This is a genomic window from Paucibacter sp. TC2R-5 (assembly GCF_025717605.1).
Lineage (GTDB): Bacteria > Pseudomonadota > Gammaproteobacteria > Burkholderiales > Burkholderiaceae_C > Paucibacter_A > Paucibacter_A albus.
In genome coordinates this window covers 342,268-572,953 of sequence record NZ_JAJIRQ010000001.1, presented here as the reverse complement: position 1 = coordinate 572,953, position 230,686 = coordinate 342,268, and the positions used below count along the sequence as shown (strand labels likewise).

Here is a 230,686-nt window from a genome sequence, read left to right as displayed (position 1 = left end):
ATGTGGACCGCATCGTGGGCCTGGAGGTCGGAGCCGATGATTATTTGTCCAAGCCCTTCAACCCGCGCGAGCTGCTGGCGCGCATCAACGCGGTGCTGCGCCGTCGCCCCGTGATGGAGGCACCGGGCGCCCCATCCAAAGAAGCGATGACGGTCAACTTTGGGCCCTTTGAATTCGACTTGGCCCTGCGCCGGCTGTCGCGGGACGGCGAGGCGCTGCCCTTGACGACCGGAGAATTTTCGATGTTGAAGGCCTTGGTGCGCCACCCGCGCCAACCGCTGACCCGCGACAAGCTGGCCCAACTCGCACGCGGCCGCGACTTCGAACCCTTTGACCGCAGCCTCGATGTGCAGATCTCTCGCCTGCGCAAATTATTGGAGACCGACCCGGCTCAGCCACGCTATATCCAAACCGTCTGGGGCGTGGGTTATGTGTTTGTGCCGGACGAAACGGCCTAGGGTTCTTCGCTAAAACCAAGTCTACTTAAGCCGTGCCACGCCCCCAGCTCGCGCTGAATCTGTTCTGGCGCACTTTTGCGCTCTTGGCCCTGCTGCTGGCCGGTGGGGTGCTGGCTTGGCAACAAACATTCAAAGTCTTGGAGGCGGAGCCGCGCGCGCTCGAGGCGGCGCAGCAGTTGGCCGGCTTGGTCAATCTGAGCCGGGTCGCGCTGGCCGACACCGACAGCATCAACCGCGTTGCCGTCCTGAGCTCATTGGCACGCAGCGAGACGGTGCAAGTGCGCGTGGCCGAGGCGCATGACCGCTGGCAGCCCTACGACAGCTCGGACTTCGCCAAGCAGCTCGCTGCCGAGATGCGCGGCCGGCTTGGGCCCGATACCGTGGTGGCGCGCAGCGTCAACGGCACGCCCGGCCTGTGGGTGCGCTTCAACATTGGCCAGGACGCCTATTGGCTGCAAACCAGCGCACGGCCCTTCAGCATCGCCAATTCGACCAATAGCTGGTGGTTGCTGATTGCCCTGATCGGTACGGTGCTGGGATCGGCGGCCATCACGCGCCTGATCAACCAGCCGCTGCGAGATCTGAGCCTGGCGGCGCACCGCATCCGCGAGGGCGAGTACGACTCGGTGCTGGATGAAAGCACCCGCACCAGCGAGATCCGCGACGTCAATATGGGCTTCAACCGGATGGCACGCGAGCTCGCCAAGATGGAAGAAGACCGCACGGTCATGCTGGCCGGCATCTCGCATGACTTGCGCACGCCACTGGCCAGGCTGCGGCTGGAGGCCGAAATGAGCGTGCCGGACGAGCAAGCGCGCCAGTTCATGGCGCAAGACATCGATCAGCTCGACGCCATCATCCACAAGTTCATGGACTATGCCCGCCCTTCGGAGCTGCAGTTACAGCCGCTGCTGCTGGGCGAAGTGGTGGACCGGGTGGCCCAGGGCTTTCGCGAACCCCAGCAGATCCGGATTCAAAACGGGGTGCAGTCTGACTTCAAGGTTTGGGCCGACGACACCGAGCTGGGCCGCGTGCTGCTGAATCTGTTCGAGAACGCCCGCCGCTACGGCCGGGCCGACGATGGCCCTGCGCAAGTTGAAGTAACAGCCAGCATCAGCGGCAACTGGGTGCATCTGCTGGTGCGCGACCATGGAAACGGGGTGCCCTCGGACAAATTGGCCAAGCTGACCACGCCATTTTTTCGCGGCGACGCCGCCCGCACCGCCGCCAATGGCGCGGGCTTAGGCCTGGCCATCGTTGAAAAATCGGTGCAGCGCCTGGGCGGCCAGCTGGAAATAGGCAATGCCGAGGGCGGCGGCCTTTTCGCGGTGATCAAGTTGCAAAAGGCCAGCTAAGGTTAGGCTAAACCCGCAGGCGTTTGGCTGGATGGCAGCAGCATGGGCGCTGCGGTGGGCGGCCCCTTTGCTTCGGTCCTGGGCGTTGAGGAGCTCGCAGCCTTTGCACGTGCCTCCGATTGGGACGCTATTTTGGCTGACCGCTCGCCGCGCCGCGAGCTGAGCTTTCAGCGCCGCGAGGATGACCGCTTGGTGGCATCCAGAATTGACTTCGGCGTCAACTTTAAGGGCCTGACGCTGCCGCCCGCTGCGGCCGGCAACAGCACCTTGTAATTCACCCTGACACGCCTGGCCCCCAGGGCGCCAAGAGCGAGCAAGGTCTGCAATAGTTGCCACTGCCGTTTCGAGCCCTCGCCACCGATTTGCTGGACGGGCGGCTGGTCACCCTGAGCGATCAAGCGCTGTTCCTGGCCATGCGGGCCTCGATGGCGGTACCGGACTTGTTCTCGCCGTTGCGGGTTGACGGCCAGCGGTTTCTTGGCCGTGGACACACGCCTAGGCCCCTTCTACCTGGCCTACGGCGGCACGCACGATGGCGACAAAGTTTCAATTTCCGAACCCTCTGATAGCGAAAGCCAATACTTGGGCCGACCTGTTTGGCGCAAGCCGAGTGGCTGCCGACACTTTGAGCCCCTATGTCAACGCGCAGGATGTGGGCGCCTATCGACGCACTGGATTGCGATTCATACCGATGTCGCCGCAGACCGTAAGGTCAACTACTACAAAGCACTCGAGGTACGCGCCAAGGGCTCAGACACACCGACCTTGGTCAAGTCCATATCGACCAACGATGTGGACCAGTTGGTGTTGGGCGAGCTCTGAGACCGCTGGTTTGCACAGGCAAGTAGCACGTTAGGCCTCCTGAGGGCGCAAATTTCGCCACCTCTGAGGGGCGGCTGGCAAGGGCTCGCGAACTGCGCAACACTGCAGCGCGTCCACCCAAACCACCACGCCAACAGCCCCTACCGGGGCATAAAGATCGGAGCGACTTGCGATGAAAGCGAACCTGAAATCCATTTCCTGCCTGCTGTGCCTGAGCGCCAGCGCACTCATTTTGAGCGCCTGTGGGAGCAGCAGCGACCCTGAGCCGAAGCCGGAGCCCAAAACCGCGTCCATCAACAGCGCCAACTACAGCGACGTCTTGGGGATCGCGGCAGGCAGTACAGACCAAAGCGAGGGTTTGATCAGGGCCGGCTTGGCGCCCATTGCCGTCGGCTTCACTCAAACCCAGCCGGGCAGCCTGGCCTGTGTCGATGGCGGCAGCCTTGATTTGAGCATTGCAGACAAGCTGCGGACCTACACAGCCGTGAATTGCAAGACCGGACCGGTGTTCATTGCCTCGGGCACTTTGACAGAAAGCGTTGACAGCCCCGACGGCCTGAGCCGCAGCGTCAAGATCAAAGATCTGAACCTGCGCACCGGCGACACCGATCTGACCATGCAGAAGGTCAACGGCGACCTGAAGGTCAGCGTCAAGGCCGACGGCACACCGGTGAGCGCCATCATCGACCTCAGCGTGCTCCGCAATGCCCGCACCGACACTTTTGCCCTTACGCTGGACGCCAGCGGCAATCTTATGGTCGTGATCGACACTTCGCGCTTCCCGCAAAAACTGGTGATCACCGGCGACGCCAAGACCAATAGCGTCAAGATCAGCAGCCGGGGCGACGGCTCTTCATTGACGGCCATAGAAAGCGCCGATGGCAAAACCTATATCTTGGAGCTGCGCGAGCCCGGCAACGCCACGCCGGTCTTGACCAAGACCATCACTGCGGCCGAGCTAGAAGCCTGGGTAAAGAAGGCTCTGTAAATAGCCCCAGCGGCATTCAGAACAGGGCCCCTGCAGCGCATGGCGCGGCAGGGGCCCTGTCAATGTTTCGGCGCTCAGCCCTTGGCCAACAGACAAACCGCCTGCGCCTCGATGGCCTGACACCCGCCGACCGGACCCATCTTCTCGGCCGTCTTGGCCTTGACATTGATCTGCCCAATCTCCAGGCCTAACACCTCGGCCAAGCGGGCTCGCATCAGGGGAATGTGGGGCGCCATCTTGGGCGCTTGGGCCTTGATGGTGCTATCGATATTGACGATCTGCCAGCCCTCAAGGCGCACGCGCCGGTAAGCCTCGGCCAGCAAGACCATCGAATCGGCACCTTTGAACTCGGCCGCCGTGTCGGGAAAAAGCTTGCCGATATCGCCCAAAGCCGCTGCGCCCAGCAGCGCATCGGTGATTGCATGCGCGAGCGCGTCGGCGTCCGAATGACCCAGCAGGCCATGGGTATGCGGGATGGTGACGCCGCCCAGCACCAGGGGCCGGCCCAGCACCAAAGCATGGGTGTCCCAACCTTCGCCGATTCGGAATGGGCAGGGCATCGGGCTGTGCGGAGGTAAGGCAGGAGTTTGAGTTTGTGTCATGGCGTTGGTGGGAGCTAAGGCAGCGAGCCTAGATCAAAAACGCCGCGAGCTTAGCGCGGATTTACACAAAGCTGCGCTACGCTCGCGGCCTTGCCCATCTGCTGACCATGCCTGCATCAAATTTTCAAACCTGCCTCAAGCTGGCCACAAGCCGGCGGCGGCAATGCGTTCTCCTTTTCGTTGCGTCTGCACTGGCGCTGAGTACCGGCACTGGCTTCGCTCAAGAAGAAGCCGCTGCGCAGGCTGCGCCTGTGGAAGCGCTCAAACGCCCCAAGATCGGCTTGGTGCTGTCCGGCGGCGGCGTGCGCGGCCTGGCCCATATCGGGGTGCTGCGGGTGCTGCAAGAGCTGCATGTGCCGGTGGACGTGGTGGTGGGCACCAGCATGGGCGCGGTGGTGGGCGGCGCTTTCGCCTCGGGGCGCAGCATCGAGGAGCTGGAGAACTTTGTTCAGGGCACCGACTGGCCGGCGATTCTTGCGGACCGCCCGCCGCGCCAATCCCTGAGTTTTCGCCGACGCGAGGAGGACCAGTTGCTGCCCTCTCGCATCGAGCTGGGATTGCACCGCGCTACCGGCGTCAGCTTGCCCCCTTCGGCAGCGGGAAACAGCGCCTTGGAATTTGCGCTGGAGCGCCTGGTGCCGCCCGCGCAAGCCGAAGCGCCGATCAGCCAACTGAGCCTGCCCTTTCGCGCCGTGGCCACCGACTTGCTCAGCGGCGACATGCTGGAGATGATTGACACGCCGCTGTTCCTGGCCATGCGCGCTTCGATGGCGGTGCCCGGCGTGTTCACCCCGGCGCGCATCAATGGCCGGCAGGTTGTGGACGGCGGCCTGGTGCGCAATCTACCGATCGATATCGCCCGCAAAATGGGCGCCGAGATCATCATCGCGGTCAATGTGGGCTCACCGCTGCTGGAAGAACGCGAGATCAACAGCGCGGTCGGCGTAGCCAACCAGATGCTGCAGATTCTGACCAATCAAAACGTCGCCCAATCGTTGCGAGGGCTGCGTCCCGACGATGTCTTGATCGACCCCGATCTGGGCAATATCGCCTTCATGGACTTCGGTCGCCACCAGGAAGCGGTCGCCTCCGGTCAGCGGGCTGCATTTGCCTCGCATGAGCGTCTGCGCGAGCTGGCCATACCGCCCGAGGTTTACGCTGCACTGGAATCCAGGCGGCAGCAAACGGCTGAAGCGGCAAACCCCAGCAAGCGCCTGCCCTTGGCCAGCCTGGAGATTCGCGGCACGCAGCGCAGCAACCCTGCAGCATTGAAGGCCGAAATCGACTTGCCGCTGGGAGAGCCGGTCAGCGTCGGCGACATTCAAAAAGCCAGCGCGCAGCTCTATGGGCGCGGCGACTTCGAGCGTATTGACGCGCAGATCAGCGACGAAAAAGGCCAACGCCAGGTCACCCTCAACGTCAGTGAAGCCGACTGGGCCAGCAGCCGCCTCAGAGTGGGACTGGAGCTCTACAGCGACTTTGATGACGCCAATCGTTTCACGGTGCGGCTGATGCATGTGTGGACCTGGCTCAACCCATGGGGCGCCGAGCTGCGCACCAATGCCAGCATCGGCGACAAGCGCTGGCTGGGCACGGAGTTGTTTCAACCCTTGGGTGCCGGCTCACCCTGGTTCCTGAGCACCGAAGCGCATTACCGGGCTGGCAGCATTGACCAATACAGCAGTCTGGGTTTGCGTACCGCTAGGGTGAGCGCCAATGGCGCGGAGGTCTCGGTGGCTTTGGGCCGGCAGCTCTCCAATTGGGGCGATGTGCGCCTTGGCGTAGGCAAGCTGCGGGAAAGCGCCAGGCTGACGATTCCCGAGCCTCAGAATGCCGAGCAACTGAACGGCTACTACTCGCACCGATTCATGGAGATCCGGACCGACACCTTGGACTCCTTGGCCTTCCCGACCCGGGGCCTGCTGTTTGGTCTCAGCTTGGAGGAGTACCGAAACCGCGACAAGGAGTCAGTAGGCAAGGTGGAGTTGCGCGGCCTGAGCGCCTTCCGCTGGGGCCAGTGGGCCGGCCATGTGTATGGCGAAGTGGCCTCCTCGTCGATCGGCACGACCGGAGATTTGGGCGGATTCTTGCGCCTCTCCGGCTCGCCTCAAGGCTCATTGAGCGGCCGGGCCGTGGCGATGACGCGCCTGGTGATGGCGCGCAATATTGCACAGATGCCGGTCGGCTTGGGCGGTGCAATTCGCGCCGGCTTCTCGCTGGAAGCGGGATCAATCTTGCGCGCCAGCGACAACAGCTTGTTCGCCTTTGCCTTGCCCGAATCCAAGCTGGCCGCCAGCGGTTTTCTGTCCTTGGACACCCGATTTGGCCCCTTCTACCTGGCGGCGGGCAGCACCTATCAGGGCAGATCTTCGCTGTATCTGTTCCTTGGGCCAATCTGGTAATCAATCGGCTGTTCGGCGCATCGCGGTGAACTGAGCAAACTCCCAGGAACGCAGACCCAGCAGCAGCGTGAAGCCGTCACGCTCGCTGGCCTGCAGGCGCTGATCGTCCTGGTGCAAGCGCGCCAACTCGGCGGCCAATTGGCGGATTTTCTGAACCAACTCCTGCGCGCTCGGGTTGGACAGGCGCCCATGCACGCACAGCAAGGCTTCGCCGGGCGCATCAAAACGTCCGCCGAAGTAATCATCCACCACATGCTTGCGGAAGAACTGCTGCACCGGCCCATCCGCGATCCAGCGGAACGCAATCGACACCCGCATGCGGTAGCGGTTCATCGCCTTCAGCTCGATCAGTTCCAGTCGGTCGAGTTTGACTAAATAGCCGATGCACTCGGTCTCGCTGATCGCATAGACCTCGATGATCTGCGCCAGCGTCCAGTGGCCCAGGCAGCAAATCGCAACCAGCAGCAGCTTGGGGTCACGCACCAATGAGCGCTCTTGATCGAGCGTCAGCGTGTCGGCATGGGGCGCGCAATCGGCCGCCTGGCGCAGCACATCTTCCATCGCCACGCCGACCGCCTTGCAGATTTGCTCCAGCCGGCTCAGGCTCATATCGCCTTGCGAAAACACCCGCTTGACGCTGGACTCGCTCATGCCCAATCGCAGCGCCAACTGCTTGTAGGTCATGTCGGCGGCGCGCATTTCGCTGCGCAGCACTTGAATCAGAATTTCCGGACTGCTCATACACCCTCCCAGGCTCGGCTTATTTGGTGGCGAATATTAATACCAAACAGAGATAAAAACCCTAGAAGTCCCGAAAATCAATGAGCCCAGCCCTCAAGACCTCGTGCTGAGCAAGCGTTCGGCCAGCGCGAAGTCCTCGGGCCAAGTCACCTTGAAGTTCTCGATCGAGCATTCGACCAACAAGGGGCTGTGGCCCAAGGCCTCGACCGCACTGGCCTCGTCGGTGATGGATTCGCCTGCATGAGCCAGCGCCGGAATCAAGAGACCGAGGCGGAACATCTGCGGCGTTTGCGCCGCCCATTTCTCGGCCCGCGAGATGGTTGATGCAACCCTGCCTTGGTTTGATGCCTTCAAGGTATCGGCCAAGGGCTGAGCCAGCAAACCACCCACTTCATCGACTTCGCAGGCTTTGATCAAACGCTCGACCCATTCGGGGCGCAGCAAGCAACGCGCCGCGTCATGCACCAGCACCCAGTCATGCGGCTGGGCACCGCGCGCCAGTAGTTCACGCAAGCCATTGGCGACCGTCTCGGCCCGGCTGGCGCCGCCGCAGCGCGCCAGCCAACTCGTTTCACCGACAAACTCGGGCAGCGCCGCTTCGAACATATTGTCATCCGGCGCCAGCACCACCAGCGTGGCGGCAAGACCCGGCACCTGCGCCAAGGCGCTCAAGGTATGCGCCATCATCGGACGCCCGGCCAGCGCCACATATTGTTTGGGTCCCTCGGCGCCTGAGCGGCTGCCGATGCCTGCGGCCGGCACCAAGGCATAACAGCGAGGCTGCACGCCCACCGTGTAATTGTTCTGGCTCATCATCGCTTCATTCTAGGGTGGCGCTCTAAAATGCCCGGCTCCATGCAGATCCAAGACCTACGCCAGCGCCTGCGCGCCCTTGGCGCCAAACCCGAACACGAACAACGCGTCTTGCGCGACTGGGTGCAAGTGCGCGTGCGCGACAGCGGCCGGCGGCGCCCCGGCAACTACTTGCCGCTGGCCTTGCGCGAAGCCTTGCCGGCCATTGAGGCCGAGTTGGCGGGCCTGACCCGCTTGATCTCCAGCCACCCCGGCGAGGACGGCTCGGCGCGCCTGCTGGTGGGCTTGCAGGACGGCCAAACGGTCGAGTCTGTGCTCTTGCCGCGCGACGGCCTGTGCGTGTCGTCCCAGGTGGGCTGCGCGGTCGGCTGCGTGTTTTGCATGACCGGACGGGACGGCTTGATTCGCCAAGTCTCCAGCGCCGAGATCGTCGCCCAAGTGACCTTGGCACGGACCCTGCGGCCGGTCAAAAAAGTCGTCTTCATGGGCATGGGCGAGCCGGCGCACAACCTCGACAACGTGATCGAGGCGATCAACTTGCTCGGCAGCGAAGGCAATATCGGCCACAAGAACCTGGTCTTCTCCAGCGTCGGCGACCCGCGCATCTTCACGCGCTTGGCCGAGGGGCCGGTCAAGCCGGCCCTGGCCCTGTCGCTGCACACCAGCAAGGCAGAGCTGCGCGAACGCCTGCTGCCGCGCGCGCCGCGCCTGACGCCGGATGAACTGGTCGAGCTCGGCGAAACCTATGCGCGCGCGACCGGTTACCCGATCCAATATCAGTGGACGCTGCTGGACGGCATCAATGACAGCGCCGAGGAACTCGATGGCATCGTGCGGCTGCTCAGCGGCAAGTACGCGCTCTTGAACATGATTCCCTACAACACCATCCCGGACCTTGCCTTCAAGCGGCCGAGCTGGGAAAAGGCCGCGGCCATCGCTCGCCACCTGCACCAGTGCGGCATTCTGACCAAGTTGCGCGACTCAGCGGGGCAGGATGTGGACGGCGGCTGCGGGCAGCTGCGCGCGCGGGCGCAAACCGACAGCATCCCGGTCAAGATCCACCCCCGGCGACCCCACAACTGAGTCGGCGCGCGGCGCTTGCCTACAATCACCGCAGCCCCACTCCGGGGCTGTTCCCATTTGTAGCCCATGCAGTTGCCCCTCATTTCCCCCGGTAAGAAATTCACGCAAGCAAGGCCGACCGGCTCGGCCGACGCATTGCTGCTGGCCCGCTTTGCCGTGCAGCAGATGGCTGCGGGGCGCATCACAGCGATCTTCACGGCCGAGCCGGGCGACACGCAGCGGCTCGAGGACGAGCTGAAATTCTTCGCGCCGCAGCTGCGCGTCGGCGTCTTCCCGGACTGGGAGACCCTGCCCTACGACACCTTCAGCCCGCACCAGGACTTGATCTCGGAGCGCCTGGCCACGCTCTGGCAGTTGCTGCAAAGTCGCGGCAAGCCGGCCGACCAACGCGAGCTGGATGTGGTTCTTTTGCCCGCTGCGACCGCGCTGACAAGGCTCGCGCCGCCGAGCTTTTTTGCAGCAACCACTTTCAACTTCAAGCAGCGTCAGCGCCTCGACGAGGCCGCGCTGAAGTCGCAGCTGACGCTGGCCGGCTACTCGCATGTCTCGCAAGTGGTGTCGCCGGGCGAATACGCGGTGCGCGGTGGCCTGATCGATCTGTTTCCGATGGGCTCCTTGGTGCCCTACCGGGTCGACCTGTTCGGCGATGAGGTCGACTCGATCCGCACCTTTGACCCCGACACCCAGCGCAGCCTCTACCCGGTGCCCGAGGTGCGGCTGCTACCGGGCCGTGAGTTCCCGATGGATGAGGCGGCTAGGAAGGCCTTTCGCTCGCGCTGGCGCGAGAAGATGGACGGCGACCCGACCCGCTCGCGCCTTTACAAAGACATCGACCAGGGCATTGCCTCCGGCGGCATCGAGTACTACCTGCCGATCTTTTTCGAGCAGACCGCAAGCATCTTCGAATTCCTGGGCGAGCAATGCGCATTGGCGCTGCACGGCGAGGTCGACGAGGCGCTGACGCGCTTTTGGACCGACACCCGCGAGCGCCATCGCTTTTTGCAGCATGACCCCGAGCGCCCCATCCTGGCGCCGGAAGAGCTCTTCCTCAAGGTCGAAGATTTTTTTGCGCTGACCCATGTGCATCCGGTGCTCGCGATCCGCGGCAACGAACCGGTCGACTACGCGCGTCCGCTGCCCGACGTCAGCGTCGAGCGCGGCGCACAGGAGCCGCTGGCGCGTTTGGCCGCGCATCTGAAAGCGACGCCGCACCGGGTCTTGCTGCTGGCCGAAAGCGAAGGCCGGCGCGAGAGCCTGCTGGAGCTGCTGCGCGACAACAAGATCGATCCGCCTTCGGTCGCGAATCTGGCCGAGTTCGAAGTTAGCACCGAGAAGTTCGCGATCACAGCGGCACCGCTGGCATCCGGCTTCTTCTGGTTCGAGCCCGAAGATGGCCGCCAGATTCAGCTCTTCACCGAGACCGAGCTGTTTGCAACCACGCCGACCACGCGCCGGCGCCGCAAGCAGGAGCAGGTGTCGGACGTCAATGCGCTGATCAAGGATCTGTCCGAGCTCAAGGTCGGCGACCCGGTGGTGCACAACAACCACGGCATCGGGCGCTACCAGGGCCTGATCAATATCGATATCGGCGACGGCCCGTCTGAGTTCTTGCACCTGATCTATGCCGATGAGGCGACGCTTTATGTGCCGGTCTCGCAGCTGCACCTGATCAGCCGCTACACCGGCGTGTCGGCCGAAGAAGCACCGCTGCACCGACTGGGCTCCGGCCAATGGGAAAAGGCCAAGCGCAAGGCGGCCGAGCAGGTGCGCGACACCGCCGCCGAATTACTCAATCTCTACGCCCGCAGAGCCGCCCGCGAAGGCCACGCGTTCAGATACTCCGGCCCCGACTACGAGGCCTTTGCCACCAGCTTCGGCTTTGAGGAGACGCCGGATCAGCGCGCCGCCATCCACGCGGTGATCCAGGACATGATCAGCCCCAAGCCAATGGACCGATTGGTCTGCGGCGATGTGGGCTTCGGCAAAACCGAGGTGGCGCTGCGCGCGGCCTTTGTGGCCGTGATGGGCGGCAAGCAGGTCGCCATCCTGGCGCCGACCACGCTGCTGGCCGAGCAGCATTACCAGAACATCGCTGACCGTTTCGGCAAATGGCCGGTGCGGGTGGCCGAGATGAGCCGCTTCCGCTCCGCCAAGGAGATCAAGGCGGCAATGGCGGGCCTGGCCGACGGCACCATCGACATCGTCATCGGCACCCACAAGCTGCTCAGCCCGGATGTGAAGTTCGCGCGGCTGGGCCTGCTGGTGATCGACGAAGAACACCGTTTTGGCGTGCGTCACAAAGAGCAGATGAAGGCGATGCGGGCCGAGGTCGATGTGCTCACCTTGACCGCCACGCCGATCCCGCGCACCTTGGGCATGGCGCTCGAAGGCCTGCGCGACTTGAGCGTTATCGCGACGGCACCGCAGCGCCGCCTGGCAATCAAGACCTTCGTGCGGGCCGAGAGCAGCGGCACGATACGCGAGGCGATTCTGCGCGAGTTGAAGCGCGGCGGTCAGGTCTACTTCCTGCACAACGAGGTCGAGACGATCGAGAACCGGCGCCAGAAGCTGGCCGAGCTGGTGCCCGAGGCCCGCATCATCATTGCCCATGGCCAGATGCCCGAGCGCGAGCTGGAGCGCGTGATGCGCGAGTTCGTCGGCGGCAAACACAATGTGCTGCTGTGCTCGACGATTATTGAAACCGGCATCGATGTGCCGAGCGCCAACACCATCATCATGGCGCGTGCCGACAAGTTCGGCCTGGCGCAGCTGCACCAGTTGCGCGGCCGGGTCGGACGCTCGCATCATCAGGCCTATGCCTATTTGCTGGTGCCCGATATCGAGGGGCTGACCAAGCAGGCGGCGCAGCGCTTGGACGCGATCCAGGCGATGGAGGAGTTAGGTTCGGGCTTCTACCTGGCCATGCATGACCTGGAAATTCGCGGTGCCGGCCAGATGCTGGGCGAAAACCAGAGCGGCAATATGATGGAAATCGGCTTTCAGCTCTATAACGAGATGCTGGCCGAGGCGGTGCGCGCGCTCAAGTCCGGCAAGGAACCCGATCTGCTCAGCCCGCTGGGCGCCGTCACCGAGATCAATCTGCACGCACCCGCCCTGCTGCCCGACGCCTACTGCGGCGACGTGCACCAGCGACTCTCGCTCTACAAGCGCCTGGCCTCGGCCGAGAAGAGCGAGCAGATCGACAAGTTGCTGGAAGAAGTCACCGACCGTTTCGGCAAGTTGCCCAGCCAGGGTCAGACCTTGTTCGATACGCACCGCCTGCGCGTGCTGGCCAAGCCATACGGCGTGGCCAAGATCGATGCCGCCCCGCTGGCGATGAATATCAACTTCCGCCCCAACCCACCGATCGACGCGATGCGGGTGATCGAGCTGGTGCAGAAGAACCGCAACATCAAACTGGTCGGCAACGACAAGCTGCGCATCGACAAGGCGCTGAGCGACCCCAAGGACCGGGCGCAGGCGATTCGCGAAGTGCTGCGGCTGCTGGGCGCTCCGATCAAACAAGACTAAGCGATAGAACTTCAAGATGACGACAACGAATTTAGTGCTGCAAGGCTTCACCCCACCGCTGGCCTTGGCCGACTTCAAACTCGCGGCCTTCGACATGGACTCGACGCTGATCAGCATCGAATGCATCGATGAGATCGCCGATGCGGCCGGCGCTAAGGCCGCGGTGGCGGCCATCACCGAGGCGGCGATGCGCGGCGAGATCACCGACTTCAAAGACAGCCTGCGCCGGCGCTTGGCGCTGCTCAAGGGCGTGCCGGTCACGGCGCTGGACGCCGTCTTGAAAGATCGTCTGCAGTTCAACCCCGGCGCGCGCGAGCTGTGCGCGGCGCTGAAGGCCGCCGGCGTCAAGCTGCTGCTGGTGTCGGGTGGCTTCACGTTTTTTACGTCTTATGTCGCCGCCGAGTTGGGCATGGACTTTGTGCGTAGCAATGAACTGGGCATCAAAGACGGTTTGCTGACCGGGGATTTGGTGATGCAAGACTGGGGCGATATCTGCGACGGCGAAGAAAAGCGCCGCATGATGCTGCAATGCGCGGCCGAGATTGGCTGCAGCCCCGAGCAATGCATCGCGGTCGGTGACGGCGCCAACGACCTCTTGATGATGGGCGCGGCCGGCCTGTCGGTGGCCTTCCACGCCAAACCCCGGGTGCGCGAGCAGGCGATGGTTGCGATCAACGCAGGCGGGCTGGAGCAGTTGCTGAGTTTGATGACTCGCAACTAAACCTAGCTAAAGCTGGCGTAGGATGGACTTGGACCATCCAAGCGAGCCCTAAGCTTATGCCTGATCACGCTGCCCCGCCCGCCTTGCCGCCTTTGGCGCCCCAGCAGCTATTCGACTCGCTGGATCAGGCCAGTCTTGGCCTGATCTGGGTGGATGAATCGGCAACGATTCGGCATTCCAATCACTATTTCCGCCAATTCAGCGTCGCGGCGGACTATCTGCACGAGTGCTTTCAAGATCTCAGCCTTGAACGCTGGCAGAACCTGATGCGCCAGGACGGCCCTCCCGAACTCAGGCAACAAACCTTGTTGCTGCAACTCACTCTGGCCGAGGGCGGCCAACGCAGCTTCGAGTTGCAGTTTCAGTCGCTGCCTGACGCCGAATCAAAACTGACCCTGATGCTGTTGCGCCCCATGGACGAGCGCATCGAGCGCGAGGCGGTCTCAGCACTCCAGCATGATGTATTGGAGGCCGTGGCGCTGGGGCGGCCGCTGCCGGTGGTGATGGACCTGCTGTGCCGGCGCGTTGAAGCCTTGGCACCGGACGTCATCTGCTCGGTGCTCGCGGTGGACGAGGCCGGTTTGCTGCACCCCTTGGCTGCGCCCAGCCTACCCTCCAATTTCAGCGCAGCCTTGGATGGGCTGGCCATAGGCCCATCGGTGGGCTCATGCGGCACGGCAGCCTTTCGAGGCCAAGCCGTGCAGGTCACTGATATTGCCAATGACCCCTTGTGGGCTGACTATCGGGCCTTGGCCCTGTCCTTTGGCCTGGGTGCTTGTTGGTCGACACCCATTTTTCTCAACCCGCAACGGGTCGGGGCGACCTTCGCACTCTATTACCGCGAGGCGCGCGTTGCGGCAGATTTTCACCGCCGCATGGTCGAGGCCTGCGAGCAGCTCTGCACGGTGGCGCTCAAGCATGACGAGCATCTGCGCCAAATCGAGCGCCTGGCCTATTTCGACGGTGTCACCGGCTTGCCCAATCGCACGCTCTTTGCCGATCGGGTTCGGCAGGGCTTGCCGCTGGCCGGGCGCACAGGCGCGCCCGCAGCACTCTTGTTGCTGGACTTGGATCGTTTTAAAACCGTCAACGACACCCTGGGCCACGCCAGCGGTGACGAGGTGCTGCGCCAAGCCGCGCTGCGCCTGAGTGCTTGCCTGCGCGAGGCAGACACCTTGGCGCGCTTTGGCGGCGATGAGTTTGTTGCCTGGTTGCCCGGCTGCAGCGCCAGCTATGCGATGCAGGTCGCGGCCAAGCTGCTGGCCAGCCTGGAGCTGCCGCTGGAGCTGACGGGCCAAGATGCACCGCTGCTGATCAGCGCCAGCATCGGTGTGAGCTGCTACCCCGATGACGGCCATGAGCTCGACAAGCTGCTCAAGCATGCCGACATCGCCATGTACGAAGCCAAGCGGGCCGGCCGCAATTGCGCGCGCTTTTACCTGCCGGCAATGAATCAAGCCCTGGACACCCGCATGGCGCTTGAAAGCGCGCTGCGCCTGGCGCTATCGAGCAATTCGCTGGCCCTGCACTATCAGCCCAAGGTGCGCTTGAGCGACGGCGCGCTGGTCGGTGCGGAGGCCTTGCTGCGCTGGTGGCATCCGCAACATGGCCAGGTGCCGCCCGACACCTTCATCCCCATGGCCGAAGAATGCGGCCTGGTCAACGCCTTGGATGCCTGGGTGCTGGAGGCGGCCTGCGCGCAACTGGCCAGCTGGCGCGAACAAGGGGTGCCTATTCAAGCGGTCGCGGTCAATGTCTCGCCCACCCGATTTCAGCAAGACGATGTGGCAGCGCATGTGCATTCGCTGCTGCAGAAACATGATTTGCGCGCCGAACAGATCACGCTGGAGATGACCGAACGCCTGCTGCTGGAGCATGAGACGCGCACCGTGGACCAGCTCAATCAGCTGCATTCAATGGGCGTGCGCTTGTCCATAGATGATTTCGGTACTGGCTACTCCAGCCTGAGCTATTTGAAGCGTCTGCCCGTCAGCGAGCTCAAGCTCGACAAAAGCTTTGTGCGCGATCTGGAGACCGACGCCGATGACCGCGCGCTGTCCAGCGCCGTGATCGGCATTGGCCGCGCCTTGGGCCTGGCCGTGGTGGCCGAAGGTGTCGAGACCGAGGGGCAGCGGCGCGTACTGATCGAAGCCGGCTGCGAAATCGCTCAAGGTTACTTTTTCGCCCGCCCACAGTCCGCGCAGGACTTGCAGGCCTGGCTCAAGCTTCGCTGACGAAAGTTACAGGCGATTTGCGCTGATCACCACGCCGTCGGCGTCGGCGTACAGCCAATCTCCAGGGCGAATGCTGACACCCTGAACCTGCAGCAGCACGTCGGCCAGACCTTGGCCCTTGCGATCGGTGGGCATAGGCACAAGGCCCAAGGCCAGAATGCCGACCTGCGCCTGCGCCAGCTCGGCCACATCGCGCACACAGCCATTGATCACAAGCCCGGCCCAGCCGTGATGGGCGGCGGCCATACCCAACTGCCCGCCCAGCAAAGCCCGCCGCAGCGAGCCGGCGCCATCGACCACCAAGACGCGCCCGTTTCCGGGACTCTCCACGGCGGCCTTGACCAGGCTATTGTCCTCAAAGCATTTGACCGTGCTGACTGGGCCAGCAAAGCGACTCAGTCCGCCATAACTGCGAAACACGCCGGGCATCCAACGGAAGTTGCCCGAGTCATCGCTTTTATGAGCATCGCAAAAATCACAGGTCGAAAACTCTTGATCCATCACGATTGCACCCCGCCATCGGCCAAAGGGTCGGTCAAAGGGTCGGCCAAGACCTTGATGCGCACGCCCTGCATGGACACGACCTGACCGGCGCGTATCTTGGCCGTCTTGCGCAGCTCGTCCTGCCCATTCACCTGCACATGGCCCTCGCTGATCAACACGCGGGCTCGGCCGCCGCTCTCGACCAAGCCATTGGCCTTGAGCAGCTTGTCCAACTCGATGTATTCGCCGCGTAGTTCAAATTCGATTTGAGAGATCTTCATGGCCGGATTGTCTCAAACCTGGCCGCCTCCATGCCAAAAGCAATGCCAACCATCGGCTAAGCTCGCGGCCATGCCATCTCCTACCGCCCCCAGCCCCGCCGGCCGCATATCCCTGCCCGAGTTGTTGCTGCTGGCCAGCGTCTTTGTCATCGCCGCCTGCGGCCTGGTCTACGAGCTGACGGCCGGTGCCTTGGCCAGTTACTTGCTCGGCGACTCGGTCCTGCAGTTCTCGACCATCATCGGCACCTATCTGTTCGCGATGGGCCTGGGTTCCTGGTTAAGCCGCTATTTGAAGCGCCAGTTGGTGGCGCAGTTCTTGAAGATCGAATTGCTGGTCGGCGTGATCGGCGGGCTGATGCCGGCCGCACTCTTTGTGGCCCACAGCCTGCTGCCGCCCGGCCAAGTGGCGGCCTTTCGGGTGCTGCTTTACGGCCTGGTGCTCTTGGTTGGCGCCTTGGTCGGGCTGGAAATTCCCTTGGTGATGCGCATCCTCAAAAAGCAGTTCAGCGAGCGCTATGAGCTGGGTGACTTGGTCTCGCAGGTGCTCACCTTTGATTACCTGGGCGCCCTGGTGGTGGCACTGGCTTTTCCGCTGCTGCTGGTACCGCATTTGGGACTGGTGCGCACGGGCCTGTTTTTTGGGCTCTTGAATGTGCTGGTGGCGATCTGGGCACTGTGGCTGTTTCGCTCGCAACTGCGCGCCTGGCGCGCCCATGCCTTGGCCTGCGCGGCCAGCTTGGGCCTGCTGCTGGTGGCGATGCTGGGTGCGGACCGACTGACGAGTTGGGCCGAGGACCGCTTCTACGGCGAGCACATTCTGGTGCGCGAAAGCTCAGACTACCAACGCGTCGTCGTCACCCAAGGCAATGCCGGCACGCGTCTGTTTTTGAACGGCAATTTGCAGTTCCATTCCAAAGACGAGTACCGCTATCACGAGGCCTTGGTGCACCCGGCCATGGCCGGCCACGGCGCGCCCCAAAAGGTCTTGGTGCTGGGTGGCGGCGACGGCATGGCCGTGCGGGAAGTATTGCGTTACCCCAGCGTGCAAAACGTCACCCTGGTCGAGCTGGACCCGCATATGACGCGGCTGTTCTCCACCCTGCCCCTGCTGCGCCAACTCAACAGCGATGCGCTACTTTCACCGAAGCTGCACATCGTCAATGCCGACGCCTTTGGCTGGCTGGAGCAACATGCCGGCTACTTCGATGTGATCGTGATCGACTTCCCCGACCCCAGCAATTTCGCGCTCGGCAAGCTCTACACCACGAGTTTTTATCAGTTGATCGACCAGCATTTGGCGGCCGGCGGCTACGCCGTGGTGCAGACCACCTCACCCTTGATCGCCAGGCGCAGCTTCTGGACGGTTGTCAGCACCTTGGAAGCGGCCGGCCTGACGACGACGCCCTACCACGCTCATGTGCCGAGTTTTGGCGAATGGGGCTTTGTGCTGGCCGGCCGACGGCCCTGGGTGCCACCGCGCGAACTACCCGCAGGCTTGAAGTTTCTGGACTTGGCAGGCCTGCCGGCACTGATGAACTTCCCGCCCGATATGGCGCGCGTGCCGACCGAGGTGAATCGTTTGTCGAACCAGCAATTGGTGCATGAGTTCGAGGCGGAATGGGGCAAGGTGCACTGATTGAAGCGGCGTGAGTTGTTAATAGGCAGCGGCGCGGCCCTGCTGGCCGGCTGCGCTCCTGCAGACGCGGCGTTAGCAGGAGGCTGGGTCGGCGGGGCAGATCTCGAGCGCGGCCACCGCCTGCGTGCACCTCTGCCCAAGGCCGGCGATGGCCCCATGCGCCGCACAAAAATTCTGATCATCGGCGGCGGCGTGTCCGGTCTTGCCTGCGCTCGCGCCCTGAGCCAGGCGGGCATGACAGACTTTGCATTGCTGGAACTAGAAGAGGCTTGCGGCGGCAACAGTCGCGCCCACAGCATGGGCGGCATGCCCTGCCCGACCGGCGCGCATTATTTGCCTTTGCCCGGTCCAGCTTCACCTGAGGTCTACCAGCTGCTTGAAGAGTTAGGTCTGGTGCGCCAGGTATTGGGTCGCGCGGTGTGGGACGAGCGCCATCTCTGCCACAGCCCGCAAGAGCGGCTGTTTTTGGACGGCACCTGGCACGAAGGCTTGTTGCCGCCGCCGCTCAGCGCGGCGGCAAGCGCGCAGCAGCAGATGTTCGAGCGCGCCGTTGACCAAGCGCAGGCGACACTGGGTTTTGCCATGCCGAGCCGGCGCGCGCGCTGGACGCCTGGGGCTACGGCGCTGGACAGCCAAACATTCGCCGCTTGGCTGACGCAGCAAGGCCTGCACGATGCCCAGCTGCTCTGGTATCTGGACTACTGTTGCCGCGACGACTACGGCGCGGGCATTCAAGACGTCTCAGCCTGGGCAGGGCTGCACTACTTCGCCAGCCGACATGGCTTTCACCCCGCCAACTCGAACAGCGAACGCGAGGCAGTCCTGACCTGGCCCCAAGGCAATGCCTTTTTGACCGATGCAATGGCCCAGCCCTTGGCCGAACAGATCCACAGCGGCCGCAGCGTGTTGCAGGTAGCACCCGGCAAACATCAGGTGGAGGTCTTGGCCTGGAACGAGGCCAAGCAGACGCCTGAGCGCTGGGTGGCCGATCAAGTCGTGTTGGCAACGCCGCTCTTCATCGCCAACCAACTGCTGGGCCAGGCGCTGACACCACTCAAGGCCGCCGCCCAGCATTTGCGCTATGCGCCTTGGTTGGTCACCAATCTTCAGCTCAAAGCCCCCCTGCTGCAGCGCACGGGCGCGCCGCCGTCCTGGGACAATGTGGTCTATGCCAGCCAAGCGCTGGGTTATGTGGACGCCATGCATCAAGCCCTCGTGCCCAAGGCCGGACCTACGGTGTTGAGCGCCTACTGGGCATTGCCGCAGGCTCGGCGCCGCGAATTACTGCAACAGGATTGGCGCCATTGGCTGCGCCTGGTGTTGGCGGATTTGGGCACCGTCCACCCCGATCTGGCCGCGAACTTGCAGCGCGCAGATCTGGCCCGCTGGGGTCATGCGATGAGCATCCCGGTACCGGGCGTGCGCAGCTCGGCGGCGCTGAGCGCCTTGCTGCAGCCGCAGGGCCGCCTGCACTTTGCGCACAGCGATCTGGCCGGCTACTCGGTCTTTGAGGAGGCTTACACGCGCGGCTATGAGCTGGGAGCGAGCCTGGCCGGAAGCCGAGGCTGAGCATGAGACCCCACTTCATCGCAGGGCAAAAGCCGCAGCTTGCAAGTAACGCGCATCACCATAGACGGCCCACTCCTCCTGGCATGCATGGACCAGCTTGATGGTGTGATCATCGTTGGACAGGCTTGCTTGCTTGGCCAGCGCGGGCCAACTCAGGCCCAGCTGATCCACAGGCGCTTCACGCCGCTGCACGCGCCCGGCCAGATAGGCGGCAACAAAGGCCTGGGTCAGTACAGCCTGGGCTGAGGCTTGAAACAGTGCGTCTTGCGGCAGCCAAGGCCCGAGAACACGCACAGCGCGCAGACCGGTGATCATGTGGAGCACGGTGAAATTGGCGCTGTGCAAGTAGTAGTCCAAGGCCAGGCTTGCCAGCTCCGCCACGCGAGCCAGCAAGGTCGGCGCAGGGGCCGGCGCCGACCAAACCGACTCGGCATACACAGGCCTGGCGCTGGCCTCCATCATGCGCAGAAAAATCAAGGGCGCCTCACTGCGCCAGGTGGACGCGCTGGCCACCAAACGCTCAGACCAAGCAGACAAGCTCAAGGGCTCGATACCACTGTGCACCAAAGGCGCCGGCAGTTGCTGCCAGCGGCTCGCCCAGTAGGCCAAAGCAGCGCCCAGCTCGCCGATGTGCCCGCCCTCTAAGGCATGAGCCAGCCGAATCGCACCGTGAAAGGCGACCGCCGAAACGCCCGGCAGCAGCTCGGGCAAGACCCGGCGCAGCAGCGCGTCCCGACCTTCCGCCGCCAAGGCCAAGTCAAAATAGCGGCGCAAGGCACTGTAGGCCGACCAGTCGCCCCGCAAGCTCAGCCAGTGCTGCGGCGGCGCGGCCGGAGACGGCGCCGCCATGCCTTCAAATCGACGGCCATAGCTATTGAAGAACTCGGCCATGCGCGCCTCGTCGGCACCCAGGCTGTGCAGGGCATGCAAGGCCATGGGCAGATGGCTGCTGAGTTGATCACCGTACTCGAGCGGAAATTGCCGCAAATTGAGTTCCAGCCAAGGGGCAAGTGCAGATGTGTGTGCTTGTTCGTGAGTCATGATGAGCTTGATTGAGCTAGCAAGGCCTCTATACTGAAAGTTCAAGTTAACTTGAAGTCAACATTTTTCTCGAACGAGGTCGCCCGTGCCCAGCTCTCCCGCCAAGCTTCAGGACGCTCAGACACGCCTGCCGATCGGCGAGGTCGTGCGGCGCAGCGGCATGGCCGCCAGTGCGCTGCGTTTTTACGAGGAACAAGGCCTGCTGGGCAGCCAGCGCAGCGAAGGCGGCCGGCGCCATTACGCGCGGGGAGATTTGCGCCGCATCGCCTTCATCCGCGCAGCACAAACGGTCGGGCTGAGCCTGGAACAAATTCGCGCTGCCATGAGCCAGTTGCCCGATGGGCGCACGCCCAACGCCGCCGACTGGCAGCGCCTGTCCAGCGGTTGGCGGCCGGTGTTGGATCAACGCATTGCCGAGCTGATCCAGTTGCGCGACACCTTGAGCGCCTGTATCGGCTGCGGCTGCTTGTCGCTGAGCAAATGCGCGCTCTACAACCCGGCCGACGCAGCCGCCAAGGCCGGACCCGGGGCCCGCTACCTGCTCGGTGACAGCGCGCAGGCCGTGATGGACGGGGCAGCTAAGTCAGGCCGCGCTGCAAAGTCTGCTGCTGCACCTGTTCGGGTGCGAAAGCCTTGATCAACTCGCCCATCAAGGCCCGCGCCTTGGCGCTATTGTCCAGGCCCATATTGCACACATAGACATCCAGCGTCACACCGCCCAACTCGGGCCAGGTGTGAACAGCCAGATGGGATTCGGCCAGCAGCACCACGCCAGTGATGCCGGACTGCGTTTCACCCGGAGCCGGCGTGAAGCGGTGAAACAACTCGGCCACAGCACCCAGCTCAGCCGCTGCCACCGCACCCACGCAAAGTGCTTGCAAGGCAGTCGGATCAAGCATCAATGCAAGGTCGGCTCGGACACCGCTCAAATCAGCGGTCAGGTGCAGGCCCCGCATATTGGCGCGGCCGGCTCAGCCGCCGGTGACGGGTGGGAAGAAGGCAACTTCGGCGCCGTCTTGGATGACGGCATCTTCGGCGCATAACTGCTGATTCAAGGCACAGCGGACCGCGCGACTGCGCGCCAGCAACTCGGCATGGGCGTCCGAACGGGCCAGCAGCAAGTCACGCAACTCACCAACCGTCGTGCCGGCCGCCAAGCTCAGCCTTTCACTCGCACCGAAGCGCTCGCGCAGTGATGCAAAGAAACGCAGATTGATGGTGATGGCATTCATGTCAGCAGTTCACTCATCGGCAAGTAACGCACAGAATGCCCGGCTTCAAAGGCCTGGCCGGCCGGATTGTCCAGCAGGCCATCGGCCCAGACGGCCGAGGTCAGCACACCCGAACTCTGATTGGGGAAAAGGTCCAAGCCGCCGGCCTCATTGAGCCGCACACGCAAAAACTCGCGCCGCCTGTCGGCTTTGGGCCAATCGAAATCGGCCCGCAACATAAAGCTGCGCGGCTGCAGCTTTGTAGCGCCCTGCATGCGCAGAATCACCGGCCTTACAGCCAAGGCAAAGGTGACGAAGCTGGAGACCGGATTACCGGGCAAGCCAATGAACCAAGCCCCGCCCACGCGACCGAAAGCCAGAGGCTTGCCAGGCTTGATCGCAATCTGCCACAAATCCAATGTGCCTTCGGCTTGTACGGCCGGACGCAGATGATCTTCCTCGCCGACCGAGACACCGCCCGAGGTGATGATCAGGTCGGCCAGGCCAGCCGCCTCGCGCAAGGCGGCACGGGTGGCGTCGAGCTTGTCGGGAACGATGCCTAAGTCGATCACCTCGCAGCCCAGGCCTTGCAGCATCGCGCGCAGCGTAAATCGGTTGGAGTTGTAAATGGCACCGGGCTTGAGGGGCTCGCCCGGCATCACCAACTCGTCACCGGTCGAGAACAGCGCCACGCGTGGACGGCGTGCGACCGTCAGCTCCGCCGCGCCCACCGAAGCGGCCAAGCCTAGAGCGGCAGCATCAAGCCGGCAGCCCGCCGCCAGCACCGTGGCGCCCTGCTGCACATCCTCGCCACGCCGCCGGATCCACTGACCCGCTTGCACCCGGGCATTGACGCGAACGCTGCCCAAACCCTCACTTGCAAGGTCCACGGCCAGCGCCTCGCACTGCTCTTGCATGACGACCGCATCGGCGCCAACGGGAATCTGCGCGCCGGTAAAAATGCGCGCGGCCGTGCCCGCCTGATGGACAGCGCCGACCACGCCGGCCGGTACGCGCTGAGCGACCGGCAAGACCGCGTCGCTTGCTGCCACATCGGCGGCGCACAGCGCATAACCATCCATGCTGCTGTTATCGGCCGGCGGCACATCGATCAGCGACACGACTGGCTCGAACAAGACCCGCCCCAAGGCATCGCCTGTCGGCAGGCATTCGCTCAAACCCAAGGGCTGGACGGTACTCAGCAAGCGCGCCAAGGCCTCGTCGAGGCTTTGCATGACCGGCCGCTTCACCGCCACTTCAGACATGAGCTTGGATGAAGGACTTGACCGCTTGGGCGTCCACCGGCATCACGCTCACCCGCTTGGGCAGAGACTCGATGTTCTCCAGACCGGCCGGGCGCGGCGGCGTCAAGCTCAAGGCCTCTTCAATCGTGGCAGCGAACTTCACCGGCAAGGCGGTCTCTAAGACCAGCATGGTGGTGCCTGGCTGGCGGCGCTCAAGCGCAACCTTCAGGCCGTCAGCGGTATGGGTGTCGACGATGGCGCCGTATTTTTCATAGGTCGAGCGGATCGTCGCCAAACGGTCGGCATGACTGCTGGAGCCGGAGACAAACCCATAGGGCTGAATCTGCGCATGCTCGGCGGCGCTGATCTCGAAACGTCCAGCCTTGGCGATGGCGTCATCAAACAGCGATTTCACCCTCGCGCCGTCGCGTCCCAAGAGGTCAAACACAAAGCGCTCGAAATTGCTCGCTTTGGAGATATCCATCGAAGGGCTGGAGGTCTCATGCGTGTCGGCGCTGCCGCGCACGCGATAGACGCCGGTGCGGAAAAACTCGTCCAGCACATCGTTCTCGTTCGTCGCCACCACCAGATTGGCGATCGGCAGCCCCATCATGCGCGCGACATGGCCGGCACAGACATTACCGAAATTGCCGGAAGGGACGGTGAAGCTGACCTTTTCGTCGTTCGACTTCGTGGCTTGGAAGTAGCCGGCGAAGTAATAAACAACTTGAGCGAGCAGACGCGCCCAATTGATCGAATTGACGGTGCCAATTTTGTACTTGCGTTTGAAGTCCAGATCGTTGGACACCGCCTTGACGATGTCCTGGCAATCATCGAACACACCTTCGATGGCGATATTGTGGATGTTCGCGTCTTGCAGGCTGAACATCTGCGCCTGCTGGAACGGGCTCATGCGGCCATGCGGGCTGAGCATGAAGACATTGACGCCTGCCTTGCCGCGCATCGCGTACTCGGCTGCGCTGCCGGTGTCACCCGAGGTCGCGCCGAGGATGTTGAGCGTCTCGCCACGGCGCTTCAACTCATACTCGAACAGCTGCCCGAGCAATTGCATGGCCATGTCCTTGAAGGCCAGCGTCGGGCCATTGGACAAGGCTTGCAGAGCCAAGCCGGGCTCCAAGACCTTCAGCGGCGTGATCTCAGGCGTGCCGAACACGGCCTCGGTATAGGTCCGGCGGGCAATCGCGCGCAAGTCTTCTGTCGGGATGTCGTCGATATAGAGCGACAAGATCTCGAAGGCCAGATCGGCGTAGCTTAAGGCTCGCCACTTGCTCAGCGTCGCTGCGTCGATCTGCGGATAGCTGACCGGCAAATACAGCCCACCATCGGGTGCCAGGCCTTCCAGCAGGATTTCGCAAAAAGCACGCTCGGTCTTGTCGCCACGGGTACTGAAGTACTTCATGCCAACTCTTCCTTGCGCAGTCGCACGATAGGCGCCAGCACCGTCGGCAGACCTTGCATGCGTGCCAAGGCCTTGTTCATACCGCCTTCGCTGGTTTCATGCGTCAGGATGATCAGATCGGTCTGACGCTCACCATCAGCAGATTCGCGTTGCAGCACCGCATCGATCGAGATATCGCTCTCGGCCAAGATAGTGGTGATGCTGGACAAGACGCCGGCCTCGTCGGCCACCCGTAAGCGCAGGTAGTAGCTGCTCAGCACATCTTCCATCGGCAGAATGGCGGTGTCGCTGATGGCATCGGGCTGGAAGGCCAGATGCGGCACGCGGTGATCGGGGTCAGCGGTGTGCAAGCGGGTGATGTCGACCAGGTCGGCGATGATGGCCGAAGCGGTCGGCTCGGCGCCCGCACCCTTGCCGTAGTACAGCGTGGTGCCGACAGCATCGCCCTGCACCACCACCGCATTCATCGCACCCTCCACATTGGCGATCAAGCGCGTGATCGGCACCAAGGTCGGGTGCACGCGCAGCTCAATGCCTTTCTCGCGACGGCGTGTCAAGCCCAAGAGCTTGATGCGGTAACCGAGTTGTTCGGCGTATTTGATGTCGGTCGCTTGCAGCTGGCTGATGCCCTCTACATGGGCCTTGTCGAACTGCACCGGCACACCGAAAGCGATCGCGCTCATGATGGTCAGCTTGTGCGCCGCGTCCACGCCTTCAACATCGAAGGTCGGGTCGGACTCGGCATAGCCCAGGCGCTGCGCCTCCTTCAACACGGTGGCAAAGTCCAGGCCCTTGCTGCGCATCTCGGAGAGGATGAAATTGGTCGTGCCGTTGATGATGCCGGCAATCCACTCAATGCGGTTGGCCGTCAGACCTTCACGCAAGGCTTTGATGATGGGAATGCCGCCGGCCACGGCCGCTTCGAAAGCAACCATCACGCCTTTTTCGCGTGCAGCCGCGAAGATCTCGGTGCCATGCACGGCCACGAGGGCCTTGTTGGCCGTCACCACATGCTTGCCGGCAGCAATCGCTTCCAGCACCAGCGTGCGCGCCAGGTCACAGCCACCGATGGTCTCGACGACGATGTCAATCTCGGGGTTGCGAATGATGTCGAAGGGGTCGGCCGTCACGGTCACACCCTCGCCGACGATTTGCTTGGCCAGCGCCACATTGCGGCGGCTCACCATCGTGATCTCGATGCCCCGGCCGGCGCGGCCACGGATTTCTTGGCTGTTGCGACGCAGCACATTGAAAGTGCCGCTGCCCACGGTACCAATGCCCAGCAGGCCAACTTTGATCGCTTTCATGGGAGTTCTCTCTGCTCTTCGCTAAAAAACTAAGGCGTCCGGCGACTAGCGCCCGGCCCGCTTGCGGTAATGCGTCAGGAAACGCTCGATTCGCCCCACCGCTTCCCGCAGGTCGTCGGAGTTGGGCAGAAAAACGAGCCGGAAATGATCGGGGGCTATCCAGTTGAAGCCCGTCCCTTGCACGATCAACACCTTTTCCTCGGCCAGCAATTCATAGGCGAATTGCTGGTCATCCTCGATCGGGTAGATCTTCGGGTCCAGGCGGGGGAACATATACAAAGCCGCTTTCGGCTTGACCACGCTGACGCCAGGAATCTGCGTCAGCAAGTCGTAGGCGAGGTCACGCTGGCGGCACAGGCGGCCGGTTGGTGCGACCAGGTCGTTGATGCTCTGGTAGCCGCCCAAGGCGGTCTGAATCGCCAACTGACCCGGCGTGTTGGCGCACAAGCGCATCGAGGCCAGCATATTCAGGCCGGTGATGTAGTCCTGCGCATGGCGCTTCTCGCCCGAAACAATCATCCAGCCGGCGCGGTAGCCGCAGGAGCGGTAGTTCTTGGACAGGCCGTTGAAGGTCACGAACAACACGTCATCAGCCAGCGAAGCCAGGCTGGTATGCACATTGCCGTCGTAGAGTGTCTTGTCGTAGATCTCGTCGGCAAAGATGATCAGTTGATGCTGGCGGGCAATCTCGACGATTTCCAGCAGCACGCTGTCAGGGTAAAGCGCGCCGGTCGGGTTGTTCGGGTTGATGACCACGATGCCCTTGGTATTGGGCGTGATCTTGCGACGGATGTCGGCCACATCCGGCATCCAGTCGGCTTGCTCGTCACACACATAATGCACAGGCCTTCCGCCGGCCAGGGCGACCGACGCTGTCCACAGCGGATAGTCGGGTGCTGGCACCAGGATTTCGTCGTCGCCGTTGAGCAGGGCATTCATGCTCATGGTGATCAACTCGGACGCGCCGTTGCCGAGGTAGACATCGTCGATGGTGACGCCGGCGATCTTCTTTTCTTGGCAGTAATGCACCACCGCCTTGCGCGGGGCGAACAGGCCCTTGGAGTCGGTGTAGCCAGCCGCAGCAGGCAGATTGCGGATCATGTCCTGCACGATCTCATCCGGCGGCTCGATACCGAAGGCGGCGATATTGCCGATGTTCAGCTTGATGATCTTGTGCCCCTCCTCCTCCATTTGCCGGGCCTTGTCGAGCACGGGTCCGCGGATGTCATAGCAGACATTGGCCAATTTGCGGGACTTGAGCATGGGCTTCAACAAGACTGGAACTCCTCAAACATGGCGGGGGGCGCGAGGGAAAGCGGCTCAGCGCGCAGAAATGCTGCGCCGCAAAACGTACAATTTAATCACAGGCTGGTGGCCCGGCGGCAAAGAGCGCCGCGAGCGCCGGCCGAACTCCTTGAAATTCGTCAGCCTTACCTCAACGCTTTAAGCGTCCTGATCCCGTCATGAAATTCCAACTCGATGAGCCGCAAGGCGGCAACAGCATTTCAAAGCATGATGGACGCACCGTTTGGGTCAACGGGGAAGCCTATGCGGCGAGCCTGCTCGTACCTTGGAAGGGCGAAGTACAGGCCTGGAGCTTGCAGCGCTTTGAAGACCTGACGGAGCTGCACTTCGAACAGATCTTGAGCCTGAAGCCCGAGTTGGTGATTTTCGGCAGCGGCGCTCGCATCAGGTTTGCCAAGCCGGCCTTGTACCAAAGCTTGATCCAGGCCCGGATCGGCGTGGAAACCATGGATCTGGCGGCGGCCTGCCGCACCTACAACGTACTGGCCAGCGAAGGGCGCAATGTTTTGGCGGCGCTTTTGATTGAGGCCTGAAAGCGGCCGCGCTTTTTAGGCAGGCCTCACGGGACTTGGCAGGGCCACAGAGCCGCTTGAGCCCTCGTCGCCGGACCGTCACGCCGAACAACGTATAATCAGCAGCTATGCCTACTCGGGCGCATCATACATACATCGCCAAATGACGCCAGCGCTCAACAAACCTCTCCCGGAAATTGAAGCCCTTGCCACGGGAGGCGTGAAGTTCACTCCGCACACCTACCTCGGACATGCCGTCGTGTTGTTCTTCTACCCGAAGGACAATACCCCGGGTTGTACCACCGAGGCGATGCAATTCCGTGACCGCTACAAAGACTTTGTGAAATCCGGCACGGTTGTGCTTGGAGTTTCGCGCGACAACATGGCTTCGCACGACAAGTTCAAGCAAACGCTTGAGCTGCCCTTCGAGCTGATTGCCGACACCGAAGAAAAGCTCTGCCATATGTTTGGCGTGGTCAAGAACAAGATCATGTACGGCAAAAAGGTCAAAGGCATCGAGCGCTCGACCTTCTTGATCGATGCGACCGGCGTGCTGCGAGCCGAATGGCGCGGCATCAAGGTCGCCGGCCATGTCGATGAAGTGCTGAAGGAAGTCGGCAACCTGAAGAAGGAAATTGCCTGAGCCTTGCACCCGCTGCATTGAACCCTCAGAAAACCGGCCCGCGCTGTCCAAGCCCGGCCGGTTTTTTCTTGGGCCAAGACCTTCATTTGGTGTCATCACGCTTTGTGCATAATGGGTCCATGCCCGAGAGCCGCAAAGCCAAACCCCAAAGCCGCACAGCTGTCTGTGCGGCTTTTGTTTTTTGCGCGCGACCAGATCGCCCTCGGTCCCCATTTTTCAACGCAGACTGACGCCCACCATGCCCCTGCCCAAGCCCCCGACCAAACGTGCCAGCCGCCTGGAGTCTTCCGCCTTCGAGGCCAACTTGGCCGTCAGCAAGCCTGATGCGCCGCGCAAGTCAGCGCCGCCTGTCGCCGCGGCCAAGGCGGCGCCCGCTGTCAGTCAGGCCGCGCCGGTTGCCGTTGCCAGCACCAAGCCAGCAGCCAGCAACAAGGCCGCAACGCCCGTAACGACCACCCAAGACGTGCAAACAACCTTTGCGCCGCCTCGCGCGACCGGCGCCAAGACCAGACCGGCAGCGACCACGGCCACCAAGCTCGCTTCGGCCGAGTCTGCCGCCCAGCCCAAGACCAGCAAGTCGAAGAAGGCGGCAGCGGCCGGCGCACCCAAGCTGTTTGTGCTGGACACCAATGTGCTGATGCATGACCCGATGTGCTTGTTCCGATTCGAGGAACACGACATCTATCTGCCCATGATCACGCTAGAGGAAATGGACGGCCACAAAAAGGGCATGACCGAGGTGGCGCGCAATGTGCGTCAGGTCAGCCGCGAACTGGACAACCTCGCCGGCGGCCTCAAGAGCAGTGGGCTGGAAGAAATGGCCAAGGGCCTGCCCTTGAACCACACCGGCCACCGCGAAGCCGGCGGCAAGCTGTTCTTCCAAACACAGTTGGTTGACGCGCCGCTGCCGCCGGGCCTGCCCCAAGGCAAGGCCGATAACCAGATCCTCGCGGTGGTGACGGCGCTGAAGCTGAAGGAGCCGGGCCGCGAGGTCGTGCTGGTGTCCAAGGACATCAATATGCGGATCAAGGCGCGTGCCCTGGGCCTGCCGACAGAGGACTACCGCAACGACAAGACGCTGGAAGACTCCGATCTGCTTTACACCGGCGTGCAAGCTCTGCCGGCCGACTTTTGGGAGCGCCACGGCAAGACCATGGAGAGCTGGAGCCAGGGTGGCATCACCTTCTACCGCATCAGCGGGCCACTGGTGCCGTCTCTGCTGGTCAATGAACTGATCTACCTGGAGGCCCCAGGTGCCGCGCCGCTCTATGCCAAGGTGCTGGAGATCACCGGCAAGACCGCCGTGCTGCGCACGCTGAAGGACTATGGCAATCAAAAGCACAAGGTCTGGGGAGTGACCGCCCGCAACCGCGAGCAGAACTTTGCGCTGAATTTGCTGATGGACCCCGATGTCGACTTCGTCACACTGACCGGCACGGCCGGCACCGGCAAGACCTTGATGACGCTGGCGGCGGGCCTCTCGCAAGTGCTGGATGAGCGGCGCTATTCCGAGATCATCGTCACCCGCGTGACCGTGCCGGTGGGCGAAGACATCGGTTTCTTGCCCGGCACCGAAGAAGAGAAGATGAGCCCCTGGATGGGCGCGCTGGACGACAATATGGAGGTGCTGGGTCGCGGCGATAACACCGCCGGCGAATGGGGTCGCGCGGCCACCAACGACTTGGTGCGCAGCAAGATCAAGATCAAGAGCATGAACTTCATGCGAGGCCGTACTTTCTTGAACAAATACGTGATCATCGATGAGGCGCAGAACCTGACGCCCAAGCAGATGAAGACGCTGATCACGCGTGCCGGCCCCGGCACCAAGATTGTTTGCCTGGGTAACTTGGCGCAGATCGACACGCCCTATCTGACCGAGGGTAGCTCGGGCCTGACCTTTGCGGTGGACCGCTTCAAGGGCTGGGCCCACAGCGGCCATGTGACGCTGGCGCGCGGCGAACGCTCAAGACTGGCGGATTTCGCCTCCGAAGTACTCTGAACTCGGGTAGCGTCCAGCTCTCACACAAGGGCGGCCGAGCGGTCGCCCTTTTCACTTTCCAAATCAAAAATGAGTTTCTACGTTTCAGATCTTGACGGCACCTTGCTGGACCAGCAGGGCAAGTTGGCACACAGCACCCGGGCCGGCCTGCTGCAACTCCTCGAACAAGGGCTGACCTTCACCGTCGCCAGCGCGCGCCATGTCTCTTCCATTCGCCAGATCCTGGGTGACTTGCCGCTGCGCCTACCCGTTATTTCGTCGAACGGCGCCTATATCAGCGAGATGGCAAGCGGCAGGCACGAACTGGTGCACGCGATCGAGCCGGCCTTGAGCAAAGCCGTGTTCGCGCTGATCCGCCAACACGGCCTGATGCCCTTTATATCCACCCATGGACCCAAGGGCGATCAGCTCTTCTACCAATCGGTGCACAACGAGGCGCAGCAAGCCTTTGTCGACGAGCGCAAGCGCAATGCCGACCCGCGCTTACGTCATACGGCCCGTCTGCAAGACGAGTTAGGGGTACCGGCCGTGACCTTTGTGGTGGTGGACCGCGAAGGGCCGCTGGCGGCGCTACAAGCCGCAATTGACGAGTTATGCGGGGATGCGGTGGAAACCCATCTCGCCGAAGATCTTTACAAGCCCGGATGGCCCTGGCTGACCGTGCACGACCGGCGCGCCACCAAGGACCAGGCCATCAAAACCTTGGCCGAACGCTACGGCCTGCAAGAACGCGAAGTGGTGGTGTTCGGCGATCATGTCAACGACATCAAAATGCTGCGCGCCGCACACCGCGGCATCGCCGTCGCCAACGCCATTGCGGCGGTCAAAGATGAAGCCCATCAGGTGATCGGGCCTCACCATGAAGACAGCGTGCTGCGCTTTATCGACGCTGACTGGAAGCGCTGAGGATCAAGCTCAGCGCCGATAGACAGAGCTCAAGCCTGCTTAAGCAAGCCGCCCAACATGCCGGCCAAATCACCCAAGCCGCCGGCACCAGCGGCCGGCACTTCGCCATGCGGCGTCAGCATATTGATGATCTCCGGCAACATCTGGCTGAGCTGCGAGCCGGCCTCGGCGTGCGAAACGCCGGCCTGCGCGGCCAATTGCGACATCAAATCACCGCCCAAGGCCGAGCTCAGTTGATCACCCGACACCGGCTGATTGGCACCATGCCCGACCCAGGACTGCACCTGCTCGCCCAAACCCGCACCTTCCAACTGCTTCAACAAGCCGCCCAAGCCGCCTTGCGCTGAGCCATTGGCCAGTAGACCCGAGACAATGCCGACCCAGTCCGGGCCGCTGCCGCCGTGCCCTTGCCCTTGACCCGCCAAGGCCTGCGTCGCAGCACCAATCAAAGAATCCATCAAACCCATAATGCGCTCCCCTATATACAAACACGATGCAATTCATCGCGTTCGGATTGTCTACGCGCAGCAGCGATCCCCTGTGAAAAAAAGTTAGGAGCCAACAAAATCACGCTTGGGCCTAACTGTTATCGGCCATTGACGAGCCACATCGGGCGAAACTCGGGATTACCCTGAATCCACGTTAAAATCTAAGCTCTAGATCCCGACTTGCTGCGGGCTTTCCCTTGCTTTCCCTTAGCTAGACGACTGACTGCTTGACACCTGCAACAGCCCCCGCCTAAGCTGCGCGCCGAACACCATGCTCGACGCCAGCCACTGCCACCCCTCCCCGCTCAAAACTATCTGGACCCTGCGCCGCCTGACGGCCAGCGCGGTCGGTTTGCTCTTGTGTGCCAGTACGGCAAGCCAAGCGCAAAACGCGCCGCCGCCCGGCATGGTCACCGGTGCCTTGGGTTGGAGTCTCGTGCAGGGCTCAACTGCGGCGAAAGCCGCGCCGCCACCAGCCCTTGTTGCGGCAGCAGCTGTTGCAACATCCGCATCGGCCGCTTCACCGAGCTCCGCCATTCAGCCCTCCGCGCTGAGTGCGACTGTGGCAAATCCGGCGGCTGATCCGGTCAGTCGGTTTCTGCAGGAACGGGGCTTCTTGTCGCAAGGGCAAATCGAGCCGGGCCGCTTGATGGAGCAGGTGCGTGACGCTGCATCCAATCTGGTGATCTCGTCGATGAACTTCCTGGGCGTGCGCTACACCCGAGGCGGCTCCTCGGTGGAAAGTGGCTTTGACTGCAGCGGCTTTACCCGCCATATTTTCGAGTCCAGCGTCGGCATGATCTTGCCGCGCCGCGCCGACGAACAGGCCAAGATGTCGAATCTGCTGACCGTCAAGCGGGACGAACTCAAGCCCGGCGATCTGGTGTTCTTCAATACGATGAAACGCACCTTCTCGCATGTGGGCATCTATGTGGGCGAAGGTAAGTTCATCCACTCACCCCGTGTCGGCGGCGCCGTACGGGTGGAAGATATGCGCGAAGCCTATTGGGCCAAACGCTTCACCGGCGCACGTCGCGCCGACCTGAAGTCGGCGGGAGCGGGAACCGTAGACAGTTCCCGCTGAACGGACTCTGCGCCAAAGTCTATTTCGAGGGCCGTAAAAAGTCGGCCTCCACCCAGGCCTGAGCGCTGCTCTCGGTCAATTTGAAACCGGCGCTGACCTTGACCTCGGCCAAGACATCGCCATCGGCATTCTTGGCGCTCAGCGTGGCGTAAGGGTTTTCTTCATCGGGCACGATGTCCAGCAGCACCGTCAAGCGGCCCTTCTCGCTGTCAATCTTCAGGCTCTTGTGCAGTTGCGCGTGTAGTTGCTGCTCATGACGACGCAAGACTTCTGAGGCCGTTTTCACCAAGGTGTGAAAGGCCGGGGCCGACAGCGGCTTGGGGTTCTTTTTATCGCGCCCCATGGTCCAAGGCCCAACCAGCGCCGGCTCGGCCTCGCCGGCCAAGGTCATCGCGACGGCCCAGCCTTCGTCATCTTCGTTCTTGATGACCTGGGCGGTCCAACGCTCGTCGCGCCAGCATAGGTCGCTCTGGGTCCAGGTTTCTTCGGCGTTCAACGCCATTTCGTTCAATGGTGATTCAAGCTGTATATCCATACAGCTACGATATCACGACATCTTGGCCACCAGGGTCAGAATGTCGTAACTGGCCACCATTTCTCCCCGCTGGTTCATCACCTGTACATCCCAGGCGACAACGCCCTGCGGCGGTTGATCCGGGCGATTGCCCCGGTCGATGCGGCGCTTGCAGGTCAGGCGCGCCTGAATCGTGTCGCCGATCGCCACCGGATTGACGAAACGCAGCGTGTCCAGGCCATAGTTGGCGAGTACCGGCCCCGGTGCCGGCGATACGAACAAGCCGGCAGCCGCCGACAGGACGAAATAGCCATGCGCAATGCGCTGGCCAAACTGTGTGTCTTTGGCGGCGATCGCATCAAAGTGCATATAAAAATAGTCGCCCGAAACACCGCCGAAATTGACGATATCGGCCTCGCTGACGGTGCGCCGGTGGGTCAGCAGCGAGTCGCCAATCTGGATTTCTTCAAAGTGCTTGCGGAACGGATGCACCGCATGCTCTTGCACCTTGGCACCGCGCTGGTACTCGCCGGTGATGGCGCTCAGCATGGTCGGGCTGCCCTGCACCGCGCAGCGCTGCAAATAATGCTTGATGGCCCGCGAACCACCCAACTCCTCGCCGCCGCCGGCGCGGCCCGGCCCGCCGTGTTTGAGCTGCGGCATCGGTGAGCCGTGGCCGGTCGACTCCTTGGCCGAATCGCGGTCCAGCACCAAGATGCGGCCGTGGAAGGCACCGGCGAAATAGACCGTTTGCGCCGCGATGGCCGGCGTCTTGGTGACCACCGAGGCCACCAGACTGCCGCGCCCTTTGGCGGCCAGACTCAAGGCCTGATCAAGATCGTCATAAGGCATCAAGGTCGAGACCGGGCCGAACGCCTCTAAGTTGTGGACCGCCTGATTGGCAAAGCCATCACGGCAGAGCAGCAAGGTCAGTGCGAAGAAACAGCCCTCGCTAACGCCCTCCCCGACCGGCGCAAAGCCATCGCGCTCACCGAAGATGACTTCATTGCCGGCGCTCAACGCTGCCAGCCGCTCGGCCACATCGGCCTGCTGAGCTTTCGAGGCCAGCGCGCCCATGCGCACACCGTCGACCGCCGGGTCACCGACCTTGATCTTGGCCAGCCGCTCACGCAGGGCCGAGGCAACCGCATCGATATGGCGGGCCGGCACGATGGCACGCCGAATGGCCGTGCATTTTTGCCCCGCCTTGGCCGTCATCTCGCGCGCCACTTCCTTGATGAACAGATCAAACTCCGGATCAGCCACCTCGACATCGGGCGCCAAGATAGCGCAATTCAGGCTGTCGGCCTCGGCGTTGAAGGGAATCGAGCGGCGCACCAGATTGGCATTCACGCGCAGCATCGCAGCCGTGTCGGCCGAACCGGTGAAGGTGACCACATCGGTCTCCTCCAATCGATCGAGCAGATCGCCGGAGCCGCCGATGATCAGCTGCAAAGCGCCGGCCGGCAGCAGGCCGCTGGCGTGAATCAGGCGCACGCAGGCCTCGGCGACAAAAGAGGTCGCGGTGGCGGGCTTGACGATGCAAGGCATACCGGCCAAAAAGCTCGGCGCAAACTTCTCCAACATGCCCCACATCGGGAAGTTGAAGGCATTGATGTGCACGGCCACGCCGCGCTTGGGCACCAGCACATGCGAGCCGATGAACTGCCCTTCTTTGCTCAAGGGGATGGCCGGGCCTTCATGCAACACATTGCTGGACGGCAACTCGCGCCGGCCTATGCTGGCGTAGGCAAAAAGGGTTCCGATGCCTCCTTCGATATCGATCCAGTTGTCGCTGCGCGTGCCGCCGGTATGGGCAGACACGGCGTAGAGCGACTCTTTGTGCTCCATCAAATAAGTGGCCAAGGCCTTCAGGCAGGCGGCGCGTTGCTGAAAGTCGAACTTCAGCAGAGCAGGCAAGGCCTGACCCCGCGCAAAGGCGAGGCTCTCGGCGAAGTCGATCTCGTCCGCATGCGTCTGCGCCACGATGCGGCCGTTGACGGCGCTGTGCAGGCTGCGCGCGGCCTGCGTGCCGACCCAGCGGTTGGCGATCAGGCTTTGAAGAATGGGGGCTTGGGTGTTCATCAATGTCTCGCTATATAAAAATCGTCAAGCCTTGACGGCAGAGATGCCACCAAAGAACAGGTCGGCGACCATAGGCGCCACCGCCTCATAACTCAAATCACCATCGGGCTTGAGCCAGGTGAAGGTCCAGTTGATCATGCCGAACAGCAGCATGGTCAGCGGCTTGTGCAGCTTGGCTGCGCTCAACTCCGGCCGCAGTGCCGCCACCGCGTCGGCAAAGGCAGCCACCACGCGGCGCTCGATTTCGAGCAGCCGGGCACGGTCCTCGTCGTTCAAGAACTTGACGTCCTCGGTCAAGACCCGATGTTCGTTTTGCGCTTCGCCGTAGGCCTGCACAAAGCGCGCAATCAAGGCCCGCAGCAAGGCTTCGGGCGCGAGAGATTGCTCGCGTGCCTGCGTTTGCACCTCGGTGACCAAAGTCTCCAACCACTGCACATGGGTCTCGCAGATCTGCATCAAGAGCTCATGCTTGTCACGCACATAGTGATAAAGCGTGGGCTTGGAGACCGCGCAGGCCTCGGCCACCGCATTCATCGAGGTACCGGGGTAGCCCTGGTTCGCAAACAGGCGCGCCGCGTTGCGCAAAATTTCATCGCGTTGGTTCTCGAAACCGGGGGCGCGTCCACGAGCCATGGCTGCTCAGTCCTCACTCAGCGTTCATCGAAAGAAATCACCACGCGCGGCGTCAAGGCATGGGCCTGGCAGCTGAGGATGAATCCTGCCGCCACTTCGGCCTTGTCGAGCGCAAAGTTCTTGTCCATGCGCACCTCGCCCTCCATCAGCTTGCAGCGGCAAGTCGAGCAGACGCCGCTCTTGCAAGAAAACGGCACGTCCATGCCGGCGCGCGCCGCCGCGTCGAGCAGGCTGGCGTCGGTCTTGGCAAACTCGATCTCGCGACTGACGCCGTCGCGTATCACCGTGACGCGGGCGCTGTCGGCATCGCCCGCCAAGACCAGATGCGGCGCCGGCCGGCCGGTCTGCATCTCGACCGTACCGAAGCGCTCGACATGGATGCGATCCTCCGGCACGCCGGCCACCTTCAGCGCGCCCTCGACCGCTTCGTTCATCTCGAACGGACCGCAGACAAAGACATGGTCAATGCTGTTGGCCGGCAGCAAGGCTTGCATGAATTCGCTCAGCTTGGCGGCGTCGATGCGCCCGGCTTGCAGCGGCGAATCCACATGCTCACGCGAGAACACATGATGCAAGGCCAGTCGCGTCATGTAGCGATTTTTCAGGTCCTCGATCTCCTCCTTGAACATCGTCGAGGCCTGCGCGCGATTGCCGTAGATCAGCGTGAAGCGGCTCAAAGGTTCGCGCGCCAGCAGCGTCTTCATGATGGACAAAATCGGCGTGATGCCCGAACCGGCGGCGATGCCGACATAGTGGCGCGCTTCGCCAGTGGCCGCTGCCACCGCACCAAAACGACCTTGCGGCGGATAGCTTTCGATCACCGCACCGGGTTTCAAGTCCTGGTTGACCCAGGTCGAAAACGCCCCGCCCTCGACCCGCCGCACACCGACGCGCAGTTCGCCGTCATCGGCGCCGGCGCAAATCGAATAGCTGCGGCGCAGGTCCTGGCCATTGATCTCGTGACGCAGGGTCAGGTATTGCCCGGCGCTGAACTTGAAGGTGTCGCGCAGGGCGACGGGCACGTCAAACGCGACCACGACCGCTTCGTCGGTATCGGGCGTTATGGCGCGTACCGTCAGAGGATGAAAATGCAAGCTGCTCATTGCCGCGCTCTCTTTTGTCAAATAGGTTTGAAATGTTCGAACGGCTCTTGGCAAGCCAGGCAGCGGTACAAGGCCTTGCAGGCGGTGGAGCCGAAGGCCGAGAGCTTCTCGGTGTGATCGCTGCCGCAACGCGGGCAGGCGAGCTTATTCAAGGACGCACGGTGCACCAGCCGGATCGGCTGAGCCTCGGCCGACAAGACCCGACCGGGCGGCGCAATGCCGTAGGCGCGCAACTTCTCGCGCCCTTCCTCGCTGATCCAGTCAGTCGTCCAGGCCGGCGCGCGCTGCATCGTGATTTGAATCTCGCCGAACGCGGCCAGCGCGGCGCGCACATCGTCTTGAATCAGCTCTGTCGCTGGGCAACCGGAGTAGGTCGGCGTCAGCACCACCTCCAGGCCGCCGGCTGTTTCTCTCAGGTCGCGCACAATGCCCAACTCGCAGAGCGATATCACCGGCACCTCGGGGTCGGGAATTTGGCGCAACACCTCCCAGGCGGCGGCGAGCCGGCCACAGGGGCTGGACTGCTGCTGATGCGAACTCACCATTTACCGCCGGGGTAGCTGCGCTGCAAATACTGCATCTCAGCCAGCAGATGGCCCATATGCTCGCTGTGCACACCGCGCCGGCCGGCCGATACATAGGCACTGGCTTTTGGATGAGCCAGACCGGCATCGGCCAAAACCTCGTTCAGATGCGCCGTCCATTCCGGCTTCAACTCGGCCCAGGATGGGCCCAGGCCAAGAGCCACCGCTGCGGCATCGACCGCGTCGGCATCGAACAGCTCATTGAACAGCGGCCACAGCTGCGCTAACGCTTCCGCCATACGGGCTGTGGACTCGGCCGTGCCATCACCGAGGCGCACCACCCAATCGGCCGCATGCTGCTGGTGATAGGCGCTCTCCTTGACCGCCTTGGCAGCGATCGCTGCCACTTCAGGGTCGGTCGAGCTTTGCAGACGCCGCCATAGCAGCAACATCCAGGTCGCCACCGCGAAGTTGCGCACCTGCGTGAACGCGAAGTCACCACGCGGCAATTCCATCAGCACCGGGTTCAGGTACTGGCGCTCTTCACGCAGAAAGGCCAGCTGATCTTCATCATGGCCCTGCCCGTCCAAATGCGCGGCATGCGTCAGCAAGGCCCGAGCCTGGCCGAGCAGGTCCAAGGCCATATTGGCGAGGGCCAGGTCTTCTTCGAGGATGGGCGCATGGCCGCACCACTCACCCAGGCGCTGGGCCAAGATCAGGCAGCTGTCGCCGATGCGCAGCAGGTATTGGACCTGTGGCGAGGAACCGACTTGTACGGAGGCTTGGCTCATGACTGGATTACATGTGGTTGATGGCATCGGGCAGCTCATAGAAGGTCGGATGCCTATACACCTTGTCTTCCATCGGGTCGAAGTACATGCCCTTCTCGCCCGGGTCCGAGGCGACGATCTGATTCGACAGCACCACCCAGATGCTGGTGCCTTCTTGGCGCCGGGTGTAGACCTCGCGGGCCATCTGCACGGCCATCTTGGCGTCGGCGGCATGCAGGCTGCCGCAATGCTTGTGGTCCAGCCCGGCCTTGGAACGCACAAAGACTTCCCACAATGGCCATTCGTTTGCTGTGCTCATGCTGCTTGCTCCTTGATTGTTTGTTTACGGGCATGGGCGAGCGCGGCTTCGCGCACCCAGGCACCGTCGTCCCAAGCCTTGACGCGGGCTGAGAGGCGCTCGCGGTTGCAGGGCCCGTCGCCGCCGACGACGCGCCAGAACTCGGCCCAGTCGATCGCGCCAAAATCATGCGCCCCGCGTGCCTCGTTCCACTTCAGATCGGGGTCCGGCAATGTGATGCCCAGCAACTCGGCCTGCGGCACCGTCGCGTCGACGAACTTCTGACGCAGCTGATCATTGGTGATGCGCTTGATGCCCCAACGGATCGACTGTTCGGAGTTCGGCGAGTCCTTGTCGGCCGGGCCAAACATCATCAGCGACGGCCACCACCAACGGTTGACCGCATCCTGCACCATCGCTTTTTGCGCGACATTGCCCTCGCGCATCATCACCAGCAGCGACTCATAACCCTGGCGTTGGTGGAAGCTCTCTTCACGGCAAACGCGGATCATCGCCCGGGCATAGGGGGCGTAGGAGCAGCGGCACAGCGGCACCTGGTTCATGATGGCCGCGCCGTCGACCAGCCAGCCAACCACGCCGATATCGGCCCAGCTGGTGGTTGGGTAATTGAAGATCGAGCTGTACTTGGCCTTGCCCGAATGCAGCGCATGGAGCATCTGATCGCGGCTGGTGCCCAAGGTCTCGGCGGCCGAATAAAGATACAGGCCATGGCCGCCTTCGTCTTGCACCTTGGCCAGCAGAATCGCCTTGCGCTTGAGCGTCGGCGCGCGGCTGATCCAGTTGCCTTCGGGCAGCATGCCGACAATTTCCGAATGCGCATGCTGGCTGATCTGGCGCACCAGCGTCTTGCGGTAATGCTCGGGCATCCAGTCCTTGGCCTCGATAAAGTCGCCGGCATCGATCCGGGCCTCAAACACCGCTTCTTTGGCCGCGTCCTCCGCACTCTTGACCTTGGCGGCCGCATCCTGCGGGCCCACACTCATCGCTTGGGTATACATAGTTTGTCTTCCTTGATTCAGGCTCAGCCTTGGGGCTCGCTGGGACCATGCAGGGCCACCACCGGCTTGCCCTTGATGCGGTAAGAGCGGCCCCTGAACACCGCAATCAACTCATCGGCCTGGTTGGTGATGGTGATGTCATAAACACCGGTGCGTCCCGCCAAAGAGGTTTCCTTGGCCACCGCCTTGAGCCGGTCGCCCAGCCTGGAGGGTGCGACGATGTCGATAGCAAAACCCGAAGCCACGGTCAGCTCGTTATAGGAGTTGCAGGCGAAGGCAAAGGTCGAATCGGCCAGCGCCGTGACCATGCCGCCGTGGCAGATGTCGAAGCCGTTGAGCATGCTCTCGGTCACCGTCATCGCCAGCGTCGCCGAGCCGGGGCCTATGGCCAGCACATCCATGCCCAGCGCTTTGCTGGCCCGGTCATTGGCGAACATGCCGTCCCGTACGGCTTCGGCAATTTCTTGTGAGGTCATGGGATTTCTCCTGGCCCAATCCTGGATTAACGGTCGCTGAACTTGGGCGCGCGCTTTTGCAAAAATGCGGCCGCGCCCTCTTGATAGTCATCGGCAAAACCGAGTCGGCTTTGCTGCATGGCCTCCAGCTTCAAGGCATCCTCGAATTCAAGCCTGCCCGCCTCGTCAAAAGCACGGCGCGTTTGGGCCATCGCGCGCACCGGCATTTGGCTAAGGCGCTGGGCGAGCGCTTGCGCCGTGACTGCAAGTTCCTCGTCGGGCACGCAGCGATAGATCAAGCCCATGGCCTGCGCCTCGGCCGCCGGCAGCTTCTCGCCCAACAAGGCCAACTGCAACGCACGCGCGCGGCCGACCAAGCGCGGCAGCAGCCAGGTGCCGCCGCAATCCGGGATCAGGCCGATTTTGGAGAAGGCCTGGATGAAATTGGCCGAAGCGCCGGCAATGACCAGATCGCAGCCCAGCGCGAAATTGGCGCCAGCACCGGCCGCTACGCCGTTCACAGCGGCGATCACGGGCACTGGCATGCTGCGTACGCGCAGCGCCAAAGGGATGTAATAGGCATCGAGCAAATGGCCGATGTCCTTGGGCGCTTCGCCGGGCTGCAAATTCGGATTAACCAAGGGGTCGGACAAATCCTGACCGGCGCAAAAGCCTCGCCCGGCGCCTGTGATGACCACACAGCGCACGCCCGCGTCGTCTGCGGCCGCATCCAGGGCGGCCCGCATCTGGGCCAACATGGCGCTGGTAAACGCATTCAAGGCGGCCGGGCGATTGAGCGTCAGCGTCCGCACTGCGCCGTCTTGGCTGATCTCGATCAAGGGGTCATGCATGGCGGGCCTCAAGTGTCAAAGCGGCCAAGGTGCTTCGGAACTTCCCCAAAAACACTCTTGACCGACCGGTCGGTAGATCGTAAGGTGCGCTTTGATTTAGCGCAAGCCAAGGTGATCTAGTGGAAACCCTAGATCCCTCCCCCTCCCGGGCCCGGCGCAGCCCGAAAACAAAGGATTCACAGATGCCTTGCTACGCCATCGACGGCGTGATTCCCGTCGTCCACCCCAGCGCCTATGTTCACCCGACCGCCGTACTGATCGGTGATGTGATCATCGGCCCCGGCTGCTACGTCGGCCCCTTGGCCAGCTTGCGTGGTGACTTTGGCCGCATCGTCTTGCACGAAGGCGTGAATGTGCAGGACAGCTGTGTGATGCACGGCTTTCCGGCCTCGGAGACCGTGGTCGAGGCCAATGGCCATATCGGCCACGGCGCCGTGCTGCATGGTTGTGTGGTGCGCCACGATGCGCTGGTAGGCATGAACGCGGTGGTGATGGACGAGGCCGAGGTCGGCGCCTACAGCATCGTCGCCGCCTGCGCCTTCGTGCGCGCCGGGCTCAAGCTGCCCGAGAAATCACTGATTGCCGGCCTGCCGGCCAAGGTGATGCGGCCCTTGAGCGAGGACGAAATCAAATGGAAGCTGGCCGGCACGCAGACCTATCAAGACCTGACCCTGCGCTGTCTGGCCAGCATGCAAGAGGTGCCGCCACTGGCAGCGCAGGAGGCAGATCGCCCAAAACTGCCCACCCAACTGCACAAACCGCGCGCTGCCGGCCTGGCCGGCAAATAGTTACTCGCCCGGCAGTACCCGCACTCGGGCCGCCAAGGTCGCCACCAGAGCCCGCGGCAAAGTCCAGGGCTGCGCGCGCGGCAAGGCATAGTCACTGCTCGCCGTGCAGGCGGCCGTGGCCGCTGCGACCGCCCAGCGCAAATGTTGCTCGGGCGGCGCTGCCGGCTCGCGCATCAGACTGGACAACAAACCCGCTATCGCAGCATCACCCAGGCCGAGCGCTGTCTTGCCTGCAAGGTCCTCCAATTGCGGTGGCTCGGCATGCCACTCACCGCTCCCGCTGTATAGCGTGGCGCCCTGGGCACCACGCGTCAGCAGCACAAAAGCACCCGGATTCCAGGCCCCGATCTGAGCCAGACCGGAGTGATAGTCTGCGCTGCGAAACAAACCGCACAGCTCGGCGGTTGAGACCTTGATGACATCGGCAAGACGGCACATGCGCTCCAGGCTGTCGTCATAGCGGGAATCCATCAGGGTCCGAAAGCCGGGGGCGTAAGCAATCTTCTTGCCCTCTGCTTTAAGGCCAGCGGCCAAGGCCTCAAGCCGCTGGGCCTGCGGTTGGCGCACCAGCCCCAGGCCTCCAAAGTGAGCCCAGCGCAGCGCCTTGACCCAGCCGGCAGGCAGGCCCTCGGGCCGAAAATGCTGATCCGCGCTGTCGGCACCGACGAAAAACCCGTCGGGGGCTTCTTCCGCGTCGATGAAGTTCAGCAGCGGCGGGCGAGGGAGCTGCTGCAAATAGCGCAAATCCAGATTGGCGTCCGTACAGGCGCGCCAGATATCTTGCCCAAACAGGTCCGAGCTGATCGCACCAGCGTAGGCACTGAGCTCTCCCAAGCTGGACATCGCCATCGCCACCTGCCAGGGCGAGCCGGCGCAAGCACTGCGCCAGCGCTGATCCTCGTCGCGGACAAGGTCAATCCGAACTTCGCCGAAGGCAACGAAGCGCGCCAGATCGGGGTGAAGCAGAGTTTGCGTGAGCGGCATGCCCGCATTCAAACATCGCGCGCCGTTTAGGGCAATGTCTGGCGAGTATTTCGGCTTGGCCGCCACAAGGCTGCAATTAAAGCAACAGGCCGGTGTTTACCGTCCATTTCAGGCGTTTGCGAGCCATCCAGCGCGGCGAACGCCAAGCACAAGGGCAAAGTGGGCCGCATTTCCGGCGACCACGAAACCTCGGGGCTCACTACATTTATCGGACAAGAAAAGCAAAACTTGAACAGGATTTTGGTGAATCGGAGTTTCACATGACGTTTATGTCCAATCTGCCACCGGAGCAAATTGCCAAGCTGTCGACGACAGCGATTGCCGCGCTCACCAGCAGTGATTGGCAGGCTTTCAACAACGAGCAAGTGGCTGCCTTGACCGCGATCCAGGTCAGCGCCATCTCGTCGCGCGGCTGGCTGAGCATCAGCCCTGAGCAAGTGGTAGCACTGAGCATAGACGCCATGGCAGGCCTGAACGCGCGCGCCATGCCCTTGCTGCCCAGCAGCTTGCTGGGCGCCTTGCACAACGATCAGATTGCCGCACTGAGCGTCGTCGGCCTGCGTGCCCTGACCAGTGCCCAAGCGCCCGCGCTGCAGCCCGAATGGCTGGGCGCTTTGGCCTCGCCGCAGGTTCAAGCCCTCTCGAATGCGGCCTTGACGGCCATTGGCCCCAGTCAAATTGCCGGCTTGCACGCAGACACGGTGCAGAGCTTTTCAGAGCTTCAGATTCGCACTTTGAAGACTCAACAGATCGCCGCCTTCAGCGACGAAGGACTGGGCGCGCTCGCATCGAATCAGCTGCGCGCCATGGCCACGGCCCAAGTCCAGGCATTGAGCAGCGCCCAGTTGGACGCACTCGGCACCGCTCAACTTGACGGTTTGAGCAGCAGCCAACTCGGCGTGCTGAGCACGACGCAGTTCAATGCCCTGGACGCCAGCGATCTACAAAGCCTGGAAACCGCACAGCTGCGCGGCCTCGGCAGCCGCCATATCGCCCAGCTCGATGCCAGCGAATTGGGCAGCCTCAGTGAAGCCCAAATTTCGTCCTTCAGCTCGGCCCAGGCGGCTGGGCTGAACAGCTTGGCCCTGGCCGGTCTGTCGGACACGCAGTTGCATGCGCTGTCCAGCGCAGCCCTGGCCGGCATGAGCAGCGCCACTTTGCAAGGGCTGAGCCCTGAGCAAATCGCCGCACTCGACCCGGCGCAAATCAAAGGTTTGAGCAGCGCGGCCTTGCGCGGTTTGTCAGACCTCGCGCTGGCCGCCTTCAGCACCGAGCAGGTCGGCTTCTTCAGCTCCAGCCAGCTCAATGCTTTCAGCACGCACCAACTGCAGCTGCTGGATGAGGGCCAGATCGCCGCCCTGAGCACGGCCGCCTTGCGCGGCTTGGCCGGCAGCAGCGTCGCGGCCTTGACGGAGGCACAGCTCGACGCGCTGCAGTTTGAGCAGGTGCGCTCGTTCAGCACCCAGGCGGTGCGCGCATTGCAAATCACCCAGCTCAATCAGCTCGACACGGATCAACTCGGCGCGCTCAGCAACCCGCAGATTGCCGCGCTGAGCAGCACGCAGCTAGCCGGCTTGGACGCTGGCATCGTCGGCAGCTTGAACAGCGCGCAGCTGATGGCGCTGAGCTCCAGCCAGTTCGGCCGCCTGAGCAATCAGGCACTTGCCGATCTGAGCGCCGATCAAGTCGGCCTGCTCAGCAGCAAACAGCTGCTGGGCCTCAATAGCGCGCAGTTCGGTTTGATGAGCAGCAGCGATGTCGCAGCCTTGTCCGTGAATACCTTGCGCAGCCTGAGCAGCAGCCAGCTGGCCGGCATGAATTCCGAGGACTATGAAGCACTCAGCGATAAACAGTTTCAAGCACTGAACGCCGCTCAGTTAAAGGGCTTGGGTGGTGAGCTGATCGGGAAACTGGGCATCGAGCAAATCGCGGCCATCAGCTCGGCGCAAATGGGCGGCTTCAGTGCCGCGCAGCTGCGCCAGCTCAGCCTCGAGCAAATCGCCGTCCTCAGCACCCAAGCCATCAGCGGCCTGGGCAGCGCCGGCGCCGGTTCGCTGAGCAGCAGCCAGGTCGCGGCTTTGGATGCGGATCAGTTTCGCGCCCTCTCCGGCTCGGCCATCAATGCGCTGACCAGCGGCGTGATGGTGGGCTTGACGCCCTCCCAGCTGGCCGCTCTCTCGCCGGCGCAGATTGCCTTGCTCGGCACGGCACAGATCAGCGCCTTGGGTGCACAGCAAATCGACGCGCTGAGCGCCACACAGGTGGCAGGATTGACGGCCAATCAGTTCGGCCGACTGAGCGCCGAGGCCATCGCCTCCTTGAACGCCGATCAACTGGCGGCCATCACGGCGCGCCAGTTTGCCGGCGCCTCGCCGGCGCAAATCAGCCAGCTGAGCCCAGAGCAATTCCGCTTCATCAGCCCAAGCACGCTGGGCGCCTTGAACAACAGCCAGGTGGCCGCCTTGAGCACGGCCGACATCGCGGCCCTGAGTGGCGCGCAGTTCGCGGGCTTCGGCCCGGCTCAGCTGCGTGCCTTGCCCGACGCCGTATTGGCCTCGCTGAGTCTGGACCAATTGGGCGGCCTCAGTGCGGCCCAGGCGGCCGGCCTGCAAGCCCATCAGATCAAGACATTTTTGCCCGAGCAACTGGCCGCCTTCAGCAACACGGCCTTGCGCGCCCTTGGTGCAGGCGCAGCCCAGGCCTTGAGCGCCGAGCAGCTCAAAGCGCTCGAGCCCGGTCAAATTGCGTCGCTGTCCAAATTGGCCCTGACCAGCCTGGACGTGTCCCAGCTGCAAGTGCTCAATATCGATCAATGGGCCGCGCTCGGCCCCGCCAATGTGGCCGCGCTGACCCTGACACAAATCGCTGGGCTGGGCAGCGCCCAAGCATCGATGCTGACGCCAAGCGAGCTGGCCGCACTCAGCGCCAGCCAGTTCAACCGCCTCAGCGCTGCGGCCGTGCAAGGCCTGACCATAGACCAATTGGAGGCGCTGGGCACGCGCCAGCTGCAAGCCATGAGCGGCGTTCAGCTGCAAGCGCTCTCGCATCTGCAGGTGCAGGCACTGAGCCCTTCGGCCATAGGCAGCCTGTCGCTCGATGCGATCAAGGTGCTCAGCCTCGATAGCCTGACGCCGACCCAGCTGGCAGGCCTGCGGGCGGTGCAAATCCAGTCGCTCGGCGATGCCGCCATCGCGACCTTCAGCAACGCGCAGATTGCGGGCCTGAGCGGGCAACAAGTGGCCGGGCTGACCGCGCACCAGATGACGCTCTTGTCACCCGGCCAGATCGCGGCCGTCAGCACCGAGGCCTTGGGGGCCTTGTCGGCCAAGGCGGCGGAGGCGATGACGACATCGCAATTGGCCGCCCTGACCACCGCCCAGATGCAGGTCTTGGGCACGCAAGCCGCTCACGCCTGGTCGAATGCGCAATGGTCCGCCGTCAACAGCGCCCAGGCAGGCGCCTTGAACACGGCCGCCATCGCCGTGCTCACTACCGCTCAATTCAATAGTTTGGCGCCTGACGCCGTGCTAGCCCTGAACTCGCAGCAAGTGCTGAGCCTGTCAAGCGCGGCACTGCGCAGCCTGGGCACCCATCACCTGGGCATGCTCAGCGATGAGCAATGGGGCGAGCTGGGCGCACGCCAGCTGAGCGCCTTGTCGACAGCGCAGGTAGCGCGCCTGAGCGTCGGCCAGGCCGGCGCCTTGGATGCTGCCGCCTTGAGCGGCTTCAGCACCCAGCAGTGGCGTGCCATGGGGACACAACAGTTGCAAGGCCTTGAGACCGATGCGATACGCGCGCTCAGCGGCAGCGCTCTGATCAGCCTTTCACAAACGCAGGTCCAGGCCTTGTCGACGCTGCAAATCCAATCGCTCTCGAACCTGGCCCTGCGCCAACTCGACAGCACGCAGGTGCAAGAGTTCAGCGGCACCCAGCTCCAGGCCCTGGGCAGTGCGCAGATCGGCGCGCTGGCGGCCAATGTCTGGCCATCGTTGAGTGCGGCCCTGCCCTTGCTGAGCACGGCCCAAGTCGCTGGCCTGACCAGCCTCCAGATTCAAGGCTTCAGCAGCGCCGACATCCTGGCGCTCAGCCCGGCCCAGGTCGCGGCGCTGAATGTCGCGACCATCCCGGCCCTGTCCACCTCGGCCATCAAGCTGCTCAGCATCGCCCATCTGGCCGCACTGACGACCGAGCAGACGCAGGCGCTGACCGGCGCTGAGCTGGGGGCAATGAACAGCGCGCAGCTGGATGCCTTCTCCAGCCAGCAGGTCTACGCCTTGCAGCCCGCGGCCATCGCAACCTTGAGCAGTGATCAGCTGACCGCGCTGGTCATGAATGACCTGGCCGCCGTCAGCACCGCAACTTTCGCCAGCCTGAGCAGCACCGCGATCGCGCAAATCACGGCCCAGGCCAGACCCGAAATCAGCACCGCCCAGCTGGCCGCGCTGACCTCCACGCAAGCACCGGGCTTGAGCACGGCCGAGTTGGCCAGCCTGAGCACCGCGCAGATGGAAGCGCTGTCGGTCGCGGCCTTGCACAGCCTCAGCAGCGCCCAATTCGCCGCCTTCAGCAGCACGCAAATGCTGGCGCTGAGCAGCGCGCAGGTCGAAGCGCTGAACAAGAACGAATTGCCGCTCTTGGGTCTGGACACCATGAAAGCGCTCAACGCGAGCCAAATCCAGGCGCTGAGCTCGGCGCAGATCGTGTTGCTCAGCAGCGCCCAGCTGCAGGCCATCAACCCGGACAGCCTGCGCGCTTTGACGACGGCCGCGCTGGACGCCATCAGCGCCGACAACTTCGGCGCCTTGCGGCCGGCCCAAATTGCCGCCTTGGGCGAAAGCCAGATTACCGCACTCGACGCCGGCCAGTTGCATGCGATGTCGGCCGCGGCCTTGCAAGCCCTCAATGTCGGACAAATCAATCTGCTGACAACCCAGCAGCTGCAAGGCCTCAGCGGCACGCAGATCAATGCCTTTGCGCCGCAGCAACTGGTCGCACTGAGCACGGCCGCGATCGGCTCGCTGAGCCTGGAGCAACTGAAAGGGTTGAGCCCCACCCATATCGGCGAGCTGTCGCCGACGCAATTGGCGGCAATTGCGCCGTTCCGGCTCAGCGAACTCCCGACCAGTCATATCGCTGCCCTCAGCGTCACGCAACTGGCCGGCCTGACCGTGCCGCAGGTCTTGACCCTGAGCGATGCTCAGTTCGGCGCCCTGAGTGCGGCGCAAATGCCCGGCATCAGCGTTGACGCTTTGAAAGCGATGGCGCCGTCACAGTTTGGTGAGTTCCGCCCCGACCAGCTGGCGGCGCTGACGGCGGTGCAGATCGTGGCACTTTCCCCGGCCGACCTGGCCCAGCTGAGCGCCCAGCACATCAGCGCAATGGAGCCCTTGCAGTGGAAGGCCTTGTTGCCTGCGCAAGTGGCGGCACTGAGCGCGGCCCAAGTCGATGTGATTGGACCCAGCCACCTGGCTTTGTTTGCGCCGGCCCAAATCGCAGCGCTCAGCACTGCCGCCATCACGACCTTGTCCGGCGCGCAGCTCAATGCGCTGCCCATGACAGACGTGGCGGCCCTCACACAAGGCCAGATCGCCGCGCTCAGCACCGAGCAACTCGCCACCATGGACATGGCCCATGTGGCCGCATTCACAGGCACGCAGCGCGAAGCGATGACGCCGGCACAGTTAGGGGTCCTGGCCGCCGCCTCGCCGCTGATGCTGGATCTGAGCGGCATTGGCGTCAGCGACGGTGTTGGTGCAGGTGCGCATACCCTCGGCGTTGAGAACGGCGTCACCTTTGACATCAATGCCAATGGCCATGCCTCGCAAATCGGCTGGGCCGCTGCCGGCAACGGCATGCTGGCATTGGATCGCAACGGCAATGGGCAGATCGACAACGGCGCCGAGCTTTTTGGCACGGCCACCAAGCTGAACAACGGCCATCTGGCCGACAACGGCTTTCATGCCTTGGCACAGCTGGACAGCAATCACGACGGCAAGATCTCGGCCGCCGACACTGAGTTCAATCATCTGCAGGTCTGGGTCGGCGCCAGCAACAGCTCCAAAGGCCAGCTGCACAGCCTGGCCGAGTTGGGCGTCGTCGAGCTGGATCTGAATGCGAACCACCAAGAAGTGATCCAAAACGGCAATCTGATCGGCATGGCTTCCAACTTCAAAACCGCCGACGGCCAGACCCATGAGTTGGTCGACGTCTGGTTTGCGCAAGCGCCGCCGGCCAACAACAAGGACAGCTCAGGTCCGACCCTGCATGATTTGCTGCAAGGCCCATCGGCCAATTTGCTGACGGACCGGCTATCGCCAGCGGCCGAACCGCTCGCAACAGACCTGCAGCAGCACAGCACAGCACATCACGCCCTGTTCCGGGCCGAGCAATTGCACGACGAACTCGAACGCAACAAGGCCAATTTGCTAATCTGAATTGGCGTGACCCGCATGGATGCGACTGGTGCTGACTGAAGTTCTGAGGCGGCCCGCCCGAAGCGGGCACAATGCAGCGCTATGTCAGACAAGGTCATTCCCATCCTCGACCAACGCAGTGGCCAGGCGCTGCCCAAGCTGCCTGCACAGATGCTGCCCCCGACGGGTTTGCTGGCCGACGCACTGGGCCGGCCGCTGCGCGATCTGCGCATTTCGGTCACCGACCGCTGCAATTTCCGCTGCAGCTACTGCATGCCCAAGCAGGTGTTTGACAAGCATTACGAGTTCTTGCCGCACAGCGACCTGCTCAGCTTTGAAGAAATCACCCGCTTGGCGCGCGTCTTTGTCGCCCACGGCGTGCAAAAGCTGCGCCTGACCGGCGGCGAGCCGCTGCTGCGCCGACATATCGAGGCGCTGATCGAAATGCTCAGCGAGATCCGCACGCCCGAGGGGCTGCCGCTGGACCTGACGCTGACCACCAATGGCTCGCTGCTGGCTCGCAAGGCCGCCTCGCTGAAGGCCGCCGGCTTGCAGCGCGTGACGGTCAGTCTGGACGGGCTCGACGATGCGGTGTTTCAGCGCATGAACGATGTGGGCTTCCCCGTCGCCGAGGTCTTGGCCGGCATCGAGGCGGCGCAAGCGGCGGGTCTGGGCCCGATTAAGGTCAATATGGTGGTCAAGTGCGGCGTCAATGACCAAGAGATTTTGCCGATGGCGCGGCATTTTCGCGGCAGCGGCGTAACGCTGCGCTTCATCGAATACATGGATGTGGGCGCCACCAATGGCTGGCGCATGGACGAGGTGCTGCCGTCAAGCGAGGTGTTGGCACGGCTGCGCGAAGAATTTGACTTGCTGCCGCTGTCGGCCAGCGTCGCCGGCGAAACGGCCGAACGCTGGAGTTACGATTCCGAAAATGCCGGCGGCCAAGGCGAAATCGGCCTGATCTCCAGCGTTACCCAAGCCTTTTGCGGCGACTGCAACCGCGCCCGCCTGTCCACCGAGGGCAAGCTCTACACCTGCTTGTTCGCCCACCGTGGCCACGACTTGCGCGCCTTGCTGCGCAGCGGCGCGAGTGAGGCCGAACTCAGCGGCGCCATCGGCCTACTGTGGGGCGCACGCGCGGACCGCTATTCGCAGCTGCGTGCCAGTGGCGTTTCAAGCCTGGGCGACGGCGAGCGCCGGGTTGAAATGCACTATATCGGCGGCTGAATATCAATGCCGAACCAGGACATGAGCACCGACCCGCCCATCAAGCTGATGCGCCTGGCCGACTTAAGCGCCTACAAGCAGCTGCGCGACGGCATGCTGGCCGCCCACCCCCAGGCTTTCACCTCGGACGCTGCCACCGAACTCAAGCGCGATGCCGACAGTTACCGAGGCCGCCTCAGCGGCGGAGGCGATGGGGCCAACCTCTTTACGCTGTGCGCCTGGGCCGGGCCTCGCATGATTGGCGCCATCAGCTGCGAGCATGAGGCGCGCATCAAGGTGCGCCATATCGCCCACATCGTCGGCATGATGGTCAGCGACGAGATGCATGGCCAGGGCGTGGGCCGCCGCTTGCTGGAGCGGGCCTTGACGCTGCTGCAGGGCGAGCCGGTGCTGGAGTTGGTGACCCTGACGGTGACTTCCAGCAACACCCGCGCCGTGCGCCTGTACGAGGGATGTGGTTTCACCCGCTATGGGCGGCTGGAGGGTGCGATCAAGCTGCAGGACGGACAAGTGCTGGCCAAGGACTTGATGAGCCGCCGTCTGCGTTGAAACTGACCGAACTGAACCCCGGATATGACAAGAAAAATAGCCCCGAGCAAAGAACAAACCACCTTGCTGCCGCCGTTTGAATGCTTGCGTTTGGACCAGATCCTGGTGCCGACCACGCTGCCCCAATTTGAAGCAGCTGCGGCGGACATTGCGCAGGCCGGTGTGGTCGGCTTCGACACCGAGTCCAAACCGACCTTTTTGAAAGACAGCGTCAGCGAAGGCCCTCACATCGTGCAATTTGCGACCTTGCAGCGGGCTTATATCTTTCAGCTGCATCAGGACGATTGCCGGCAATATCTGGCCGACTTGCTGTGTTCCAGCAAGGTCTTGAAGGTCGGCTTCGGGCTGGAGTCCGATCATGAGCAGATTCAGCACAAGCTGGGCTTTCGCTTGGCCAACGTGCTGGACTTGAACCAGGTTTTCCGCAAAGACGGCTATGCCAACTCGACCGGCGCGCGTGCCGCCGTGGCCATCATGTTTGAGCAGAAATTCCACAAGTCGAAGAAGATCACCACCTCCAACTGGGCCGAGCGCCAGCTGACGGAGCGCCAGCTGCTTTACGCCGCCAACGATGCCTATGTGGCCTTGCGCGTGCATGCAGCCTTGAATGAAACCCGGAATGCGCCGAAGACACGGCCGGAAGGCCTGGCATGAACCCCTCTTTTGAAGCCATTGCCGCTAGCCTGGCCGGTTATGACCCGCAGGCGCTGCGGGTCGATCTGGCGCAGCAGTTCATCAAGGAGCTCTTGCCCCTGCCGCAACAGTCGGAAAAGCTGGGGCTGCGCGCCGCGCTGGGCCGGGTGCTGGCGGCCGACGTTATCTCGCCGCTGCAGGTGCCGGCTGCCGACAACTCGGCCATGGACGGCTATGCCTTGCGCGCCAGTGACCTATCGCCTGGCGGCGAGACGCGGCTGCGCCTGGCCGGCACCAGCCTGGCCGGCGCCGCGCCGAGCGCGGCCATAGGCTCTGGCCATTGCCAACGCATCATGACCGGCGCCTTGATGCCGCCGGGGCTGGACACCGTGGTGCCGCAGGAATTCACCCGCAGGGACGGCAATTTCATCGTGATCCCTGCCGGTCTCCTGCGCGCCGGCGACAACCGCCGTCTGGCCGGCGAGGACTTGGCGCTGGGCAGCGTGGCTTTGGAGGCTGGGCGTGTCTTGAAGCCGGCCGACCTGGGACTGCTGGCCTCCTTGGGGCTGGCCGAGGTGTTGGTTTGGCGGCGCCTCAAGGTCGCCATCATGTCCACCGGCGACGAGTTAAGAGGCTTGGGCGAGCCACTGCCTCCCGGCTGCGTCTACGACAGCAACCGCTACACGATGTGGGCGATGCTGGAGCGACTCGGTGTCGAGGTGATCGATCTGGGCATCGTGCGCGACCAGCCCGAGGCGCTGCGCGAGGCGTTTTCTCGTGCAGCGGCCGAAGCAGACGCCGTCATCAGCTCCGGCGGCGTCAGCGTCGGCGAGGCTGACCACACCAAGCGGGTGATGGCCGAACTCGGCGAGGTGCTGTTTTGGCGCATCGCGATGCGGCCCGGCCGGCCGATGGCGATCGGGCGCATTCGCAGCGAGGGCAAAACAGCGCTGCTGTTCGGCCTGCCGGGCAACCCAGTGGCGGTGATGGTGACGTTCTATGCCTTTGTTCGCGAAGCCTTGCTGCGCATGAGCGGTGCCAGCCCAGAACCCATGCCCATGCTGCGCGCGGCCAGCACCGGCATGCTGCGCAAGAAGGCCGGCCGCACCGAGTATCAGCGCGGCGTCGTGACGCGCCGCCCAGACGGCCAATGGCAAGTCGCCATCACCGGCAACCAGGGCTCGGGCATCTTGTCGAGCATGAGTCAGGCCAATGGCCTGGTCTTGTTGGGCCACGAACAAGGTGATGTGGCGGTGGGCGATCTCGTTGACGTGCTGCCGTTTGACGGCTTGATGTAAGAACTATTTCAATTCGAGGCCTGGGGCTGCTTGCTGTATAAACCCGGCCTTCAACCAAGGAGACTCCTAAATGGGCGCGCAATGGAAAGCTAAACACAAGGACCTGGCTGCGAATGCACGCGGCCGTGCCTTCGGCAAACTGTCAAAAGACTTGATGGTGGCGGCTCGCAACGGCGCCGACCCCGATATGAACGCGCGCCTGCGCTTGGTGGTCGAACAGGCCAAAAAAGTCTCGATGCCGCGCGACACGATTGAGCGCGCAATCAAGAAAGGCGCGGGCTTGCTGGGCGACCCGGTGCATTTCGAACGCGTCACCTACGAGGGTTTTGCGCCTCACCGTGTGCCGGTGATCGTGGAATGCCTGACCGACAACCTCAACCGCACCGTGTCCGAGATTCGCGTGTGTTTTCGCAAGGGCCAACTCGGCGCCGCCGGGTCGGTGTCCTGGGACTTTGACCATCTGGGCATGATAGAAGCCGCGCCGAATCCTGGTGCTGACCCCGAATTGGCGGCAATCGAAGCGGGCGCGCAGGATTTTGAGCCCGGCGAAGACGGGGCGACACTGTTTTTGACAGAGCCGACCGATCTGGACCTGGTTTGCCGCGCCCTGCCTAACTTCGGATTCACCGTGCTGTCGGCCAAGATTGGCTACAAGTCCAAGAGCCCGGTCACTTTGGGTGAGGCCGAAATGGCCGAGGTCGAGCATTTCCTGGACGCGATCGACGGCCAGGATGATGTGCAGAACGTCTATGTAGGTTTGGCCGGCTGAGGCCATTCAGAAAGGGCGAGCGCCACGCCGCCCTTTCTCGAGGGTCCGGTGGCGCGCCGCAGCGGCGTGCCCAGGGCGATCCAGCCCAGCAGCGTTTCGCCGGGGCCGCAAAACGCGGCCATGATGGCGGCATCGCGTACCTTGGCGCCGGACAGCATCTTGCCGCCATAACCCAATAAATGCGCGGCATTGAGAAAGTTGCTCAGCGCCCCGCCCACGCAAGCCCATTGCTCATGCGCCGGCACCAGCGGGTGACCCAGATCGATGCGCGCCAGCACCGCCACCGTGACCGGCGCCCGCAGCGCGCGCTCGGCGTCCAGCGCAGCACCGGCCGCATCCTTGCCCGCCGCCCGGCCGGCGGCAGCGAACAGTTCGGCCATCTGCGCCCGCGCCGCGCCGCGCACGACTTTGAAGCAAAACGGCAGCAGTTCGGCATGGTCGGGCGCGCGCAGGGCCGCCTCCACCATCAGGCTCAAATCGGCCGAACTGGGCCCCGGCTCGCTCAGGTGCTTGGGGCCAACCGAATAGCGGCTCAGCAGCGCCTGCAAGGCCTTGTGTTCGTCGCTCACGACGCCTCCGAAAGTAGTCGCGCCGGCTCCGGCTCGCTGTCAAAGCGATCAAAGCCGCTGTAGCAAATGAAATGCCGGCCCTTGGCCCGGCCGATCAAGGTCAGGCCCAGCTGCAGGCCCAAAGCATGGCCCATCTGCGTGATGCCATTGCGCGAGACGATGATGGGCACGCCCATCTGGGCCGACTTCATCACCATCTCGCTGGTCAAGCGACCGGTGGTGTAAAAGCATTTGTCGGCGCCGCTCACTGGCGATTCACCGGACATTTCCGATTGCATCCACATCCAACCGGCGATGCTGTCGATCGCGTTGTGGCGACCCACATCTTCCATATGCACCAGCATCTGCTCGCCGCAGAATAGCGCGCAGCCATGCACGGAGCCGGCTTTCTTATAGACGCTGTCGAGCTTGCGGGCCTGCTCCAGCATCGCGTACAAGCTGCTTTGGCGCAGGCGCGCGCTGGCCGCGCTGGGCAACTGCACGCTGTTCACATCGGCCATCAGGGCACCAAACACCGTGCCCTGGCCGCAGCCGGTGGTGACGATGCGCTGCGCAGTCTTTTCTTCGATCTGGGCAATGCCGGCGCGCGTGCGCACGGCCGCTGCGCCCACCTCCCAATCTACCGTGATCGACTCGACCTCGCCCACATCGCTGACCAAACGCTGGTTGCGCAGATAGCCCAGCACCAATAACTCGGGCGCCTGACCCAAGGTCATCAAGGTCACCAACTCGCGCTTGTCAACAAACACCGTCAAAGGCCGCTCGGCCGGGATGTGCAGGCTGCGGCGCAGCCCGAACTCGTCCAGCACGCTGACCTCGCGGGTCAGCGGCGCGCTGCATTGGGTCAGCCTAGGCAAAGAGCGCATGGGGATTCAAGCCTGGTCGGACAAGTCTTGCAAATCAGCCAATGTATTGGCGTTGGCGAAGGCCTTTGCGTCCTCGAACACGACACGCGCGCAGCGATGCTGCGCGGCCCATTTGCCGATCTTGGCTTCCCCGGCCTGGGTGAAGCGAACCAAACTCTCCAGCAATTCCGTCTTCAACAAGCAAAACACCGGCTGGGGCTGGCGCACCGGCGGCTCGCCCTCCAAGGTGACGACCATGGCCATCTCCGCCCCTTCGGCCTCCAGCGCTGCCGCCAGCCGCGCCACCAGGTCGGCGGGAAAGAGCGGCGAGTCGCAAGGCACGGTCACCATATAGGGCGTTTCGCAATGCTCCAGCCCGGCCATGAAGCCGGCCAGCGGACCGGCAAAGTCGGGCAAGCTGTCGGGCCACACGGCCGCGCCCATGGACTCGTAAGCACCCAGATTGCGGTTGGCATTGATGATGACTTCGCCCACCTGCGGCCCCAGGCGCAAGAGCGCATGCAGGGCCAGAGCCGTGCCTTGGTAGGGCTGCAAGCCTTTGTCGGCGCCGCCCATGCGGCTGCCACGCCCGCCGGCCAGGATCAGGCCGGTAATATCTGCTGGATCAATCACGTCGCGGCTCTGCCTTGCGTCAGTTGTTGGCGTTAGGAAAAAACAGTTGTTCGCCACCGATTTTGTAGGCGCTAATGCTGGCCTGCCCCTCGGGCGACACCACCCAGTCCGAGAAAGCCTGCGCCAGCGTCGTCTTGGTATGCGGGTGCTTGGCCGGGTTGACGACGATCACGCCATACTGGTTGAACAAGCGCCTGTCGCCCTGCACCAGCACGGCCAGATTGCCGCGATTCTTGAAAGACAACCAAGTGCCACGATCGGTCAGCACGTAGCCGTCGACACTGGAGGCAATGTTCAGCGCCGGGCCCATGCCGCAGCCGCAGGCGCGGTAGTCGAACAGACTGCCGTCTGCCTTTACAGAGGGGTCGCCTATGCCGGCGGCCTTCCAGAAACGCAACTCGGCCGCATGGGTACCACTCTTGTCGCCGCGCGACACGAAGATCGCCTTGGAAGAGCTCAGTTTATTCAAGCCCGCCACCACATCCTGGCCGCGCACGCCGGCCGGGTCAAGGGCAGGTCCTACCAGCACAAAATCATTGAACATGACGGCCCGGCGCGCCAAGCCAAATCCTTCGGCAACGAACTTCTCCTCGGCCACTTGGTCGTGGACAAAGAGCAGGTCGGCGTCTCCGCGCCGGCCCATATCGAGCGCTTGGCCGGTGCCCTGCGCCACCACGCGGACCTCGATGCCGCTGGCCTTTTTGAAGGCCGGCAGCAGATGAGCGAACAGGCCCGACTGCTCGGTGCTGGTAGTTGAGGCCATCACGAGGGTGCGCTCTTGCGCCTGCGCTTGCGTAGGCGCGGTACTCAAACTCAAAGCCAGCAAAAATGCAGCAGCCGCTTTCATCACAAATCCCATCTCAACTCCCCTTTTAGAAACAGCTCCAGCCTGGCGCCCTGCCCGTGCTCTTTGAAAAAATCTGCACAGGGCAAATCGGCTCCGATCTTGCCACGGTCCAGATAGATCACACGGCTGGCCAGGCGTTTGGCCTGGCCCAGATTGTGCGTACTCATGATCAAGGTGAGTCCGGCGGCCTTGAAGCCCGCCAGCAAAGTTTCGATCTCTTGTTTGGCCGAGGGATCAAGACTGGCCGTCGGTTCGTCCAGAAAAAGGATGGCAGGCCGCAAGCTCCAGGCCCGCGCCAGGGCCAGGCGCTGCTGCTGGCCACCCGACAGCGCGCGTGCGGGCCGCCCGCGCAGGCTTGCCAGCCCGACCCGCTGCAAGGCCTCGTCCACCCGCGCCGACCGCTCCCCGCGTGGCACACCGGCCAACCAAAGCGCCAGCCAGACATTGCGCCACACCGATAAGCGCAGCAAAAAAGGCCGCTGAAAAACCATCACTTGGCGACCACTGCCCCTGGTCAACAGCCGCTGACCGCTCAGGGGCAGCAAGCCATGCATGGCCTGCAGAAGTGTGGTCTTGCCCGAGCCATTGGCACCGACCAGGGCGATGAACTCGCCCTGTTTGACTTGCAGCGTGACCTCGTTCAAGGCCTGCACAGGGCCGTAGGACACGCCGACCTCAGTCAGTCTCAGTAACTCATCACTCACTTGGCGTACTCCGAATGGCCGCCCTGCGATCGCTGCCAAGCTTGCACCAGCGCGATCAAGAGATTGATGAGACCGACCAGACCCAGCAACAACAAGCCCAGCGCCAGCGCCAGTGGCAAATCACCCTTGCTAGTCTCCAGCGCAATCGAGGTGGTGATAACACGGGTCACGCCGTCGATATTGCCGCCCACAATCATCACGGCACCGACCTCGGAAATCGCGCGACCAAAAGCGGTCAACATGATCGTCAGCACCGCCCAGCGCTCGTGGACCAACATCAAACAGGCGGCAGTAAATGGCCCCGCACCCATGGAACGAAGCTGCTCGCCGCCCTCGCGCAAGCTGTCGCGCACCAACTGCTGCGTCAGGGCCGCGATGACGGGCAAGACCAGCACCGTTTGCGCCAGCACCATCGCCGTCGGCGTGAACAAGATGCCCCAAGAACCCAAGGGCCCACTGCGCGACAGGAGCAAATACACCACCAAGCCCACCAACACCGAAGGCAGCGCCAGCAGCGTGGACAAAGCGATTTGCAGCGCACGGTGGCCGGGGAAGCGAGCAGTGGCAACCCAAGCCCCGGCGGCCAGGCCGAACAAGGCCGCAATCAAACAGGCCGAGCCGCTGACCAGCACAGACAGGCGCATGGTCTGCATCAGCACAGGATCGGCCTGCTGCAGCAGCAGCGCTGCAGCACTCAAGCTCTCGGAAAACGCGCTCAAACGACCGTCATCCCAAGAGAGCCAATTCGGGCGGCAAGTTAAGCAGCAGGTTTTGCGGCTTGAGCTTGAGGCTCTTATCGCTGGCCATGGCCAGGCCCAGATAAATCGGCTTCGGGTAGCTGCCTGGCAGTTCCAGCTTGAACAAGCTGATCAGTTGCGCCATGCGGGCGGCGTCGACCGGCCTGTCCTCGTACAAATCGTTCAGCAAGCGCATCGAGTCCACGTCCAGTCCGATATGCCAGCTCCAGGCGGAGTCATCCACTTTTTGCAGTGCAGTGATCTTGAGCGGCCGCCCCAGAAAACGGCCCAGCCAGAGTTCCAGCACCTTGGCCAAGGCCTTCAAGCCCGAATGTTTGAGCGTCAGATTGAAGCTCATACCGTGACCCAGCGCGTTGGAAACCTCATGGGTCAGGTCCAGCGCGAACGGCTGTGCGGAGCCACGCCGCCAGAATTCAGCGGCGTTGTCGGGGCTGAGCACATCCAGCAAGCCGGCCGCCGCTTGCCGACTGTCCAAACCTTGCAAATCAGCGCAGAGCAAGCGTCCCTCGGTCAAGCTCAGGCGCTGAGAACGAAACAACAGCTCCGCCGCACGGACTTGAAATGCATCCACATTGCCCGCCAGCAAATGGCCAGTGATGGTGGCCACCAAGCCGTCCACAAACAAGGGCGGCAGCGTCAAGGGTTGGCGCATCAGCCTCAAATAAGCCACCTCAAGCGTGCCGGCGGCCAAAACATCATCCCGAAAGCGCAGGAAAAATTGGTAATTGGCGCGCGCATCTTCGTCCGCGATCGCGGCCAACAATGCCGACTGTGACGAGCTAGGCCGCTCAAGCAAGGCCTGATGCAGTGCAATTTCTGCTGGGCAGGACTCTTCAAGCAAGGCCAGCTCTGGGCGAGCCAACCATAGCCGCCAGAAATCGTCGTTAGGCTGCAGCCAGCCTCGCTCGTTCAGAGCAAGCTTTGACTGCAGGCCGCACAGCCAGAACTCCTGCAAAGGCTCGAGCGACCCGACCGGTGCCTGACCCGTCACTTCTTGGGCTGAGCCGGAGTCGCTGCAGGCACAGGCGCTGGGACCGGGGCAGCAGCAGCCGCAAGCGCTTCGGGTGCAACAAACGGGCCTGGATCCGCGCAAGCCGGCGTCTCAACTGCTGGCTGTACTTCGCGCCCTGCGGCCTTGGCGCTCTTGCGATAGCCGTCGGCCACCCGGTTCATGACCTGGCACAGCTGATAGGCGGCCAACTTGTCTGACCAAGCGGTTTTCGCGGCTGCGGCGGCAGCCTTGAGCTTGGCTTCGTCACTGGGCGCCGGTAATTTGGCCGAGGCCGCAGTCGCCGCCACACAAATCAGGGCAGCCAGGCTCAGCTTGAATTTAAAGTTTGTGGAGCGGGCCATGATCATTTCCTTATTCAATGCTGAGGCTCAATGCTGGGCAAGCGGCGCGCTGGACGTCTTGTCGGGCGTGCGTTGTGCCGGGATTTTGCCGGCGCGTATATCGTCAAACCACAACTCGTGATGCTCTTTAGCCCAGCCCTCATCGACCATTCCTGTCTTCATGGCGCTGAGCGCATCCTTCATGCCTATGGTGCCCATGTAAATATGGCCCAAGAACAGCGTCAACATCAAGACCGATGCGACGGCATGCACCATGTGCGCAATCTGCATATCTCCGCGCAGATACGCCAGATTCGGAATCAACTGATTGAGCACCAAGCCCGAGGCCACGACAGTGAACCCAAGCACAAAGACACCGGCCCAAAACACTACTTTCTCGCCGGCATTGAAGCGGGCCGAAGGCACCTCATGTTCGCCAAACAAGCCGCCGCCCTTGACCATCCATTTCAGATCATCGAGCGTGGGCAGGTTGTCGCGAACAAAAGTTAAAAACACCACCACCAGAGAAACCGCAAACAGCGGCCCGGTGAAGTTGTGCGCAGTCTTCAAGGCATAGCTAAGCCAACCAAACAGCGTGGCGCCCAAGACCGGCAGCAAGAAAAACTTGCCAAAAGCCATCACCACACCAGAAACGGCCAGCACGGTAAAGGCCGCGGCATTGCTCCAATGCGCAGCGCGCTCGAAATAGGTGAAACGCTCGATCTGGCGGCCGGTGTAAGGCACATGCCCCCCCAGCGTGCCCTTGGAAAAATAGAACAGCGCCAGCGCCAGCAGGGTGATCAAAAGCAGCGACCCGCCATAAGGAATGATCCACTGGTTGCGCACCTGCCGCCAAGCTTCTCCGGCCGTGGTCAATTTGGAGCCCGGGTACTGCACCATGGGCTGAATCAGCACACCCTTCTCGGCGCCGGGCAAATTGCTGGTGCCGGGTTTATCGCCGGAGCCATGCACGCCCCGCCAAAATGGGGCGTTATTCCCGGGCTGCGACTTGGCGCGCTCGGCATTGCTCTCATCCGGCCTGGGCAAGGCCGGTGCCACAAAACCGGTCGGAGCGGCCGACTGCACCGCCGCAGACGCAGCAGGCTCAGGCACGGCCTGCGCACAAGCTGCGGACAGGCTCAACACCGCCAGCAAAGAAACAAATGTATTTCGCATCTTGCCCTCCGCGATCAACGCGAGTAGTCGTTCTGCGATTGGTTGCGCCGCCGAATCTGGCCCTCCCAGGAGGCCTGATCACCGGGCGTCCATCCCGGCGCCTTGAAGGCCGGATTGGCGGCCGCACTGGCACTCCAGGTCGACGTATCAGAGCCAGCCTTCTTGACCAGCTTTTGCTCGCGTTCGCCGCATCCCTGCACATTCAACAAGGCGATCACGGCCAGCGCCAATAGCCGGGCCCTCATGATTTCGCCTCTTCAGGCTTGGCGCCGCCGACTGGCCTGCCGTCACTTGGTTTTCCATAAGCCGTACCCCAACCCCAGACTTCGCTGCCCTTGCCGCGCACCAGCACGCGGTTGCGCAGGATGTCGGCGACCACATCGCCGTCGCCGGCCAGCAAGGCCTTGGTTGAGCACATCTCGGCACAGGCCGGCAGCTTGCCTTCGGACAGGCGGTTGCGGCCATACTTTTCAAACTCGGCCTGGCTGCCGTTTTCTTCCGGTCCACCGGCACAGAAGGTGCACTTGTCCATCTTGCCGCGCAGGCCAAAGGCGCCCGTGCTGGGGAACTGCGGCGCGCCGAAGGGGCAGGCGTAAGAGCAGTAGCCGCAGCCGATGCAGATGTCTTTGTCATGTAGCACCACGCCTTCGTCGGTGCGGTAGAAGCAGTTGACTGGGCAGACCGCCATGCACGGTGCGTCCGAGCAATGCATGCAGGCGACCGAGATGCTCTTCTCGCCCGCCACGCCATCGTTCAGCGTGACGACGCGGCGGCGGTTGACGCCCCAGGGGATGTCATGCTCGGCCTTGCAGGCGGTGACGCAGCCATTGCACTCGATGCAGCGCTCGGCGTCACAGATGAATTTCATTCTTGCCATGTCAGTACTCCCCTTAGACGGTGGCTTTAGCGATTTGGCAGACCGTCGTCTTGGTCTCTTGCATCATCGTCACGCTGTCATAACCATAGGTCGTGGCGGTATTGACCGCCTCGCCGCGCACAATCGGCGCCGCGCCTTCCGGGTAATGCTGCAGCAGATCAATGCCCTGCCAGCGGCCCGAGAAGTGGAAGGGCAGCCAGACGGTGTCGCGGTCCACCCGTTCGGTCACCAGCGCGCGTACGGTCAGCTTGGCGCCGGTTGGAGTGGTCACCCAGACATCCTCACCGTCGCGGATACCGCGGTCATTCGCCGTGGCCGGATTGATCTCGACAAACATATGCTGTTGCAACTCGGCCAACCATTTGTTCGAGCGAGTCTCCTCACCGCCGCCCTCGTACTCGACCAAGCGGCCCGAGCTCATGATCAAGGGAAATGTCTTGCCAATGTCAATGTTCTTGTCTTGCACGCTCTTGTACAGCGTGGGCAAGCGCCAGAAGCTCTTCTTGTCATCATGCGTCGGGTACTTGGCGATCAGGTCCGGCCGGGTCGAGAACAAAGCCTCGCGGTGCTGCGGAATCGGGTCGGGGAAGTTCCAGACCACCGCGCGCGCCTTGGCGTTACCGAAGGGATGGCAGCCATGCGCCATGGCGACGCGCTGGATGCCACCAGACAGATCGGTCTTCCAGTTCTTGCCCTCGGCCAGCTTCATCTCAGCTTCGGTCAGGTCGTTCCACCAGCCCAGTTTCTTCAAGAGCAGATGGTCGAACTCCGGATAGCCGGTGGTGATGGCCGAGCCTTTGGAATGCGAACCATCCTCGGCCAGCAAGCTGACCCCATCACGCTCGACGCCGAAGTTAGCGCGGAAATTGCCGCCGCCCTCCATCACATGCTTGGAGGTGTCGTAGAGATTCGGTGAGCCTGGGTGCTTGAGCTCGGGCGTGCCGTAGCAGGGCCAAGGCAGGCCGAAATAGTCGCCGTCGAGCTTGTAGCCGGTTTCCTTGTCGATGCCGCCCTTGGCGCGCAGGGTCTTCACATCGAAGACATTCATATTGCGCATATGCGCTTTGAGCCGCTCCGGGCTCTGGCCGGTATAGCCAATCGTCCACAGGCCGCGGTTGATCTCGCGCAACAGCGACTCGGTCTCGGGCTCCATCATGCCGCCCTTGCCCGGCACCAGCTTGCCGCTCTTCATCAGCTCCTTGTCGAAGCCAAGCTTTTGCGCCAGCTGATACATGATCATGTGATCGGTGCGCGACTCCCACAGCGGCTCGATGACCTTTTCGCGCCACTGGATCGAGCGGTTCGACGCGGTGCACGAACCGCTGGTCTCGAACTGCGTGCATGCGGGCAGCAGGTACACGGCGCGATTCGGGTTCAGCTCATCAGCCTTGCCTGGCATGGCCGCCATCGCGGCGGTCGCCGACGGGAACGGGTCGACGACGACCAGCAGGTCGAGCTTGTCCATTGCCTTTTTCATTTCCAGGCCACGTGTCTGCGAGTTGGGCGCATGGCCCCAGAAAAACAGGCCGCGCAGATTGCTTTCCTGGTCGATCAGCTCGTTCTTCTCCAGCACGCCGTCGATCCAGCGCGAGACGGTCATGCCGGGCTTGGTCAACATGCCCGGCGCGTACTGCTTTTTGATCCACTCGAAATCAACGTCCCAGATCTTGGCGAAATGCTTCCAAGCCCCTTCCGCCAAGCCGTAATAGCCGGGCAGCGAATCGGGGTTCGGGCCCACGTCGGTGGCACCCTGCACATTGTCGTGGCCACGGAAGATATTGGTGCCGCCGCCGCTGACCCCTACGTTCCCCAGCACCAGCTGCAAGATGCAGGATGCCCGCACGACCGCATTGCCGGTCGTGTGCTGGGTCTGGCCCATGCACCAGACGATGGTGCTGGGTCGGTTGTCGGCCAAGGTCTTGGCGACCTTGTAGCAAGTGGCTTCATCGACACCGCAGGCTTCGAGCACCTTGTCCGGCGTCCACTTGGCCATGATTTCTTCACGCACCTTGTCCATGCCGAAAACACGGTCGTGGATGTACTGTTTGTCTTCCCATCCGTTCTTGAAGATGTGATAAACCAGACCGAACACAAAAGGAATGTCGGAGCCGGAGCGGATGCGCACATAGTCGTCGGCCTTGGCCGCCGTGCGGGTGAAGCGCGGGTCAACCACGATCATCTTGCAGCCATGCTCCTTGGCATGCAGCATGTGGAGCATCGAGACCGGATGCGCCTCGGCCGCGTTGGAGCCGATGTACATCGCAGCGCGGGAATTGCGCATATCGTTGTACGAGTTGGTCATCGCGCCATAGCCCCAGGTATTGGCGACACCGGCAACCGTGGTCGAGTGGCAAATGCGCGCCTGGTGGTCGCAGTTATTACTGCCCCAGAAGCTGACCCATTTACGCAGCAGATAAGCCTGCTCGTTATTGTGTTTGGAGGAGCCGACAATGAAGACCGAGTCCGGCCCGCTTTGCTTTTTGAGCTCCAGCATCTTGGCGCTGATTTCGGTCAGTGCGACATCCCAGCTGATCTTTTGGTATTTGCCATTCACCAGCTTCATCGGCGTGCGCAGGCGGTGCTCACCGGCGCCGTGCTCACGCAGCGCCGCACCTTTGGCGCAATGGGCGCCGAGGTTGATGGGCGAATCAAACACCGGCTCTTGGCGCACCCAAACGCCGTTCTCCACCACCGCATCGACCGCGCAGCCGACCGAGCAGTGTCCGCAGACGGTGCGCTTGACCTCTACCTTAGCCCCGGGCCCGGCAGCAGGAGCGGCGGTTTCGGCCGCCTGGGCTTTTCTTTGCACCAAACTCAGCTGCGTTGCCGCCAGCCCTGCACCCAGGCCCAAACCAGAGCGGCGCAAAAACAAACGCCGGTCCATGGTCGGAATGGCCCGGCGGCTTTGCCCATCGAGACCTCGGGCCAGGCTGCTCACCAAGCCGGCCGATGCCAGCCCTTCAGTGGAGGCAGAGGAAGAAGCTTTACGTGTCAACAACATATTGTCTCCATCGGGCTTGGTGCACAGGGCACCACCCATTCAGTCCGGCAGCGAAGCGCAAAGACCCATCAAAAGCGAACGATCAACTCGACGGCTCAAGAGCGCGCGGTTTCGTAGTAACGCAAGACATGGGGGCTCAGCTGGTAGCCGCCAGCCTCTGGCGTCAGCACTTCGGCGACGGCCACTTCCGCTTGGGCCACCTGGCCTACAGGCAAAGCCTTGGCCACCACGGCCGCAGCACCCGCCGCACCTAGCCCGAGCAACCAACCGCGTCGTTTGAGAGCCCCGGCTGCCGGGGAGGCAGCGGCCTCGTCCCTCGTTTGGGTGACTGGACTTTTGCTCGTGATCATGTTCATCGACTCCAAAAAACGCGTGCCACAGCAATATAGCGTTGTTGTGCGTTTCGTGCATCGGGCTACACCCGCGCAGCGCACAGACGACGCCAATTTAAACTTCCAGTAGATCGAATCCTTGCGCTTCAACCGCAAAGAAGTCCCGAGCGAAATCTGCCACGGCACGATAAAAGTTTGCCTGCGCCTGCGCGCTGAGGGCGTCGCACAGGCCGTCGACCCAAGCGCGCAAATGACTGTTGAAGAAACGCTGCTGCGCGGCAAGGTTGCTGACGCTCAGGTCATCGCCTGCGATCAAGTAACGCATCACTTCGCACAGACTGGCGATATGGTCTTCGGTCTCCAGCACGCCCTGCGGCCGCTCCAGCCCGAGCATCTCCAGCGTGCGGCGCACCTGGACCAAGGGCTGTTGATTCAGCGCGCCAGCCAGGTACCAAGACGCAAACACGCAAACAGCCGGCTTACCAACACCGCCAAAAAGGGCCACATATTCGGCTTCGACCGCACTCAAGCTCAGTCGTCGTGAGGCGCCCACCAACTCACCCCAGCTGCGCTCCAAAAAGGCCCCAGCCATCGGTGCTTCTGTCACCGCCACACGCAGCTGATCAAACAAATCCTGGCTCGGTGACGCGAAGAAAAGCTCGGCCAACAGGCCGTAGACCTCGGCCCGAGCCAGCTCTTCGCTGCTGCCCACGTTCTCGGGGCTTTGAAACTCAAGGGGAACGCTGCTGCTCATAGGTCGTTGATCCTGACTTCATGCGGGTTGCTGTGCATAGCGATGACGCGGCAGTCGCTGCACATCTGCAGGCGCTCACGCGCTGCGCCTTGGAACATCGGGTGGGCACCCAGCTTGGCCAACATCAGCTCGATCGCCTTTGGCGTCGCGAAGGGTTTGGCACAGCGCACGCAGCAAAAGGGCTCGACCTCATTCAAGACCTGCAGTTGCTTGCGTTGCCGCCCGCCATCGGCCAGCAGGAGCCGGGGCCGCAGCGTGATGGCGCCTTCCGGGCAGGTGCTGGCACAGAGGCCGCATTGCACGCAGTTCTTCTCGATCAGACGCAGTTGCAGCTTGTCGGGGTTGTCGGCCAGGGCGCCGGCCGGGCAGGCGCTGACGCAACTCAGGCACATGCTGCAAGCGTCAGCGTTGACGATCAGGCCGCCGAAGGGGCTGGCCTCGGGCAAGGCAATCTCTTCAGGTACGGCTTGGGCCTGGCCCATCAGGTGCTCGAGACAGAGCTCCAGCGTGGCGCGCTTGTCGGCCAGCACGCGGTAAGCGGCAGCTTGCCCAAGGCATTCAGCCGGCCGCGCTTGCAGCGCCAGATCCAGTGCGGCCACATTGCCGGCCTCGATCAGGGTCAGGTGTTGCCCCTTGAAGCCCAGACCACTCAGAATCGCCTGTGCCGTTGCCATTTGCTCCCGCACGGCCGCGCGGTAGTCGGGTGCTTCTTCACTCGTCATCAAGACCCAGACCTGGGAAGCGCCATAGGCAATCGCCGACAGCCACAACTCCATTCCGATCGACGCGGTGTGCCAGGCGTCCAGCGGCAAGACGCGCGCCGGCACGCCGTGCACAGCGGCCTGCGTGCGCGCCGCGCGGCCCAAGTCGCCGATCAGCTTGGCGCCGCCGCTTTGGCTGTGAATCAGCAATGCTGCGTCTTTGCCGCCGGCACGGGCATAGGTGCTCAGCAGCGTGCGTATGCGCTGACCCTGGGCGTCAGGGCCGGGCGTCGCATAACTCAAAGCGCCGCTAGGGCAAACCGTGGTGCAAGCGCCGCAGCCCACGCACAGATGCGGCTCCACGATGATGCCGGCCAAGGTCGCGCCGCCGGCCTTGCCTTTGCGGGACGCGTCGCTGCGGATCGCTTGCGCGGAACACACATCGATACAAGCGCTGCAGCCGATCTGCTCATTGCGGCTGTGCGCGCAGAGCTTTTGCTTGTAATTGAAGAACTTGGGCTTCTCGAACTCACCGACCGCCTCGCGCAGTTGCAAGACGGCGGCCATCAGCTGCGCATCGTCAGCGGCGTGGAAATAACCCTGTGGCGGCTGATGCAGCGCGATCAAAGGCGCTGAACTCAAGTCCAGCACCAGATCGAACGACTCACTGCGGATCTGCGGCGGTCGATCAAAATCTATGGCTCCAGCGGCGGCACAAACCTTGACGCAGTCACGGTGGCTGCTGCACTTGCTCAAATCAATTTGGTAGCTGAAATCGATCGCGCCTTCAGGGCAGGCATCGACGCAAGCATTGCAGCGGGTACACAGGTCCAGATCAATCGGATTGCGCTGCGTCCAGCTGACTTCAAACGCACCCAGCCAACCGCTGATCTGCACCTGCTCGCCGGCAAAGACCGGCAGCGTGCGGGTCTGCGGCAAAGCGCCCTGCCCTGGCTGTATCAGCAAGCTCAAATCCAGCTTGTCCGCCAGCATCTCGGCCGCACGCGCGGCGCGCTCAGCATCTCCAATGATCAATGCCCGGCCTTGCGAGCGATAACTGACCGTCGGCACCGGCGCGGCATCGGGCAATTGCGCCAGCGCCAGCAGCGCAGCGATCTTCGGGCTGGCCTGCCGGCCGTCTTTGGACCAGCCGCCCGTCTCGCGAATATTGACGAAGCGAATCGGCCGCTCGCTGAGCGGCAGCGCGCGCTCGGTCTGCTCATTGAGTTGCTGAAAAAGCCGGCTCTCCTGCGTGCAGGCCACCAAGACATCGTCACCGGACTTGGCTGCACGCTGAAAAGCGCCGGCCTCGCGGCGACACAGCAAGGTGTGGGTGGTCTCCAGCCCAGCGCCGGCTTCAGGCCCCAGCGCCGCTTTCAGGGCCGGGCCGTCCAGCGGCATCGTCTTGTTGCAGTCGCAAATCAGCGTGGTCGTCGTCATGAAGGATGCTCGGGGTTTCGGTAAGCGCAGGGGTCCGCAGGGTCAGGTCTTGTTGGGCTGCAACTTTTTCTTGCTCTTCTTCTACAAGCGCAAACAGGCCCAAGGCCTTGCTCTGGTGCAACTGCCGCAACGTACTCAAAGGGAGAGGGTCAGGCAGACTGTAATCATCAATATAGGTATCCAGCCCGTCCATCACGTTGAAATGCGGGTCGGAAAAGAACAGCTTCTTCATCGCCGCCCGCTGCACACCGCTATCAACGTCTTGACTCATGAAGCGTGCATAGTCGCTCGCGGGCGTCAACGCCTCAACGTCGGCATAACTGGGGGCTGGCTCGGGTGACGGCTCTACAGCAACAGCCTCTTCAGGCAGAGGGGCAATCACGGGCGGCGCAGTCACCTGCGCCCTAGCCTCGGCCTTGCGGCGGCCCCAACGCGCCAGGAACCCGGCCGGCTCCTGTGTCGACGCGTCTTTATCTTCAGCAGCCCCCATCAGCGTCGCTCCCCCGGCGGCAAGAAGGACTGTGGGCGGCGCCGCTCCTTCTTGACTTCGGGGCGGTAATGCTCAGCGGTAAAGGCCTGCAACCAAGCCGCCAGATCGGCCGGCAGCGGCACGTTGTCTACGCGCTCCTGCGCGTCCAGCCAGCGGCCGGCCTCCGTGTAGCTCAGGCTGACGCGCTCCGCCCAAGCATGCGAAGGGTCCTCATCATCAAGGCGCCACACAACAAACCAGACCGGCGCGCCGCTGTTCAGATTGAGAAAATAGCCCTCGGCTTCGTCTGCAAAAAGCTCTAAATCGAAGCAGGGGAACAAACGGGTCTGCCGTTTCCCATCGTCGCGCAATACGCGGGGCTCGGTGCCAAATGCATCTTGATGCGCCACAACATCGGCCACCGAAAACCGCCAAGCCTCCCACTGGTTGGGATTGGCTTCGCGGTCCATCACCACCGCCACGCGCACTGAAGGGCGGTGCGGCGACACGAGAGGCCCAGTGGAACTGGAAGCGACGACTTCATCTGCATTCATTCGGGCAGTCTAGCGCCCTCTCGCCGACCGGGCGGCGCAAGCCTTCAGAGCGGGATACGCGCAGAAGGGATTTCAGCGCAAAGTGAACACTGCCACCGCCTGTTGCAGGTTTTGCGCTTGCTGGCGCAAACTCTCTGCGGCCGCCGCGCTTTGCTCCACCAGCGCCGCATTTTGTTGAGTGCTCTGATCCATCTTGCCGACAGCCGCACCAATCTCGGCCACGCCGGCGCTTTGCTCGCTGCTGGCGTGGCTGATCTCTGCCACGATGTCGGTAACGCGCTTGATCGACGTCACGATTTCATCCATCGTGGCGCCGGCCTGGTCAACCAGGCTGGTACCGCGCTCGACCCGCTCGACGCTGTCGTTGATCAACTGCTTGATCTCCTTGGCCGCTTCGGCGCTACGTTGAGCCAGGCTGCGCACCTCGCTGGCGACGACGGCAAACCCGCGGCCCTGCTCACCTGCACGGGCTGCCTCCACAGCCGCATTCAAAGCCAGGATATTGGTCTGAAAAGCGATCCCGTCGATCACACTGATGATGTCGGAAATGCGCCTTGAGCTGTCATTGATGCCCTTCATGGTGTCCACAACTTGGCTGACCACCTCGCCGCCTTTGAGCGCCACCGAACTGGCGTTGGCGGCCAGTTGATTGGCCTGCACGGCGCTGTCGGCATTGCGCCGCACGGTATCGCCCAGCACCGTCATAGATGACGCGGTCTGCTGCAAACTGCTGGCCTGCTGTTCGGTGCGCACACTCAGATCGTTATTGCCCTGAGCGATTTCGGCACTGGCAGTCGCCACGCCATCGGTGCCATTGCGCACCTGAGAAACAGCTTTTGAGAACTGTTCCACCATCAAGCTCAGCACACCCATCACGCTGTGAGCATCACTGCTGTGGTTGTGCAGGCGTTCGGCCAAATTACCTTCGGCAATCTCTTTCACCGCCGCGACCACTTGGAAAGGTTCGCCCCCTAGGCGCTGCGCGACCCAATGCTTGGCGTACCACAGCAAGCCCAGACCCAAGCTCGCCAGCAACAGCGCCAAGGCCAAGACGATAGCGAACCAGCGGTCCTGCGAGGCCTGGGCCTCAAGCACCGCCGCCTCGGTACGCGCATCCAGCATGCGCAAGAACTCATCCACCGGCTTCATGATCTTGGCCTTGAATTGGTGGTAGTTCTTGTCATGCATCATGGCTTGCGCTGCGGGTAAATCGGGCTCGCCTTTCTTGGTGAACTTGCCCGTGCCGTCGTCATACAGACCCTTGACCAGATTCATCGCCACCGTCTCGGTCTTGACCAGGTCATCGGAGTTACCGGCTGCCTCTTTGAGCTTGCCGAACTCGGCCTCGGTGAAGCCTGCCGCCTTCATGGCGTCCAGCAGCGGCATGGTGCTGCTGCCGCCTTTGCCTACGGCCGGCTCGGTATCGGCCGCGCGGAAATCCCAATAGATTTTTTCGTAGCCGGCCGGGCGTGGCTTCTTGCCGTTGCGGATGTCAAGCACTTCAAAGTACTGCCGCTCCCACTTCGCGTCGCCCGACATCACATAGGTGCGCGCCAAGCGCGTCAAGTCATCCGAGCTTTGACGCAGTTCATCGGCCAGCGCCGACGACACATAGCGCGACTTCTCCGCACTCGACAAGGCGTTGCCAGCCGCGTGCAAGCGATAAATCGCAAACAACAGCAGCACAACCGCCACCCCCATCACAGCCAAGGCCGTGCCGAACATCTGTTTGACTGTTTTCATCTGACCATCCCTTGAGCAAAAGCGAACACGAATTCACTCAGATCACGGCGGCCACAGACTAGCGCTCGAGCACTCTTTTGAGCAGCGACCCGGCCCGCTTGCCATGCGCTCGCGCGCGCCCAAGCCCGTCCGGCACAAAGCTCAGGCACCAACAGCGCTGCTCTTTTCTTTACCGGCACCCCATCGCTATCGGTGCAAGCGCGGGCGGCTTAAATGTGATTCTTCACCAAGGAGAACGGCGCGTCTGATGCGCGGATTCAGGTCGACTTGGAAATCGAGATGGTCGGAAACTTGGCCGAATAGTCCTTCGCCTGAGCCGCGATCTTGACCGCCACCTTGCGCGCCAAAGCCTTGTAAAGCCCGGCGATCTCGCCATCAGGCTCGGCCACCACGGTGGGCTGGCCGGCGTCAGCCTGCACGCGAATCGACATCGCCAGCGGCAAGCCGCCCAAATAGTCGATACCGTACTGCTGCGCCATCTTTTGCCCGCCATCGGCGCCGAAGATGTGCTCGGCATGGCCACAATTGGTGCAAATGTGCACGGCCATGTTTTCGACCAAGCCGAGAATCGGCACGCCGACCTTCTCGAACATCTTCAGGCCCTTTTTGGCGTCGATCAGTGCGATGTCTTGCGGTGTGGTGACGATCACCGCGCCCGTCACCGGCACACGCTGCGACAAGGTCAGCTGGATATCGCCGGTGCCGGGCGGCATGTCGACGATCAGATAGTCCAGCTCCTGCCAACGGGTTTGGCGAAGCAGTTGCTCCAACGCTTGCGTAGCCATCGGTCCGCGCCAGATCATCGCCTGATCTTCTTCGACCAGAAAGCCGATCGACATGATCTGCAGGCCGTAAGCCTCCATCGGCTCCATCAGCTTGCCATCTTCGCTCTCGGGCCGGCCGCTGATACCCAACATGGTCGGCTGGCTGGGGCCGTAAATATCGGCGTCCAACATGCCCACCCGTGCGCCCTCGGCGGCCAGCGCCAGCGCCAAGTTGGCTGCCGTGGTGCTCTTGCCCACCCCGCCCTTGCCCGAGGCCACGGCGATGATGTTTTTCACCCCGGGCAGCAACTGCACACCACGCTGCACGGCGTGGGCGGCGATTTTGCTGTGGATTTGCACGCTGACATTGGCCACGCCGGCCACCGTACGGGCAGCGGCCACCAACTGGCGGCGCAACTCAGCAATCTGGCTGGCGCCGGGGTAGCCCAACTCGATTTCAAAGGACACGTCAGCACCGTCCAGGCGCAGATTCTTCAGCTGTTTGGCGGCGACAAAGTCTTGGCCGGTATTCGGGTCAACAACGGTTTGCAGGGCTTGCAACAGGGAGGATTCTTGGAGACTGGACATGTCGGCTTATCGGGTAGGTGCACCGAGCTGCAGGCTGCAACCCGGACTTGGGCCGCAGTCTAGCCCAGACCCCAAAGCCCTCGGGTGCCGGCGGCTTCAACCCACCTGCTTGAACGCCATCACCGCCTGATTACGCAGGGTGCGTAACAGTTGCAGCTCTTTCTCGCCCAAGTCGATGCCACCGGCCTTGGCCTTGTCGGCATAGATCAGCGCGAACGGCGCGCCCTTGAGCGTCATCGGCAGCAGCAAGAAATTGGGCGCGCGCACCTCGCCGCGATACCAAAGCGGCAGACGGTCGGCGATCTTGGCCACGGTGGCGTCGGCAATCAAGGTGTCGACACCTTTTTGGCAGACTGCGGCAAAAAGATCGGCATTGGCGCCGTCGGCCAGACGCAGCGGCACTTTGAAGGCCGGCACGACGCCCTCGACACCCTCGCCCAGACCAAAGCGCCCTGTCAGGGCTTCCAGCTTAGGGTCGCGCAGGCAAAACACCACCCGCCGGAAACCCAGGGCCCGGAAGATGGTCTCCAAAATCATGCGCAAGACTTCGTTGAGCTTGAAGTTCTCGACCATCACATTGGTGATGTCCTGAATGCCGGCGGCCATCATTTCAACCGCTTGCTCCCGCGTCAACTGCTGCGCGCTGAGGGTTTGGGTGGGTTCCAGAATTTGTGTGGCCTGCAATTGATGCGCGGCCAAGGAGTCATCGACGGTAGGGCTGAGCGGCGCCAGCAGGCGCCTTGCGTGAGAGTTCTTGGGCAGGTGAATACCCATCGCATCGGCCACCTGTGCCAAGCGCTGACGGGCCTGATCGGCGGCCACATCAAAGGTCTGCGCCGTCACTCCGAGCACCCGCGCATAGCGTTGCGCCATCGCGTGCACGCGGCCATGCGCCTCGGCCGGGTCCGTGTGCAAAATGACATCCGCCACATCATTGGCCGCATGCGCCAGCCAGCGCTGGCGCTCGTCGCTGAGCTCGGCACGGCGCGCTGGCGGATCGCCTTCGGGGCGACGCATGCTGTGCTGCAAGGACTCGGGCAAACCCCATTGGCGCGCCACACCAAGCCCCAACTGCTCGTAACTCATGCCCAGCACTTGCGCCGAAGCGGCCGCCTCGCTGAGCGGCGGTGCGGCTTGGCCGGTGGCCTGAGCGATGCGCTCGGTGCGCGTGATGCGTCGAATCTGCTGCGCTTCTTCGGGGAAATAAAACTCACTCAGCGAGCGGCCCAGGTTGTGCAGCATCGCGCACAAAAATGCCTCCTCGGCTTCGCGCGGATTCAGGCACAACTCACGCGCCAGCGACGCCGCCATCAATGAGCGCAAGAACTCCTCACGCAGCTGCTGGGCATGGGCTTTGTTTTCCATGCGCTCCAACAAAATCAGCGACAAAGCCAGATTGCGAATCCCGGAAAAACCCACCAAGGCGACCGCCCGCGAGACGGTGCTGATGCTGCCTCCGCCGGCATGGCTGAACTGCACGGTATTGACCAGGCGCAGCAACTTATGGGTCAGCGCGACGTCCTTGAGAATTTCATTCGACAAGCTGGCCAGGCTGCCGTTTTCGGAGGCGGTCAGGCGCTGAATGCGGCCAATCGCGTCAGACATAGCCGGAAAATCGCTCTTGTGGCGCATGCGGCGCAGCAAGAACTCCAGCGCCGCGCCGTCCACCACATCGGGCACGGCTGTTTGCGCCGGGTACAACCATTCGGCCAGGGCGTCATGCATGGCCTTGGCCGTCGGCCAGCGCTCTGCGGCCTTGCGAGCCAACCCGCGCTGCACGATGGCGCGCAGCGCATCATCGACGTCCAGCCCCAAATTGGACGGCAGATTCAGGTCTTGATCAATCACGCGCTGCACCGAGGCCCAAGGGTCGGGGTCGTAATTGAGGCGCTGGCCGCTGAGCATTTCACCCAGCATCACCGCCGCGGCAAACACGTCCATCTGCGCACTGGGCGGCTCGCCGCGCGCGGCCTCGGGCGAGATATAGCCGGGAGTGCCGACCACGCGCTGCGGCTGCGCCGGGACCATGCCGGGAACCTCTGCCGACAAGCGCGCCGCGATACCAAAGTCCATCACGCGGGCGCGGCCCTTGGCATCGATCAAGATATTGCTGGGCTTCAAGTCGCGGTGCACAACGCCGACGGCATGAGCCGCCTGCAGACCGTCCAAGATGCCCAGCATCAACTCAACGGCGGCACGCGCACCGAAGGCGGCATTGCGCCCGCCGAGCAGGCGATCCGCCAGGGTGCCGCCGGCCACGTACTCGAACACCAAATAGGACTGCCCGTCTTGGCTGTCGGCCTCGAAGACCGGCACGATATGAGGATGCGTCAGCCGGCTCACGGCGCGCGCCTCATGCAGCCATTCGTCCACGCTGAGCGGGTCGGCGCCGGGCCGCAAGACCTTCAGCGCCACATCTCGGTCGAGCCGGGGATCATGGGCCAGCCAGACGGTGGCTTGTGCGCCCTCGCCCAACTTCTTGAGCAAATGGAAACGCCCCAAGTCTGGCAGATTGGGCGCAGCAGAGGAATAGGTCAAAGAGTCGTCGGCATTCATCTCAAGTCGTTTGCTCTGTCCTGCGCTGGGCTAAGGCTGCTGGCAGCCGATCAGGGCTGCGGTCCGCATGGTCAATGGGGTGGTTCACCCTTGTGCCCACCGTCGGCTGCTGCCTTGGCGGCCTCGGCTGCAAAGCGTGCCCGCAGGCCGGATGGCTTTGGCGCGTTGCCGTCCAGCGGCATAAAGCCTGAGCGCCCCCGGTCCACCGGTGCAGCGGCCTCGGGATTGAGTGCGAGCTGAATATCTTTCAAGCCCAGCCCCAAGGTGCGGGCGTAGCGCTTGGTGGCCACCTCAACGCCGGCCACGCGCTTGGCCTCGGGCTGCATCAAGGCATCAACCAATTCATTGGCCAGGCTGCAGGTCAGGCGCAGCACCTCGTTGTCACTTTCCTTGCCGTGGGCGCTGGCGCGCAATGCAGCGGTGGGCGACTGGCGCCGCATCATGTGCAGCAATTCCTCACCCAGACTCCAATGCTTGGCCACCGCCACGCCGAGCGACTCCAGATCGCAGCCCATCACGGCAAAGGCCGCAGCCTGCTCGCTCATACTGGCGGGGTGCGGCTGATCGGCGGTCGGCTCGGGCGGTTGCATCAACTGGCGAATCTGCTGCGCGTCATCCGGGAAGTGGTACTGCAAGAGCAGGCGCCCCAGGTTTTGCATCACCGTGATCAGGTAGACCACCTCGGCGTCATAGCCGGCCGGCCGCAAGGCCTGCGCGATCTGCCCGGCGCGGTGCACCCGCTTCATCAGGCTTTGCAGCATCACCGCTTGCGTCTCGTTCAAGGGCCCGGGCCAGGGCTTGAGTGCGCGTGCGGCCTGCTGCACCCCCTCCAAACCCAGCATCGCGATAGCGCGCTGCATATTCAGCACCGTACCGTCTACCGGCGCGCCACTTTGCTTCAAGGCATTGTTGACCCGACGCAGCAACTCCAGCGCCAAGGCCATGTCTTGCATCACCAAGGTGGCGACGGCGCTGGTGTGCTGCCTGTCCATGGCCGCCGACTGCCCGGCTCTTTGCAAGGCGGTGGAGGTGCTGGGCAAATGGCCTATGCGCTGCAGCCTGTCGATCAGCAGCGCAATCGGCCCTTGCTCGTCATGGCCGGCCGAGGTGCGCCAACCATCCAAGGCGCGCAAAAAGCTGCGAGCGATGTGATAGCGCTGGCGCTCTTGCCGGTCGGTGGCTCGGTTGCAAATCGCGCGCAGGGGCTCGGGAATCGGATGCGGCGTCTCCCAGCCCATGCGCACCAATTCGTGCCCGGTCGGCTGCATTTGCTGCACGACCAGATGAAGGTCGGGCTGCTCCAGCACAGGCCGGCCGGTCAACAAACGATGCAGCATCAGGCCAACGCACAAAATATCCTCGGCGGCCGAATCACGCATGGCCCGCCGGGTCACCGAGTTGTAGTCGGCATTGGCAGGGAAAACCTCTTGCGCGGCTTCCAGGCCCAAGACCCGGACCTGGTTGTTCGGGCCGATGATCAGCGTCGAGCACTGCACGTCGCGGTGGGCATGGCCGGCCTCATGGGCAAAAGCCAAGCCTTCCAGATATTGGCAAACCCATTCGGCAATTTCCAGCGGCAAGGGCGTGGGTTGGCGCGTCAAGCGCTCATCCAGGGTCTCGCCGAGGGCGCGGTCATACGCCATATAAGGCCATTTCTCGACCTGCCCGACCTCGATCACATGGGCCAGATTGGGATGCACGACGCGTGCGCCAGCGCTGGCGGTCTTGATCCAATGCTCGGTGGCGGCGGCACTATTGGGCACCACACGCGGCATACAGAGCATCAGCTCCTGATCCAGCTTGGCGTCAAACACCAGCCACATCATGCTGCGCGAGCTCTTCCCCAGCAGCTGACGCAACTCAAAGCGGCCGAAGCGGCGCATCGGCGCGGCAGGTTTTGCGGCAGCAGGTGAATTGGCTGAATTGGAGGTCGAATCGGGCACGGGGCAGGGGCGAGGGAGCCGCTAGATTGAATGCCAGCCATTTAACCCAATTTCCGCACTTCTTGATAGGGCAAGCTGAGCAGCATTCACGGCCCATTCTTCACTGCGGGCGGCCCCTGCCCCCCCTCATATTCCCATCGTCACTGCGCCCATTGGGCCCAAACCTTCTCCAAGCGCTTGACGCTGACCGGCTGCGGTGTACGCAACTCCTGCGCAAACAGGCTGACCCGCAACTCCTCCAATTGCCAGCGGAAATCCGTCATACGCGGGTCGGGCGAGCCCTTCATCTCGACCACGCGCCTGAGGTAGCGCTGCTCCAATGGGCGCAGCTCGGCCAGCAGCTTGGCATCGCGAGCTGAGTCGGCACGCAGCTTCTCCAAGCGGCCACTGATGGCCTTCAGGTAACGCGGTAGATGCTGCAACTGTGCCCAGGGCGTGGCTGAGACAAATTGCTTCGGTAGCAGACGCTGCAACTGGGCGGTGATGTCCTCATTCGCCTCCTTGGGCGCGCGCGCATCCTTGAGCTTGCGTGTGGCGGCGGCGTATTCCAGCAGCACCACGCCGGTTTGGCGCGCCACTTCCTGCGCAATCAGATTCAGCCTGGAGCGGCCCTCATCGATGCGCGCCTTGAAGCTGAACTCATCGGTCGGCAGCGGCTCGGCCAGAAAGGCCCGGTCCAGTGCCACGCCGATGATCTGGTCGCGCAGCTCTTCGGCCGTGCCCAAGCTCATGAACAGCACCGACATTTTTTGCAGATCGGGGATATTCTTTTCAAGGAACTTCAGCGGCTCCTTCAATTGCAGCGCGAGCAGGCGGCGCAGGCCCAGACGGTGGCGGGCCGCCGCCACATCGGGCTCGTCAAAAACCTCGATCTCGACATGAGTGCCACGGTCCAGCAGCGCCGGGAAGCCGATCAAGGTCTGCGCGCCGCGCGACACCTCCATCAACTCGGGCAGCTCGCCAAAGGTCCAGGCCGTGTAAGTTTTGCTGACTTCGCGCGCCGATTTGGGTGGCGCTTTAACCTCGGCGCGGATGCCGCCCGCCTTGACCGGCGCTGGCACGGTTGCGGCAGGCGCAGAGGCTGGCAATCGCAGCGCCGCCAGCGCCTGAAACGCCGACCTCGCCTGCCCGCCCAACTCGGCCTTCAGCGCCGCCAGATTGCGGCCTATGCCGAGCTGCCTGCCATGCTCATCAATGACGCGGAAGTTCATGAACAGATGCGGCTGCAACTGTTCCAGCTTGAAGTCATTGCGCTGAATCGCGAGCTGCGTGCGCTCCTTGACGGCCTTCAGCAAGACCTCGATCAAGGCGCCCTGCCCGAAGGGATTGGCGGCAATGAACTCGGCCACAAAATCGGGTAGCGGCACCAATCTTGAGCGCGGGCGCTGATGCAAGCTTTTCAGCAAGACCAGCACCTTGGCCGCCAACATGCCGGGCACCAACCATTCGCAGCGCTCCTCGCTGACCTGGTTCAAGGCGTAGATCGGCACATCGACCGTCAAGCCGTCACGCGCATCACCGGGTGAGTGCAAGTAATTCGCCAGGCAATCAACACCGCCCATGCGCAGCGTCTTCGGAAACGCATTGCTGGTGATACCCGCGGCCTCATGGCGCATCAGCTCATCGCGGCTGAGCTGCAGCAGTTTGGGTTCGGCCTTGGAAGCATGCCGATACCAGCGCTCCAACGTCGCGCCGGACACCACATCGGCAGGCAGATGTTCGTCGTAATAAGCATAGATCAGCTCATCATCGACCAACACGTCTTGCCGACGCGACTTGTGCTCCAGCTCCTCGACCTGGGCGATCTGACGCTTGTTATGCGCCAGAAACGGCAGGCGTGACTCCCATTCGCCATTGACCAGCGCCTCGCGGATAAAGATCGCGCGCGCAGCCGCTGCATCCACATTGCCAAAGTTCACGCGCCGGTTGGCGTAGATGACGATGCCGTACAGCGTCGCCCGCTCCAAGGCAATCACCTCGGCCGCCTTTTTCTCCCAATGCGGCTCCAGCAACTGGGTCTTGATCAGATGGCCGGCAATACCCGGCAGCCACTGCGGCTCAATCGCCGCGATGCCGCGGCCGAACAAGCGCGTGGTGTCGACCAACTCGGCGCTGACGATCCAGCGACCCGGCTTTTTGCTCAAATGCGCGCCGGGATGGCGCCAGAACTTGATGCCGCGCGCGCCCAGATACCACTCGTCCTCGTCGCTCTTGCAACCGAGATTACCGAGCAGACCGGCCAGCATGCTCAAGTGCACCTGCTCATAAGTGGCCGGCGCGGTGTTCATGCGCCAGCCATGTTCGGCCACGACCGTGTGCAGTTGCGAATAGACATCGCGCCACTCCCGCACGCGGCGCGGGCTGACGAAGTTCTCGCGCAGCAGCGCCTCGTAGCGGCGGTGGCTGAGCTTGTGCTCTCCAGCCCCCCCTTTACTCTCTTCCAGCCATTTCCACAGCTTCAAATAGCCCAAGAATTCGGATTTGTCGTCATCGAATTTCTTGTGCCGCTCGTCCGCCGCTTGTTGCTGCTCCATCGGGCGGTCACGCACATCCTGGCCGGACAAGGCGCTGGCGATGACCAATATCTCGGCCAGCGCCTCGCGGCTACGCGCCTCCAGAATCATCCGACCGACGCGCGGGTCGAGTGGCAGCTTGCCCAGCTCCTTGCCCATCGGCGTCAGCTCATTGGCGTCGTCAACGGCACCTAACTCATTGAGCAATTGGTAGCCGTCGGCGATCGCCTTGCGCGGTGGCGGCTCGATGAAGGGGAAGTCATCGACCTGACCCAAGCCCAGCGTCTTCATGCGCAGGATCACGCCGGCCAGCGAAGAGCGCAGGATTTCGGGATCGGTGAAACGCGGCCTGGCGAGGTAGTCTTTCTCGTCGTAAAGCCTGATGCAAATGCCGTTCGCGACGCGGCCGCAACGGCCGGCGCGCTGATTGGCCGAGGATTGGCTGACCGGCTCAATTTGAAGCTGCTCGACCTTGTTGCGGTAGCTGTAACGCTTGACGCGGGCCAGCCCTGGGTCGATCACATAACGGATGCCCGGCACGGTCAGCGAGGTCTCGGCCACATTGGTCGCCAAGACGATGCGGCGCTGGCCATGCGGCTCGAAGACGCGGTCCTGCTCTTGCTGGGACAGGCGCGCGAACAGCGGCAAGACCTCGACGCCGGGCGGATGGTGCTTGCGCAGCGCCTCGGCCGCCTCGCGGATTTCGCGCTCGCCGGGCAGGAAGACCAGCACGTCGCCGCCCCCTTCGCGCCAGAGTTCATCGACCGCATCGCAAATCGCGTTATTGAGGTCGTACTCGCGTGACTCCTCGAACGGCCGGTAACGTTGCTCGACCGGGAACAGCCGGCCGGACACGGTCAACACCGGCGCGGGGCCTTTTGCCGACTCGAAATGTTTGGCGAATCTATCGGCGTCAATCGTGGCCGAGGTGACGATCACCTTCAAATCGGGCCGTTTTTTCAGCACCTCGCGCAGATAGCCGAGCAAGAAGTCGATGTTCAACGAGCGCTCATGCGCCTCGTCGATGATCAAGGTGTCGTAAGCGCGCAGCAGCGGATCGGTCTGCGTTTCGGCCAGCAAAATGCCGTCCGTCATCAGCTTGACCGAGGCCCCCGGCGACAGCCGGTCCTGGAAACGCACCTTGAAGCCGACCACCTCGCCCAACGGGGTTTTCAGCTCCTCGGCGATGCGTTTGGCGACGCTGCTGGCGGCAATCCGGCGCGGCTGGGTGTGGCCGATCAGCTTGCCGGTATTGGCGCGGCCCCGCCCGAGCGCCAAAGCGATCTTGGGCAACTGCGTGGTCTTGCCGGAGCCGGTCTCACCGCAAACGATGATGACTTGATGCTCTTGCAGCGCCTGCGCAATATCGTCGCGCCGGCTCGAGACCGGCAGCGATTCTGGAAAAGTGATGGGCGGCAGCGGATTGGCTGGCGGGCCGGGGCGGCGGGCAGCGGGCGCTTTTTGGGCGGGCACTGCTGGTTTTTTGGGGGAGCTAGATTCATTCACGAGGCGCGGATTATCGACCGGCCGGCGCCAGGGCCCACAAGACCCGGCTGAAGACAGTCAAAACGAGGCCTGCGGCACAATTGCGTCCATGAGTCTTGTCTTCCCCCACACCTTCGTCCCCTGGTTCCGCTCGGTGGCGCCCTATATTCACGCTTACCGAGGCGAGACCTTTGTGGTTGGCATGCCGGGTGAATTGGTCGCAGCGGGCAAGCTGAATGCTTTTGTGCAGGACTTGTCGATCCTGCATGCCATGGGCATCAAGATCGTTTTGGTCCATGGTTTCAGGCCACAGGTCAATGAGCAGTTGGCCGCCAAGGGGCAATCTCCCCAATACAGCCATGGCATGCGGGTGACCGACGCGCTGGCACTCGACTGCGCGCAAGAGGCGGCCGGGCAACTGCGCTTCGAGATCGAAGCCGCTTTTTCGCAGGGCTTGCCGAATACGCCGATGGCCAATGCGACTGTGCGGGTGGTGTCGGGCAACTTTTTGACCGCACGGCCGGTCGGCATCGTCGACGGGGTCGATTTCCAGCACAGCGGTGTGGTCCGCAAGGTGGACGGCGCAGCGATTCAGCGCGCCATCGACTCCGGCGCGGTGGTCTTGCTGTCGCCGTTCGGCTTCTCGCCCACCGGCGAAGCCTTCAATTTGAATATGGAAGATGTGGCCACCAGCGCGGCGATTGCCTTGCAGGCGGACAAGTTGCTGTTCGTGTGCGAAAGTGATGGGGTGCACGAGCAGCCCGGTGATGCCAACAGCCCGGTCGACACCGAGCTGACCTTGGCCGATGCCGTGCGCATGTTGGCCAATTTGCCCCCCGCGACCGAGCCAAGCGATGTGAACTTCTACTTGCGCCATTGCGTACGAGCTTGTCAGGCCGGCGTAGAGCGCTCACATATCGTGCCCTTCGCGGTGGACGGCGCGCTGCTGCAGGAGGTCTACACCCATGACGGCATCGGCACCATGGTGGTCGACGAGAAGCTGGAAAGCCTGCGCGAAGCCGGCTCAGATGATATCGGCGGCATCATCGCGCTGATCGAGCCGCTGGAGCGCGACGGCACCCTGGTCAAGCGTGACCGCACCGAGATTGAGCGCGACATCGACCTCTACACCGTCATCGAGCATGACGGCGTGATCTTCGGCTGCGCGGCGCTCTACCCCTATGTGGAGGCGCGCACCGGCGAGATGGCCGCTTTGACCGTGTCGCCCGCCGTGCAAGGCCAGGGCGACGGCGACCGCATCCTGAAACGCGTCGAGCAGCAGGCCAAGTCGCAAGGACTGGCCAGCATCTTTGTGTTGACCACCCGCACCATGCATTGGTTCATCAAGCGCGGCTTCCAACCGGTCGACCCAGAATGGCTGCCCGAAGAGCGCAAACGCAAATACAACTGGGACCGACGTTCGCAGGTTCTGGTCAAAAAACTCAGCTGATTTTCAATTTCAATCATTCATTCAAAGAGGTAGTTATGGCCCGCACCGTGCAATGTGTTTACATGAAAAAAGAAGGCGAAGGCATGGACTTCGCGCCCTACCCGGGGGACTTGGGCAAGCGCATTTACCAAAATGTCTGCAAAGAAGGCTGGGCGGCCTGGATGAAGCACCAGACCATGCTGGTGAATGAAAACCGCCTCAACCTCGCCGACCAACGCGCCCGCCAATACCTCGCAAGGCAGATGGAGCAATTCTTCTTCGGCGAAGGCGCCGAAGCGGTGGCGGGCTATGTCCCGCCAGCGGCCTGAGCGAAGCTCGGGCGAAGGCGCAAATCGAAATTTGCGCCACCAAAGCAAACAAGAATCATTCTTGTTAAGATGCACTCCACATCAATCCTCAAGCGATTTGGAGTCGTCATGCCGTTCTCTGTCTTTAAAAAAACGCTGTGGGCCGCAAGCCTGCTCGCCGGCAGCACCGTCTGCGCCTACGCGCAGGAACAGGTTCTGAATCTGTATTCCGCGCGCCACTATCAAACCGATGAGGCGCTCTACGCCAATTTCACCAAAGCCACCGGTATTCGTATCAACCGAGTTGATACTGATGATGCGGGACTGTTGGCCAGGTTAAAGAGCGAAGGCTCGGCCAGCCCAGCCGACGTCATTTTGTTGGTGGATGCGGCAAGGCTTTGGCAAGCCGAGGAAGACGGCTTATTCCAGCCCTTCAAATCCAGCCGCCTAGAAGAGCGCATACCCGCCCAATTGCGCGCCAAACCGACCGATAAAGGCACGGCTTGGTTTGGCCTGTCGACGCGCGCCCGCGTGATCGTTTACAACAAACAAAACGTCAATAAAGAAGACGTTTTGAACTACCAAGACCTCGCCAATTCAAAGATCAAAGGCAAGCTGTGCACCCGTTCGGGCTCGCACCCCTACAACCTGTCATTATTTGGCGCGGTTTACGAACATTTGGGCGCGGTCGAAACGGAGAACTGGCTCAAAGGTATGGTGGCCAATATGGCACGCCCACCCAAAGGCGGGGACACCGACCAAATCAAAGCCGTCGCCAGCGGCGAATGCGGCGTGGCCATCACCAATAGTTACTACTTGGCCCGTGTGATGCGCTCCGAAAAGCCGGAAGATCGTGCCGTGATGGAAAAAATTGCCGTGGTTTTCCCTAATCAGCAAAGCTGGGGTACGCACATCAATATTGCAGGTGGCGCCATGGCCAAACATGCCAAGAATCGTGACAACGCAGTCAAGTTTCTTGAGTATTTGAGCGGTGACGAAGCGCAAGCCTACTTTGCCAATGGCAACAATGAATGGCCGGCCGTGCCGGGCCTGCGCGTCAGCAACCCTGCGCTTGAATCAATGGGGAAATTCAAGACCGAAACCATCCCGGTGGCGGTGATTGGGAGCCATTTACCCAAGGTGCAGCAAATGCTGGACCGGGTCGGCTATAAGTAAGCAGCACCGCCAGCAATATCTAAATAGGCAGTGCCAACCGTGTAAATTTCCGGCATCAGCAGAGTCTGGGCGCACAGAGTAATTACTCATTGGATTTTTTATTCTAGCTGCGCCTATAATCAAGCTGTTCGCTTTCGCTGGACTCTAAAACTTCGCGAGGATTTGCATTGATGGCATCGCTAAAAGAACTTCTGGCCCAACGGGCTGCTCTTGATGAACAAATTTCGTCAACCAAAGATCGCGAGCGGGCCGACGCGATCGCCAAGGTTAAGTCCCTGATGGACGACTACGGTTTGACAGTGGCCGATTTGAATAGCCGTACCCCAAAAGTCGCCAAGACTTCCAAGGTTGCGGCCAAGTATCGCAACCAAGCCACCGGGGAAACTTGGAGTGGCCGTGGTTTGCAGCCAAAATGGCTGAAGGCCGCCCTCGGTGCCGGCGCCACTTTGGATCAATTCCACGTTTGAGCGAGTGCTGCGTATCGGTTTAATCGACCGCTCGCGTATTTAGAAAAGCCACCTGCACAGGGTGGCTTTTTTCTTGTCAAAACAATACTTTAATTTGCCAATTTGCACAGCCCCCCGCCCGAATCAAGGGGGTCTGAGCCAAGCACATCGCTACCCGAACTGCTAGCATCGCGCCGCATCGAAACTATGCCTGTGTTTGACGCTTTTCCGGTCAAGTACCTGGCTAGCTCTTTGTTGCTTGCACTTTTCGCCCTTTTTGTGCCTGGCCTTTTGAATCCAGGACTTACCCGCCGCCACAGCCAACCTTTGCCGTCCTGAATATCGCGTGGATGAATTGACTTTCAAGCAAGACTCTGCACCGATGGAGTCGCCCCGTCTTGCCAAGCATTACTCGGAAGGCTTGCGCCTGCTGGGCGCGCTGCTCGCCTGCTTGGCCGCCGGCATACTGGGTCAGTTGTCGCTGGGATCAATACCGCATATCGCCATGTTTTGGCCGCCCGCCGGCGTGGCCTTGGCTGCTCTGGCTTGCTGGGGCTGGCGGACGACGGGGCCGCTACTTCTGGCCCTGGGGAGCTTGGCCTTGCTGCAAGGTGCATCGCTTGGTTTGTCCGCTTTGCTGGCCATGGCCGGGCTGCTGGGACCCGGGCTGGCTTTGCTCATGCTCAGAGCGCTTGGCTTCAACCGTTTGCTCAAACGGCGTAAAGACTTGCTCTTGTTCCTTGTTTTCGGGGTTCTGGTCGGGAGCTTGTTGAGCGCTGCAGCCAGCGTGAGCGCCATTCATATGCAGGGCCAGCTGGCTGCCGGCCTTTGGTGGGACGCTTTGACTTGCGGATTTGGCGGCCATGCATTGGGAACCTTGACCGCTGCGCCCGCGCTGATGGCTTGGCATGCTCGAATACAGATCAGCCGGCAAAACCCCGTGGCTCTTTCGCCTGCGTCAGGTCTGGATCATCGCCCGGCCCATTGGCTTGCTTCGGTCGCTTTGATGCTGGCCTGCGGCGGCAGCGCTGTACTTATTTTTCTCAACGCAAAGACTGCGGGGATGGTGGGGGCAGTTGGGCTAAGTCCATGGTGGCTGCTGCCGGTCTTGCTGCTGGCAGGCTTGGCCCTGTACGGTTCTTTGGCGGCGGCATCAGGAGCCGCGCTCTTGATTGCCTTAACAGCAGCCGATGCCGTGGCCCAAGCGTCCGGGCCATTTGCGTCGCTGGATCCGCAACACAGCATGACGCTGCTGTGGAGCTATGCGGGCCTTGCTGCGGCATTGCCATTGCTGGTCCATGCCGTCCGGTGCGAACTCCATCATGAGAGGCAACGCTGGCGCGCCGCCCTGGAGTCGGTCGGTATGAGCTTGGCGGAATGGACGCTCCACCCCGGCGGGGGCCGGCAAACCTATGCCTCTTCCGACTGGCCAAACAAGCTCGGCGTCGCGAGCGATAGCGCCAGCCACCCTTTCGACTGCTTGGCAGCCGCCCATCCGCTGGACAAGGACAGGGTCCGCGCCGCCCTTGATGCCTTGCTGACGGAACCGCAGGCGGCGAACGATTGCTGCGAGCCCCTGCGCCTTGCTGCAATTGCCGCAACTGCAGCACGCGCCGGAACGGCCGGCCTTGCGGCCGAATGGACTTGGTTCGAGTTCCGAGCCCATGTGCAGCAACGTGATGCCAAGGGCCGGGCCACCCGGCTGCTGACAACCCTGAGCGATGTCAGCTGGCGGCACACGGCACAAGAACGCCAGCGCATGAGCGTCAGCCTGTTTCAGCATTTGCATGAAGGCTTGCTGGTCACCGATACCGAACACCGGGTGCTGGACGCCAACCCCAGCTATTGCCGCATCTTGGGCCTTGGCCGCGAGGCCTTGCTCGGGTTTGCAGCCGCACCCCTACAAGCCGGCAGCCTGCACCGCTCGGGTCTGACCCCGGCTCAGTTGCAAGAAGCGCTGCAAGCGCACGGCTTTTGGCAAGGCCAGGTGCAGACCGACAGGGCCGATGGCACGCCTTGCCATTTGCAACTGACCGTATCCACCATTCCCGAGCCCGATGGGCCTTTGCGTTACCACGTGGTCAGCGTGTCGGACATCACGCAAAGTCTGCAGCAGCAAGCCTTGCTGCAACACCAGGCAAGCATCGACCCCTTGACGGGTTTGGCCAATGCAGACGCTTTCATGCAGATGCTGCGCCAAGGGCTGCAAGTGGCCGAGCGCGAAGGCTTTCGCCTGAGCATTTGCCGGGTCGACCTGGATCAGTTCAAACAAGTCAACAGCCAGTACAGCGGCGCCATCGCCGATGCCTTGCTGCACCTGGTCGCCCAGCGCCTGCAAGCAGCACTGCGCAGTTCGCCGCAGTGGTCTGACTGCGTGGCCCGGCTAGGGGGCGACGAGTTCGGCCTCTTGCTGCGCAGCAACAGCCCCGAAGAAGCACAGCTCGCCATGGAGCGTTTGCTCAAGGTCTTGGCCGAGCCCTATCACTTGAGCCAGAACGGCGCGCCCGCGACCGCAGCCCTGAGCATCCATATCAGCGCCAGCATAGGCGCGACGCTGTTCCCCCAGGACAATTCCGACCCCGAAACGCTGCTGCGCCACGCCGGCCATGCGCTCTACCGGGTCAAGCATGCAGGGCGGCATGGCTACCAGTTGTTTGACACCGCCAAACGGCTGCGCGATGAAGCCAGCTTGATCGCGCTGGCCCGCGTGCAGCAAGCGCTCGACGCGGGTGAGCTGCGGCTGCACTACCAGCCCAAGATCGATATGCGCAGCGGCCAAGTGCTGGGCATGGAGGCGCTACTGCGCTGGCAACACCCTGACCGGGGCCTGCTTAGCCCCCTGCACTTTTTGCCCTTGATCGAAGCGACCGGCTTGGGCGTGCAAGTGGGCGACTGGGTACTTGAGCAGGCCTTGCGGCAAAGCGCGCAATGGTTGAAGGCCGACCTGCGACTGAACATCAGCGTCAATGTCACGGCCAGACAATTGCAAATGCCCGACTTTGCGCTGCGCTTGCAAGAGCTGATCAACAGGCATCAAGTGCCAGTGGCGGAGCATCTGTGTCTGGAAGTGCTGGAGTCGGCCGCGCTGGCCGATATCGCCACCACCCACTCCTTGATCCAGCAATGCCGCGCCTTCGGCGTCAGCTTCGCGTTGGACGATTTCGGCACCGGCTACTCGACGCTGACCTACTTGAAGCGCCTGCCGGTCGACGTGCTGAAAATTGACCGCTCTTTTGTTCAAAATATGTTGATCGATGAGCAAGACAGCACCCTGGTTGAGGGTGTGATTCGTCTGGCCGGCAACTTTGGCTGCAGCGTGGTCGCCGAAGGCGTAGAGTCCGCCGCCCATGCGCGGGCGCTCTTGCGCCTGGGCTGCAGCCAAGGCCAGGGCAATGGCATTGCGCCGGCGATGCCTGCCGCCGAGGTGCAGAGCTGGGTCCGCGAGTTCGCCAATACCGATTGGCTCACGCCGCTGCGCGGCGACACACCGGCCTTGCCTTAGACTCGCGCGGTGATTCCACCCGGCTTTATTCAGGACCTGCTTTCTCGCGTCGACATCGTCGAGGTGGTGGGCCGCCATGTCGAGCTTAAAAAGGCCGGCATCAACCACAAGGGCCTGTGCCCCTTTCACGGCGAAAAGTCGCCCAGTTTCATCGTCAGCCCAACGCGCCAGACCTACCATTGTTTCGGCTGCGGCGTGCATGGCAATGCGGTCGGCTTCTTGATGGAGCACAGCGGCCTGGGCTTTGTGGAGGCGGTGCAAGACCTCGCTCAGCAAACCGGCATGCAAGTGCCCGAGGACGAGCGTTCCAGCGAAGAGCGCGAACGCGCTGCGCAGCAAAAGCAGCGCCAAGCCACGCTGACCGAAGTCTTGCTGCGCGCCAGCGACCATTACCGCGCGCAGCTGAAGAAAACGCCGCGCGCGATTGACTACCTGAAGAAGCGCGGTCTGACAGGCCAGATCGCCGCGCAGTTTGCACTCGGCTATGCCCCGGAAGGCTGGCGCAGCCTGGCCAGCGCTTTCCCTTCCTATGATGACCCCTTGCTGACCGAGTCAGGCATGGTGATCACACAGGGCGACGAAGGTGAAGAGCAAAAGAGATACGACCGTTTTCGCGATCGCATCATGTTTCCGATTCGCAATGTGCAAGGCGAGACGATTGGCTTTGGCGGGCGCGTGCTCGACAAAGGTGAACCCAAATACCTGAACTCGCCAGAGACGCCGGTCTTCAGCAAGGGCCGCGAGTTGTACGGTTTGTATGAGGGCCGCCAAGGCCTGCGCCAGCGTGGCTACGCCTTAGTGGTCGAGGGCTATATGGACGTGGTGGCGCTGGCCCAGCACGGCTTCAACAATGCAGTAGCGACGCTGGGCACGGCTTGCACGGCCGAGCATGTGCTGAAGCTGTTCCGCTTCACCGAATCGGTGATCTTCAGCTTTGACGGCGACGCGGCCGGCCGCCGCGCCGCCGGCCGTGCACTGGAAGCCGCGCTGCCGCATGCAACAGATGTGCGCAGCGTCAAATTTTTGTTCTTACCCACCGAGCATGACCCCGATTCCTATGTGCGGGACTTGGGCGCCGATGCCTTCGAAAATTGCATTGCCGAGGCGATTCCGCTGTCCAGGCAGTTGATGGAAGTGGCTGGCGAAGGCTGCGACCTGAGCAGTGCCGAGGGCCGTGCGCGCATGTTGGCCACAGCCCGACCGCTGTGGCAGACACTGCCGCAGGGGCTGTTGAAGCGGCAATTGCTGGGCGACTTGGCGCGGCGCGCGCAGCTGCCGGATCAAGAGCTGATGGGGCTGTGGCAAGTCGGCGGGGCGGCGGCGCAAGAGCAAGCCCACGACGACAGGCGAGAGCATCCACCCGAAGAAGCTCACGACGCGCAAAGCAGTGAGCCCCGCCCCTTCAAGAAAAAGGAATGGAAAAAAGACTGGAAGCCCAGCGGCAATTGGAAGCGCCGGGGTGAGCCCGAAGACGAAACCATAGGCACGCCCCGCAGCGCGCCCAATGTGCCAGCCGATCATGCGCTGCGCATGTTGCTGCTCAACAGCGCATGGTGGGAGCGCCTGAGCCCAGAAGATCATCATCTGCTGCATGAATTGCCCGGCATTCACGGGGAGTTGATCAACTGGCTGGATCGCTATTTACTCAATCACGGCAGTTCACCTTGGTCGGTGCTGGAAGCGGCCTTGGCCGACGACGGTCTGCTTGAACGCGCCAAACGGTTGCTGGGCGGTCTGCACAGTGAAGATGAGTCCGAATTTGAAGGGCTGCAAAACCTACTCAAAAAACTCTGGATCGCGCAGCTTGAAACAGAGACCACACGCATCGCCGCCAGCAACCCGCAGGGCGAGGAATTCGAGCGCTACAAACGCCTGCTCGCTCAAATCAGGACCCTGAAGGCACCCAGCAGCACGCCAACTTAGTGGGAATTTGTGCTTTGCGCTGTTTTCGGCGATAATTAAGGGTTTTCCGCGCGCGTCAAGAGTGACGGCAAAGCTTGCCGGACCCGGCCACCCAGCGAAACTGGGCACCCACAGAGGTATCAAGGCCACCTGTATCCGCACAAGTTTGCAAACTCAAACGTCCACGCTAGCTTGCACGCGCCGCGCCGAGAAGAACATTGTGAAAGCAGTTTTTTCGAAGCGTATGAATGCCACCTGAATCGAGCTTCGCCTTGAAAAGCGCAGTAAACGACCCCAGGTGGCTGCTGCATTGCTAGCTAAAAATATTTTCAGATTTTTTTACCGAATCACTCCCCGGCCCGCCCGCCAAACTCCACCCGAGGATCTGCATGACTGCCAAGAAGACCGAGCCCACCGTCGCCGCCGCTGAAGAGCTCAAGAAGCCCGCCGGCAAAGTCGTGAGAGTTGCCAAAGCCGCGAAAACCGTGACAGCAGCCGCGCCCGCAGATGCCGCCGCCCCGGCCGCTGCCGACGACAAACCCAAGCGCGGCCGCAAGCCCAAGGCAGCCACCGAAGCCAAAAAGGCCGCACCGGCCAAGAAGTCCGCCGAGGCCGATGAAGAAGACTTCGCCGACTTGGAAGCCGACTTGGAAGGCGAGCCCGAAGCAGAAGGTGACAGCGCCGAAGTCGCTGAGGTCGAGGCCGACAAGCCCAAGGCCAAGCCGCTGCGCATGAAGGTCTCACGGGCCAAAGAACGCGCGCTGATGCGTGAGTTCGGCCTAGAAGAAACGGCGCTGACCGAAGAAGAAGCCGCCAAGCGTCGCCATGAGCTGAAGACGCTGATCAAGATGGGCAAGACGCGTGGTTTCCTGACGCATCAGGAAATCAACGATCACTTGCCAGAAAAGCTGGTCAACGAGGAAATCCTCGAGGCCATCATTTCCATGTTGAACGACATGGGCATCGCGGTCTATGAGCAGGCCCCCGACGCGGCCACCTTGCTGATTCAGGGCAGCACCACCGCGACCGCGACCGAAGAAGAAGCCGAAGAAGCAGCCGAAGCCGCACTGTCGACGGTGGACTCCGAGTTCGGCCGCACCACCGACCCGGTGCGCATGTATATGCGCGAAATGGGCACGGTCGAGTTGCTGACCCGCGAAGGCGAAATCGAAATTGCCAAGCGCATCGAAGGTGGCTTGCAGGCGATGATGCTGGCCATCTCCGCCTCGCCCACCACGATTGCACACATCATCGACCTGGGCGTGAAGATTCGCGCCGGCGAGAAGACGATCTCCGAAGTAGTGGACGGCTTTGTCGCCGCCGATGAGGCCGACGACTATGTGGCTGAAGAAGACTTCGACGAATTCGACGAAGAAGACGACGACGACGGCAACGGCGGCTCCAAGGCGCTGACCAAAAAGCTCGAAGAGCTGAAGAACGCCGCGCTGGTCAAGTTCGACTCGCTGTCGACCAACTTCGACAAGATGCGCAAGTCCTTCGAGAAGGACGGCTACAAGTCGGCGTCCTACAACAAGGCGCAACAAGCCATCAGCGCCGAGTTGATGACGATCCGCTTCACCGTCAAGACGATCGAGAAACTCTGCGATCTGCTGCGCTCGCAGGTTGACGATGTGCGCCGCTATGAGCGTGAACTGCGCAAGATCGTGGTGGACAAATGCGGCATGCCGCAGGAGTACTTCATCAAGAGCTTCCCGCCCAATGCCTTGAACAAGCAATGGGCCGAGAAGGAAATCGCCTCCGGCAAGCCCTATTCCAATGTGCTTGCACGCAATCTGCCGCCGGTGCAGGAATTGCAGCAGAAGTTGATGGACATCCAGTCCAAGGCCGTCGTGCCGATCGAGGACTTGAAGGACATCAACAAGAAGATGAACGAGGGCGAGAAGGCCTCGCGCGATGCCAAGAAGGAAATGATCGAGGCGAACTTGCGCTTGGTGATCTCGATCGCCAAGAAGTACACCAACCGCGGCCTGCAATTCCTCGACTTGATCCAGGAAGGCAATATCGGCTTGATGAAGGCGGTCGACAAGTTCGAATACCGTCGCGGCTACAAGTTCTCGACCTATGCGACATGGTGGATCCGTCAGGCCATCACGCGCTCGATCGCTGACCAGGCCCGCACCATCCGCATCCCGGTGCATATGATCGAAACGATCAACAAGATGAACCGCATCTCGCGTCAGCATTTGCAGGAATTCGGCTTCGAGCCGGATGCCCCAACGCTGGCCGAGAAGATGGAGATCCCTGAGGACAAGATCCGCAAGATCATGAAGATCGCCAAGGAGCCGATCTCGATGGAAACGCCGATCGGCGACGACGACGATTCGCATCTGGGCGACTTCATCGAAGACACCAACAACACAGCACCGATCGAAGCCGCGATGCAAGCGGGTCTGCGCGATGTGGTCAAAGACATCCTCGACAGCCTGACGCCACGCGAAGCCAAGGTTTTGCGCATGCGCTTCGGCATCGAGATGTCCACCGACCACACGCTGGAAGAAGTTGGCAAGCAGTTCGACGTGACGCGCGAGCGCATTCGCCAGATCGAAGCCAAGGCGATCCGCAAGCTCAAGCACCCAAGCCGCTCGGACAAACTGCGGACCTATTTGGACAATCTCTGATCAGCACATGACAGAAACGAAAAGGGGCTGGAGCGATCCAGCCCCTTTTTTCGTTTAACCGTCCACCATGACGGTGCCGCGCAGCACGGCTACACTGCCAACAATTTCACGCGCCAAAACCGTTCTACTCACCGACCATGACCCAAATCCGGGAACGCACTGTTTTGTTTGCCGATCTGCGTGGCAGCACGGGGCTTTTCGAAACCTTGGGCAATGCCGAGGCCACCTCCTTGGTGACGCAAACCGTGGGCCTGATCGCGCAAGCTGTCGACGAATGCAAGGGCCGCTTGGTGAAGACCTTGGGGGACGGTTTGATGGCCGTCTTTGAAACCCCGAATGATGGCGTGCAGGCTGCCATTCGCATGCACGAAATGTTGGAGCGAGTCGTGGCACGGGGCAAGAGCCAATTCGCTTCGCCCGGCCTGCGCGCCTTGCGCATGCAGGTCGCCTTGGCACGCGGTGAGGTGGTCGAAATGAATGGTGACTGCTTCGGCGACGCAGTCAACGTCGCGGCCCGCTTGCTGAATCACGCCGGTGACAACGAAACCCTGATCACAGCCGAAGTCTTGAACGGCCTGCCCTCGGCAAAAAAACTTCGTTTTCGCAGCTTGGATTTGATCGCGATTCGTGGCCGGGCCGAACCGGTACATGTGCATGTGCTCGATCAGGCAACCCATGGCGATGTCGCCGCCACCCAGTTTGGCGAGGTCCAGCACGCCGTCGAACCCGACGGCATCCGGCTGGTCTGGCTGGATTTGGACCGTGTATTTGATGTCGACAATATGCCCATCATCCTGGGCCGCAGCGTGCAGGCGACTTACTGCATCACCGACGCGCGGGTCTCGCGCTCGCATGCCCGCATCGACTGGCACGCCGGCAGCTTCTCCATCACCGACCTCAGCTATAACGGCAGCTTTGTGCGCTTTGGCAGCAGCGGTGACGTGGTCAGCTTGAAGCGCGGCAGCTGCACCCTGCACGGTAGCGGTGTGATCGGCCTGGGCAGTCCGCCGGTCGATGCCACCTCGCCGATCGTCAAGTTCGAAGTCCTGCACTTCGCCGATACCGAACCGCATAGCTTTGGCCACACGCGCAGCCGCGGCTGAATCCACATGACCCGTTCCATCGAAAGAGAGTACTAGACCGAATGACGACGCGCCCCGAAGCCGCTTACAGCCACGGCAGTTCGCCGAAAACCGCCCTGCTCTACTGCAATCTCGGCACGCCCGACGCCCCCACGCCGGCGGCCCTGCGCCGCTACTTGGCACAATTTCTGAGTGACCCGCGCGTCGTAGAAATTCCTCGACTGATCTGGTTGGCCATCCTGCACGGCATCATCCTGCGCGTGCGCCCGGCCAAGTCGGCCGCCAAATACGCCAGCGTCTGGACTTCGGAAGGCTCCCCCCTGAAGGTCTGGACCGAAAAGCAGGCCAAGCTCTTGCAAGGCTATCTGGGCGAGCGCGGCCACGCTGTCACGGTGCGCTATGCGATGCGCTACGGCTCACCATCGATTGCCGACACGCTCAACAGCCTGCGCGCCGAGGGTGCGACCCGCATCCTGGTGCTGCCGGCCTATCCGCAGTACTCCGGCGCAACCACCGCGAGCGTGGTCGATGATGTGGCCAACTGGGCGCTGCGGACTCGTCACCTGCCGGAATTGCGCTTCGTCAACCGCTATCACGATGACCCGCTCTATATCGCCGCGCTGGCCGAGAGCGTGCGCGCGCATTGGGCCGTTAACGGGCGACCCGAGCGGCTGGTGATGAGCTTTCACGGCATGCCCGCACGCACCCTGGCCCTGGGCGACCCCTACCACTGCGAATGCCTGAAGACCGGCCGTCTGCTGGCCGAATCGCTGGGCCTGAGCAAGGCCGAGTACATCGTCACTTTCCAAAGCCGCTTCGGCAAGGCTAAGTGGCTGGAGCCCTACACCGAGCCGACGCTGAAGAAGCTCGCTGCGGACGGAGTCAAAAAAGTCGCCGTGATCTGCCCCGGTTTCAGCGCCGATTGCCTGGAAACTTTGGAAGAAATCAGCATGGAAGCGCGCGAGACCTTCCTGCACGCCGGCGGCGAGGCCTTCAGCTACATCCCCTGCCTGAATGACAGCCCTGCCGGCATGAGGGCGCTGACCGCGCTGGCCGAGCGGAATCTACAGGGCTGGCCGACCCAACTCAAACCCGATGCGGCCACACTTCAAATGCAGCGCGATCTGGCCTTGGCCATAGGCGCTTCAGACTGAAGCATTCAGTCAATGTGATGCCGCATTGCTCGCATTACGTTGGGCCTTCAACCTGACCTCACGCCAGCGCATCACTCGTGGCCAGATTCGCGGCAATACCAGCACCAAGGCCACGATGAGCAGCAGTCCGACCGACATCGGCCGCTGCAAGAAAACGCCCCAATGGCCTTCGCCGATGGACAGCGCATTGCGCAGCTGCGCCTCGGCGATCGGCCCCAGAATCATGCCCACCACCACCGGCGCCGTCGGAAAGTCAAAGCGCCGCATCAGCACGCCCACGAGGCCAATCACCAGCATCAGGAACAGATCAAACGAGCTTTGCCGCATGCCGTAAACGCCGACGGTGGCAAAGATCAGGATGCCCGCATAGAGCTGCGGCTTGGGTATCTTCAAGAGCTTGACCCACAGGCCCACCATGGGCAGGTTCAGCACCAAAAGCATCACATTGCCGATATAGAGCGAGGCAATCAGCGCCCACACCAAAGTTGACGAGGTCTGGAACAACTGCGGACCGGCCTGGATGCCGTAGTTCTGCAAGGCGCTCAAGAGAATGGCAGCCGTCACCGAGGTCGGGATGCCCAAGGTCAGCAGCGGCACCAGGGTGGCAGTGACGGCGGCGTTATTGGCCGCCTCCGGCCCGGCCACGCCTTCAATTGCGCCGACGGTGCCGAATTCCTCCTTGTGCTTTGACAGCTTGCGCTCCGTCGCATAGCTCAAGAATGTCGGGATCTCCGAGCCGCCGGCCGGAATGGTGCCGAAGGGAAAGCCCAAAAAGGTACCGCGCAACCAGGCCGGCCAGGAGCGACGCCACTCGGTCTTGGTCATATGAACCGAGCTGAGCTTGTTGATCTCTTGCTTGCAGCGCCCCTCATAAAGCGCGTTGTAGAGCGTCTCACCGACAGCAAACAGCCCCACCGCAACCAGCACCACTTCGATGCCGTCCATGAATTCGGGGATGCCCGCCGTGTAGCGCACCTGCGCGGTGATCTGATCCAGCCCAACCAAGCCCATCGCCAGGCCAATGAACAGCGCCGTCATGCCGCGCAGCGTGCTCTTGCCCAGCACCGCGCTGACGGTGGTGAAAGCCAAAAGCATCAGGCAGAAATATTCAGGTGGGCCCAGCGTGACGGCGAACTCGGCCATCATCGGCGCGAACAAGGTGACCAAGATGGTGGCAATCGTGCCGGCCACAAAAGAGCCTATCGCCGAAGTGGCCAAGGCCGCGCCGGCGCGGCCGTTCTTGGCCATCTTGAAGCCCTCCAGCGCCGTCACCATGGTGCCGGTCTCGCCCGGGGTGTTGAGCAAGATCGAGGTGGTCGAGCCGCCATACATGGCGCCGTAATAGATGCCAGCAAAGAAGATCATCGACGCGGTCGGCTCGACTTGCGCGGTGATGGGCAAGAGCATCGCCACCGTCACCGCCGGCCCCAGGCCCGGCAAGACGCCGATGCCGGTGCCTATCACGCAGCCCAGAAAGGCCCACATCAGATTGATCGGTGTGCCGGCCGTGGCGAAGCCACCCAGCAGTTGGTTCCAGAGTTCCATATCTATCTCTGTTTAAAGCCAACCGCTGGCAGTCAAGCCAGGCAAATTGATGGCCAATACCTTGGTGAACAACCAGAACACCGGCGCCGCAATGATCAGCCCTGTCAGGCCATCAAGCAGACATTGGCGCGGGCCGCCGCCCGGCTTTCCCTCGGACATGCGCAGGCCGCGCACGGCCAGCGCAAAACACAGCGAGCAGGCCAGGATGAAGCCGATCACGGTGATCAAGGCCGCGTTCGCCACCACGCCGCCGATCACAAAAGCAGCGGCGCGCCAGTCGCCTTGCTCCGCACCGGACGGCGCCTCCATCTCACGGTAGCCGCCGCTGCGAGCCTCCCAGATCAGCCATCCGCCACACAGCATCAGCACCACCGCCACAAACCAAGGCAAGGCGTTGGGGCCAATGCCCGCATAGCCGGCGTCGGACGAAATGAAGCTGGCGCCGTAAGCCATCAACACCCCAATCAAGAGTGCGCCAACCCCCACCCAGGTTTGCTGACCCACCGAGGCCGTACCCGAAGATGCACTCACCTCAGACCATCCCCGACTTGACCATGATGGCGCGCAGCATGGCGAACTCTTGGTCTACAAAGTCGGCAAAGGCCTTGCCGGTCAACAGCGCGGGCGTCCAGTTGTTTGACTCCAGCGCCGCGATCCAGGCCTTGTTGCGGAACACCGCTGTGACCATGTCGGTCAAGACCTTTTGCTGCTCCGGCGTGATGCCAGGAGGAGCGTATACACCGCGCCAGTTGCCGATCACCACATCTATCCCCAACTCGCGCAGGGTCGGCACTTTGACACCGGGCAGGCGCTGATCCGAGGTGACTGCGATCGCGCGCATCTTGCCGCTGGCGATGTACTGGGCAAACTCGGAATAGCCGCTACCACCGACGGTGACATTGCCGCCCAGGATCGCAGCCGTGGCCTCGCCGCCGCCGCGAAATGGCACGTAATTGATCTTGGCCGCATCAACGCCGGCGTTGCGCGCAATCATCGCGGCCGCCACATGCTCGGTCGAGCCGCGCGAGCCACCGCCCCATTTGACGCTGCCGGGGTCCTTCTTCAACTGCTCGACGACATCCTTCATGTCCTTCAACGGAGAGTTGGCTGGCAGCACGAAGACGTTGTACTCGGTCGTCAAGCGCGCAATCGGTGTCGCCTGCGACAAGCTGACCGGCGGCTTGCCCGTGATGATGCCGCCCAGCATCACCGCGCCCATCACCATCAGCGCATTCGGGTCGCCCTTGGACGCGTTGACGAATTGGGCCAGGCCCAAGGCGCCGGCCGCGCCACCTTTGTTCTCAAACTGCACGGATGAGACTTGGCCGGCGTCCTGCAAAGCCTTGCCCAATGCGCGGCCGGTGCTGTCCCAGCCTCCGCCCGGATTGGCCGGAATCATCATCTTCAGATTGGCTGCGGCCTGGGCTGACAATGGCAGACCGGCGCTGGCGACCAAGGCGGCCATGGACTTCAAAAAGGTATCGCGACGCATGATGTTTGTCTCCTGTTATCTGTCTGTACTACTGCCTCGCCATCGTCGCCGTCAAGCCTGTCAGTTCGCTGTCGAATGGACTAGGGCAAACCCGCTAGAGCGAAGACCATGAAACTGCTGTTGATCGAAGACGACCCCGCCATGCTGCTCAGCCTGACACGCAGCTTTGAGCGGCGCGGCCTGCAAGTGGCGACTTGCAGTGACGGCGCCTTGGCACTCGGCCGCTGGCAAGCCTGCTTGCCGGATGTGGTGGTACTGGACCTGAGCCTGCCGGGCCTGGACGGCCTGGAAGTGCTGGCGCAAGCGCGCAAGGCAGGCTTGGCGGCGCCGGTGCTGATCCTGACCGCACGCGGCACCGTCGGTGACCGCATCCTGGGGCTCAATGTTGGCGCCGATGACTATCTGCCCAAACCTTTCGATCTTGACGAGTTGATGGCGCGCGTACAAGCACTGGGCCGGCGCGCCGGTGCAGCGGTCAAGACCGGCGCCAGCAACGGCGCCTTCTGCGGCATGCGGGTGGACGCAGACAGCGGCGCTGTCTACCACGACGCTGTTTTGCTGGAGCTGACGCCGCGTGAAGGCGCGCTCTTGCGCGCCTTGCTGGCCCGTCCGGGTACGGCGATGGCCAAGGAGCGACTGTTCGACCTGGTCTTCCCTGGCGCGGCCGAGGTGCAGCTGGAGGCGATCGAGGTTGTCGCCTACCGCTTGCGCAAGCGCATCGCGCACACCGGCGCGCAGCTGGTGACCTTGCGCGGCCTGGGCTATTTGCTGAAGGCGCAGGCATGACGCGGCGTTCACTCGGTGCCAGTTCTTTGCGCCGCCAATTGATGGTCGGCATCTTGCTACCGGTCGTGCTCTTGATCGCCTTCAATACCGTCAGCCTCTACCATCAGGCCTTGCTAGCGGCTGACACCGCCTATGACCGCACCTTGTTGGCGACAGCCAAGTCCATCGGCGAGCTGCTGGAGATTGGCAGCGACGAGCTCGGTGCCCCCAAGCTGCATGCAAAGCTCAGCTACTCGGCGCTGGAGGCCTTCGAGGCCGACAATCGTAGCCGCATCTATTACCGGGTCAGCGGTTTCGCGGGCGAAATGGTGTCCGGCTTTGAGGACCTGCCAACTTGGCGCGGCAAGCTGCCCGAACAGGGTCCCTATGCGGCGCTGGTGACCTTTTACGATGCGCAGTTTCGCGGCGAGCCGGTGCGCATGGCCGTGCTCTTGCAGCCGGTGGCGGGCACCGCAGGTCAGGGCATGGCGACCATCCAGGTGGCCGAAACGCTTGAACTGCGCCACACGCTGGCGCGCCAGATCCTGATCGCAACCGTCTGGCGCCAGGTCCTGCTGGTGCTGGTGATTGGCGTGGTGGTGGTGGTGGTGGTCCAGCGCGCGACCTCGCCGGTGCGCCGCCTGAGCCAGCAGTTGCTGGAGCGCAGCGAAGGCGATCTGTCGCCGGTGCTGGCGCCCGACGCACCGCGCGAGTGGCGACCCTTGGTGGACGCCACCAACCAGGTGGTCGAGCGCTTGAGCCAGTTGCTCGAGTATCAAAAACGCTTCATCCGCGACGCCTCGCACCAGTTGAAGACGCCGCTGGCGGTGCTGAAGGTCCAGGTGCAGTCGGCGCTGCACGGCGATGTTGAACCGATGCAGGCCTTGAGCGAGATAGACCAGACCGTCAGCCGCGCCACGCAAGTCGCCAACCAGATGCTGGCGCTGGCCAAGGTCGAGCAGTTGCGCCAGGGTCTGGAGTCACTGCCGACGCAGGACTGGGCCGAGTTGACGCGGGCCGTCGCGCTGGATTTGGCGCCGCTGATCGCCGAGCAACAACTGGACTTTGATATCGTGACCGAGCCCGCGGCGGTTGACAGCCATGCCTGGGCGCTGCGCGAACTGACCCGAAATCTTCTGCACAACGCGATTCTGCACACCCCCGCCGGCGGGGGCTTGAGCATTCAACTGGTGCGCGCCGAGAGCCAAGCCGTGCTGACGATTGCCGACTCGGGGCCGGGTCTGTCGGCCGGGCAACAGGCACAGCTCTTCCTGCCTTTTGCAGCCGGCAGCGCCAGCAAGGGCTCAGGCCTGGGGCTGGCGATTTGCCAGGGTATTGCACAGTCACTGGGTGGCGCCGTTGCGCTAGAGAATCGCATCCGCCAGGGCCAGATCGAAGGCTTGGACGCTGTCGTCCGACTGCCTCTGAGCGTATCCGTTCAGAGTTAAGTGAAAATACGGCCATGAAATCTGCGCTGCCTGCCTACGACAAACTCTCCTGCGGACTGCGGCTGGACAAATGGCTGTGGGCGGCGCGCTTCTTCAAAACTCGCTCGCTGGCGGCCGAAGAGATCGGCCGCGGCCGCGTGCAGGTCAATGGCTTGGTGGCCAAGGCTTCACGCGAACTCAAAGTTGGCGATCTGCTGAAGTTCCGCCAAGGCGTGGTGGAGCGCGAGGTGCAGGTGCGAGGCTTGAGCCATGTGCGCGGCCCGGCCCCGCAGGCACAAGCCCTGTATGAAGAAACACCTGACAGTGTCGCCCAGCGGGAGAAACTCAGCGAAGCCCGCCGACTGGCACCCGAGCCAGCTCAAAGTATCACGCAAGGGCGGCCGACCAAGCAGGACCGTCGCCGGCTGGCAGACTGGGATCGTTGGTCCGCTTCAGACGGCAACTAGTTCCGGGATTCCCGCAACAACTGTCCCAAATACCCCTCTTGAAATCCTTGGAAAGGCGTCCATATAGACGCCATTGCTTATTTCCGCATCATGACGACACCTAACAATCCCCCCCAAGAACCTCTCAGCCAGGAAGAACTGATTGCCGCTGTCAACAGCGGCGACGACAGCAAAGTGGCTGAATTGGAAGCGCGTTTGGCCGAAATGTCGGACGCCTATCTGCGCGCCAAGGCCGAGGTGGAGAACATCCGCCGCCGCGCCGACGACGATGTCAGCAAGGCCCGCAAATTCGCAGTTGAGTCCTTTGCCGAATCGATGTTGCCAGTGATGGACAGCATGGAAGCTGCGATCGCCATGCCAGACGCCAAGGTCGAGACGGTGCTCGAAGGCGTGCACGCCACCAAGCGCCAATTGGCAGCCGCGCTGGAGCGCAACAAGGTGATCGAATTGAACCCGGCCGCCGGCACCAAATTCGATCCCCACCAGCACCAGGCAATCTCGGTCGTGCCGGCCGAGCAGGAGCCCAACACCGTGGTGATGGTGCTTCAAAAAGGCTACTCCATCGCCGATCGCACGCTGCGCCCGGCTCTGGTGACTGTTACGGCCCCCAAATAAATATGACTTGCGGGGCTTGAAAGCCAGCAAGTTATCCACAGCTTATAAGCATCAGTTTTAAGGCAGCCGCTCAAGCAAAAACGCTTCGGCTCTCAACAAATCTTCAGGAGAAAAGACAATGGGAAAGATCATCGGTATTGACTTGGGCACCACGAATTCGTGCGTGGCCGTCATGGAAGGCAACACGACGCGCGTGATCGAGAACGCTGAAGGCGCTCGCACGACACCGTCCATCATTGCCTACCAAGAAGATGGCGAAATCCTGGTCGGCGCTTCGGCCAAGCGCCAGGCTGTCACCAACCCCAAGAACACCCTGTACGCGGTGAAGCGCCTGATCGGCCGCAAGTTCACCGAAAAAGAAGTGCAAAAAGACATCGACCTGATGCCTTACACGATTGCTGCGGCCGATAACGGCGACGCCTGGGTTGAAGTGCGCGGCAAGAAGCTGGCACCTCCGCAAGTGTCGGCCGAGATCTTGCGCAAGATGAAGAAGACCGCCGAGGACTACCTCGGTGAAGAAGTCACCGAAGCTGTCATCACGGTGCCGGCTTACTTCAATGACGCGCAGCGTCAGGCGACCAAAGACGCCGGTCGTATCGCCGGCTTGGACGTCAAGCGCATCATCAACGAGCCTACCGCTGCGGCACTGGCCTTTGGTCTGGACAAGCATGGCAAGGGCGACCGCAAGATCGCTGTCTATGACCTGGGCGGCGGCACGTTTGACGTCTCCATCATCGAGATCGCGGACGTCGACGGCGAGATGCAATTCGAAGTGCTGTCGACCAATGGCGACACCTTCCTGGGCGGTGAAGACTTCGACCAGCGCATCATTGACTACATCGTCAGCGAGTTCAAGAAGGACCAGGGCGTTGATCTGACCAAGGACGTGCTGGCCCTGCAGCGCCTGAAGGAATCGGCCGAGAAGGCCAAGATCGAGTTGTCCAACTCCGCCCAGACCGACGTCAATCTGCCTTACATCACCGCTGACGCGACCGGCCCCAAGCACTTGAACGTCAAGCTGACCCGCGCCAAGCTGGAGTCCTTGGTGGACGAGTTGATTGAGCGCACGATCGCTCCTTGCCGCATCGCCATGAAGGACGCCGGCATCGCCGTGTCCGCCATTGACGACGTGATCCTGGTCGGCGGCATGACCCGCATGCCCAAGGTGCAGGACAAGGTCAAGGAGTTCTTCGGCAAGGAGCCACGTCGTGACGTGAACCCGGACGAGGCCGTGGCCGTCGGTGCCGCGATTCAAGGTCAGGTCTTGGGCGGCGAGCGCAAGGACGTGCTGCTCTTGGACGTCACACCGCTGAGCCTGGGTATTGAAACCCTGGGTGGCGTGATGACCAAGATGATCACCAAGAACACCACCATCCCGACCAAATTTGCACAGACCTTCTCGACCGCCGACGACAACCAGCCGGCCGTGACGATCAAGGTGTATCAGGGCGAGCGCGAGCTGGCTTCGGGCAATAAGAGCCTGGGCGAGTTCAATCTGGAAGGCATTCCGCCGGCACCACGCGGCACGCCGCAGATCGAGGTCTCGTTCGACATCGACGCCAACGGCATCTTGCATGTCGGCGCCAAGGACAAGGGCACCGGCAAGGAAAACAAGATCACCATCAAGGCCAACTCCGGCCTGACCGAAGCCGAGATCGAGAAGATGGTCAAGGACGCCGAGGCCAATGCCGGCGAAGACAAGAAGAAGGTCGAGCTGGTACAAGCCCGCAACCAAGCCGATGGCATGGTGCATTCGGTCAAGAAATCGCTGACCGAGCATGGCGACAAGCTCGAAGCGGCCGAGAAGGAAAAGATCGAAGCGGCACTCAAGGACGCCGAGGAAGCCATCAAGGGCGAGGACAAGGCCGATATCGAAGCCAAGACCGAAGCGCTGATGACAGCCAGCCAGAAGCTGGGCGAGAAGGTTTATGCGGAGTCTCAGGCAGCGCAAGCGGCTGCGGCTGGCGGCGCTGCTGAAGGTGCGGCCGAGCAGCCGCAAGCGCAGGCTTCTGCCAAACCGGCTGATGACAATGTCGTCGACGCCGAGTTCAAGGAAGTCAAAGACTCGAAGTGATGTAACTGATGCGTCAAACTCGTTGCTGCAACGGGTTTGACCGTCACCGCCGCCGCGACGCAGCCCCAGGGTCTGACCCAAAAGCTCGTCGCGGCGCTGTTGTTTGAAATGTACGGATCTGGCTCATGGCAAAGCGTGACTATTACGAAGCTCTCGGCGTCGCAAAAAATGCGACCGAGGACGAAATCAAGAAGGCCTACCGCAAGCTGGCCATGAAGTACCACCCCGACCGCAATCAAGGCGAGGGGGCGAAGAAGGCTGAGGAGCAATTCAAGGAAGGCAAAGAAGCCTACGAGATGCTCTCCAACCCGCAAAAGCGGGCGGCTTATGACCAGCATGGCCATGCCGGGGTGGACCCCAATATGGGTGGTCGCGGCGCGGGCGGCGAAGGCTTTGGCGGATTCGCAGAAGCCTTTGGCGACATTTTCGGTGACATCTTCAATGGTGGCGCCGGTGGTGCGGGCAGGCGTGCCGGCGGCGGTGGCCAACAGGTCTATCGCGGCAGCGACCTCTCCTACGCGATGGAAATCACGCTGGAAGAAGCGGCACGGGGCAAGGAGTCGCAGATCCGCATTCCAAGCTGGGAAAGCTGCGAGACCTGCAGCGGCAGTGGCGCCAAACCCGGCACCAGCGCCAAGACTTGCGGTTCCTGCAATGGCGCCGGCACCGTACATATGCGCCAGGGCTTCTTCTCGGTGCAGCAGACTTGCCCGCATTGCCACGGCACCGGCAAGATCATTCCCGACCCCTGCACGGCATGCAATGGCCAAGGCAAGGTCAAGAAAAGCAAGACCTTGGAGGTCAAGATTCCGGCCGGCATCAACGAAGGCATGCGCATTCGCTCGGCCGGCAATGGTGAGCCCGGCGTCAACGGCGGCCCGGCAGGCGATCTCTATATCGAGATTCGTTTGAAGCAGCATGAGATTTTCGAGCGTGACGGTGATGACCTTCACTGCACCATGCCGACGCCGCTGACCACAGCCACTCTGGGCGGCACCATAGAAGTGCCGACATTAGGTGGCAAGGCCGAGATCGACCTGCCCGAAGGCACGCAGCATGGCAAGACCTTCCGGCTGCGCGGCAAGGGCATCAAGGGTGTGCGCTCGAGCTATCCGGGCGATCTGTACTGCCACATCAGCGTCGAGACGCCGGTCAAGCTGACCGAGCATCAACGCAAGCTGATGAAGGAGTTGGACAAGTCCTTCCGCGACGGCGGCGAGCGCCATTCGCCCAATACCAAGAGCTGGGCCGATCGGGTCAAGGACATCTTCAAGTAAGCAGGCTTGCTGCGATGAAGCCAAAGCGCCCCGCTGCCCTCGCCGACCGGGGCGCTTTTTTTGTGTCATCCTGCACGGCCGGCGCCGAGTCGATTCAGTTTCTCCACAGTGCGGCCGATAAGCTCGGTGTGAGAAGCCCTGCACCCAAACCAAGCTCAAATCAACAGATGCCAAAGACCGCGAGCGGGAGTCCAGCATGGCGATGATGGACAGCGATATTCAGAATGCCTGCGCGCTGGTGATCGACAGCAATGCGACATCGCGCAGCCTGATGGCGTCCCAGCTGAGAGACCTGGGCGTGGCACAGGTTCGCCAAGCCACGCGCATCAACGATGCCCGCGTGATTCTTGAGCACAAAGCCTATGACATCGTGCTGTGCGACTACCATTTTGATGGCAGCGAAATGTCGGGGCAGGACTTGCTGGATGAGCTACGCCGCGAGCATCTGCTGCCCTATTCGACCGTGTTTGTGATGGTGACCGGCGAGGCCTCCTACAGCAAGGTGGCCGAGGCCGCAGAAGCTGCGCTGGACGCTTATCTGGTCAAGCCCTACACCATGGCCTCCTTGTCAGACCGTTTGGCCAACGCCAGGCATCGCAAACGCGTCCTGAAAGATATCTTCGAAGCGATTGAACGGCAGGACTTCGAGGCGGCCGCCGGTCACTGCCTCAAGCGTTTTGAAGCGCGAGGGCAGTTTTGGCTCTATGCCGCACGCATTGGCGCCGAGTTGCTGCTGCGACTCAACCGTTTTGATGATGCACGCCAACTCTATGACGCCATCATTGCCGCCAAGACCGTCCCTTGGGCGCGCCTGGGCGTCGCCCGTACCGAGTTGGGCTCGGGCAATGTGGCGGCGGCTCGCCGCACCTTGGAAACCCTGATCGGCGACATCCCAGACCATGCCGACTCGCATGATGTGATGGGCCGGGTGCAGATGGATCTGGGCGAAATCGAAGGCGCATTGGCCACCTATCGAACGGCTGCGAGATTGACACCGGGATGCCTGCTGCGGGCACAGCGCTGCGGCTGCCTGGCTTTCTACGCCGGGCAGCGAGCCGAAGCCCTGAAGCAGCTGGAACAGACGATGGCGCAGGGCTTGCGCTCCAAGCTGTTCGACATGCTAACCCTGGCCCTGATCGGCTTGATGCGCTTTGACAACCGCGACAGCAAAGGCTTGAAATACGCCGCCGATGCGATGACCAGCGAGCTCGAACGCCACCCTAACTCCAAGCGCCTGCAGCGTTTTGACGGGCTGTTCAAATGCCTGCGCTTCATGCTTGAAAAGCGCGTTGCCGACGCACTCGAACTGGCGCGTGAACTGACCCGCCGATCCAGCGAACAAGAAGACTTTGATCTAGAGGCAGCGAGCCTCTTGCTGGCGCTGTGGGTGCGCTTGGCGACGATGATTGAACTCGATGAGATGGATCAACTGGTCACCCAGCTTGGCCTGCGCTTTTGCACCGCGAAGGCGGCCACCGAGGTGCTGGTGGCCATGAGCGAAGGCAATGAGCGGGTGGCCGAAGAGCTGCGCAGCAGCCATGCCAAGATTTTCAGCATCGCCGAAACCGCGATGCGCCACTCGATGCGCGGCTCGGCGCGCGTCGGTGTTGCCCTGTTGATCCAGCAAGGCGAAGTCACCCGCAACGCCAAGCTGATCGATATGGCCAGCCTGGTGCTCAAGCGTCACACCGAAAAGATCGAGGATGCCGAAGAGTTGACCGAAACGATTCAGCAGCTGCACGCCAAGTATGTACTGCCGCTGGGTGGCACGGCCAACCGCAAGCGAGCGGCTGGTGGGCTGGCTCTGCGCACCTAAGGTGCGCGTTAATGTCCGCGTACAAGCTCCTGCTGCTCGGGGCCGATCAGTACTCGTCGCCGCTCACGCCGACGTAGCCAGGTGCTAGATTTTCAAACTTGGTATGCATGCGCTGGAAGAACAGCTTGACGGTTCCGACCGGGCCGTTACGCTGCTTGGCGATGATGATCTCGGCAATGCCCGGCTCCTTGGACTCTTCCTTCATGTAGTAGTCGTCGCGGTAGATGAACATGATGATGTCCGCGTCCTGCTCGATGGCGCCCGACTCCCGCAAGTCACTCATCATGGGCCGCTTGTCGGGGCGCTGCTCAACGCTTCGGTTGAGCTGCGAGAGCGCAATCACCGGGCACTGCAACTCCTTGGCCAGCGCCTTCAGGCCGCGCGAGATTTCACCGATCACGGTCGCGCGGTTTTCCTCATTGCCGCTGTTGCCGCTCATCAACTGCAAGTAGTCGACGATGATCAAGCCCAATTTGCCGCAAATACGCGCTTGCCGACGCGCACGCGCGCGCACTTCGGAGGGGCTCAGGCCTGGGCTTTCATCGATGAAAATGCTGGCCTTGCCGAGCTTGTCGACGGCCTCAGACAATCGGCCCCACTCGTCATCGGCCAGGCGACCGGTGCGCAAGTGACTCTGGTCAATACGACCGATCGAGCCGACCATACGCATGGCGAGTTGAGCGGCGCCCATTTCCATGGAGTAAATAACGACCGGCAGGCCTTCGTTGATGGCCACGTTCTCGCCGATATTGATCGCAAACGCGGTCTTGCCCATCGACGGGCGGGCGGCCAAAATGATCAGATCACCAGGCTGAAAACCGGCCGTCATGCGATCCAAATCAAAGAAGCCGGTGCGAACACCGGTGACGTCCTCGGCGCCGTTTTCAGCCAACTCATTGACCCGGTCGATCAACGCCACCACCAGGTTATCCATACTCTGGAAGCCCTGCTGGCTGCGCGAGCCCTCCTCGCCGATGCGGAAAATCTTGCCCTCGGCTTCGTCAAGAATTTGCGCCACCGCCCGGCCCTGCGGGCTCAGGGCAGCGGTGGCGATTTCGTCACTCGCGCTGACCAGCTTGCGCAAAATGCCGCGCTCGCGCACGATCTCCGCATAACGGCGAATATTAGCGGCACTCGGCACGCTCTGCGCCAGAGCATTCAGATAAGCCAGACCGCCGCACTCTTCGGCCTTGCCGTGTGAGGTCAATTCCTCGAACACGGTCACGACGTCGGCAGGCTTACCGCCATTGATCAACTTGCCGATGGCAACAAAGATCTGTTTGTGCTCGAAGCGGTAGAAGTCCGACTCGGTCAACAAATCGCCGGCCCGGTCCCAAGCCGAGTTATCAATCAGCAAGCCACCCAACACGCTTTGCTCCGCCTCGATCGAATGCGGCGGCGTGCGCAGACGCGCCACTTCGTCGTCACGGCGATCAGCACCGGCAGATGAACCCGGTGAACCCGGAGAGCCAGGTAAAGGCGTTGAAGAGAAAGTCGCGCTCATGGTGGTCCTACTCGCTGCTGCTCGGTAATTGCTAAACAGCCCTGTCCTGTGGACAAGCCTGTGGAAATGCAGGGGATGACTCTGTATAAACCAGCAGCCAAAAACGCAAAAAGCCGACGGCTGTAACAGCTGTCGGCTTTTTTTCAGCTGACCGGTTAGGGCCAGTTGCTCAAGACCTTAGTCGGCCTGACGAACCACCTGGACGCTGACTTCCACAACCACATCGGTGTGGGGAGCAACGTTGACGGAGAACTCGCCGACAGCCTTCAGCGCGCCCAAAGGCATGCGAACTTGTGTCTTGGTGATGGTAGCAAAGCCCAACTTGACGAGAGCTTCAGCCACGTCAGCATTGGTGACCGAACCGAACAAACGGCCATCCACGCCAGCCTTTTGGCTGATGCAGACGGTCTTGCCGGTCAAGCTTTCGCCCAGAGCTTGAGCGGTTGCCAGCTTTTCAGCAGCAATCTTCTCGAGCTCAGCGCGCTTGACTTCGAATTCCTTGATCGCTGCCTCGGTAGCACGACGTGCCTGGCGAGTTGGGATCAGGAAGTTGCGGGCGTAACCGTTCTTGACCGTGACGACATCGCCCAGGTTGCCGAGGTTGGCTACTTTTTCAAGCAGAATAATTTGCATGTTGTCCTACTCCTCAGACCTTGTGCTGATCGCTGTACGGCAGCATGGCGAGGAAACGCGCACGCTTGATCGCAACAGTCAGCTGACGCTGGAAGAATGCGCGCGTGCCAGTCAGGCGAGCGGGCGTGATCTTGCCGTTTTCGCCGACGAAATCGCGCAGCGTGTCGATGTCCTTGTAGTCGATCTGCTCAACACCGGTGACGGTGAAGCGGCAGAAACGCTTACGACGGAACAGCAAGGATTGGGTATTGCGCTTGGGCTTCTTGTCTTTCGAGAAGCGACCTTTACCGCGTGGAGGAGCCATTTTGTGACCTCATTAATTTCTATCCGGATTCGAACAATTTGGCGTCGTGACGGTATCGAGTGCAGTGATATGGAAAATTGTTCCACGACCATTGCGCTGGGCACTCAGGAAGCCCGTAAATCGGGCCGTATTTCCAAGTCCCAAACTCTGTAAGCGCTTGGCCAGATCACCAATCACCACGGCTTTGATTTCCAGGGAAATCTTGCGTGGCCTGCCGGCTTCTTGCACCTGTGACTCATGCTTCAAGCAGCAGTCCAGGGCCATCAAACCGGCCGGTGTATACCTGACCAAACCTAACTCCAGAACTTGCGCCAGCAAGATCAGCTGATTCAACGCGGAACCCACCGACCGTTTTGCTGCGCGCTGGAGCCAAGCACGCTCACTACCGTTTCAAACACCAAGCTAAAGCCAATTCAAAGAATTAGGCAGACGCGACTTGAGGAGCCTTGCGGGCTTCTTCGCGGTCCACAGACTTCATCATGACTGAAGGTGTGGTTTCGGCCTTGGACTTCAGCACCGTCAGGTGGCGAAGCACGGCGTCATTGAAGCGGAAGCCGGTCTCGAGCTCAACCAAGGTTTCCTTGCTGCACTCGATGTTCACGCACAGATAGTGGGCCTTGGCCAACTTCTGGATCAGGTAAGCCATTTGACGGCGGCCCCAATCTTCAACGCGGTGGACAACGCCGCCACCAGTGGTGATCAGGCCTTTGTAGCGCTCCAGCATGGCTGGGACTTGTTCGCTTTGATCCGGATGGATCAGCAGAACGATTTCATAGTGACGCATAAATACTCCTTGTGGATTCCAGGCAAGGGACTCGGTCGAACCTTTTCGGCCAAGCCTTGCCTGAGGAAGCCGAGCCACAGCGTCAGTCACGTGGTCACGGCAAGGTGGAACCCGCGAGTATAGCGCCTATTCTTGCCTTCGACAAGACTCAGACCATGGGCCAGATGAACGCGGAGGTGTTTATCGCCCCAGCTAGCCGGAGGGCGCCCGCATCCGCTCAAGCAGACTTTGTTGCTCGGGGCCGGGCGCGGGCGTCAGGCAGCTGACCAACCATACAGCAATAAAACCCGCCGGTACGCCGAACAGACCGGCCGAGATTGGCTGAATGCCCCACCACAGGGACGCGACCCCAGGCACGCCCAAGACGGCACGCAGAGCCGGCGTGGCATGAACCATGTAGTAAGTGGTCAGCCCCAAGCCCACCAACATGCCGGCCACAGCCCCCCAGCGATTGGCCCGCCGCCAAAAAATACCCAGCACCAAGGCCGGGAAGAAAGCCGCCCCGGCCACAGAAAACGCGGCCGCGACCAGATACAAGATGTCGGCCGGTCTATGGGCCGCTATAGCCGCTGCCGCAAGTGCCGTGGCAAGCAGCAAGGCCTTGGACATCGTCACCCGGCGCGTCATGCTCGCCCCCGGATTGAGCACCCGGTAGTAAACATCATGGGACAAGGCCGAGGAAATCGTCAACAGCAACCCGTCAGCGGTGGACAAGGCCGCCGCCAAGCCACCCGCCGCCACCATGCCCGACACGACATAGGGCAAGCCCGCCAACTCAGGCGTCATCAGCATGATGATGTCGCTGCTGATGCGCAATTCTCCAAGCTGCAAGATCCCGTCGCCATTGACATCGCTGACCGCGAGCAGCCCCGCGTCAACCCGAGCCCATTGCCCGATCCAGGCCGGCAGGCTGGCAATCGGCGTGCCGATCAACTCGGTGAAAATCTCGTACTTGACCATCACCGCCAGCGCCGGCGCCGTGAGGTAGAGCAGGCTGATGAAGATCAAGGACCAGGCCACCGACTCACGCGCCTCCCGCACCGAAGGCGTGGTGTAGTAGCGGGTCAGAATATGCGGCAGACCGGCCGTACCCACCATCAGGCAAAAGACCAGCGCCATAAAGTTGCGGCGCGATTCATCAAACTGTTGGCGTTCTTGCGGCGTGCCGTCCGGGTCCCCTGCGAACTGCTGCGCATGGGGCGGCATGCCGACCAAGGGCTGCGCCCTCGCCTCATTGAGGGCCAAAGCTCGCTGCCATTGATCGCGTGCTTCTGCAGGGGTGCGCGGCAGGGCTGCTTGGCTCTTCTCGGCGGCTTGGACCAAGGCCAGAGGCGTATCGGACTGACGCTTGAGCTCCGCCACGCGATGCGCGGCCTGGGCGCGCTCCAAGGCCAAGGACTCGGGGACATCTTGCAACTTGCGCGCGAAACCATCGGCGCGCTGCTGAAACACGGCGCGCACCTCAAGTTCGGCCGGATCCGTCAGCAACTGCTGCTCCCGCTGAGTCAACTTGGCCAGTTGATAGCCGTAAACAACTTGAGGCAGCGGGATGCCTGTTTGCTTGGCACTCAGCCAGACCACAGGCACCAAATAGGCGATCACTAAAACGATGTACTGCGCCACTTGCGTCCAGGTGACTGCGCGCATGCCTCCCAAGAAGGAGCACACCAAGACACCGCCAAGCCCCACAAAGACCCCAACCTCAAAGGCCAAGCCGGTCAAGCGGGAGGTAATGAGGCCGACGCCGTAAATCTGCGCGACCAAATAGATGAAAGAGACCAGAACAGCCGCGGTGGCTCCGATCAGGCGCGGCGCGCTGCCGCCATAGCGAGCCCCCAAAAAGTCGGGAATAGTGAACTGGCCGAAGCGGCGCAGATAGGGCGCGAGGCACAGCGCAACCAGTACAAAACCGCCCGTCCAACCCAAGACAAAAGCCAAGCCACCATAGCCGGACAAATAGAGCGTGCCGGCCAAGCCGATGAAAGAGGCCGCACTCATCCAATCAGCGCCGGCCGCCATGCCGTTGAAGATCGCCGGTACTCGTCGGCCCGCGACGTAATACTCATCGGCGTCGGTGGTGCGACTCAACAAGCCAATACAGGCATAGACGCCAACGGTCGCGGCCATAAAGCTGAAACCTATCCAGCTCTTGGCCAAGCCCCCCCGCTCCAGAATCGCCAGCAAGAGCACAAACACGACAAAACCGAGCGTATACCAAGCGTAGATGCGCCTGAGCTTGGAACCCAAGCCGGCGCTCAAACCAGAACTGGCCGAGTCTTGAGAGTGGTCTGCTGGGGACGAATTCATTGTTCCTGCTGTGGCGTTGGCCCGGCATCATGCAGGCCGGCGGTGCCGCTGCCTATTGTCAAGAACCCGAGGTTCACTCAAGTCAGGGGCAGCCAGAGGAGGACAGAGCCCGTAAAAGGCACGTAGGAGCCAAAGAAAACGGCCCCGCAGGGCCGTTGACAAGGTGCTCGCAGGCGCCCCCCCCCCCCCCCCCCCCCCCCCCCCCCCCCCCNCCCCCCCCCCCCCCCCCCCCCATCCAGGGCAGACGCCGCAGATTCTCAGCGTTTGGCCAGACGCTGCCAGGTTTCGATCACCGAGTCGGGATTGAGCGAAATCGACGTGATGCCCTCACCGGCCAACCAGTCGGCAAAGTCAGGATGGTCACTTGGGCCTTGGCCGCAGATGCCGATGTACTTGCCGGTTGCCCGGCAAGCGGCAATGGCGCGCGAGATCAAGGCCTTGACGGCCGGATCGCGTTCGTCAAAGTCACCCGCCAACTGCTCCAGGCCTGAATCTCGGTCGAGGCCCAGCGTCAGCTGCGTCAGGTCGTTAGAGCCGATCGACATGCCGTCAAAATGTTCCAGGAACTGCTCGGCCAGGATCGCGTTGCTCGGCACCTCGCACATCATGATGACGCGCAGGCCGTCTTGGCCGCCCGCCGCCGCGCGCTTCAAGCCGCGCTCCGCCAGCATCGTCACCACCCGCTCGGCTTGGCGCACGGTACGCACGAAAGGCACCATGATTTCGATATTGGTCAGCCCCATCTCGTTGCGAGCCCGCTTGAGCGCCTCGCACTCCATCGCGAAGGCATCCGAGAACTCGCCGCTGATGTAGCGCGAAGCACCACGGAAACCCAGCATCGGATTCTCTTCATCGGGCTCGTAGCGCGAACCGCCGATCAGCTTGCGGTATTCGTTGCTCTTGAAGTCCGACAGGCGCACGATCACCGGGCGCGGGAAGAAGGCCGCAGCAATCGTCGCCACACCCTCGACCAACTTGTCGACATAGAAAGCGCGTGGCGAAGCGTGGCCACGGGCCACCGACTCGACCGCCTTTTTCAGATCGGCGTCAATGTTCGGGTAATCCAAAATCGCCTTCGGATGCACGCCGATATTGTTGTTGATGATGAACTCCAAGCGCGCCAAGCCGACTCCTGCGCTAGGCATCTGCGCAAAGTTGAAGGCCAACTGTGGGTTACCCACATTCATCATCATCTTGATCGGGCAATAGGGCAACTCGCCACGATGCACCTCAGTAACCTCAGTCTCCAGCAGGCCGTCATAGATGAAGCCGGTGTCGCCTTCGGAGCAGACCACGGTCACCAACTGACCTTCCTTCAATTTCTCGGTCGCGTCGCCGCAGCCGACCACGGCCGGGATGCCAAGTTCACGCGCAATGATGGCGGCATGGCAGGTGCGCCCACCCCGGTTCGTCACGATCGCCGAGGCCCGCTTCATCACCGGCTCCCAGTTCGGGTCGGTCATATCGGTCACCAGCACATCGCCGGGCTGGACCCGGTCCATCTCGCTGATATGCGTGACCAGGCGAACCGGGCCGGTGCCGATCTTCTGGCCGATCGCGCGCCCCTCGACCAGCACCGCACTGTGGCCCTTGAGCTTGTAGCTATGTTCGACCTGCCCTTCGGCCTGACTCTTCACCGTCTCGGGGCGGGCCTGCAGAATGTAGATCTGGCCATCAATGCCGTCGCGCCCCCATTCGATGTCCATCGCGCGGCCGTAATGCTTTTCGATGATCAAGGCATAACGGGCCAACTCAATGACTTCGGCATCGTTCAGCGAATAGCGATTGCGCGCCTCGGGCAGCGTGTCCACGGTCTTGACCAATTTGCCGGACGCAGCCTTCTCGGCAGGCGAGGTGAACTCCATCCGGATCAGCTTGGATCCCAGGTTACGGCGGATGATGGGCAGCTTGCCTTTTTGCAAGGCCGGCTTGTGCACATAGAACTCGTCCGGATTGACGGCGCCCTGCACCACGGTCTCACCCAGGCCGTAGCTGGAGGTGATGAAGACGACATCCTTGAAGCCGGATTCGGTATCGATGGTGAACACCACGCCGGCCGAACCCAGATCGGAGCGCACCATGCGCTGCACGCCGGCCGACAAGGCCACGTCGGCATGGGCAAAGCCCTTGTGCACGCGGTAGCTGATCGCGCGGTCGTTATAGAGCGAAGCGAACACTTCCTTCATCTTGTGCAGCACTTCCTCAATGCCGATCACATTCAGGAAGGTTTCTTGCTGACCTGCGAAAGACGCATCGGGCAAATCTTCTGCGGTGGCCGATGAGCGAACCGCGAAAGACACATCGGGGTGGTCGGCGGTCAGCTGCGCAAAAGACGCGCGGATCTGCGCCTCCAAATCGGCCGGAAAGGGCTGAGCCTCCAACCAGCCGCGAATCTCGGCGCCGGCCTCGGCCAATGCACGCACATCATCGGTGTTGAGCGTGGCCAGGCGCGCTTCAATACGCTTGTCCAAGCCTTGATGTTTGAGAAACTCGCGAAAGGCATGCGCGGTCGTGGCAAAGCCGCCAGGAACGCGAACGCCCGAGGAGGACAGCTCCGAGATCATCTCGCCGAGGCTGGCGTTCTTACCGCCAACGACCTCGACGTCGCTCATTCTCAGATTCTCAAATGGAACGACCAGGGCGGTCGGCTCATAGCGTGTGGACATGGGAAAACTCCGTAAGGTTGAAAATTCGGGCTTCCCGCCGAGGCGCCTGGGGCTGAAACCGAGGCGGCGCCTCGCATTCCAGGGGCGCAGTGACTCAGCCCAAGAATTCTGGATTCTTGTTCTACCTCGGGCTTGAGTCTCAAAAAACTGCGCATGGCGTTTGGCTGCTGGCGGCTAATTGCAGCAGATTCTAAGGGTTACATGCCCGTATGATTCAGAATCACTCTAGAGCAACACCACCATGCCCCATCGCACCGTGTATTTTGTCTCGGACGGCACTGGGATTACCGCTGAAACCTTCGGTAACTCGATCCTGGCCCAGTTTCCGAACAAGCCCCGCCATGTTCGCCGCCCCTTTGTTGACACCGCCGAGAAGGCCTATGCCGTCGTGCGCGAGATCAATGAGACCGGCGAGCGCGAGGGCAAGCGCGCCATCGTGTTCGCCACCTTGGTGGACAGGGATGTGCTGAAGATCGTCCGCGACCATTGCCTGGGCCGGGTGCTCGACATGTTCGGCACCTTTATCGAGCCGCTGGAAGAAGAATTTGAGGTCAAGTCCAACCACCGCGTTGGGCGCTTCTCGGATGTGGCGCGCAGCCAGGAATATCACGACCGGATTGAAGCGATCAACTACTCGCTCGCCCATGACGACGGGCAATCCTCGAAGAATCTCGATATTGCCGATGTCATTTTGGTGGGCGTGTCGCGCAGCGGCAAGACGCCGACTTCGCTTTACCTGGCCTTGCAACACGGCATCAAAGCGGCCAACTATCCGCTGATCCCAGAGGATTTTGAGCGCGGCAAACTGCCCTCCTCACTGGCCCCCTACAAGCGCAAATGCTTTGGCTTGACGATTGACCCCGAGCGTCTGAGCCAGATTCGCAACGAGCGCCGGCCAGGCTCCAAATATGCGGATCTGATGAACTGCCGCTACGAGGTCAATGAAGCCGAGGCCATGATGAAGCGTGACGGCATCGCTTGGCTGTCGTCGACGCACAAATCGATCGAGGAAATCGCCACCACCATCCTGCGCGACCTGCGCCCGGATCGCTTGATCTACTAACCCGCTCAATTAGTTGGGGTCGGAGCTTGTCGGATACAACAAGGTCCAACCCGCAAATACTCTAATTGCTGACCAATCGCTGGCGGGCCGACTCATACAGGCAGATCGCCGCAGCGCTGCCAACGTTCAGCGATTCCTCACCGCCGGGCTGAGGGATGCCCACCGTCAGCCCACAGCGCTGCATCAAGTCGGGCTGCACGCCCTGCCCTTCATGGCCCATGACCCAAGCGCAGGGACTGGGCAGCGTGAGTTGATGCAGTTGCTGCTGTGCGTAAGAGCTGGTCGCCACCATGGGCAGGCCCAAGGCGTCCAGATCGGCTGGCGCCAAACCTTCAATCAGACGCAGGCCGAAATGCGCGCCCATGCCGGCACGCAAAACCTTCGGGGACCACAGCGCCGCCGTACCCTTGATCGCCAAGACTTGGTGAAAGCCCATCGCCGCTGCGTTGCGCAAAATCGTGCCGACATTGCCAGCGTCCTGCAGGCGGTCCAGCACCACGCTGTCCACACCAGGGCTGATCGCTTGACTAGCGTCATGCGGCACCTCAAAGCCGATCTGGGCTGGAGACTCCAGGCCGCTGATGGTCTTGAACAAGGCCGTCGGCACGATCAGTTGGCGCGGCGCCGCATCAGCCAGCTGGCGCAAAACCGGGTCGGCAGCGGCCGCCTCGGTCAACACCGCCAAGCTAACCGGGTACTTGCGCAGCAAACAGGCACGCACCAGGTGATCGCCTTCCAGCCAAATCGAGCCGAGCTTGCGATAAGCGCCGCCGTCCTGGCTGAGTTTGCGCAGGCGCTGCAAAACGGGGTTGTCCCGTGAGGTGATGTGCAGTACTTGACTCATTTGGCCTCCAACACCGAGCGCACTGGGCCAAAGCTGCGCCGATGCCAAGGCGTCACGCCGTGCGCCTGCAGCGCCGCCAAATGCTCGGCGGTCGGATAGCCCTTGTGCTTAGCAAAGCCATAGTCAGGGTAAGCCTCGGCCATCTGCAGGCATTGGCGGTCGCGCGTCACTTTGGCCAAGATAGAAGCCGCCGATATCGCCGGCACTTTGGCATCGCCTTTGACGATGGCCTCGGCCGCGATCTTCAGGATAGGCAGGCGATTGCCGTCGACCAGGACCATGGACGGCTTCAGCCGCAGGCCTTCGACGGCGCGGCGCATTGCCAGCATCGTGGCCTGCAAGATATTCAAGCGGTCGATCTCTTCGACGCTGGCCTCGGCGATGCAAAAACACAGCGCCTTGGCACGAATTTCATCAAACAAGCGCTCGCGCCGCTTCTCGGTCAAGACCTTGGAATCGGCCAGGCCCAGCACCGGCTCGGCATCGTTGAGCATCACGGCCGCGGCGACCACCGGGCCGGCCAGCGGTCCACGCCCGGCCTCGTCGACACCGGCCATCAAACCCTGGCCATTCCAGTCCAGGCCCAGCTGTTCAAACGCCATCGATGACTTTTGCGATCGCATCGCTGGCCTTCAGCGCGGTATTGCAGCGCAGCGTTCGGTGTTGCTCCTCAAAACAGGCTTGCACCCGTGCGTAACGAGCCGGGTCATCCAGCCAAGCCAAACCCTCGCGAGCCAGGGCCTGCGGCGTGCAAGCTTCCTGAATCAATTCCGGCACCAAGAACTCGCGAGCCAGCACATTCGGCAGGCCAATCCAGGGCTGGTAATTGCGGCCCTTCATGCGCCACCAGTTGAGTGCATGCATGCGGTAGGCAATCACCATGGGCCGCTTGAACAGCGCAGCCTCAAGCGTGGCCGTGCCGCTGGCGACGAGGCAGACATCGCAGGCGGCCAATGCCTCATGCGAGCGCCCGTCCAGCAGCGTCAAATCGAGCGCCGGTGCGTGCGCTGCCACCAACGGCGCGATCAGCTCCCGCAGGCCTGGGGCCACCGGCATCACAAAGCGTAGCTCAGGCCGGGCCTGCTGCATCAAGACGGCAGCCTTCAGCAGCGGCTCGGCGATATAGGTAATCTCGCTGCGCCGACTCCCGGGCAACAAGGCCACCACCACCGCTTGCTCGCCGAAGGCCAGCGCCGCCCTCGCCTCAGGCTTAGGTGGCGTCAACGGAATAGCATCTGCCAGCGGATGGCCGACATAGCTCGCGGCAATGCCATGTCGGTTCAGCAACTCGGGCTCGAAGGGGAACAGGCACAGCACATGATCGGCCGAACGCTTGATTTTCTCGACCCGCTCGGCCCGCCAGGCCCAGATCGAGGGGCAGACAAAATGCACCGTCTTGATGCCGCCTTCGCGCAGGCGCTGCTCCAGGCCGAAGTTGAAATCGGGTGCGTCTATGCCGATGAACACATCAGGCTTGGCTCTTAGCAAGCGGTCGCCCAGTTGCTTGCGTATGCTCAACAGCTCCCGCAGATTCCACAAAGCGTCGACATAGCCAAACACCGATAGCTTGTCGAGCGGCCACCAGGGCTCGAAGCCCTGCGCCGCCATACGCGGCCCGCCAATACCTTGTGCGGTCAACTCGGGCCAACGCGCACGCAGACCCGCCAGCAACAAACTGGCCAGCAAATCACCGGAAGCCTCGCCGGCCACCATGCCGAAACGAGGGGAGCTGTCCTTCATGAGCACTCGGCTCAGCGCACGATGCCGCGTGACGCGGCAGCGAGGAAGTTCAACATCAACTCGATATCCGCAACTTCGGTTTGCTGTGATTTCAAATCAGCCATCGCAGCCACTGCCTGCTCCAGGGTCAAGGAAGATCGGTACAGCAGCTTGTGCATCTGCTTGATCAAGGTGATGCGCTCGGCCGAAAAATCGCGCCGTCGCAGTCCCACGATGTTGACCGCGCGCGCGATCAAAGGGTTGCCGTCCACGGTCATAAAGGGCGGCACATCCTGCGCCACATGGGCCTGAAAGCCAATCATCGCGTGGGAGCCGACGCGCATCCGCTGCAGCATCCCCGTCAAGCCTCCGACGGTCACCCAATCCCCAATTTCCACATGGCCAGCCAGGGTCACACCATTGGCCAACACATTGTGGTGGCCAAGCAGCACATCATGAGCGAGGTGCACATAGGCCATGATCCAGTTGTCATCGCCAAGTTGGGTCACGCCTTTGTCCTGCACCGTTCCAGTATTGAAAGTGCAGTACTCACGAATGGTGTTGCGGTCGCCGATCACCAAACGGGTCGGCTCTCCCGCGTACTTCATGTCTTGAGGTTCGGCGCCAATCGAGTTGAACTGGAATATCGTGTTGTCCCGCCCGATCGTGGTATGCCCTTCGATCACACAATGCGGACCGATGGTGCTGCCCGCAGCGATGCGCACATCCGGCCCGATCACCGTATAGGCGCCAACCTTGACCGAACTGTCCAGTTGAGCGGCAGGGTCGATCAGGGCGGTCGGGTGAATCAGGCTCATGCTCAAGTCCAATCGGCAAATTACTCAGCAATCCGGCGCATCGTGCAAATCAGCTGCGCCTCGGCGGCCAGTTGATCTCCGACCAAGACCTGGCCCGAGAACTTGAAGATACCCGCTTTGGCACGATCCAGCGTCACATCCAAAAAGAGCTGATCACCGGGCTCGACAGGCCGCTTGAAACGGGCGTTATCAATGCCGGCAAAGTAGACCACCGTGGAATCATCGAGCACGATGTCGGTGCTGGCCAACGCCAACAGCGTCGCGGCCTGCGCCATCGCTTCTAACATCAACACGCCAGGCATCACCGGACGATGCGGGAAATGGCCAACGAAATAAGGCTCATTGATGCTGACGTTCTTGAGCGCCCGAATGCGCTTACCCTTCTCGATCTCAAGCACCCGATCAACCAGCAGCAGCGGGTAGCGGTGGGGCAATCTCTTGAGGATTTCGTGGATGTCCATCATGATGAATTCTTCTTCTCTAGCGCGAGTACGCGCTGACGCAATGAATACAAATTACGCAGCGTGGCTGCGTTCTTTTCCCAACTGGCATTGTCGTCGAACGGGAACACCCCGCTGTACAAGCCCGGCTTCTGGATGCTGCGACTGATCAAGGTCGCCGCCGACACATGCACATGGTCGCCAATCTCAAGATGGCCGACGATATTGGCCGCGCCGGCGATGGTGCAATGCGCGCCTATCGTGGTGCTGCCAGCAATCGCTGTGCACCCGGCAATCGCCGTGTGCTCACCGATGCGCACGTTGTGCGCTATCTGGATCAGATTGTCGAGCTTGACGCCATCAGCCAAGACGGTGTCATCGAGCGCACCCCGATCAATACAGGTGTTAGCACCAATTTCCACATCATTGCCGATCCGAACCGCACCGAGTTGCTCGATTTTTTCCCAGCGGCCCGCATTAGGTGCAAAGCCAAAACCATCGGCACCGATCACCACACCCGCATGCAAGATGCAACGTTCGCCAATCTTGCAATCGAAACCGACGGTGACATGCGCTGCCAGGCGTGTAGCGGCGCCTATCACCGCGCCGCGCTCGATCACGCATTGGGCACCAATGATGGCGCAATCGCCGATTTGCACGTCGTCTTCAATGACCGCCAAGGCAGCAACGTCGACACCCTCACCCAAGCGGGCACTGGGGGCGATCACCGCGCTCGGGTGGATGCGGGGCACTGCTCGCACGCGCACGCGGCGCGCCCACCACTGCGTGAGGCGGGCGAAATACAGATAAGAGTCGGGGGTGACGATGGCTGCCCCTCTCGCTGCAGCGGCTTCGGCCAAAGCCGGCGCCACGATCACGCAGGCGGCTGAGGTACTCGCCAGCTGCGTTAGATAGCGCGGATTGGCCAAGAAACTGATGCTGGACGCATTGGCGCCTTGCAGCGTACTGATGCGCTCAATGCGGGTACTGGCCTCACCATGAAGATCGCCGCCCAAGGCGGCGATCACTTCGGCCAGCGTGACTGCTGAAGCCACCGATTACTTCTGAGCGTTCAGCGTATCGATCACTTTCTTGGTGATATCGACACGGGCGCTGACGTTCAGCGCATCCTGCAAAATGATGTCATATTTCTCGGCATCAAAAATCTGCTTGATGACGCGGTTAGCACGCTCGACCACGGCGCCCAGCTCTTCGTTCTTGCGCTGAGTCAGGTCTTCTTGCCACTCGCGGCGCTTGCGCTGCAGGTCACGGTCAACTTCGACCAGATCGCGCTGGCGACGATTGCGCTCCGCTTCGGCCAGGGTCGGGGCATCTTTTTCAAGCTTTTCGGCGGCGCCGCGCAGCTTGGTTTCCTGATCCTTGAGCTCTTTCTCGCGCTTGCCGAATTCGGCTTCCAGCTTGAGTTGAGCCGTCTTGGCCAGATTGGCTTCGCGCAGCACGCGCTCGCTGTTGACATAGCCAATCTTTATTTCCTGTGCCACGCAGAAGGCCGACACAGACATCATGGCGGCCAAGGCCACCGACTTCAACAGTTTGCTCTTCATCAGAATGCGTTCCCGATCTGGAATTGGAATGGCTCAATTCTATCCGTGCGTTGCTTGCTCATCGCCTTGCCATAGCTCAAGCGCAATGGACCCATAGGCGAGACCCAACTCAAACCGATACCGGCCGATGAACGGATGTCATCAAATCTGAGTTGTTCGAACGAGCCCCACACATTGCCGGCATCCACAAAAGTGTAGAGCCGGAATGTTTTATCGTTACCCGTACCTGGAACGGGCAAATACAGTTCTGCGTTGACGTTGGCACGGCGATTGCCACCGGTACGCGTACCTGTCACGTCAACCGGTCCCAAGGAGCCGGCCTCAAACACCCGCACCGAGCCCAAGCCGCCAGCATAGAAGTTCTTGAAAATCGGGAATGGCCGGCTGCCCAAGCCCTGACCCCAGCCCAATTCGCTGTTCAACCCCAAGGTGATCTTGTTGGTGACCGGGATGTATTGCTGATACTGCAAATTGGCACGTGCATAACGCGCATCGCCCATGGGGCTCAACTCCAAATTGATGCGCGAATACTTACCAACGGTGGGCGAGATGATGCTGTCGCGGTTATCGCGCTGCCAGCCGATCGTGAACGGGAAGGCCACGCTGTCGCGTCCGAACTGGCGCCCATAGAGTAGATAGCTATTGGGCAGGCCCGAGTTGGTCGTCATCTTGGTGCGCTCATAGCCGAAGCCAAAGAACACCGTATCCAACTCGGAGAACGGCACACCGAAGCGAATCGACGAACCCACCGTGACCAGCTCGTAAGGCTCACCCAGCGAGTTATATGGCTTTTGAGTCCGGTAGAAAACGTCCAGGGCACGCGACACGCCGTCGACCGTGAAGTAAGGATTGACGGTACTGAGCACCAAGTTACGCCCGGTCGAAGCGGTCGCGACCTCGATGCCCAGGTAATGCCCGGAACCAAAAACGTTGTCTTGCTTGATCGAGCCGGTGAAGGACAGCTTTTGCTGGCTGGAGTATCCCGCGCCAACCTGGATATTGCCGGTCGGGCGCTCCACCACGGTCAGCAGCACATCAACCTGATCTTGCGCGCCCGGCACTTCCGAGGTATCAATCGTGACCTCTTTGAAGTAACCCAAACGCTCGACGCGGTCGCGCGAGGCCTTGATCTTTTGGCCGTCATACCAAGCCGATTCGAGCTGACGGAACTCACGCCGAATCACTTCGTCACGGGTTCGCGTGTTGCCGGCGATGATGACATTGCGCACATAGACGCGGCGCTGTGGCTCGGCTGCCAAGGTCACGACCACCTGGCCGGTCGCCCGGTCGATCTCGGGTCGCGAATCGACCCGCGCAAAGGCGTAGCCGAAGGTGCCGTACAAATCCTGAAAAGCCCGCGTCGTCTGCGCCACGGCTTCGCCTTGATAGGGTTGGCCGGGCTTGAAGAAGATCAGGCGCTTGAAGTCCTCTTCACGACCCAGGAACTCACCCTCAAGCTTGACCCCGGTCACCGTGTACTGCTGGCCTTCACTGACGGTGATGGCAATATCGATACTTTGCTTGTCAGGCGAGATCGTGACCTGCGTCGAGGTCACCGCAAATTCGAGGTAACCCCGGTTCAGGTAATAGGAGCGCAGCGTCTCCAGATCGGCATTGAGCTTGGCCCGCGAATAGCGGTCGGTCTTGGTGTACCAAGTCAACCAGCCGCTGCTGGTTTGCTCCAGCAGGCCCACCAAGGTGCTCTCCGAGAACACCGAACTGCCTTGAATTCGAACCACCCCAATCTTGGCCGGCTCACCCTCATTCACGGTAAAGCTGACGTTGACGCGATTGCGCTCGAGTGGCGTGATGGTGGTCGTCACCTCGGCGCCGTACAAGCTGCGCGTCAGGTATTGGCGCTTCAACTCCTGCTCGGCGCGATCCGCCAAGGCCTTGTCGAAGGGCTTGCCTTCGCCGATGCCGACTTCCTTCAGCGACTTGGTCAGCGCCTCGGTATCAAACTCCTTCAGGCCCGCGAAGCTAACGTTGGCGATGATGGGGCGCTCTTCGATCATCACCACCACGGCGTCGCCGTCGATGTTGATTCGCACGTCCTTGAACAGCCCCGTGGCGAACAGTGCACGCAATGCTGCCGCACCCTTATCCTCGCTATAGCTGTCGCCAATGCGGAAGGGCAGAGAAGCAAAGACGGTCCCGGGATCGGTCCGCTTCAAACCTTCAACGCGGATGTCCTTGAGAACAAAAGGATCCACCGCCCAGGCGACGCCTGACTGCAGTGTGGCCAACAAGGCCAAGGTCAGGATGGAGGGGCGCATACGAGCGCCCGTTCTTAGAGATGAGGACATGCAGATAGAGTCAATGCAGGCCCGTCAAGCGGACCACGTCGTTAGAAAGGGCTAGGGCCATCATCAGCATCAGGATCAACGCCCCTGCGCGTTGCAGCTGCGTTTGCCACCACTCCGAGACCGGGCGGCCGCTTAAACCCTCGAAAAGATAATACATCAGGTGTCCGCCATCGAGCATGGGCAGCGGCAGCAAGTTCAAGACGCCAAGGCTAACACTGACCAGCGCCAAAAATCCCAAGTACTGCGCCAGGCCCGAACGAGCCGACTGACCCGCATAGTCGGCAATCGTCAACGGCCCACTCAAATTCTTCAGCGAGGCCTCGCCAACCAACATGCGGCCAAACACCTTCAAGGTCATCCAGGACACGCTCCAGGTGCGTTGGACACCCAGATTCAGCCCCTCAAAAAAGCCACGGCTAACCTTGACCATCTGCGGTGCCGCACCGACCATTGCCTCGATTCGCCCGATGGTTTGCCCAGCATCGCTGACCGCGCGCGGACTTACCTCAATCTCTAGACGCTGGCCACCGCGTTCGATCAACCATTGCGACTTCACCGGCCCATCGGCTTGCACCGAGCGCCGAATCAGCTCGCGCAAAGCAGCCGCATCGCTGACCGGCAAGCCGTCCACTTGGCGGACCACATCCCCTTCAAGCAAACCGGCCTGCGCAGCCGCGCCGCCCGGGCTGACCTTGCCCAGGACAGCCTCACTCAGCGGCGACAAGCCCAGCTTGCGCAAGCTGGCCGCATCCATGCTGGCGGCATTCAAGCGACTGGTGTCGAGAACCAAGCTGCGCCGCCCATGACCGCCGGCATCGGACACATCCAGATGGACCGTCTCGCCAGTAGACACAGCCTCTAGCAGGGTCGTCATCAATTCGGTATACGACGCTAGATCGCGCCACTCTTGGCCATCATGGGAAGTTGCCCGTACCCAGTCGCCCGCCCGCAGGCCAGCGCGGGCCGCCACCGAATCGCTAGGGGGCGTACCCAACAAGGCCTTGGGCTCGCTGGTACCCACCCACATCGCGCCGGCAAACAGCAGCACAGCCAATAACAAGTTAGCCAAAGGCCCGGCCGCCACCACCACCACGCGTTGCCGAAGCGGCCGGTTGTTGAACGCTTGCGAGCGCAGTGCAGGATCAACCGGCCCTTCGCGCTCATCCAGCATGCGCACATAGCCGCCCAAGGGCAAAGCACAGAGCGTGAATTCGGTGGCATCGGGGCCACTTTGGCGGCGCCAAAGCACCTTGCCAAAGCCGACCGAGAAGCGCAGTACTTTGACGCCGCAGGCGCGGGCAACACGGTAATGACCGTACTCATGCACGACAACCAGCACGCCCAAGGTCAGCAGAAAAGCCAGCAAGGTGCTCATGCAGACAGGCCCGCAATCAAGCCTTGCGCATGCCGGCGCGTACGCGCGTCCAGCCCCAGCAGACCAGCCACATCGGCACATTCACCCGCTTCGGGCCGCACGGCCTCAAGGCTGGCGCAGTTGATCTGGTGAATCTGGTCAAAGCGCAGCCGCCGGCTCAAGAAGGCCTCGACGGCTACCTCGTTGGCCGCGTTCAAGACCGCTGTCGCGCCTTCAGGGCCGCGCAGGGCTTGCCAAGACAGGTACAAGCCCGGAAACCGCCGCTCGTCAGCTTCTTCAAAACTCAAAGAGGGTCCGCTGAGCAGATCCAGCCGGCTGGCCCCCGCCTCGATGCGCTCGGGGAAGGACAAGCCATAGGCGATCGGCACCCGCATATCGGGTGTGCCGAGCTGCGCCAACACCGATTTATCGCGGCACACCACCATCGAATGGATGATGCTTTGCGGATGGATGATGACCTTGATTTGCTCTGGGGCCAGCCCGAACAGCCAGCGCGCCTCAATCACCTCCAAGGCCTTGTTCATCATCGTAGCCGAATCGACCGATATCTTGGCGCCCATCACCCAATTCGGGTGCGCGCAAGCTTGCTCGGGCGTGACCTCGGCAAGCGTCGCCGGATCACGTTGACGGAAGGGCCCACCGGACGCCGTCAACACAATGTGATCGATGCGCGGGGCCCAGGTCTTGCGATCCTCGGGCAGGCATTGAAAGATCGCCGAATGCTCGCTGTCGATAGGCAGCAGCGTCGCCCCACCCTGTTCGACTGCCTGCATGAACAGCGCCCCGCCGACCACGATGGCTTCCTTGTTGGCCAGCAACAGGCGTTTGCCCGCACGCGCCGCCGCCAAGCATGGAGCCAGCCCGGCTGCCCCGACGATCGCGCCCATGACCATGTCCACATCGGGGTGCGCGGCGACTTCAGACAGGCTCTCAGCCCCGTCCAGCACCTCGGTCTTGCTGCCCTGCTCGCGCAGTTTGAGCCGTAACTCTTGCGCCAGGGCGCGTTCAGGCATCACCGCAAAGCGGGGTCGCCACTGCAGGCATTGCGCCAGCAAGGCGTCGACACGGCTCATCGCGCTGAGCGCAAAAACCTCGTAACGCTCGGGATGGCGAGACAACACATCCAGCGTATTGACGCCGATGGAGCCGGTGGAGCCCAGCACCGTGATGCGCTGAAGACGGGTGCTACTACTCATGCCAACACACTCAAAGAACTCATGGCCAGGGCGACCGGGAACACCGGCAGCAAAGCGTCGATTCGATCCAAGACACCGCCGTGGCCGGGCAGCAATTGACTGCTGTCTTTGGCACCGACCGCGCGCTTCAACAAAGACTCGAACAAATCACCGACCACGCTCATCGCACTCAAGCAAACCAGTGCGAACAGCCCAATAGGCAAGGACTGACCCTTGAGCAGCAATTGATACAGGCTTGGGGAATCCACCGCGATATGAGTATCGATATAAAAAGCCCACGCGAAAGCCAGCAGCATCACACCCAACATGCCGGACCAAACACCCTCCCAGCTTTTCCCTGGGCTGATGGTCGGCGCCAATTTGCGTTTGCCAAAGGCGCGGCCGCCAAAGTAGGCTGCGATATCGGCCATCCATACCAGGCAAAAAATGGACAGTAAAAAGTTGATGCCTGTGGCCTTGGCCTGCACCATCGCAGCCCAGGCGGCAACCAAGACCAAGGCACCCAAGACCATGCGCAGCAGTTTGGGCGCGTGCGGCCATTGACTAGGCCCGCCGCGCAAAGCATAGGCGCTACCCAAGACCCATACCAAGCTTGCCAACCACCAGGCCCAGGCCGGAGCGGCTTGCATACCCAGCGCCAAATAAGTAGTCCAAGCGGCCGCGGACACCGCCAAGCCAAAGGCGACGGCGGGCGCACCTACGATGCCGTTCAGACGCGCCCATTCCCAGCCGGCCGCACCGATCATCAACAGCGTGAGCAAGGCGAAAGGCAGAGACTGCGGCGCGAACAAGGCCGGCAGCAGCGCCGCCAACAAGACGAGCGCGGTGATGATTCGAGTCTTTAGCATGGGGTTTAAACAGCGGCAACAGCCGGCGCCTCTTTGACGCCGCCGAAGCGCCGATCACGATCACGGAAGGCCGCGATCGCAGCATCCAACTGCTTCTCGCCAAACTCGGGCCAGAGGCAGTCGGAAAACACAAACTCGGTATAAGCCACCTGCCAGAGCATGAAGTTGCTGATGCGCACCTCACCGCCGGTACGGATGAAGAGATCGGGGTCGGGCGCATAGCTCATCGCCATAAACTCCGACAAGCGCGCCTCGGTCAACTCTGCCGCCGGCACGCCGGCCGTGATAGCAGACTTGCAGGCCTGCACGATATCCCAGCGGCCGCCGTAATTGAAGGCCACCGACATCGTCAGCTTGGTGTTGTGCGCGGTGGCCGACTCGGCCTCGTTCCAGGCATTGCGCAGTTTGGGCGAGACAGCGTCGCGGTCACCGACGATACGGATGCGCACGCCCATCTGACCCATCTTGGCCAGATAGCGCGACACCGCCGCCAACACCAAGCCCATCAGGCCAGAGACCTCGTCGCTGGGGCGCTTCCAGTTCTCGCTGGAGAAGGCAAACACAGTCAGGTATTCGACATCCCGGTCGATGCAGGACTGCACTATCTTGACCAAGCTGTCGACACCGGCCTTGTGGCCGAAGAAGCGCGGTAAAAAGCGCTTCTTGGCCCACCGGCCATTGCCATCCATCACGATGGCGATATGGCGCGGCCCCGCCGCTTTCTCGTTGTTCATGCCGCTCAAATCATTCGTCACTGAGCTGGCACCGCTCAAACGGCCAAGATTTCGGCTTCTTTGCCGGCAATCAGGCGATCAATTTCGGCAATCGTGCGATCGGTGAGTTTTTGCGCATCGTCAAGGCTGCGACGCTCGTCGTCTTCGCTGATCAGCTTTTCTTTGGTCAGCTTCTTGGCCTGCTCATTGGCGTCGCGGCGCAGATTGCGCACTGCAATCTTGGCGTCTTCGCCGGCATTGCGAACGATCTTGGTCAGGTCGCGGCGGCGCTCTTCGTTCAGCGCAGGCATCGGCACACGGATCAGATCACCCTGGGAGGCCGGATTCAGACCCAGATCGGACTCGCGAATCGCTTTCTCGATCTTGGCGCCCATGCCTTTTTCCCAAGGCTGCACGCTGATCGTGCGCGAATCCAGCAGAGTCACATTGGCAACCTGGGTGATAGGCACCGGCGAGCCGTAATAGTCAACACTGACCTGATCAAGAATGCCCGGATGCGCGCGCCCGGTACGGATTTTGTGCAACTCACCCTTGAGGGCCTCGATGGACTTTGCCATCTTTGCTTCAGCGTTTTGCTTGATGTCTGCAATGCTCATGATTCTCGACCTTGATGTCCTGATTCACCCGTCACTTCGTAATTAACGCAGGCCCCGCATTAAACGTGGACCAGCGTGCCTTCATCTTCACCCAACACCACCCGCTTCAAGGCACCCGGCTTGAGGATGCTGAAGACCCGGATCGGCAGCTTCTGGTCACGACACAAGGCAAAAGCGGTGGCGTCCAGAACCTGCAAATTCTTGCTGATCGCGTCATCGAAGGAAATACGCGAATAACGCGTCGCCGACGGATCCTTCTTGGGGTCAGCGGTGTAAACACCGTCTACCTTGGTCGCCTTCAAGACGATCTCGGCGCCGATCTCGGCACCGCGCAAAGCCGCTGCCGTGTCGGTCGTGAAGAAGGGGTTGCCGGTGCCCGCAGCGAACACAACGACCTTGCCTTCTTCCAGATACTGCAAAGCCTTGGGACGCACATAGGGCTCGACCACCTGCTCGATGCCGATCGCCGACATGACGCGCGCGACGATGCCTTCTTGGCGCATGGTGTCGGCCAGGGCGAGCGAATTCATCACCGTAGCCAGCATGCCCATATAGTCGGCCGTGGCGCGGTCCATCCCGACCGAACCGCCCGCCACACCGCGGAAAATATTGCCGCCACCGATCACAACCGCGACCTCAACGCCGGTTTGCGTGACTTCACGAATTTCTTGCACCATGCGCACGATGGTGGCGCGATTGATACCGAAAGCGTCATCGCCCATCAGGGCTTCGCCGGAAAGCTTGAGCAAAATGCGTTTGTACGCGGGCATGGTCTTGACCTCTTGATGGTGGTTTGTTGCTGGGTACTGCTATTTTCTTGCTTGTGCCTTGATGCTCAAACCTTGTGAGCCGCTAGCACCGAGGCACAAGTGTAAAGGGCGCCAATGGCGCCCTTTGTCTTGCGTCGGAGCTTATTGCCCCTTGGCGGCAGCCACTTGCGCGGCTACTTCGGCAGCAAAGTCATCGACCTTCTTCTCGATGCCTTCACCCACCACGTAGAGCGTGAAGCTCTTGATCGTGGTGGCTTTCTCCTTCAGCATCGCTGCCACGGTCTGCTTGCCGTCGGCCGCCTTGACGAACACTTGGTCCAGCAAGGAGACTTCCTTCAAGAACTTCTGCACCGAGCCTTCGACCATCTTGGCGACGATGTCAGCCGGCTTGCCGGATTCAGCGGCCTTCTCGGCAGCAATCTTGCGCTCTTTCTCGACCAGTTCGGCCGACACATCAGCGGAAGACAAGGCGGCAGGCTTCATCGCAGCCACGTGCATGGCGACGTCCTTGGCGGCCACTTCGTCGCCGTCATACTCGACCAGCACGCCGATACGGGTGCCGTGCAAGTAAGAAGCTACCTTGTTGCCAGCGGTGCTCAGCTTGACGCGGCGCAGGGTCATGTTCTCGCCGATCTTGCCGATCAGGCCGCGACGCACGTCTTCAACCGTTGGGCCAAAGCCTTCTTGCGACAGCGGCAATGCAGCCAGCGCAGCGACATCGCTGACGCCATGCTCGGCAGCCAACACGGCACAGGCGTTGACCAAGGCCAGGAATGCATCATTCTTGGTCACGAAGTCGGTTTCGCAGTTCACTTCCAGCAATGCGCCGGTCGAACCCACCACGGCAGCGGACACAACGCCTTCGGCGGTCACGCGCGAAGAAGCCTTGCCGGCCTTGTTGCCCAACTTGACGCGCAGGATCTCTTCACCGCGGACCAAATCGCCCTCGGCTTCGACCAGCGCCTTTTTGCATTCCATCATTGGGGCATCGGTGCGGGCACGCAGTTCTGCCACCATGCTTGCGGTAATTGCAGCCATTTTCATATCTCCGTATTCAAGGGGCTTGCGAGTGAGGCCTAAACCGGCACTCTGGCAAGCCCGAAAGCTATGCTTTGAAAAAAAGGGGACTGAATCAGCCCCCTCCTTGTTTGAGCGAAAGAAGCTTAAGCGCCTTCGCTGACTTCCACGAACTCGTCGCCTGCAGGAGCGGCGGCTTGCACGACGGTGTTACCGGCGTTTGCACGACCTTCCAACACGGCGTCAGCCACGGCGCGGGCATACAAAGCCACGGCCTTGGCCGAGTCATCGTTACCTGGGATCACGTAGTCGATGCCGATTGGCGAGTGGTTGGTGTCAACCACGCCGATGACCGGGATGCCCAGCTTCTTGGCTTCAGCCACGGCGATCTTGTGGAAACCCACGTCGATCACGAAGATGGCGTCAGGCAGGCCGCCCATGTCGGAGATGCCGCCAATGTTCTTTTCCAGCTTGGCCAGATCGCGTTGGAACATCAAGGCTTCTTTCTTGATGGCTGGCTGTGTGCCGGCATCAACTTGAGCTTGCATGTCCTTCAGTGCCTTCAAGGAAACCTTGACGGTCTTGAAGTTGGTCATCATGCCGCCCAACCAACGCTGGTCGACATAAGGCATGCCGCAACGCTGAGCTTCCAGAGCGATCACTTCACGCGCTTGACGCTTGGTGCCGATCATCATCACGCGGCCGCCCTTGGAGGACAGATTGCGGATGAAGGTCATCGCCTCTTCGAACGCAGGCAGCGTCTTCTCGAGGTTGATGATGTGAATCTTGTTGCGGTGGCCGTAGATGTACGGGGCCATCTTGGGGTGCCAAAAACGAGTTTGGTGACCAAAGTGAACGCCGGCTTCCAGCATTTCGCGCATTGTTACGGACATATTTTTTAACTCCGAAGGTTGTGTCTTAAATCCGGCCCGAATTGCTCTGCAGCGTGACGCTCATTCACCGCCGCCTAAACCAGCGACAAGCAAAGAGCTCAAATACAGCAGCAACACCTCTGTGTGGCCGGTTTGCGATTGACTTACAAGTGATTTGCCTGCTTTTTGAGCCGTGAAGCTCATCTTGCCCAGCAAAACCCAAGGAGTATACACGATCAAAGCAAGGGCTCGAGACGGCACGCGCAGCAAGCCGAACGAGCTGCCGACTCGGCAATAGCCGGCAGGGCACTACACTGGCCACCTTTTGCCAAAACCCTAGGACGGCAGCCGCCTGAGCGCCGAATAGCGCCGCGTAAAGTCGAAAAGCGCCGTAAAGCACCGCAAAACGACCTTAAACCCAGGCGTATGCGATGACATAAAGCCGCATAGGGCTGGCCCAGCATGTTTGAAACGCCTTGAGCAGAGACTATTGAGATGCGCATTGCCATCATCGGCGCCGGCATTGCCGGCGTCACCACCGCCTACGAATGCGCAGCAGACGGCCACCAAGTCACCGTGTTTGAGCGTCGCGGCAGCGTCGCCGCCGAGGGCAGTTTTGCCAACGCCGGCCTGACCGCCCCTGGCCTGAGCCTCGCTTGGGGACGCACTTCCTTGGCCGACCTTGCACGCGTCGGCAACTTGGCCTGGGGCTGGCGCCGTTGGCGCGCCGGGCGCAGCAAAGAGTTGGCCGAGCGACACGAACGTCTACTTCATCTGAGCCTTTACAGCCACGCCAGACTACAGGAGTTACAGCGCAAGCTGCAAATGGATTACGAACGCGCCGAAGGCGTGCTGGTACTCTTGCGCAGCGAGCGCGAGCAACAGGCCATTCTCGCCAGCCTGGCCTTGCTTGAGCACGCTGGTGTGAGCACACAAGCACTGTCCGCCGAGCAATGCCTGAGCGTCGAGCCTGGGCTGAACCAAGCAACTCGCCTGCACGGCGGCGTTTATCTGAGTCAGGGCGAAGCAGGCAACTGCCGTCAGTTCAGCCATCTGATCCGCCTGGCTGCGCAGCGCCTGGGTGTGCAGTTTCGCTTCCACACCACGGTGCGCAAGCTGAAGCCCGGCACGCCGGCCACCTTGATTCACGAGTACACACCGCCCGACAGCTTGGCCGAACCCTCGCGTTTGAGTGAGGCCGGAGATAGCGCAGACGGCGGAGATACCAAGCCAGCAGCCCTAGGTCGCATGGAGGACAGCTTTGATGCCGTCGTCATTTGCGCAGGCGCAGGCGCGGCAAGCCTGCTGCGCGCACTGAAGCTCAAAGCAGCGCTGACTACCGTACACGGCTATTCGATCACCGCACCACTGCGCCAACTCGAGGCCTTCCCCGATCTCGGCCCCAAGGCCGGACTACTTGATCTGCGCGAGCAAGTCTCCATCAGCCGCATCGGACAGCGGATCCGGCTGGCTGGAGGCATCCAGCCAGGACAGGCTGATGAGCGTTTCGATGATGCAAGGCTTGCACAGATGCACCGGACTTTGGACGATTGGTTTCCGGGCGCGATGCTCAGCACACAGGTGCAGCGCTGGCAGGGCTCGCAAGCCCTTGCGGCCGACGGCCTGCCCTTGCTCGGCGCCAGCGGCCGCGAAGGCGTCTGGTTGAATCTGGCGCAAGGCTCCCCATCCTTGCTGGGCTGGCCTTTGGCTTGTGGCGCCGCCAAGGTCTTGGTCGAGCAAATTTCAGGGCGCAAAGCAAGCAGCGAGACACCGGATACTGTGGGGCTGGACATCTCCCGCTTCAGCTGACAAGCTCGCAGCGTGCTCATCAAACTCCTCCCCACCCCCAAGAGCTGGCCACTGTACGGCGCCGCCAGCAGCCGCAGCATAGAAGCCGCCGCGTTAGCGGCCGCCGGTCCGGCCAGCAGCCTGATGGAGCGGGCCGGCTTGGCCGCTGCGCGATTGACGCTGGCGCTGGCCCCTACCGGCAGCGGGCCGATCTGGATTGTCTGCGGCCCGGGCAATAACGGCGGTGACGGACTGGTTGCAGCGCGGCTGCTACACCGCCATGGTTTGAAGGTGCAGGTCAGCCTGCTCGCCGCCAGCTCAGCAGCACCGGCCGACGCGGCAGCCGCCTTGGCTGCCGCTAGGCAAGCCGGGGTGCCTATCAACAACAGCGTGCTAGCACCTGCCGGAGTGCGAATGGCTCTGGATGCCCTGCTCGGCCTCGGCCTGAACCCAGACCGCGCACCGAACCCAGAAATGGCCGCCGCCTTCAAGTCACTCAACGCGCTCAATGCTTTGCGTGCATCGGTGCTGGCGCTAGACCTGCCCAGCGGCTTGCAATCAGACAGCGGCTCGGTGCAAGGAGGTTTGGCCGTACAAGCCCAACACACGCTGGCCTTGCTGGCACTCAAGCCTGGCATGTTTACCGCTCAGGGCCGCACGCTTTGCGGGCAGATTTGGCTCGATGATCTGAACAATTCCGCTGACAGGCCAGCAACTCCCCGGCCTGCAGATGCCCTGCTGCTGGGCGCTGATTGCTTGACGAATTGGCAAGTTCAGAATTCACCCCGACATGGCGCGCACAAAGGCAGCCAAGGCGACGTCTTGGTGGTGGGTGGCGCTGCAGGCATGCGTGGGGCCGCGCGCTTGGCCGCGCGCGCCGCCTTGGCCGCTGGAGCCGGCCGGGTCTACGTCTGCATGCTGGGCACTCAGGCCGATGACGTCGACCCCCAGCGGCCCGAGTTGATGCGCTTTGATTCAACCCATATCACGGCCACAGATGCGGCAAATGCCGATTGGCTGCAAAAGGTGATCGTCGGCGGCTGCGGTGGCGGCCAGGAGATTGGTGCATTCTTAGCCGCCCTGCTCACGCAAGCACGGCGCTTGGTGCTGGACGCGGATGGCCTGAACGCGGTGGCGGCGCAAGTCTCTTTGCGCGCCTTGCTCAAAAAACGCCAAGCCTCGGGCCTGGCTACGATTTTGACGCCGCATCCACTAGAGGCCGCTCGCCTATTGGGCAGCAGTGCCGCTGCCGTGCAAGCCGACCGACTCAGCGCAGCGCAAGCACTGGCCGATGAATTCAGCTGCCAAGTCATCTTGAAAGGATCGGGCAGCATCATTGCCGGCCCGCAGAAGCGCCTGGCCATCAACTCAAGCGGAAATGCCGCGCTCGCTACCGCCGGCAGCGGCGATGTGTTGGCAGGCTGGCTAGGCGGCCTGTGGGCCCAGCAAAACGATGCTGACCCCTTCGACTTGGCCTGCTTGGCTTGCTATTGGCATGGCGCCGCAGCCGAAGCACAAACAGCCGGCCCGATGCGGGCGGCCGACTTGGTGGAGCGCATGCATGCCCTCCACCGCCCGGCGCCAACAATCTAGCGACGCTTGCGCGTGCGCGGCTCGGCCGCACCGCCGGCAGCCGACTTGGCTTGCCGTGCTTGTTTGGGCTGCTTGGTCGACGACGACGCGCCGCGAGCTTCCTGACGCGCAGCCTTGACGGGATGAGCGACGGCCGAGCCACCACTGCGCGCCTGCCTGCTCTGACGTGCGTTCTTGGCGCCGCTCTTGACTTCACGGTCGGTGCGGCGCACCTGCTCCAAGGCCTCGACCGAGTCACTCGGCTGGCGCTCGCTCACAACCTGACCGGCCTTATCGCGCATAGCCCGCGCGAGCAACTTGGCCTCTTCCTTGTCAGTCACCAAACGGAAGTCGATCTTGCGAGCATCCAAATCAACCCGGCTAACCTGCACCTGCACCCGCGCGCCGGTGGCATAGCGCATGCCACTGCGCTCTCCGCGCAACTCTTGGCGCACCTCATCAAAGCGGAAATACTCGCCACCCAATTCGGTGATGTGAATCAGGCCTTCGACATAGAGCGCGTCGAGTTGCACGAACAGACCAAAACTAGTGACGGCACTGACGGTGCCGGCAAACTCCTCGCCCAAATGCTCGCGCATATAGCGGCATTTGAGCCAGGCCTCGACGTCGCGCGAGGCCTCGTCGGCGCGCCGCTCGTTGGCGCTGCAATGCGCACCCACCACTTCCCAGCGCTCGGTCTCGGTGCTCGCCTTGGCAGGGTCGATGGGTGCAGCGCGGCCGGGGCGTTTGGTCGCCATCGGCACATCCATCTTGCCTGCATCAAGGTGGTAACGCTTGTCAGCCAAGATGGCCTTGATGACACGGTGCACCAGCAAATCGGGATAACGTCGAATCGGGCTGGTGAAGTGGGTGTAGGCCAGGTATGAGAGGCCGAAATGACCCGCATTGGCCGAGGTGTACATCGCCTGCTGCATCGAACGCAAAAGCATCGCGTGGATCTGGGTCGAATCGACCCGGTCCTTGGTCGCCGCAGCAATGGCCTGGTACTCGCTCGGCTTGGGGTTGTCGCTGATCGACAGGCCCAAGCCCAAGGCGCGCAGATAGGCTTGCAAAGCAACGCGCTTCTCCGGCGTAGGCCCTTCATGGACGCGAAACAAGGAGCCATGCTTGGAGTGCGCAATGAAGTCCGCCGCACAGACATTGGCCGCCAGCATCGCCTCTTCGATCAGCTTGTGCGCGTCGTTACGGGTGCGCGGAATGATCTTCTCGATGCGGCCATTGTCATCGCAGACGATTTGCGTTTCGACCGTATCAAAATCGATCGCGCCACGCCGGCCCCGCTCGGCCAATAGCGCGCGGTAGACCTCATGCAGGTGCAGCAGATGCGGCACCAACTCGCGTCGCTTGGCCGCCTCGGGACCATGGGTATTACCCAGCACCGCCGCCACCTCGTTGTAAGTGAAGCGGGCATGCGAGCGGATCACTGCCGGGTAAAACTGATAGGCCTGCACCTCGCCGGCCTCTGTAACCAGCATATCGCAGACCATGGACAACCTATCCTCATTCGGATTCAAGGAGCACAGGCCGTTGGAAAGCTTCTCCGGCAGCATCGGGATGACCCGGCGTGGAAAGTAGACGGAAGTTGCGCGCTCATAGGCATCGCCGTCCAAAGGGTCGCCCGGCTTCACGTAGTGGCTGACGTCGGCGATGGCCGCCAGCAAGCGCCAGCCGCTGAACGCAGTCTTACCGCGACCCTGCTTATGGGGCTCGCAGTAAACCGCATCGTCGAAATCGCGGGCGTCTTCGCCATCTATCGTCACCAGCGCCACATCCCGCAAGTCGATCCGATGCTTTAGATCGACCGCGCGCAATTTTTCCGGCAACTTGCCCGCCTGCGCCAAAGTTTCGGCACTGAAGCGATGCGGCACTTCGTACTTGCGCACCGCGATCTCGATCTCCATGCCAGAGTCATCGATCTCACCCAAGACTTCGACGATACGCCCGACCGGCTTGGAGTAAAGGGAAGGCGGCTCGGTCAGCTCCACCGCAACCACCTGCCCCGCCGTTGCGTTGGCCAGCCCGCCCTTGGGGATCAAGATGTCTTGGCCCATGCGCTTGTCTTCAGGCGCCACCAGCCAGATACCCGACTCCAAGAGCAAGCGGCCAATGATGGGGCGCTTCTTGCGCTCCAAAATCTCCAACACGCGCCCCTCAGGGCGGCCGCGTTTGTCGGTGCGAACAATCCGCACACGCAGCCTGTCGCCATGCATGACGGCCCGCATTTCCTGGACCGACAAATAGATATCCTGCACGCCGACATCCGGCGTTAGGAAACCATGGCCATCGCGATGCCCTTGCACCACGCCCTCAACTTCACTCAGCAGCCCGGCACCGTCTTGCGGGGCCACACTTGCGCTCTTGATATTTTTGATGATAGAATCCTTGCTTTCCTGAGATGCCCAGGTGGCGGAATTGGTAGACGCACTAGTTTCAGGTACTAGCGGGTAACTCCGTGGAGGTTCGAGTCCTCTCCTGGGCACCAAGATTTATAAAGAATACGTTTAAGAAGATGGCTGCATGTTGAATGACATGCAGCCATTTTTCATTGCGTCTGCAGTTTGCCATGCTTTTCAAGGAAGCAATGACGCTTGCGGTGACCAAGGCCCCCTGCCTGCCCACCATGTTCAGCGCGCTCAAAAAACAAGCCGACTCGATTGCACCGGGTCGGCTTGTTGCTTGCATAAACTGAGTGAGGCGAGTCGCTGACTTAAACGACGAACTTCTTGGCCAGCGCATCCGGCCGCATATCGTCGTATTCCTCAAACGGCTGATGAATCCACGGACTGGTGTCTAGCATCTCGACAAAATAGTCCGGCGTGTAGCTCGACACACCCTTAGTCCAAATCACAGCCGAGCGCAGCTCGCTGATAGACGGCATGCCGCGCAGCCGCTCCACCACGGCTTTCAAGGTCACGCCGGAATCGGCCAGATCATCGACCAGCAACACCCGCCCGGCCAAATCGCCCTTGGGCATGGTGATGTACTTGGCCATGTCCAAGCGGCCTTGGATGGTGCCGGCCTCGGCACGGTAAGAACTGGTTGACATGATGCCCAGCGGCTTGTCGAACACACGCGACAAGACGTCGCCAGGCCGCATGCCGCCGCGCGCCAGGCACAGAATCTGATCAAACTCCCAGCCAGAAGCATGAATCTTCAGCGCCAAGCGCTCCGTCAACATGTGGTACTCGTCCCAGGACACGTACAGATGCTTGCCGTCATCGGTCAACATAGGGGGCAACTCCAGTTTGATGTGTTAGTCAGCAAGCGCTTCAAGCTTGGTAGGGATGACGCAACAAAATCGTGTGCTCACGATCCGGGCCGGTAGAGACCATGTCTATCGGCGCGCCGATGACTTCCTTGATGCGCTGCAGGTAGTTGCGTGCGTTTTGCGGCAGCGCGTCCCACTGCGTGACGCCGAAAGTCACCTCGGTCCAACCTGGGAAGGTTTCAAAAATAGGCTTGCAAGCCGCGATCTCGTCCCCGTCCAAAGGCAGGATATCGACTTGGCGGCCGTCGATTTCGTAACCCACACACATCTTGATCTCGGCCAAACCGTCCAGCACATCAAGCTTGGTGATGCACAGGCCGGTGATGCCATTGATGATGACCGAGCGCTTCAGCGCAGCGGCATCGAACCAACCGCAGCGGCGCGCCCGGCCGGTGACCGTGCCACGCTCTTGACCCACGGTAGCCAAGTGGTAACCGACGGTGCCTGGCACCTCCCAGTCCAACTCGGTCGGGAAGGGGCCTGAACCCACGCGGGTGGTGTAAGCCTTGGTGATACCCAGCATGTAATGCAGCATCTGTGGGCCTACGCCCGCGCCAGCGGCCGCATTGCCCGCCACGCAATTGCTGGATGTGACATAGGGGTAAGTGCCATGATCAATGTCCAGCAACGTGCCCTGCGCACCCTCGAACAAGATATTGGCGCCCGCCAGATGCGCTTTGTGGATCATGTAACCCACGTCAGCCATCATCGGCTTGATGATCTCGGCCATTTTCATGGCCTGCTCGAAGATGGGCTCAAACTCCAACGCCGTGGCATTCAGATAGCCGGTCAAAGCGAAGTTGTGCAGTGCCAGCAACTCGCGCAGTTTTTTGGCAAAACGCTCCGGGTGCTTCAGATCCTGCACACGCAGGGCACGCCGAGCGACCTTGTCTTCATAGGCCGGGCCAATGCCCTTGCCGGTGGTGCCGATCTTGCCGGCGCCACTGCTTTCACGCAGAGCCTCACGGGCTTTATCCACTTCCACATGGAAGGGCAAGATCAGGGGGCAGGATTCGCTGATGAACAAGCGCGAACGCACTTCAACGCCGGCTTTTTCCAGACGCTCGATTTCGCTCAAGAGATGAGTCGGATCGACCACCACACCGTTGCCGATATAGCAGGCTACGCCGTCGCGCATGATGCCCGAGGGAATCAGCTGCAGCGCCGTTTTGACACCCTTGATGACCAGGGTATGGCCGGCGTTATGGCCGCCTTGAAAGCGCACCACGCCTTGCGCGTGATCGGTCATCCAGTCGACCACCTTGCCCTTGCCTTCGTCACCCCATTGGGTACCCACAACGACCACATTTCGGCCACGCGCAATTTCGCTATTCATTTTGATTACCCGTCGATCAAAAAATAAAATTCTCTGGTGTGGCGCGGCTCAAAGCGCGCGCAACACCCACTGAGTGTCAATCTGCACCAACTCACGGTCACAGTCGAATTCATCACCCTCATGCTCATGGCCCGGCAATACGCAGACCACCGTCTCGCCGGCCGCACGCAAAGCACGCACCGCAGCGCGCAAGCCCGCCGCCTCGCCCCAAGGCGCTCTCACAGCAGCACGCAGCGGTGTCGGCGGACTCAAGGCTTCGAGCGCCTTCAAATCAAGGCTGAAACCCACGGCTGGTCGGCGCCGGCCAAACACGGCACCCACTTCGTCGTAACGGCCGCCGCGCAAGACCGCATCGCTGGAGCCTTCGGCATAGAGTGCAAAGCGCACACCACTGTAATAGGCATAGCCGGTCATGTCAGCCAAATCGAAGCCGAGCCGGATCTCCGGATGGGTCTGCTGCAAATGCTCAGCCAAGCACTGCAAATCATCCAGCGCGGCCGCAATCAAGGGGTGAGACGGCAAGCGCTGGCGCGCTAGGCCCAAGACCTCGATACCACCGTAAAGGCCGAGCAGTTGCTGCAGACCGTCGCGCACCGCCGCAGGCAAGCTTTGGCTCAAGCCGCCCAAGGCAACGCCGTCTTTGGTCGCCAAGGCAGCGACCAATTCATCCATGACAGAGGCACTCAGCACCAAGTCACCGAGTACACCGCGTAACAAACGAGCATCACCCAAATCCAGGGTTGTATGCAGTAAACCGGCGCGCGCGACAACATCCAGCGCCAATTCTTGAACCTCAAGATCGGCCTCCAGCCCTGCATGGCCATAGATCTCGATACCGAACTGCAAGGGCTCGCGTGTCGACTGCAGGCCGGCCGGGCGCGTGTGCAGCACGGGTCCGCAATAGCAAAGCCTTGTCACGCCGGCGCGGTTCAACAAATGCGCATCAATGCGGGCCACCTGAGGTGTGGTGTCAGCCCGCAGACCCAAGCTGCGACCAGACAATTGATCCACCAGTTTGAAGGTCTGCAAATCAAGCGCATGGCCGGTGCCCGACAGCAACGACTCCAGATGCTCGAGCAGCGGCGGCATGACCAACTCGCAGCCATAGCCGCGGGCCATATCGAGCAGTTCTCGGCGGAGTTCCTCGATGCGTCTGGCCTGAGAAGGCAGCACATCGGCAATATGCTCAGGCAGCAGCCAGGCAGAAGCCATGTTGATTTTGGGTCCGGTTAAAAACGGCATTGTACCGGGGGTAAATACTCCCTCGGAGCGAGAAGCGCTTTCTCCGCGTTTCATCGCCACAAAAACAAGAGGCCGAGCGCGCCCGCCAACATGCTGGACAAACCCACAAAGCGAATCTGCCCATCACTCATGGCCAGCAAGCGCTCAAAAACCTGCCGCCAAGCGGCCGGGCTGGCAAAGGGCAAGAAGCCCTCTATCACCAGCATCAAGGCGAGCGCCAACCAGACAGCATCGGGCAAATCGGGCAAAGCAGGCCTCGATTCGGGTGAACTAGCTGCTTACTTGCGCGGTGCTGCCGGCGCGGCAGCAGGGCCAGAACCCGAACCGCGCATGGCCTTGAAAAAGTCGCTGCTAGGGTCCAGCACCATCACGTCGGTCTTGCTGCGAAAGCTCGCGCGGTAAGCATCCAAGGAGCGATAGAACTGTGCGAACTGAGGATCGCGCCCGAAAGCATCGGCGTACAAGGCGGACGCTTTGGCGTCGCCCTCGCCCTTGATCTTCTGCGCATCCCGGTAAGCTTCTGCCACGATCACTTCGCGCTGACGATCGGCATCGGCGCGGATTTTCTCGCTTTCGGCCGCCCCGGTAGAGCGCAACTCACTGGCCACCCGCTTGCGCTCGGACTCCATCAAACGGTAGACCGAATCGGTGATGGAGGCGGCAAAGTCAACCCGTTTGACACGCACGTCAACGATCTCGATACCGAACTGCTTGGCCTCTTGTTCAAGCCGCTTGCGCACGCCCGTCATGACCGCTTCGCGTTCGGTCGACAAGACGCCCTGGACAGTGCGCTGGGTCACTTCTTCGTTCAAGGCCGCCTGCACAATCGGGCTTAATCTGTTTTCAACATTGCGCATGTCGGCGCCGTTGTTACGGATGAACTGGCGCGGCTCGGCCACACGCCACTTGACCAACCAGTCGATGACCAAACTTTTCTTTTCAGCGGTGAAGATGGGCTTGGACTCGTTGCTGTCCAAGGTTTGCACCCGGCGATCAAGCAGGACCACGTTTTGCAGCGGCGGCGGCAGCTTGAATTTCAAGCCGGGCTCAGTGATGACTTCCTTGATTTCACCCAGCGCATAGACCACAGCGAATTGGCGTTGATCAATGATGAACAACATGGAGCTGGCCAACATGAAGGCGACCAGCAAGCCGACGACGATAGAAACAATACGGTTCATCTCTTAACTCCCTGATCTCAGCGGCCGTCGCGGCTACGCAAGCCGTCACGCGACCGGACATCATTGACCGGCGCGGGCGGCGCAGAACTCTCATTCGCAGCCGGTGCGGCAACTGGCGAGGTAGCCGTCACCGAACCCGCTGCCTGCATCAAGCGATCCAGAGGGAGATGAAGCAAGTTGCTGCCGTTACGACTTTCCACCATCACCTTGCTGACGTTGGAGTAGACCTGTTGCATGGTGTCGATATAGAGGCGATCCCGGGTCACGACCGGTGCCTTTTGATACTCGCTCAAGACGCTTTTGAAGCGCTGCGCATCACCTTCGGCTTGCGCCACGACGCGAGATTTATAACCCTCGGCTTCTTCCATCAGCCGGGCCGAGGCGCCGCGCGCCCTGGGAATCACGTCATTGGCGTAGGCCTGACCTTCGTTTTGCAAACGCTCGCCATCGGCCCGCGCCTTGAAGGCATCGTCAAACGCGGCCTGCACCTGCTCCGGCGGCGCAACGCTTTGCACATTAACGCTCTTGATTTGGATGCCGGCCTTGAGCCTGTCCAACTGGGCCTGCACCGACTTTGCCAGGTCGATACCGATGGCGTCACGCTGTTCATAGAGCACCGAATCCATGCGGCTCTTGCCGACGATTTCCCGCACCGCCGACTCCGCCGCCAAGGTCACCGCGTCATCGGGGCTGCGATTTTCAAACAAATAATCGCGTGCGTCTTTGAGCGTGTACTGCACGGTGAAGCGGATATCGACAATGGCTTCGTCCAGGGTCAACATCGACGAATCGCGCAGACCCGTGGCCGCAACAACCGAATTGCGACCCACTTCTACTTGGCGCAGCTGCGTCACAGCGACGATTTCATCCGCTTGAAACGGATAAGGCAAGCGCCACTGAAAGCCCGCCTCGACGGTCTTGCTGTATTTGCCAAAGGAGGTCACAACGCCCTGCTGACCTTCTTGCACGATGAAGAAGCCGCTGCCCAACCAACCCAGCAACACGACACCACCGATCAGACCGGCGCCGATGCCGGCACTCTTCATATCGGGCTGAAATCCGTTGTTACCGCCGCCTGCGCCACCCGAATCATTGTTTCCCGAGCCTTCGGGCTTGGCCCCGAACATGCCGGACAGCTTGCGATTGAAGTCGCGCCACAGCTCATCGAGATCGGGCGGCCCATCGTTGCGGCCATTGCTCTCATGCCGGCCGGCGCGCCAACCTGCGGGCATCAAGCCTGCCAGCAGGGCCAGGGTGGCCGCAGCCAAGGGCTTCAATCGACCGGTGCTGCTTAGCTCTTGCCGCGGGCGGCTCACTGGCTCAAAGGTATTCATGCTCATGCCTGTGTAGGGTGGTTTGCGGCGGAATCCGGGTCGGCCTCCGCGCTTAAGTTTTCATCATCAAAGTCCACCCCGCTATCTGGGGCAGGCTCAGAAAAATTCAAGGCCGTCGCGGACTTCGCAGCCTCGTTTTGCATGGCCAGGACAATTTGCTCACGCAAAACATCAAGCCCGCTGCCATCGAGCGCACTGACGAAGACTCGTGCAGCTCGGACGCCGGCGCCGCTGCCCTCACCCGGGCGCTCGATCCAGTCCAGCGGCTCGCGTGGGCGCTGGTCTTCTTCCAGCATGTCTTGCTTGTTGTAAACGATGATCTGCGGGATAGAGGACGCGCCGATTTCATCCAGCACGCTTTCGACTTCGAGCATTTGCTCATCCAACACCGGCGAAGCGGCATCGACGATGTGCAGCAGCAAGTCCGCATCGGCGGCCTCCTGCAAGGTAGCCCGAAACGCAACCACCAGCTTGTGCGGCAGGTCGCGGATGAATCCGACCGTGTCCGACAGCGAAACGCTGGCCCCGGCTTGCTCCAGATAGAGCGAGCGCGTGGTGGTATCGAGCGTAGCGAACAGCTGATCAGCGGCGTAACTGCGCGCCTTCACCAGCGCGTTGAACAGGGTGGACTTGCCGGCATTGGTATAACCCACCAGCGACACACGAAATACGCTGTTACGTGCGCGGGCCCGCTGCTGCGTGCTGCGCTGGCGCTCGACCTTCTTGAGCTTTTCTTTGATGGTCTTGATGCGCTCGTCGATCATGCGCCGATCAAGTTCGATCTGCGCCTCGCCGGGGCCGCCGCGCATGCCGATGCCACCGCTTTGACGCTCCAGGTGGCTCCAGCGCCGCACCAGCCTGGTAGCCAGATATTGCAGCCGCGCCAGTTCGACCTGCATCTTGCCCTCGGCGCTCTTGGCGCGGGCAGCAAAAATCTCCAGGATCAAGGCGGTTCGGTCCGCCACCGGCACGCCCAGAACGCGTTCCAGATTGCGCTGCTGAGCGGGCGAGATGGCCTGATCAAACAGCACCGTATGTGCCTGGTGAGCCTGCACCAGCAGCTTGATCTCGTCGGCCTTGCCTGAGCCGACAAAGAGCGCGGCGTCGGGTGCTTGGCGGCGCGCGATCACGCGCGCTACCGGTGTATCGCCGGCCGATTCGGCCAGCAAGGCCAGTTCATCGAGCGTTGCGTCAAACGTTGATCCGGCCTTGGATGAACGGCCGAAATCGACGCCAACCAGAATCGCGCGAGCTTCCTCAAGGGGCGGCTGCGCGGGGTGGGATGAAGGAGATGCCAAGGTGATGCTAGCGGACTCTGGAGGCTTAAGCCGCGCTGTCGTCGTCACCGCCGTCTGCGGCGGTGTGGAAGTTCACTGCACGGCCCGGCACCACGGTAGAGATGGCGTGCTTGTAAACCATTTGCGTCACGGTATTGCGCAGCAGGACCACGTATTGATCGAAGGATTCGATCTGGCCTTGCAATTTGATGCCGTTGACCAAGTAAATGGACACCGGTACATGCTCTTTACGGAGCAGATTCAGGAAGGGATCTTGCAAGAGTTGGCCTTTATTACTCACGATATGCTCCGTGTTGTGAGAGGGAGTTGAAATTTAGATTCGACCTTAACACAGGCAGGCCACGGCACTGAGCCATGCGGCCACTGCCGGTTTAGTCTTTGTCGCTGAACGGATTCTTGGACGAGCGCATTTCTATGCGCATCGGCGTGCCAACCAATTTGTAGTGCGCGCGGATGCGGCCTTCCAGATAGCGCTTGTACACCTCGGTCACGCCTTCGAGCGAATTGCCATGCACGATCACCAGCGGCGGGTTCATGCCGCCTTGGTGGGCATAGCGCAGCTTGGGACGGAAGTGACCGCTGCGTTTGGGCGTTTGGTGCTCGACCGCCTCTTGAATCAAGCGCGTCAGCACCGGCGTCGTCATCTTGCGGAAGGCCGAGGCATAGGCATCGGCAAACGCGCCCCACAAGGGCGCAATACCTTGACGCTTCAAAGCCGAGATATTGTGGATAGGCGCGAACTTCAAGAAGCCCAGGCGTTGCACGATGGAGCGCTGCAAGATCTCGCGCTGATAGCTGTCGATCGCATCCCATTTATTGATGGCCAAGACCACCGCGCGGCCGCTCTCCAGGATGTAACCGGCAATATGAGCATCTTGATCCGACACGCCTTGCGTCGCGTCCAGCAGCAGCAGCACCACATTGGCATCAGCAATCGCCTGCAGCGTCTTGACCACCGAGAACTTCTCGACCGCCTCAAACACCTTGCCTTTACGGCGCAGGCCGGCCGTGTCAATCAACTCGAACTTCTGACCGTTGCGCTCAAACGGCACGCTGATAGCGTCACGTGTGGTGCCGGGCATATCGAACGCAACCAAGCGTTCTTCACCCAACCAGGTGTTGATCAAAGTGCTTTTGCCCACATTGGGGCGGCCGGCCACGGCCAGGCGGATCACACCGTCGGGCGCCTGTTCTTCCGCGCCCTCTTCTTCGTCCTCAAACTCGAAGGGCTCCAGCACTGCCTCCATCAGGCTGCGAATGCCTTGACCGTGAGAGGCTGAAATCGGATGCGGCTCGCCCATGCCGAGCTCGAAGAACTCGCCCAGCAGGGGCGACTCGCTCATGCCCTCGGCCTTGTTCACGCACAAGAAGATGCGCTTGCTGGCCTGGCGCAAGTAGCGCGCGATGTCGGAGTCCTGGGCCGACAAACCCAGCCGCACATCGACCACAAACACCACCGCGTCGGCCTCGGCCACCGCTTGGCGGGTTTGTTTGGCCATTTCTTTGACGATGCCGGTGGTGCTGTCGGGTTCGAAACCGCCGGTGTCGATCACCGTGAACTCTTGGTTGCCGATGCGTCCATCGCCGTAATGGCGATCACGGGTTAGGCCGGCAAAGTCCGCGACGATCGCGTCGCGCGTCTTGGTCAAACGGTTGAAGAGCGTGGACTTGCCCACATTGGGGCGGCCTACCAGGGCGATGACGGGTTTCATATTTTTGTTTTTCTCACTGCAAAGGATTCAAAGCCGACTTGTACAAGGACTCTGGCGCCGATTCTCGACCTTATTCGGGTCGCATGGCAAACAGGCCGCCGTTTCGAGTGGCAATCAAGATGGTGTTGCCCGACACCACCGGCGCCGCAATCACCGCCGAGCCGTCGGTTGCCAGGCGCAACTGCGTCTTGCCGGTGGCGGCGGAGATGAAGTGCACCTGGCCCTCGAAGTCACCCACGATCACCGTCGCGCCCAAAATCAGCGGCGTACTCAGTCGACGATTGAGGAATTGTTCGGCCGTCCAGAGGACGTCACCGTTGCTGATATTCCAAGCACTGAGACGATCGGAGGCATCCCCGCCCACGACTTGTTTGGCATCGGCGCCCACACCCAAGGTACCGCCGACATTGCGACTCCACATCAAGCTGCCCCGCTCGGCATTGACACAGCCCACGGCCGACTGAAAAGCGCGAGCGCACAGTGTTTCGCCGCTACGGGCCAGAGGCCCTACCAAATCGGCCAAACGCTCAACTTCATTGGTGCCGCGTGGGTTGGCCACGCTGGCCTCCCAGCGGATCGTGCCGCGCAGCGGATCAACGCCGGCCATGCGGGTGCCTTGCCCGACGATCAAGGTGTCCTTGAAGGCGGCTATCACACCCGGCTGCGCCAAGGTCAGGGGCTCGCCGGGACGCCTCAGAATCCAAATTTTGTCGCCATTTTTTACGTCGTAAGCATGGACTTGTCTGTCCACGGTCAGCACAAACACCCGTTCGCCGGCGACTAAAGGCGCCGCCACGACCGGCGTCGGCAATGTCTTGCGCCAGAGCACTTGGCCCGCGTCCAAGGCCACCACCTCATTGCCGGTGGTGACAACCGCCGCAAAGCGGCCATCGCTACCCACGCCAGCAGCAAGCTTTTGGCCTACATTGGCACTCCACAAGGCGCGGCCATCACTGGCCTGCAGCGCTTGCACCGTACCGTCGCTGCCTGCCACCACAAACTGATCGCCCACCGAAGTCAGCGCGAGCGGGAATTTGACGGAATCAAGCCGCGCAGTCCAGACCACGCGCCCGGCTATCGCCGGCGTGATCTGCTCCAACTCGGCAGGCTTTATCGCTGTGGACGAGCTGAACACGGAGCAGCCAGCCAGCGCGCCAAAGGCCAAGGCCGCGGCGGCAAGGTTTTTCAAACTCATTTGGCCGCTCCAGAAGCAGGCATATCCGCCGAGGCCACGCCCAGCGTCGCCAGCTTGGCTTCGAGCAAACGGCGATAGTCTTGCTTGCTATTCATCGCTGCATAGGCCTTTTGATATTCAGCACGCGCCAGCTCAGGCTTGGCTTGCAGCACAAACATATCGCCGCGGCGGTCGGCTTGCAAGGCGGTGAATTCGGGCAGCTTGATCGCATCCAGCGTCTTGGCGGCTTCCGCGAACTGCTTGGCTTCCATTTGCAAGCCGGCCAGGCGCAGGCGCGCGAGTTCACGGTACTCGTCGTCGGCCGCGTTATCTGCCGCCCAAGCCAAGCTGGCGCGCGCCGCCTCGGCCTGACCCTTGTCGTATTGCAACTTGGCCGCTTGCATCGCAGCCTGCGCCGTGTAGGTCGTTTTCGGGTAGCGCTCTTTCAAATCGCCAAAGACACGCCCCGCCTTGTCGGCGTCACCAGCCTGCACGGCACGGTCCAGCTCTTCATACATGGCCGCAGCCTTGACGGCCTGGTCACGCTGCCACCAGGTCCAGCCATTCCAGGCCGCGAAACCGGCCAGCACCAGGGTGATGACCCAGGTGATCAGGTTGCCATATTGCTTCCAAAAAGCCTTCAGCTGATCCAGCTGTTCTTGTTCTTCGAGATCGAGATGCGTCGCCATGGATGAAAGGTGCTCGGAATTTATTGGAATTGAAATGGGCGAAATTAGCCCGCGATTATGCGTTGAGCAGCTCAGCGGCCCAATCAGCGGCACAAGAAATACTGCGCATCACCTGCTCACCGCCTTCGCGGCGCAGTGGCTTCACTGCGACCATGCCTTGCGCCAACTCGTCTTCGCCGAAGATCAGCGCGTAGGTGGCGCCGCTCGCATCGGCCTTCTTGAACTGCGACTTCATGCTGCTCTGCCCCGGATGGAGTTGCACCGATACACCCGCGCCGCGCAGCACCTCCAGCGCCACCATCACCTGTGGCAGACCTTGGCTTGAAGGCACGATGGCATAGGCGTGCAGGGTCGGCACCTCAGCCACGACACCCACCTCCTCCAGCAGCAAAAGCATGCGCTCAAGGCCCATGCCGAAGCCCACCGCCGGCGCGGCCTTACCGCCCAGCTGCTCGATCAAGCCGTCGTAACGCCCACCGCCACAGACCGTGCCTTGCGAGCCGAGCTTGTCGGTCACCCATTCGAACACGGTCAGGTTGTAATAGTCGAGGCCACGCACCAAGCGCGGATTGATGCGATAGGCAATGCCGGCTGCGTCAAGAATCGCCCGCACACCATTGAAATGCGCCAGCGAAGCTTCGCCCAGGAAGTCCAACAACTTCGGTGCCGCGTTGGCCATTTCTTGCAGGGCAGGATTCTTGGTATCCAGCACGCGCAGCGGGTTGCTGTACATGCGCCGCTGACCTTCTTCATCCAATAAATCTTTGTGCCGCTCCAAGTGAGCAATCAGCGCTGCACGGTGGGCACTGCGCTCGGCGGCCTCACCCAGACAGTTCAGCTCCAGGCTGAAATGTTCGCCATCCACCAGGCCCAGCTCGCGCAAGAGCCGGCTGCCCATCAGAATCACTTCGGCATCAACATCGGGCCCGGCAAAGCCCAGCGCCTCGACACCCATCTGATGAAATTGGCGGTAGCGGCCTTTTTGTGGCCGCTCGTGGCGGAACATGGCGCCAAAGTAATAGAGCCGTTTGCCACCATCCCGCAAGAAGGAATGCTCGGTCATGGCGCGCACCACACCAGCCGTCATCTCTGGGCGCAGCGCCAACTGGTCGCCGTTCATGCGGTCCTCGAAGGCATACATCTCCTTCTCGACGATATCCGTGACCTCACCGATGCCGCGCACAAACAAGGCGGTCGGTTCGACGATGGGCGTGCGCACATTCTGGTAGCCATAGCGCTGCAGCACGCTGCGCATCTTCTCCTCCAGCCATTCCCAGCGCGCCGACTCGGGCGGCAAGATGTCGTTCATGCCCTTCACAGCACGCAAGGGCTCGACCTTAGCAGTCATTTTCTTATCGTCAACAGCAGTCATTCGTTTATCCAGCTCTGGCACTTGCTTATGTCAGTCGTTTTAGGCAACCGTTTCGGCAGCACACGCACCACCAAAGCGCTTCTCAATATAGTTTTCAACCAGCACCTGGAATTCATCGGCAATGCCGGCGCCGCGCAGGGTCAAGGCCTTCTCGCCGTCGATGAAGACCGGTGCGGCCGGCGCCTCGCCGGTGCCCGGCAGGCTGATGCCGATGTCGGCATGTTTGCTCTCGCCGGGGCCGTTGACGATGCAGCCCATCACGGCCACCTTCATGTTTTCAACACCCGGATACTTGGCACGCCAGATCGGCATCTGCGCACGCAGGAAGTCATCGATCTGCTTGGCCAACTCCTGGAAGGTGGTGCTGGTCGTGCGCCCGCAACCCGGGCAGGCGGTCACGCTGGGATTGAACGCCCGCAGGCCCAGGGACTGCAAAATCTCCAGGCCCACGACCACTTCTTGGGTGCGCGCTTCACCGGGCTGCGGCGTTAGCGAGACGCGGATGGTGTCGCCAATGCCCTCTTGCAGCAGGATGGACAAGGCAGTCGCCGAGGCCACCGTACCCTTGGTGCCCATGCCGGCTTCGGTCAGACCCAGATGCAGCGCGTAGTCGCAGCGCTTGGCCAAGGCCCGGTAAACCGAGATCAAATCCTGCACGCCGCTGACCTTGCAGCTGATGACGATGTTGTCGGGGTTCAGCCCCAATTCGCGTGCGTAAGCCGCTGAGCTGAGCGCCGACTGGATCAGCGCCTGATACATCACCTGTTGTGCATCCCAGGGCTCCGCGCGGGCGGCGTTCTCGTCCATCATCTGCACCAGCAATTCGGAGTCGAGGCTGCCCCAGTTGACACCGATCCGCACGACCTTGTCATAACGAGCGGCCGCTTCGATCATTTGGCCGAATTGGCGGTCGCGCTTGTCGCCCTTGCCGACATTGCCGGGATTGATGCGGTACTTGGACAGCGCCTGCGCCATGGCGGGGAAGTCGGTCAACAAGCGGTGGCCATTGAAATGGAAGTCGCCAACCAAGGGCACATCAATGCCCATGCGGTCAAGCTGCTCGCGGATATGCGGCACGGCCTCGGCGGCCTCAGGCGTGTTGACGGTGATGCGCACCATCTCGGAGCCGGCAATCGCCAACTCCTTGACCTGAATTGCGGTGCCGATCACATCGACGGTGTCGGTATTGGTCATCGACTGAATGCGCACCGGCGCATCGCCGCCCACCGTGACGACGCGGCTACCCCAGACCACTCGCGCTTGGCGCGAGCGGCGTGGAGCTGGCCGAGCGGCCGCGATGGCCTCTTCCAAAGAGCTGCTGGTGTCAATCAATGTTGCGCTCATAGTCTTCACTCAATCAATCAATTCAATTCCAAGCGGGCAACATTGTTCTGTGCCTGCCCGGCAAGATCAACTTTGCTGCCGCGCAAATGCAGCTCGGTGCCCGCCACATTGCCAACCTTGACTTTCAGCGGCGGCAAACCGGCCAGCGCCTGATCCTCGCCAACACGCAAGGTCTTGGACAGCAAGACCTGACCCCGTGCATCGACCACCTCAACCCAAGACTCCGCCGTGATCTTGATGCTCAAGGGCACTGCACCCTCCGGCGCCGCTTGGGGCTGCACCGCGGCAGCGGCCTTGAGCGGCGCGGCGGCCACGGGAATCACCGGGGAAGACGCAGCAGAAGCAGCAAGAGGCGCACTAGCCACGACGCCTGGCACGGTTGCCAGCAGTGGCGACGAGGCGACCGGCTCAATCAATGTGGGCTCCACGACAGCGGGATTGGCTGGAGGGACAGTCGCCACCTCGGGCACTTTGCCCTCGTTCTGCCCCAGCCGTTCAACCCAACCTGCTGGCATCAAATAGACCCCCGCAGCTGCCGCCAACAAAACCACAGCACCCAGCACCAGGGGGCGCTGAAACACGGTCAGCGACAAGCCCTCGGAGCGGCCATCATGCTCGCGATAGGGCTGATTCAAGCCGCGCGACACCATCAATTCGGGCTCATTGCCTTTAGGCAACAAGGCCAGCACCGCTTGGGCGTCGACCTTCAAGACCCGGCACATGGCCTTGGCCAGAGCGCGTGCGAAGGTCGCGTCCGGCAAGTCCTTCCAGCGGTCGGCCTCCAGCGCCTCCAACTTCGCTTGCGGCACCTTCAACATTGCGGCCATGGCGCCTATGTGCAAACCTTGCTTGCTGCGCAAGTCGCGCAACATAGCGCCCGCACTCGCCGCCGGCAAAGGCTGAGCCAGCAGAGGCTCCGCCCCGCTCACGTCTGAAGACATGCCTTCCCCCTCATTCATCAAATCGCCCATCGTCCAAGGCCAGCCGCTCCGGTGAGTCCGGATATTTGTTTCGCAGGGCTTGGCTCAATTCATCCACTGATTTTGTATTGCCCAGTCTGCGCTCGATGCGCAGGGCCAACCAAAGGCTTTGCGCATTGCTGTATTCAGGCTGAGCATTGACGCGCTTGATATAGAACTGAGCCCGCACATATTGCCTGTTACGGAACAGCACTTCTGCAAAGTTAACCGCGACCGCAGGGCTGGCCGGGTCATATTCAAAGGCCTTGGCCAAGCTGCGCTCGGCCTCGCTCATGCGGCCAGAGCGGGCTTCGCAAACGCCCTTGGCCATCAACGTGCGCGACGGCGCGCGGTAACTGGTCTGGGCCAGGGCTGCGTCAAACTGCACATCGGCCTCGGCCCATCTTTGCTCTTGGCAGAGCAGCCAGCCGTAGTTGTGCAAGGTATCCGGGTCACGCGGATAGAGCTGCAGGGCACGCTTGAAGCTGTCTTCCGCCAATTTGGTTTCACCCATGGCGGCATAGATCAAGCCACGCAGATTGACCGCTTCACGCAAGTCGGGTTTGAGGCTCAGCGCCAGCTTGACGTCATCCAATGCAGTGTTGTACTGGCCTCGGCCAAAATAGGCGGCGGCCATCTCCATGCGCACGCTGGCGCGGCGATCCGCATCGGTCTGATCCGAGGCGGTGCGCGGTTCTTCTGCCTTGGGCTCTCCCGGAGTGCCGCAGCCACTCAAGCTCAAGGCCATTAGCCCCGTCATCCCCGCCAGCAGGCATGCGCTCAGCACTCGGCCGATACCGCGGCGAAAAGCCGGCGAGAGGATTTCCATACGATTGATGCGATTCATTCGACTCAAACTCGTGGTTGGCATTCAGGAAAGATCCGCGCCTTTTACCATCATTGGCGCCCTCACCATGCGCACCTGAACCTGGGTGCGGTCCTGCACCTCGCCAGCCAACTGACCGCATGCGGCATCGATGTCATCACCGCGTGTCTTGCGCACGGTAGTGACCAGCCCGGACTGGATCAAGATTTCGGCAAATGCCATCACCCGTTCGCGCGAACTGCGCTTGAGCCCCGAGGCCGGGAAAGGGTTGAAGGGGATCAGATTGATCTTGCAAGACACATGACCGCGCAACAATTCGACCAGCGCGTGCGCCTGCTCGGGCGTGTCATTGACGCCGTCCAACATGCAGTACTCGAAGGTGATGAAGTCGCGCGGTGCCTTGTCCAGATACCGATTGCAGGCCTCCAGCAGCTCAGCAATCGGGTATTTCTTGTTCAGCGGCACCAACTGATCGCGCAGCGGGTCGGTCGGCGCATGCAGGGACACGGCCAAGGCCACCGGGCAGTCATCGCGCAGGCGGTCAATCATCGGCACCACGCCGGAGGTCGATACCGTCACGCGCCGGCGCGACAGGCCGTAGCCATGGTCGTCCAGCATCATGCGCAGGGCCGGCACCAGGGCGTTGTAGTTCTGCAGCGGCTCGCCCATGCCCATCATGACCACGTTGGAGATGATGCGCTCGCTCTTGCCCAAGCGCTTGCGCAGGCTGTGCTCGGCATACCAGAGCTGAGCAATGATCTCGCCGGTATCCAGATTGCGGCTGAAGCCCTGATGTCCGGTCGAGCAAAAACGGCAGCCGACGGCGCAACCCGCCTGGCTGGAAATGCATAGCGTGCCGCGGTCGGTTTCGGGGATGAACACCGCCTCGACCGCATCGCCTGCGCCAACGTCAAACAGCCATTTGACCGTGCCGTCGGCAGAAAGATGTTCGGAAATCACCGGCAACGCCGTGATGTGCGCCCGGGAAGCCAATTTGTCGCGCAGCGACTTGGCCAGGTCAGACATCTGATCAAAATCAGACGCGCCTTTTTGATGAATCCAACGAAACAACTGAGTGGCGCGAAAGCGCTTTTCACCCAGCTGCTCGCAGTACTCGGTCAAGCCTGCCAGATCGAGTCCAAGTAGGTTGACCGGGTTCATTTCATTCTCCTCTACACAAATTCACGATCCCATCAAGTAGAGCCCGTGGAGCTGGCTTCGCCAGTCCACTGGGCTCGCCCCCATCTAGTAAAGATGCGGGGGGCGCGCGAAGCGCGTAGGGGGTGGTTCTAATTAACGGCTGTAAACGTTCATGCCGGGGAAGAAGAACGCGATCTCGGCGGCGGCTGTTTCAGCGGCGTCGGAACCGTGCACGGCATTGGCGTCGATGCTATCGGCGAAGTCGGCGCGGATCGTGCCCTTCTCAGCCTTCTTAGGATCGGTAGCTCCCATCAGGTCACGGTGCTTCAGGATCGCGTTCTCGCCTTCCAGAGCCTGGATGATCACGGGACCGGAGATCATGAAGTTCACCAGGTCGTTGAAGAATGGACGTGCCTTGTGCACACCATAGAACGCTTCGGCTTCGCCGCGCGACAGGTGGGCCATGCGGGCCGCAACGATCTTCAGGCCAGCGCCTTCGAAGCGTGCATAGATTTGGCCGATCACATTCTTAGCGACTGCGTCGGGCTTGATGATGGAAAGAGTACGTTCGATAGCCATGGGTATTCTCCTGAAATCTTAGGGCTTGGCAAAACCAAGAATTGTACTGTGTGATGGTGTCAGCCAGGGTGTCAGGCAGCTCAGGGCAGAGCCACCTGACCACCGAACTCAACGGTTGCGACCGCCGTAGCCGCCACCCGATCGGCCGCCGCCACCGCTATTGCCGCCTTGGCCGCCGCGACCACCGCCGCCGCCACGGCCGCTGCGGCGCACAAAAGCATCGGCGCCGATATAGCCGACCGAAGTTTGCAGCGGATCAGGCTGACGTGGGCCGTCACTGCGATTGCCATCACCTCGGCCACCGCCTTGTCGCCCACCACGATCGGGGGCGCTGCCGCCAGCACCAAAGCCGGAAGGAATACCGCGACCCTTGCCGGCAAAGCGGCGATCGAAGGTCTGCTCCAGCGGATTGATATTGCGCGGAATGGCTTCTTCAAAGTCGTCGTCACCACGGTCGGGGCCGCGCTCATTGCTGCGCTCCGACGGCCGTTCGCTGAAACGCTCGGCCGGCCTGTCGTAGCCACCGCCGTCGCGGCCACGGCCACCGCGATCACCACGGTCATTGCCCGGCCCGCGCTCGGGCTGCTCTGCGACCCGACTTGGGCGCGGACCGACACCGGCATGGCGCCCATCGGCGCGACGGCCGCGCGTATTCGCATTGCCGCGCTCGGCGTTGCGGTCACCGCCGCGCTCACCACCACGATCAGGGCCGCGCTCGGCGCGTTGTTCATTGGCACGCTCGCCGCCGCGAGGAGTGTTGCGCTCACCGCGCTCGCCCCGCCCACCACGATCGCCACGATCGCCTCGGTCACCACGCTCCTCGCGACCACCTCGCGCCTGATCGCCGCCAGCCAGACGACGAATCACCTGCACATCGTCCTCGCCCAGCTCAATCCAAACGCAACGCTTCAGGCCACGCGGCAGCACCACCGTGCCATAGCGAATCCGGATCAAACGGCTCACCGTCAGGCCCATAGAATCAAACAGCTTGCGCACTTCGCGGTTGCGGCCTTCGGTGATGACGACACGGTACCAACGGTTGATACCTTCGCCGCCGCCGTCTTCGATGCTCTTGAAGGCCGCCTTCTGGCCCTCAATGATCACACCCTCCAGCAAACGCGCACGCTGCTCATTGTTCAAGGTGCCCAGGACGCGAACCGCGTATTCGCGCTCAACGCCAAAACGTGGGTGCATCAACTGATTCGCCAACTCGCCGGAGTTGGTGAACAAGAGCAGGCCTTCCGTATTCATGTCCAGCCGGCCGACAGCCTGCCATTTGCCCTGCTGCAAACGCGGCAGATGACGGAACACGGTCGGGCGACCTTCGGGGTCATTGAAGGTGACAACCTCCCCAGCCGGCTTGTGATAGGCCAGGATGCGCGGCGGCGGCGGTGAAATACGGATGCGGATCGCCTTGCCCGCCACCCGCACATTGTCACCAAAAGAGATGCGCTGGCCGATATGGGCCACTTCGCCATTCACCTCGATCTTGCCATCGGCAATCATGTCTTCGATGTCGCGGCGCGAGCCGATGCCGGCCTGTGCCAAGACCTTTTGCAGCTTGGGCGCGTCGGCCTCGGCAGCCAAGACGCGCTTGCTTTCGACTTCCTCTTCTTCCTGAACTTCTGGCAGCTCATCGACCTCGTCGTCGGCTTCGCCAAACTCACCGGCCAGGACCTGCGCGAAACGCTCGCCCACCGCTGCCAGCACCTCGGGCGCCGGCTCGGCCTGCACCGCTTCGGCTCTTGGCGCACGCGGCTCGAAACCCTCTGCACCGTCCTTGCGGCCGCGCCGACGATTGCGGTTGCGCCCACCGCGCTCTCCGCCTTCACCCTGCTCAACGCCCTCGCTGGCTGCTTCGCTCGCACCGGATTCGGCGGCGCTGCTGCTTGTAATGATGGGCGCTGCTTCCGGCGCCAGGGTAAACAGCGGCTTGGGCTCCGGCACTACCGACTCTGCCACTGCAGCCTCCACCGGAGCGGCCTTGCTGACTGTCTTGCGGGGTGCGCGACGCTTGGGCGCTTCTTCATCGGCAACTTGCGGCGCTACGACCGCCGTCGGCAGATCAACTGGCACAGCGACAGCCACTTCAACCGCCACCTCAGCATCCGCCTTCTTGGCAGCCGTCTTGCGGGCCGCACGCGGCTTGCTCACTGCGGCCGCCTCGGCGGCAGCGGGCTCAGCAGTCGGGGCCGTAGCCGCTTCGACAGCCTGCACCGCTTCTGCCTTGGGTTTGGCCGGGCTGCGCTTGCGCTTAGGTGCAGCAACTTCGCCTGCCTCACTGGAGGCGGCGCCGAGGGCTTCGGGCTGGGCTTTGGGGTCGATATCGTTTGAATTCATGCGTCGGTATGCACCTGATCGGCGGCGTCAGACTGTGGATCCGGCTGGGCCGGAACGGATGCGCCTGTATCGCTGACGATAGGCGCGGTGGGGAAACTGGGTGGAAACTGCGGGCCCGCTGCGGGCTCCACTACATCGGTGGCCGGCTTTTCTAGAAGCTCAGCCAACTCGATCACTTCATTCATTTCATTTACTTCATTGATCAACTGACCTTGAATACCGGCCGCGTCGGCCAAGGCCTCAGCCGGCGCCACGCCAAAGTCCAAGGTCGGCAATTGCTCCAGGCTATTGAGACCCAGATCGTCGAGGAACTGACGCGTGGTGGCGTACAGCGCCGGTCGTCCGGGCGCCTCGCGATAACCAATCACATCAATCCAGCCACGATCTTCCAACTGTTTGACAATCTGCGTCGAGACCACCACGCCTCGAATGTCTTCAATATCGCCCCGGGTCACCGGCTGCCGGTAAGCAATGATGGCCAGAGTCTCCATCACCGCCCTGGAGTAACGCTGCGGCTTTTCGGGATGCAGGCGATCCAAGTATTCACGCAACTCGGGCCGACTCTGAAATCGCCAACCCGAAGCCACCGCCACCAACTCGACGCCGCGCCCTTCCCAGTCCTGCGTCAACTCGTCCAAGACGCTGCGCAAGGTATCCGGGCCGACGGCGTCGGCAAACAAGCTGCGCATTTCGCGCAGAGTCAACGGTTGCTGAGCACAAATCAGCGCGGTCTCGAGGACGCGCTTAGCATCCTGTGTATTCATTGACTTTCGTCATTTGTCCCGATTCATGCGGGGAATTTTTCTAAGTCCAGCCCTCTGGCGCTGAGCTTGCCTGCAAACGAACTGGCTTGCGGCCTATGGCTCACCCGAAACTTGAAAGGCGGAGGAATTGCGGTTGGCTCGAAAACTCAAACCATCAAGCAAAGTACACGCAAAGACAGAGGAGAGCAAACTGCGCCGCTGGAGCTGAAACGCTCTTGCGCGGCATTGCCCCACTTCCTGCCGCACCGATTGTAACGCCCTCAGGACGTCGAACTTGGCCATTCGGGTTCTGCAAGCCCGAGTAAAGCCCATGCAGATGCCAAATCTTGTGGCAAAGATGCATCAAATTGCAAGGCTTCACCGCTGACAGGGTGGGTAAACCCGAGCCTGGCTGCGTGCAAAGCCTGCCTTGTCATGCCCAAAGCCGGCACGCCACCGTACAAGGCATCCGCCACCAGCGGATAACCCTTGTAGGCCAAGTGCACGCGAATCTGATGCGTGCGCCCGCTGTGCAGCACGCAATGAACCGCAGTGATGCTGCGCACCCCCTCCTCGCCCACGCCCAAGGCATAGACGTCGGTGCGCGAGGGTTTGCCGGTGGCCAGCACCGCCATCTTGACGCGTGAGATCAGGTCGCGGCGAATCGGCGCATTGATTTCCATTTGCTCGGGCACTCGGCCAAACACCAGCGCCAAATATTCCCGGTGCACCTCACGCGCAGCGATCATTCTTGTCAAGGCCGTCACCGCTTCGCGACTCTTGCCCACCATCATCAAGCCGGTTGTGTCTTTGTCCAAACGGTGCACGATGCCGGCGCGCGGCAAGGCAGCTGCAGCGGGGTGATGGGCCAACAAGCCATTCATGACCGTGCCGGACCAATTGCCGGAGGCCGGATGGACCACCATGCCAGCGGCCTTGTTGAGCACCAGCACATGCTCGTCCTCATAGACGATGTCCAAGGGCAGCACTTCCGCCTTGAAGGCGCGGCTCTCGGCCGTCGGCTGCAACTCGATGCGCACGTTTTGGCCGGCGTGCAGCTTGCGCGAAGCGCTGCTGGCCGCCAAACCGTTGATCTTGACGCAGCCCACATCAATCAAGCTTTGCAGGTGATTGCGTGAAAACTCGGGAGCGATTTGCACCAGAAAACGATCCAGTCTTTGGTTGTGCCAAGTGGCATCAACTTGCGCCTCGCGCGCTTCGACCTCATCCGCAATGCCGGTTTGTTCGGCATCCCATTCGTCCTCGCCGGCCGTCAGGGCGGTGGGCTCACTTGCAGGCAGGGCCTGAACCATATAATCAAAGCTCCGTCTTCAGAGTAAGGGCTGGTGATCTGCACCGCCCTGTAGGGATCATGATAGAAAATTGCGTGGAAAGCCACCCGTCACAGCTGTCAAAGCTGGCACAGTTGCAAGGGTCGGCTGCCTCAGCCTCGACCCCGGGTTCGCCCAACAAGGCTTCGCACCGCCCCTCCGGCTGGCTGCTTTGTGCGGCTGGTCTGTTGGCGATGACGCTCGCAGCCTGCTCCTCGGACCCGAAAGATGATCCGAACTCGCAAGCCAATTTGGACAAATTGTACGCAGAGGCCAAGGAAGACATGGCCTCGGGCAGTTTTGACCGCGCGATCAAGACGCTGGAAAAGGTCGAGGGACGCGCCGCAGGCACCTTGCTGGGCCAGCAAGCGCAGCTCGATTTGGCCTGGGCCTACCACCGCTCAGGCGAGCGTGCGCAGGCTGTCACCACGCTGGAGCGCTTCATCAAACTCAACCCCTCCAGCCCGGCGCTGGACTATGCGATCTACATGAAGGGCCTGGTCAACTTCAATGAAGATCTGGGCCTGTTTGGTCGCATCGCAAGCCAGGACATTTCGGAGCGCGATCAACAAGCCGCACGCGATGCCCTGCTCGCTTTCAGGCAGGTAATCGAGCAGTTCCCTGACTCCAAGTACGCGCCCGACTCACGCGTCCGGGTGGACTACATCACCAATACCTTGGCCAAGTACGAAGTACATGTCGCACGCTATTACTTCAACCGTGGCGCCTATGTCGCAGCGGCCAATCGGGCCCAGCGCGCGGTGCAGGAATTCCAGACCGCACCTGCCGTTGAAGAAGCGCTCTATCTGATGACCCAGAGCTACGACAAGCTCGGCCTGCGCCCACTGCGCGATGACGCCCAACGGGTCTTGCAACAGAGTTTTCCGAACGGCATCTACGCCACCGGCGGCGCCAATGCCGACAAGGCCTGGTGGAAACTTTGGTGAACGCCGGCAACTGAGATCTGCCAGCTGACTGAAAAGCGCGTGTCTAACACGCGCTTTTTTTTGGCCTGATCTAGCCCTAGTTTCGCTCCTCGGCCAGCAGGGCCAACCACGCCAGTGCCTCGGCCTCCTCGGCCAAGCGTGTCATGGGCGGCAGCGCCTCTCGCAAACGCCGACCGTAGTTCATGCCCGCCATACGCGGGTCACAAACAACCAGCAAACCCTTGTCTTGCTCGGTGCGAATGAGGCGCCCGCCGCCTTGCTTGAGCGCAATCGCGGCCTCGGCAATGAAGTAATGTGCAAAGGCATTGCGCCCGGCCGCCTCCAGCCGTTTGACCCTCGCCTCAACCAGCGGATCATTGGGCGGCGGAAACGGCAATTTATCGATCAACACGCATTGCAGCGTATCGCCGGGCACGTCGATGCCCTCCCAAAAACTGGCCGATCCGACCAAGACCGCACGCGGGTCATCGATGAACTGCTGCAAGAGCACGCGCTTGGGTGCGGCACCTTGCTGCAAAACCATCAAGCTGTCACCACCGGCTTCGAACTCTCGGCGCAAACCGTCACCAATGTTTTGCAATGCGCGCAAAGTGGTCGTTAGCACAAAGGTCCGCCCACCCAAAGCGCGCGCGCAGCGGGCGGCCAATGCTGCGACCTCGGCGCCATGCTCGGGCTCGCTGGGCTTGGGGAAGTTGCGCGGGATGTAGAGCCTGGCGTTGTCCGCATAATTGAACGGGCTGCCGACCCGCAGCACGGTCGCATCATCCAGCCCGGCCGGCTCGGTGAACCAAGTGAGGCGCTCGTCGTCCCCGAGCGTGGCCGAGGTGAAGATCCAGGCCTTGGGCGCTCGAGCCAATTGCTCAATCATCGCTTCGCGAATATCCAAGGGCGACTCGATCAAGCGCGCCTGATGGGGCGTCAGGTCTATCCAGCGCACATCGGCCGCCTCGGGTTCGGAGGCGAAAACCTCGGCCAACGAGCGCAACTCAACCGCCCGCTCGTGTAAGCGCACAAAGTCGGGCGAGCTGTCCATGACGGTCGCCAGCATCTCGATGGCCAACTCGGCCGCTGCGCTGACGTCGGCCAGCGCTACATCAAAGCCCGGCCGGCCGGCGCGCTCGACCCAAGCGAGCTTGAGCATGCCGCGGACTTCGCGGCCATTGGCCGCCAAGGGCCCCGCGCAAACCAGGCGTAACTCACGCGCGGCGCGCTCGATGCGCAACTGCAAGCCCTGCCAATCCTGCAAGCCACGCGCTTGGGCCAGCCCCAGGCCCAGCACATCACGGCCGAAATCGAGCAACTGTGCCGTGCCCAACATCTGACCCAGAAACTGCACACCGGCCTCAGCCAGTTGGTGCGCCTCGTCAAACACCGCCAGGTCAACGCTGGGCAAGAGCTCGGCCACACCGGTGTCGCGCAAGGTCATGTCGGCGAAGAACAGATGGTGATTGACGACCACCACATCGGCCTCCATTGCCTCGCGCCGCGCTTTCACTACATAGCAAGCACGAAACTCCGGGCACTCGCTGCCAAGGCAATTTTCGCGTGTGGAGCTCACGAGCGGAATCACCGGCGAGCGCTCGTCCATGCCGTCCATTTCGGCCAAGTCGCCGCTCTTGGTTTGCTGCGCCCAGATCTCGATCCTTGAGAGCGCCATCACCGCGCGCCGATCCGGCAGTTCGCTGCTGTAGCGTGCCTGGTTCATGCGGTGAATGCACAGATAGCTGCTGCGCCCTTTGAGCAGCGCAATTCGCACCGGCATCTGCAAGGCCTCGCACAGGCGCGGCAGATCGCGCATAAAGAGCTGATCCTGCAAATTCTTGGTCGCGGTGCTGATCAAGGCGCGCCCGCCCGACAGCAGCGCCGGCACCAGGTACGCAAAGGTCTTGCCGACGCCGGTGCCGGCCTCCACCACCAAGGTTTCGCGGCGCGCAATCGCGCGGGCGACCGCCTGGCTCATCGCCAGTTGCTGTTCGCGCGGCTTGTAGCCGGCATCACTGCGCGCCAGCGGCCCACCCTCATCAAAGGCGGCGGCTACCCATTGCTCCAACTCGCTGACGGCGGGCGTTTGCACCTCCTCCTCGGGCTCGTGGATGGCATCGCCAAAGGCCTCATCAAAGGAGTCATCTAGCGTGGGCGGGGAAGGTCGCGTCAAAGTAGCGTCAAATCAAACGAAATCAAAAGAAGGAACTCTTCAAGCCAGCTCATCGGGATCGCAAGCCTGCTCGATGCGCACGATCAAGTCGCGCAGGCCCAGACGACGCTTTTTCAGGCGCCGCAAACTCAACTCATCCAAAGGCTGCTCCAAAGCCACACGGTCTATCAAAACATCCAAATCGGCATGCTCCATGCGCAATTCGATCAGACGTCGCGACAGAGAGTGAAGTTGTTCATCCATAAGGGCCCGGCCAGGCAGATGTGCAGTTGATTAGCGATTATAGTTTTGAGGAACTTCAGGCCTCGCCATGACTCGCACCCCCCCGGGCTTTCGCCTGAGCGCCGCCACCGGTACCCACCGGGGCGACCGTCAATACCAACAAGACCAAGTCGAGGTGATCCTCCACCCTCACAACAGCGCCTGCCTGCTAGCGGTCGTCGCTGACGGCATGGGGGGCAAAAGCGGCGGGCGAAAGGCTGCCGACCAGGTATTGCTGACCAGCCAGCAATTGTTCGAGCGTTTTGTACCCGGCCAGGAGTCAGAGGAAGAATTGCTCAAGCAAATCCTCTCCGAGGCCCACCTGATGATCAAGCTGACCGCCCTATCGGCCGAGGAGGAGCCGCACAGCACGCTTGCAGCCTTCATGATCACGGCGGACCGGCGCTGCCACTGGATTCACTCCGGCGACTCGCGCATCTATCTGTTCCGCGGCCCCAATATGCTCAAGCGCACGCTTGACCATTCCTTTGTGCAGGGTCTGGTTGATAAAGGCGAAATCACTGAGGCCGAGGCTTCGGTGCATCCACAGTCGAATCTGCTGACCGGCTGCTTGGGCACCGTGCAAGACCCCGTCGGCAGCAGCGAGTGTATTGAGGGGCTCGAGGACGGCGACACGCTTGTTTGCTGCAGCGATGGTCTCTGGCACTTCTTCACGCCCAGCGAATTGGGCGTCGTGCTGCACACCCTGCCGCCACGCGAGGCGGCGGAGTTGCTGATCAGCAAGGCCAGGCAACGCGCCCGTGGCGGCGGCGACAATTTATCGCTGGCGATCGTGCGGGTACAGGCGCTGAGCTGATCAACGTTTGATTGGGGGCGGCGCGCTGGAGGCGGCCTCAATCTCGGCGGCGCTGGGGATTGGCAAGGCTATCGGTTGCTTCTTGCCCTTGAGCTTCTCGTCCCTGAGCACTTGCCGCCGTTCAGCGGCCTTTTGCCTGGCCTCTTGCTCCGCCAAATAATCAGCCTTTTGCAGCTGCCGACGCTGCGCCGCTTCACGCTCAAGCGCCTGCTTGGCCTGCTGCGTCGTGGCCGGGCTTTGTGCACCGGGCTTGGCCGGGGTTGCTGCTTTGGCCTTGGCGGCAGGCGGTGCGGGTGCGACTTGCGGCGCCAAGAGCTGCTCGGTTCGGTGGCGCCCTTCGGCAGCAGCAAATTCACGCTCGCGCTCGGCCACGCGCACGCGCTGTGCCTCTGCCCGCGCACGCCGCTCATTGGCGTCCAGCACCGCTTCGCGGTCTTGCAGGGGCTTCAAGCCGGCACTGCGGCGCAGCTTGGCATCATCTAGGCAGGCGTTGACGAAAAAGCGGCCTGCGCATCTTTCACTCTCAGCCTTGAACTGCGCTTCGATGACGGCGCGTTGCTCGTTCAGTGTGATCAGCTCGGCGCGATCATCCTGGGCCGCCGCCGATCCCATCAGCAAAAAGAACGCCCATGATGAATAGCCGCGCATAAGTCGGTGGCCCATCACGTCAAGCTGGTGTCGACATCGCGTCGCGCCAGCGCCAAATATTCGGACGACTGCATCTCCTGCAAACGCGAAACGGTGCGCGGAAACTCATGCGCCAAAGGCCCTTCGGTATAGAGCGCCTCGGGCGCCACGGCAGCCGACATCACCAGCTTGACCCGCCTGTCATAGAGCACGTCGATCAGCCAAGTGAAGCGGCGCGCCTCGCTTGACAAACGCGGCGGCATCTCCGGCACATTGCTGAGAAGAAGCGTGTGAAACTGGGTCGCCAACTCCAGGTAGTCGTTCTGCGAGCGCGGCCCGCCGCATAGGGTGGAGAAATCGAACCACACGACCCCGCCGGCGCGGCGCCTGGCGCGCAGCAGCCGCTGCTCGATATGCAGATCGGGGTCTTCGTCGCGCGCCTCGGCTAAGGCCTCAAACGCCGTGTTCAAGGCCTTGTCGGCCGTCTCGTCGAGGGGGCAGTGATACAGCTCCACCTGATCGAGCGTGCGGCTGCGGTAATCGAAGCCGTTGTCAACATTGATGACTTCGAGCTTCTCGTTGAGCAGCGCGATCGCCGGCAAGATGCGGTCGCGGTGCAGGCCGTTGGGATAGAGCCCATCCGGCATGAAGTTGGAGGTCGTGACGATGCTGACGCGATTGCGGAACAGAGCGTCCAACAAGCGATGAAGAATCATCGCATCGGTCACATCAGAGACATGGAATTCGTCAAAGCAGATCAGCCGGAATCGCTTGGCAATGCGCTTGCCCAATTCATCCAGTGGATCGGCAATGCCCTTGAGTTCATGCAACTCGCGGTGCACCTCGCGCATGAACTCATGGAAGTGCAGCCGGGTCTTGCGCGTCAGCGGCACGGCCTGGAAAAAGCAGTCCATCAGAAAGCTCTTTCCCCGCCCGACACCGCCGTACATATAGACGCCGCGTGGCAAGGGCGGGCGCACCAGCATTTTGGTCACGACATTGCCGCGGCGCGCCTTGTAATCGGCCCATTCGTTCTGGCAGCGCTGCAAAGCAGCGACCGCACGCAGCTGCGCAGGGTCGGCTTTGAAGCCGCGTTCGGCGAGGGTCTGCTGGTAAAGCTCGGTAACGGTGGTCTCGGGGGACGTCATGCCTAATTTCCAATGAAAAGGGGCGACACCCGCCGCCCCTTCTCGTTCAACACATCAAACTCGAATCAGAAATTCAGCGTGCGCTTGTCAACTGCCAGCGCCGCTTCCTTGGTCGCTTCGGACAGCGAAGGATGGGCGTGGCAGATGCGAGCGATGTCCTCGGCCGAAGCCTTGAACTCCATCGCAACCACCGCTTCCGAGATCAACTCGGAAGCGAAAGGGCCGATGATGTGCACGCCCAGGATCTCGTCGGTCGTGGCATCGGCCAGGAACTTGACGAAACCATTGGTGTCACCCAAAGCACGCGCGCGGCCATTGGCCATGAAGGGGAACTGCCCCGCTTTGTAGGCCACGCCGTCTGCTTTGAGCTGCTGCTCGGTGCGGCCCACCCAGGCAATCTCGGGGCTGGTGTAGATCACCCAAGGGATGGTGTTGAAGTTGACATGGCCATGTTGGCCGGCAATACGCTCGGCCACGGCAACGCCCTCTTCTTCGGCCTTATGCGCCAGCATCGGGCCGCGCACCACATCACCGACCGCCCAGACATTGGCCAGATTGGTTTTGCAGTCACCGTCCACCTCGATGGCGCCGCGCTCGTCCAGCTTCAGGCCAACCGCCTCAGCGTTCAGGCCGATGGTGTTGGCGACGCGGCCGATCGAGATGATCAGCTTGTCGAACTCGGCCTTCTGCTCGGCGCCCTTGGCGTCCGTGTAGGAAACGCTAACGCTCTTCTTCGTGGCCTTGACCTCGCCGATCTTGACGCCCAGCTCAATTTTGAGACCTTGCTTCTTGAACAGCTTGGCGGCTTCCTTGGCCACACCTTCGTCGACCGCGCCGAGGAAGGTCGGCAGACCTTCCAGCACCGTCACGTCGGCACCCAGACGGCGCCAGACCGAACCCATTTCCAGGCCGATCACGCCGGAGCCGATAACGCCCAACTTCTTCGGCACCGCGCCGATGCGCAGCGCGCCATCGTTGGAGAGAATCATCTCTTCATCAAAAGCGGCACCCGGCAACTGACGAGCATTCGAGCCGGTGGCCAGAATCACATGCTTGGCCAGCACGGTTTCCTCGCCGGCCTTGAGCTCATACAAGCCGTCCTTGGCGCCGACAAAAGAGCCGCGACCGTGGAAGAACGTGACCTTGTTCTTCTTGAACAGATACAAGATGCCGTCGTTGTTCTGCTTGACGACCATGTCCTTGCGCGCCAGCATCTTGGCCACGTCCATCTTGACGTTGTCGGCCGAGATGCCGTGTTCGGCAAAGTGGTGGTTGGCGTGGTCGAAATGCTCAGATGACTGCAGCAAGGCCTTGGACGGAATGCAGCCGACATTGGTGCAAGTGCCGCCGGGCGCAGGGCCGCCCTTCTCGTTCTTCCACTCGTCGACGCAGGCGACATTGAAGCCGAGTTGCGCCGCGCGGATCGCCGCGATATAGCCGCCGGGGCCGCCGCCGATGACGAAGACATCGAATTGCTTACTCATGTATTGACTCTCTCGTAGTGGCGCTGCGGCGGTTTGCCCCGCCTAACATGCCAAAAATACCGAATCCGGCACCGCCCAGGAGGGCGAGCACCAGATAGATCAGACCGTCCAAGAACACCTGGCCCATCAAAACGCCCAGCCATTCCCGAACCATGTCCATCGCTGCGCTGACTTAAATGTCGAACAACAAGCGGGCCGGGTCTTCGAGGGCATCCTTCATCGTGACCAAGCCCAAGACGGCTTCGCGGCCGTCAATGATGCGGTGGTCATAAGACATGGCCAGGTAGTTGATCGGGCGCACCACCACTTGACCGTTCTCGACCACGGCGCGGTCCTTGGTCGCATGCACGCCCAGAATGGCCGACTGAGGCGGGTTGATGATGGGGGTCGACAGCATCGAGCCGAAGGTGCCGCCGTTGGAGATCGAGAAGGTGCCGCCGGTCAGATCGTCCAGCGAGATCTTGCCTTCCTTGGCCTTCTGGCCGAACTCGGCGATCTTCTTCTCGATGTCGGCAAAGCTCATCTGGTCCGCATTGCGGATCACCGGCACGACCAGGCCGCGCGGCGAGCCGACAGCGATGCCGATGTCGAAATAGCCGTGATAGACGATGTCATTGCCGTCCACCGAGGCGTTCAGGACCGGGAACTTCTTCAAGGCGGCGACCGCGGCCTTGACGAAGAAGCTCATGAAGCCGAGCTTGACGCCATGCTCTTTCTCGAACTTTTCCTGGAACTTCTTGCGCATCTCCATCAGCGGCGCCATGTTCACTTCGTTGAACGTGGTCAGGATGGCGTTGGTGGCTTGCGATTGCAGCAGGCGCTCGGCCACGCGCGCGCGCAGGCGGCTCATGGGCACGCGCTGCTCGGGGCGATCGCCCAGATTGATGGCGGCAGGCGCTGCCACGGCCGGCAGCGGCTTGGCCACAGCTGCAGCTACGGCAACGGCCACCGGTGCAGGCACCGCAGTCTTGGCGGCCAACACATCACCCTTGGTGACGCGGCCATCCTTGCCGGTGCCGGCAACGGCGCTGGCGCTCATGCCGGCTTCGGCCAGCAGCTTGGCAGCGGCGGGCATGGCGACATCGCCCTTGCCTGCTGCTACAGCAGCCACAGCAGCAGGAGCAGCAGGAGCAGCAGCAACTGGGGCGGCGGCAGCGGCAGGAGCGGCGGCGCCGGCCTTGCCTTCGGAGTCGATGCGTGCAATGACTTCTTCGCTGACGACGCTGGAGCCGTCATTGCGGACGATTTCGGCCATCACGCCGGCGCTAGGCGCTGGCACTTCCAACACGACCTTGTCGGTCTCGATTTCAACCAGGATTTCGTCAATGGCAACGGCTTCGCCGGGCTTCTTCTTCCAGGTCAGCAAGGTACCGTCAGCGACGGATTCGGACAGCTGGGGGACTTTGACTTCTACGATGGCCATGATTTTGTCTTTCGTGTTTTTTGTATACATCCGGCTGTTGAGCGGCTCTATGAGTCCGCTCCAACAGCCGGAGCTATGACGGCGCCACAGGCGACCGGCATAGCCTTACTTGGTGAGGATGAAGCCCTTGAGCTTGCCGAAGGCCTGATCCAGCAGCGCCTTTTGCTGCTCCTGATGCAGGTGCGCATAACCGCAGGCCGGCGAAGCCGAGGCCGGGCGGCCGGCATAGCCGAGCTTCTGGCCATCGACCATGTTTTCGTGCACATAGTGCTGGACAAAGAACCATGAGCCCTGGTTTTGCGGCTCGTCCTGGCACCAGACGATCTCGGCCAAGTTGGGATACTTCTTCAGCTCAGCGGCAAAGGCCTTGTGCGGGAAGGGATAGAGCTGCTCAACGCGAATCAAAGCAACGTCCGTCGCCTTGCGGTCGGCGCGTGACTTGACCAGGTCGTAATAGACCTTGCCCGAGCAAGCGACCACGCGCTTGACCTTGGCTGCATCGATCGTGGTGTCGCGCTCACCGATGACGGTCTTGAAATCACCCTTGGTGAATTCGGTGATCGGCGAAGTCGCATCCTTGTTACGCAGCAGCGACTTGGGCGTCAAGATGATCAGCGGCTTGCGGAACATGCGCAGTTGCTGGCGACGCAAAACATGGAATATCTGCGAGGCCGAAGTCGGCTGCACGATCTGCATATTGTTGTCGGCGGCCAATTGCATGAAGCGCTCCAAGCGGGCCGAGCTGTGCTCAGGGCCTTGGCCTTCATAGCCATGCGGCAACATCAAGGTCAGGCCGTTAGAACGACCCCACTTGACTTCACCGGAGGCGATGAACTGGTCGATCACGACCTGCGCGCCGTTGACGAAGTCGCCGAACTGGGCCTCCCAGATCGTCAAGGTGACGGGGTCGGCCGAGGCGTAACCGTACTCAAAGCCAAGCACCGCTTCTTCGGACAAGAGCGAGTCGATGACGACAAACGGTGCCTGACCTTCGCCTACGTTTTGCAGCGGCACATAGGTGCCCGAATCCCACTTCTCACGATTCTGGTCGTGCAGCACGGCGTGACGGTGGACAAAAGTGCCACGGCCGCAATCTTCACCCGACAAACGCACCGGGTAGCCGCTGGCCACCAGCGACGCGAAAGCCATGTGCTCGCCCATGCCCCAGTCGACATTGATCTCGCCGCGGCCCATGGCGGCGCGGTCGGCCAAAACCTTCTCGACCAGCGAGTGCACCTTGAAGGTCCCGGGCACTGTGGTTATGCGTTCGGCCAGACGCTTGAACTCGGCCATAGGCAGCGCAGTGTCGCAGCTGTCGGTCCACTTCTTGCCCAGGTACGGTGACCAGTCGGTCGCGTACTTGCTCTTGAAGTTGGTCAGGACCGGGTCAACCGTGTGACGGCCTTCGTCCATCGCAGCGCGATAGGCCTTGAACATATCGTCCGGGCCGCTCGCGGTCAGCACGCCTTGGGCGATCAACTTGTCGCCGTAGAGCTTGCGGGTACCGGGATGCTGAGCAATCTTCTTGTACATCAGCGGCTGGGTCAGCGCCGGTGTATCTTGCTCGTTATGGCCCAGCTTGCGGTAGCAGATGATGTCAACGACAACATCTTTCTTGAACTGCTGGCGATACTCCAGCGCCAGCTGCGTACACAACACCACAGCTTCCGGATCGTCAGCGTTCACATGCAAGACCGGTGCCTCGATCATCTTGACGACGTCGGTGCAATACAGCGTTGAGCGGCTGTCGCGTGGGTCGGAAGTGGTGAAACCGATCTGGTTGTTGATGACGATGTGCACCGTGCCGCCGGTGTAATAACCGCGCGTTTGTGCCAGCACCAGCGTTTCCATCACGACGCCCTGACCGGCAAAAGCCGCGTCGCCGTGCACCAGCACCGGCAACACTTGCGCGCCGGTCTTGTCGCCACGGCGGTCCATACGGGCCTTGACCGAACCCTCAACCACCGGGTTGACGATCTCCAGGTGCGAGGGGTTGAAGGACAGCGTCAGGTGAATCGGGCCGCCGGGGCTGGTCACATCGCTGGAGAAGCCTTGGTGGTACTTGACGTCACCGGCCGGCAGGTCTTCAGGGGCCTTGTGCTCGAACTCGTCGAACAAGTCCTTGGGCATCTTGCCCAGCGTGTTGACCAGCACATTGAGGCGGCCACGGTGGGCCATGCCGATGACGATTTCTTGCACGCCGGACGCACCGCCACCTTGCACCAACTCGTCCATCGCCGCGATGAAGCTCTCGCCGCCTTCGAGCGAGAAACGCTTCTGGCCGACGTACTTGGTGTGCAGGTAACGCTCCAGTCCTTCGGCGGCGGTCAGACGGCCGAGGATGTGCTTCTTCTTCTCGGGCGTGAAACTGGGCTTGGAGCGGATCGCTTCCAAGCGCTCTTGCCACCAGCGCTTCTCGGTCTGGTCGGTGGTGTGCATGTACTCGGCGCCAATGCTGCCGCAGTAGGTCTCACGCAAGGCCTGCACGATCTGGCGCAGGGTCATGTTCTCGGCCGTGGAGAAATAGGTGTTCGTGGCGCTGAACGGGATGTCCATATCGGACTCGGTCAGGTCATAGAACGAGGTTTCCAGTTCCGGAATGCGCGGGCGCTCGGTGCGCTGCAGCGGATCCAGATCGGCCCAGCGCGAACCGACATTGCGGTAGGCGGCAATCAGCGACTGCACATGGACCTGCTTGCGGGCGACGGCCAGATCGGCGCTGGAGGCCTTGTTGCCGAAGGCGTTGGCCTTGGCGCGTTGCGCGAAGGATTCGATCACCGGTGCATGCGCAACATCCCGGGCATCGCTGCCGTCGGTGGCGGGCACATGCTGGAGCGCATCAAAATAGGTGCGCCAGGTGTCGGACACCGAGGCCGGGTTGTCGAGGTAGGCCTCGTACATCTCTTCTACATAGGGCGCATTGCCCCCGAACAGGTAGGAATTGGACCTGTGTTGCTGCATCATCTCGCTCACCTCTAACCCGGCTTCCGGGAATCTGGCTGGTTAAAAAAAACCTTCCGCGGCACGGCTCTACCGGTTGGCGGATTGCGACCCACCGAAGCTGTTGCCAGCCAAGGGGACGGGAAGGACCATTAGTCTCAAGGGGCGGACTTTATCACCGTTGCTGCTGATGACAATGCAAAGTCAAGGCCTCGGACTCCTGCCCTTATCGGTAAATAGTCTCAGCATCTGAAGCCTGTCATGCCAATTCAAGCCAGAGCGCGGTTTTCCAAGCGACCAATGCAAACGTTTGCGAAGTCGCCCCGCTTGCCCTAGACTTGCGGCCGAACGCCCTGCCCCGCGATTGAATGGCTCGGCGTCGGGACACACAGGAGATCCCATGCAAGTACAGGTTGTCGACTACCGGGCCGCCGATGCGGCCGAGCAATTCACCCGCTCGCTGCACGAGACTGGCTTCGGCGTCCTCGTCAATCACCCGATTCAGCAAGCGCTGGTCGAAAAAATCTATGCCGATTGGCTAAGCTTTTTTAACTCCAATGAAAAGCAGCAGTTCGCTTTTTCAAAGGAAACGCAGGATGGCTACTTCTCCACCGACACGTCGGAGACCGCCAAGGGCGCAGCGCTGAAGGACATCAAGGAGTACTTCCACTACTACCCCTGGGGCAGGGCGCCGTCGGAATTGCGGGCGCAGGCTCAGGCCTACTTCGAGCAGGCCAATGGTCTGGCGCAAGAACTCTTGTCTTGGGTCGAGCGCTTTACCCCGGCAGAGATTGCCCAACATTACCGCGAGCCGCTGTCCGACATGATCAAGGACAGCAAGCTGACCCTTTTGCGCGTGCTGCGCTACCCGCCTCTGACGGGCCAAGAGCCGGCGGGCGCCTTGCGGGCCGCGGCGCATGGCGACATCAATCTGCTGACGATTCTGCCGGCCGCCAATGAGCCGGGTTTGCAGGTGCAGGGACGGGACGGCGCCTGGTTCGACGTGCCCTGCGATTTCGGCATGCTGATCATCAATATCGGCGACATGCTGGAAGAAGCCTCACAAGGCTATTACCCCTCGACCCAGCACCGCGTGGTCAACCCCAGCGGCGAAGGCGCCAAGCGCAGCCGCATTTCCCTGCCGCTGTTCCTCCATCCTCGCAACGAAGTGGTGCTGTCCGACCGCTACACCGCAGACGAGTATTTGCAAGAGCGGCTACGCGAGCTCGGCGTCAAGACCTGAGCCCAGAGCGCTACAGTGGACGGATGCCTGAGCAGCCACATCAAGTCATTCATATCCACCCGGCCGCCCCAGCCAAGCCGGCCGAAGGCGCGCCTTGCAATGGCTGCGGCGTTTGCTGCCTGAGTGCGCCCTGCCCGATCGGCATGCTGGTCAGCCGACGCTTGCGCGGAGCCTGCAGAGCCTTGCAATGGTCAGACTCCGAACGGCGTTATGTCTGCGGCATGCTGATTGCGCCGCTGCAGGTACTGGGTTGGCGCGGTGCCGCGACGGGCCGTTTGTCCATGCTGCTGACTCGAATCAGCGCGCGCTGGATCGCGGCCGGCATCGGTTGTGACTCGAACCTGCAAGTTAGCGGCCAGCCGCAACTCGGGCAAGCCACTAGAGTAGAAGGCGAATCAGAGGGCTAGCATCACTCCCATTCGTAACTTATGAGTGGAATCAAGATGCTTAAGTTCAAACTGAAGTCTTTGGCCGCGACGGCCGTGGCGCTTGGCTTGGCTGCCAGCACAGCGCATGCCGTGCCGCTGCGCTGGGCCGCTCAGAATGACATCCAGACGCTGGACCCTCATTCGCAGAACCACGCGACCACCAATGGCATCAATGCCTATGCCTACGAAGGGCTGACGCGTTATAACGAGAAATTTCAGCCCGAGCCCTCACTGGCGACCAAGTGGACCGCTATCAGCCCAACGCAAATTCGTTTTGATCTGCGCCGCGGTGTGAAGTTTCACGACGGTACGCCCTTCACTGCCGACGATGTGGTGTTCTCCTTCGGCCGCATCAAGCAGCCGCAGGCCAATAACCAGATTTTTGTGGCCGGCATCAAGGAGATCAAAAAGGTCGATGACTACACGGTCGACCTGATACTCGACGGCCCTAGCCCGGTGCTGCTGCGCAACCTGACCGACTTCCGCATCATGAGCAAGGCTTGGGCGGAGAAGAATAAATCAGTCAATCCGCAGGACTACAAGGCCAAGGAAGACACTTTTGCTTCCCGCAATGCGATGGGCACCGGCCCCTACAAAATCACCAGCTGGCAGCCCGATCAAAAGATCAGCATGGTCGCCAACAAGGATTGGTGGGACACCAACAAGGGCAATGTGACCGAGATCAGCTATACGCCGATCAAGAGCGACGCCACCCGCGTGGCGGCCCTGCTGAGCGGTGATGTGGACCTGCTGACCGACCTGCCGACGCAGGATGTGGCCAAACTCAAGGCCGACCCCAAGCTCAAGGTGCTGGACGGCCTCGAGAATCGCACCATTTTCTTTGCCATGGACGAGGGCAGCGACGAGTTGCGCGGCGCCAGCGTCAAGGGCAAGAACCCGTTCAAGGACAAACGCGTGCGTGAAGCGATGAGTACCGCCATCGACCGCGAAGCGATCAAGCGCAGCCTGATGCGCGGCCTGTCCATGCCGGCCGGCATCATGGTGGCGCCCGGCGTCAACGGCAACGCGCCCGACATCGACGTGCCGCCCAAGGTCGACCTTGAGAAGGCCAAGAAGCTGATGGCCGAAGCCGGCTATCCGGATGGTTTTGAAGTGCCGCTGAACTGCCCGAATGACCGATACGTCAACGACGAAGAAATCTGCCAGGCCGTGGTGGCGATGTGGGCCAAGATCGGCATCAAGGCCAAATTGAGCGCGCTGCCCATGTCCCAGCATTCGGTGCTCTTGCAGAAGATGGAGTCCCCGCTCTACCTCTACGGCTGGGGCGTGACGACTTTTGACGCCCAATACACCTTGCAAGACGTGATCCACAGTCGCACGACCGGCGTCGACGGCAAAGGCAACTACTCACGCGTCAGCGACGCCAAGGTGGACGCCTTGGTGCAAGCAATGAAGACGGAGACCGATATCACCAAGCGCAACGCCATGATCCGAGAGGCTCTTTTGCGCGTGCGCGATGAGTACTTGTTCATTCCCGTGCACCACCAAGTGCGCCCGTGGGCGATGCGCAGCAATGTCGAAACCCTGCACCGGGCGGACGACAAACCACAGGCTCGCTTCACCACGCTGAAGTAACCCGACGCTTCAATGCAATTTCCAGAAACCACCCCTGCGGTGGTTTCTCTCATTCACGCGAAGGAATCTCTATGTACAAGATCAAACTCACGGCACTGGCCCTCACTTTGGGCTTGGCCCTTAGCAGCGCTGGCGCTGTGCCACTGCGCTGGGCGGCTCAGAATGACATTCTGACCATGGACCCGCACTCGCAGAATCACACCACCACCATTGCCATCCTGATGCACGCCTACGAGGGCCTGACGCGCTACAACGACAAGTTCCAGGTCGAGCCGGCGCTGGCAACCAAATGGACCTATATCTCGCCGACGCAGGTACGTTTTGATTTGCGCAAGGGCGTCAAATTCCATGACGGATCGCCCTTCACCGCCGATGACGTGATCTTCACCTTCGGGCGCATCAGCCAGCCGCAAGGCACGATGCAGACCTATGTGGCCGGCATCAAAGAGATCAAGAAGATCGACGATCACACCATCGATGTGATGCTGAACGCGCCCACGCCCATCCTGCTGCGCAACATCATCGACTTCCGCATCATGAGCAAGGCCTGGGCGGAGAAGAACAAGACCACCAATGTGCAGGACTACAAGGCCAAGGAAGACAACTACGCCTCGCGCAACGCCATGGGCACCGGCGCTTACAAGATCACCGGCTGGCAGCCCGATCAGAAAATCACCATGGTGGCCAACAAGGACTGGTGGGATGCCAAAAACGCCAGCAACGTCAGTGAGGTCATCTACACCCCAATCAAATCGGACCCGACCCGGGTGGCAGCGCTCTTGTCCGGTGATGTCGACCTGCTGACCGACCTGCCCACACAAGACGTCGCCAAGCTCAAACTTGACGCCAAGCTCAAGGTGGTCGAGGGCCTGGAGGTGCGCACCATCTTCTTCGCGATGGACCAAGGCAGCGAGGAGTTGGCCGGCGCCAGCGTCAAGGGCAAGAACCCCTTCAAGGATAAAAGAGTTCGCGAGGCGATGAGCGTGGCGATTGACCGCGAGGCGATCAAGCGCACCATCATGCGCGGCCTGTCGATTCCGGCCGGCATCATGGTGGCGCCGGGCGTCAACGGCAACACGCCCGATATCGATGTGCCGCACAAGGTCGACATCGAAAGATCCAAAAAGCTGCTGGCCGAGGCCGGCTATGCGAGTGGCTTTGAGGTGCCGCTGAACTGCCCGAACAACCGCTACGTCAATGACGAAGAGGTCTGCCAGGCCGTGGTGGCGATGTGGGCCAAGATCGGCATCAAGGCGCGCCTGGCCGCCCTGCCCTTCTCGCAACATAGCCAGACCTTCCAGCGCTTTGAGGCGCCGCTCTATATGCTGGGCTGGGGGGTGGCCACCTTCGACGCGCAGTTCACCCTACAAAGCCTGGCCCACACCCGCACCAGCGGCGCCGATGGAAATTTCAATTACTCAAGATTGAGCGACGCGCAGTTGGATCAGTTGATCGCCAGCATGAAGACGGAAACCGATGTAGCCAAGCGAAATGCCCTGATCCGAGAGGCCTTGCTGCGCGTGCGAGATGAATCCTTCTTCATTCCGCTGCACCATCAGATGCGGCCCTGGGCCATGCGAGCTAACGTTGAAACCGTACACCGCTCGGACGACCGGCCCGAAGCGCGCTTCACCCATATCAAGTAAGGGCCAAGATGCTTGCGGTCCCGAACGGTTCAGGCCCGCAAGCGCTCGCGCAGGCCGGACGGCGTCTGCCCGAACCAGCGTCGCACGGTACGGCTGAAGTTGGATGTGTCTTCAAAGCCGAGCTGGGCGGCAATTTCTTCGACCGAGTTCTGGGTGTGTCGCAGCTGCCAAAGCGCCTGCTCCTGCCGCACGCCGTCCAGCAAGGCCTGGTAGCTGCTGCCTTCGGCGCGCAAACGGCGTATCAGCGTGCGCACCGAAACATGGCAAGCCTCGGCCAAGGCCAGCGCCGTGGGATAGGGCTCCGGCGCGCGCCGCTGCAGCAGGAGCTGACGCAGGCGCTGCGACCAGGGGCCTATGCCTCCTGCCGTCAGTGCCAGCTCGCGCTCGCAGTCTTCGCGCGCCGCCTCGAAGGCGCGTGCATTCGCCGTGATGCATGGCGCCTCCAGCATGGCCGCATCGAGGTGAAAGGCCAGCGAAGGCGCGTCGAACACCAGGGCACCGCCTTCGACCAAACGCTCGTATCGATCGCACCAGACCGGAGGCGCAAAAGGCAGCTCGACGCGCAGCCCGCGCAGGCGGTGGCCCACCACGGTCTCCATCAAACGCAGCGCAGTGCCGAACACCATGTCGAGCACAAAGCCGCGCGCGGCGCCGAGGTTGGCACTTTCATGCGCACGCAGCACGGCGCCTTCCGGGTGCTCGGTCAATTCAAAACGCAGCAAATCATTGCGCAGACTGGAGAAGCGGGCCACCGTGGCCAGCGCCTGGCGCAAGTCGCGGCTTGCCACCACCGCCGAGCCCACGCCGCCATGGGTCGAGATATGCGCCATCTGCCCCAACTCGATGCCCAGCCAAGGTCGGCCACTGGATGCAATTGCCGCTTGCGCCAACAGCTGCACGACAGCAAAGTCCAGCATCTTCTCTTCGGTCGCAAGCCCCTCCCAGCTCAAACCGGCCTCGGCCAAAGCCAGCTCCATGTCCGCCCCCAAGCCGCGCAGCAACATGCATAACAGCCGCGCATAGGTCGGATGCACCTTGGCTGCTTGGATGGGGTTCGGCTGTGGGCTCATTGTTTGTCACTTTAGGACGATCACTTGCCACTTGCCACGGTGTTTGCACGGGGGCGAGCCGGCCACACTGACACAAACAACAGGAGACAGACCATGACCCTCAGCGTGCCCGACCTCATGCAAGGAGACCCGGCCTCAACGCCGCCCGCCAGCCCTTATGTGGACCGTAAACGTTATGCCTGGCTGATGAGCCTGCTGGTGCCGGCCTCGGTCACCTTGGGGCCGGCCCTGCTGCTGTGGAGCGGCGACGCGCGCCTGCTGTGGCTGCCGGTGGCCTTTCTTTACGGCGTGGTGCCGCTGATCGACTGGCTCCTGGGCAGCGATCGCAGCAACCCGCCCGAGTCTGCTGTGCCGGCGCTGGACGCCGACCTATTCTATCGCCGCATCACCTATGCGCTGGTGCCAATTCTTTGGCTGGCCTTCACCTTCTGCGTCTGGTTCGTGGCTACACACGACCTACCTTGGCACGGCATGCTCGCAATGGTGATCATCACCGGTTCGGTCGGCGGCTTTTGCATCAACCTGGGCCATGAGCTGGGCCACAAGCAAACCAAGCTAGAGCGCTGGCTGGCCAAGCTGGTGCTGTCCACCACTGCCTATGGTCATTTCTATATCGAACATAACCGCGGGCATCACCGGGATGTAGCCACGCCGCTGGACCCGGCTTCCTCGCGCATGGGCGAGTCGATTTATAGCTTCGTGCTGCGCGAAATGCCCGGCGCCTTCAAACGCGCCTGGACCCTAGAGAGCGAGCGTCTGCGCAAGGCGAATCTGCCGGTCTGGTCGCTGCACAACGAGATCTTGCAGCCGGCACTGATTACCTTGGCACTCTGGGGCGCCTTGACAGGCTGGCTGGGGCCACAAGTGCTGCCTTTCATCCTGGCCACCGCCTTCTGGGCCAATTTCCAGCTGAGTTCAGCGAATTACATCGAGCATTACGGGCTACTGCGCCAAAAACTTGCCAATGGCCGCTACGAGCCCTGCCAGCCGCATCACTCCTGGAACAGCAATCACATATTTTCCAACTGGGCGGTATTCCATTTGCAGCGTCATTCAGACCACCATGCCCACCCGCTGCGCCGTTATCAATCGCTGCGCCACTTTGAAAATTTGCCGCAACTGCCCAGCGGCTACTTCGGCATGTTCAGCATCGCCTACATCCCGCCGCTGTGGTTTCGGGTGATGGATGAGCGGCTCTTGGCCGTGGTCGGCCGCGACCCGGTGCGCATCAATTTTGAGCCAGCGAAGCGAACCGGCTTGATGGCCAAATACCGGCTGGGCTGAAATTCGCCGGCTGTTGCCCTGTATGTAAATCCCCTCATATCCAGACCAGCACGCCGGACGCAAGATGCCGCACAGTCGACATCGGAGAGTCCATCGTGCAAACCAGACCACCCATTTACAAATCACTCTACGCCCAGGTCATCACGGCCATCATCTTGGGCGTGTTGCTGGGCCACTTCTACCCGGAGAGTGGTGCGGCGATGAAGCCGCTCGGCGACGGCTTCATCAAGCTGATCAAGATGATCATCGCGCCCATCATCTTCTGCACCGTGGTGGTCGGCATCGCCGGCATGGAGGACATGAAGAAGGTCGGCAAGACCGGCGGATTGGCCTTGCTTTACTTTGAGATCGTCTCCAGCCTGGCGCTGGTGATTGGCCTTGTGGTGGTGAATGTGCTGCAACCCGGCGCTGGTATGAATGTGGACCCGGCTGCGCTGGACACCAAGAGCATTGCCGCCTACACCGCGCCCGGCAAGATGCAGACCACCACCGAGTTCTTGCTCGCCATCATCCCCACCACCGTGGTCGATGCCTTCGCCAAGGGCGAGATGCTGCAAGTGCTCTTGATCGCGCTGCTGTTCGGCTTTGCTCTGCACCGCTTTGGCGGCCGCGGCACCATGGTGTTCGACCTGATCGAGAAAAGCTCGCATGTGCTGTTCGTGATCGTCGGCTACATCATGAAGCTAGCCCCGATCGGCGCGTTCGGCGCAATGGCCTTCACCATCGGCAAATACGGTCTGGGCTCGCTGCTGCAGCTGGCCAAGCTGATGGGCAGCTTCTACCTGACCTGCCTGCTGTTCATCGTCATCGTGCTGGGCAGCATCGCACGCGCGCATGGTTTCTCGATCTTCAAATTCATCCGCTACATCAAGGAAGAACTGCTGATCGTGCTGGGCACCTCTTCATCCGAGTCGGTGCTGCCGCGCATGATGGCCAAGATGGAAAACCTCGGCGCCAAGAAGTCCACTGTCGGCCTGGTGATCCCGACCGGCTATTCCTTCAATCTGGACGGCACCTCGATCTACCTGACCATGGCAGCGGTCTTCATCGCTCAGGCCACCAACACGCCGATGACGCTGACGCAACAACTGACCCTGTTGGCCGTGCTGCTGTTGACCTCCAAGGGCGCAGCTGGCGTGACCGGCAGCGGCTTCATCGTGCTGGCCGCCACGCTCAGCGCCGTCGGCGGCATCCCGGTCGCGGGACTGGCTTTGATCCTGGGCATTGACCGCTTCATGAGCGAGGCACGTGCGCTGACCAATTTGATCGGTAACGGCGTGGCCACCCTGGTGGTCGCGAAATGGACCGGCGACCTGGATGTTGAGCGCATGAACCGACATCTCAACAATGAGACCGACCTGGAGGCCGACGCGCCCGAGCAGGTGCTGGACCGCGTCAACCTGCACCTCAAGACCTGATCAGCCCAAAGCTAAACGCGCCCTGGCGGCCTGATACTCGGCCGCCAGACGCGCAACCAGCTGGCCGGCCGGCAACACCTCACGCACCGCGCCAATGCCTTGGCCGCAGCCCCAGATTTCTTTCCAGGCCTTGGCGGAGCTACCGCCGAAGTTCATCGCGCTTGGGTCACTCTCGGGCAGATGATCCGGGTCCATGCCGGCATTGACGATGGAGCCACGCAGGTAGTTGCCGTGCACGCCGGTGAACAGATTGCTGTAAACGATGTCATCGCTATTGCTGTCCACAATCATCTGCTTGTAGGCGTCGGCCGCGCGCGCTTCATCGGTGGCGATAAAGGCCGAGCCGATGTAAGCGAAGTCCGCCCCCATCGCTTGGGCCGCTAACACCGCATCGCCTGTGGCAATCGAGCCCGACAAGGCGACTGGGCCGTCGAACCATTCACGGATTTCCTGGATCAGCGCGAACGGGCTTTTCACGCCGGCATGGCCGCCGGCACCGGCCGCCACCGCGATCAGGCCATCGGCGCCTTTTTCGATCGCCTTCTTAGCGAACTTGTTGTTGATGATGTCGTGCAGCACGATGCCGCCCCAGGCGTGAACCGCTTGGTTGACGTCTTCACGCGCGCCCAGCGAGGTGATGATGATGGGCACCTTGTACTTGGCGCAGACCGCCATGTCATGTTCAAGCCGGTCATTACTTTTGTGCACGATCTGGTTGATCGCAAACGGGGCGGCCGGCTTGTCCGGGTTGGCCAGGTTGTAGGCGGCCAGTTCGGTGGTGATCTCGTTCAACCACTCGTCGAGCAGCTCGGCCGGGCGGGCATTCAGCGCCGGCATCGAGCCGACCACGCCGGCCTTGCACTGGGCAATCACCAGTTTGGGGTTGCTGATGATGAACAGTGGCGAGCCGATGATGGGCAGCGGCAGGTTTTGCAGAATCGGGGGCAAGGACATTGAGAATTTCTCCGTTCAGAAAGCTTCAAGCGACATCGCGGTGACGCTGTCGGCGCCCTCGACGATGGCATCACGCAAGCCGCCGGCGCGGCTCAGGATGTGTTCGGCATAGAAGCGCGCGGTGGCGATCTTGGCGGACATGAAGGCGACGTCTTCGCCCGCCGCCAAATGATCCTCGGCCACCATCAGCGAGCGCGCCAATTGCCAGCCGGCGACCAGATTGCCGGCCAACATCAGATAAGGCACCGAGCCGGCGTAAGCCGCGTTCGGATTGCTGCGTGAATTGGCCGCGATGAAGTCCACCACATCCAGATAAGCCAGACGAGCAGCCGACAAGCGCTTGAGCACCGAGCGCGCGGCGGCGCTGTCGCGCGCGGCCAGCTGTGCCTCGGTCGCCTCGACCAGGCCGGCCACCGAGCGGGCGAAAGCGCCGCCATCACGGCCGGTTTTGCGGCCGACCAGGTCGTTCGCCTGAATGGCGGTCGTGCCTTCGTAAATGGTCAGGATCTTGGCGTCGCGGTAATGTTGCGCCGCGCCGGTCTCCTCGATAAAGCCCATGCCGCCATGCACTTGCACGCCCAGGTCGGTGACCTCCAAGCTCATCTCGGTGCTATAGCCCTTGACGAGCGGCACCAGGAATTCATAGAAGGTCTGCGCCTGCTTGGCGATCGCCGCATCGGCGTGGTGATGGGCGGTGTCATAGGCGCTGGCCGCCACGCTGGACATCGCCCGGCAACCTTCGGTCAAGGCTCGCATCGTCATCAACATGCGGCGCACATCTGGGTGGTGCAAGATGGGCGCAGCGCCACCACCGGCTGCGGTGGAGCCATCAACCGGGCGCGACTGCACACGGTCACGGGCGAAACTCGCTGCCTTTTGGTAGGAGCGCTCGGCCACCGCAATGCCCTGTACGCCAACGCCGAAACGGGCCGCGTTCATCATGATGAACATGTACTCAAGGCCACGGTTTTCCTCGCCAATAAGCGTTCCAATAGCACCGCCATGGTCGCCAAACTGCAGCACGGCAGTCGGGCTGGCCTTGATGCCCATCTTGTGCTCGATCGACACGCAATGCGCGTCGTTGCGCGCGCCCAATGAACCATCCGCATTGACCATGAACTTGGGCACCAGGAACAAGCTGATGCCCTTGACGCCTTCGGGCGCGCCGACCACGCGGGCCAGCACCAGATGGACGATGTTCTCGGCCATATCGTGCTCACCATAGGTGATGAAGATCTTGGTGCCGAAGATCTTGTAAGTGCCGTCTGCCTGCGGCTCGGCGCGGGTGCGCACCTGCGCCAAGTCGGAGCCGGCTTGCGGCTCGGTCAGATTCATCGTGCCGGTCCAGCTGCCATCGACCAGCTTGGGGATGAAGATGTTCTTTTGCTCTTCGGACCCAGCGGTCAGCAAGGCTTCGATCGCGCCGTCGGTCAAGAGCGGACACAGCGCAAAGCTGACGTTAGCGCTATTGATCATCTCGCCGCAGGCCGCACCAATGGTCTTGGGCAGGCCCTGGCCGCCAAACTCGTCCGGGTGCTGCAGGCCTTGCCAGCCGCCTTCGGCAAACTGCTTGAACGCTTCTTTGAAACCGGGTGTGGTGAAAACCTGGCCGTCTTTCCAGAAGGACGGGTTCTTGTCGCCTTCCCAGTTCAGCGGGGCGATCACGTCTTCGCACAGCTTCGCGCATTCCTCCAGCACGGCCTGCGCGGTGTCGAGGTCAAAGTCGGCAAAGGCGGGAATTTTGTTCAGGGCGGGCAGGTCGGCCAGCGCCTGCATATTGAACATCAGGTCTTTAACGGGGGCGCGATAAGTCATTTTCTAGTCTCCGAATCAAAAAAAGGCGCCGCGACCATGCAGTCGGGCGCCTTCAGGCTTGTTTGTCAAACGCGTGAAATCAAAGCGACTTGACCAGTTCCGGCACAGCCACGAACAGGTCGGCTTCCAGGCCGTAATCGGCGACCGAGAAGATCGGTGCTTCGGCATCCTTGTTGATCGCGACGATCACCTTGGAGTCCTTCATGCCGGCCAGATGCTGGATCGCACCCGAGATGCCGCAAGCGATATAGAGCTGAGGAGCGACGATCTTGCCGGTCTGGCCGACCTGCCAATCGTTGGGGGCATATCCGGCATCCACAGCGGCGCGCGAGGCACCGAGTGCGGCACCGAGCTTGTCGGCCAAAGGTGTCAGCACTTCCATGAACTTGTCGTTCGAGCCCAGAGCGCGGCCACCGGAGACGATCACCTTGGCTGCCGTCAGCTCGGGGCGGTCGTTCTTGGTCACTTCACGGCCGGCGAAGCTGCTTTTGCCACTGTCGGCAGCGGCTGCAACCACTTCAACGGCGGCGCTGCCACCGGTGGCGGCTGCCGCGTCAAAGCCGGTCGTGCGCACGGTCAGGATCTTGACCGCATCGCTGCTTTGCACGGTGGCGATCGCGTTACCGGCATAGATCGGGCGCTCGAAGGTGTCGGCGCTGATGACCTTGGTGACGTCGGACAGTTGAGCCATGTCCAGCAAGGCGGCAACGCGCGGCGCCACGTTCTTGCCCGAGGCGGTGGCCGGGAACAGGATGTGGGTGTAGCCGGACGCAATCGCCAGCACTTGAGCAGCGAGGTTCTCGGCAAGGCCGTTTTCCAGCGCAGCGGCGTCGGCATGCAAGACCTTGGCCACACCGGCGATTTGTGCAGCGGCTGCAGCGGCAGCGGTGGCATTGAAGCCGGCCACCAGCACATGCACGTCGGCACCGGTCGCCAAAGCGGCGGTGACAGTATTCAAGGTCGCGCCCTTGATATGGGCGTTGTCGTGTTCAGCAATTACGAGAGCAGTCATTGAGGTTCTCCGAATTCTTCTGATCAGGTTTAGCCAATGACCTTGGCTTCGTTTTTCAGCTTGTCGACCAGGGCGGCCACATCGGCCACCTTGATGCCGGCGCTGCGCTTGGGCGGCTCCTCGACCTTCAAGGTCTTGATGCGCGGCGCGACGTCCACACCCAAATCGGCCGGCTTGATCACGTCCATCTGCTTCTTCTTAGCCTTCATGATGTTGGGCAGCGTCACATAACGCGGCTCATTCAGGCGCAAATCGGTGGTGATGACGGCGGGCAGCGACAGCTTGACCGTTTCCAGGCCACCGTCGACTTCACGCGTCACGGCGACCGAATCCGCGGTCAGCTCGACCTTGCTGGCAAACGTGCCCTGCGGCATGCCGGTCAGCGCGGCCAGCATCTGGCCGGTCTGGTTGCAGTCGTCATCGATCGCCTGCTTGCCCAGAATCACCAGGCCGGGCTGCTCTTTGTCGACCAAGGCCTTCAGCAACTTGGCGACGGCCAGCGGCTGCAACTCGGCATCGGTCTCGATCAGGATGGCGCGGTCGGCGCCGATGGCCATCGCCGTGCGCAGGGTTTCCTGGCACTGCGTGACGCCGCAAGACACGGCGATCACTTCGGTGACCACGCCCTTCTCTTTCAGGCGCACCGCTTCTTCGATGGCAATTTCATCAAAGGGGTTCATCGACATTTTCACGTTGGCGATATCCACGCCGCTGCCGTCGCTCTTGACGCGCACTTTGACGTTGTAGTCGACCACGCGTTTGACTGGGACCAGGACTTTCATCGATTACTCCAAGACTAATTGACGTTAACGTTAACCAGATTCTACGGGGGCGGCCCAGCAGCCCGGCAGCTTCTTTGCCGCAAAGCAGTAAAAAAGCACGATCGTTCTATTCTAGCCACTATGCCGGAGCTGCCCGGCGACAAAAGCTAGACTGCCGCACTTAATGATCTCGACCATTCCTTCCAACCCGGCTTGCCTGGGTGTGTTTGACTCCGGCGTCGGCGGCCTCACCGTCTTGCGCGAGCTGCACCGCCTGCTGCCCGAAGTGCCCATGCTTTATGTGGCTGACGCTGCACATGCGCCCTATGGCCAGCGCGAACCCGACTACATCATTCAACGCAGCCTGACCCTGGCCGAGCACTTGATAGATCAAGGCGCGCGGGTCTTGGTGGTGGCTTGCAATACCGCCACCGCGCACGCGATTGGCGCGCTCAGGCAGCGCTGGCCGGACATGCCCATCGTTGGCACCGAGCCCGGCATCAAGCCGGCGGTGGCGGCCAGTCGAAACGGCCGCATCGGTGTGATGGCCACGCCGTCCACGATTGCCAGCGCCCGCTTTGCCGATTTGATTGCCCGCCACGCTGGGGCTGCACAGGTCTTCAGCCAGCCCTGCCCGGGCCTGGTCGCCTTGATTGAGCGCGGAGAGTTGGAAACACCGGCCTTGCATCAATTACTCGCCCAGCTGTGCCAGCCCTTGGTCGATGCCCAGGTTGACACCGTCTTGATGGGCTGCACCCATTACCCCTTGGTGCAGCCGGCTTTGCAGCGGGTGCTCGGCGAGCAAGTCAAGCTGCTCAATATCGAATCGGCGGTGGCGCAGCAAGCGGCCAAACAATGGCAAGCCTTGGGCTTGGCGGCGACCACAGCGGCGCCAATTCTGCTGACGACGGGCAGCGCCGGCGCACTGACGCAGTTCATCCAGCAAGCGCTGGCTTGGCCGCTACAAGCCCAGGCCTTGCGCCTTTAGACACTCACCTCACTTCACCTCGCGCGCCAGCTTGAGCATCTGCGAGCTCAGCACCAGCCCGCGCCGCTTGGCCTCGGTGTGATTGATGCGAAAAGCCAGGCCGTTGGGTTCGGCCACCAGCGCGATCACCGCGCCATTGCGAAAGGCCTCAGCGCTGTCGCCGACCACCAAGACCGGCTCAGCGGCCAGCACTGCCGTCCAGCGCTGCAGCTCGGCCCGCTCATCGAAGCCCAAGAGCAGCAGCTGGCATTGCGCCGCTTGTTGCGGCTCGGTCAACACGCGCAGGCGGCTACTGGCCTCGCCATGGGCTTTGGCCGTTAGTGCCTGCAGCGAAGCCTGCATGGCGGCATTGCCGGCCACACAATAAGTGAATTCGCGCATCGGCGGCGGCGGCCACTGCGTGAACTGCGCAAAGCGATAAATAAAAGCAGCGCGCAGCTGGGCATCATCCAAGGCCGGCGCTGCGCTGACGCCCAACACCGCGCTCATAACGAGCAAGGCGGCCGCGAGGCGGCTGAGCAGGCGCGCTCGCTTCATGAACCAAACCTCCAGCTCAGCGCAAGCTGCACCGAGCGGCCCGGCTGCTGCGAGGCGGACTGGTCCACCCGGGGTCGGTCAATCACGCGGGTATTGCCGAGGTTGTAAAAACCCAGGCTCAGGTCAACGTCCAGCCGGGGGCGCCACAGCAAATTGACGTTATTCAGCCAATAGCCGGGCAGGCTTTGGGCCGCCGTCTGGCGCTGGCTCATCGCGAATGACTGCCAAGACAGTTGCAAGGTGTCGCCCCAAATGGGCTGGCTATAAAACAACTTGAACAGGGCGGCAGGCGAGTTGCTCAGGCCCGCACCTTGCTCGTCCCGGCTGCGCTGCAAAGACAGGCCCATGCGCAAGCGCGCGCCCTGGTCCCAGCGCCGCTCCAGCTCCAGCTCGCTGCCATAGTTGCGCAAGGGCCGGCTGTTCTCGTACACCGGCAAATCGACTTGATTCAGTTCGATCAAATCCAAGAGCCTTGAAGCGAAGACCGACACGCGGTACTGAAGCTGCGGAGTCAGCGCTTGGTCCCAGGCTGCCTCCAGGGTTCGCACCCGCTCAGGTTTTGGCAGGGCCACCTCCCATGAGGAATTCAAGGCAAACTCATTCAGATTCGGGGCTCGAAAGGCACTGCCGTACATCAGCCGCAGCGTTGCATCGCTCACGCCACTCCAAACCCAAGCCAATCGCGGGTTGATGCTGGGGTCGGCCACCTTGGAGCTGTCGCGGCGCAGGCCCAGAATCAGTTGCTGCTTGTCGGCGATTTGCCATTCATCCTGGACAAATATGCCGACCCGTCGGTTATCGCCAAAAAACTCCTGCAAAGCCGGCTCGCCTTCCAAGCCGGTGAGAATTCTCATCTCGGCATCGTTTTGAAGTTCCAGCCCAGCCATCAAGCGGTGATCGGCCCAGCGCCGCGTGCTCAGTCTAAGATCCCAGTTAGACCAGCGGCCCCGCGAGGTGGTGCCGAAGAGTCGTTGCTGGCCAGACTGCGGATCCACAGAGGGAAAGCGATCCCGGTAATTGCTGCGCTTAGCCGAGACGCTGGCGAACAAATCCCAGTCCGGGCCCAGGCTGCGCTCATGGTTCAGCGCTACAAAGCTATTGTCCGAGAGGATGTAAGCCTGATCGAATTGGGCAGGCATGCTCTCGGCCCGGTAGCTCGGCGCACCAAGCTTGGCCTCGCTGTAACCCGCTCGAAACGCCCAGTCGCCCGCATTGAAACTGCCAAACAGCCGCTTGCTGTTCGTCCAAAGAAGTTCGCGCTGCGCGTTCACGGCCTCGGGCGGCGTTTCGTAGGGCAAGGCGATGTGGTCTTGCCTGGCTTCGCTCGCTGCCAACCAACCTTCCCAACCCGCTTCGGAGCGATGCCCGAGGCTGATCCTGGCCTGCTGCAGGCCCAGTGAATCCCGGCTGGCACGCAGCTCCGCCCCGCCGAGCTTGTCGGCCCGCTTGCTCATCACATTGACCACACCGAGGAAGGCGTTATTGCCATACAGCGCCGAACCCGGACCGGGCGTGAACTCCACCCGCTCGATCAATTCGGCATCGAGGAAAAAATCGCCTCCCAGCAGCGCCGCGTCATAGACGTTTTCATTCACTCGCATGCCGTCGATCAAGAACAACAAGCGAGTATTGAGGTCGCCAGGGCGGCCCAGGCCGCGTGCGCCGACATAGCTAAAAAATCCGTCACTGGTGGTGTAAAGCCCGGGCAGTGCACGCAAGATATCGCTGATGTTGCGAAAGCCAAAACGGGCAATTTCGTTGGCGGTGATGACGTAAGTCGTCGAGGGCGCCTGCGCCGCGCTTTGGGTAAAGCGTGAAGCGGTACTGACCTCCACATCCCGCGGCACCTCTTTCAGGGGCTGACGCAAGAGTTCCTCCAGCCCCATTTCTTGATCCGGGTCGGCAGGCGCAGGGGCGGCCGAAGATGCAGCGGATGACGCGCCCATGGCCAAGAGCAGCAAGGCCGCTGCGGCCAATTTAGCTCGAAGCAGCATGGTTCGCCCTTCTGAAAGTGTTCTTGCCGGCACGCTTGGCCGCGTACATCGCCACATCGGCCGCACTCAAAAGCTGCGAAGCCTCGACCTCATCGGTGGGACAAAAAGCCAAGCCCACCGTGGCGCCTATCGGCATCAAATGCCCACCAAGCACCATGGGCTCTCGGATCGCGGCGATCAAGCGTAGCGCCAATTGCTCGGCGGCGGCCTCGTCAGGCACGACCGGGAGAATCAATCCGAACTCATCGCCGCCCAAGCGGCACACGACATCACCGGATCGCAGCACCCGGCTCATGCGAGCGGCTACCTCACACAGCACGGCGTCGCCGGCATCATGACCATGCTTGTCATTGACCAGCTTGAAGCTATCCAGGTCAATGAACATCAAGGCCATCAGCACGGCGTTCTGGCAGCTGTGAGTGATATGCCGCTGCAAGGCTGACTGGAAATACAAGCGATTGGGCAGCTTGGTCAGGCTGTCTTGATGCGCGAGTTGCTCGAACTGTTGGCCGGCAATTTGCTCGCGTTGGAGTCGCTGATTCAGCTCGGTCTGGCTGATCTCGACCCGCTTGAGCATCTGATTGAAGCGCTCGCTCAAACGCCCGACTTCATCGGCGCCATGGATCTGCGCGCGCTGGCTGAAGTCTTGGCTGGTCGCGATATTTTCTGCCAGCCTGGAAAGCTCCACGATGGGCGCCAAGGCACGTTTTTGCACCCAGCGCAAAAGTCGCCCAGCGATCAAAATCGCCAAGCCGATAAAAACGGCCGCCACACCGACCATGCGAAGCACGGTGTGTTGCAAGGACTTCAAGCTTTCGTGCACGGTCAGCGAACCTATCAACTCGCCCTTGAGATGAATAGGCACCCAGACATCGAGAGAACTCAGATGCATCTCCACGACAGCGGAAGTTCCGGCCAAGTCGACCGGTGCTCGCTCTAAATGGTGGTCGGTCTGGCCCACATCCAACCAATGCGCAAAGGTGGAATGATCAAGCCGCGACACCTGTACTTCCAGCACGCCGCCACGACGGGCAAAAGCAGTCAGCTCCAACTGCGCTGCACTGACATCCTCAAACACCAGCATCGGCGCAAGATTGTTGGCCAGCAATTGCGCGTCATGCTTGGCCGATTGAGCTTGGTACTCGCGCGCCACCAGCAAGGAGGCCGTGGCGATCAAAGCAAAGGTCAACAGCATGGTGACCGCCAGCACCTGCAGGTTCAAGCGGGTCAAGCGCCGAACCAAGGACTGAGGTCTTGCAGTCTTCCTAATTGCGGATGAAGTCATGCCAGAGGAATTGATGTGCCGCACTGGGTGCGAGTTTTAACACCAAGGGCAGCCTCCTCATCGCCGGAAAAACAAGGCCTGCCGGCCGCAGCTCAACTTGCCACTAAACCGTTGCGAATAGCGTACACCGTCAATTCGGAGTTGTTCGCCAAGCCCAGTTTCTCAAGCACGCGGGCCCGGTAGACGCTGACCGTCTTCGGGCTCAGCGTCAGCTCCTCGGCGATATCGGACAAACGCTTGCCCGAAGCAATCATCACCAAAGTCTGCAGCTCACGGTCCGAGAGTTTCTGGTGCGCCTGCTCGTTTACAGGCGCAGTCAAGCTCTCCACCAACATTTGCGCGATCTCGGGCGTCACATACTTGCGCCCCTGCGCCACCGTGCGCACCGCCTGCACCAGCACCTGCGGGTCACCGCCCTTGTTGACATAGCCGTAGGCACCCGCACGCAGCGCGCGGATCGCGTATTGATCCTCAGGGTACATGGACACGATCAAGGTACGGATCGAGGTGCCCTCGTCCTTCATCACATGCAATACATCCAGACCGCTGCGCCCGGGCATATTGATGTCGAGCACCAACACGTCAATGGCCGAATTCGGCCCCAAGTCCCGCAGCAAGCTGCGCAGCTCGCCGTAGTCGGAGGCCTCGCCGATGACTTCGATATCGGCCACATCGGACAAGGTGTCACGGATGCCGCGCCGGATCAGAGCATGGTCATCGCAAAGAATAACCTTGATCATGGTTGCACCCAGCCGGCGGATGCGGCAGTCGCTTCAGCTACGGGCTGTACCGGAGTTTGCCCCTCGTCGACGCCGGCGAAGTCCAGCGACTCCATCTGCAGTGGCACCGAAAGTATCAGGCTCACGCCCTTGTTATTGCTGCTCAAGTCCACCCATCCCCCTACGGTTGCGGCGCGTTCGTGCAGGCCGCGAATACCAAAGCTGCGCGCCTTGGCCAATGCGCCGGGCGCAATGCCCACCCCATTGTCGCTAACTTCGAGCGTCAAGACCCCGGAGTCCACGCTCAGATCAATATCGACCCGGCTGGCATTCGCATGCTTGGAGACATTGGTCAGCGCCTCTTGCGCCGTGCGGTAAGCCACCAAGGGCACACCGGCCGGCAGCTGCATCTCGTTTTCACTGCTGCAACGCAATGTCACCACGATGCCGGTGCGGCGCTCAAAGCGCGCAGCCATCCATTGCACGGCGGCAACAAGGCCCTGCTCCAGAATGGCCGGCCGCAGATTTTGCATGATGCGCTGGCTGGCCTCGATGGCGCCGGTGACGGTCTCCAAGGCCGACTCGACCCGCTGCAAAACCCCGGCGTCCTTGGCATGGCGCTGAATCCAGGCCAGATCGAACTTCAGCGCGGTCAGGGAGCCGCCGACATCATCATGAATCTCGCGAGCAATCGCGGCCCGCTCCATCTCGACGCTGGTCTGCAGATGACCCGCCAATTCATGCAGGCGCTGCTTGGATTTGATCAACTCGCGATCCGCTTCAATGCGAGCACGTTCAGACTCGCAGGCCTCGATCGCATGCAGCAAGGCCGGCGCCAGGCGGGCCAAATCCTTTTTGAGCAAATAGTCAGAGGCACCGGTGCGCATCGCCGCCACGGCGGTGTCTTCGCCGATCTCGCCCGACACCAAAATGAAAGGCAGCAGCAGTTTGCTGGCTTTCAACATATCCAGTACCACCAGGCCCGAAAAACCCGGCAGGTTGTAGTCCGAGATCAGCGCGTCCCAGGGTTGTGTGAGTGCGCGACTGACTTCGGCCAGGCTGTCTATCCGTTCGAGTTCAATATTCAATCCGGCACGGCGCAGCTGCGCCATGATCAGCTGATGATCAAGCTCTGAATCTTCTATATGGAGTACGCGCAGGTGGCGCTCGGCAGTTGGCATCGACATGGTGGCGAAGTATGCAGGCAATGCGTGAAGGATTGACCCAGGGGAACCCGTTGCTACAACTAGTTTGCAACTGCCCGGCTCCACAACAAAGGGTAAACCCTTGCATCAAATGCAGAGCCTGTGTAGATTGCGAAGAAATAGCCTGCTTCTGTGGCTATTGTCCTGTCGACAGATGCGCCAGAAATGCCGAAGATGCGTTCAAGCAACGGGTCGCCGTGGGTTGCTTGAGTTGCCCTCCTTCTTTTGAGGCGGCTTTGGCCCCGCAAGGACCCATAAGCATGGAGCAAAGATGCCGATGAATGAATCAAGCGATCCCTTCGACCCAGGGATGACCCCTTTGCTGGCGGCCGCCGAGCTGCAAGATCACCTGATGACGGTCACCCATGATCTGGAGCGCCTGCAACGCTTGCTGGACGATGCGGGAGAAGCGCTCTCCATGCATTTCTACAGCGCCTCCAGCCATGTTCATGGCTTGATCCAGCAGTCCGGCGAACAGACCGACAGTGCCCACCACCCCGTCTTGAAGAAAGTCATCGAAGACATTGCCGGCGCCATCACGGCCTTGCAATTTCAAGACATGGCCACGCAGTTGATTGCACATACCAGCCAGCGCCTGCGCAACTGCGCCGATCAGCTGGCCCGCGATACCTTTGGCGACGACGAAGACGGCGAATCCGTCGTTGAACTCGCACCCTTGCGCCCCAACCCGGTCACTCAAGACGAGATGGACGCGGGTTCGATCGAATTGTTCTAAAGAAACCTGTTCAGTTACCGAAATCAGCTTGATACCCCGGAGAGACAACAATGCACTCAATCCTTGCCGTGGACGATTCGGCCTCGATGCGCCAAATGGTCGCCTTCACACTCAAAAACGCTGGCTTCAACGTCGTTGAAGCAGTGGATGGGCAAGACGCGCTCGAAAAGTCGACAACACGCGACTTCGACTTGGTCCTGACCGATCAAAACATGCCGCGCATGGACGGGATTAGCCTGACCAAGAAATTGCGTGATAACCCCAAGTTCAAGACCACCCCGATCCTGATCTTGACGACCGAGTCCAGCGACCAGATGAAACAAGCCGGCCGCGCCGCAGGCGCCACCGGCTGGCTGGTGAAGCCCTTCGACCCAGCCAAGCTGATCGAAGTCATTGGCAAGGTCATTCGCTAAACCGTCGTCAAATTGGAGTAAAGCATGGGAGAAATGACTTCCGAGGGCGCCAGCCTGAGCGCTGGAATCGACCTCAGCCAGTTTTACCAAGTCTTCTTCGAGGAGGCGGGCGAGAATCTCGACAATATGGAGCAGATGCTGCTCAACTTGAATATCGAGACCGCTGACGACGAAGAGCTCAATGCCATCTTCCGCTGCGCCCACTCGATCAAGGGCGGCGCAGCTACCTTCGGCTTCAGCGATGTGGCTGAACTGACGCACCAAATGGAGACCTTGCTGGACAAGCTGCGTCGCCATGAGCTGCAGCCTACCTCGCCGATGGTCGACACCTTGCTGCAATCGGGCGATGCCTTGCGCGCCCAGTTGGGGCGCCACCAGGGCTCCGGCGCAGCGGCCGTTGACACCACCGATCTCCTGAACAGCATTCGCGGCTTTGTGGAGAGCGAACAAGCCGACTTCGACGCGCCGGTCGCCGCTGCACCCGCACCCGCACCCGCCGCTGTCGCGGCGCCGAAAGCCCCCAAGGCAGCCCCCGTCAAGCCTGGCGTGCGTGAATTGGAAATGCGGGTCGGCCCTCTAACCGATCTGAGTCTGGCCGACAACTTGGTCGATCTGTTCAAAGAGATCACCGACCTCGGCACGATTGAGCCTTTGGACGGCGGTGTGGCCGCCGACGGCGTGCGTCGCTTCAAAATACTAACCAGCAGCTCGGACGGCGATTTGCTCGACTTGTTCACCTTCCATGTGGCACGCGAGCAAGTCAATTTGCTGCCCTTCGGCCCAGGTTTTGGTTTCCACGAGGGCTCGCCCGGCTCGCCAGCCGCAGCAGCGCCCGCAAGTTCAACGGCGGCTCAAGAGGCCGAGCTGGGCTATGGCTTTTTTGACAATGCGCCGGGTGTTCCCGAACAGACCACCGCCAGCGAGCTGAAGGTACAAGTCGAAGCGGCCAAGCCCGCCGTCGTGGCGCCCGCAGCAGCGGCTCGCCCTGCGAGCGGACCAGCGGCCGGCATGGAACAGTCAACGCTGCGCGTCTCGATCGAAAAGGTGGACCAACTGATCAACCTGGTCGGCGAATTGGTCATTACGCAGGCCATGTTGGCACAGAACAGCCGCGATGTGGCGCCGGGCCTATATCAGCAACTGACCTCCGGTCTGGCCGATCTGGAGCGCAACACGCGCGACTTGCAAGAGTCGGTGATGTCGATCCGGATGATCCCGATGTCCATCGTGTTCAACCGCTTCCCGCGCATGTTGCGCGACTTGGCTGCCAAGCTGGGCAAGAAGGTCGAGTTGGTGACGCAGGGTGAAGCAACCGAGCTGGACAAGAGCTTGGTGGAGAAGATCACCGATCCGCTGACGCACTTGGTTAGAAACAGCTGCGACCACGGCATCGAAATGCCCGCCGACCGTCTTGCCAAGGGCAAGCCCGAGCATGGCACGATCACCCTGGTCGCTTCGCACCAAGGCGGCTCCATCGTCATTGAGGTACGCGATGACGGCAACGGCTTGAACCGCAACCGCTTGATCAAGAAGGCACGCGAGAAAGGCATCGACGCGCCTGATTCGATGAGCGACTCGGACGTCTGGAACTTGATCTTCGCGCCGGGCTTCTCGACCGCCGATCAGGTCACCGATGTGTCCGGCCGCGGCGTCGGCATGGACGTGGTGAAGCGAAACATCACTTCCTTGGGCGGCACGGTGGAGATCGACTCCGCTGAAGGCTACGGCATGAAGGTTTCGGTGCGCCTGCCGCTGACCCTGGCCATCATGGACGGCATGAGCGTAGGCGTCGGCGAAGAGGTCTACATCTTGCCACTGTCCTCGGTGATCGAGTCCTTCCAAGTGCAGGCCGACACCATCAAGACCGTCGCCGGCTCGGGCCGGGTGGTCGAGGTGCGCGATGAATACATGCCGGTGATTGGTCTTGAAACCATCTTCCAAGTGCCTCGCTTTGACTTCGAACATGTCAGCACCATCATGGTGGTCGTCGAAGCCGAAGGCGGTCGCGTTGCATTGCTGGTGGATGAACTGCTGGGCCAGCAACAAGTGGTGGTGAAGAACCTCGAAGCCAATTACCGCAAGGTGCCCGATGTATCGGGCGCCACCATCATGGGTGATGGTCGGGTGGCCTTGATTCTCGACGTCGGCAGCTTGGTGCGGCGTTCGCGTCATTAACGCCCTCCCTTTTTCACGCATCACTTATTCAGAAAGCCTCCAAAAAATATGAGCGCATTGATCCGGCAATTCAGCATTCGCACCCGCATGATCGGAGCGATCGCGATGGTTTTGGGCCTGCTGCTGCTGGTGGGTGGCGTCGGTTATATGGGCATGAATACGCTGCGGGATCACAACCAGCAGATCGTTGAAAACTCATCCGCGCTCGCCAAGCAGGCCGCGGCCTTGACTCAATTGATGGAGTCTGGCGCGGCCAAGGAAGGTGGCGCCCAGCAAGAAAAGCTGCTGAGTGAAATCAAGGCCTCGCTGAAGCAGAACGCGGATTTAGCGCAAGCCCATGGCAAGGGCGCCCGGGACAATAGCTTGATGACCTTCATCATCGTGCTCAGTCTTGGCGCCATCATCGTCGTGCCCTTGACCTTGCTGAATATGCAAAGCATCTGCACGCCCTTGGCACAAGCCGACGCCTTGGCCAACGCCATCGCGAACGGGGACTTGACCGGTTCATCCGAAGCTATCGAAGGCCAGGACGAAGCTTCCCACCTGATGCGTTCGCTGCAAAACATGCAGCAAGCCCTGCAGGGATTGGTGAGCCAATTGCGCACGTCGGCAGACAGCATTCGCACTGCCTCGGTGGAGATCGCCTCAGGCAACCAAGACCTGTCCAACCGCACCGAACAGACTGCCTCCAACCTGCAACAAGCCGCATCGTCCATGGTGCAGCTGACCGGCACGGTTCGTCAGACCGCCGATTCGGCCCGCACCGCCAACCAGCTCGCCACCTCGGCCTCGCATGCGGCGGCCAAGGGAGGCGAAGTGGTCGGCCAAGTGGTGTCAACCATGGACGACATCAACACCAGCTCGAAGAAGATCAGTGACATCATCGGTGTGATCGACAGCATTGCCTTCCAAACCAATATCCTGGCCTTGAACGCTGCGGTGGAAGCGGCCCGAGCCGGCGAACAAGGCCGCGGCTTTGCCGTCGTGGCCAGCGAAGTGCGCTCCTTGGCGCAGCGTAGCGCCGAAGCGGCCCGCGAAATCAAGACTCTCATCGGCGCAAGCGTTGAGCGGGTCGAGGTAGGTTCGCGCCTGGTGCAAGAAGCCGGCTCCTCGATGACCGACATCGTTTCCAGCGTGCAGCGCGTCTCCGACATCATCGGCGAGATCACGGCGGCCGCGAGTGAGCAGAGCGACGGCATTGAGCAGGTCAACCAGTCGGTTGTGCAGTTGGACCAGATGACCCAACAAAACGCCGCGCTGGTGGAGGAATCTGCCGCAGCTGCCGAAAGTTTGAAAGACCAAGCCGAACAACTGGCCGAGGCTGTGGGTAAATTCCGCACCAGCAACGAGGCCAAGCCGCTGCACCGGGCGCCCAAGGCCAGCGCGAAAACGCCCGTCAAGAGCAGTCCGGCCAAGGCAGCCCCAGCGCATGCGGTCCATAAAGCGGCGATGAGCAGCAGCCCGAGTCCCGCGCCGCGGCCCGCAGCGCCGTCAATTTCAGCGTCACCGGCCCCAAAAGCCAAGGCGCCTGCTCCGTCCAGCCAGAGCGAGAGCGAGTGGGAATCCTTTTAAGTTCTCTTCCTTACGTCACCCATCCATCCCGTACAGATAACGAGGTAAGCCATGGAAACCACCCGAGATAATGTTCCGGCCTTGCGCCAAGAAGCCGGCAGCCTGGCAATGAAGAACCGCGGACCGTCCAGCGGCGAGTTTTTGACCTTCCGCCTGGGCGCTGAAGAGTACGGCATCGATATCCTGAAGGTTCAGGAAATCCGCTCATACGAGCCGCCCACCCGCATCGCCAACGCGCCCGACTTCATCAAGGGCGTCGTCAATCTGCGTGGCGTGATTGTGCCCATCGTTGACTTGCGCTTGAAGCTGGGATGTCCTTCCGCCGAATACAACAGCTTCACCGTGGTGATTGTGCTGAACGTCAGAAACCGTGTGGTTGGCGCGGTTGTCGATTCGGTTTCCGACGTGTTGGAGTTGAACCGCGACGCGATTCGCCCCGCGCCTGAACTCAATTCCACTTCGGTGGACACCAGTTTCATCACAGGCATTGGCACCGTCAATGACCGCATGCTGATTTTGATGGACATCGAAGGCCTGATGAGCAGCTCGGACATGGGTCTGATGGACTCCCTGACGGTTTAAGGGTTTAAAGACCCTAAGGCCCGAAAGCCTGAAGGTTTGATTTCCTCATCGACCCCGTCAGTACCGAATAAGCTTGTGAGGCCGGCTCCATGCCCGCTGGCGATGCGGCCCGCAAGAAACCCACTGAGCGGAGTTTTGATATGAAGAGCAAAACCACTTCGATCGCACGCCGCGTATCGACCATAGGCGGGATCACCTTGGCGGTGGTTCTGCTCGCCGTCAGTGGCATTGTCAGCGTCATGCTGACGCGGGTCGCCAATGAACGCGTGCAGATCTGGGTCGGTGACAAGGCGCAATCGCTGGTCGACTCCATGCACGCGATGGACGAGTCCTCGCGCATCTTGGTTGAGCGCAATTTTGGCTCTTTGCGCCAGGAATTCGGACCCAGCTTCAGCCTGGACGAAGCCACAGGGGACCTGCGGGACTGGGGTCCCAAGCTGAACGGCAATTTCACGCAAGTTGACAAATTTGCCGGCGCCACCGGCGGCGTGGCGACTGTTTTCGCAGCCAAGGGTGATGACTTCGAACGTATCACCACTTCGCTCAAAAACGCCAAGGGCGAACGCGCGATGGGCACGATGCTGGGCAAGAACCATCCTGCCTATGCAACTGTGCGAGCGGGCAAACCCTTTTCCGGCCGTGCCGTGTTGTTCGGCCGCGCTTACATGACGCATTACTCGCCCATCAAGAACGACGACGGTAAGCTGATCGGCCTGCTCTTTGTGGGCTTTGATCTGGACGCCTTTGAGGTGGCAATGGCAGGCCTGAGCGCCAACGCCAAGTTTTTTGAAAGCGGCGGCACGTTCTTGGTCGCCGCTGGCCAAGATATGTCCAAGGCCACATTTGCGGCGCACCCCACCGCAAAAGGAAAATTGGTCGCCGATTTCATGCCAGGCCTGGACAAAGCATTGACCGAATTGGGCGCCAGCAGTGACGGCTATATCTCCAGCTTCCCCAATGTGCTGGCCAGCCCAAGAGATGACAATTTCGCCGTCGTACGCAAGAGTGACAAGACGGGACTTTGGGTGGTCGCGCAAGTCTCCCGCAGCGAAGCAATGGCCTCGCACTGGGCCACCTTGGTGCCGTTTTGGATCATGCTGACCTTGACCACCATAGGCCTCGGCCTGGGGCTGTTCTGGATGATGCGCAACTGGGTCGCACGCCCGCTCGGAGCGCTGACCAACGCGGTAAGCGCGATCGCGCAAGGGGATCTGACACAGTCGGTCATCAGCACCCGTGATGACGAAATCGGCTTGTTGATTCAACAAACCGAGGCCATGCGCGAGCGCTTGGCCGACACCATTGGCACGGTACGCATGTCGGTCGACTCGATCGGCCACGCCAGCGCCGAGATCGCCACCGGCAACCAAGACTTGAGCCAGCGCACCGAGCAGACCGCTTCGAATCTGCAACTGGCCTCCTCGTCGATGACGGAGCTGACCGGCACGGTCAAGCAAACCGCCGATTCCGCCCGCACCGCCAATCAATTGGTGATGTCGGCAGCCAGCGCCGCGGCCAAGGGCGGCCAGGTTGTGGGTCAAGTCGTGGCCACCATGGACGACATCAACACCAGCTCACGCAAGATCAATGACATCATCGGCGTCATCGACGGCATCGCATTCCAAACCAATATCTTGGCCTTGAATGCTGCAGTGGAAGCCGCCCGGGCCGGCGAGCAAGGCCGTGGCTTTGCGGTAGTGGCCAGCGAGGTGCGCTCCTTGGCACAGCGCAGCGCAGCGGCGGCCAAAGAAATCAAAACCCTCATCGGGGCCAGTGTGGAACGGGTCGAAATGGGCTCCCGCTTGGTGCAAGACGCCGGGACTTCGATGACTGAAATCGTCTCGAGTGTGCAGCGTGTGCAAGACATCATCGGCGAGATCACGGCCGCTGCCAGCGAGCAAAGCGACGGTATCGGCCAAGTCAACCAGTCGGTGACGCAGTTGGATCAGATGACGCAGCAAAACGCCGCCCTGGTGGAAGAGTCAGCCGCTGCAGCCGAAAGCCTGAAGGATCAAGCCCATAAGCTGATCGAGGCAGTGTCCATCTTTCAAGTGGCCCAGTCCGCCAACGCCAGACCTGCGGCCCACAGGCCCGCCCCCTTGCCGGCGCACAAGCCCAGCACGGCAGCGCCCGCATTTGCAGCAAAGCCAGCCAAGCCGAGCGCAGCTGTCAAAAAGGCAGCCTCAGCGCCGCCCGCAGCCTCGATACCCGCAAGACCGGCCGCCCCTGCGGTGCCCGCAAAACCAGCTGCAGCGCCGCCCTCGAGCTCCAATGAGAGCGAGTGGGAAAGTTTCTAAGCCCTTCACCTATGAAAATCTGTCTTTGACTGAGGAGTGTGCTCATGTTTGATTCCATCAAGACCCGATTGATCGCTCTTTGCATAGGCGTGGTGGTCTTGGGGCTGTCCATTGCCACCGCCGCCAACTACGTCGTGGTGCGCAACCATTCGCACAGCCAAGTGCTACGAGACCTCGATACCTTGGCCGCGAATCAGGCCGCAACCATCAACCAATGGATGCGGTTTCAAAGGGATATCGTCTCTTCGCTGGCCCCAGCCGCTCAACAAGCAGAACCGATACCTTTCTTGATGCAGGCAGCAAAGTCTGGCAGCTTGGACGCCTATATTGCTTTTCCGGACAAGCGCATATTCTTTAACTCACCTCAGAATTTACCCCCTGACTACGACCCGACAGGACGCCCTTGGTTCACCCAAGCAGCAGCCGCCGGCGGCGTCATCCTGACCGAGCCCTATATGGATGCGGCCCGCAATATGTTGGTCGTAACTTTTGCGTTGGCCGTCAAGGAAGGAGCCCAAGTCAAAGCCGTGGTCGCCACCGATGTTTTCTTGAATGACGTTTCCAACACCGTCAAAGCCATCAAGCCAACCCCGAATGGCTTTGCCTTCTTGGTCTCGAACAAGGGCGACATCGTCGCCCACCCTGACACCAAGCTAACGCAAAAACCCCTCAGCACTCTGTCGCCTGAATTGGATGACAAGGCGATTAAGCTGGCCCGGGAAGCGGGTGGCGCCTGGGTCGACACGCATGTCGGCGAACAAGACTATCTGATGCGCGGCATCAGCATTCCCAATACCGATTGGACGCTGGTGGTAGCGGCAGACAAGAGTGAGGCTTTGGCCTCCCTCAAGTCCCTGGTGCGCGCCTCGGCCATTGTCTTGCTGCTGGTGATCGCGGTTGCCGGCACTTTGATGGCGGCCATGATCACGAACATGCTGCGCGGCCTCAGTCGCGTTCAGTCAGCACTGGACGAAATCAGCGCTGGCGGAGGCGACTTGACCCAGCGACTCCCCGAAGGCGGCAACGATGAAATCGCCCGCATTGCCGGCGCCTTCAATCTGTTCGCCAAGAAGATTCAAGACATTCTTCTGGATGTCAGACAAGCCAGCAACTCCATCACAACGGCGTCGAGCGAAATCGCACTGGGCGCGCAAGACCTGTCGCAACGCACCGAGCAAACGGCGGCCAATTTGGAGGAAGCGGCATCATCGATGGAGACGCTGACCAGCACCGTGCGACAAACCGCCGATGCCGCGCAGACCGCCAATCAACTCGCTTCTTCAGCCTCGGCAGCGGCTGCCAAGGGCGGCACCGTGGTCAGCCAAGTGGTCACGACCATGGACGAGATCAACACCAGTTCCAAGAAGATCAGCGACATCATCGGCGTGATCGACGGCATCGCCTTCCAGACCAATATCTTGGCGCTAAATGCCGCCGTTGAAGCGGCACGAGCCGGGGAACAGGGCCGCGGTTTTGCCGTTGTCGCCAGCGAGGTTCGCTCGCTCGCCCAGCGCAGCGCCGAAGCTGCCAAGGAGATCAAAGGCTTGATCGGCGCCAGTGTCGATCGGGTGGAGGTCGGCACGCGCCTGGTCGAAGAGGCCGGCAACTCGATGAACGATATTGTCTCCAGCGTTCAGCGCGTGACCGACATCATCGGCGAGATCACGGCTGCGTCGACCGAACAAAGTGACGGCATCGGCCAAGTCAATGGCGCGGTGGTCCAGCTCGACAAGATGACGCAGCAAAACGCGGCCTTGGTTGAAGAATCAGCGGCCGCCGCCGAAAGCCTGAAGGATCAGGCTCAGCGCCTGACCGAGGTGGTGTCCGTCTTCAAGCTCAGCAGCAACGAAGGCCAACGCGCACATGCCTACACGGCTGCTGCAGCGCCCAAGAGTCACCAAGCCTCGTCATCGTCATCCAGCGCCTCCTTCAAATCGGGCGCCAAGACCATGGCTCAAAAGCCAGCCCCGAAGGCGGCGTACAGTCCCACGCCCGCCCCTGCCCCTAAGCAAGCGGCAAAAGCTGCCGCACCTAACCCCAAACCCGCACCCGCTCCAGCCCCCTCGCCTGCCTCAAGCAACGACGACGGCGGAGACTGGCAGTCCTTCTAAACCAAGCGCACCGGCAGTAATAAGTGCCTGCGCTAACCAGCATGATCAACGGGCCCTAGCGGCCCGTTTTCTATTGGGCAGGCGTAGACAGGCTATTGGGTGTCAGCTTCCCGCAGCGTCTGCGTGACCGGACGGGTGAGCACACCGCGCAAGCTCCACCATCCCGCCGTCAGCGCTAGCATTGCCCCGGCAGCCATTGTGATCAACGGCACCCAAAAATTGATGCTCCAATTGAAACCGAACACATAGTGCGCCAGCAGGCCGCTCAATATCAGGGCCACCACGCCCGCCAAGAAACCGGCCAATGAACCCACGCCCAGCAACTCCGCTCTTTGCACCTGACCCAGCAAGCTAGAGCTGGCACCCAGCGCTCGCATCAAGGCAAATTCGCGCGTGCGCGCGTCACGGGTGCTGTTCACGCTGGCCAACAAGACCACCAAGCCGGTGGCCAAGGAAAAGGCGAACAAATACTGCACCGCTTGAATCACCTGGTTCAACACCGATTGCACCTGATTGAGTTGAGCCGACACATCCACCACGGTCAAATTCGGAAACTCGCGCGTGATTCCCCGGTCAAATTTGGCGCCAGCAGGCGCCCTGAACGCCGCTACAAAGCTGCGCGGCAGCTCAGGCATCTCCGCCCGCGGGAACATCACAAAGAAATTCACCCGCATCGAAGCCCAGTCCACCTTACGCACGCTGTTGATGCGGCCCTGCACCACCACGCCCGCAACATCAAACTTCAATTGGTCACCGAGCTTCAAGCCGAGTGACTTGGCCAGGCCCTCCTCCACGCTCAGCCCCTCGGCATCATCATCCAGCCAATTGCCTGCGACCACTTGATTGCGCGCCGGCAATTGCTTGGAGTGGCTCAGATTGAACTCGCGCTCGGCCAAACGCTGCGCGCGCTCATCCGCAAACTTCTGCGCCTGTACCGGTTTGTCATTGACGCTCAACAAACGGCCGCGGATCATCGGATAGAAGTCATAGTGCTGTACGCCACTTGCCTTCAGCCGGGATTGAAATGCGTCGGCTTGATCGGGCTGGATATTGATCACAAAGCGGTCCGGCCCATTGGCAGGCGTGGCCTGGCGCCAACTGTCGATCAGGTCGGTACGCAACAGCACCAGCAAGGCCAGCGCCAGCAAGCCCACCGCCAGCGAGGACACCTGCACCACCGCAAAGCCGGGGCGCGCGGCCACTTGACGCGTCGCCAACAGCAACCAGCGCGGTGCTTGCCGCCCACTCACACTCAGCGGTACCAGCCGACGCAAGAGGATCACGGCCAGCCAGGAAAGCAAGGCAAACAGCCCCACTGCCGCCGCGAAACCACCGGCCGCGATGGACCCCAAAACCAAGTCACCCGACAGCGCCATCAGGATCGCCGCGAAACCCAGCACCCCCGCCACCAAGACCACCATAGAGCCCGCATTCAGACTCCCCAGATCACGTCGGATCACCCGCAGCGCCGGCACGGCCGCCAGTTGCAGCACCGGCGGCAAGCCAAAGCCCAGCAGCAGGCTCAGGCCCAGACCCAGCCCCAAGGCCACCGGCCACCAGCTCGGATTGGGTAGATTCACATCCAGCAGCCCCGCCAACAGGCTGACAAAACCATGGTGCATCGCCCAACCCAGCAAGACGCCCAAGGCGCTGCCGACAAGGCCTGCCACCCCAAACTCCAGCCCATAGGTCCAGGCGATGCGACGCTGCGACTGTCCCCACACCCGCAACATCGCACAATCATCCATATGGCGCGCGGCAAAGTCCCGTGCCGCCAGCGCCACCGCCACCGCCGCCAACAGCGCCGCCAGCATCGCCACCAGGCTCAAAAACTTGCTCGCCCGGTCCAGGGTTTGGCGCATCTCGGGGCGGCCGTTCTCCAGGGAGTCGAGGCGCACGCCTCGCCAGCCCGAACGCTCAATCAAAACGGAGGCTCGCGCCACAAAACTGGCCACCGCCTTGGCATCGCCGCTATTGGATGCCAAGGCCAGACGGTAGGTGACGCGGCTAGCGGCCTGCACCAAACCGGTCGCCGCCAAGTCGGCCTCGGCCAACATCAGGCGCGGCGCGAAATTGAGAAAGCCCGCACCTCGGTCGGGCTCGGTCGCAATAACCCCGGCGATACGCAAGCTCAACTCCCCCAGCAGCAAGTCGTCCCCTTGCTTGAGCGACAGGGCCGTCAACACCGGCTCGTCCACCCACACCTCACCCCGCGCCGGCGCCTGCACCGAGCGGCCATCTTGCAGGAGCAAGCGCCCACGCAAGGGGTAAGCGCTGCCCACGGCCTTCACCGCCACCAGCCGGCTCGCCCCGCCCTGGGCCTCGCTGGCACGCGCCATGCTGGGGAAGTTGACACTGACCAGCTGCGTCAGCTTGAGCTCCTCGGCCAGCGCCAGCAACGGCGCCGGTGTGGGTTGGTCACTCAGCAGCACCGCGTCACCGCCCATCAATTGAGCGGCGTCGCGGCGCAAGCCCTGATCCAGCCGGTCCGACAAAAAACTCACCGCGCACAGCGCCCCCACGGCCAAGGCCACGGCCAGCATCAACAAACGCAGCTCGCCGGCCCGCCAGTCGCGCCAAAGCTGGCGCCAAGCCATTTGCAAGACCGTCGGCGGCGTCAAGGTTTGAGCGCGTGTTGCTTCTATTGAGGTAGTCATGCCCTGCACTGTAGCGACAGTCCAAGTCGCGATGTCGCTGGGCATGCAAAAGCCCTGAACGGCGGATTCAATCGGCCGCCACCCCGGCCGAGCCCGGCTCGGGTTGAATCAAGTCCATGACGAACAGCAAACCATTCCCTGCCCTGTTTCTCTCACACGGCTCACCGATGACCGCTCTGGAGCCGCGCGAAGCGGGCGCCTTCATGCACAGGTTGGGTCTTGTGCTGGACGCCAACTACGAGCGCCCCCGGGCGATCCTGATGGTGTCGGCCCACACCAGCGCTCGCCAGCCCTTTTTGCTGGCCGGCCAAGGCCATCAAGCGATCTACGACTTTGGCGGCTTTGATGATCGACTGCTCAAGCTGCGCTATGACGCGCCCGGCGCACCCGACTTGGCCGAAGAAGTCCTGGGCCTGGCCCAGCAAGCCGGGCAGGCCATGGCGCTGACAGGGCAAAGTGGCTTGGATCACGGCGCGTGGACGCCGCTACGCTATCTTTACCCCGACGCCGATGTGCCCGTCTTGCCGCTGGCCTTTGTCGCCAGCGACAGCCCGGCACAGCAATTCGCACTGGGGCAGATACTGGCGCCGCTGGCGCAAAGAGGCGTGCTGATCATTGCTAGCGGCAGCATCACGCACAATCTCGGCCTGGTCTTCGGGCAAGGCCGCCCGCCGGCCATTGACGCGCCGGAAATTGAAGCTTCACGCGCTTTTCGTAGCTGGTGGCTTGAGCGCAGTGCGGCCCGAGACTGGCCGGCCCTGCTCGACTACCGCAGGCAAGCGCCCTATGGCGTGGCGATGCATCCGAGCGACGAGCACCTGCTGCCCTGGTTTATCGCCGCCGGCGCCGGAGGCACTGACGCGGCGCCGCAGCGCCTGCACGCCAGCCTGACTTTTGGCTCCCTGGGCATGGACGCTTATGCCTTTGGGTCCGAAGCGCTACAGCTCGCCCAGGCCTTGGCCTGAAGCCGGCAAAAGCAGCCGGTATACTGCGCGCCATGCGGGTGTAGTTCAATGGTAGAACTCTTGCTTCCCAAGCAAATCACGTGGGTTCGATTCCCATCACCCGCTCCATAGTTGCGTAAGTCATTGTCATGACTTAGAGATTTGCCAAAATCTCCCAGCGCCCGCAGGTCTACTACGAAACTGTAGGCCGATGAAACGCAATTCAAACGTCAAGCGCCGCGAGCGCAGCACCTTCAAGGCGGTTCGCCTGTACGTGCCTGCCTGGCTTCAAAAGGCCGTTGGCAAAAAGGAAGTCAGTCGGACCACGGGCTGCCGCGATCCGCGGCTGGCCAAAATCGTCATTGCGGAGATGGTCGCGCGCTGGCACGCTGAGCTGGACAAGTACGCACGCATGGATCTATCGAAAATTGAAGCCGGCACTCTCGATCTCCTTGGCGAGGGCTACATCCATATCAATCAAGCTGCTGCCCTACTCGGCTCAGATGACCGCACGCTAGTCGCACAGCTCTTGGCAAACCATGCGCGGTTCTACGTCTATGCAGAGAACTGGGACGGCTGGTTCTTGGAAGACATGGATGCCCTTTGGCACGACCGCGACGCATCGGGCCTTGTGAGCGTTGACGTGAGCGAGACAGCACTCCGCCGCCTTGGTCAGCATCGCAAAGAGTCGCGACACCTGCAGCTCAGGTTCGACGAGGATGTTCGAGCAATTCATCAAGGGGCGCAGCAGCCAAGGGAGGTGTGCTGCTTCATGCTGCCCCCCAGCAGGCAGATGGGCTTTGTCGTTGAAATGCCTGGGCGCCCCATCTCTGCGGAACAGCTGATGGTGAGCAAGGCCGATGTCGAACAACTACGGTGCTGGCTTGCGTCTCAGATTACGCCCGCTATGGCGGCCCAGGCATCAGAGCAGCGCCCGCTCCCACTGGTCGAACCGGTCTATCTCGGCCTGGCTCACGCTAGACATGCCAACGTGCTTTTGGCCGAAATTCTTGCGACCTACATCGACCGAAACAAAGGCAAGTGGAAGCCGAACACACTTCACACCAACCAGGACCGGTGTGCGATCTTGCTGGAGCTGACAGGCAACCCGCCACTGCGCGACATTGATCGCGACTTTCTTTGGCGCCTGGTTGAAAAGCTAAAGGCGCTGCCCGATGGGCGGCAACATGTGCGTCGCCGTTTCAAGTGCCCAGAGGCCACCTTCACACAGTTGATTGCCCTTGCGGAGCAACATGACCTCCCCAGACTCACGACCAAGGCCGTCGAAAAGCTCATCGATGGTTTTGGTGAGATTTTCACTTGGGCCGTAACGCAGACCTACTTGACCGCCAACCCAGCAACCAAGCTTGGCACTGAGGTCTTTGAGTCGATGGGAGGCAAGCGAACCAAGGCGTCGGACGATCGTGACCAGCTGAGCCCAGACGATCTGGCGCTCATCTTCTCGACCGAATGGTTTGTCAGGGGCACCGGAACAAAAACCAAGCAAGGTCTCTTTTACTCGTATCGCCCCCACTACTACTGGCTCCCGCTTTTGGGCCTGTTGGCTGGCGGCCGCCTCAACGAGCTTGCACAGCTGTACCTCTCCGACATTCGTTGCTCGGAGTCTGGCGTCAACTACCTAGACTTCAACCTGGACGGTGAAGACAAGGTCAACGCCGATACGGAAGGCACAGATACCCAGGACGGTGACGGTCTGGACAAATCGCTGAAGACCATCAACGCAATCCGGCAAGTACCGATTCACCCGAAGCTAATTGAGCTTGGCTTTATCGACTATGTCGTCGCGCTGCGCGGAGCTGGTTACACCCGCCTCTTCCCTGAGCTTGGGTACGACAAGACTAAAGGTTATGGAAAGTACGCGGGCAGTTGGTTCAATGAGCGCTTCCTGGGTACTCAGCTCAAGATCGAGCGCAATGGCCGCAAGACCTTTCACTCCTTTCGACACAATTTCTCAACCGCACTTGGTGACTCCGAGATCCCGGCCATCATCAAATCGCAACTGATGGGGCACAGCCGCGGCAAGGCACAAAACGAGAGTCGATATGACAAGGGGCGCCACATAGATCAGCTGGCCGAGCACCTGTCGAGTATCGACTTCGGCCTGACAGCGTACATCAAGCCGTTCTCCGTCATCGACGGCATTCAAGCCGCAGCCGACGCGTTGAAGCTCAAGACTACCAGGCAACGAAAATCAAAACGAGATGCTTGATTGACATTCAAAATCTAGCTGAAGCAAAACGGCTTTAGACATGGCTGCCGAGGGAAGGCACCAACGCATCGCGTCGTCATCCCTTGCCGCCATGCTATTCGCCACAGTGAGATTTTTCAGGCTGCGGGAGAACCCTTATGACAACTTCACAGGCGATCGGCTTGCTCGTCGTCTTCATCCTGGTATTGGTCGTGGGCGCATGGGGCGCCATGATCGCCATGAAGCCGGGGCTGACCCCTGAAGAACAGAACAAGCTGATTCACGGCGAGCCGGCCCATCCAAATGATAAGTAAGACTCAGTGGCTAGCCTGACCAATCTGGTTTGGAGCCGAATCACATCTCGCAGTTGAATTGCCCCGAGGCGATTCAAGCAGGACGTCTCGCTTTTTCGACCGTCATCGTTGCAGCCCTCCCCCACGACTTGCGCCTATCTCCAGACGAGTCCACTCAGGTGTTTCGGCACCTTGAGGAATTGAGTTCGTCCTTGGCCCGATCGTAGGCAATAGGACAGTGAAATCTATTTGCTTGCGCAGGACGCCGATCGGCTCGACTTTGGCCTGCCGACCTTCGCGTGCGTGATGCAGAAGGCGTTGTGTCGGCGTTATCGGGATTCCTTCGCCCGACCTTCTCGCGCGTGATGCAGAAGCAGGGCTTCAAGCATTTGCTGACGCGCTCCAACGAACGAATTGGCGCCTTGGTGGATATGTGGACTGATTGAAAACTCTTACTCACGCCTTGTGCGATTAGCGGACATTTAGCGCTTTCTGGTAGAGCTAAGCACGGTCTCCCTATCATTTTCTGAGCCCGCACCATCCCGGACGGGCACGACTCATGATCATCAGGAGATCCACCCATGACACTTCTCACCATCAACTTGACCATACCTGGCCGCACTTCCGCACAGCGGGACCGCATGCGACGAACAATGCGGCGCCTTGGCGCGGTTCGATACAAGCACGGCACCTACATGCTGCCGAACATCCGAAACCACCAAGCAGCTTTGGCTTCGCTTGCTGGAGATGCAGTCGAGGCAGGCGGCGTAGCGACCATCAGCTACGTTAAGCCCAGCAAGTGCGTACTTCAGGCGATGTTCGACCGCAGCCAAGAAGCAGAACACTTCGTTCAAAAGGTAAAAGACTCATACCGTTTCATCCGGGGCAAGCCAAGTTTTGGTCTGAGTGGCCTTCATGAAGCTGCCTACTTTTGGGCAGACCTTCGCCGACTGCAGAAAATAGACTACTTCGGATCCGATGCTGTTCAGGATGCCCACGAGGCGGTGGCACTCTTCGAGACGGAGGCTAAGGCAATGCACTACCTCTACGTCGCAGGCTTGCGCCGGGCATCCTAGGGGATGCGCTACCTTCGCTTGGGCAGTGCTATTCTCTGACGGTAATGTGCGCAGCGAAGGGAGCCCAAATGACAACTTCACAGGCAATCGGCTTGCTCGTCGTCTCTATCCTGGTCTTGGGCATCGGTGCGTTTGGCGCGATGATTGCTCTAAGGCCGGGGCTGACCCCTGAAGAGCAGAACAAGCTGATTCACGGCGAGCGCGATGGCAGTCTCAATTAGGCGTGGCCGAAGAGACGTCGCAACTAGGGCCACAAGCCTATGTTCGTGATTGAGCAGGCAAGCTGCGGTTCATCTCCACGCCCACCAGTAATGGTGGGCGAACCCTCAAGCGCAAACCTGATTGCATCGGCATCTGTGCGTTTCAATCCACGCCCGCCGGTGAAGGTGGGCGAAACCGAAGTCGTCGGCCGCATCGCTCGTCACTACGCGGTTTCAATCCACGCCAACCAGTGACGGTGGGCGAAACTTTGCAAGCCGAGCCGATCTTGAGGCGGCGAAGCAGTTTCCATCCACCCCACCATTGATGGTGGGCAACAATGGGTGGCAGGCGCGGCCTTGATCGTATGGCGCTTGTTTCAATCCGCGCCCACCAGTGATGGCGGGCGAAACATCCATGCTACTGACAACCGCATGCAGGAGCGGCCGTTTCAATCCACGCCCGCCAGTGATGGCGGGCGAAACGCTACCGCATCGACGCCCGCCTCAAGTACCGCCAGTTTCAATCCACGCCCGCCAGTGATGGCGGGCGAAACGCTACCGCATCGACGCCCGCCTCAAGTACCGCCAGTTTCAATCCACGCCCGCCAGTGATGGCGGGCGAAACCTGTCGTTGCCTACACCGGCAACACAAGCGTGCTGTTTCAATCCACGCCCGCCAGTGATGACGGGCGAAACACTGTTGGTCGGCGCCGTGGCTCCGGTGTCATCAATGTTTCAATCCACGCCCGCCAGTGATGGCGGGCGAAACCTGTCGTTGCCTACACCGGCAACACAAGCGTGCTGTTTCAATCCACGCCCGCCAGTGATGACGGGCGAAACACTGTTGGTCGGCGCCGTGGCTCCGGTGTCATCAATGTTTCAATCCACGCCCGCCAGTGATGGCGGGCGAAACTCTGCTGTGCCTTCGGCCTTGCGGATCATGGCCAGGTTTCAATCCACGCCCGCCAGTGATGGCGGGCGAAACCGGCGTTATCGGGTTCTGGTGCCACTGCGTCCTTGTTTCAATCCACGCCCGCCAGTGATGGCGGGCGAAACGAGATCGTCAGCGATACAAACACTCCCCATGTCCAGTTTCAATCCACGCCCGCCAGTGATGGCGGGCGAAACCGGCGTTATCGGGTTCTGGTGCCACTGCGTCCTTGTTTCAATCCACGCCCGCCAGTGATGGCGGGCGAAACGAGATCGTCAGCGATACAAACACTCCCCATGTCTAGTTTCAATCCACGCCCGCCAGTGATGGCGGGCGAAACCAAGAAGAACACTCAGTTGATCTGCAGCCAATGCGGGTTTCAATCCACGCCCGCCAGTGATGGCGGGCGAAACGGTCTAGGACTGGATGCATAAAAAAACCCCGCGTAGTTTCAATCCACGCCCGCCAGTGATGGCGGGCGAAACATCGCTCCAAGTGATGCTCTCCTGCTGATTGCCGTTTCAATCCACGCCCGCCAGTGATGGCGGGCGAAACTGAATCTCAAGCCACGCGTCATCCACCCAATTGATGTTTCAATCCACGCCCGCCAGTGATGGCGGGCGAAACTAGCGGGGCGCAGCCATCCCGGCCAGTAGCTCACTGTTTCAATCCACGCCCGCCAGTGATGGCGGGCGAAACGGTCTAGGACTGGATGCATAAAAAAACCCCGCGTAGTTTCAATCCACGCCCGCCAGTGATGGCGGGCGAAACATCGCTCCAAGTGATGCTCTCCTGCTGATTGCCGTTTCAATCCACGCCCGCCAGTGATGGCGGGCGAAACTGAATCTCAAGCCACGCGTCATCCACCCAATTGATGTTTCAATCCACGCCCGCCAGTGATGGCGGGCGAAACCGAGCACATTCGTTCTGCTCCGGTCATCGGCATCGTTTCAATCCACGCCCGCCAGTGATGGCGGGCGAAACGGATAGTCAGATACCAGTTGTAGCTTGGCGCCATGTTTCAATCCACGCCCGCCAGTGATGGCGGGCGAAACTAGCGGGTCGCAGTATCGGCTAATCAATCGCAGGCAGTTTCAATCCACGCCCGCCAGTGATGGCGGGCGAAACATTGAGTCTCTGATTACCTGCTCGTCCTTTCAGATGTTTCAATCCACGCCCGCCAGTGATGGCGGGCGAAACAAATGCTGCGGATGATGGAGGCGTCAGGCTCCAGCGGTTTCAATCCACGCCCGCCAGTGATGGCGGGCGAAACAGGAGGGCTTTGCGCTGCTGACGGCCACGCAGACGTTTCAATCCACGCCCGCCAGTGATGGCGGGCGAAACGATCCGCTTCCGGGATGCCTGCCCATTTGCGCGTGTTTCAATCCACGCCCGCCAGTGATGGCGGGCGAAACGCTTGGCCCCCTGAACAGCGTGCCGCTCTTGCGGCGTTTCAATCCACGCCCGCCAGTGATGGCGGGCGAAACCTCGATTACGGACGGTCGCGGTACTTACCTTAGTGTTTCAATCCACGCCCGCCAGTGATGGCGGGCGAAACGGTCTGGTTCCAGGTCGTATTCCCGCCGCTGCTCGTTTCAATCCACGCCCGCCAGTGATGGCGGGCGAAACCGGTCAACACGGCGTGCATGGTCATCGTCTCGCGGTTTCAATCCACGCCCGCCAGTGATGGCGGGCGAAACGCGGCATTGACCCAGATGTTGAGGTGCTTCGTCTTGTTTCAATTCACGCCCGCCAGTGATGGCGGGCGAAACCGGTCCACACGGCGGGCATGGTCATCGTCTCGCCGTTTCAATCCACGCCCGCCAGTGATGGCGGGCGAAACGCGGCATTGACCCAGATGTTGAGGTGCTTCGTCTTGTTTCAATCCACGCCCGCCAGTGATGGCGGGCGAAACGGCCTGGCTTCGGTGTTTGCGTTCGCTCAGTCAAGGTTTCAATCCACGCCCGCCAGTGATGGCGGGCGAAACGCAATGGCACGGTTTGGCAGCGCGTACCAAATGCAGTTTCAATCCACGCCCGCCAGTGATGGCGGGCGAAACGGCCAGCGTCATCGCCTCGATCGCCGACTTGCCAGTTTCAATCCACGCCCGCCAGTGATGGCGGGCGAAACCGCGGCGGGCTTGACACTGAGACTCCAAACTCAATGTTTCAATCCACGCCCGCCAGTGATGGCGGGCGAAACGCTTCCGGCACTTGGGATAGCAAAACAACCGCATGGTTTCAATCCACGCCCGCCAGTGATGGCGGGCGAAACTCAAGCCGTGCGACTCTGACGAGTACGGGACGCTTGTTTCAATCCACGCCCGCCAGTGATGGCGGGCGAAACTAACGCGACAAACTTCTTCTGGGGTTCAGCGACTGTTTCAATCCACGCCCGCCAGTGATGGCGGGCGAAACATTGCTGCGGGTGGCTTCGGCGGCTCGCGTCAAGGTTTCAATCCACGCCCGCCAGTGATGGCGGGCGAAACCCACGGTGGCTTTGTGCTGCGCGAGTCTCAGGCTAGTTTCAATCCACGCCCGCCAGTGATGGCGGGCGAAACGTATGGGTGTCATCGCCAGGCACAAAGGTCGAATGTTTCAATCCACGCCCGCCAGTGATGGCGGGCGAAACCGAGGCTTGAGCGTTGACCAGCGCAATAGCCGCCTGTTTCAATCCACGCCCGCCAGTGATGGCGGGCGAAACACGTAACCGCTTGCCCGAATGGTCGTTGACCCGGAGTTTCAATCCACGCCCGCCAGTGATGGCGGGCGAAACGTTGCACATCGTGCCTTTGACGCGCGGGTCAGTCGTTTCAATCCACGCCCGCCAGTGATGGCGGGCGAAACTCAGTTGCTCGGTCTTGATGGCCGCCCGCTGGGTGTTTCAATCCACGCCCGCCAGTGATGGCGGGCGAAACCGGCCCAAAGTCGAGGCCGGCTTGATCCGCAAAAGCTTCAATCCACGCCCGCCAGTGATGGCGGGCGAAACGTTGCACATCGTGCCTTTGACGCGCGGCTCAGTCGTTTCAATCCACGCCCGCCAGTGATGGCGGGCGAAACCGGCCCAAAGTCGAGGCCGGCTTGATCCGCAAAAGTTTCAATCCACGCCCGCCAGTGATGGCGGGCGAAACCCGCCGTATGGATAGTGGGAAATATCGCTGTTCTGCTGGGTTCAATCCACGCCCGCCAGTGATCGCGGGCGAAACCGGACATGTCCACAATGACGCCCTCGCGGTTGTCGTTTCAATCCACGCCCGCCAGTGATGGCGGGCGAAACCCGCCGTATGGATAGTGGGAAATATCGCTGTTCTGCTGGTTTCAATCCACGCCCGCCAGTGATGGCGGGCGAAACCGGACATGTCCACAATGACGCCCTCGCGGTTGTAGTTTCAATCCACGCCCGCCAGTGATGGCGGGCGAAACTGACGGTGCGGGCGGGTTTGGCCCCGCCGAATTGTGTTTCAATCCACGCCCGCCAGTGATGGCGGGCGAAACCCGCCGTATGGATAGTGGGAAATATCGCTGTTCTGCTGGTTTCAACCCACGCCCGCCAGTGAGGGCGGGCGAAACTGACGGTGCGCGCGGGTTTGGCCCCGCCGAATTGTGTTTCAATCCACGCCCGCCAGTGATGGCGGGCGAAACCTTTGATTCTGCCGCTTGGCGACATCTTCCACGCGTTTCAATCCACGCCCGCCAGTGATGGCGGGCGAAACCCGTTCTCGACCGTGCGCTGCTGCTGCTCCACGTCGTTTCAATCCACGCCCGCCAGTGATGGCGGGCGAAACCACGCTGCCTGCTGCGCCCACAGCTGGTGACCTCGTTTCAATCCACGCCCGCCAGTGATGGCGGGCGAAACTTGGTGGCCAGCGCTGACCGCTCGGCCTCGGTATAGTTTCAATCCACGCCCGCCAGTGATGGCGGGCGAACCCACGCTGCCTGCTGCGCCCACAGCTGGTGACCTCGTTTCAATCCACGTCCGCCAGTGATGGCGGGCGAAACTTGGTGGCCAGCGCTGACCGCTCGGCATCGATATAGTTTCAATCCACGCCCGCCAGTGATGGCGGGCGAAACTGGGCCGAGGCGTTGAAGCTGCCGGCCGATGCACTGTTTCAATCCACGCCCGCCAGTGATGGCGGGCGAAACTGGGCCGAGGCGTTGGAGCTGCCGGCCGATGCACTGGTTCAATCCACGCCCGCCAGGGATGGCGGGCGAAACAGGCCCGCCAAGCGGGGCTTGACCATTCAGGTCCTGTTTCAATCCACGCCCGCCAGTGATGGCGGGCGAAACAGGGCCGCCAAGCGGGGCTTGACCATTCATGTCCTGTTTCAATCCACGCCCGCCAGTGATGGCGGGCGAAACGTTGCCAGTAGTTGGGAATCCGCCAAGGATGGTCGTTTCAATCCACGCCCGCCAGTGATGGCGGGCGAAACCAGCCTGGTCGCGCAGCGCGCCATAGGCGTTTTGTTTCAATCCACGCCCGCCAGTGATGGCGGGCGAAACACTCCTGTATCCCATCGCCAGCACTGTTGTAAGCAGGTTTCAATCCACGCCCGCCAGTGATGGCGGGCGAAACCTTGCCAGTAGTTGGGAATCCGCCAAGGATGGTCGTTTCAATCCGCGCCCGCCAGTGATGGCGGGCGAAACCTTGCCAGTAGTTGGGAATCCGCCAAGGATGGTCGTTTCAATCCACGCCCGCCAGTGATGGCGGGCGAAACACTCATGTATCCCATCGCCAGCACTGTTGTAAGCAGGTTTCAATCCACGCCCGCCAGTGATGGCGGGCGAAACGCCCTCGTTTGTCGGCAAGCGTTACCGCTGGATATGTGTTTCAATCCACGCCCGCCAGTGATGGCGGGCGAAACGCATTCATCACTGCTCATGCCGGGTGGAGCGCCCAGTTTCAATCCACGCCCGCCAGTGATGGCGGGCGAAACGTTGCGCCACCCAGCTTGGCGATGCCTGCCGCCATGTCGGTTTCAATCCACGCCCGCCAGTGATGGCGGGCGAAACCTTGCGAGTGTGGTTACCGCACTACCGACGCCGGCCGGTTTCAATCCACGCCCGCCAGTGATGGCGGGCGAAACATTACCTTCTTGGCCGTGCTTTGCGGGCCACTGGGGTTTCAATCCACGCCCGCCAGTGATGGCGGGCGAAACCTTGCGAGTGTGGTTACCGCACTACCGACGCCGGCCGGTTTCAATCCACGCCCGCCAGTGATGGCGGGCGAAACATTACCTTCTTGGCCGTGCTTTGCGGGCCACTGGGGTTTCAATCCACGCCCGCCAGTGATGGCGGGCGAAACCTTGCGAGTGTGGTTACCGCACTACCGACGCCGGCCGGTTTCAATCCACGCCCGCCAGTGATGGCGGGCGAAACATTACCTTCTTGGCCGTGCTTTGCGGGCCACTGGGGTTTCAATCCACGCCCGCCAGTGATGGCGGGCGAAACCTGGCTTGCGGCATGACTGCGCCGCACGTCAAGCAGTTTCAATCCACGCCCGCCAGTGATGGCGGGCGAAACGCGGGCGTACAGCGTGCCGTCCTCAGCCGCAGGCGTGTTTCAATCCACGCCCGCCAGTGATGGCGGGCGAAACTTTGTGTTTGCACATCGGCGGCGCTCATGTTTGTGTTTCAATCCACGCCCGCCAGTGATGGCGGGCGAAACCTAGGCTGCTGATACCACTGCTGCACATCAAACCTGTTTCAATCCACGCCCGCCAGTGATGGCGGGCGAAACGCGCTTGGCAATACCGCCCGGTTGGGCGCAGCCTGGTTTCAATCCACGCCCGCCAGTGATGGCGGGCGAAACGCGCTTGGCAATACCGCCCGGTTGGGCGCAGCCTGGTTTCAATCCACGCCCGCCAGTGATGGCGGGCGAAACGCGCTTGGCAATACCGCCCGGTTGGCCGCAGCCTGGTTTCAATCCACGCCCGCCAGTGATGGCGGGCGAAACCAAGGCGGCGCCTTGAGCTTGACCTCCTGATTGCTGTTTCAATCCACGCCCGCCAGTGATGGCGGGCGAAGCGCGCTTGGCAATACCGCCCGGTTGGGCGCAGCCTGGTTTCAATCCCCGCCCGCCAGTGATGGCGGGCGAAGCGCGCTTGGCAATACCGCCCGGTTGGGCGCAGCCTGGTTTCAATCCACGCCCGCCAGTGATGGCGGGCGAAACCAAGGCGGCGCCTTGAGCTTGACCACCTGATTGCTGTTTCAATCCACGCCCGCCAGTGATGGCGGGCGAAACCATCCGCTGCATCACCTTGTCAAGGTAGTAATAGTTTCAATCCACGCCCGCCAGTGATGGCGGGCGAAACATTTCGAGGAAACATTGACCGCTGCCATCGGTGTGTTTCAATCCACGCCCGCCAGTGATGGCGGGCGAAACCTTCCAGGCGCTGGTCGTTGACCTTCTTGTATTCGTCGTTTCAATCCACGCCCGCCAGTGATGGCGGGCGAAACTCATACCCTCTAAGTAAGCAACACACCCATTAGAGTTTCAATCCACGCCCGCCAGTGATGGCGGGCGAAACTCATACCCTCTAAGTAAGCAACACACCCATTAGAGTTTCAATCCACGCCCGCCAGTGATGGCGGGCGAAACGCTTCGCGGATAAGTCCTTGTCGGGGTGTTGAAAACAGGTTGGTTTGCGCGGACTGCCCGTGTGAACCAGCTTCAAAACGACTCCAAAGCTCGAAGCACATCAAAAATCCAAACAAAAACAAGCACTTAAGAAGCGCGCGAACCCTAGGCGTGGAAAACCAGCACTTGGGGTTCGCGCCAACATCCTAGTCGAAGCCTGTAGCATGCAGGTAACTTACAAGACTAACGGCCCCTCAAAATCTACCGCCTTGAAGTGCCCGTATTCGCGCACCTCGGCTCCCCGCGTTTCAGGCAAGCGGTACAAGCGCAAGCAGTCCTGCTGCTCGCTGATTTCCGACAGCAGCCGTCGCTCCAGCGTCTCCAGCTCGGCCAGCGTCACCTTGCACTCAAACACGGACTTCTGCACCCGCTGACCGATCCCTTCACAGACCTTGGCGACGCGGCGCAAGCGGCGCCGCCCCTCGCGTGTCTCGGTGCAAACGTCATAACAAACAATCACCAACATGGCAGCCGCCTCCGTTTGTCTCGCGTTAATTTATTTGGTCAGAAACGGCAGATAGCCGGAGCGCACGCCATCGGCGTCCGGCTCGCCCCGAATGGCGCGTGCCAGCAGGCGCGCTTGCACCAGCGGCACCAGCCCGAGCGGCAAGGCCTGCGCCAGCAAGGGGTGATTGATTTCCTCTTGCTTGCGTTCTTGAAATGCCACCAAGACGATCTTGCGGGCCTCGGCCTTCAAGGCGACCGCGCCGCCTTCGCGCAGGTCGAAGTTATTGGCCCCCAGCTGCAAACGGTTCACCAGCGTCAGTGCCAGGCGGTCGGCAAAGGGGCGAAATTCCTCCATCAAGTCCAGCGCCAGGGCGGCGCGCCCCGGACGAAGTGCGTGCAAAAAGCCGACCTGCGGGTCGAGCCCGGCGGCCTCAAGAGCGCTGCGGCAGTCGTTCATCCACAGAGCGTAGAGAAACGAGATCAGCGCGTTGAAGCGGTCTCGCGGCGGGCGTCGGCTGCGCCCCTGCATGGCGAAGGGTTCGCGCAGATCGGCGCGCACCAGCAAGGGCAGTCCGGCGAAATACTGCCGGGCGGCCTCGCCTTCGATGCCGCGCAAGACGTCCAGTGCGTTCAATCCACTGACGTCAGGCAAGGCGCGCAGTGCAGCGGCCAGGTCATTGGCGCGGCGCGTCAATAGCGCTGCCTCGTCGGGTTCCTTTGCTTCGCGCGCGCCCCGCTGCAAACTGGTGCGTGCGTTGCGGATCTTGCCCGCCACAAAGCAGCGTGCCAGCTCCAGGGTCTGGGCGGGGTCAAGGCTGGCCTGGTGCTGGGCGCGGCGTAGCAGCACATTGCCGGTCATCGCGCCTTCGAGCCTGGCCTTGAAGCGGCCATGCTCGTTCAGCAGCACCAGCGCAATGCCCGCGTCGGCCAGCCTATGCATCAGCGGCGCCGACAAGTTGATGTGGCCAAAGCACACCACCGCATGCAGGTGATGCAGCGGCACGCGTAGGCGCACCTCGCGCTCCAGCTCGACGCGCAAGGTGTCGTTGTCCAGCCGCAAATAGCTTTCGGGCGTGGTCAGGTAGAGGGTGTTGAGGAGTTGCATGGGTGGCTTGCGCGTTGAGTGGAAGGGCGGGTCGGTCAGCTGGCGTCGGGATCGAACAAGCGCCGCAGCGCTTCGCGCCAATGCAGGCCGGCGCCCACCTCGGGCTGGCAGCGCTCGCGCAAGGAGCAGGCTTTGCAGTGCCGGGCGGCCACCTCGCCTTGCAGCGGTGCGGGCATCGCTTCGCTGCTCAGCATGGCCCGCACCGCCTGCGCCGTGGCCAGCACCTCTGCGCGCAGCGCCCGCGTGATGGGCACAATGCGGCGCCGCTTGGAACTGGCGTAATAGAGCGCGCCTTCGGGCACGGCGTGGCCGGTCATGAACTCCAGGCAGAGCGCCTGGGCGGCCAGCTGCAGCTCGTCGCAGGCGGCGATGTCGGCCGCCTTGTTGCGCGAACCATGCTTGTATTCGACCGGGTAGGGCATGCCCTTGGCGTCAAACTCGACCACATCCGATTTGCCGATCAGGCCCACCTCGTCATGCCAGAGCGGCAAGGCGCGTTCGACCCGTAAACCTTGAGTAACTTCCAGAACAGGCTGATCGGTGCGGGCATGGACGGCATTGCCGCGCAGCGTGTGGACGTTGTCATCAAAGGCCTGCTCCAGATGGATCAAAGCGCATTGGCGAGGGCAGTAGGCCCAGTGCTGCAGGGCCGACAAGGGGATGGGGCTGAGGTCTTCGCTTGCTTCATTCATTCCATATCGCTCAATCCAGATTGATGGGCGCGCCAAAAAATCAGGCATTGCAGCCAGGAGCTCAGCATGTCCGCTACCGTTGACCAGCCATCAGCCACCGCACTCAAAAGCATCGAAGCTGCGGCCTTGCTGCTCAAGCCCGATGAGCAGTCCGAGCTGGCTGAACGCCTTTGGGCCAGCGTGGAAGGCGTTGATTTGTCAGACCCCGCCTGGGAGGCCAAGATCAAACGCCGCATGCAAGAAGTTGACAGCGGCGCTGTGCAGTGCCGACCCAGGGGACGAAGGCATCAGCGAGCTGCGGGCAAAACACCAAGCCTGATGGCCGCAACCTTGCTCACGCTGATCGCCCACCCGGCGGCCTGTCGAAACTTAAAAGAAACCTTGTCCTGGTATCGCGAGTGCTTCGGATCAAGGATTTCAGATGGTTTTTTATCAGCTATTCGCCCGAACGGCGGTCTAGCCAAAGACCGACCCTAAAATTGGCTTCGCCGACGCAGCAGACGCAAGCAAACTGCCGCTTCTTCGGCTTCCCTATTCCCTCATTTACCGCATTGCCGCTGAAGACCAGCCCAAATTGCGCTGGTCTTGCAATATCAGCGCCGCCTTCGGGTCAAGCGCGTCGCATAAGAGTCACCCCAGGCGCGGCTTGCAACGACTCCCCAACAGCCAAGGCCTTGCCGTCGAACGCCACCGCGTAGTCTTGGAACTGCCGCACGGCTTCATTGGCGCCCACGCGTGCGACCGTCAGCCGATCAAACAGGGCATGGGCGTGTGCGTTGCCCAACTCGCTGTCGTGCTTAAAGACGTAGAGCCCACGCGTAGACATTTCGCCACGCGCGGCGGAGCGGTCGTGCTCGAACATCTGCTCCAGCGCACTGAATAGCAGCTCCAGGTCCTCGCCAGAAAATCCGGTTTGTTTGGCCAGAAAGGCCGACACAAAGCCGTGCGAGCGATACAGGCCGTAGGGCACGGTGTGCTTGCGACCCATGGTGCGGTTGTCGCCGTCCTGCTTCTCGGCTTCTGCCTCGGTCGCCACGGCCATACGGGTGATCGAATGTTCCGAGGCCACGATGGCATCGGCCGAGCGGGCGAAGGTCAGTTGCACGGGGCCGCGCACCTGGCCGCAGTTGACGCCGGTGGACATGACGGCGCCGAAAGTGCGGACATCAAAGAAGTTCTGGCAAATCCAGGCGCGTGCCTTGTCCACACTGTCAGCACTGCCCTTGCGCTTCTTCTTGCCCTTGGCGTCCGGGTCATCGGCCAACTCTTCTTCAGCCCCGATGGCCAGGTAAGCAGCCCGGTGGGTTCGTTCCAACACCGCCTTTTCCTTGATGTAAATGTCATAGGGCGGCATTGCGCCCTTGACCAGCTGGACGAAGTTGCGCAGCTTGCGCTTGATCGCCACATCGGTCACCAGCCCATGGCCGGTTTCGGCGTCCAAGCGCGGCATATTGCCGGCATCGGGGTCGCCATTGGGGTTGCCGTCTTTCACATCGAATAACAGCACAAAGTCATAACGTCCGGTCACTGCAGTCATATCAAACCTCCTTGTTGTCTTGCTGGTCGTCGGGGCGCTTGGCATAAAAAGCCTGGCGCTGGTGGTAATAGCCGAGGGCGAACTGGCCTTGCTCGGCCAGCGCCAACTGGCGCGGAAAACCCTGCAGCGGTTGCAGAATTTCGCCAATCAACCTCTCGAAATGGATCAGCTGCCCCTGCGTCAACTTCTTTAAATGCGCGTTCTTCAAGCGCAGCAGAGTGGTGAACACCGCCACCGGCGTCGTTGACGCGGCGCCGTAGAAGCGGTCTCGAATGGTGGCATTGATGCCCGGTTGGGCTTGTTCTTGAATGCGCTCTAGCGTCGCAAATAAGCGGCCCAGTCGGTAGGCCGGTTCTTCTTGGCTCATGTCCAGTTCCTCCTTGAAATGTTGATGGTCCGAGGCTTGTTGGCCGCGCGCATGGCGGTTCAACCAAGCCTTCAATACGCAGGCGCGTAGATAGCTGACGTCTCGCTCGGCTTTGCAGCGCATAACCGCTGTGTTAAGCAGCACCGCAGGCAGAACACTGCCTTCCAGGATGGAGCGCATCCATTCGCCGGCCAAGCGCGGCGGCACGTTGTCCAACTTGCCCTGCAGCGCGAGGCTGGAAAGCAGCCGAAACAAGGACGGATGTTCGAGGTCGCTGTCGAAGCGACGCACCGTACGCAAATCGTCAAAGTGCTGCTGAATGCGCGGGGCTAACTCGGCAAAACTGATGCCGGGCAGCCAGAAGCGCACGCTGATGCGCGCAGCATTCGGCGCTAGCCCCAGTACATAGAAGCGCGTACTAGCTTCGGCCGCCGGCAATTGGCCGCTGCGCAGCGCTTGATACAGTGCCTTCACTGCGTCGCGGCCGCGATCAGGTTGGTCCGGTTTGGGTTCGCCGAAAAAATCCGCCAGCGTGAACTCTGAGTCGAAGCGCGTTTCTGCATCGGCCCAAAAAACCGTCGAGCTGTCGCCCACTTGCACGCGGTTGCGCGAGTCGCGTTCCAGCAACGCGTTCAAGGCCGTGGTGTATGCGAAGGCGGCACGCGCGCTCACCGGGGCATTGCCGCCCTGGGCCTTGCCGTAGGAGTTGAACGCGTCTAGATTGAACGAGACGATATTGGCCCCCGAGCTTTGTGCGCCCCAGACGCCCTTGATGGCCGTGTGCAGGCGCTCAATCGGCAAGACCTGACCCTCGATCAAACACATCGCCTGCATGGCGTCAGCGCTCGCTCCGCCACCGCTGCTGCCATTCAGCACGGCGCTGACGACGGCCGCCCTCTGGCAAACTAGGTTGCCGCCATCGCCTTGAAGCTCGAAGCTGACCACGGGGTTGCTGAGCACCAACTCATCCCATAGTGGCGTGCCCTGCTGTGCATCCAGCTGTGGCTCTGTCAGAAAAGCCAGCACCGCCTGCAAACCCGCATCGTCCGGCGCTCGCTCGGCTAGGTCGAGAATGCGCTGTTTGAAAGCTTGTTGCTGATCCTTCAAGCGCTCCGGCTTCGCCTTGGTGCTGGCGCCGAGCACGTACTCGGCGGTGTCCCACAAGAGATTAGCCGCCACGCCCGAGGTTTTCTTGACGGCTTGCGGCACCAGAAAGGTCTGGCCGCGCAGCTTTTTGCCGTCCAGCATGCGGGTGTCGCGGATCTGCACAACGCTGCCGTCTGTTCGGAGTTCGACCACGAACGGAATTTCCTTGTCCTCCAGCCCTGGCGAGGGCAGGCGCTTTGCGGGGTCGGCATCGAGGCTGCGGCGCTCATAGAGCTGGGCCAGGGCTTGCAGAATCATTGCGCTACCTCGGCGTGGTCAAAGCTCGGTACTTCAATCACGCCACTGTTCATCTGCGCGCGGAAGAAACGCGGCTGAGGGCTGCTGGCCTGAGCGAAGTCCAGGTCATGCAGCATCCAGCCCAGGTCGCGACTCTCATGAATGGCAGGCGCCAGCTCAGCCGCATCGCTGGCCAAACGCACATCGGCGGCAAATTCCCGGCACCCCAGATAGGGCTGATTCACCCATTGGCCCTTGGCGGCGCGGCGCTCGAACATCTCGTGATATTTCTGCGGCTTTTCCGCATTGCACAGTTCGAGATCAGCATGGACCCGGTAAGCCACGTCACGCAGAAACAGCCCGGCACGTTGCTGACGCTCGTCCTCGACATAGAGCGCCAAATCACCCTCACCTACCGTCATCGCCTGCTGTACGTTGCGGGTGGAAATGACAGCTCCAACCTCGTTGCGTCGTAGATTGATCCAGCGGATGGGCTTCAGTACCTCGATACGCCTTACATGCCAGCGTATTGCCGGCTTCCACAAAATCGCCTCGAACAGCGCACGCGCCGCCGATGGCGTGATGATGTCGTAGCTGACCCGCTCGACCTTCATCTCGGGGCGCGTGAAGCAGGCGAATTCGCCTGACACAGACAAACAGTAGCGTTTCATGTAGTTTTCTCCTTCTCCCATAACTTCACAAGCCTACTGCACCAAACTGGCCGCGTCCAAAGGGCTATCCCTTGGCAGCAGCCCGAACAGCGGGTGATAAATCGTCTGGTCAATCAACAGGTACAAGCCCGGAAGCAAGGGCTGCACATCGCCTTGTCGCTCCAGCTTCTCCAGCTCGCGCTTTCTGATCGTCACCGTGTAGCGCTGTGTAGCGCGCATCAACCAGCGGTCAGTCTCACCTCGGCGCAACTTTTCGATAAGCGGCTCTAGCTGCTCATGCTTGGCGTCAACCAAGTGATAAGGAACCAGCAGGCTGACTTGGTCTTCGTCATCTATCAGTCGGAATTTCTTGGCAGCGCTGCGGAAGTTGAATTGCAGGCGGCCGTCTGGGTCGGCCAGTTCGGTCAGCACATCGCGCGCGTCGAAACTGGGTTGACGTGTATAAAAGAGCTTGAAGTACCCATCGAAAGCAGCGGGTGCCAGTGCGTCGGTCAAGCCTTGGTCATGCAGGCTACGGGTGGTCTCGGCGGCGCTGCGCAGCTGCGCCAACAACTTCGGGATGGTCCGCACAAACACATGCACATCGCCCTGCACCTGCCAGCCCTCGCGATTGCAGCGGCCTGCCGCCTGGGCAATTGAGTCGAGCCCAGCCAGGGCGCGGAACACAACGGGGAAGTCCACATCGACGCCGGCCTCAATCAACTGCGTGCTGACCACATAGAAGGGTTCCGTTGCCTCACGGTCGCGCTGCGCATTCAAACGTTGCCGAACTTCTTGAATCGTCGCCTGTCTATGTGCCCCGCACATCGCGGCAGATAAGTGCAGCGTGCCGGGTGGTAGCGCGCGGGTCAGCTCGGCCGCGTCGCGGCGAGTGTTGACGATCACCAAAGCACTTGGGTGATCCAGCAAGCGAGGCAGCAGGTCGGGCCACTCGGTCTGAGCGTTGAGGTCGGTGGGCCAATGCACCGCCGTGCGTCGCAACTGCGCGAACAATGCCGCCTCGTCGTCAATGATGGGCGTCGGCACCGGCAGGCCGCGCAGTTTCTTCTTGGGATCGAAGGCAGCCAATTCAGTCAGGGCCGGCTGGGTGGCGGTACAAAGTAGCAAAGTGATGCCGTAATGCGTGAGCAACACATTTAGCGCGTCCAGCACCGGCTGCAAGAACTCGGGCGGCAGCATCTGCGCCTCGTCCAGGATGATGACGCTGTCGGCCAGCCGGTGTAGCTTGCGGCAACGCGAGGGCCGATCGGCGAACAAAGATTCCAGCAGCTGCACATTGGTGGTGACAACCAGCGGCGAATCCCAGTTTTCACAGGCCAGCCGGCTGCGCGCGGTTTCTTGCGCCGGGTCGGCATCGGCCTGGCTGTGATGCTCAACCAGGTTCTCAGGCCCGAAGATCGCACCGAACACCGAGGCCGTCTGTTCGATGATGCTGGTGTAGGGAATGGCGTAGACGATGCGACGCAAGTTGTGTTCGCAGGCATGTTCCAGCGCGAAGGCCAGCGACGAAAGCGTTTTTCCACCCCCGGTAGGTACGGTCAACGAGAACACGCCAGGCGGCAAGGTGGCCTTGGCCCGACATTGCGCCAGCACGGCGGCCCGAGCACACATGACGGCGGAGTAGCCTCGCCCGCTCAGTTCGACTTGCTCGGCCATATTCGTCAGATGGGCGTTCAGCAGGCTGCGGTATTGCTGCAGGCTTGGAAAGCCGGCACGGTGTCCGGTAGCCTTGGACTTGAAATGGGCCTCAGTGTCCAGAAAATCGGCGTCCACCAGGGCCGAGAACAGCATGCGCATCCAGATCGAGCGGGCCAAGGGTTGGCTGCGATCTCGCAGGCTGCTGGCGCTCAAGCCTGCATTGCGCAGCTCGTCCGCAGCTGGTGCGGCGCACAGCGCTGGCATAGCGGTCAGCGCGACCTGCATTGCCTCTTTGTACTCGGCTTGCGCCTCTGCCGACTTCAATCGAGGTGCCAGTCCCGGGCCCAGCTCGCCGGCATTCCAGTCGGCCAAACCGCCGTGGTGACCGGCGATCAGATACTCGAGCGCCCGAGCCAACCATTCACCCTGCTGCGGTCCCAAGGTCTGGCTGAACATCGCCCGCGCATGCAGCGCACCGGCAGCGGAGTGGGTTTTGTCAGCCCCGGCGACCCGGCCTTCAATATGAGCGTTGGAGTCGCCGCGAACATAGCGCTGAAAGCCGGGCCTGGCCTTGCCCAAGTCATGCCAGCGTCCCGCCAACTCGGCCCAAAGCGAGCCGCCAAAAGGAGCTGCAAACTCGCCCGCCATGTGCCCGACCTCGTGGAGGTGGTCGGCAAGGCCGTGCCATTCACGCAATTCGTTCTGGCTGTGCGCGTGCAGGGCGGCATCGGACGGTTCAGCTTTGGACATATTGGCCCGGAGGTGTTTGACTGCTACTGGGCTTCATGATGGCAAGTCGCAGGCTCACCAGATGACCCTGCCGCCATTTTTTCCAACGCAGCGCGAACTTTTTTCTCCACTTCTTTTGCCAAGCTCGCTGGCCCCAGCACCTCCACTTCCGGCAGATGACGCAGGATGTCCATCACCAACTCGCGCGGATCGGCGTAAGGCAGTTCCAATACATAGCGCCCGTCCGCCTCAAAGCGGCCACGCTGCGTGGGGTGCCAGGATTCGGCGGCGACCCAGCGCGCGCGCTCAGCGGTGAAGCGCAGCGTGGCCCATTGCACCTCGCGACCTGAGAAAATGCCATAACCGGCACCCAACACTGAATCTAACTCGCCGCCGGGGACTTCGATAGCGGGGCGGTCCAGCACCCGTATGCTTTGGATCGCGTCCAGCGCAAAGCTTCTCAAACCCTCGCGCCAATGACACCAACCGTCCAGGTACCAGTTGCTACGGTAGTGGATCAGACGCTGCGGCGAGACTTCACGCACATGGTCTTGGGCGCCATCTCGTCCCCGCCCTTGGTATTGAATGGATAGGCGCTGGCGACGCAGCAGCGCGCTGCCGACGGCCTGGAAATTCGGCACATGCAAACGCCTCGCGCCTACGGTTTGAACCCGAATGCGCAACGCCAACTCGGCGCTTGCTTTTGCACCCGCGCCTGCACCCAGCAGTTGGTTCAGGCGCCCCATCAGCGGGGCGATGTGCGGTCCCAGTAGACCGCCGGCGTCGAGATTGGACAACAAATGCTGCATGGTTAGAAGCGCATGAATCTCCTCTGCGCTCAGCCAAAGGCCCGGCAACTCGTATTGGGTGCCAACCGCCTGTTGCGCCTTGTCAAGCCGCCAGCCTTTTTGATCGTGATCGAAGACAATCGGCGCGTTCATGCGATTCCGCAAGAACGCCAGATCACGCTTTAGCGCTGAAGATGACACCTCTAACTCAGCAAGCAAAAACTGCCGAGTAAGGCAGCGACCTGAATCGAGCCAGTGATTCAGCTTGTAAAGCCGTTCTGCCTGTGCCATTGCCCTCCCCTGGTAATTGTGTTTGAGACAATAGTAACGTCAAAAATTATCGGTACATATCGCGTGATCGAGCGGCATCGAAGCTCGACCCTTGGCCATCACTGGAAACTTTCTGGCTCAGCTTGATGTACGCATGCCAAGCTGCCTCTGCTTCCTGGTGGTAATTGGGCAGAAACACAGAGGCCACCGGTCAGCACTAACCAAAGCTCGCACTAGTCGCCAACGTCACCACGGTCCCCACTCGCTCCAGCACTCCAGCCATGACCAGCGCCTCCATCCGTTCCTCCACAGCCGCGCCTATCTTCTGTGTCGCACGGCCAAAGCCCAGCAACCTGATCGCTTCCGCCACCGCATCATCCAAGCTCAGCGAGTAGCCCAGCCGCACACTTTCCTGAAGTGCCGCGTCAATCTCCTCCGGGGCCACCCATTCGATCTTCTTGTCGGTGGCGCTGAACAGTGACCGATCCCTTGGAACGATCTGTCCATCGCCGGGGACATAGACAAAGTCGCCACGCCAATGGACCTTGCCGCCTCGCACACAATGGTCTAGCGCCTCTTGCACCCTGGCCGTGATGCGATTCCCAGCGCGCACGACGCCGAATGCCTCCATCAAACGCTTGGTCAGGTCACTGAAGTGGATCGGAGCCTCGACGCTGGCCACCCGCACCACCATACGGCCCAAGTCGCCAACGGGCGCCAAGTGCAACTCCACGCCACCGACCGGAGCAAGGGCAGCCTTGACATAAGGCTGTGTGAAGTTCACCTCGACCTCACTGGCCGCCTCGCCCCGTTCAATTACATGCTCAACCGGCGCCGCATCCTTGACCACCGCCAGAACAACGCGGCCCTCGCTTGCCTTGGCCGCATCGATAGCGGCCACCACGCGCTTGAGTTCCTGCTGCCGATTGCGAAACCAATCAGTGCTCCAAATGCGATGGAAGTTCCAGCCCAAGCCTTCAAGTACACCCTGGCGTAGGCGATCCCGGTCGCGCGCTGAACGCGAGCTGTGATATGCCGCCCCGTCACACTCAATCGCCAGCAAGTAACGCCCAGGCTTCGCGGGGTCGCGCACCGCCATGTCGATAAAGTAGCCCGCCGTGCCCACCTGCGGTTCGATGTCGTGCCCCAGTTCACGCAGGGCCAGAATCACCTCGGTCTCGAACGGCGAGTCAGCCGCCTTGCCCGTCTCGTGGCTCACCTCCAGCTGGCCCGTTTCCGCGTACTTCAAGAAATTCTTCAAGGCCCTCACACCATGCTTGGCCGTGGCATCCAGCGCCATGTCTTCCGCCTTGAAGTTGCAGAACACCCGCATGATCATCTTGGCCCGCGAGATCAGCACGTTCAGACGGCGATGCCCACCCTCCTTGTTCAGTGGGCCGAACTCACGCGCGATCTTGCCCGTCTCGTTGCGGCCATAGCCAATGCTGATGAAGATGGCGTCACGCTCGTCACCCTGGATGTTCTCCAGGTTCTTTACAAAGAAGGGCTCGCTGGCGTGCTGGCTGAAGAAGGCCTCGGCCTGCGGCGTGCGCCGGCGCAAAAGCTCCACCTCGACATCGATCAAATCGCGCTGCGCTGCACTGAACGCCGCCACCCCGAGCGACAACTGTGGCCGCTCAATCGCATGCGCCATCACCGCCTGTGCCACCGCCTTGGCCTCGCCTTTGTTGGTTCGGGTGCGTCCCCGGTCGTACAGCGCCTCGGGCAAGTGCTCAAAACCAATGCCGGTCACCATCGGGTCGGTACCTGCGGTCGGAAAGATGACCAGCTTGCTGTCGTAAAACTCGGCGTTGGAAACGGCGATCAAGGACTCATGGCGGCTGCGGTAATGCCAGCGCAAGTAACGCTCCGCACAACCGGCCGCCTTGAACATGCTCAGGATGCTCTCGATGTCGCCGGTGGTGTTGTCCTCGTCATCCACCTCCACATCGCGGCCAAAGAAGTCAGTCGGCGGCATCTGGCGCGTATCACCCACCACCACCACTTGCCGGCCGCGCAAGATCGCGCCAAACGCATCCACGGCCTTGACCTGCGAGGCCTCGTCAAAGATCACCACGTCGAACTCAAGAATCCCCGGCGGCAAGAAGTTGGCAATCGACATCGGGCTCATCATGAACACCGGCTTGATCTGTTGAATCGCCCGGCCCGACTTGAGAATCAGCTGCCGGATCGGCAGATGCCGCTTCTTCTTGTTGAACTCGGCCCGCAGCACACCCATCTCGCCCGGCTGATTCAAGTTCGGCTTGGCGGCCCAGACCTTGGCCGCCAATTTCGTCTGCGCATGCCGCAACGAGGCTTGGTCCAGCTCGCGGAAGCGTGCAATCCGGTGTTCATGTTGAATCCGGTCGAAATGTTGCAGCGTCGGGTTCTCCGCGTAGACACTTTGCAGCAAGCCCGAGTACCAGCTCAGCTCCAGCAATCCACCAAGTTGCTCGGGCCGCTCGCAAACCGCCGCATGCGACACAAACTGCGCCATCTTTTCTTTGCGCAGTTGCTCTGCCAAGGCGTTGAAACGCCCCATATGCCGCAGTGAGCCCAAGCCAACTTGCCATTGTTCCAGCTGTTCGGCCAGCCGCTCCAAGGGAGTGGTCAGCAGATCCTGCCCGCCCGACTGCTGCGAGACGCCCAAGATGTCTGAAACCTGGGTCAGCCCGGCCTTGGTGTCGGCCATCAGGTTCTCGATCACCTGCGCCACATCGCCCAGGCCACTCGCATCCGCATGCCCAGACAAGAAGTCAACGATACCGGCCGGGATCTCGCCCTTGCCCATATCGTCATGCAGACTCACCACCCAGCTCATCAGCCGGTCCAGCACCACCCAATCGGACTGCCGGCCCTGCCACTGCGCGCCAAACAAGGCCTGACCTAACGTCTCCTGCTGCAGGAACACTTTTTCATGCTGCTGGTAGGACATCACGCCGTCTACCATCTTCAGCATCTCGCTGGCCGCTTTAGGCAGCTCAGCCCGAGCCAGTGACTGCAGCCGCCCTTTGGCCTGTTTGAACGCGCTGGACATAAAACGCCACCACTTGCTGCCATGGCTGAGCAGCACCTGCCGCACCGGCAGCAAGTCCTGGGCCCAAGCCACATCCACCAGCACCGCGTCAAATTGCTGCCGCAGCCCGCTCATCGCCTGGCCCGCATCAATCAGGGCCCGCAAGGCATCTCGCCGGAGCTGCCAGTCCTGGGTCGATAGCTGAACCCCCTGCAACCGCGGCGCCTGTGCGGCCCGTCTCGCTGCACGGCAGACCACATCAATGTCCTGCACGGTAACTGGCTGGCTCAGCATCAACCGCTGCGACAGTTCATCGGCCCGGCTTTTTAGCATCTCCACATATTGCAGCGATTGCTGCAACACATCAGCGGCCGCACTTTCATCCACCGGCGTAAAGAAGGTCTTGGTCGAGCCCCAGAATGGGCTTTGATCCGGCCGCCCCATCTCCTTCAGATGCACTTGCAGTTCACGCATGCGCTCCTTGCGGCGCAAAAACAGCGACTCGCTCCATGCCGCCATCGGCTTGAAATCCAGCGGAGCCAGCGACGGCCACTCGCGCTTGCAGCGCATATAGCGACCCAGCACCTCCAAGAACTGCAAACCGCTGCTGCCCACCTCGCTGCTCACCACGGCGCAGTAGCGATTCAATTCCTCCTGCACCTCGGTCAGATTGGCGATGTCCTGTTCGCCCTGGTCGTTGAGCGGTCGGCCATGGTCGAGCGAGCGCTGCAACTCATCCAGCACCGATTTTTTAGTCGCCCGTTGGCTGTGCAGTTCCAGCACTGCATCGCCCAAATGGCTCTCATCCAGCCGCCGTTTAACCACCTCCAGCGCCGCCATCTTCTCGGCCACAAACAAGACAGTCTTGTTTTGGCTGATCAGCTCGGCGATCAAGTTAGTGATGGTTTGCGACTTGCCCGTTCCCGGCGGCCCCTGGATCACTAGATTAGAGCCCGCGCGCACCTCCAGAATTGCTTGCGTCTGGCTGCTGTCGGCATCCTTTACAAAATGCACTTCGCCGGGCGAGCACACGCTGTCCACATGCACGTCATCGGTATACGCCGGCGCGTCGGACCCAAATCCACCCCGCAGCAGACGCCCGATCACCGCATGATTGGCCGGCGACTTCTCGGCCGGCCAGCTCTGCGGGTCCAGATCCTTGAACATTAGAAACTTGCCGAAGGAGAAGAAGCCCAGCACCAACTCGTTCGCCTGCACCTTCCAGCGTTTTTGCAGTCGAACGGCTTCGCCAACGGCCTTGAAGTAGCGAATTAGCTCCTCTGTAGCCTGTTCAGCCTCCATATCGAAGGCAGGCAAGCGGATGTCGAAATCGGCCTTCAGTTTGGCCTCCAACGACAGGTTGATCACCAACTCGTCCCCGGTGTACTCCAGCTTGAAGGGTTCCTGGGCGCTGACCCGCACCAGCTTCACCGGCACCATCACTAGAGGCGCCCGGCGTGCTTCCTGCGAGCTGTCGCTCTCATACCAGTGCAGGAAACCCAGCGCCAGGTAAAGCACGTTGACGCCCTGCTCCTCCACATAACTCTGCGCCTCGGCGCGCATCTTGAGCAACTGCAAAAACAGCCGCTCTTCATCCAACGCCGTCAGCAGCCGCACCTTGGCAGCCTTACCGCGACCCTTGGCCGTGGGCTCTTCGCCGGCAGTGACAGCTACGCCGGCTAAGGCGCGGGCCTGGCTCAGCTCGCTCAGCAATTCCAAATCCGAGGAATCCAGCTCATCTTCACCGTCCTCTTCTGTTGCTGCTTCTTGGTCCTTGACCTTCGTTGAGGCCGTGCGCTTGGGCTTAGCCTCAGACGCAAAGAACGATAGCGCCTTCTCCTCCCCATACACCGCCTCGAACACCTCACCGGCATCCGCCTGTATCAAAGCTAGGTTTTTGGCTGTCTTCCTGAAGCTGACCAGGTTGTTGCGCAGGCCAATGTCCAACAGCTCCTTGCGGCTGGCGTGCAGTTTGGAAGCGATGTCTTTGTTCATCTGGATGATCGTGGTGAGCAAAAGGAAAGTTGGGCTAAAGCCTTGGGCATGGCCGAGAGCGTTCTCTTGATGTCATGGCGCATGGTCTTTGTCGCGGTTCTTCTTGAAAGTCGTTTGGCCTCACCCCACGCCGGGATAGAGCTCCGCACAGCGGAGGGCAGTCACTTGCCCTGCTGGGCGTGAATTTGCCTGCTTGAAAAGAACCGCCAGCCTTGCCTGTGCATCAAGCACCAACCCAAGCGCTGGGCGGCTCAATGCAGACAACGTGCGATCCATTCCGATCTGGAGCAGCCTGTGATTTTCACTTTTTGGCCGCCCTCCCCTGAGTGCCCATCATATCCAGCAGACAGACCGCGATGAAAGCGCTTCTCACGCAGCTGTGGCGGGCACTGGCAATGTGTGCCGCGCGGATGCCCTGAACGGCTACGCGCAGATAAGCGTCCTGGCGCGAGTTCGCATCGAGCCACGAATATAACTGGACAGCCAATCGATACTAAAAAACAATACCAAAGCCAATCACTTCATCGGCACAAGTAATTCAAACACAAACCAGGAATATAAACTCAAAAATCATGGAAACACAAATCGAAGCAGTCACACAAAACCTCAGAGATGATCACAAAACGCCAGCAATCAACATAATATTGTTTTATGTTTTATTATTCATCGCTGCAGTTTTTTCGTTGATTTTCTCGATCCCGGAGTATTCCCGCTATCAGGCCCGCGCCACCGCGGCCAATCAGGTCAAGCTCAATGAAATCAAAATCCGCCAACAGGAGCAACTGATCAAGGTGGAAACCCAGAAGGCGGAGATACGGGTCGAAGAAGCCAAGGGCATTGCGCACGCCCAGCAAATCATCAACGCCACCCTGACCGACCGCTACCTTCAGCACGAGGCCATCAAGGCACAAGAGAAGATGGCCAGCAGCCCGAACCACACCCAGATCTACATCCCGGTCGGCAACAACGGCATACCGGTGGTCAAGACGGTGGATTGAGCGCGGGTCCACCGGGGCGTCCAAATTTCGCGGCAGCGCCACGCAGAGGCTACCTTCCGTAAGTTCGAGGCGGAGAGCTTACGTCCAGGCCATCAGTTAATTCGGCACGCTCACCCACGCTCTTGGATTGAAGGACCAACGCCCCGCCAGACCGGCAATTCCGTGCGGTGGTCGTCTTCCAGCCGGGCGATGTACTCGGTCGCCAGGTTGCGAACCGTCTTATCGTCGCAGTCAACGCTCCCCCCGGGGCAGTCGAACGAAGGTGTCCCGCAGGCACAGAGACTGAATGTAGGTGGCGCACCGAGCGGTCATCTGTCGCCCAACTTGAACACCCCAGAACCACACCCACCCAAGAAAGGCCCCAATGCACCCCAGAAGCGATTTAATTTCACTAGACATACGTAGGGTACACCTTGTCATTAAAACGGCTTAAATCGCCAACGGAACTCTTTTGGGCCCGACCGATGCGAGAAACAGCGTTGGCTGAAACGTAGGCTCCAACACCCCGTCCGAGTTCAGCCTACGCCCACATGCGCAGAGCACATGGACCCGATCTTGATTCTCATGCGCAGCCGGGTGCTTCTTTTGTTAGTGATCACTAACACAGCATTGATCAATGATCTAAATGTTTGTGTTTATGAATTTAAGAGGGTTTATATATAAGGGGAAAACCACTTTTCGCTAATTTGGTCACTTTTCTCTTTAAAATNACTTAGCTAACCCCGGGGCGACTAAGAAAAGCAACCAAAAAAAGACCCTAAAAACACAATCTTTTTATGGTTCAACAATGAACTCTTCTGGCTGGAAATCCTCATCTTCAAGAGAAGGAACCCCGGGCGTTAGAAAGCCTTGACCAGGAGGTGTTAAACCAGAAAACGCTAAATCTGCCTCTTCAAGAAAGGGAACCCCGGGCGTGAGAAGGCTTTTCTCCGGGCTTGGGCTTTTCTCCTGGCTTGGGGTCAGTCTTGGGTCCAGGGCTTGCTTTCCCAGTTCTGTCAGTTCCAGGCAAACCCGCTGCCTTCCCCTTCGGGTTGCCAGGTTGGGCAGCTTTTGAATCAAGCCCCGGCGGGTGAGCGCCCGGAGGGAGAAGTGGGCCGCCGCCTTCGTCGGCGCCCAGCTAAGCAGGCCCAGCAGCTCGTCAAAGTCGATCGCCCCGGAGCCGGCGGGCGAGCCCGCCAGCAGGTACTTCATCAGCTCGATCTGGTAAACGGTGAGCTTGCCCTTCATGCAGCCCCCTCGCCCACGGGCTCAGACGGGGCTACAGCAGCGCCGGGCGACCAGCGCAGGGGTTCGGTAGGGTCTTGCTCGTCAAACGCAAGCAAGGGCATTCGGTCGGGCATCGCTTTGCAGCGCATGC

At 61.6% G+C, this 230,686-nt stretch carries 187 protein-coding genes, 2 tRNA genes, 1 pseudogene and 1 CRISPR repeat array (1 of these 191 cut by a window edge); of the genes and pseudogenes, 69 read left to right on the top strand and 121 right to left on the bottom strand.

Features of this window, described 5'->3' with window-relative positions:
• From ompR to LNV08_RS02360, 4 genes are all read left to right on the top strand, one after another.
• Positions 1-458, top strand: the 3' portion of a protein-coding gene (gene ompR / locus LNV08_RS02375; RefSeq protein ID WP_263532041.1) for a two-component system response regulator OmpR. 277 nt of this gene lie to the left of the window's left edge; 458 of the gene's 735 nt are visible here — the last part of the coding sequence; the start codon falls outside the window, past its left edge; it ends in the stop codon at positions 456-458.
• 32 nt (positions 459-490) lie between these two features.
• Complete coding sequence (locus tag LNV08_RS02370; RefSeq protein WP_263532040.1) at positions 491-1,813, top strand: ATP-binding protein; 1,323 nt, start codon at positions 491-493, stop codon at positions 1,811-1,813.
• 42 nt (positions 1,814-1,855) lie between these two features.
• Positions 1,856-2,086: a hypothetical protein gene (locus LNV08_RS02365; protein WP_263532039.1), complete on the top strand. Its 231-nt coding sequence runs from the start codon at positions 1,856-1,858 to the stop codon at positions 2,084-2,086.
• Between the two features lie 721 nt (positions 2,087-2,807).
• Positions 2,808-3,623, top strand: a complete 816-nt coding sequence (locus LNV08_RS02360) for a hypothetical protein (protein ID WP_263532038.1) — start codon at positions 2,808-2,810, stop codon at positions 3,621-3,623.
• 74 nt (positions 3,624-3,697) lie between these two features.
• On the opposite strand, the gene ispF is transcribed toward LNV08_RS02360, so the two are convergent.
• Positions 3,698-4,183 (bottom strand): 2-C-methyl-D-erythritol 2,4-cyclodiphosphate synthase, encoded by a 486-nt coding sequence (gene ispF / locus LNV08_RS02355; RefSeq protein ID WP_263532037.1) that lies wholly within the window; start codon positions 4,181-4,183, stop codon positions 3,698-3,700.
• A 149-nt stretch (positions 4,184-4,332) separates the two neighbouring features.
• Here ispF and LNV08_RS02350 point away from each other — a divergent pair, with 149 nt between their 5' ends.
• Positions 4,333-6,627, top strand: a complete 2,295-nt coding sequence (locus tag LNV08_RS02350) for a patatin-like phospholipase family protein (RefSeq protein WP_263532036.1) — start codon at positions 4,333-4,335, stop codon at positions 6,625-6,627.
• On the opposite strand, the gene LNV08_RS02345 is transcribed toward LNV08_RS02350, so the two are convergent.
• Together LNV08_RS02345 and ispD are read right to left on the bottom strand one after the other, a co-directional pair.
• A complete protein-coding gene (locus LNV08_RS02345; RefSeq protein ID WP_263532035.1) occupies positions 6,628-7,368 on the bottom strand; it encodes a helix-turn-helix domain-containing protein in 741 nt (246 codons plus the stop codon).
• Between the two features lie 93 nt (positions 7,369-7,461).
• Positions 7,462-8,184, bottom strand: coding sequence for a 2-C-methyl-D-erythritol 4-phosphate cytidylyltransferase (ispD, locus tag LNV08_RS02340; RefSeq protein WP_263532034.1), 723 nt, complete (start codon positions 8,182-8,184; stop codon positions 7,462-7,464).
• Between the two features lie 39 nt (positions 8,185-8,223).
• On the opposite strand from ispD, the gene LNV08_RS02335 reads away from it, so the two are divergent.
• The 4 genes from LNV08_RS02335 to LNV08_RS02320 all read left to right on the top strand — a co-directional run bounded on the left by LNV08_RS02335 (position 8,224) and on the right by LNV08_RS02320 (position 15,750).
• Positions 8,224-9,264 (top strand): RNA methyltransferase, encoded by a 1,041-nt coding sequence (locus tag LNV08_RS02335; RefSeq protein WP_263532033.1) that lies wholly within the window; start codon positions 8,224-8,226, stop codon positions 9,262-9,264.
• Between the two features lie 66 nt (positions 9,265-9,330).
• Positions 9,331-12,795: a transcription-repair coupling factor gene (gene mfd, locus LNV08_RS02330; RefSeq protein WP_263532032.1), complete on the top strand. Its 3,465-nt coding sequence runs from the start codon at positions 9,331-9,333 to the stop codon at positions 12,793-12,795.
• Between the two features lie 16 nt (positions 12,796-12,811).
• On the top strand, positions 12,812-13,516 hold the full coding sequence (serB, locus tag LNV08_RS02325; protein WP_263532031.1) for a phosphoserine phosphatase SerB: 705 nt from the start codon (positions 12,812-12,814) through the stop codon (positions 13,514-13,516).
• Positions 13,517-13,572: 56 nt separating this feature from the next.
• A complete protein-coding gene (locus LNV08_RS02320; protein WP_263532030.1) occupies positions 13,573-15,750 on the top strand; it encodes a putative bifunctional diguanylate cyclase/phosphodiesterase in 2,178 nt (725 codons plus the stop codon).
• A gap of 6 nt (positions 15,751-15,756) precedes the next feature.
• Here LNV08_RS02320 and rraA read toward each other — a convergent pair whose 3' ends face one another.
• Together rraA and LNV08_RS02310 are read right to left on the bottom strand one after the other, a co-directional pair.
• Positions 15,757-16,251 (bottom strand): ribonuclease E activity regulator RraA, encoded by a 495-nt coding sequence (rraA, locus tag LNV08_RS02315; protein WP_263532029.1) that lies wholly within the window; start codon positions 16,249-16,251, stop codon positions 15,757-15,759.
• Positions 16,251-16,508, bottom strand: a complete 258-nt coding sequence (locus LNV08_RS02310; protein ID WP_263532296.1) for an RNA-binding S4 domain-containing protein — start codon at positions 16,506-16,508, stop codon at positions 16,251-16,253. Before LNV08_RS02310 ends, rraA begins: the two co-directional genes overlap by 1 nt.
• A 76-nt stretch (positions 16,509-16,584) precedes the next feature.
• On the opposite strand from LNV08_RS02310, the gene LNV08_RS02305 reads away from it, so the two are divergent.
• A complete protein-coding gene (locus LNV08_RS02305; protein WP_263532028.1) occupies positions 16,585-18,150 on the top strand; it encodes a polyamine aminopropyltransferase in 1,566 nt (521 codons plus the stop codon).
• A 15-nt stretch (positions 18,151-18,165) separates the two neighbouring features.
• A complete protein-coding gene (locus LNV08_RS02300; RefSeq protein ID WP_263532027.1) occupies positions 18,166-19,719 on the top strand; it encodes a flavin monoamine oxidase family protein in 1,554 nt (517 codons plus the stop codon).
• Positions 19,720-19,734: 15 nt separating this feature from the next.
• Here the strand turns inward: LNV08_RS02300 and LNV08_RS02295 are convergent, their stop codons facing one another.
• Positions 19,735-20,760 carry a questin oxidase family protein gene (locus LNV08_RS02295; protein ID WP_263532026.1) on the bottom strand — a complete coding sequence of 342 codons (1,026 nt, stop codon included), beginning with the start codon at positions 20,758-20,760 and terminating at the stop codon, positions 19,735-19,737.
• A gap of 85 nt (positions 20,761-20,845) precedes the next feature.
• On the opposite strand from LNV08_RS02295, the gene soxR reads away from it, so the two are divergent.
• Complete coding sequence (gene soxR, locus LNV08_RS02290; RefSeq protein WP_318014087.1) at positions 20,846-21,397, top strand: redox-sensitive transcriptional activator SoxR; 552 nt, start codon at positions 20,846-20,848, stop codon at positions 21,395-21,397.
• On the opposite strand, the gene LNV08_RS02285 is transcribed toward soxR, so the two are convergent.
• The 6 genes from LNV08_RS02285 to LNV08_RS02260 all read right to left on the bottom strand — a co-directional run bounded on the left by LNV08_RS02285 (position 21,339) and on the right by LNV08_RS02260 (position 27,214).
• Positions 21,339-21,659, bottom strand: coding sequence for an S-adenosylmethionine decarboxylase (locus tag LNV08_RS02285; protein ID WP_318014086.1), 321 nt, complete (start codon positions 21,657-21,659; stop codon positions 21,339-21,341). The genes soxR and LNV08_RS02285 overlap by 59 nt on opposite strands.
• A 72-nt stretch (positions 21,660-21,731) precedes the next feature.
• On the bottom strand, positions 21,732-21,992 hold the full coding sequence (moaD, locus tag LNV08_RS02280) for a molybdopterin converting factor subunit 1 (protein ID WP_414858665.1): 261 nt from the start codon (positions 21,990-21,992) through the stop codon (positions 21,732-21,734).
• The gene (glp, locus tag LNV08_RS02275; RefSeq protein WP_263532024.1) at positions 21,989-23,236 is read right to left on the bottom strand and encodes a gephyrin-like molybdotransferase Glp; all 1,248 of its coding nucleotides are present in this window, start codon (positions 23,234-23,236) and stop codon (positions 21,989-21,991) included. Before glp (LNV08_RS02275) ends, moaD begins: the two co-directional genes overlap by 4 nt.
• Positions 23,229-24,635 (bottom strand): threonine synthase, encoded by a 1,407-nt coding sequence (gene thrC, locus LNV08_RS02270; RefSeq protein ID WP_263532023.1) that lies wholly within the window; start codon positions 24,633-24,635, stop codon positions 23,229-23,231. The genes glp (LNV08_RS02275) and thrC overlap by 8 nt, the downstream gene beginning before the upstream one ends.
• Complete coding sequence (locus tag LNV08_RS02265) at positions 24,632-25,942, bottom strand: homoserine dehydrogenase (protein ID WP_263532022.1); 1,311 nt, start codon at positions 25,940-25,942, stop codon at positions 24,632-24,634. Before LNV08_RS02265 ends, thrC begins: the two co-directional genes overlap by 4 nt.
• Before the next feature lie 45 nt (positions 25,943-25,987).
• Complete coding sequence (locus tag LNV08_RS02260; protein ID WP_263532293.1) at positions 25,988-27,214, bottom strand: pyridoxal phosphate-dependent aminotransferase; 1,227 nt, start codon at positions 27,212-27,214, stop codon at positions 25,988-25,990.
• Positions 27,215-27,405: 191 nt separating this feature from the next.
• Between LNV08_RS02260 and LNV08_RS02255 the strand changes: the two genes are divergently transcribed.
• From LNV08_RS02255 to LNV08_RS02240, 4 genes are all read left to right on the top strand, one after another.
• Positions 27,406-27,780 carry an Mth938-like domain-containing protein gene (locus LNV08_RS02255; RefSeq protein WP_263532021.1) on the top strand — a complete coding sequence of 125 codons (375 nt, stop codon included), beginning with the start codon at positions 27,406-27,408 and terminating at the stop codon, positions 27,778-27,780.
• A gap of 142 nt (positions 27,781-27,922) precedes the next feature.
• The gene (locus tag LNV08_RS02250) at positions 27,923-28,402 is read left to right on the top strand and encodes a peroxiredoxin (RefSeq protein ID WP_263532020.1); all 480 of its coding nucleotides are present in this window, start codon (positions 27,923-27,925) and stop codon (positions 28,400-28,402) included.
• A 238-nt stretch (positions 28,403-28,640) separates the two neighbouring features.
• On the top strand, positions 28,641-30,401 hold the full coding sequence (locus tag LNV08_RS02245; protein ID WP_263532019.1) for a PhoH family protein: 1,761 nt from the start codon (positions 28,641-28,643) through the stop codon (positions 30,399-30,401).
• 69 nt (positions 30,402-30,470) lie between these two features.
• On the top strand, positions 30,471-31,307 hold the full coding sequence (locus tag LNV08_RS02240) for an HAD-IIB family hydrolase (protein ID WP_263532018.1): 837 nt from the start codon (positions 30,471-30,473) through the stop codon (positions 31,305-31,307).
• A 29-nt stretch (positions 31,308-31,336) separates the two neighbouring features.
• On the opposite strand, the gene LNV08_RS02235 is transcribed toward LNV08_RS02240, so the two are convergent.
• Positions 31,337-31,765, bottom strand: coding sequence for a YidB family protein (locus tag LNV08_RS02235; protein WP_263532017.1), 429 nt, complete (start codon positions 31,763-31,765; stop codon positions 31,337-31,339).
• Between the two features lie 301 nt (positions 31,766-32,066).
• On the opposite strand from LNV08_RS02235, the gene LNV08_RS23035 reads away from it, so the two are divergent.
• Positions 32,067-32,879 (top strand): C40 family peptidase, encoded by an 813-nt coding sequence (locus LNV08_RS23035; protein ID WP_318014085.1) that lies wholly within the window; start codon positions 32,067-32,069, stop codon positions 32,877-32,879.
• A gap of 19 nt (positions 32,880-32,898) precedes the next feature.
• On the opposite strand, the gene LNV08_RS02225 is transcribed toward LNV08_RS23035, so the two are convergent.
• From LNV08_RS02225 to LNV08_RS02180, 10 genes are read right to left on the bottom strand one after another with little or no spacing between them, the layout of a single operon-like run.
• Positions 32,899-33,381, bottom strand: coding sequence for a hypothetical protein (locus tag LNV08_RS02225; protein ID WP_263532291.1), 483 nt, complete (start codon positions 33,379-33,381; stop codon positions 32,899-32,901).
• 45 nt (positions 33,382-33,426) lie between these two features.
• Positions 33,427-35,478 (bottom strand): phenylacetic acid degradation bifunctional protein PaaZ, encoded by a 2,052-nt coding sequence (gene paaZ / locus LNV08_RS02220; RefSeq protein ID WP_263532016.1) that lies wholly within the window; start codon positions 35,476-35,478, stop codon positions 33,427-33,429.
• A 24-nt stretch (positions 35,479-35,502) separates the two neighbouring features.
• Positions 35,503-36,111 carry a TetR/AcrR family transcriptional regulator gene (locus LNV08_RS02215; RefSeq protein ID WP_263532015.1) on the bottom strand — a complete coding sequence of 203 codons (609 nt, stop codon included), beginning with the start codon at positions 36,109-36,111 and terminating at the stop codon, positions 35,503-35,505.
• A gap of 17 nt (positions 36,112-36,128) precedes the next feature.
• A complete protein-coding gene (paaE, locus tag LNV08_RS02210) occupies positions 36,129-37,214 on the bottom strand; it encodes a 1,2-phenylacetyl-CoA epoxidase subunit PaaE (protein WP_263532014.1) in 1,086 nt (361 codons plus the stop codon).
• A 17-nt stretch (positions 37,215-37,231) separates the two neighbouring features.
• Positions 37,232-37,759, bottom strand: coding sequence for a 1,2-phenylacetyl-CoA epoxidase subunit PaaD (gene paaD / locus LNV08_RS02205; RefSeq protein ID WP_263532013.1), 528 nt, complete (start codon positions 37,757-37,759; stop codon positions 37,232-37,234).
• Positions 37,753-38,529 carry a 1,2-phenylacetyl-CoA epoxidase subunit PaaC gene (paaC, locus tag LNV08_RS02200; RefSeq protein WP_263532012.1) on the bottom strand — a complete coding sequence of 259 codons (777 nt, stop codon included), beginning with the start codon at positions 38,527-38,529 and terminating at the stop codon, positions 37,753-37,755. The genes paaD and paaC overlap by 7 nt, the downstream gene beginning before the upstream one ends.
• Before the next feature lie 7 nt (positions 38,530-38,536).
• Complete coding sequence (paaB, locus tag LNV08_RS02195) at positions 38,537-38,827, bottom strand: 1,2-phenylacetyl-CoA epoxidase subunit PaaB (RefSeq protein ID WP_263532011.1); 291 nt, start codon at positions 38,825-38,827, stop codon at positions 38,537-38,539.
• On the bottom strand, positions 38,824-39,825 hold the full coding sequence (gene paaA / locus LNV08_RS02190) for a 1,2-phenylacetyl-CoA epoxidase subunit PaaA (protein WP_263532010.1): 1,002 nt from the start codon (positions 39,823-39,825) through the stop codon (positions 38,824-38,826). The genes paaB and paaA overlap by 4 nt, the downstream gene beginning before the upstream one ends.
• 23 nt (positions 39,826-39,848) lie before the next feature.
• The gene (gene paaI / locus LNV08_RS02185; protein WP_263532009.1) at positions 39,849-40,301 is read right to left on the bottom strand and encodes a hydroxyphenylacetyl-CoA thioesterase PaaI; all 453 of its coding nucleotides are present in this window, start codon (positions 40,299-40,301) and stop codon (positions 39,849-39,851) included.
• Positions 40,302-40,327: 26 nt separating this feature from the next.
• Positions 40,328-41,131 (bottom strand): enoyl-CoA hydratase-related protein, encoded by an 804-nt coding sequence (locus tag LNV08_RS02180; protein WP_263532008.1) that lies wholly within the window; start codon positions 41,129-41,131, stop codon positions 40,328-40,330.
• A 182-nt stretch (positions 41,132-41,313) separates the two neighbouring features.
• Between LNV08_RS02180 and LNV08_RS02175 the strand changes: the two genes are divergently transcribed.
• Positions 41,314-41,919, top strand: coding sequence for a phenylacetic acid degradation protein PaaY (locus tag LNV08_RS02175; RefSeq protein ID WP_263532007.1), 606 nt, complete (start codon positions 41,314-41,316; stop codon positions 41,917-41,919).
• Here LNV08_RS02175 and LNV08_RS02170 read toward each other — a convergent pair whose 3' ends face one another.
• Positions 41,920-42,903 (bottom strand): PfkB family carbohydrate kinase, encoded by a 984-nt coding sequence (locus LNV08_RS02170; protein WP_263532006.1) that lies wholly within the window; start codon positions 42,901-42,903, stop codon positions 41,920-41,922.
• Between the two features lie 260 nt (positions 42,904-43,163).
• Between LNV08_RS02170 and LNV08_RS02165 the strand changes: the two genes are divergently transcribed.
• The 6 genes from LNV08_RS02165 (at position 43,164) to LNV08_RS02140 (ending at position 53,795) form a co-directional block, all read left to right on the top strand.
• Complete coding sequence (locus LNV08_RS02165) at positions 43,164-49,337, top strand: hypothetical protein (protein WP_263532005.1); 6,174 nt, start codon at positions 43,164-43,166, stop codon at positions 49,335-49,337.
• 81 nt (positions 49,338-49,418) lie between these two features.
• Positions 49,419-50,546 carry a GTP 3',8-cyclase MoaA gene (gene moaA, locus LNV08_RS02160; RefSeq protein WP_263532004.1) on the top strand — a complete coding sequence of 376 codons (1,128 nt, stop codon included), beginning with the start codon at positions 49,419-49,421 and terminating at the stop codon, positions 50,544-50,546.
• 21 nt (positions 50,547-50,567) lie between these two features.
• The gene (locus LNV08_RS02155) at positions 50,568-51,095 is read left to right on the top strand and encodes a GNAT family N-acetyltransferase (RefSeq protein ID WP_263532003.1); all 528 of its coding nucleotides are present in this window, start codon (positions 50,568-50,570) and stop codon (positions 51,093-51,095) included.
• 24 nt (positions 51,096-51,119) lie between these two features.
• Complete coding sequence (locus LNV08_RS02150) at positions 51,120-51,749, top strand: 3'-5' exonuclease (protein ID WP_263532002.1); 630 nt, start codon at positions 51,120-51,122, stop codon at positions 51,747-51,749.
• Positions 51,746-53,026 carry a gephyrin-like molybdotransferase Glp gene (gene glp, locus LNV08_RS02145; RefSeq protein WP_263532001.1) on the top strand — a complete coding sequence of 427 codons (1,281 nt, stop codon included), beginning with the start codon at positions 51,746-51,748 and terminating at the stop codon, positions 53,024-53,026. Before LNV08_RS02150 ends, glp (LNV08_RS02145) begins: the two co-directional genes overlap by 4 nt.
• A gap of 70 nt (positions 53,027-53,096) precedes the next feature.
• Positions 53,097-53,795 (top strand): YebC/PmpR family DNA-binding transcriptional regulator, encoded by a 699-nt coding sequence (locus tag LNV08_RS02140; protein ID WP_263532000.1) that lies wholly within the window; start codon positions 53,097-53,099, stop codon positions 53,793-53,795.
• Here the strand turns inward: LNV08_RS02140 and LNV08_RS02135 are convergent.
• The 22 genes from LNV08_RS02135 to hrpA form a co-directional block, all read right to left on the bottom strand.
• A complete protein-coding gene (locus tag LNV08_RS02135; RefSeq protein WP_263531999.1) occupies positions 53,774-54,364 on the bottom strand; it encodes a nitroreductase family protein in 591 nt (196 codons plus the stop codon). The two genes, LNV08_RS02140 and LNV08_RS02135, sit on opposite strands and share 22 nt — an antisense overlap.
• Complete coding sequence (locus LNV08_RS02130; RefSeq protein ID WP_263531998.1) at positions 54,361-55,230, bottom strand: formate dehydrogenase accessory sulfurtransferase FdhD; 870 nt, start codon at positions 55,228-55,230, stop codon at positions 54,361-54,363. The genes LNV08_RS02135 and LNV08_RS02130 overlap by 4 nt, the downstream gene beginning before the upstream one ends.
• A gap of 6 nt (positions 55,231-55,236) precedes the next feature.
• Positions 55,237-55,842: a molybdenum cofactor guanylyltransferase MobA gene (mobA, locus tag LNV08_RS02125; RefSeq protein ID WP_263531997.1), complete on the bottom strand. Its 606-nt coding sequence runs from the start codon at positions 55,840-55,842 to the stop codon at positions 55,237-55,239.
• 19 nt (positions 55,843-55,861) lie between these two features.
• Positions 55,862-56,701, bottom strand: a complete 840-nt coding sequence (locus tag LNV08_RS02120) for a substrate-binding domain-containing protein (RefSeq protein ID WP_263531996.1) — start codon at positions 56,699-56,701, stop codon at positions 55,862-55,864.
• The gene (locus LNV08_RS02115) at positions 56,689-57,393 is read right to left on the bottom strand and encodes an energy-coupling factor ABC transporter ATP-binding protein (RefSeq protein ID WP_263531995.1); all 705 of its coding nucleotides are present in this window, start codon (positions 57,391-57,393) and stop codon (positions 56,689-56,691) included. Before LNV08_RS02115 ends, LNV08_RS02120 begins: the two co-directional genes overlap by 13 nt.
• A complete protein-coding gene (locus tag LNV08_RS02110) occupies positions 57,390-58,112 on the bottom strand; it encodes an ABC transporter permease (RefSeq protein ID WP_263531994.1) in 723 nt (240 codons plus the stop codon). The genes LNV08_RS02115 and LNV08_RS02110 overlap by 4 nt, the downstream gene beginning before the upstream one ends.
• A 7-nt stretch (positions 58,113-58,119) precedes the next feature.
• On the bottom strand, positions 58,120-59,142 hold the full coding sequence (locus LNV08_RS02105; RefSeq protein ID WP_263531993.1) for a DUF6352 family protein: 1,023 nt from the start codon (positions 59,140-59,142) through the stop codon (positions 58,120-58,122).
• Complete coding sequence (locus LNV08_RS02100; RefSeq protein ID WP_263531992.1) at positions 59,139-59,504, bottom strand: hypothetical protein; 366 nt, start codon at positions 59,502-59,504, stop codon at positions 59,139-59,141. Before LNV08_RS02100 ends, LNV08_RS02105 begins: the two co-directional genes overlap by 4 nt.
• 27 nt (positions 59,505-59,531) lie before the next feature.
• Positions 59,532-60,659 (bottom strand): formate dehydrogenase subunit gamma, encoded by a 1,128-nt coding sequence (locus LNV08_RS02095; RefSeq protein ID WP_263531991.1) that lies wholly within the window; start codon positions 60,657-60,659, stop codon positions 59,532-59,534.
• A 14-nt stretch (positions 60,660-60,673) separates the two neighbouring features.
• Entirely contained in the window at positions 60,674-60,904 is a 231-nt protein-coding gene (locus tag LNV08_RS02090) for a hypothetical protein (protein ID WP_263531990.1), read from the bottom strand.
• Positions 60,901-61,536 (bottom strand): formate dehydrogenase FDH3 subunit beta, encoded by a 636-nt coding sequence (gene fdh3B, locus LNV08_RS02085; RefSeq protein WP_263531989.1) that lies wholly within the window; start codon positions 61,534-61,536, stop codon positions 60,901-60,903. The genes LNV08_RS02090 and fdh3B overlap by 4 nt, the downstream gene beginning before the upstream one ends.
• 13 nt (positions 61,537-61,549) lie before the next feature.
• The gene (locus tag LNV08_RS02080; protein WP_263531988.1) at positions 61,550-64,537 is read right to left on the bottom strand and encodes a formate dehydrogenase subunit alpha; all 2,988 of its coding nucleotides are present in this window, start codon (positions 64,535-64,537) and stop codon (positions 61,550-61,552) included.
• 95 nt (positions 64,538-64,632) lie between these two features.
• Entirely contained in the window at positions 64,633-64,887 is a 255-nt protein-coding gene (locus LNV08_RS02075) for a formate dehydrogenase (RefSeq protein WP_263531987.1), read from the bottom strand.
• A gap of 97 nt (positions 64,888-64,984) precedes the next feature.
• Complete coding sequence (locus tag LNV08_RS02070) at positions 64,985-65,623, bottom strand: molecular chaperone (RefSeq protein ID WP_263531986.1); 639 nt, start codon at positions 65,621-65,623, stop codon at positions 64,985-64,987.
• The gene (locus LNV08_RS02065) at positions 65,620-67,725 is read right to left on the bottom strand and encodes a 4Fe-4S dicluster domain-containing protein (protein WP_263532290.1); all 2,106 of its coding nucleotides are present in this window, start codon (positions 67,723-67,725) and stop codon (positions 65,620-65,622) included. The genes LNV08_RS02070 and LNV08_RS02065 overlap by 4 nt, the downstream gene beginning before the upstream one ends.
• Positions 67,682-68,254 (bottom strand): DUF3306 domain-containing protein, encoded by a 573-nt coding sequence (locus LNV08_RS02060; protein ID WP_263531985.1) that lies wholly within the window; start codon positions 68,252-68,254, stop codon positions 67,682-67,684. Before LNV08_RS02060 ends, LNV08_RS02065 begins: the two co-directional genes overlap by 44 nt.
• On the bottom strand, positions 68,254-68,787 hold the full coding sequence (locus tag LNV08_RS02055; RefSeq protein WP_263531984.1) for a DUF3305 domain-containing protein: 534 nt from the start codon (positions 68,785-68,787) through the stop codon (positions 68,254-68,256). The genes LNV08_RS02060 and LNV08_RS02055 overlap by 1 nt, the downstream gene beginning before the upstream one ends.
• 72 nt (positions 68,788-68,859) lie before the next feature.
• Positions 68,860-70,530: a methyl-accepting chemotaxis protein gene (locus LNV08_RS23030; protein ID WP_318014084.1), complete on the bottom strand. Its 1,671-nt coding sequence runs from the start codon at positions 70,528-70,530 to the stop codon at positions 68,860-68,862.
• 257 nt (positions 70,531-70,787) lie between these two features.
• Complete coding sequence (gene apbC / locus LNV08_RS02045) at positions 70,788-71,882, bottom strand: iron-sulfur cluster carrier protein ApbC (protein ID WP_263531983.1); 1,095 nt, start codon at positions 71,880-71,882, stop codon at positions 70,788-70,790.
• Positions 71,883-71,978: 96 nt separating this feature from the next.
• A complete protein-coding gene (locus LNV08_RS02040) occupies positions 71,979-74,438 on the bottom strand; it encodes a protein kinase domain-containing protein (RefSeq protein WP_263531982.1) in 2,460 nt (819 codons plus the stop codon).
• Positions 74,439-74,509: 71 nt separating this feature from the next.
• Entirely contained in the window at positions 74,510-76,381 is a 1,872-nt protein-coding gene (locus LNV08_RS02035) for a serine/threonine protein kinase (RefSeq protein ID WP_263531981.1), read from the bottom strand.
• Positions 76,382-76,521: 140 nt separating this feature from the next.
• Positions 76,522-80,367, bottom strand: a complete 3,846-nt coding sequence (gene hrpA / locus LNV08_RS02030) for an ATP-dependent RNA helicase HrpA (RefSeq protein ID WP_263531980.1) — start codon at positions 80,365-80,367, stop codon at positions 76,522-76,524.
• A 121-nt stretch (positions 80,368-80,488) separates the two neighbouring features.
• Here hrpA and argA point away from each other — a divergent pair, with 121 nt between their 5' ends.
• From argA to hemH, 9 genes are all read left to right on the top strand, one after another.
• Positions 80,489-81,829 (top strand): amino-acid N-acetyltransferase, encoded by a 1,341-nt coding sequence (gene argA, locus LNV08_RS02025; protein WP_263531979.1) that lies wholly within the window; start codon positions 80,489-80,491, stop codon positions 81,827-81,829.
• 35 nt (positions 81,830-81,864) lie between these two features.
• On the top strand, positions 81,865-82,137 hold the full coding sequence (locus LNV08_RS02020; protein ID WP_263531978.1) for an oxidative damage protection protein: 273 nt from the start codon (positions 81,865-81,867) through the stop codon (positions 82,135-82,137).
• Positions 82,138-82,245: 108 nt separating this feature from the next.
• Positions 82,246-83,292: an extracellular solute-binding protein gene (locus tag LNV08_RS02015; protein WP_263531977.1), complete on the top strand. Its 1,047-nt coding sequence runs from the start codon at positions 82,246-82,248 to the stop codon at positions 83,290-83,292.
• A 170-nt stretch (positions 83,293-83,462) separates the two neighbouring features.
• Complete coding sequence (locus LNV08_RS02010; protein WP_263531976.1) at positions 83,463-83,759, top strand: H-NS histone family protein; 297 nt, start codon at positions 83,463-83,465, stop codon at positions 83,757-83,759.
• 325 nt (positions 83,760-84,084) lie between these two features.
• A complete protein-coding gene (locus tag LNV08_RS02005; RefSeq protein ID WP_263531975.1) occupies positions 84,085-87,240 on the top strand; it encodes an EAL domain-containing protein in 3,156 nt (1,051 codons plus the stop codon).
• A 9-nt stretch (positions 87,241-87,249) separates the two neighbouring features.
• Positions 87,250-89,163, top strand: coding sequence for a DNA primase (gene dnaG / locus LNV08_RS02000; RefSeq protein WP_263531974.1), 1,914 nt, complete (start codon positions 87,250-87,252; stop codon positions 89,161-89,163).
• 368 nt (positions 89,164-89,531) lie between these two features.
• Positions 89,532-91,781: an RNA polymerase sigma factor RpoD gene (rpoD, locus tag LNV08_RS01995; RefSeq protein ID WP_263531973.1), complete on the top strand. Its 2,250-nt coding sequence runs from the start codon at positions 89,532-89,534 to the stop codon at positions 91,779-91,781.
• A 137-nt stretch (positions 91,782-91,918) separates the two neighbouring features.
• Positions 91,919-92,884 (top strand): adenylate/guanylate cyclase domain-containing protein, encoded by a 966-nt coding sequence (locus tag LNV08_RS01990; RefSeq protein ID WP_263531972.1) that lies wholly within the window; start codon positions 91,919-91,921, stop codon positions 92,882-92,884.
• Between the two features lie 41 nt (positions 92,885-92,925).
• Entirely contained in the window at positions 92,926-94,017 is a 1,092-nt protein-coding gene (gene hemH / locus LNV08_RS01985; protein WP_263531971.1) for a ferrochelatase, read from the top strand.
• Positions 94,018-94,026: 9 nt separating this feature from the next.
• On the opposite strand, the gene LNV08_RS01980 is transcribed toward hemH, so the two are convergent.
• From LNV08_RS01980 to LNV08_RS01970, 3 genes are read right to left on the bottom strand one after another with little or no spacing between them, the layout of a single operon-like run.
• Positions 94,027-95,562 (bottom strand): tripartite tricarboxylate transporter permease, encoded by a 1,536-nt coding sequence (locus LNV08_RS01980; RefSeq protein ID WP_263531970.1) that lies wholly within the window; start codon positions 95,560-95,562, stop codon positions 94,027-94,029.
• A 12-nt stretch (positions 95,563-95,574) separates the two neighbouring features.
• Positions 95,575-96,093 carry a tripartite tricarboxylate transporter TctB family protein gene (locus tag LNV08_RS01975; RefSeq protein WP_263531969.1) on the bottom strand — a complete coding sequence of 173 codons (519 nt, stop codon included), beginning with the start codon at positions 96,091-96,093 and terminating at the stop codon, positions 95,575-95,577.
• Position 96,094: 1 nt separating this feature from the next.
• Entirely contained in the window at positions 96,095-97,054 is a 960-nt protein-coding gene (locus LNV08_RS01970; RefSeq protein WP_263531968.1) for a Bug family tripartite tricarboxylate transporter substrate binding protein, read from the bottom strand.
• Between the two features lie 108 nt (positions 97,055-97,162).
• Here LNV08_RS01970 and LNV08_RS01965 point away from each other — a divergent pair, with 108 nt between their 5' ends.
• From LNV08_RS01965 to LNV08_RS01935, 7 genes and pseudogenes are all read left to right on the top strand, one after another.
• Complete coding sequence (locus tag LNV08_RS01965) at positions 97,163-97,840, top strand: response regulator transcription factor (RefSeq protein WP_263531967.1); 678 nt, start codon at positions 97,163-97,165, stop codon at positions 97,838-97,840.
• On the top strand, positions 97,837-99,267 hold the full coding sequence (locus LNV08_RS01960) for a sensor histidine kinase (protein ID WP_263531966.1): 1,431 nt from the start codon (positions 97,837-97,839) through the stop codon (positions 99,265-99,267). Before LNV08_RS01965 ends, LNV08_RS01960 begins: the two co-directional genes overlap by 4 nt.
• 14 nt (positions 99,268-99,281) lie before the next feature.
• Positions 99,282-99,713 (top strand): RNA-binding S4 domain-containing protein, encoded by a 432-nt coding sequence (locus LNV08_RS01955; protein ID WP_263531965.1) that lies wholly within the window; start codon positions 99,282-99,284, stop codon positions 99,711-99,713.
• Between the two features lie 90 nt (positions 99,714-99,803).
• Positions 99,804-100,328, top strand: coding sequence for a nucleotide exchange factor GrpE (grpE, locus tag LNV08_RS01950; RefSeq protein WP_263531964.1), 525 nt, complete (start codon positions 99,804-99,806; stop codon positions 100,326-100,328).
• A 115-nt stretch (positions 100,329-100,443) separates the two neighbouring features.
• A pseudogene (gene dnaK / locus LNV08_RS01945) lies at positions 100,444-102,402 on the top strand (molecular chaperone DnaK); the annotation flags it as partial.
• Between the two features lie 125 nt (positions 102,403-102,527).
• Positions 102,528-103,679 (top strand): molecular chaperone DnaJ, encoded by a 1,152-nt coding sequence (gene dnaJ / locus LNV08_RS01940; protein WP_263531963.1) that lies wholly within the window; start codon positions 102,528-102,530, stop codon positions 103,677-103,679.
• 196 nt (positions 103,680-103,875) lie between these two features.
• Positions 103,876-105,495: a response regulator gene (locus LNV08_RS01935; RefSeq protein ID WP_263531962.1), complete on the top strand. Its 1,620-nt coding sequence runs from the start codon at positions 103,876-103,878 to the stop codon at positions 105,493-105,495.
• A gap of 46 nt (positions 105,496-105,541) precedes the next feature.
• On the opposite strand, the gene dnaB is transcribed toward LNV08_RS01935, so the two are convergent.
• The 7 genes from dnaB to ppsA form a co-directional block, all read right to left on the bottom strand.
• Positions 105,542-106,999: a replicative DNA helicase gene (dnaB, locus tag LNV08_RS01930; protein ID WP_263531961.1), complete on the bottom strand. Its 1,458-nt coding sequence runs from the start codon at positions 106,997-106,999 to the stop codon at positions 105,542-105,544.
• A 177-nt stretch (positions 107,000-107,176) separates the two neighbouring features.
• Entirely contained in the window at positions 107,177-107,632 is a 456-nt protein-coding gene (gene rplI, locus LNV08_RS01925) for a 50S ribosomal protein L9 (RefSeq protein WP_263531960.1), read from the bottom strand.
• A gap of 13 nt (positions 107,633-107,645) precedes the next feature.
• Entirely contained in the window at positions 107,646-107,936 is a 291-nt protein-coding gene (gene rpsR / locus LNV08_RS01920; protein WP_263531959.1) for a 30S ribosomal protein S18, read from the bottom strand.
• A gap of 12 nt (positions 107,937-107,948) precedes the next feature.
• The gene (priB, locus tag LNV08_RS01915) at positions 107,949-108,269 is read right to left on the bottom strand and encodes a primosomal replication protein N (RefSeq protein ID WP_263531958.1); all 321 of its coding nucleotides are present in this window, start codon (positions 108,267-108,269) and stop codon (positions 107,949-107,951) included.
• A gap of 88 nt (positions 108,270-108,357) precedes the next feature.
• The gene (rpsF, locus tag LNV08_RS01910) at positions 108,358-108,720 is read right to left on the bottom strand and encodes a 30S ribosomal protein S6 (RefSeq protein ID WP_263531957.1); all 363 of its coding nucleotides are present in this window, start codon (positions 108,718-108,720) and stop codon (positions 108,358-108,360) included.
• Between the two features lie 192 nt (positions 108,721-108,912).
• The gene (locus LNV08_RS01905) at positions 108,913-111,027 is read right to left on the bottom strand and encodes a sodium:solute symporter family protein (protein WP_263531956.1); all 2,115 of its coding nucleotides are present in this window, start codon (positions 111,025-111,027) and stop codon (positions 108,913-108,915) included.
• A 257-nt stretch (positions 111,028-111,284) separates the two neighbouring features.
• The gene (gene ppsA / locus LNV08_RS01900) at positions 111,285-113,693 is read right to left on the bottom strand and encodes a phosphoenolpyruvate synthase (RefSeq protein WP_263531955.1); all 2,409 of its coding nucleotides are present in this window, start codon (positions 113,691-113,693) and stop codon (positions 111,285-111,287) included.
• Between the two features lie 241 nt (positions 113,694-113,934).
• Here ppsA and LNV08_RS01895 point away from each other — a divergent pair, with 241 nt between their 5' ends.
• On the top strand, positions 113,935-114,756 hold the full coding sequence (locus LNV08_RS01895; protein WP_263531954.1) for a pyruvate, water dikinase regulatory protein: 822 nt from the start codon (positions 113,935-113,937) through the stop codon (positions 114,754-114,756).
• Between the two features lie 61 nt (positions 114,757-114,817).
• On the opposite strand, the gene LNV08_RS01890 is transcribed toward LNV08_RS01895, so the two are convergent.
• The 16 genes from LNV08_RS01890 to rpsB all read right to left on the bottom strand — a co-directional run bounded on the left by LNV08_RS01890 (position 114,818) and on the right by rpsB (position 129,877).
• Positions 114,818-115,600 carry a TrmH family RNA methyltransferase gene (locus LNV08_RS01890; RefSeq protein ID WP_263531953.1) on the bottom strand — a complete coding sequence of 261 codons (783 nt, stop codon included), beginning with the start codon at positions 115,598-115,600 and terminating at the stop codon, positions 114,818-114,820.
• Positions 115,597-116,223 carry a ribonuclease HII gene (rnhB, locus tag LNV08_RS01885; RefSeq protein ID WP_263531952.1) on the bottom strand — a complete coding sequence of 209 codons (627 nt, stop codon included), beginning with the start codon at positions 116,221-116,223 and terminating at the stop codon, positions 115,597-115,599. The genes LNV08_RS01890 and rnhB overlap by 4 nt, the downstream gene beginning before the upstream one ends.
• Positions 116,192-117,340, bottom strand: a complete 1,149-nt coding sequence (lpxB, locus tag LNV08_RS01880; protein WP_263531951.1) for a lipid-A-disaccharide synthase — start codon at positions 117,338-117,340, stop codon at positions 116,192-116,194. The genes rnhB and lpxB overlap by 32 nt, the downstream gene beginning before the upstream one ends.
• An 11-nt stretch (positions 117,341-117,351) precedes the next feature.
• A complete protein-coding gene (gene lpxA, locus LNV08_RS01875) occupies positions 117,352-118,137 on the bottom strand; it encodes an acyl-ACP--UDP-N-acetylglucosamine O-acyltransferase (protein WP_263531950.1) in 786 nt (261 codons plus the stop codon).
• Positions 118,138-118,157: 20 nt separating this feature from the next.
• A complete protein-coding gene (gene fabZ / locus LNV08_RS01870; protein WP_263531949.1) occupies positions 118,158-118,601 on the bottom strand; it encodes a 3-hydroxyacyl-ACP dehydratase FabZ in 444 nt (147 codons plus the stop codon).
• Positions 118,598-119,632: a UDP-3-O-(3-hydroxymyristoyl)glucosamine N-acyltransferase gene (gene lpxD / locus LNV08_RS01865; protein ID WP_263531948.1), complete on the bottom strand. Its 1,035-nt coding sequence runs from the start codon at positions 119,630-119,632 to the stop codon at positions 118,598-118,600. The genes fabZ and lpxD overlap by 4 nt, the downstream gene beginning before the upstream one ends.
• A gap of 3 nt (positions 119,633-119,635) precedes the next feature.
• Positions 119,636-120,142, bottom strand: coding sequence for an OmpH family outer membrane protein (locus LNV08_RS01860; RefSeq protein WP_263531947.1), 507 nt, complete (start codon positions 120,140-120,142; stop codon positions 119,636-119,638).
• Complete coding sequence (gene bamA / locus LNV08_RS01855; protein WP_263531946.1) at positions 120,142-122,418, bottom strand: outer membrane protein assembly factor BamA; 2,277 nt, start codon at positions 122,416-122,418, stop codon at positions 120,142-120,144. Before bamA ends, LNV08_RS01860 begins: the two co-directional genes overlap by 1 nt.
• A 40-nt stretch (positions 122,419-122,458) precedes the next feature.
• Complete coding sequence (gene rseP, locus LNV08_RS01850; RefSeq protein ID WP_263531945.1) at positions 122,459-123,823, bottom strand: RIP metalloprotease RseP; 1,365 nt, start codon at positions 123,821-123,823, stop codon at positions 122,459-122,461.
• Positions 123,820-125,019, bottom strand: a complete 1,200-nt coding sequence (locus tag LNV08_RS01845; RefSeq protein WP_263531944.1) for a 1-deoxy-D-xylulose-5-phosphate reductoisomerase — start codon at positions 125,017-125,019, stop codon at positions 123,820-123,822. Before LNV08_RS01845 ends, rseP begins: the two co-directional genes overlap by 4 nt.
• Positions 125,016-125,867 carry a phosphatidate cytidylyltransferase gene (locus LNV08_RS01840; RefSeq protein ID WP_263531943.1) on the bottom strand — a complete coding sequence of 284 codons (852 nt, stop codon included), beginning with the start codon at positions 125,865-125,867 and terminating at the stop codon, positions 125,016-125,018. The genes LNV08_RS01845 and LNV08_RS01840 overlap by 4 nt, the downstream gene beginning before the upstream one ends.
• 5 nt (positions 125,868-125,872) lie before the next feature.
• On the bottom strand, positions 125,873-126,601 hold the full coding sequence (uppS, locus tag LNV08_RS01835) for a polyprenyl diphosphate synthase (RefSeq protein WP_263531942.1): 729 nt from the start codon (positions 126,599-126,601) through the stop codon (positions 125,873-125,875).
• Between the two features lie 35 nt (positions 126,602-126,636).
• On the bottom strand, positions 126,637-127,197 hold the full coding sequence (gene frr, locus LNV08_RS01830) for a ribosome recycling factor (RefSeq protein WP_263531941.1): 561 nt from the start codon (positions 127,195-127,197) through the stop codon (positions 126,637-126,639).
• 59 nt (positions 127,198-127,256) lie between these two features.
• The gene (gene pyrH, locus LNV08_RS01825; RefSeq protein WP_263531940.1) at positions 127,257-127,967 is read right to left on the bottom strand and encodes a UMP kinase; all 711 of its coding nucleotides are present in this window, start codon (positions 127,965-127,967) and stop codon (positions 127,257-127,259) included.
• A gap of 141 nt (positions 127,968-128,108) precedes the next feature.
• Entirely contained in the window at positions 128,109-129,005 is an 897-nt protein-coding gene (gene tsf / locus LNV08_RS01820) for a translation elongation factor Ts (protein ID WP_263531939.1), read from the bottom strand.
• A 125-nt stretch (positions 129,006-129,130) separates the two neighbouring features.
• Entirely contained in the window at positions 129,131-129,877 is a 747-nt protein-coding gene (gene rpsB / locus LNV08_RS01815; RefSeq protein ID WP_263531938.1) for a 30S ribosomal protein S2, read from the bottom strand.
• Positions 129,878-130,351: 474 nt separating this feature from the next.
• On the opposite strand from rpsB, the gene LNV08_RS01810 reads away from it, so the two are divergent.
• Positions 130,352-131,665: an FAD-dependent oxidoreductase gene (locus tag LNV08_RS01810; RefSeq protein WP_263531937.1), complete on the top strand. Its 1,314-nt coding sequence runs from the start codon at positions 130,352-130,354 to the stop codon at positions 131,663-131,665.
• A 12-nt stretch (positions 131,666-131,677) separates the two neighbouring features.
• On the top strand, positions 131,678-133,237 hold the full coding sequence (locus LNV08_RS01805) for an NAD(P)H-hydrate dehydratase (protein ID WP_263531936.1): 1,560 nt from the start codon (positions 131,678-131,680) through the stop codon (positions 133,235-133,237).
• Here the strand turns inward: LNV08_RS01805 and rnr are convergent.
• Positions 133,234-135,558 carry a ribonuclease R gene (gene rnr / locus LNV08_RS01800; protein ID WP_263532289.1) on the bottom strand — a complete coding sequence of 775 codons (2,325 nt, stop codon included), beginning with the start codon at positions 135,556-135,558 and terminating at the stop codon, positions 133,234-133,236. The genes LNV08_RS01805 and rnr overlap by 4 nt on opposite strands.
• A 76-nt stretch (positions 135,559-135,634) precedes the next feature.
• On the opposite strand from rnr, the gene LNV08_RS01795 reads away from it, so the two are divergent.
• Positions 135,635-135,719, top strand: a tRNA-Leu gene (locus tag LNV08_RS01795).
• 225 nt (positions 135,720-135,944) lie between these two features.
• Here LNV08_RS01795 and LNV08_RS01790 read toward each other — a convergent pair.
• The 20 genes from LNV08_RS01790 to LNV08_RS01695 all read right to left on the bottom strand — a co-directional run bounded on the left by LNV08_RS01790 (position 135,945) and on the right by LNV08_RS01695 (position 157,087).
• Positions 135,945-136,466 carry a phosphoribosyltransferase gene (locus LNV08_RS01790; protein ID WP_263531935.1) on the bottom strand — a complete coding sequence of 174 codons (522 nt, stop codon included), beginning with the start codon at positions 136,464-136,466 and terminating at the stop codon, positions 135,945-135,947.
• A 40-nt stretch (positions 136,467-136,506) separates the two neighbouring features.
• On the bottom strand, positions 136,507-137,841 hold the full coding sequence (locus tag LNV08_RS01785) for an adenylosuccinate synthase (protein WP_263531934.1): 1,335 nt from the start codon (positions 137,839-137,841) through the stop codon (positions 136,507-136,509).
• A 48-nt stretch (positions 137,842-137,889) separates the two neighbouring features.
• Entirely contained in the window at positions 137,890-139,053 is a 1,164-nt protein-coding gene (locus LNV08_RS01780) for an ATP phosphoribosyltransferase regulatory subunit (RefSeq protein ID WP_263531933.1), read from the bottom strand.
• Positions 139,054-139,133: 80 nt separating this feature from the next.
• Positions 139,134-139,331, bottom strand: a complete 198-nt coding sequence (locus tag LNV08_RS01775; RefSeq protein ID WP_414858664.1) for a DUF2065 domain-containing protein — start codon at positions 139,329-139,331, stop codon at positions 139,134-139,136.
• 30 nt (positions 139,332-139,361) lie between these two features.
• Positions 139,362-140,264 carry a protease modulator HflC gene (hflC, locus tag LNV08_RS01770; RefSeq protein WP_263531932.1) on the bottom strand — a complete coding sequence of 301 codons (903 nt, stop codon included), beginning with the start codon at positions 140,262-140,264 and terminating at the stop codon, positions 139,362-139,364.
• 17 nt (positions 140,265-140,281) lie between these two features.
• Positions 140,282-141,496 (bottom strand): FtsH protease activity modulator HflK, encoded by a 1,215-nt coding sequence (gene hflK / locus LNV08_RS01765; RefSeq protein ID WP_263532287.1) that lies wholly within the window; start codon positions 141,494-141,496, stop codon positions 140,282-140,284.
• A 104-nt stretch (positions 141,497-141,600) separates the two neighbouring features.
• Positions 141,601-142,896 carry a GTPase HflX gene (gene hflX / locus LNV08_RS01760; protein ID WP_263531931.1) on the bottom strand — a complete coding sequence of 432 codons (1,296 nt, stop codon included), beginning with the start codon at positions 142,894-142,896 and terminating at the stop codon, positions 141,601-141,603.
• Positions 142,897-142,921: 25 nt separating this feature from the next.
• Positions 142,922-143,176: an RNA chaperone Hfq gene (gene hfq / locus LNV08_RS01755; protein ID WP_263531930.1), complete on the bottom strand. Its 255-nt coding sequence runs from the start codon at positions 143,174-143,176 to the stop codon at positions 142,922-142,924.
• A 91-nt stretch (positions 143,177-143,267) separates the two neighbouring features.
• A complete protein-coding gene (gene der, locus LNV08_RS01750; RefSeq protein WP_263531929.1) occupies positions 143,268-144,608 on the bottom strand; it encodes a ribosome biogenesis GTPase Der in 1,341 nt (446 codons plus the stop codon).
• A gap of 70 nt (positions 144,609-144,678) precedes the next feature.
• Positions 144,679-145,803 (bottom strand): outer membrane protein assembly factor BamB, encoded by a 1,125-nt coding sequence (bamB, locus tag LNV08_RS01745; RefSeq protein ID WP_263531928.1) that lies wholly within the window; start codon positions 145,801-145,803, stop codon positions 144,679-144,681.
• Positions 145,800-146,471 (bottom strand): YfgM family protein, encoded by a 672-nt coding sequence (locus LNV08_RS01740; protein ID WP_263531927.1) that lies wholly within the window; start codon positions 146,469-146,471, stop codon positions 145,800-145,802. The genes bamB and LNV08_RS01740 overlap by 4 nt, the downstream gene beginning before the upstream one ends.
• 55 nt (positions 146,472-146,526) lie before the next feature.
• Entirely contained in the window at positions 146,527-147,819 is a 1,293-nt protein-coding gene (gene hisS, locus LNV08_RS01735) for a histidine--tRNA ligase (RefSeq protein ID WP_263531926.1), read from the bottom strand.
• Between the two features lie 63 nt (positions 147,820-147,882).
• Positions 147,883-149,187, bottom strand: a complete 1,305-nt coding sequence (ispG, locus tag LNV08_RS01730; RefSeq protein WP_263531925.1) for a flavodoxin-dependent (E)-4-hydroxy-3-methylbut-2-enyl-diphosphate synthase — start codon at positions 149,185-149,187, stop codon at positions 147,883-147,885.
• 17 nt (positions 149,188-149,204) lie between these two features.
• Positions 149,205-150,128: a helix-turn-helix domain-containing protein gene (locus LNV08_RS01725; RefSeq protein WP_263531924.1), complete on the bottom strand. Its 924-nt coding sequence runs from the start codon at positions 150,126-150,128 to the stop codon at positions 149,205-149,207.
• A gap of 10 nt (positions 150,129-150,138) precedes the next feature.
• Complete coding sequence (gene pilW, locus LNV08_RS01720; RefSeq protein WP_263531923.1) at positions 150,139-150,993, bottom strand: type IV pilus biogenesis/stability protein PilW; 855 nt, start codon at positions 150,991-150,993, stop codon at positions 150,139-150,141.
• 24 nt (positions 150,994-151,017) lie between these two features.
• On the bottom strand, positions 151,018-152,133 hold the full coding sequence (rlmN, locus tag LNV08_RS01715; protein ID WP_263531922.1) for a 23S rRNA (adenine(2503)-C(2))-methyltransferase RlmN: 1,116 nt from the start codon (positions 152,131-152,133) through the stop codon (positions 151,018-151,020).
• A 132-nt stretch (positions 152,134-152,265) separates the two neighbouring features.
• The gene (ndk, locus tag LNV08_RS01710) at positions 152,266-152,691 is read right to left on the bottom strand and encodes a nucleoside-diphosphate kinase (protein ID WP_263531921.1); all 426 of its coding nucleotides are present in this window, start codon (positions 152,689-152,691) and stop codon (positions 152,266-152,268) included.
• 108 nt (positions 152,692-152,799) lie between these two features.
• A complete protein-coding gene (locus tag LNV08_RS01705; RefSeq protein WP_263531920.1) occupies positions 152,800-155,031 on the bottom strand; it encodes a pseudouridine synthase in 2,232 nt (743 codons plus the stop codon).
• Entirely contained in the window at positions 155,028-155,795 is a 768-nt protein-coding gene (gene scpB / locus LNV08_RS01700) for an SMC-Scp complex subunit ScpB (protein ID WP_263531919.1), read from the bottom strand. Before scpB ends, LNV08_RS01705 begins: the two co-directional genes overlap by 4 nt.
• 260 nt (positions 155,796-156,055) lie before the next feature.
• Positions 156,056-157,087, bottom strand: a complete 1,032-nt coding sequence (locus tag LNV08_RS01695) for an RluA family pseudouridine synthase (protein ID WP_263531918.1) — start codon at positions 157,085-157,087, stop codon at positions 156,056-156,058.
• Positions 157,088-157,272: 185 nt separating this feature from the next.
• Here LNV08_RS01695 and LNV08_RS01690 point away from each other — a divergent pair, with 185 nt between their 5' ends.
• Positions 157,273-158,052 carry an outer membrane protein assembly factor BamD gene (locus tag LNV08_RS01690; RefSeq protein ID WP_263532286.1) on the top strand — a complete coding sequence of 260 codons (780 nt, stop codon included), beginning with the start codon at positions 157,273-157,275 and terminating at the stop codon, positions 158,050-158,052.
• A gap of 76 nt (positions 158,053-158,128) precedes the next feature.
• Here LNV08_RS01690 and LNV08_RS01685 read toward each other — a convergent pair whose 3' ends face one another.
• Positions 158,129-160,126, bottom strand: coding sequence for an ATP-dependent DNA helicase (locus LNV08_RS01685; protein WP_263532285.1), 1,998 nt, complete (start codon positions 160,124-160,126; stop codon positions 158,129-158,131).
• Positions 160,127-160,246: 120 nt separating this feature from the next.
• Positions 160,247-160,450 carry a YdcH family protein gene (locus LNV08_RS01680; RefSeq protein ID WP_263531917.1) on the bottom strand — a complete coding sequence of 68 codons (204 nt, stop codon included), beginning with the start codon at positions 160,448-160,450 and terminating at the stop codon, positions 160,247-160,249.
• Positions 160,451-160,517: 67 nt separating this feature from the next.
• Between LNV08_RS01680 and LNV08_RS01675 the strand changes: the two genes are divergently transcribed.
• Positions 160,518-161,285 carry a PP2C family protein-serine/threonine phosphatase gene (locus LNV08_RS01675; protein WP_263531916.1) on the top strand — a complete coding sequence of 256 codons (768 nt, stop codon included), beginning with the start codon at positions 160,518-160,520 and terminating at the stop codon, positions 161,283-161,285.
• On the opposite strand, the gene LNV08_RS01670 is transcribed toward LNV08_RS01675, so the two are convergent.
• The 5 genes from LNV08_RS01670 to LNV08_RS01650 form a co-directional block, all read right to left on the bottom strand.
• Positions 161,286-161,948: a hypothetical protein gene (locus LNV08_RS01670; RefSeq protein WP_263531915.1), complete on the bottom strand. Its 663-nt coding sequence runs from the start codon at positions 161,946-161,948 to the stop codon at positions 161,286-161,288.
• The gene (zapE, locus tag LNV08_RS01665) at positions 161,948-163,060 is read right to left on the bottom strand and encodes a cell division protein ZapE (RefSeq protein ID WP_263531914.1); all 1,113 of its coding nucleotides are present in this window, start codon (positions 163,058-163,060) and stop codon (positions 161,948-161,950) included. The genes LNV08_RS01670 and zapE overlap by 1 nt, the downstream gene beginning before the upstream one ends.
• 65 nt (positions 163,061-163,125) lie before the next feature.
• The gene (gene lpdA / locus LNV08_RS01660; protein WP_263531913.1) at positions 163,126-164,544 is read right to left on the bottom strand and encodes a dihydrolipoyl dehydrogenase; all 1,419 of its coding nucleotides are present in this window, start codon (positions 164,542-164,544) and stop codon (positions 163,126-163,128) included.
• 172 nt (positions 164,545-164,716) lie between these two features.
• Positions 164,717-165,967 (bottom strand): 2-oxoglutarate dehydrogenase complex dihydrolipoyllysine-residue succinyltransferase, encoded by a 1,251-nt coding sequence (gene odhB / locus LNV08_RS01655; protein ID WP_263531912.1) that lies wholly within the window; start codon positions 165,965-165,967, stop codon positions 164,717-164,719.
• Between the two features lie 105 nt (positions 165,968-166,072).
• The gene (locus LNV08_RS01650; RefSeq protein WP_263531911.1) at positions 166,073-168,931 is read right to left on the bottom strand and encodes a 2-oxoglutarate dehydrogenase E1 component; all 2,859 of its coding nucleotides are present in this window, start codon (positions 168,929-168,931) and stop codon (positions 166,073-166,075) included.
• A 376-nt stretch (positions 168,932-169,307) separates the two neighbouring features.
• Between LNV08_RS01650 and LNV08_RS01645 the strand changes: the two genes are divergently transcribed.
• The 4 genes from LNV08_RS01645 to LNV08_RS01630 all read left to right on the top strand — a co-directional run bounded on the left by LNV08_RS01645 (position 169,308) and on the right by LNV08_RS01630 (position 173,820).
• Complete coding sequence (locus LNV08_RS01645) at positions 169,308-170,150, top strand: isopenicillin N synthase family dioxygenase (protein ID WP_263531910.1); 843 nt, start codon at positions 169,308-169,310, stop codon at positions 170,148-170,150.
• Between the two features lie 23 nt (positions 170,151-170,173).
• On the top strand, positions 170,174-170,557 hold the full coding sequence (locus LNV08_RS01640; RefSeq protein WP_263531909.1) for a hypothetical protein: 384 nt from the start codon (positions 170,174-170,176) through the stop codon (positions 170,555-170,557).
• A gap of 36 nt (positions 170,558-170,593) precedes the next feature.
• Complete coding sequence (locus LNV08_RS01635) at positions 170,594-172,174, top strand: ABC transporter substrate-binding protein (RefSeq protein ID WP_263531908.1); 1,581 nt, start codon at positions 170,594-170,596, stop codon at positions 172,172-172,174.
• Between the two features lie 71 nt (positions 172,175-172,245).
• Positions 172,246-173,820 carry an ABC transporter substrate-binding protein gene (locus tag LNV08_RS01630; RefSeq protein ID WP_263531907.1) on the top strand — a complete coding sequence of 525 codons (1,575 nt, stop codon included), beginning with the start codon at positions 172,246-172,248 and terminating at the stop codon, positions 173,818-173,820.
• Between the two features lie 29 nt (positions 173,821-173,849).
• On the opposite strand, the gene LNV08_RS01625 is transcribed toward LNV08_RS01630, so the two are convergent.
• Positions 173,850-174,890 (bottom strand): AraC family transcriptional regulator, encoded by a 1,041-nt coding sequence (locus LNV08_RS01625; RefSeq protein ID WP_263531906.1) that lies wholly within the window; start codon positions 174,888-174,890, stop codon positions 173,850-173,852.
• 93 nt (positions 174,891-174,983) lie between these two features.
• Between LNV08_RS01625 and LNV08_RS01620 the strand changes: the two genes are divergently transcribed.
• Together LNV08_RS01620 and LNV08_RS01615 are read left to right on the top strand one after the other, a co-directional pair.
• Positions 174,984-176,174 carry an alkane 1-monooxygenase gene (locus LNV08_RS01620; protein WP_263531905.1) on the top strand — a complete coding sequence of 397 codons (1,191 nt, stop codon included), beginning with the start codon at positions 174,984-174,986 and terminating at the stop codon, positions 176,172-176,174.
• 92 nt (positions 176,175-176,266) lie between these two features.
• Positions 176,267-177,592 (top strand): dicarboxylate/amino acid:cation symporter, encoded by a 1,326-nt coding sequence (locus LNV08_RS01615; RefSeq protein WP_414858675.1) that lies wholly within the window; start codon positions 176,267-176,269, stop codon positions 177,590-177,592.
• Here LNV08_RS01615 and LNV08_RS01610 read toward each other — a convergent pair whose 3' ends face one another.
• The 4 genes from LNV08_RS01610 to LNV08_RS01595 all read right to left on the bottom strand — a co-directional run bounded on the left by LNV08_RS01610 (position 177,593) and on the right by LNV08_RS01595 (position 182,155).
• Positions 177,593-178,546 (bottom strand): NAD(P)H-dependent flavin oxidoreductase, encoded by a 954-nt coding sequence (locus tag LNV08_RS01610; protein ID WP_263531903.1) that lies wholly within the window; start codon positions 178,544-178,546, stop codon positions 177,593-177,595.
• Between the two features lie 15 nt (positions 178,547-178,561).
• Positions 178,562-180,361 carry an acyl-CoA dehydrogenase gene (locus LNV08_RS01605; RefSeq protein ID WP_263531902.1) on the bottom strand — a complete coding sequence of 600 codons (1,800 nt, stop codon included), beginning with the start codon at positions 180,359-180,361 and terminating at the stop codon, positions 178,562-178,564.
• 79 nt (positions 180,362-180,440) lie between these two features.
• A complete protein-coding gene (locus LNV08_RS01600) occupies positions 180,441-181,373 on the bottom strand; it encodes an electron transfer flavoprotein subunit alpha/FixB family protein (protein WP_263531901.1) in 933 nt (310 codons plus the stop codon).
• A 29-nt stretch (positions 181,374-181,402) separates the two neighbouring features.
• The gene (locus LNV08_RS01595) at positions 181,403-182,155 is read right to left on the bottom strand and encodes an electron transfer flavoprotein subunit beta/FixA family protein (protein WP_263531900.1); all 753 of its coding nucleotides are present in this window, start codon (positions 182,153-182,155) and stop codon (positions 181,403-181,405) included.
• A gap of 163 nt (positions 182,156-182,318) precedes the next feature.
• Between LNV08_RS01595 and murI the strand changes: the two genes are divergently transcribed.
• On the top strand, positions 182,319-183,122 hold the full coding sequence (gene murI, locus LNV08_RS01590; protein WP_263531899.1) for a glutamate racemase: 804 nt from the start codon (positions 182,319-182,321) through the stop codon (positions 183,120-183,122).
• A gap of 9 nt (positions 183,123-183,131) precedes the next feature.
• On the opposite strand, the gene LNV08_RS01585 is transcribed toward murI, so the two are convergent.
• From LNV08_RS01585 to LNV08_RS01565, 5 genes are all read right to left on the bottom strand, one after another.
• Entirely contained in the window at positions 183,132-183,659 is a 528-nt protein-coding gene (locus LNV08_RS01585) for a YfiR family protein (RefSeq protein WP_263531898.1), read from the bottom strand.
• Positions 183,656-185,653, bottom strand: coding sequence for a TonB-dependent receptor plug domain-containing protein (locus tag LNV08_RS01580; RefSeq protein WP_263531897.1), 1,998 nt, complete (start codon positions 185,651-185,653; stop codon positions 183,656-183,658). Before LNV08_RS01580 ends, LNV08_RS01585 begins: the two co-directional genes overlap by 4 nt.
• Positions 185,637-186,884 carry a diguanylate cyclase domain-containing protein gene (locus tag LNV08_RS01575; protein WP_263531896.1) on the bottom strand — a complete coding sequence of 416 codons (1,248 nt, stop codon included), beginning with the start codon at positions 186,882-186,884 and terminating at the stop codon, positions 185,637-185,639. Before LNV08_RS01575 ends, LNV08_RS01580 begins: the two co-directional genes overlap by 17 nt.
• Positions 186,885-187,030: 146 nt before the next feature.
• On the bottom strand, positions 187,031-187,678 hold the full coding sequence (locus LNV08_RS01570) for a response regulator transcription factor (RefSeq protein WP_263531895.1): 648 nt from the start codon (positions 187,676-187,678) through the stop codon (positions 187,031-187,033).
• A complete protein-coding gene (locus tag LNV08_RS01565) occupies positions 187,675-188,844 on the bottom strand; it encodes a response regulator (RefSeq protein ID WP_409993917.1) in 1,170 nt (389 codons plus the stop codon). Before LNV08_RS01565 ends, LNV08_RS01570 begins: the two co-directional genes overlap by 4 nt.
• A 289-nt stretch (positions 188,845-189,133) precedes the next feature.
• On the opposite strand from LNV08_RS01565, the gene LNV08_RS01560 reads away from it, so the two are divergent.
• The 7 genes from LNV08_RS01560 to LNV08_RS23025 all read left to right on the top strand — a co-directional run bounded on the left by LNV08_RS01560 (position 189,134) and on the right by LNV08_RS23025 (position 198,748).
• The gene (locus tag LNV08_RS01560) at positions 189,134-189,598 is read left to right on the top strand and encodes a hypothetical protein (RefSeq protein WP_414858663.1); all 465 of its coding nucleotides are present in this window, start codon (positions 189,134-189,136) and stop codon (positions 189,596-189,598) included.
• A gap of 50 nt (positions 189,599-189,648) precedes the next feature.
• The gene (locus LNV08_RS01555) at positions 189,649-190,011 is read left to right on the top strand and encodes a response regulator (RefSeq protein WP_263531893.1); all 363 of its coding nucleotides are present in this window, start codon (positions 189,649-189,651) and stop codon (positions 190,009-190,011) included.
• Positions 190,012-190,035: 24 nt separating this feature from the next.
• On the top strand, positions 190,036-192,186 hold the full coding sequence (locus LNV08_RS01550) for a chemotaxis protein CheA (RefSeq protein ID WP_263531892.1): 2,151 nt from the start codon (positions 190,036-190,038) through the stop codon (positions 192,184-192,186).
• Between the two features lie 48 nt (positions 192,187-192,234).
• On the top strand, positions 192,235-193,758 hold the full coding sequence (locus LNV08_RS01545) for a methyl-accepting chemotaxis protein (RefSeq protein WP_318014080.1): 1,524 nt from the start codon (positions 192,235-192,237) through the stop codon (positions 193,756-193,758).
• Positions 193,759-193,866: 108 nt separating this feature from the next.
• Complete coding sequence (locus LNV08_RS01540) at positions 193,867-194,340, top strand: chemotaxis protein CheW (protein WP_263532283.1); 474 nt, start codon at positions 193,867-193,869, stop codon at positions 194,338-194,340.
• A 140-nt stretch (positions 194,341-194,480) separates the two neighbouring features.
• Entirely contained in the window at positions 194,481-196,637 is a 2,157-nt protein-coding gene (locus LNV08_RS01535; RefSeq protein WP_263531891.1) for a methyl-accepting chemotaxis protein, read from the top strand.
• A 44-nt stretch (positions 196,638-196,681) separates the two neighbouring features.
• Positions 196,682-198,748, top strand: a complete 2,067-nt coding sequence (locus LNV08_RS23025; protein ID WP_318014079.1) for a methyl-accepting chemotaxis protein — start codon at positions 196,682-196,684, stop codon at positions 198,746-198,748.
• A gap of 92 nt (positions 198,749-198,840) precedes the next feature.
• Here the strand turns inward: LNV08_RS23025 and LNV08_RS01520 are convergent, their stop codons facing one another.
• Positions 198,841-201,405 (bottom strand): ABC transporter permease, encoded by a 2,565-nt coding sequence (locus LNV08_RS01520; protein WP_263531890.1) that lies wholly within the window; start codon positions 201,403-201,405, stop codon positions 198,841-198,843.
• Positions 201,406-201,521: 116 nt separating this feature from the next.
• On the opposite strand from LNV08_RS01520, the gene LNV08_RS01515 reads away from it, so the two are divergent.
• The 7 genes from LNV08_RS01515 (at position 201,522) to LNV08_RS23110 (ending at position 206,382) form a co-directional block, all read left to right on the top strand.
• Positions 201,522-202,370, top strand: coding sequence for a dioxygenase (locus LNV08_RS01515; protein ID WP_263531889.1), 849 nt, complete (start codon positions 201,522-201,524; stop codon positions 202,368-202,370).
• Positions 202,371-202,404: 34 nt separating this feature from the next.
• Positions 202,405-202,478, top strand: a tRNA-Gly gene (locus tag LNV08_RS01510).
• A gap of 82 nt (positions 202,479-202,560) precedes the next feature.
• The gene (locus LNV08_RS01505) at positions 202,561-204,579 is read left to right on the top strand and encodes a site-specific integrase (RefSeq protein ID WP_263531888.1); all 2,019 of its coding nucleotides are present in this window, start codon (positions 202,561-202,563) and stop codon (positions 204,577-204,579) included.
• Positions 204,580-204,716: 137 nt separating this feature from the next.
• Positions 204,717-204,872 carry a hypothetical protein gene (locus tag LNV08_RS01500; RefSeq protein ID WP_263531887.1) on the top strand — a complete coding sequence of 52 codons (156 nt, stop codon included), beginning with the start codon at positions 204,717-204,719 and terminating at the stop codon, positions 204,870-204,872.
• Positions 204,873-205,432: 560 nt separating this feature from the next.
• Complete coding sequence (locus tag LNV08_RS01495) at positions 205,433-205,927, top strand: hypothetical protein (RefSeq protein WP_263531886.1); 495 nt, start codon at positions 205,433-205,435, stop codon at positions 205,925-205,927.
• Positions 205,928-205,995: 68 nt separating this feature from the next.
• Positions 205,996-206,148 carry a hypothetical protein gene (locus LNV08_RS01490; RefSeq protein WP_263531885.1) on the top strand — a complete coding sequence of 51 codons (153 nt, stop codon included), beginning with the start codon at positions 205,996-205,998 and terminating at the stop codon, positions 206,146-206,148.
• A 39-nt stretch (positions 206,149-206,187) separates the two neighbouring features.
• Positions 206,188-206,382, top strand: coding sequence for a hypothetical protein (locus LNV08_RS23110; RefSeq protein ID WP_414858662.1), 195 nt, complete (start codon positions 206,188-206,190; stop codon positions 206,380-206,382).
• A gap of 119 nt (positions 206,383-206,501) precedes the next feature.
• Positions 206,502-213,654: a CRISPR direct-repeat array (repeat unit 37 nt; unit sequence GTTTCAATCCACGCCCGCCAGTGATGGCGGGCGAAAC).
• Between the two features lie 214 nt (positions 213,655-213,868).
• On the opposite strand, the gene cas2 is transcribed toward LNV08_RS23110, so the two are convergent.
• Genes cas2 through cas4 form a run of 3 tightly spaced genes read right to left on the bottom strand, consistent with a single transcriptional unit; the run spans position 213,869 to position 215,937 of the window.
• Entirely contained in the window at positions 213,869-214,159 is a 291-nt protein-coding gene (gene cas2, locus LNV08_RS01485; protein WP_263531884.1) for a CRISPR-associated endonuclease Cas2, read from the bottom strand.
• Between the two features lie 30 nt (positions 214,160-214,189).
• Positions 214,190-215,245 (bottom strand): type I-C CRISPR-associated endonuclease Cas1c, encoded by a 1,056-nt coding sequence (gene cas1c, locus LNV08_RS01480; RefSeq protein WP_263531883.1) that lies wholly within the window; start codon positions 215,243-215,245, stop codon positions 214,190-214,192.
• Positions 215,246-215,280: 35 nt separating this feature from the next.
• A complete protein-coding gene (gene cas4 / locus LNV08_RS01475) occupies positions 215,281-215,937 on the bottom strand; it encodes a CRISPR-associated protein Cas4 (RefSeq protein ID WP_263531882.1) in 657 nt (218 codons plus the stop codon).
• A 66-nt stretch (positions 215,938-216,003) separates the two neighbouring features.
• Here cas4 and LNV08_RS01470 point away from each other — a divergent pair, with 66 nt between their 5' ends.
• Positions 216,004-216,414 (top strand): addiction module protein, encoded by a 411-nt coding sequence (locus LNV08_RS01470; RefSeq protein ID WP_263531881.1) that lies wholly within the window; start codon positions 216,004-216,006, stop codon positions 216,412-216,414.
• A gap of 133 nt (positions 216,415-216,547) precedes the next feature.
• On the opposite strand, the gene cas7c is transcribed toward LNV08_RS01470, so the two are convergent.
• The 6 genes from cas7c to LNV08_RS01440 form a co-directional block, all read right to left on the bottom strand.
• Entirely contained in the window at positions 216,548-217,474 is a 927-nt protein-coding gene (gene cas7c, locus LNV08_RS01465; RefSeq protein WP_263531880.1) for a type I-C CRISPR-associated protein Cas7/Csd2, read from the bottom strand.
• 1 nt (position 217,475) lies between these two features.
• Complete coding sequence (gene cas8c, locus LNV08_RS01460; protein WP_263531879.1) at positions 217,476-219,245, bottom strand: type I-C CRISPR-associated protein Cas8c/Csd1; 1,770 nt, start codon at positions 219,243-219,245, stop codon at positions 217,476-217,478.
• Positions 219,242-219,895 (bottom strand): type I-C CRISPR-associated protein Cas5c, encoded by a 654-nt coding sequence (gene cas5c, locus LNV08_RS01455; protein WP_263531878.1) that lies wholly within the window; start codon positions 219,893-219,895, stop codon positions 219,242-219,244. Before cas5c ends, cas8c begins: the two co-directional genes overlap by 4 nt.
• 33 nt (positions 219,896-219,928) lie before the next feature.
• A complete protein-coding gene (cas3, locus tag LNV08_RS01450) occupies positions 219,929-222,283 on the bottom strand; it encodes a CRISPR-associated helicase Cas3' (RefSeq protein ID WP_263531877.1) in 2,355 nt (784 codons plus the stop codon).
• A 23-nt stretch (positions 222,284-222,306) separates the two neighbouring features.
• The gene (locus tag LNV08_RS01445) at positions 222,307-223,203 is read right to left on the bottom strand and encodes a helix-turn-helix transcriptional regulator (protein ID WP_263531876.1); all 897 of its coding nucleotides are present in this window, start codon (positions 223,201-223,203) and stop codon (positions 222,307-222,309) included.
• Positions 223,204-223,537: 334 nt separating this feature from the next.
• Positions 223,538-228,331 (bottom strand): DUF3320 domain-containing protein, encoded by a 4,794-nt coding sequence (locus LNV08_RS01440; protein ID WP_263531875.1) that lies wholly within the window; start codon positions 228,329-228,331, stop codon positions 223,538-223,540.
• 572 nt (positions 228,332-228,903) lie between these two features.
• On the opposite strand from LNV08_RS01440, the gene LNV08_RS01435 reads away from it, so the two are divergent.
• Complete coding sequence (locus tag LNV08_RS01435) at positions 228,904-229,329, top strand: hypothetical protein (RefSeq protein ID WP_263531874.1); 426 nt, start codon at positions 228,904-228,906, stop codon at positions 229,327-229,329.
• A 774-nt stretch (positions 229,330-230,103) separates the two neighbouring features.
• Here the strand turns inward: LNV08_RS01435 and LNV08_RS01430 are convergent.
• Positions 230,104-230,556, bottom strand: coding sequence for a hypothetical protein (locus tag LNV08_RS01430; protein ID WP_263531873.1), 453 nt, complete (start codon positions 230,554-230,556; stop codon positions 230,104-230,106).
• Positions 230,557-230,686 lie beyond the last annotated feature (130 nt).

Bases quoted from the DNA above. Each gene is read 5' to 3' on its own strand.
- LNV08_RS02365 (WP_263532039.1), top strand. From the start codon at position 1,856: ATGGGCGCTGCGGTGGGCGGCCCCTTTGCTTCGGTCCTGGGCGTTGAG.
- LNV08_RS02360 (WP_263532038.1), top strand. From the start codon at position 2,808: ATGAAAGCGAACCTGAAATCCATTTCCTGCCTGCTGTGCCTGAGCGCC.
- ispF (WP_263532037.1), bottom strand. From the start codon at position 4,183: ATGCCCTGCCCATTCCGAATCGGCGAAGGTTGGGACACCCATGCTTTG.
- LNV08_RS02350 (WP_263532036.1), top strand. From the start codon at position 4,333: ATGCCTGCATCAAATTTTCAAACCTGCCTCAAGCTGGCCACAAGCCGG.
- LNV08_RS02345 (WP_263532035.1), bottom strand. From the start codon at position 7,368: ATGAGCAGTCCGGAAATTCTGATTCAAGTGCTGCGCAGCGAAATGCGC.
- ispD (WP_263532034.1), bottom strand. From the start codon at position 8,184: ATGATGAGCCAGAACAATTACACGGTGGGCGTGCAGCCTCGCTGTTAT.
- LNV08_RS02335 (WP_263532033.1), top strand. From the start codon at position 8,224: ATGCAGATCCAAGACCTACGCCAGCGCCTGCGCGCCCTTGGCGCCAAA.
- mfd (WP_263532032.1), top strand. From the start codon at position 9,331: ATGCAGTTGCCCCTCATTTCCCCCGGTAAGAAATTCACGCAAGCAAGG.
- serB (WP_263532031.1), top strand. From the start codon at position 12,812: ATGACGACAACGAATTTAGTGCTGCAAGGCTTCACCCCACCGCTGGCC.
- LNV08_RS02320 (WP_263532030.1), top strand. From the start codon at position 13,573: ATGCCTGATCACGCTGCCCCGCCCGCCTTGCCGCCTTTGGCGCCCCAG.
- rraA (WP_263532029.1), bottom strand. From the start codon at position 16,251: ATGGATCAAGAGTTTTCGACCTGTGATTTTTGCGATGCTCATAAAAGC.
- LNV08_RS02305 (WP_263532028.1), top strand. From the start codon at position 16,585: ATGCCATCTCCTACCGCCCCCAGCCCCGCCGGCCGCATATCCCTGCCC.
- LNV08_RS02295 (WP_263532026.1), bottom strand. From the start codon at position 20,760: ATGACTCACGAACAAGCACACACATCTGCACTTGCCCCTTGGCTGGAA.
- LNV08_RS02285 (WP_318014086.1), bottom strand. From the start codon at position 21,659: ATGCTTGATCCGACTGCCTTGCAAGCACTTTGCGTGGGTGCGGTGGCA.
- moaD (WP_414858665.1), bottom strand. From the start codon at position 21,992: ATGAATGCCATCACCATCAATCTGCGTTTCTTTGCATCACTGCGCGAG.
- glp (WP_263532024.1), bottom strand. From the start codon at position 23,236: ATGTCTGAAGTGGCGGTGAAGCGGCCGGTCATGCAAAGCCTCGACGAG.
- thrC (WP_263532023.1), bottom strand. From the start codon at position 24,635: ATGAAGTACTTCAGTACCCGTGGCGACAAGACCGAGCGTGCTTTTTGC.
- LNV08_RS02265 (WP_263532022.1), bottom strand. From the start codon at position 25,942: ATGAAAGCGATCAAAGTTGGCCTGCTGGGCATTGGTACCGTGGGCAGC.
- LNV08_RS02255 (WP_263532021.1), top strand. From the start codon at position 27,406: ATGAAATTCCAACTCGATGAGCCGCAAGGCGGCAACAGCATTTCAAAG.
- LNV08_RS02250 (WP_263532020.1), top strand. From the start codon at position 27,923: ATGACGCCAGCGCTCAACAAACCTCTCCCGGAAATTGAAGCCCTTGCC.
- LNV08_RS02245 (WP_263532019.1), top strand. From the start codon at position 28,641: ATGCCCCTGCCCAAGCCCCCGACCAAACGTGCCAGCCGCCTGGAGTCT.
- LNV08_RS02240 (WP_263532018.1), top strand. From the start codon at position 30,471: ATGAGTTTCTACGTTTCAGATCTTGACGGCACCTTGCTGGACCAGCAG.
- LNV08_RS02235 (WP_263532017.1), bottom strand. From the start codon at position 31,765: ATGGATTCTTTGATTGGTGCTGCGACGCAGGCCTTGGCGGGTCAAGGG.
- LNV08_RS23035 (WP_318014085.1), top strand. From the start codon at position 32,067: ATGCTCGACGCCAGCCACTGCCACCCCTCCCCGCTCAAAACTATCTGG.
- LNV08_RS02225 (WP_263532291.1), bottom strand. From the start codon at position 33,381: ATGGCGTTGAACGCCGAAGAAACCTGGACCCAGAGCGACCTATGCTGG.
- paaZ (WP_263532016.1), bottom strand. From the start codon at position 35,478: ATGAACACCCAAGCCCCCATTCTTCAAAGCCTGATCGCCAACCGCTGG.
- LNV08_RS02215 (WP_263532015.1), bottom strand. From the start codon at position 36,111: ATGGCTCGTGGACGCGCCCCCGGTTTCGAGAACCAACGCGATGAAATT.
- paaE (WP_263532014.1), bottom strand. From the start codon at position 37,214: ATGAGCAGCTTGCATTTTCATCCTCTGACGGTACGCGCCATAACGCCC.
- paaD (WP_263532013.1), bottom strand. From the start codon at position 37,759: ATGGTGAGTTCGCATCAGCAGCAGTCCAGCCCCTGTGGCCGGCTCGCC.
- paaC (WP_263532012.1), bottom strand. From the start codon at position 38,529: ATGAGCCAAGCCTCCGTACAAGTCGGTTCCTCGCCACAGGTCCAATAC.
- paaB (WP_263532011.1), bottom strand. From the start codon at position 38,827: ATGAGCACAGCAAACGAATGGCCATTGTGGGAAGTCTTTGTGCGTTCC.
- paaA (WP_263532010.1), bottom strand. From the start codon at position 39,825: ATGTATACCCAAGCGATGAGTGTGGGCCCGCAGGATGCGGCCGCCAAG.
- paaI (WP_263532009.1), bottom strand. From the start codon at position 40,301: ATGACCTCACAAGAAATTGCCGAAGCCGTACGGGACGGCATGTTCGCC.
- LNV08_RS02180 (WP_263532008.1), bottom strand. From the start codon at position 41,131: ATGCATGACCCCTTGATCGAGATCAGCCAAGACGGCGCAGTGCGGACG.
- LNV08_RS02175 (WP_263532007.1), top strand. From the start codon at position 41,314: ATGCCTTGCTACGCCATCGACGGCGTGATTCCCGTCGTCCACCCCAGC.
- LNV08_RS02170 (WP_263532006.1), bottom strand. From the start codon at position 42,903: ATGCCGCTCACGCAAACTCTGCTTCACCCCGATCTGGCGCGCTTCGTT.
- LNV08_RS02165 (WP_263532005.1), top strand. From the start codon at position 43,164: ATGACGTTTATGTCCAATCTGCCACCGGAGCAAATTGCCAAGCTGTCG.
- moaA (WP_263532004.1), top strand. From the start codon at position 49,419: ATGTCAGACAAGGTCATTCCCATCCTCGACCAACGCAGTGGCCAGGCG.
- LNV08_RS02155 (WP_263532003.1), top strand. From the start codon at position 50,568: ATGAGCACCGACCCGCCCATCAAGCTGATGCGCCTGGCCGACTTAAGC.
- LNV08_RS02150 (WP_263532002.1), top strand. From the start codon at position 51,120: ATGACAAGAAAAATAGCCCCGAGCAAAGAACAAACCACCTTGCTGCCG.
- glp (WP_263532001.1), top strand. From the start codon at position 51,746: ATGAACCCCTCTTTTGAAGCCATTGCCGCTAGCCTGGCCGGTTATGAC.
- LNV08_RS02140 (WP_263532000.1), top strand. From the start codon at position 53,097: ATGGGCGCGCAATGGAAAGCTAAACACAAGGACCTGGCTGCGAATGCA.
- LNV08_RS02130 (WP_263531998.1), bottom strand. From the start codon at position 55,230: ATGCGCTCTTTGCCTAGGCTGACCCAATGCAGCGCGCCGCTGACCCGC.
- LNV08_RS02120 (WP_263531996.1), bottom strand. From the start codon at position 56,701: ATGGGATTTGTGATGAAAGCGGCTGCTGCATTTTTGCTGGCTTTGAGT.
- LNV08_RS02100 (WP_263531992.1), bottom strand. From the start codon at position 59,504: ATGGCCCGCTCCACAAACTTTAAATTCAAGCTGAGCCTGGCTGCCCTG.
- LNV08_RS02095 (WP_263531991.1), bottom strand. From the start codon at position 60,659: ATGCGAAATACATTTGTTTCTTTGCTGGCGGTGTTGAGCCTGTCCGCA.
- LNV08_RS02090 (WP_263531990.1), bottom strand. From the start codon at position 60,904: ATGAGGGCCCGGCTATTGGCGCTGGCCGTGATCGCCTTGTTGAATGTG.
- fdh3B (WP_263531989.1), bottom strand. From the start codon at position 61,536: ATGGCAAGAATGAAATTCATCTGTGACGCCGAGCGCTGCATCGAGTGC.
- LNV08_RS02080 (WP_263531988.1), bottom strand. From the start codon at position 64,537: ATGTTGTTGACACGTAAAGCTTCTTCCTCTGCCTCCACTGAAGGGCTG.
- LNV08_RS02075 (WP_263531987.1), bottom strand. From the start codon at position 64,887: ATGATCACGAGCAAAAGTCCAGTCACCCAAACGAGGGACGAGGCCGCT.
- LNV08_RS02070 (WP_263531986.1), bottom strand. From the start codon at position 65,623: ATGAGCAGCAGCGTTCCCCTTGAGTTTCAAAGCCCCGAGAACGTGGGC.
- LNV08_RS02065 (WP_263532290.1), bottom strand. From the start codon at position 67,725: ATGCCGCTGGACGGCCCGGCCCTGAAAGCGGCGCTGGGGCCTGAAGCC.
- LNV08_RS02060 (WP_263531985.1), bottom strand. From the start codon at position 68,254: ATGGGGGCTGCTGAAGATAAAGACGCGTCGACACAGGAGCCGGCCGGG.
- LNV08_RS02055 (WP_263531984.1), bottom strand. From the start codon at position 68,787: ATGAATGCAGATGAAGTCGTCGCTTCCAGTTCCACTGGGCCTCTCGTG.
- LNV08_RS23030 (WP_318014084.1), bottom strand. From the start codon at position 70,530: ATGAAAACAGTCAAACAGATGTTCGGCACGGCCTTGGCTGTGATGGGG.
- apbC (WP_263531983.1), bottom strand. From the start codon at position 71,882: ATGTCCAGTCTCCAAGAATCCTCCCTGTTGCAAGCCCTGCAAACCGTT.
- LNV08_RS02040 (WP_263531982.1), bottom strand. From the start codon at position 74,438: ATGAATGCCGACGACTCTTTGACCTATTCCTCTGCTGCGCCCAATCTG.
- argA (WP_263531979.1), top strand. From the start codon at position 80,489: ATGAGTCTTGTCTTCCCCCACACCTTCGTCCCCTGGTTCCGCTCGGTG.
- LNV08_RS02020 (WP_263531978.1), top strand. From the start codon at position 81,865: ATGGCCCGCACCGTGCAATGTGTTTACATGAAAAAAGAAGGCGAAGGC.
- LNV08_RS02015 (WP_263531977.1), top strand. From the start codon at position 82,246: ATGCCGTTCTCTGTCTTTAAAAAAACGCTGTGGGCCGCAAGCCTGCTC.
- LNV08_RS02010 (WP_263531976.1), top strand. From the start codon at position 83,463: ATGGCATCGCTAAAAGAACTTCTGGCCCAACGGGCTGCTCTTGATGAA.
- rpoD (WP_263531973.1), top strand. From the start codon at position 89,532: ATGACTGCCAAGAAGACCGAGCCCACCGTCGCCGCCGCTGAAGAGCTC.
- LNV08_RS01990 (WP_263531972.1), top strand. From the start codon at position 91,919: ATGACCCAAATCCGGGAACGCACTGTTTTGTTTGCCGATCTGCGTGGC.
- hemH (WP_263531971.1), top strand. From the start codon at position 92,926: ATGACGACGCGCCCCGAAGCCGCTTACAGCCACGGCAGTTCGCCGAAA.
- LNV08_RS01980 (WP_263531970.1), bottom strand. From the start codon at position 95,562: ATGGAACTCTGGAACCAACTGCTGGGTGGCTTCGCCACGGCCGGCACA.
- LNV08_RS01970 (WP_263531968.1), bottom strand. From the start codon at position 97,054: ATGCGTCGCGATACCTTTTTGAAGTCCATGGCCGCCTTGGTCGCCAGC.
- LNV08_RS01965 (WP_263531967.1), top strand. From the start codon at position 97,163: ATGAAACTGCTGTTGATCGAAGACGACCCCGCCATGCTGCTCAGCCTG.
- LNV08_RS01960 (WP_263531966.1), top strand. From the start codon at position 97,837: ATGACGCGGCGTTCACTCGGTGCCAGTTCTTTGCGCCGCCAATTGATG.
- LNV08_RS01955 (WP_263531965.1), top strand. From the start codon at position 99,282: ATGAAATCTGCGCTGCCTGCCTACGACAAACTCTCCTGCGGACTGCGG.
- grpE (WP_263531964.1), top strand. From the start codon at position 99,804: ATGACGACACCTAACAATCCCCCCCAAGAACCTCTCAGCCAGGAAGAA.
- dnaJ (WP_263531963.1), top strand. From the start codon at position 102,528: ATGGCAAAGCGTGACTATTACGAAGCTCTCGGCGTCGCAAAAAATGCG.
- LNV08_RS01935 (WP_263531962.1), top strand. From the start codon at position 103,876: ATGGCGATGATGGACAGCGATATTCAGAATGCCTGCGCGCTGGTGATC.
- dnaB (WP_263531961.1), bottom strand. From the start codon at position 106,999: ATGAGCGCGACTTTCTCTTCAACGCCTTTACCTGGCTCTCCGGGTTCA.
- rplI (WP_263531960.1), bottom strand. From the start codon at position 107,632: ATGCAAATTATTCTGCTTGAAAAAGTAGCCAACCTCGGCAACCTGGGC.
- rpsR (WP_263531959.1), bottom strand. From the start codon at position 107,936: ATGGCTCCTCCACGCGGTAAAGGTCGCTTCTCGAAAGACAAGAAGCCC.
- rpsF (WP_263531957.1), bottom strand. From the start codon at position 108,720: ATGCGTCACTATGAAATCGTTCTGCTGATCCATCCGGATCAAAGCGAA.
- LNV08_RS01905 (WP_263531956.1), bottom strand. From the start codon at position 111,027: ATGAATTCGTCCCCAGCAGACCACTCTCAAGACTCGGCCAGTTCTGGT.
- ppsA (WP_263531955.1), bottom strand. From the start codon at position 113,693: ATGTCCACACGCTATGAGCCGACCGCCCTGGTCGTTCCATTTGAGAAT.
- LNV08_RS01895 (WP_263531954.1), top strand. From the start codon at position 113,935: ATGCCCCATCGCACCGTGTATTTTGTCTCGGACGGCACTGGGATTACC.
- LNV08_RS01890 (WP_263531953.1), bottom strand. From the start codon at position 115,600: ATGAGTCAAGTACTGCACATCACCTCACGGGACAACCCCGTTTTGCAG.
- rnhB (WP_263531952.1), bottom strand. From the start codon at position 116,223: ATGCGATCGCAAAAGTCATCGATGGCGTTTGAACAGCTGGGCCTGGAC.
- lpxB (WP_263531951.1), bottom strand. From the start codon at position 117,340: ATGAAGGACAGCTCCCCTCGTTTCGGCATGGTGGCCGGCGAGGCTTCC.
- lpxA (WP_263531950.1), bottom strand. From the start codon at position 118,137: ATGAGCCTGATTCACCCGACCGCCCTGATCGACCCTGCCGCTCAACTG.
- fabZ (WP_263531949.1), bottom strand. From the start codon at position 118,601: ATGATGGACATCCACGAAATCCTCAAGAGATTGCCCCACCGCTACCCG.
- LNV08_RS01860 (WP_263531947.1), bottom strand. From the start codon at position 120,142: ATGAAGAGCAAACTGTTGAAGTCGGTGGCCTTGGCCGCCATGATGTCT.
- bamA (WP_263531946.1), bottom strand. From the start codon at position 122,418: ATGCGCCCCTCCATCCTGACCTTGGCCTTGTTGGCCACACTGCAGTCA.
- rseP (WP_263531945.1), bottom strand. From the start codon at position 123,823: ATGAGCACCTTGCTGGCTTTTCTGCTGACCTTGGGCGTGCTGGTTGTC.
- LNV08_RS01845 (WP_263531944.1), bottom strand. From the start codon at position 125,019: ATGAGTAGTAGCACCCGTCTTCAGCGCATCACGGTGCTGGGCTCCACC.
- LNV08_RS01840 (WP_263531943.1), bottom strand. From the start codon at position 125,867: ATGCTAAAGACTCGAATCATCACCGCGCTCGTCTTGTTGGCGGCGCTG.
- uppS (WP_263531942.1), bottom strand. From the start codon at position 126,601: ATGAACAACGAGAAAGCGGCGGGGCCGCGCCATATCGCCATCGTGATG.
- frr (WP_263531941.1), bottom strand. From the start codon at position 127,197: ATGAGCATTGCAGACATCAAGCAAAACGCTGAAGCAAAGATGGCAAAG.
- pyrH (WP_263531940.1), bottom strand. From the start codon at position 127,967: ATGCCCGCGTACAAACGCATTTTGCTCAAGCTTTCCGGCGAAGCCCTG.
- tsf (WP_263531939.1), bottom strand. From the start codon at position 129,005: ATGGCTGCAATTACCGCAAGCATGGTGGCAGAACTGCGTGCCCGCACC.
- rpsB (WP_263531938.1), bottom strand. From the start codon at position 129,877: ATGTCCGTAACAATGCGCGAAATGCTGGAAGCCGGCGTTCACTTTGGT.
- LNV08_RS01810 (WP_263531937.1), top strand. From the start codon at position 130,352: ATGCGCATTGCCATCATCGGCGCCGGCATTGCCGGCGTCACCACCGCC.
- LNV08_RS01790 (WP_263531935.1), bottom strand. From the start codon at position 136,466: ATGTTGACCGATGACGGCAAGCATCTGTACGTGTCCTGGGACGAGTAC.
- LNV08_RS01785 (WP_263531934.1), bottom strand. From the start codon at position 137,841: ATGAATAGCGAAATTGCGCGTGGCCGAAATGTGGTCGTTGTGGGTACC.
- LNV08_RS01780 (WP_263531933.1), bottom strand. From the start codon at position 139,053: ATGGCTTCTGCCTGGCTGCTGCCTGAGCATATTGCCGATGTGCTGCCT.
- hflC (WP_263531932.1), bottom strand. From the start codon at position 140,264: ATGAACCGTATTGTTTCTATCGTCGTCGGCTTGCTGGTCGCCTTCATG.
- hflK (WP_263532287.1), bottom strand. From the start codon at position 141,496: ATGCCCGCAGGTTGGCGCGCCGGCCGGCATGAGAGCAATGGCCGCAAC.
- der (WP_263531929.1), bottom strand. From the start codon at position 144,608: ATGAAACCCGTCATCGCCCTGGTAGGCCGCCCCAATGTGGGCAAGTCC.
- bamB (WP_263531928.1), bottom strand. From the start codon at position 145,803: ATGAGTTTGAAAAACCTTGCCGCCGCGGCCTTGGCCTTTGGCGCGCTG.
- LNV08_RS01740 (WP_263531927.1), bottom strand. From the start codon at position 146,471: ATGGCGACGCATCTCGATCTCGAAGAACAAGAACAGCTGGATCAGCTG.
- hisS (WP_263531926.1), bottom strand. From the start codon at position 147,819: ATGACTGCTAAGGTCGAGCCCTTGCGTGCTGTGAAGGGCATGAACGAC.
- ispG (WP_263531925.1), bottom strand. From the start codon at position 149,187: ATGAGCGCAACATTGATTGACACCAGCAGCTCTTTGGAAGAGGCCATC.
- LNV08_RS01725 (WP_263531924.1), bottom strand. From the start codon at position 150,128: ATGTCTTCAGACGTGAGCGGGGCGGAGCCTCTGCTGGCTCAGCCTTTG.
- pilW (WP_263531923.1), bottom strand. From the start codon at position 150,993: ATGAATCGCATCAATCGTATGGAAATCCTCTCGCCGGCTTTTCGCCGC.
- rlmN (WP_263531922.1), bottom strand. From the start codon at position 152,133: ATGAACCCGGTCAACCTACTTGGACTCGATCTGGCAGGCTTGACCGAG.
- ndk (WP_263531921.1), bottom strand. From the start codon at position 152,691: ATGGCTATCGAACGTACTCTTTCCATCATCAAGCCCGACGCAGTCGCT.
- LNV08_RS01705 (WP_263531920.1), bottom strand. From the start codon at position 155,031: ATGAATTCAAACGATATCGACCCCAAAGCCCAGCCCGAAGCCCTCGGC.
- scpB (WP_263531919.1), bottom strand. From the start codon at position 155,795: ATGAATACACAGGATGCTAAGCGCGTCCTCGAGACCGCGCTGATTTGT.
- LNV08_RS01695 (WP_263531918.1), bottom strand. From the start codon at position 157,087: ATGGTTCAGGCCCTGCCTGCAAGTGAGCCCACCGCCCTGACGGCCGGC.
- LNV08_RS01680 (WP_263531917.1), bottom strand. From the start codon at position 160,450: ATGGATGAACAACTTCACTCTCTGTCGCGACGTCTGATCGAATTGCGC.
- LNV08_RS01675 (WP_263531916.1), top strand. From the start codon at position 160,518: ATGACTCGCACCCCCCCGGGCTTTCGCCTGAGCGCCGCCACCGGTACC.
- LNV08_RS01670 (WP_263531915.1), bottom strand. From the start codon at position 161,948: ATGGGCCACCGACTTATGCGCGGCTATTCATCATGGGCGTTCTTTTTG.
- zapE (WP_263531914.1), bottom strand. From the start codon at position 163,060: ATGACGTCCCCCGAGACCACCGTTACCGAGCTTTACCAGCAGACCCTC.
- lpdA (WP_263531913.1), bottom strand. From the start codon at position 164,544: ATGAGTAAGCAATTCGATGTCTTCGTCATCGGCGGCGGCCCCGGCGGC.
- odhB (WP_263531912.1), bottom strand. From the start codon at position 165,967: ATGGCCATCGTAGAAGTCAAAGTCCCCCAGCTGTCCGAATCCGTCGCT.
- LNV08_RS01650 (WP_263531911.1), bottom strand. From the start codon at position 168,931: ATGATGCAGCAACACAGGTCCAATTCCTACCTGTTCGGGGGCAATGCG.
- LNV08_RS01645 (WP_263531910.1), top strand. From the start codon at position 169,308: ATGCAAGTACAGGTTGTCGACTACCGGGCCGCCGATGCGGCCGAGCAA.
- LNV08_RS01640 (WP_263531909.1), top strand. From the start codon at position 170,174: ATGCCTGAGCAGCCACATCAAGTCATTCATATCCACCCGGCCGCCCCA.
- LNV08_RS01635 (WP_263531908.1), top strand. From the start codon at position 170,594: ATGCTTAAGTTCAAACTGAAGTCTTTGGCCGCGACGGCCGTGGCGCTT.
- LNV08_RS01630 (WP_263531907.1), top strand. From the start codon at position 172,246: ATGTACAAGATCAAACTCACGGCACTGGCCCTCACTTTGGGCTTGGCC.
- LNV08_RS01625 (WP_263531906.1), bottom strand. From the start codon at position 174,890: ATGAGCCCACAGCCGAACCCCATCCAAGCAGCCAAGGTGCATCCGACC.
- LNV08_RS01620 (WP_263531905.1), top strand. From the start codon at position 174,984: ATGACCCTCAGCGTGCCCGACCTCATGCAAGGAGACCCGGCCTCAACG.
- LNV08_RS01610 (WP_263531903.1), bottom strand. From the start codon at position 178,546: ATGTCCTTGCCCCCGATTCTGCAAAACCTGCCGCTGCCCATCATCGGC.
- LNV08_RS01605 (WP_263531902.1), bottom strand. From the start codon at position 180,361: ATGACTTATCGCGCCCCCGTTAAAGACCTGATGTTCAATATGCAGGCG.
- LNV08_RS01600 (WP_263531901.1), bottom strand. From the start codon at position 181,373: ATGACTGCTCTCGTAATTGCTGAACACGACAACGCCCATATCAAGGGC.
- LNV08_RS01595 (WP_263531900.1), bottom strand. From the start codon at position 182,155: ATGAAAGTCCTGGTCCCAGTCAAACGCGTGGTCGACTACAACGTCAAA.
- murI (WP_263531899.1), top strand. From the start codon at position 182,319: ATGATCTCGACCATTCCTTCCAACCCGGCTTGCCTGGGTGTGTTTGAC.
- LNV08_RS01585 (WP_263531898.1), bottom strand. From the start codon at position 183,659: ATGAAGCGAGCGCGCCTGCTCAGCCGCCTCGCGGCCGCCTTGCTCGTT.
- LNV08_RS01580 (WP_263531897.1), bottom strand. From the start codon at position 185,653: ATGCTGCTTCGAGCTAAATTGGCCGCAGCGGCCTTGCTGCTCTTGGCC.
- LNV08_RS01570 (WP_263531895.1), bottom strand. From the start codon at position 187,678: ATGATCAAGGTTATTCTTTGCGATGACCATGCTCTGATCCGGCGCGGC.
- LNV08_RS01565 (WP_409993917.1), bottom strand. From the start codon at position 188,844: ATGTCGATGCCAACTGCCGAGCGCCACCTGCGCGTACTCCATATAGAA.
- LNV08_RS01560 (WP_414858663.1), top strand. From the start codon at position 189,134: ATGCCGATGAATGAATCAAGCGATCCCTTCGACCCAGGGATGACCCCT.
- LNV08_RS01555 (WP_263531893.1), top strand. From the start codon at position 189,649: ATGCACTCAATCCTTGCCGTGGACGATTCGGCCTCGATGCGCCAAATG.
- LNV08_RS01550 (WP_263531892.1), top strand. From the start codon at position 190,036: ATGGGAGAAATGACTTCCGAGGGCGCCAGCCTGAGCGCTGGAATCGAC.
- LNV08_RS01545 (WP_318014080.1), top strand. From the start codon at position 192,235: ATGAGCGCATTGATCCGGCAATTCAGCATTCGCACCCGCATGATCGGA.
- LNV08_RS01540 (WP_263532283.1), top strand. From the start codon at position 193,867: ATGAAGAACCGCGGACCGTCCAGCGGCGAGTTTTTGACCTTCCGCCTG.
- LNV08_RS01535 (WP_263531891.1), top strand. From the start codon at position 194,481: ATGAAGAGCAAAACCACTTCGATCGCACGCCGCGTATCGACCATAGGC.
- LNV08_RS23025 (WP_318014079.1), top strand. From the start codon at position 196,682: ATGTTTGATTCCATCAAGACCCGATTGATCGCTCTTTGCATAGGCGTG.
- LNV08_RS01520 (WP_263531890.1), bottom strand. From the start codon at position 201,405: ATGACTACCTCAATAGAAGCAACACGCGCTCAAACCTTGACGCCGCCG.
- LNV08_RS01515 (WP_263531889.1), top strand. From the start codon at position 201,522: ATGACGAACAGCAAACCATTCCCTGCCCTGTTTCTCTCACACGGCTCA.
- LNV08_RS01505 (WP_263531888.1), top strand. From the start codon at position 202,561: ATGAAACGCAATTCAAACGTCAAGCGCCGCGAGCGCAGCACCTTCAAG.
- LNV08_RS01500 (WP_263531887.1), top strand. From the start codon at position 204,717: ATGACAACTTCACAGGCGATCGGCTTGCTCGTCGTCTTCATCCTGGTA.
- LNV08_RS01495 (WP_263531886.1), top strand. From the start codon at position 205,433: ATGACACTTCTCACCATCAACTTGACCATACCTGGCCGCACTTCCGCA.
- LNV08_RS01490 (WP_263531885.1), top strand. From the start codon at position 205,996: ATGACAACTTCACAGGCAATCGGCTTGCTCGTCGTCTCTATCCTGGTC.
- LNV08_RS23110 (WP_414858662.1), top strand. From the start codon at position 206,188: ATGTTCGTGATTGAGCAGGCAAGCTGCGGTTCATCTCCACGCCCACCA.
- cas2 (WP_263531884.1), bottom strand. From the start codon at position 214,159: ATGTTGGTGATTGTTTGTTATGACGTTTGCACCGAGACACGCGAGGGG.
- cas1c (WP_263531883.1), bottom strand. From the start codon at position 215,245: ATGCAACTCCTCAACACCCTCTACCTGACCACGCCCGAAAGCTATTTG.
- cas4 (WP_263531882.1), bottom strand. From the start codon at position 215,937: ATGAATGAAGCAAGCGAAGACCTCAGCCCCATCCCCTTGTCGGCCCTG.
- LNV08_RS01470 (WP_263531881.1), top strand. From the start codon at position 216,004: ATGTCCGCTACCGTTGACCAGCCATCAGCCACCGCACTCAAAAGCATC.
- cas7c (WP_263531880.1), bottom strand. From the start codon at position 217,474: ATGACTGCAGTGACCGGACGTTATGACTTTGTGCTGTTATTCGATGTG.
- cas8c (WP_263531879.1), bottom strand. From the start codon at position 219,245: ATGATTCTGCAAGCCCTGGCCCAGCTCTATGAGCGCCGCAGCCTCGAT.
- cas5c (WP_263531878.1), bottom strand. From the start codon at position 219,895: ATGAAACGCTACTGTTTGTCTGTGTCAGGCGAATTCGCCTGCTTCACG.
- cas3 (WP_263531877.1), bottom strand. From the start codon at position 222,283: ATGTCCAAAGCTGAACCGTCCGATGCCGCCCTGCACGCGCACAGCCAG.
- LNV08_RS01445 (WP_263531876.1), bottom strand. From the start codon at position 223,203: ATGAACGCGCCGATTGTCTTCGATCACGATCAAAAAGGCTGGCGGCTT.
- LNV08_RS01440 (WP_263531875.1), bottom strand. From the start codon at position 228,331: ATGAACAAAGACATCGCTTCCAAACTGCACGCCAGCCGCAAGGAGCTG.
- LNV08_RS01435 (WP_263531874.1), top strand. From the start codon at position 228,904: ATGGAAACACAAATCGAAGCAGTCACACAAAACCTCAGAGATGATCAC.
- LNV08_RS01430 (WP_263531873.1), bottom strand. From the start codon at position 230,556: ATGAAGGGCAAGCTCACCGTTTACCAGATCGAGCTGATGAAGTACCTG.